General features: G+C 40.6%; 184 protein-coding genes, 33 pseudogenes and 5 other annotated features. Of the genes and pseudogenes, 112 read left to right on the plus strand and 105 right to left on the minus strand.

All coding sequences use genetic code 11. The features are described 5' to 3' along the window. Window positions 1-211: 211 nt before the first annotated feature. Entirely contained in the window at window positions 212-808 is a 597-nt protein-coding gene (locus AC4CU3_RS17720; protein ID WP_005092546.1) for a DUF411 domain-containing protein, read from the plus strand. Window positions 809-969: 161 nt separating this feature from the next. Here the strand turns inward: AC4CU3_RS17720 and AC4CU3_RS17725 are convergent, their stop codons facing one another. From AC4CU3_RS17725 to AC4CU3_RS17790, 14 genes and pseudogenes are all read right to left on the minus strand, one after another. After that, on the minus strand, window positions 970-1398 hold the full coding sequence (locus AC4CU3_RS17725; protein ID WP_034438676.1) for a YqaA family protein: 429 nt from the start codon (window positions 1396-1398) through the stop codon (window positions 970-972). After that, a complete protein-coding gene (locus AC4CU3_RS17730) occupies window positions 1395-2702 on the minus strand; it encodes an MFS transporter (protein WP_279044710.1) in 1308 nt (435 codons plus the stop codon). The genes AC4CU3_RS17725 and AC4CU3_RS17730 overlap by 4 nt, the downstream gene beginning before the upstream one ends. A gap of 83 nt (window positions 2703-2785) precedes the next feature. Further along, window positions 2786-3124: pseudogene (locus AC4CU3_RS17735) on the minus strand (transmembrane anchor protein); the annotation flags it as partial. Window positions 3125-3207: 83 nt separating this feature from the next. After that, a pseudogene (locus tag AC4CU3_RS17740) lies at window positions 3208-3424 on the minus strand (transmembrane anchor protein); the annotation flags it as partial. A gap of 11 nt (window positions 3425-3435) precedes the next feature. Continuing rightward, a complete protein-coding gene (locus AC4CU3_RS17745) occupies window positions 3436-4149 on the minus strand; it encodes a HupE/UreJ family protein (RefSeq protein ID WP_005248674.1) in 714 nt (237 codons plus the stop codon). 5 nt (window positions 4150-4154) lie between these two features. Continuing rightward, entirely contained in the window at window positions 4155-4562 is a 408-nt protein-coding gene (locus AC4CU3_RS17750) for a hypothetical protein (protein ID WP_201949746.1), read from the minus strand. 11 nt (window positions 4563-4573) lie between these two features. Continuing rightward, window positions 4574-7702 carry an efflux RND transporter permease subunit gene (locus tag AC4CU3_RS17755; protein WP_125318497.1) on the minus strand — a complete coding sequence of 1043 codons (3129 nt, stop codon included), beginning with the start codon at window positions 7700-7702 and terminating at the stop codon, window positions 4574-4576. A 12-nt stretch (window positions 7703-7714) separates the two neighbouring features. Beyond that, entirely contained in the window at window positions 7715-9190 is a 1476-nt protein-coding gene (locus AC4CU3_RS17760) for an efflux RND transporter periplasmic adaptor subunit (RefSeq protein WP_191109919.1), read from the minus strand. Between the two features lie 11 nt (window positions 9191-9201). After that, the gene (locus AC4CU3_RS17765; RefSeq protein WP_112987543.1) at window positions 9202-10401 is read right to left on the minus strand and encodes a TolC family protein; all 1200 of its coding nucleotides are present in this window, start codon (window positions 10399-10401) and stop codon (window positions 9202-9204) included. A gap of 47 nt (window positions 10402-10448) precedes the next feature. After that, a complete protein-coding gene (locus tag AC4CU3_RS17770; protein WP_005248669.1) occupies window positions 10449-10892 on the minus strand; it encodes a hypothetical protein in 444 nt (147 codons plus the stop codon). A gap of 272 nt (window positions 10893-11164) precedes the next feature. Further along, entirely contained in the window at window positions 11165-13642 is a 2478-nt protein-coding gene (locus AC4CU3_RS17775) for a heavy metal translocating P-type ATPase (protein ID WP_279044731.1), read from the minus strand. Between the two features lie 178 nt (window positions 13643-13820). Then, the gene (locus AC4CU3_RS17780) at window positions 13821-14015 is read right to left on the minus strand and encodes a heavy-metal-associated domain-containing protein (protein WP_004281879.1); all 195 of its coding nucleotides are present in this window, start codon (window positions 14013-14015) and stop codon (window positions 13821-13823) included. 467 nt (window positions 14016-14482) lie between these two features. After that, the gene (locus tag AC4CU3_RS17785; RefSeq protein ID WP_279044735.1) at window positions 14483-15364 is read right to left on the minus strand and encodes a copper resistance D family protein; all 882 of its coding nucleotides are present in this window, start codon (window positions 15362-15364) and stop codon (window positions 14483-14485) included. A gap of 64 nt (window positions 15365-15428) precedes the next feature. Then, entirely contained in the window at window positions 15429-15809 is a 381-nt protein-coding gene (locus tag AC4CU3_RS17790; RefSeq protein ID WP_005403756.1) for a copper resistance CopC family protein, read from the minus strand. Between the two features lie 364 nt (window positions 15810-16173). Between AC4CU3_RS17790 and AC4CU3_RS17795 the strand changes: the two genes are divergently transcribed. From AC4CU3_RS17795 to AC4CU3_RS17815, 5 genes are read left to right on the plus strand one after another with little or no spacing between them, the layout of a single operon-like run. Next, window positions 16174-16605, plus strand: a complete 432-nt coding sequence (locus tag AC4CU3_RS17795) for a hypothetical protein (protein WP_171265359.1) — start codon at window positions 16174-16176, stop codon at window positions 16603-16605. A gap of 28 nt (window positions 16606-16633) precedes the next feature. Beyond that, a complete protein-coding gene (locus AC4CU3_RS17800) occupies window positions 16634-16903 on the plus strand; it encodes a DUF2933 domain-containing protein (protein WP_005407413.1) in 270 nt (89 codons plus the stop codon). Then, a complete protein-coding gene (locus tag AC4CU3_RS17805) occupies window positions 16900-17550 on the plus strand; it encodes a methyltransferase family protein (RefSeq protein ID WP_171265360.1) in 651 nt (216 codons plus the stop codon). Before AC4CU3_RS17800 ends, AC4CU3_RS17805 begins: the two co-directional genes overlap by 4 nt. A gap of 11 nt (window positions 17551-17561) precedes the next feature. Beyond that, window positions 17562-19937, plus strand: coding sequence for a heavy metal translocating P-type ATPase (locus AC4CU3_RS17810; RefSeq protein WP_171265361.1), 2376 nt, complete (start codon window positions 17562-17564; stop codon window positions 19935-19937). Next, window positions 19934-21217, plus strand: a complete 1284-nt coding sequence (locus AC4CU3_RS17815) for an MgtC/SapB family protein (protein ID WP_279044744.1) — start codon at window positions 19934-19936, stop codon at window positions 21215-21217. Before AC4CU3_RS17810 ends, AC4CU3_RS17815 begins: the two co-directional genes overlap by 4 nt. 38 nt (window positions 21218-21255) lie before the next feature. On the opposite strand, the gene AC4CU3_RS17820 is transcribed toward AC4CU3_RS17815, so the two are convergent. Both AC4CU3_RS17820 and AC4CU3_RS17825 read right to left on the minus strand, forming a co-directional pair. Continuing rightward, window positions 21256-22656, minus strand: coding sequence for a heavy metal sensor histidine kinase (locus AC4CU3_RS17820; protein WP_279044746.1), 1401 nt, complete (start codon window positions 22654-22656; stop codon window positions 21256-21258). After that, entirely contained in the window at window positions 22649-23329 is a 681-nt protein-coding gene (locus AC4CU3_RS17825) for a heavy metal response regulator transcription factor (protein WP_004663993.1), read from the minus strand. Before AC4CU3_RS17825 ends, AC4CU3_RS17820 begins: the two co-directional genes overlap by 8 nt. Before the next feature lie 148 nt (window positions 23330-23477). Here AC4CU3_RS17825 and AC4CU3_RS17830 point away from each other — a divergent pair, with 148 nt between their 5' ends. From AC4CU3_RS17830 to AC4CU3_RS17865, 8 genes are all read left to right on the plus strand, one after another. Beyond that, window positions 23478-23774 carry a hypothetical protein gene (locus AC4CU3_RS17830; protein WP_004760992.1) on the plus strand — a complete coding sequence of 99 codons (297 nt, stop codon included), beginning with the start codon at window positions 23478-23480 and terminating at the stop codon, window positions 23772-23774. A 117-nt stretch (window positions 23775-23891) separates the two neighbouring features. Beyond that, window positions 23892-25799: a copper resistance system multicopper oxidase gene (locus AC4CU3_RS17835; RefSeq protein ID WP_279045235.1), complete on the plus strand. Its 1908-nt coding sequence runs from the start codon at window positions 23892-23894 to the stop codon at window positions 25797-25799. Continuing rightward, complete coding sequence (locus AC4CU3_RS17840; RefSeq protein WP_279045237.1) at window positions 25786-26706, plus strand: copper resistance protein B; 921 nt, start codon at window positions 25786-25788, stop codon at window positions 26704-26706. Before AC4CU3_RS17835 ends, AC4CU3_RS17840 begins: the two co-directional genes overlap by 14 nt. A gap of 111 nt (window positions 26707-26817) precedes the next feature. Continuing rightward, window positions 26818-27213: a hypothetical protein gene (locus AC4CU3_RS17845; RefSeq protein ID WP_002071399.1), complete on the plus strand. Its 396-nt coding sequence runs from the start codon at window positions 26818-26820 to the stop codon at window positions 27211-27213. Between the two features lie 80 nt (window positions 27214-27293). Continuing rightward, complete coding sequence (locus tag AC4CU3_RS17850; protein ID WP_004726739.1) at window positions 27294-28598, plus strand: TolC family protein; 1305 nt, start codon at window positions 27294-27296, stop codon at window positions 28596-28598. Beyond that, window positions 28598-30097, plus strand: coding sequence for an efflux RND transporter periplasmic adaptor subunit (locus AC4CU3_RS17855; RefSeq protein WP_004726737.1), 1500 nt, complete (start codon window positions 28598-28600; stop codon window positions 30095-30097). Before AC4CU3_RS17850 ends, AC4CU3_RS17855 begins: the two co-directional genes overlap by 1 nt. Before the next feature lie 13 nt (window positions 30098-30110). Then, a complete protein-coding gene (locus AC4CU3_RS17860) occupies window positions 30111-33257 on the plus strand; it encodes an efflux RND transporter permease subunit (protein ID WP_171265366.1) in 3147 nt (1048 codons plus the stop codon). Between the two features lie 33 nt (window positions 33258-33290). Beyond that, window positions 33291-33656 (plus strand): copper-binding protein, encoded by a 366-nt coding sequence (locus AC4CU3_RS17865; RefSeq protein ID WP_004726733.1) that lies wholly within the window; start codon window positions 33291-33293, stop codon window positions 33654-33656. 192 nt (window positions 33657-33848) lie between these two features. Here AC4CU3_RS17865 and AC4CU3_RS17870 read toward each other — a convergent pair. Beyond that, window positions 33849-34151, minus strand: a pseudogene (locus AC4CU3_RS17870) (IS3 family transposase); the annotation flags it as partial. Between the two features lie 61 nt (window positions 34152-34212). Beyond that, a protein-coding gene (locus AC4CU3_RS17875) for an IS3 family transposase (protein WP_228255337.1) occupies window positions 34213-35345 on the minus strand; the annotation gives its coding sequence in 2 pieces (ribosomal slippage) (window positions 34213-35093 and window positions 35093-35345; 1134 coding nt in all). 253 nt (window positions 35346-35598) lie between these two features. Here AC4CU3_RS17875 and AC4CU3_RS17880 point away from each other — a divergent pair. Both AC4CU3_RS17880 and AC4CU3_RS17885 read left to right on the plus strand, forming a co-directional pair. After that, complete coding sequence (locus AC4CU3_RS17880; RefSeq protein ID WP_279044957.1) at window positions 35599-36195, plus strand: hypothetical protein; 597 nt, start codon at window positions 35599-35601, stop codon at window positions 36193-36195. An 11-nt stretch (window positions 36196-36206) separates the two neighbouring features. Then, the gene (locus AC4CU3_RS17885) at window positions 36207-37370 is read left to right on the plus strand and encodes a hypothetical protein (protein ID WP_490738474.1); all 1164 of its coding nucleotides are present in this window, start codon (window positions 36207-36209) and stop codon (window positions 37368-37370) included. 1 nt (window position 37371) lies between these two features. Here the strand turns inward: AC4CU3_RS17885 and AC4CU3_RS17890 are convergent. After that, window positions 37372-38606 (minus strand): IS3 family transposase gene (locus AC4CU3_RS17890; RefSeq protein WP_490738342.1). Its coding sequence is split into 2 segments (ribosomal slippage): window positions 37372-38330 and window positions 38330-38606, totalling 1236 coding nucleotides; the frame shifts between segments, so codons are not numbered across the junction. Continuing rightward, window positions 38215-38331 (minus strand) — a sequence feature (AL1L pseudoknot). (Overlaps the previous gene by 117 nt.) Window positions 38607-38658: 52 nt before the next feature. Here AC4CU3_RS17890 and AC4CU3_RS17895 point away from each other — a divergent pair. Next, window positions 38659-40128 carry a hypothetical protein gene (locus AC4CU3_RS17895; RefSeq protein ID WP_490738475.1) on the plus strand — a complete coding sequence of 490 codons (1470 nt, stop codon included), beginning with the start codon at window positions 38659-38661 and terminating at the stop codon, window positions 40126-40128. Window positions 40129-40552: 424 nt separating this feature from the next. On the opposite strand, the gene AC4CU3_RS17900 is transcribed toward AC4CU3_RS17895, so the two are convergent. The 3 genes from AC4CU3_RS17900 to AC4CU3_RS17910 form a co-directional block, all read right to left on the minus strand. Then, complete coding sequence (locus AC4CU3_RS17900) at window positions 40553-40810, minus strand: hypothetical protein (protein ID WP_004726728.1); 258 nt, start codon at window positions 40808-40810, stop codon at window positions 40553-40555. Window positions 40811-41159: 349 nt separating this feature from the next. Continuing rightward, a complete protein-coding gene (locus AC4CU3_RS17905) occupies window positions 41160-41756 on the minus strand; it encodes a putative adenosine monophosphate-protein transferase Fic (protein WP_004658347.1) in 597 nt (198 codons plus the stop codon). Between the two features lie 12 nt (window positions 41757-41768). Then, window positions 41769-41936 carry a YhfG family protein gene (locus AC4CU3_RS17910; protein ID WP_002125865.1) on the minus strand — a complete coding sequence of 56 codons (168 nt, stop codon included), beginning with the start codon at window positions 41934-41936 and terminating at the stop codon, window positions 41769-41771. Window positions 41937-42210: 274 nt separating this feature from the next. Here AC4CU3_RS17910 and AC4CU3_RS17915 point away from each other — a divergent pair, with 274 nt between their 5' ends. The 3 genes from AC4CU3_RS17915 to AC4CU3_RS17925 are packed head-to-tail and all read left to right on the plus strand — an operon-like array spanning window position 42211 to window position 48280. Continuing rightward, complete coding sequence (locus AC4CU3_RS17915) at window positions 42211-42675, plus strand: hypothetical protein (protein ID WP_490738476.1); 465 nt, start codon at window positions 42211-42213, stop codon at window positions 42673-42675. Window positions 42676-42687: 12 nt separating this feature from the next. After that, window positions 42688-45075 carry a hypothetical protein gene (locus AC4CU3_RS17920; RefSeq protein ID WP_490738477.1) on the plus strand — a complete coding sequence of 796 codons (2388 nt, stop codon included), beginning with the start codon at window positions 42688-42690 and terminating at the stop codon, window positions 45073-45075. 4 nt (window positions 45076-45079) lie between these two features. Continuing rightward, window positions 45080-48280, plus strand: a complete 3201-nt coding sequence (locus AC4CU3_RS17925) for a tyrosine-type recombinase/integrase (protein WP_490738478.1) — start codon at window positions 45080-45082, stop codon at window positions 48278-48280. A gap of 312 nt (window positions 48281-48592) precedes the next feature. On the opposite strand, the gene AC4CU3_RS17930 is transcribed toward AC4CU3_RS17925, so the two are convergent. The 6 genes and pseudogenes from AC4CU3_RS17930 to AC4CU3_RS17955 form a co-directional block, all read right to left on the minus strand. Continuing rightward, window positions 48593-48811, minus strand: a complete 219-nt coding sequence (locus tag AC4CU3_RS17930) for a hypothetical protein (RefSeq protein ID WP_000550047.1) — start codon at window positions 48809-48811, stop codon at window positions 48593-48595. 4 nt (window positions 48812-48815) lie between these two features. Beyond that, window positions 48816-50111, minus strand: a complete 1296-nt coding sequence (locus tag AC4CU3_RS17935) for a Y-family DNA polymerase (RefSeq protein ID WP_001190352.1) — start codon at window positions 50109-50111, stop codon at window positions 48816-48818. A gap of 14 nt (window positions 50112-50125) precedes the next feature. Then, complete coding sequence (locus AC4CU3_RS17940) at window positions 50126-50752, minus strand: LexA family protein (RefSeq protein WP_000038641.1); 627 nt, start codon at window positions 50750-50752, stop codon at window positions 50126-50128. 111 nt (window positions 50753-50863) lie between these two features. Beyond that, window positions 50864-51364 (minus strand): annotated as a pseudogene (locus AC4CU3_RS17945) (SOS response-associated peptidase); the annotation flags it as partial. 42 nt (window positions 51365-51406) lie between these two features. Further along, a pseudogene (locus AC4CU3_RS17950) lies at window positions 51407-51604 on the minus strand (IS3 family transposase); the annotation flags it as partial. Window positions 51605-51655: 51 nt separating this feature from the next. Then, on the minus strand, window positions 51656-51898 hold the full coding sequence (locus AC4CU3_RS17955; protein WP_004777684.1) for a hypothetical protein: 243 nt from the start codon (window positions 51896-51898) through the stop codon (window positions 51656-51658). A gap of 958 nt (window positions 51899-52856) precedes the next feature. Between AC4CU3_RS17955 and AC4CU3_RS17960 the strand changes: the two genes are divergently transcribed. The 6 genes and pseudogenes from AC4CU3_RS17960 (at window position 52857) to AC4CU3_RS17985 (ending at window position 58751) form a co-directional block, all read left to right on the plus strand. After that, entirely contained in the window at window positions 52857-53240 is a 384-nt protein-coding gene (locus tag AC4CU3_RS17960; protein WP_490738207.1) for a transposase, read from the plus strand. Beyond that, complete coding sequence (tnpB, locus tag AC4CU3_RS17965) at window positions 53237-53572, plus strand: IS66 family insertion sequence element accessory protein TnpB (protein WP_216070743.1); 336 nt, start codon at window positions 53237-53239, stop codon at window positions 53570-53572. The genes AC4CU3_RS17960 and tnpB (AC4CU3_RS17965) overlap by 4 nt, the downstream gene beginning before the upstream one ends. A 74-nt stretch (window positions 53573-53646) precedes the next feature. Beyond that, window positions 53647-55047: pseudogene (gene tnpC / locus AC4CU3_RS17970) on the plus strand (IS66 family transposase); the annotation flags it as partial. Window positions 55048-55623: 576 nt separating this feature from the next. After that, window positions 55624-57285 (plus strand): group II intron reverse transcriptase/maturase, encoded by a 1662-nt coding sequence (ltrA, locus tag AC4CU3_RS17975; protein ID WP_005167203.1) that lies wholly within the window; start codon window positions 55624-55626, stop codon window positions 57283-57285. 104 nt (window positions 57286-57389) lie between these two features. Further along, a pseudogene (locus tag AC4CU3_RS17980) lies at window positions 57390-57617 on the plus strand (transposase domain-containing protein); the annotation flags it as partial. A 210-nt stretch (window positions 57618-57827) separates the two neighbouring features. Beyond that, entirely contained in the window at window positions 57828-58751 is a 924-nt protein-coding gene (locus tag AC4CU3_RS17985) for a RepB family plasmid replication initiator protein (protein ID WP_004777687.1), read from the plus strand. A gap of 435 nt (window positions 58752-59186) precedes the next feature. Here AC4CU3_RS17985 and AC4CU3_RS17990 read toward each other — a convergent pair. Next, window positions 59187-59285 (minus strand): annotated as a pseudogene (locus AC4CU3_RS17990) (ATPase); the annotation flags it as partial. 626 nt (window positions 59286-59911) lie between these two features. Between AC4CU3_RS17990 and phnC the strand changes: the two are divergent. From phnC to AC4CU3_RS18015, 5 genes are all read left to right on the plus strand, one after another. Continuing rightward, window positions 59912-60643 carry a phosphonate ABC transporter ATP-binding protein gene (phnC, locus tag AC4CU3_RS17995; RefSeq protein WP_490738479.1) on the plus strand — a complete coding sequence of 244 codons (732 nt, stop codon included), beginning with the start codon at window positions 59912-59914 and terminating at the stop codon, window positions 60641-60643. 67 nt (window positions 60644-60710) lie between these two features. Then, on the plus strand, window positions 60711-61571 hold the full coding sequence (gene phnD, locus AC4CU3_RS18000) for a phosphate/phosphite/phosphonate ABC transporter substrate-binding protein (protein ID WP_490738480.1): 861 nt from the start codon (window positions 60711-60713) through the stop codon (window positions 61569-61571). A gap of 18 nt (window positions 61572-61589) precedes the next feature. Beyond that, window positions 61590-62387 (plus strand): phosphonate ABC transporter, permease protein PhnE, encoded by a 798-nt coding sequence (gene phnE, locus AC4CU3_RS18005; RefSeq protein ID WP_004757464.1) that lies wholly within the window; start codon window positions 61590-61592, stop codon window positions 62385-62387. A 41-nt stretch (window positions 62388-62428) separates the two neighbouring features. Then, on the plus strand, window positions 62429-63436 hold the full coding sequence (locus tag AC4CU3_RS18010; RefSeq protein ID WP_004757466.1) for a phosphonate dehydrogenase: 1008 nt from the start codon (window positions 62429-62431) through the stop codon (window positions 63434-63436). After that, window positions 63433-64290: a LysR family transcriptional regulator gene (locus AC4CU3_RS18015; protein WP_009389225.1), complete on the plus strand. Its 858-nt coding sequence runs from the start codon at window positions 63433-63435 to the stop codon at window positions 64288-64290. The genes AC4CU3_RS18010 and AC4CU3_RS18015 overlap by 4 nt, the downstream gene beginning before the upstream one ends. Before the next feature lie 493 nt (window positions 64291-64783). Here the strand turns inward: AC4CU3_RS18015 and AC4CU3_RS18020 are convergent. The 3 genes from AC4CU3_RS18020 to AC4CU3_RS18030 form a co-directional block, all read right to left on the minus strand. Next, window positions 64784-65949, minus strand: a protein-coding gene (locus AC4CU3_RS18020) for an IS3-like element ISAba21 family transposase (RefSeq protein ID WP_085947552.1) whose coding sequence is annotated in 2 segments (ribosomal slippage) — window positions 64784-65691 and window positions 65691-65949 — 1167 coding nt in all. Because the reading frame shifts where the segments join, the coding sequence is not laid out codon by codon here. Between the two features lie 175 nt (window positions 65950-66124). Further along, window positions 66125-67231, minus strand: a complete 1107-nt coding sequence (locus tag AC4CU3_RS18025) for an ImmA/IrrE family metallo-endopeptidase (protein WP_000482094.1) — start codon at window positions 67229-67231, stop codon at window positions 66125-66127. 12 nt (window positions 67232-67243) lie between these two features. Next, window positions 67244-67954 (minus strand): hypothetical protein, encoded by a 711-nt coding sequence (locus tag AC4CU3_RS18030; protein ID WP_001052588.1) that lies wholly within the window; start codon window positions 67952-67954, stop codon window positions 67244-67246. Window positions 67955-68838: 884 nt separating this feature from the next. On the opposite strand from AC4CU3_RS18030, the gene AC4CU3_RS18035 reads away from it, so the two are divergent. From AC4CU3_RS18035 to AC4CU3_RS18045, 3 genes are all read left to right on the plus strand, one after another. Further along, window positions 68839-69525 (plus strand): phosphoribosyltransferase, encoded by a 687-nt coding sequence (locus tag AC4CU3_RS18035; protein ID WP_000484193.1) that lies wholly within the window; start codon window positions 68839-68841, stop codon window positions 69523-69525. A 393-nt stretch (window positions 69526-69918) separates the two neighbouring features. Next, complete coding sequence (locus tag AC4CU3_RS18040) at window positions 69919-71118, plus strand: integrase arm-type DNA-binding domain-containing protein (protein ID WP_279044962.1); 1200 nt, start codon at window positions 69919-69921, stop codon at window positions 71116-71118. Between the two features lie 33 nt (window positions 71119-71151). Then, window positions 71152-71373, plus strand: coding sequence for a hypothetical protein (locus AC4CU3_RS18045; protein WP_001986288.1), 222 nt, complete (start codon window positions 71152-71154; stop codon window positions 71371-71373). A gap of 252 nt (window positions 71374-71625) precedes the next feature. On the opposite strand, the gene AC4CU3_RS18050 is transcribed toward AC4CU3_RS18045, so the two are convergent. Further along, a complete protein-coding gene (locus tag AC4CU3_RS18050) occupies window positions 71626-71877 on the minus strand; it encodes a hypothetical protein (protein ID WP_004658363.1) in 252 nt (83 codons plus the stop codon). A 194-nt stretch (window positions 71878-72071) separates the two neighbouring features. Between AC4CU3_RS18050 and AC4CU3_RS18055 the strand changes: the two genes are divergently transcribed. Together AC4CU3_RS18055 and AC4CU3_RS18060 are read left to right on the plus strand one after the other, a co-directional pair. Then, window positions 72072-72293 (plus strand): helix-turn-helix domain-containing protein, encoded by a 222-nt coding sequence (locus AC4CU3_RS18055; RefSeq protein ID WP_004658364.1) that lies wholly within the window; start codon window positions 72072-72074, stop codon window positions 72291-72293. Between the two features lie 251 nt (window positions 72294-72544). After that, window positions 72545-73198: pseudogene (locus AC4CU3_RS18060) on the plus strand (IS5 family transposase). A gap of 245 nt (window positions 73199-73443) precedes the next feature. Here the strand turns inward: AC4CU3_RS18060 and cadR (AC4CU3_RS18065) are convergent. Further along, window positions 73444-73851 (minus strand): Cd(II)/Pb(II)-responsive transcriptional regulator, encoded by a 408-nt coding sequence (gene cadR, locus AC4CU3_RS18065; protein ID WP_004726831.1) that lies wholly within the window; start codon window positions 73849-73851, stop codon window positions 73444-73446. Between the two features lie 95 nt (window positions 73852-73946). On the opposite strand from cadR (AC4CU3_RS18065), the gene AC4CU3_RS18070 reads away from it, so the two are divergent. The 13 genes from AC4CU3_RS18070 (at window position 73947) to AC4CU3_RS18130 (ending at window position 89512) form a co-directional block, all read left to right on the plus strand. Continuing rightward, on the plus strand, window positions 73947-74843 hold the full coding sequence (locus AC4CU3_RS18070; protein ID WP_004726829.1) for a cation efflux transmembrane domain-containing protein: 897 nt from the start codon (window positions 73947-73949) through the stop codon (window positions 74841-74843). Between the two features lie 60 nt (window positions 74844-74903). Continuing rightward, the gene (gene lspA, locus AC4CU3_RS18075) at window positions 74904-75359 is read left to right on the plus strand and encodes a signal peptidase II (RefSeq protein WP_227541509.1); all 456 of its coding nucleotides are present in this window, start codon (window positions 74904-74906) and stop codon (window positions 75357-75359) included. A 21-nt stretch (window positions 75360-75380) separates the two neighbouring features. After that, complete coding sequence (locus AC4CU3_RS18080) at window positions 75381-76670, plus strand: ISL3-like element ISPpu12 family transposase (RefSeq protein ID WP_000137810.1); 1290 nt, start codon at window positions 75381-75383, stop codon at window positions 76668-76670. Between the two features lie 405 nt (window positions 76671-77075). Next, window positions 77076-78860 carry an acinetoferrin biosynthesis protein AcbA gene (acbA, locus tag AC4CU3_RS18085; protein WP_004781124.1) on the plus strand — a complete coding sequence of 595 codons (1785 nt, stop codon included), beginning with the start codon at window positions 77076-77078 and terminating at the stop codon, window positions 78858-78860. Then, the gene (acbB, locus tag AC4CU3_RS18090) at window positions 78853-80334 is read left to right on the plus strand and encodes an acinetoferrin biosynthesis monooxygenase AcbB (protein ID WP_004781126.1); all 1482 of its coding nucleotides are present in this window, start codon (window positions 78853-78855) and stop codon (window positions 80332-80334) included. The genes acbA and acbB overlap by 8 nt, the downstream gene beginning before the upstream one ends. Further along, the gene (gene acbC, locus AC4CU3_RS18095) at window positions 80331-82148 is read left to right on the plus strand and encodes an acinetoferrin biosynthesis protein AcbC (RefSeq protein ID WP_004726820.1); all 1818 of its coding nucleotides are present in this window, start codon (window positions 80331-80333) and stop codon (window positions 82146-82148) included. Before acbB ends, acbC begins: the two co-directional genes overlap by 4 nt. Window positions 82149-82175: 27 nt before the next feature. After that, complete coding sequence (gene acbD, locus AC4CU3_RS18100; protein WP_004639035.1) at window positions 82176-82814, plus strand: acinetoferrin biosynthesis acetyltransferase AcbD; 639 nt, start codon at window positions 82176-82178, stop codon at window positions 82812-82814. After that, window positions 82811-83182 carry a protein ActB gene (gene actB, locus AC4CU3_RS18105; protein ID WP_004281762.1) on the plus strand — a complete coding sequence of 124 codons (372 nt, stop codon included), beginning with the start codon at window positions 82811-82813 and terminating at the stop codon, window positions 83180-83182. The genes acbD and actB overlap by 4 nt, the downstream gene beginning before the upstream one ends. Next, window positions 83179-84414 carry an MFS transporter gene (locus AC4CU3_RS18110; protein WP_004683789.1) on the plus strand — a complete coding sequence of 412 codons (1236 nt, stop codon included), beginning with the start codon at window positions 83179-83181 and terminating at the stop codon, window positions 84412-84414. Before actB ends, AC4CU3_RS18110 begins: the two co-directional genes overlap by 4 nt. Before the next feature lie 9 nt (window positions 84415-84423). Continuing rightward, entirely contained in the window at window positions 84424-86661 is a 2238-nt protein-coding gene (locus AC4CU3_RS18115) for a TonB-dependent receptor (protein WP_171265368.1), read from the plus strand. 52 nt (window positions 86662-86713) lie between these two features. Beyond that, window positions 86714-87940, plus strand: coding sequence for a putative acinetoferrin export transporter ActD (actD, locus tag AC4CU3_RS18120; RefSeq protein ID WP_004781038.1), 1227 nt, complete (start codon window positions 86714-86716; stop codon window positions 87938-87940). A gap of 110 nt (window positions 87941-88050) precedes the next feature. Further along, window positions 88051-88983, plus strand: a complete 933-nt coding sequence (locus AC4CU3_RS18125) for an IS5-like element ISAba12 family transposase (RefSeq protein ID WP_053579251.1) — start codon at window positions 88051-88053, stop codon at window positions 88981-88983. A 199-nt stretch (window positions 88984-89182) separates the two neighbouring features. Continuing rightward, on the plus strand, window positions 89183-89512 hold the full coding sequence (locus AC4CU3_RS18130) for a four-helix bundle copper-binding protein (RefSeq protein WP_004827037.1): 330 nt from the start codon (window positions 89183-89185) through the stop codon (window positions 89510-89512). Window positions 89513-89640: 128 nt separating this feature from the next. On the opposite strand, the gene AC4CU3_RS18135 is transcribed toward AC4CU3_RS18130, so the two are convergent. The 3 genes from AC4CU3_RS18135 to AC4CU3_RS18145 all read right to left on the minus strand — a co-directional run bounded on the left by AC4CU3_RS18135 (window position 89641) and on the right by AC4CU3_RS18145 (window position 91618). Beyond that, complete coding sequence (locus AC4CU3_RS18135; RefSeq protein WP_000221358.1) at window positions 89641-89934, minus strand: type II toxin-antitoxin system RelE family toxin; 294 nt, start codon at window positions 89932-89934, stop codon at window positions 89641-89643. Then, window positions 89924-90169 carry a type II toxin-antitoxin system RelB/DinJ family antitoxin gene (locus AC4CU3_RS18140; protein WP_000246755.1) on the minus strand — a complete coding sequence of 82 codons (246 nt, stop codon included), beginning with the start codon at window positions 90167-90169 and terminating at the stop codon, window positions 89924-89926. Before AC4CU3_RS18140 ends, AC4CU3_RS18135 begins: the two co-directional genes overlap by 11 nt. Window positions 90170-90283: 114 nt before the next feature. After that, window positions 90284-91618, minus strand: coding sequence for an ISNCY family transposase (locus AC4CU3_RS18145; RefSeq protein ID WP_279045267.1), 1335 nt, complete (start codon window positions 91616-91618; stop codon window positions 90284-90286). 525 nt (window positions 91619-92143) lie between these two features. Between AC4CU3_RS18145 and AC4CU3_RS18150 the strand changes: the two are divergent. After that, window positions 92144-92253 (plus strand): annotated as a pseudogene (locus tag AC4CU3_RS18150) (GFA family protein); the annotation flags it as partial. Between the two features lie 147 nt (window positions 92254-92400). Here the strand turns inward: AC4CU3_RS18150 and AC4CU3_RS18155 are convergent. Beyond that, window positions 92401-92952: a hypothetical protein gene (locus tag AC4CU3_RS18155; protein ID WP_119686772.1), complete on the minus strand. Its 552-nt coding sequence runs from the start codon at window positions 92950-92952 to the stop codon at window positions 92401-92403. Window positions 92953-93190: 238 nt separating this feature from the next. Next, window positions 93191-94410, minus strand: a protein-coding gene (locus AC4CU3_RS18160) for an IS3 family transposase (RefSeq protein WP_490738481.1) whose coding sequence is annotated in 2 segments (ribosomal slippage) — window positions 93191-94134 and window positions 94134-94410 — 1221 coding nt in all. Because the reading frame shifts where the segments join, the coding sequence is not laid out codon by codon here. Next, window positions 94019-94135: a sequence feature (AL1L pseudoknot), on the minus strand. Its footprint overlaps the gene before it by 117 nt. 157 nt (window positions 94411-94567) lie before the next feature. Here AC4CU3_RS18160 and AC4CU3_RS18165 point away from each other — a divergent pair. Continuing rightward, window positions 94568-96022, plus strand: coding sequence for a SulP family inorganic anion transporter (locus AC4CU3_RS18165; RefSeq protein ID WP_004762546.1), 1455 nt, complete (start codon window positions 94568-94570; stop codon window positions 96020-96022). A gap of 138 nt (window positions 96023-96160) precedes the next feature. Here AC4CU3_RS18165 and AC4CU3_RS18170 read toward each other — a convergent pair whose 3' ends face one another. The 3 genes from AC4CU3_RS18170 to AC4CU3_RS18180 form a co-directional block, all read right to left on the minus strand. Then, entirely contained in the window at window positions 96161-96496 is a 336-nt protein-coding gene (locus AC4CU3_RS18170) for a type II toxin-antitoxin system HicB family antitoxin (RefSeq protein WP_035270373.1), read from the minus strand. Next, window positions 96493-96741: a type II toxin-antitoxin system HicA family toxin gene (locus AC4CU3_RS18175; RefSeq protein ID WP_044425274.1), complete on the minus strand. Its 249-nt coding sequence runs from the start codon at window positions 96739-96741 to the stop codon at window positions 96493-96495. The genes AC4CU3_RS18170 and AC4CU3_RS18175 overlap by 4 nt, the downstream gene beginning before the upstream one ends. Window positions 96742-96846: 105 nt before the next feature. Continuing rightward, window positions 96847-97374, minus strand: coding sequence for a plasmid pRiA4b ORF-3 family protein (locus AC4CU3_RS18180; protein ID WP_000537572.1), 528 nt, complete (start codon window positions 97372-97374; stop codon window positions 96847-96849). A 164-nt stretch (window positions 97375-97538) separates the two neighbouring features. On the opposite strand from AC4CU3_RS18180, the gene AC4CU3_RS18185 reads away from it, so the two are divergent. Continuing rightward, window positions 97539-98873, plus strand: coding sequence for an ISNCY family transposase (locus AC4CU3_RS18185; RefSeq protein WP_279045258.1), 1335 nt, complete (start codon window positions 97539-97541; stop codon window positions 98871-98873). Window positions 98874-98966: 93 nt separating this feature from the next. Here AC4CU3_RS18185 and nadS read toward each other — a convergent pair whose 3' ends face one another. The 3 genes from nadS to AC4CU3_RS18200 form a co-directional block, all read right to left on the minus strand. Next, a complete protein-coding gene (gene nadS, locus AC4CU3_RS18190; RefSeq protein ID WP_000369781.1) occupies window positions 98967-99239 on the minus strand; it encodes a NadS family protein in 273 nt (90 codons plus the stop codon). After that, window positions 99232-99552, minus strand: coding sequence for a type II toxin-antitoxin system RelE/ParE family toxin (locus tag AC4CU3_RS18195; RefSeq protein WP_039253786.1), 321 nt, complete (start codon window positions 99550-99552; stop codon window positions 99232-99234). The genes nadS and AC4CU3_RS18195 overlap by 8 nt, the downstream gene beginning before the upstream one ends. Window positions 99553-99682: 130 nt before the next feature. Next, window positions 99683-101017, minus strand: coding sequence for an ISNCY family transposase (locus AC4CU3_RS18200; protein WP_279045267.1), 1335 nt, complete (start codon window positions 101015-101017; stop codon window positions 99683-99685). A gap of 205 nt (window positions 101018-101222) precedes the next feature. Here AC4CU3_RS18200 and AC4CU3_RS18205 point away from each other — a divergent pair, with 205 nt between their 5' ends. The 11 genes and pseudogenes from AC4CU3_RS18205 to AC4CU3_RS18255 all read left to right on the plus strand — a co-directional run bounded on the left by AC4CU3_RS18205 (window position 101223) and on the right by AC4CU3_RS18255 (window position 111627). Beyond that, the gene (locus AC4CU3_RS18205) at window positions 101223-101651 is read left to right on the plus strand and encodes an organic hydroperoxide resistance protein (RefSeq protein ID WP_005401804.1); all 429 of its coding nucleotides are present in this window, start codon (window positions 101223-101225) and stop codon (window positions 101649-101651) included. A 6-nt stretch (window positions 101652-101657) separates the two neighbouring features. Further along, entirely contained in the window at window positions 101658-102089 is a 432-nt protein-coding gene (locus AC4CU3_RS18210; protein WP_005401805.1) for a MarR family winged helix-turn-helix transcriptional regulator, read from the plus strand. A gap of 10 nt (window positions 102090-102099) precedes the next feature. Further along, window positions 102100-102384, plus strand: a pseudogene (locus AC4CU3_RS18215) (transposase); the annotation flags it as partial. A gap of 42 nt (window positions 102385-102426) precedes the next feature. Further along, entirely contained in the window at window positions 102427-102678 is a 252-nt protein-coding gene (locus AC4CU3_RS18220; RefSeq protein ID WP_005401806.1) for a tryptophan synthase subunit alpha, read from the plus strand. A gap of 291 nt (window positions 102679-102969) precedes the next feature. Further along, the gene (locus tag AC4CU3_RS18225; protein ID WP_005401807.1) at window positions 102970-104094 is read left to right on the plus strand and encodes an ABC transporter ATP-binding protein; all 1125 of its coding nucleotides are present in this window, start codon (window positions 102970-102972) and stop codon (window positions 104092-104094) included. Between the two features lie 21 nt (window positions 104095-104115). Next, complete coding sequence (locus AC4CU3_RS18230) at window positions 104116-105132, plus strand: extracellular solute-binding protein (protein ID WP_005401808.1); 1017 nt, start codon at window positions 104116-104118, stop codon at window positions 105130-105132. Between the two features lie 82 nt (window positions 105133-105214). Next, complete coding sequence (locus tag AC4CU3_RS18235) at window positions 105215-106843, plus strand: ABC transporter permease (protein WP_044111963.1); 1629 nt, start codon at window positions 105215-105217, stop codon at window positions 106841-106843. A gap of 169 nt (window positions 106844-107012) precedes the next feature. Further along, a complete protein-coding gene (locus AC4CU3_RS18240; RefSeq protein ID WP_044111965.1) occupies window positions 107013-107540 on the plus strand; it encodes a helix-turn-helix domain-containing protein in 528 nt (175 codons plus the stop codon). 60 nt (window positions 107541-107600) lie between these two features. Further along, complete coding sequence (locus tag AC4CU3_RS18245; RefSeq protein WP_081241779.1) at window positions 107601-108020, plus strand: transposase; 420 nt, start codon at window positions 107601-107603, stop codon at window positions 108018-108020. A gap of 235 nt (window positions 108021-108255) precedes the next feature. Continuing rightward, a protein-coding gene (locus AC4CU3_RS18250) for an IS4-like element ISAba33 family transposase (protein WP_125625403.1) occupies window positions 108256-109346 on the plus strand; the annotation gives its coding sequence in 2 pieces (ribosomal slippage) (window positions 108256-108796 and window positions 108796-109346; 1092 coding nt in all). A 196-nt stretch (window positions 109347-109542) separates the two neighbouring features. Beyond that, the gene (locus AC4CU3_RS18255) at window positions 109543-111627 is read left to right on the plus strand and encodes a TonB-dependent receptor family protein (protein WP_044111966.1); all 2085 of its coding nucleotides are present in this window, start codon (window positions 109543-109545) and stop codon (window positions 111625-111627) included. Window positions 111628-111763: 136 nt separating this feature from the next. Here the strand turns inward: AC4CU3_RS18255 and AC4CU3_RS18260 are convergent. Beyond that, window positions 111764-112057: pseudogene (locus AC4CU3_RS18260) on the minus strand (recombinase family protein); the annotation flags it as partial. A 63-nt stretch (window positions 112058-112120) separates the two neighbouring features. Between AC4CU3_RS18260 and AC4CU3_RS18265 the strand changes: the two are divergent. Continuing rightward, a complete protein-coding gene (locus AC4CU3_RS18265; protein ID WP_001067783.1) occupies window positions 112121-112825 on the plus strand; it encodes an IS6-like element IS1008 family transposase in 705 nt (234 codons plus the stop codon). Window positions 112826-112915: 90 nt separating this feature from the next. On the opposite strand, the gene AC4CU3_RS18270 is transcribed toward AC4CU3_RS18265, so the two are convergent. The 5 genes from AC4CU3_RS18270 to AC4CU3_RS18290 all read right to left on the minus strand — a co-directional run bounded on the left by AC4CU3_RS18270 (window position 112916) and on the right by AC4CU3_RS18290 (window position 117303). Next, complete coding sequence (locus AC4CU3_RS18270) at window positions 112916-113218, minus strand: putative quinol monooxygenase (protein WP_004897265.1); 303 nt, start codon at window positions 113216-113218, stop codon at window positions 112916-112918. A 333-nt stretch (window positions 113219-113551) separates the two neighbouring features. Beyond that, entirely contained in the window at window positions 113552-114382 is an 831-nt protein-coding gene (gene fghA, locus AC4CU3_RS18275; RefSeq protein WP_004897267.1) for an S-formylglutathione hydrolase, read from the minus strand. 228 nt (window positions 114383-114610) lie between these two features. Further along, the gene (locus AC4CU3_RS18280; RefSeq protein WP_004897268.1) at window positions 114611-115723 is read right to left on the minus strand and encodes an S-(hydroxymethyl)glutathione dehydrogenase/class III alcohol dehydrogenase; all 1113 of its coding nucleotides are present in this window, start codon (window positions 115721-115723) and stop codon (window positions 114611-114613) included. Window positions 115724-115744: 21 nt separating this feature from the next. Beyond that, the gene (locus tag AC4CU3_RS18285) at window positions 115745-116020 is read right to left on the minus strand and encodes a metal/formaldehyde-sensitive transcriptional repressor (protein WP_001133624.1); all 276 of its coding nucleotides are present in this window, start codon (window positions 116018-116020) and stop codon (window positions 115745-115747) included. 578 nt (window positions 116021-116598) lie between these two features. After that, the gene (locus AC4CU3_RS18290; RefSeq protein WP_001067783.1) at window positions 116599-117303 is read right to left on the minus strand and encodes an IS6-like element IS1008 family transposase; all 705 of its coding nucleotides are present in this window, start codon (window positions 117301-117303) and stop codon (window positions 116599-116601) included. A 62-nt stretch (window positions 117304-117365) separates the two neighbouring features. Between AC4CU3_RS18290 and AC4CU3_RS18295 the strand changes: the two are divergent. The 7 genes and pseudogenes from AC4CU3_RS18295 to tnpC (AC4CU3_RS18325) all read left to right on the plus strand — a co-directional run. After that, window positions 117366-117848, plus strand: a pseudogene (locus AC4CU3_RS18295) (zinc-binding dehydrogenase); the annotation flags it as partial. Window positions 117849-117941: 93 nt separating this feature from the next. After that, window positions 117942-119164: pseudogene (locus tag AC4CU3_RS18300) on the plus strand (IS256 family transposase). Window positions 119165-119206: 42 nt separating this feature from the next. Next, entirely contained in the window at window positions 119207-121873 is a 2667-nt protein-coding gene (locus tag AC4CU3_RS18305; protein ID WP_279045513.1) for an excinuclease ABC subunit UvrA, read from the plus strand. 167 nt (window positions 121874-122040) lie between these two features. Further along, window positions 122041-122973 carry an IS5 family transposase gene (locus tag AC4CU3_RS18310; RefSeq protein WP_053577975.1) on the plus strand — a complete coding sequence of 311 codons (933 nt, stop codon included), beginning with the start codon at window positions 122041-122043 and terminating at the stop codon, window positions 122971-122973. Window positions 122974-123119: 146 nt separating this feature from the next. After that, window positions 123120-123503 (plus strand): IS66-like element accessory protein TnpA, encoded by a 384-nt coding sequence (gene tnpA, locus AC4CU3_RS18315; protein ID WP_004684363.1) that lies wholly within the window; start codon window positions 123120-123122, stop codon window positions 123501-123503. Next, window positions 123500-123835 (plus strand): IS66 family insertion sequence element accessory protein TnpB, encoded by a 336-nt coding sequence (gene tnpB, locus AC4CU3_RS18320; protein ID WP_043974827.1) that lies wholly within the window; start codon window positions 123500-123502, stop codon window positions 123833-123835. Before tnpA ends, tnpB (AC4CU3_RS18320) begins: the two co-directional genes overlap by 4 nt. A gap of 74 nt (window positions 123836-123909) precedes the next feature. Further along, the gene (gene tnpC / locus AC4CU3_RS18325; RefSeq protein WP_201952670.1) at window positions 123910-125514 is read left to right on the plus strand and encodes an IS66 family transposase; all 1605 of its coding nucleotides are present in this window, start codon (window positions 123910-123912) and stop codon (window positions 125512-125514) included. A gap of 112 nt (window positions 125515-125626) precedes the next feature. On the opposite strand, the gene AC4CU3_RS18330 is transcribed toward tnpC (AC4CU3_RS18325), so the two are convergent. Beyond that, entirely contained in the window at window positions 125627-126790 is a 1164-nt protein-coding gene (locus AC4CU3_RS18330; protein WP_004897278.1) for a zinc-dependent alcohol dehydrogenase, read from the minus strand. A gap of 410 nt (window positions 126791-127200) precedes the next feature. Beyond that, complete coding sequence (locus AC4CU3_RS18335; RefSeq protein WP_004282341.1) at window positions 127201-127902, minus strand: IS1 family transposase; 702 nt, start codon at window positions 127900-127902, stop codon at window positions 127201-127203. Window positions 127903-128034: 132 nt separating this feature from the next. On the opposite strand from AC4CU3_RS18335, the pseudogene AC4CU3_RS18340 reads away from it, so the two are divergent. Both AC4CU3_RS18340 and AC4CU3_RS18345 read left to right on the plus strand, forming a co-directional pair. Continuing rightward, window positions 128035-129268 (plus strand): annotated as a pseudogene (locus AC4CU3_RS18340) (IS3 family transposase). Then, window positions 128324-128440, plus strand: a sequence feature (AL1L pseudoknot). Its footprint overlaps the pseudogene before it by 117 nt. A 135-nt stretch (window positions 129269-129403) precedes the next feature. After that, a protein-coding gene (locus AC4CU3_RS18345) for an IS4-like element ISAba1 family transposase (protein WP_490738371.1) occupies window positions 129404-130494 on the plus strand; the annotation gives its coding sequence in 2 pieces (ribosomal slippage) (window positions 129404-129944 and window positions 129944-130494; 1092 coding nt in all). Window positions 130495-130499: 5 nt separating this feature from the next. Here AC4CU3_RS18345 and AC4CU3_RS18350 read toward each other — a convergent pair. After that, window positions 130500-131063, minus strand: a pseudogene (locus AC4CU3_RS18350) (recombinase family protein); the annotation flags it as partial. A gap of 315 nt (window positions 131064-131378) precedes the next feature. Here AC4CU3_RS18350 and arsC point away from each other — a divergent pair. The 7 genes from arsC (at window position 131379) to AC4CU3_RS18385 (ending at window position 136565) form a co-directional block, all read left to right on the plus strand. Continuing rightward, complete coding sequence (gene arsC, locus AC4CU3_RS18355) at window positions 131379-131807, plus strand: arsenate reductase (glutaredoxin) (RefSeq protein WP_004644743.1); 429 nt, start codon at window positions 131379-131381, stop codon at window positions 131805-131807. Window positions 131808-131851: 44 nt separating this feature from the next. Beyond that, a complete protein-coding gene (locus tag AC4CU3_RS18360) occupies window positions 131852-132175 on the plus strand; it encodes a metalloregulator ArsR/SmtB family transcription factor (protein WP_004644742.1) in 324 nt (107 codons plus the stop codon). Window positions 132176-132179: 4 nt separating this feature from the next. Then, the gene (locus tag AC4CU3_RS18365) at window positions 132180-132653 is read left to right on the plus strand and encodes an arsenate reductase ArsC (protein WP_005220137.1); all 474 of its coding nucleotides are present in this window, start codon (window positions 132180-132182) and stop codon (window positions 132651-132653) included. A 5-nt stretch (window positions 132654-132658) separates the two neighbouring features. Then, a complete protein-coding gene (arsB, locus tag AC4CU3_RS18370) occupies window positions 132659-133699 on the plus strand; it encodes an ACR3 family arsenite efflux transporter (protein WP_004644740.1) in 1041 nt (346 codons plus the stop codon). A gap of 4 nt (window positions 133700-133703) precedes the next feature. After that, complete coding sequence (gene arsH, locus AC4CU3_RS18375) at window positions 133704-134408, plus strand: arsenical resistance protein ArsH (RefSeq protein ID WP_004644739.1); 705 nt, start codon at window positions 133704-133706, stop codon at window positions 134406-134408. A gap of 18 nt (window positions 134409-134426) precedes the next feature. Further along, window positions 134427-135377 (plus strand): thioredoxin-disulfide reductase, encoded by a 951-nt coding sequence (gene trxB, locus AC4CU3_RS18380; protein ID WP_004726777.1) that lies wholly within the window; start codon window positions 134427-134429, stop codon window positions 135375-135377. A 96-nt stretch (window positions 135378-135473) separates the two neighbouring features. Then, window positions 135474-136565 carry an ArsO family NAD(P)H-dependent flavin-containing monooxygenase gene (locus tag AC4CU3_RS18385; RefSeq protein WP_425265714.1) on the plus strand — a complete coding sequence of 364 codons (1092 nt, stop codon included), beginning with the start codon at window positions 135474-135476 and terminating at the stop codon, window positions 136563-136565. A gap of 162 nt (window positions 136566-136727) precedes the next feature. Here the strand turns inward: AC4CU3_RS18385 and AC4CU3_RS18390 are convergent, their stop codons facing one another. The 7 genes from AC4CU3_RS18390 to AC4CU3_RS18420 all read right to left on the minus strand — a co-directional run bounded on the left by AC4CU3_RS18390 (window position 136728) and on the right by AC4CU3_RS18420 (window position 146711). Continuing rightward, on the minus strand, window positions 136728-137579 hold the full coding sequence (locus AC4CU3_RS18390) for a universal stress protein (protein ID WP_004726781.1): 852 nt from the start codon (window positions 137577-137579) through the stop codon (window positions 136728-136730). 12 nt (window positions 137580-137591) lie between these two features. Beyond that, on the minus strand, window positions 137592-139079 hold the full coding sequence (locus tag AC4CU3_RS18395) for a SulP family inorganic anion transporter (protein WP_004726783.1): 1488 nt from the start codon (window positions 139077-139079) through the stop codon (window positions 137592-137594). Window positions 139080-139573: 494 nt separating this feature from the next. Beyond that, complete coding sequence (locus tag AC4CU3_RS18400; RefSeq protein ID WP_005401815.1) at window positions 139574-140473, minus strand: cation diffusion facilitator family transporter; 900 nt, start codon at window positions 140471-140473, stop codon at window positions 139574-139576. 86 nt (window positions 140474-140559) lie between these two features. Next, window positions 140560-143700: an efflux RND transporter permease subunit gene (locus AC4CU3_RS18405; RefSeq protein ID WP_005401816.1), complete on the minus strand. Its 3141-nt coding sequence runs from the start codon at window positions 143698-143700 to the stop codon at window positions 140560-140562. Beyond that, window positions 143690-144919 (minus strand): efflux RND transporter periplasmic adaptor subunit, encoded by a 1230-nt coding sequence (locus AC4CU3_RS18410; protein WP_005401817.1) that lies wholly within the window; start codon window positions 144917-144919, stop codon window positions 143690-143692. Before AC4CU3_RS18410 ends, AC4CU3_RS18405 begins: the two co-directional genes overlap by 11 nt. A gap of 1 nt (window position 144920) precedes the next feature. Beyond that, on the minus strand, window positions 144921-146246 hold the full coding sequence (locus tag AC4CU3_RS18415) for a TolC family protein (RefSeq protein WP_039890888.1): 1326 nt from the start codon (window positions 146244-146246) through the stop codon (window positions 144921-144923). A gap of 48 nt (window positions 146247-146294) precedes the next feature. Continuing rightward, window positions 146295-146711 carry a cation efflux protein, CzcI-like gene (locus AC4CU3_RS18420; RefSeq protein WP_227591950.1) on the minus strand — a complete coding sequence of 139 codons (417 nt, stop codon included), beginning with the start codon at window positions 146709-146711 and terminating at the stop codon, window positions 146295-146297. A 289-nt stretch (window positions 146712-147000) separates the two neighbouring features. Between AC4CU3_RS18420 and AC4CU3_RS18425 the strand changes: the two are divergent. Next, window positions 147001-147237, plus strand: a pseudogene (locus AC4CU3_RS18425) (hypothetical protein); the annotation flags it as partial. Between the two features lie 123 nt (window positions 147238-147360). Here the strand turns inward: AC4CU3_RS18425 and brxL are convergent. The 8 genes from brxL to AC4CU3_RS18465 are packed head-to-tail and all read right to left on the minus strand — an operon-like array spanning window position 147361 to window position 163354. Beyond that, a complete protein-coding gene (brxL, locus tag AC4CU3_RS18430; protein WP_005401821.1) occupies window positions 147361-149400 on the minus strand; it encodes a protease Lon-related BREX system protein BrxL in 2040 nt (679 codons plus the stop codon). 29 nt (window positions 149401-149429) lie between these two features. Then, window positions 149430-152051 carry a BREX-1 system phosphatase PglZ type A gene (gene pglZ, locus AC4CU3_RS18435; RefSeq protein ID WP_005401822.1) on the minus strand — a complete coding sequence of 874 codons (2622 nt, stop codon included), beginning with the start codon at window positions 152049-152051 and terminating at the stop codon, window positions 149430-149432. Then, window positions 152048-153988: a DUF262 domain-containing protein gene (locus AC4CU3_RS18440; RefSeq protein WP_490738482.1), complete on the minus strand. Its 1941-nt coding sequence runs from the start codon at window positions 153986-153988 to the stop codon at window positions 152048-152050. Before AC4CU3_RS18440 ends, pglZ begins: the two co-directional genes overlap by 4 nt. Window positions 153989-153990: 2 nt before the next feature. After that, window positions 153991-157506, minus strand: coding sequence for a BREX-1 system adenine-specific DNA-methyltransferase PglX (pglX, locus tag AC4CU3_RS18445; protein ID WP_279044562.1), 3516 nt, complete (start codon window positions 157504-157506; stop codon window positions 153991-153993). A 46-nt stretch (window positions 157507-157552) separates the two neighbouring features. Then, entirely contained in the window at window positions 157553-161233 is a 3681-nt protein-coding gene (brxC, locus tag AC4CU3_RS18450) for a BREX system P-loop protein BrxC (RefSeq protein ID WP_279044560.1), read from the minus strand. A gap of 40 nt (window positions 161234-161273) precedes the next feature. Further along, a complete protein-coding gene (locus tag AC4CU3_RS18455) occupies window positions 161274-161849 on the minus strand; it encodes a DUF1788 domain-containing protein (protein ID WP_002010699.1) in 576 nt (191 codons plus the stop codon). Between the two features lie 16 nt (window positions 161850-161865). After that, window positions 161866-162477 carry a DUF1819 family protein gene (locus AC4CU3_RS18460; protein ID WP_039890892.1) on the minus strand — a complete coding sequence of 204 codons (612 nt, stop codon included), beginning with the start codon at window positions 162475-162477 and terminating at the stop codon, window positions 161866-161868. Between the two features lie 10 nt (window positions 162478-162487). After that, window positions 162488-163354 carry a helix-turn-helix transcriptional regulator gene (locus AC4CU3_RS18465; protein WP_039890893.1) on the minus strand — a complete coding sequence of 289 codons (867 nt, stop codon included), beginning with the start codon at window positions 163352-163354 and terminating at the stop codon, window positions 162488-162490. Between the two features lie 192 nt (window positions 163355-163546). Here AC4CU3_RS18465 and AC4CU3_RS18470 point away from each other — a divergent pair. Both AC4CU3_RS18470 and AC4CU3_RS18475 read left to right on the plus strand, forming a co-directional pair. Further along, a pseudogene (locus AC4CU3_RS18470) lies at window positions 163547-164312 on the plus strand (IS5-like element ISAba31 family transposase). Between the two features lie 110 nt (window positions 164313-164422). Next, window positions 164423-164752 (plus strand): DUF4236 domain-containing protein, encoded by a 330-nt coding sequence (locus AC4CU3_RS18475; protein ID WP_004726791.1) that lies wholly within the window; start codon window positions 164423-164425, stop codon window positions 164750-164752. Window positions 164753-165014: 262 nt separating this feature from the next. Here AC4CU3_RS18475 and AC4CU3_RS18480 read toward each other — a convergent pair whose 3' ends face one another. Continuing rightward, a complete protein-coding gene (locus AC4CU3_RS18480; RefSeq protein WP_225554346.1) occupies window positions 165015-165164 on the minus strand; it encodes a hypothetical protein in 150 nt (49 codons plus the stop codon). A gap of 288 nt (window positions 165165-165452) precedes the next feature. Here AC4CU3_RS18480 and AC4CU3_RS18485 point away from each other — a divergent pair, with 288 nt between their 5' ends. Together AC4CU3_RS18485 and AC4CU3_RS18490 are read left to right on the plus strand one after the other, a co-directional pair. Continuing rightward, window positions 165453-166067, plus strand: coding sequence for an IS607 family transposase (locus tag AC4CU3_RS18485; RefSeq protein ID WP_005402019.1), 615 nt, complete (start codon window positions 165453-165455; stop codon window positions 166065-166067). Next, window positions 166064-167218 carry an RNA-guided endonuclease InsQ/TnpB family protein gene (locus AC4CU3_RS18490; protein WP_005402020.1) on the plus strand — a complete coding sequence of 385 codons (1155 nt, stop codon included), beginning with the start codon at window positions 166064-166066 and terminating at the stop codon, window positions 167216-167218. Before AC4CU3_RS18485 ends, AC4CU3_RS18490 begins: the two co-directional genes overlap by 4 nt. A gap of 146 nt (window positions 167219-167364) precedes the next feature. Here the strand turns inward: AC4CU3_RS18490 and AC4CU3_RS18495 are convergent. Beyond that, window positions 167365-167673, minus strand: a pseudogene (locus AC4CU3_RS18495) (HNH endonuclease signature motif containing protein); the annotation flags it as partial. A 20-nt stretch (window positions 167674-167693) separates the two neighbouring features. Next, the gene (locus AC4CU3_RS18500; RefSeq protein ID WP_490738483.1) at window positions 167694-168926 is read right to left on the minus strand and encodes an ATP-binding protein; all 1233 of its coding nucleotides are present in this window, start codon (window positions 168924-168926) and stop codon (window positions 167694-167696) included. Between the two features lie 429 nt (window positions 168927-169355). Between AC4CU3_RS18500 and AC4CU3_RS18505 the strand changes: the two genes are divergently transcribed. Next, window positions 169356-169646: a type II toxin-antitoxin system HigB family toxin gene (locus AC4CU3_RS18505; protein WP_000558186.1), complete on the plus strand. Its 291-nt coding sequence runs from the start codon at window positions 169356-169358 to the stop codon at window positions 169644-169646. Between the two features lies 1 nt (window position 169647). Continuing rightward, a complete protein-coding gene (locus AC4CU3_RS18510) occupies window positions 169648-170049 on the plus strand; it encodes a helix-turn-helix domain-containing protein (RefSeq protein ID WP_096902448.1) in 402 nt (133 codons plus the stop codon). A gap of 155 nt (window positions 170050-170204) precedes the next feature. Here AC4CU3_RS18510 and AC4CU3_RS18515 read toward each other — a convergent pair. After that, window positions 170205-171440: pseudogene (locus tag AC4CU3_RS18515) on the minus strand (IS3 family transposase). Beyond that, window positions 171049-171165: a sequence feature (AL1L pseudoknot), on the minus strand. Its footprint overlaps the pseudogene before it by 117 nt. 172 nt (window positions 171441-171612) lie before the next feature. Beyond that, window positions 171613-171855, minus strand: coding sequence for a type II toxin-antitoxin system RelE family toxin (locus AC4CU3_RS18520; protein WP_096902449.1), 243 nt, complete (start codon window positions 171853-171855; stop codon window positions 171613-171615). Window positions 171856-172026: 171 nt separating this feature from the next. On the opposite strand from AC4CU3_RS18520, the pseudogene AC4CU3_RS18525 reads away from it, so the two are divergent. After that, a pseudogene (locus AC4CU3_RS18525) lies at window positions 172027-172263 on the plus strand (EamA family transporter RarD); the annotation flags it as partial. Window positions 172264-172422: 159 nt separating this feature from the next. Here the strand turns inward: AC4CU3_RS18525 and AC4CU3_RS18530 are convergent. Next, complete coding sequence (locus tag AC4CU3_RS18530) at window positions 172423-173334, minus strand: LysR family transcriptional regulator (RefSeq protein WP_236770387.1); 912 nt, start codon at window positions 173332-173334, stop codon at window positions 172423-172425. A gap of 96 nt (window positions 173335-173430) precedes the next feature. Between AC4CU3_RS18530 and AC4CU3_RS18535 the strand changes: the two genes are divergently transcribed. Both AC4CU3_RS18535 and AC4CU3_RS18540 read left to right on the plus strand, forming a co-directional pair. Further along, a complete protein-coding gene (locus AC4CU3_RS18535) occupies window positions 173431-174684 on the plus strand; it encodes an MFS transporter (protein WP_279045365.1) in 1254 nt (417 codons plus the stop codon). A 13-nt stretch (window positions 174685-174697) separates the two neighbouring features. Further along, window positions 174698-175033 (plus strand): gamma-glutamylcyclotransferase family protein, encoded by a 336-nt coding sequence (locus tag AC4CU3_RS18540; RefSeq protein WP_279045361.1) that lies wholly within the window; start codon window positions 174698-174700, stop codon window positions 175031-175033. 127 nt (window positions 175034-175160) lie between these two features. On the opposite strand, the gene AC4CU3_RS18545 is transcribed toward AC4CU3_RS18540, so the two are convergent. The 4 genes and pseudogenes from AC4CU3_RS18545 to AC4CU3_RS18560 all read right to left on the minus strand — a co-directional run bounded on the left by AC4CU3_RS18545 (window position 175161) and on the right by AC4CU3_RS18560 (window position 178399). After that, window positions 175161-175607: a hypothetical protein gene (locus tag AC4CU3_RS18545; RefSeq protein ID WP_279045359.1), complete on the minus strand. Its 447-nt coding sequence runs from the start codon at window positions 175605-175607 to the stop codon at window positions 175161-175163. A 13-nt stretch (window positions 175608-175620) separates the two neighbouring features. Beyond that, a pseudogene (locus AC4CU3_RS18550) lies at window positions 175621-176587 on the minus strand (IS481 family transposase). A gap of 105 nt (window positions 176588-176692) precedes the next feature. Continuing rightward, window positions 176693-177604 carry a ParB/RepB/Spo0J family partition protein gene (locus tag AC4CU3_RS18555; protein WP_004763138.1) on the minus strand — a complete coding sequence of 304 codons (912 nt, stop codon included), beginning with the start codon at window positions 177602-177604 and terminating at the stop codon, window positions 176693-176695. Between the two features lie 18 nt (window positions 177605-177622). Continuing rightward, window positions 177623-178399 carry a ParA family protein gene (locus AC4CU3_RS18560; RefSeq protein WP_063454627.1) on the minus strand — a complete coding sequence of 259 codons (777 nt, stop codon included), beginning with the start codon at window positions 178397-178399 and terminating at the stop codon, window positions 177623-177625. Between the two features lie 899 nt (window positions 178400-179298). On the opposite strand from AC4CU3_RS18560, the gene AC4CU3_RS18565 reads away from it, so the two are divergent. Next, window positions 179299-180471, plus strand: a complete 1173-nt coding sequence (locus tag AC4CU3_RS18565) for a replication initiation protein (RefSeq protein ID WP_004763141.1) — start codon at window positions 179299-179301, stop codon at window positions 180469-180471. Between the two features lie 280 nt (window positions 180472-180751). On the opposite strand, the gene AC4CU3_RS18570 is transcribed toward AC4CU3_RS18565, so the two are convergent. After that, on the minus strand, window positions 180752-180979 hold the full coding sequence (locus tag AC4CU3_RS18570; RefSeq protein WP_094148895.1) for an integrase core domain-containing protein: 228 nt from the start codon (window positions 180977-180979) through the stop codon (window positions 180752-180754). Here AC4CU3_RS18570 and AC4CU3_RS18575 point away from each other — a divergent pair. Next, window positions 180948-182196: pseudogene (locus AC4CU3_RS18575) on the plus strand (IS3 family transposase). The gene AC4CU3_RS18570 and the pseudogene AC4CU3_RS18575 sit on opposite strands and share 32 nt — an antisense overlap. Further along, window positions 181223-181339, plus strand: a sequence feature (AL1L pseudoknot). Its footprint overlaps the pseudogene before it by 117 nt. A gap of 49 nt (window positions 182197-182245) precedes the next feature. Beyond that, window positions 182246-182353: pseudogene (locus AC4CU3_RS18580) on the plus strand (metallophosphoesterase); the annotation flags it as partial. A gap of 78 nt (window positions 182354-182431) precedes the next feature. On the opposite strand, the gene cynS reads toward AC4CU3_RS18580, so the two are convergent. Further along, window positions 182432-182881, minus strand: a complete 450-nt coding sequence (cynS, locus tag AC4CU3_RS18585) for a cyanase (RefSeq protein ID WP_000628076.1) — start codon at window positions 182879-182881, stop codon at window positions 182432-182434. A 284-nt stretch (window positions 182882-183165) separates the two neighbouring features. Here cynS and AC4CU3_RS18590 point away from each other — a divergent pair, with 284 nt between their 5' ends. Continuing rightward, window positions 183166-183975 carry a formate/nitrite transporter family protein gene (locus AC4CU3_RS18590; RefSeq protein WP_000323725.1) on the plus strand — a complete coding sequence of 270 codons (810 nt, stop codon included), beginning with the start codon at window positions 183166-183168 and terminating at the stop codon, window positions 183973-183975. Window positions 183976-184026: 51 nt separating this feature from the next. Continuing rightward, window positions 184027-185751 carry a bifunctional protein-serine/threonine kinase/phosphatase gene (locus AC4CU3_RS18595; protein WP_000751934.1) on the plus strand — a complete coding sequence of 575 codons (1725 nt, stop codon included), beginning with the start codon at window positions 184027-184029 and terminating at the stop codon, window positions 185749-185751. A 111-nt stretch (window positions 185752-185862) separates the two neighbouring features. Here the strand turns inward: AC4CU3_RS18595 and AC4CU3_RS18600 are convergent. Then, window positions 185863-186808, minus strand: a pseudogene (locus AC4CU3_RS18600) (IS5 family transposase). Window positions 186809-187016: 208 nt separating this feature from the next. Between AC4CU3_RS18600 and AC4CU3_RS18605 the strand changes: the two are divergent. Continuing rightward, the gene (locus tag AC4CU3_RS18605; RefSeq protein ID WP_279045267.1) at window positions 187017-188351 is read left to right on the plus strand and encodes an ISNCY family transposase; all 1335 of its coding nucleotides are present in this window, start codon (window positions 187017-187019) and stop codon (window positions 188349-188351) included. Between the two features lie 121 nt (window positions 188352-188472). Here the strand turns inward: AC4CU3_RS18605 and AC4CU3_RS18610 are convergent, their stop codons facing one another. From AC4CU3_RS18610 to AC4CU3_RS18640, 7 genes and pseudogenes are all read right to left on the minus strand, one after another. Beyond that, window positions 188473-188904, minus strand: a complete 432-nt coding sequence (locus AC4CU3_RS18610) for a DUF6392 family protein (RefSeq protein WP_176538575.1) — start codon at window positions 188902-188904, stop codon at window positions 188473-188475. Between the two features lie 160 nt (window positions 188905-189064). Further along, on the minus strand, window positions 189065-189460 hold the full coding sequence (gene vapC, locus AC4CU3_RS18615) for a type II toxin-antitoxin system tRNA(fMet)-specific endonuclease VapC (protein ID WP_063454755.1): 396 nt from the start codon (window positions 189458-189460) through the stop codon (window positions 189065-189067). Further along, a complete protein-coding gene (locus tag AC4CU3_RS18620; protein ID WP_000401521.1) occupies window positions 189457-189687 on the minus strand; it encodes an antitoxin in 231 nt (76 codons plus the stop codon). The genes vapC and AC4CU3_RS18620 overlap by 4 nt, the downstream gene beginning before the upstream one ends. Window positions 189688-190267: 580 nt before the next feature. Then, window positions 190268-190618 (minus strand): annotated as a pseudogene (locus AC4CU3_RS18625) (ISNCY family transposase); the annotation flags it as partial. A 2-nt stretch (window positions 190619-190620) separates the two neighbouring features. Then, the gene (locus tag AC4CU3_RS18630) at window positions 190621-191496 is read right to left on the minus strand and encodes an IS982-like element ISAba825 family transposase (RefSeq protein ID WP_000102417.1); all 876 of its coding nucleotides are present in this window, start codon (window positions 191494-191496) and stop codon (window positions 190621-190623) included. 85 nt (window positions 191497-191581) lie between these two features. After that, a pseudogene (locus tag AC4CU3_RS18635) lies at window positions 191582-192582 on the minus strand (ISNCY family transposase); the annotation flags it as partial. Window positions 192583-192728: 146 nt separating this feature from the next. Beyond that, a pseudogene (locus AC4CU3_RS18640) lies at window positions 192729-194054 on the minus strand (ISNCY family transposase). A 209-nt stretch (window positions 194055-194263) separates the two neighbouring features. Between AC4CU3_RS18640 and AC4CU3_RS18645 the strand changes: the two are divergent. Further along, window positions 194264-194947, plus strand: a complete 684-nt coding sequence (locus AC4CU3_RS18645; protein ID WP_016658768.1) for a hypothetical protein — start codon at window positions 194264-194266, stop codon at window positions 194945-194947. A 5-nt stretch (window positions 194948-194952) separates the two neighbouring features. Then, the gene (locus AC4CU3_RS18650; protein ID WP_016658769.1) at window positions 194953-195504 is read left to right on the plus strand and encodes a macro domain-containing protein; all 552 of its coding nucleotides are present in this window, start codon (window positions 194953-194955) and stop codon (window positions 195502-195504) included. Window position 195505: 1 nt separating this feature from the next. Here AC4CU3_RS18650 and AC4CU3_RS18655 read toward each other — a convergent pair whose 3' ends face one another. From AC4CU3_RS18655 to AC4CU3_RS18665, 3 genes are read right to left on the minus strand one after another with little or no spacing between them, the layout of a single operon-like run. Continuing rightward, entirely contained in the window at window positions 195506-195892 is a 387-nt protein-coding gene (locus tag AC4CU3_RS18655) for a type II toxin-antitoxin system death-on-curing family toxin (RefSeq protein ID WP_004769969.1), read from the minus strand. After that, window positions 195889-196068 (minus strand): hypothetical protein, encoded by a 180-nt coding sequence (locus tag AC4CU3_RS18660; protein WP_016658770.1) that lies wholly within the window; start codon window positions 196066-196068, stop codon window positions 195889-195891. The genes AC4CU3_RS18655 and AC4CU3_RS18660 overlap by 4 nt, the downstream gene beginning before the upstream one ends. A 49-nt stretch (window positions 196069-196117) precedes the next feature. Then, window positions 196118-196453, minus strand: a complete 336-nt coding sequence (locus AC4CU3_RS18665) for a hypothetical protein (RefSeq protein ID WP_035363642.1) — start codon at window positions 196451-196453, stop codon at window positions 196118-196120. Between the two features lie 497 nt (window positions 196454-196950). Between AC4CU3_RS18665 and AC4CU3_RS18670 the strand changes: the two genes are divergently transcribed. Both AC4CU3_RS18670 and AC4CU3_RS18675 read left to right on the plus strand, forming a co-directional pair. After that, on the plus strand, window positions 196951-197517 hold the full coding sequence (locus AC4CU3_RS18670) for a recombinase family protein (RefSeq protein ID WP_180029048.1): 567 nt from the start codon (window positions 196951-196953) through the stop codon (window positions 197515-197517). 45 nt (window positions 197518-197562) lie between these two features. Continuing rightward, window positions 197563-198186, plus strand: a pseudogene (locus AC4CU3_RS18675) (IS5 family transposase); the annotation flags it as partial. 79 nt (window positions 198187-198265) lie between these two features. Here AC4CU3_RS18675 and AC4CU3_RS18680 read toward each other — a convergent pair. The 7 genes from AC4CU3_RS18680 to merT all read right to left on the minus strand — a co-directional run bounded on the left by AC4CU3_RS18680 (window position 198266) and on the right by merT (window position 201976). Next, window positions 198266-198478, minus strand: coding sequence for a DUF3330 domain-containing protein (locus tag AC4CU3_RS18680; RefSeq protein ID WP_000993245.1), 213 nt, complete (start codon window positions 198476-198478; stop codon window positions 198266-198268). Between the two features lie 65 nt (window positions 198479-198543). After that, a complete protein-coding gene (merE, locus tag AC4CU3_RS18685) occupies window positions 198544-198780 on the minus strand; it encodes a broad-spectrum mercury transporter MerE (protein ID WP_001087807.1) in 237 nt (78 codons plus the stop codon). Further along, window positions 198777-199142: a mercury resistance co-regulator MerD gene (gene merD, locus AC4CU3_RS18690; protein ID WP_001277463.1), complete on the minus strand. Its 366-nt coding sequence runs from the start codon at window positions 199140-199142 to the stop codon at window positions 198777-198779. Before merD ends, merE begins: the two co-directional genes overlap by 4 nt. 17 nt (window positions 199143-199159) lie before the next feature. Then, the gene (gene merA / locus AC4CU3_RS18695; RefSeq protein WP_004644736.1) at window positions 199160-200845 is read right to left on the minus strand and encodes a mercury(II) reductase; all 1686 of its coding nucleotides are present in this window, start codon (window positions 200843-200845) and stop codon (window positions 199160-199162) included. A 38-nt stretch (window positions 200846-200883) separates the two neighbouring features. Continuing rightward, window positions 200884-201309, minus strand: coding sequence for an organomercurial transporter MerC (merC, locus tag AC4CU3_RS18700; RefSeq protein ID WP_000522997.1), 426 nt, complete (start codon window positions 201307-201309; stop codon window positions 200884-200886). 27 nt (window positions 201310-201336) lie between these two features. After that, complete coding sequence (gene merP / locus AC4CU3_RS18705; protein WP_004178136.1) at window positions 201337-201612, minus strand: mercury resistance system periplasmic binding protein MerP; 276 nt, start codon at window positions 201610-201612, stop codon at window positions 201337-201339. A 13-nt stretch (window positions 201613-201625) separates the two neighbouring features. Next, complete coding sequence (merT, locus tag AC4CU3_RS18710) at window positions 201626-201976, minus strand: mercuric ion transporter MerT (RefSeq protein ID WP_001294659.1); 351 nt, start codon at window positions 201974-201976, stop codon at window positions 201626-201628. 71 nt (window positions 201977-202047) lie between these two features. Here merT and merR point away from each other — a divergent pair, with 71 nt between their 5' ends. Continuing rightward, a complete protein-coding gene (gene merR / locus AC4CU3_RS18715) occupies window positions 202048-202503 on the plus strand; it encodes a mercury resistance transcriptional regulator MerR (protein WP_001166628.1) in 456 nt (151 codons plus the stop codon). 122 nt (window positions 202504-202625) lie between these two features. On the opposite strand, the gene AC4CU3_RS18720 is transcribed toward merR, so the two are convergent. Beyond that, on the minus strand, window positions 202626-203330 hold the full coding sequence (locus AC4CU3_RS18720) for an IS6-like element IS1007 family transposase (protein ID WP_016539138.1): 705 nt from the start codon (window positions 203328-203330) through the stop codon (window positions 202626-202628). 608 nt (window positions 203331-203938) lie between these two features. On the opposite strand from AC4CU3_RS18720, the gene AC4CU3_RS18725 reads away from it, so the two are divergent. Together AC4CU3_RS18725 and AC4CU3_RS18730 are read left to right on the plus strand one after the other, a co-directional pair. Next, on the plus strand, window positions 203939-204295 hold the full coding sequence (locus tag AC4CU3_RS18725; RefSeq protein ID WP_183176160.1) for a type II toxin-antitoxin system RelE/ParE family toxin: 357 nt from the start codon (window positions 203939-203941) through the stop codon (window positions 204293-204295). Next, window positions 204288-204590, plus strand: coding sequence for a helix-turn-helix domain-containing protein (locus tag AC4CU3_RS18730; RefSeq protein ID WP_001140620.1), 303 nt, complete (start codon window positions 204288-204290; stop codon window positions 204588-204590). Before AC4CU3_RS18725 ends, AC4CU3_RS18730 begins: the two co-directional genes overlap by 8 nt. Window positions 204591-204631: 41 nt before the next feature. On the opposite strand, the pseudogene AC4CU3_RS18735 reads toward AC4CU3_RS18730, so the two are convergent. Together AC4CU3_RS18735 and cadR (AC4CU3_RS18740) are read right to left on the minus strand one after the other, a co-directional pair. Further along, window positions 204632-204793 (minus strand): annotated as a pseudogene (locus AC4CU3_RS18735) (IS6 family transposase); the annotation flags it as partial. Window positions 204794-204886: 93 nt separating this feature from the next. Beyond that, on the minus strand, window positions 204887-205279 hold the full coding sequence (gene cadR, locus AC4CU3_RS18740; RefSeq protein WP_000550240.1) for a Cd(II)/Pb(II)-responsive transcriptional regulator: 393 nt from the start codon (window positions 205277-205279) through the stop codon (window positions 204887-204889). 89 nt (window positions 205280-205368) lie between these two features. On the opposite strand from cadR (AC4CU3_RS18740), the gene AC4CU3_RS18745 reads away from it, so the two are divergent. The 5 genes and pseudogenes from AC4CU3_RS18745 (at window position 205369) to AC4CU3_RS18765 (ending at window position 208951) form a co-directional block, all read left to right on the plus strand. After that, window positions 205369-206649, plus strand: a complete 1281-nt coding sequence (locus AC4CU3_RS18745; RefSeq protein ID WP_490738484.1) for a cation efflux transmembrane domain-containing protein — start codon at window positions 205369-205371, stop codon at window positions 206647-206649. A gap of 63 nt (window positions 206650-206712) precedes the next feature. Then, window positions 206713-207417 carry an IS6-like element IS1006 family transposase gene (locus AC4CU3_RS18750; protein WP_017397959.1) on the plus strand — a complete coding sequence of 235 codons (705 nt, stop codon included), beginning with the start codon at window positions 206713-206715 and terminating at the stop codon, window positions 207415-207417. A gap of 52 nt (window positions 207418-207469) precedes the next feature. After that, window positions 207470-207649 (plus strand): annotated as a pseudogene (locus AC4CU3_RS18755) (recombinase family protein); the annotation flags it as partial. A gap of 362 nt (window positions 207650-208011) precedes the next feature. After that, window positions 208012-208200 (plus strand): cation efflux transmembrane domain-containing protein, encoded by a 189-nt coding sequence (locus AC4CU3_RS18760; protein ID WP_004281886.1) that lies wholly within the window; start codon window positions 208012-208014, stop codon window positions 208198-208200. Between the two features lie 46 nt (window positions 208201-208246). Further along, entirely contained in the window at window positions 208247-208951 is a 705-nt protein-coding gene (locus tag AC4CU3_RS18765; RefSeq protein WP_001067783.1) for an IS6-like element IS1008 family transposase, read from the plus strand. A 170-nt stretch (window positions 208952-209121) separates the two neighbouring features. Here AC4CU3_RS18765 and AC4CU3_RS18770 read toward each other — a convergent pair whose 3' ends face one another. Together AC4CU3_RS18770 and AC4CU3_RS18775 are read right to left on the minus strand one after the other, a co-directional pair. After that, on the minus strand, window positions 209122-210180 hold the full coding sequence (locus AC4CU3_RS18770) for a 2,3-butanediol dehydrogenase (protein WP_004281883.1): 1059 nt from the start codon (window positions 210178-210180) through the stop codon (window positions 209122-209124). Window positions 210181-210447: 267 nt separating this feature from the next. After that, window positions 210448-212067: an oleate hydratase gene (locus AC4CU3_RS18775; RefSeq protein ID WP_004726755.1), complete on the minus strand. Its 1620-nt coding sequence runs from the start codon at window positions 212065-212067 to the stop codon at window positions 210448-210450. A 603-nt stretch (window positions 212068-212670) separates the two neighbouring features. Here AC4CU3_RS18775 and AC4CU3_RS18780 point away from each other — a divergent pair. The 4 genes and pseudogenes from AC4CU3_RS18780 to AC4CU3_RS18795 all read left to right on the plus strand — a co-directional run bounded on the left by AC4CU3_RS18780 (window position 212671) and on the right by AC4CU3_RS18795 (window position 215209). Then, window positions 212671-213375, plus strand: coding sequence for an IS6-like element IS1006 family transposase (locus AC4CU3_RS18780; RefSeq protein ID WP_005028599.1), 705 nt, complete (start codon window positions 212671-212673; stop codon window positions 213373-213375). 698 nt (window positions 213376-214073) lie between these two features. Further along, a pseudogene (locus AC4CU3_RS18785) lies at window positions 214074-214190 on the plus strand (hypothetical protein); the annotation flags it as partial. An 87-nt stretch (window positions 214191-214277) separates the two neighbouring features. Continuing rightward, window positions 214278-214417, plus strand: a pseudogene (locus tag AC4CU3_RS18790) (cation diffusion facilitator family transporter); the annotation flags it as partial. Window positions 214418-214594: 177 nt separating this feature from the next. Further along, window positions 214595-215209 (plus strand): thiol:disulfide interchange protein DsbA/DsbL, encoded by a 615-nt coding sequence (locus AC4CU3_RS18795; RefSeq protein ID WP_004281881.1) that lies wholly within the window; start codon window positions 214595-214597, stop codon window positions 215207-215209. A 350-nt stretch (window positions 215210-215559) separates the two neighbouring features. Here the strand turns inward: AC4CU3_RS18795 and AC4CU3_RS18800 are convergent. Continuing rightward, a protein-coding gene (locus AC4CU3_RS18800) for an IS3-like element ISAcsp5 family transposase (RefSeq protein WP_490738485.1) occupies window positions 215560-216689 on the minus strand; the annotation gives its coding sequence in 2 pieces (ribosomal slippage) (window positions 215560-216437 and window positions 216437-216689; 1131 coding nt in all). Window positions 216690-216766: the final 77 nt, after the last annotated feature.

Consider the following 216766-nt stretch of genomic DNA (forward strand, 5'->3'; position numbering starts at 1 on the left):
GCCCCACACTTTTTTCTTCATCTCTTTATGCTACTATATTTTTATCCGCTTTCGCAAAATTTTATGCTTTTTGCGTAAGTCCTAATTATAAATGCCAAGCATAAGGTTTTGGCATTTACTCATTTAGTGATTTCAAAGTTACAGATTAACCAGTGATTTTAGCGTTACCCGTCACGTTTGAGCTGAAACCAACTTATCAATAGAGATTATCATGTCAAATAAATATTCTATTAAATTTTCAATCCTCGTCAGCTTATCAGCGTTATCTTTGGTCGCTTGTGGCAATCAAGTCGAGAAAAATAGTCAAACAGATACCATCGCCTCAACGCCTCAAACAACTCAGCAGCGTCAGGCGATAACCACCATTCCTAACGTTCAAACTCAAATCTCAGATACATTGAAAAACAATACGTTAACGGTACATCGCGACCCGAACTGTGGCTGTTGTCATAGTTGGATTGAGCATGCTAAATCCTACGGTGTGATGATTGTTGAAAAAGTCACCAGTAATGAGGCAGTTACAGCGATCAAAGCGCAGCATCAATTACCAACGTCAATGTACTCTTGCCATACCATCATAAGCCAAGACGGTTATGTGTTTGAGGGTCATGTGCCGGTCAAGTATATGGATAAGTTCCTACAAAACCCGCCCAAAGACGCTATTGGTCTAGCCACACCGGGTATGCCAATGGGTAGTCCAGGCATGGAAAAGGGTGATCAATTCAGTCCTTATACTATTATGCTGATAAAAAAAGACGGTAGTACCGCGCCTTATGCTAGTATTAAACAAGCAAACGAACAATATTGAAGATATTAGCCAGTACAGCGCTAGGTAACACTGATTGGGTCACGTCCGGCTATAGGACGTGGCTCTCATATAATATTACAGCAGATTGAGTAAGTTATTGACTGAAGTTACGCAGCCCTTTAAAAAAGCGCTATCATAACAAAAAAAGTAGTCAACATGGCTTAGACCATTTTTAAATAAATCAAATATATAAAAATATAACGGGAAAATTTAGCCATCAAAACTAAAAAAAGGAACTTATAAAATTTCTCCTTAAGCATTCCACTGACCAGGGTAATGGGATCACCGATCACTGGAACCCAGCTTAATAGCAGTAGAGGTGAACCATAACGCCCATATAGGTTCTGTGCTTTTAATAGCTTTTCTTCAGACACAGGAAACCATTTCTTCTCTTTGTATTTCTCAACTTGTACTCCCAACCACCAATGCACGCATGAACCTAATACATTCCCTAGCGTTGCCACACCTATAAGTAAAACCGGTGAATATTCTCCCAATATTAGCATTCCTGCCAATACAGATTCTGATTGAAGAGGCAGTAATGTTGCTGCCCCAAATGCACTTAAGAATAAAAAAATATAAGCCACTATTTAGGCCAGTGCTGGTGATAGCTATCAATCATAAATTCATGCTCATGCTTACCTTTATGATTGTGCTGCAATAAATGCTCGTGATCCTGCGGTAAATCAGGATGAGTATGCTCTAGAACTAAATCATCTTTTTGGGGCCAGAGAACAAATGCGACGACCATGGATACGAGGGCAATGAATGCCATAGGCACAAAAGTAATCAATGTTCCAAAGTTTGTACTTAACCAGCCCACTAATGGATAAGTGATTAACCAACAAGCATGGGAAAATGCAAATTGAGCTGCAAATAGTGCTGCCCGGTTTTCACTTGAGGCAGATTTTCTAATAAGACGTCCAGTGGGTGTTTGAGAAACCGAATAACCAATGCCTAATATAAACCAAAGTGCTAATAACCAAGCATAGGTAGAAATAAAGTAGCCACTCAGCAATCCAACGACGAGAACCACAGTGCCTGAAAGCATGACAGTTCTATCATTCAATTTATCTAATATTTTTGGTAATGCAAATGCAGCAAGCATTGAGCCTAATCCAAATAAACCAAATGCCCAAGTAGTCGCCTGTTCAGTTAATTCAAATGTCGTTTGAACTAAAAAAACCGTATTGACAATGACAACCGCACTGGCTGAAGCAATAGCCAGATTTAAAGCGAGTAAGGCTTTTAGGCGGGGTGTTCTGAAATATATTTTTGCGCCTTGTTTGATTCGGTTATATACCCCGATAAACTCCGGCATTTTCGCATTTGGTAATTTTGCACTGACTACAAATAGTGCCGAACCAATAAATCCAACCACAGTTCCCAAAAACAAGTTGTGATAACTCATCACAGTGAGTAACAAGCCTGCCAGCATTGGACTTATAATATTTTCTAGGTCGTAGGCCAATCGTGATAGAGACAGCGCGTTTGTATACTCTTCTTCTATGGGCAATACATCAGGAATCATGGCTTGAAATGTGGGGGTAAAAGCAGCTGAGGCAGACTGAAGAATAAAGATCAAAATATAGATTTGCCAGATTTGAGTCACGAAAGGCAGACACAATGCGGTTAAGGCTCGAATGACATCCAACCCTACCAAAACTTTTTTTCTCGGTAATCTTTCTGCAAATGCGGAGGCAATGGGTGCGACACTAATATAAGCAATCATTTTAATCGCCAAGGCAATACCCAGGACTTGGGCTGCTTGCTCTTTTGCGATGTCATAAGCCTGTAAAGCTAGAGCAATAGTAATGAGTCCAGTACCAATCAAAGCGATGACTTGGGCTAAGAACAAATGCCGATATGTTGTGTTTTTTAATACTTCTAGCATTTTAGGGACTCCTTATTTAGAACCTAACTTTTATGCCATACAGGTTCCAGATGAGGCTTAGCCCTCATCTGGAATTTTACAAATTAAAAGACCTTTTTCATTTCACTGAAATGACCTTCAATATTCAAAGTTACAGTCACTGGATTTTCTGTTCTGTTTCGCCAGAACCAGCCATGCTTTCCGTCAAATGCAGCGGTCAATGTGCCAGATTGCTCAGTTTCATTTTTACCTTTACCGTATCCATGATAGAAATCTTTTGGTGCATTTACAGGATCACCATGCGTGTCATAGTTCAGACCACCACCTGATGATTTCCAATCAAAGGTTACACTTGCATCTTTGGGCATAGCCAACTTAACTTCGGTTGCCTGGTTAGGTTTTAATTCGATAGAGATCGATTCTTTCTTAATAGCGGGCATTGTATTTGAGCTCTCATCTGGTACAGCAGCCTGAGCAACCGAACTATTAGCAGTAGTTACTGAAGGGATCTGAGAGCTCTCTCCCATACCATTCACTGATTCAGCCGCTAAAGATTGCTTAATTTCACCCATTTTGGTTAAACCCAAAACTTTACCGACACCAGTAGGGTCAATAGCGTATTCGGCTGGCATTACCCAAGTCACAAGAACAACAATGGCGCTCACCGCCGCAATAACAGTTGATTTGATCAGTTTTTTTGAAGAGGGTAATTCAACATCTTTTGGAATTTCAGCGTTAAACATAATTTAGATCCTTATTGAGTAATGAAGCCAGTGAGTTGGTAGCCAACAAGTAGAAAACCAAGGAACATCAAGAAGACATTGCTTTGATATGCTGTTCTGAAGAAATAAGGAGTTTTTCTCCACATCGTCATAAGCAGTAAAATGATGGCTAATGCCATGAGTTGCCCTAATTCGACCCCGATGTTGAATGAGATCAGATTCGCAAGCAGGCCATCATCTGGCACTTCATATTCCTGAATTTTTACAGCTAAACCAAAGCCGTGAATCAAACCAAAAATCAGCGTGGCAATTTTTGTATTGGGCTGGAATCCAAACCAGCGCTGATAAGCACCTAAATTATCTAAAGCTTTATAAACAATAGAAAAACCAATGATTGCATCAATAATGTATGCATTCATCGAAATGTTGTAATACACCCCTATCAGCATGGTAACTGAATGACCGATGGCGAACAGGCTGACATACAAACCAATATCTTTCATACGGTATAAGAAGAAAATAATACCGACCAGAAATAATAAATGGTCATAACCTGTAACCATGTGTTTGGCGCCCAGATAAATAAAGGGGATCACATGAACACCGTAGATTTCCTGTATATAGCCTTTGTCACCCTCTGCAACTCCATGAGCAAAAAGTGCAGGACTTATCAAGACCATACCTAAAGCAATCAACAGCTTTAAATAGGTTTTGAGCTTCACATAATGTGAATCAATAATTTGCATCTAAATCAAACTCCAAAAATTAAAAAATGGTTCAAAAAACTCATGATTTTTTTTGGAGGTTTAAAAATACGACTTGCAAGCAATAGAGCGTATTTCTGCGTACGGTCAAATATTTGCGCACCTAACAGAAGCAAGATGAGTGCTATTTCTTTGAGAGATGCAACATTAGAAAAATGTTCGTAATAGGTATCTTGATGATGATGTGAATGTTGCTGATTTACCTCATGATGATGATGTGAATGTTGCTGATTTACCTCATGATGATGAGTGTGAATCACATCTACATAGGCATGCTCTTGAAGACTCGTTTCAGTCGCATGCTCGTTAGAATGCAGACATAGTGCAAGACTGATGATGCAAACCAGCCACATCATCACATATCTCATTTTTGAATCTTGCACTATTGCCATCATATTGAACTTCTCTACCCGTTCTGCTCAGCGAAATCGTCAGATTTTTTCTGACGAGCTTGGTTAAACCAAACATACAGGGTGGGCAGAATAATCAAGGTAAGTAGCGTTGAGGAAATAATTCCCCCTATAACAACGGTTGCAATTGGACGCTGTACTTCTGAACCAATCCCCACGTTTAAAGCCATAGGAATAAAGCCCAAAGAGGCAACTAGTGCAGTAATCAGCACTGGCCGCAAACGTTCTAATGCACCATGTTTTACTGCATCAATCAGCCCTTCGCCCTGATCACGCAATCTCTGAATAGCCGATACGAGTACCAAACCATTGAGTACTGCAACACCCGATAAAGCAATAAAACCAACAGCAGCTGAGATAGAGAAAGGAATATCACGGAGGGCTAAAGCAATGACTCCACCCGTTAATGCAAAAGGCACACCAGTAAAGACCAGCACACTATTTCTGATATTGCCTAAGGCCATATAAATCATTGCAAATATCAAAATCAAAGCGATGGGTACAACAATCATAAGTCGATTAGAGGCTGACTCCATTTGTTCAAAAGTACCGCCCCAAGTGAGCCAATACCCTTCTGGCATTTGGAAATCAGAGTTTAATTTTGATTGTGCATCAGCAATGTAACTACCGATATCAGTACCACGCACATTTGCCGTGATCACAATACGACGTTTACCATTTTCACGAGAAATTTGGTTGGGTCCTTGAATATTCTTCAATTCAATCAATTCGGACAACAATACACTTGAACCATCAGGCAAATTGACAGGAATTTGATACAGTTTTTCCAGGTCAGTTACTGAGTTTTGATCCATCCGCACAACAATATCGAACTTACGATCACCCTCAAATACTTTACCTGCTGTTTCACCCGTGATTAGATTAGAAACGTGCTTTTGCACATCTTCTGCATCTAGCCCATAGTTCGCAATCATGTCTTTTTTGAGTTCAACAGACACCATTGGCAGTCCCGACATCTGTTCAACTTTCAAGTCAGCTGTACCGTTCACACCTTCAAGTACATCTGCAACACCATTCCCTAATTCCAAAAGCTGCTCTAAATCATCTCCGTAAATTTTTACAGCAACGTCAGTACGGACACCTGAAATAAGTTCGTTAAATCGCATTTGAATCGGTTGAGTGAACTCATAGTTGTTTCCATATACACTTTTAGAAACACGTTCAATTTCAGCAACGATAGCGGATTTTTCTTTATCGGGATCTGGCCACTGATCGCGTGGTTTCAATATGACAAAATTATCAGCTACGTTTGGTGGCACCGGATCAGTTGCAATCTCAGCCGTACCGACTTTGGCAAATATCGTTTGAACCTCAGGGATTTTCTTGATTTCTTTCTCAAGCGCATATTGCATTTCGACCGCTTGAGTTAAGGACGTGCCCGGTATACGCAGCGCATGTAATGCCACATCACCTTCATCTAAAGAGGGAATAAATTCAGACCCCAATCGTGTTGAAAGGCTTGCACTAAATACAAAGAATACAGCTACAAAAGCAATCAGCTTGTACCTATGATTCAATGACCAATCTAAGACCGGGTTATAAATCTTTTTAATGAAGTAAACAATTCTAGACTCTTCATCTTTGATTTTACCTGCGGTCACTAAAGCCACCATTGCAGGTACAAATGTAATCGATAGAAGCATAGCGGCAACCAATGCCATCACTACGGTCATTGCCATAGGCGTGAACATCTTTCCTTCTACACCAGTCAAAGTCATGATCGGCAAATACACCAAGATGATGATCAACTGACCATAGAGAATGGCTTTTCGTGATTCCTTAGTCGCTTCAAAAACCGTCGTGAATCGTTCTTGACGGGTGAGTATTCGTCCTAATTCTTTCTGCTTCATCGCCAATTTGGCAAGTGAGGCTTCAACAATTACCACGGCACCATCTACAATGATCCCGAAGTCCAAAGCCCCTAAGCTCATTAAATTTGCACTAATTTTCTGATTCACCATACCTGTTATGGTCATCAGCATAGACAGTGGTATCACCATTGCGGTAATCAGTGCAGCACGGAAATGACCCAGAAAAATGAACAACACGACAATGACCAGAATTGCACCTTCGAGCAAATTCTTCTTCACGGTTTCAATCGTGGCATCAACTAATGTCGTACGGTTATATACTGCTTTGGCTTCAACACCTTCAGGTAAAGACTTTTGGACTTGCTGTAATTTTTGATCTACTGCATGAGCGACATTACGAGAGTTTTCTCCAATCAGCATAAAAGCTGTACCCAGCACGATTTCCTGGCCATCTTTTGTTGCAGCACCTGTACGGAGTTCATGTCCAATAGAAATCTTAGCTACATCTTTTAAACGCAAAATATAACCATTGCTTGTGGTGATCGGAATATTCTGAATTTGTTCAATCGAACTGATTTGAGAATCAGAACGTATCAAGTACTGCTCACCATTCTTCTCAATATAGCCTGAACCTTTATTCATGCTATTTTTAGAAATAGCATCCAAAATAGTCTTTTGATCTAGACCAATACTTCGTAAATACGCATAGTCGGGCTGTACAACAAATTGTTTTAAATAGCCACCAATCGTATTGATTTCATTCACACCTTCGACATTTCGAAGCTGAGGCTTGATCACCCAATCCTGAAGTGTTCGCAATTCAGTCGGTGAAAGTGGAGTCGGGTTGTTTTTTGCATTTTCCACCGTGTACATGAAGATTTCGCCAAGTCCTGTAGAAACAGGACCCATAGAAGTCGATATACCTCCTGGAAGACTTGGTGTAACCCCTTGCAACTTTTCATTCACTAGCTGACGGGCAAAGTAAATGTCCGTGCCTTCCTTAAAAATCGCAGTCACTTGAGATAAGCCGTATCTGGATACTGATCGGGTATAGTCCAGATTAGGAATACCAGCCAAAGCCGTTTCAATGGGGTAGGTGACCTGGGATTCCATCTCGGTTGGAGATAAGCCCTGGGCCTCACTGTTAATTTGAACTTGTACGTTGGTAATATCGGGTACAGCATCAATTGGCAGTTTAAAATAGTTGTAAACGCCAAATGCCCCTATGAATAGGAAAATGATCAGTACCAGCCAACGATTCTTTATCGAGAGCTTTACAATTTGGTCAAACATAAACGCTACTCCTTAATGATCATGAGTAGCGCCAGATTTACCCAGCTCTGCTTTTAATAAATAAGAATTACCTGCTGCATAAATCTGCCCTGCTTTTAGACCAGATTTAACTTCAACAAAACCATTAAATTTATCGCCTAACTCTAGAGGACGTGCTTCAAAGTCATTCCCGACACGAATAAACACCACATCCCAATCACGGAAGTTTTGCAAAGCATCTTCACGGACAACCATCGGTTTCATGCTCTGGTTTTCAAAGATTTGTGCAGTGATTAACTGCCCTGAACGCCATTTAAACTGGTTTGGAATTTCAATAAAGACTTGCGCAGTTCGTGTTTTTGGATCAATCACATCACTGATATATTTGATACGTCCCAACGCTTCTTCTGTGCCTGTTTGAGTTTGAGGCTTAACAGTTACTTTATTGTTTGGATTTATAGCATCTAATTTATCTGCTGGTACATTAACCACAGCAAGCAACTGAGATGTATTAGCTATTTTGAACAATGGAGATGATGGCGTTACATTAGAACCAACTGCTCCAAGCACTTGTAAAATCGTACCTGACATTGCGGCTCTGACTTCAATTGTTCCATTACCCGCACCTCCATAAGAGCTGATTAAACTATTGAGTTCATTAGCCCTAGTCTGAGTATTTTCAAATTCACGTTTGGCATTGATGTAATCAATTTCAGGTGAAACACGCTTTTGGAATAAAGCTCGTTCCTGCTCCATCTTTTTACGGGCAAATTGTAAGGTATCCAATGCAAGAGTACGTTCCGCATTAAGACGAATTAAATCCGGACTTTGTACAGTCGCCAAAAGATCCCCCTGATTCACTTGATCGCCAATTGAACGGTACGTTTTTATTAATGTTCCGCTCGCTTTAGGGGTAATAAAACTTTCAAAATTATCAGGAAATTTCAGTTCACCTTTGAGTTCGAGTGCATTTTCAAACATCATGGGTTCAACTTTTAAAAGTTCCAAACCACTGCTCTTGATACTGCTATCAAGCATAGTGACTCGTCCCTCTTTGGTATCCCATTTCCAAGTATGTTTTTTACCTTGATAATCAACATTGATCACCATCAAGAATGAATGTGGCTCATAGACAATTTCATTCCCAATCAGATAATCGCTTTCAGGCTTAAATGATATGGTTTGTTCTGCATCAAGACGCTGGATAAAAATATTGGCACTAATCTCTTCTGGTTTTAATGGCTTATCTTTAAAGTAGCCATACACCCGTAAATGAGGCTCTACCCCTTCCTCGAAGATTTTGACTTCAGCAGCAAAATCACCATCGCGATATAAACGGCCCCCATGCGGGCCTTTTTCATCTCCTGCTACAGCAACTTTTTCTTCAGCCGCTTCACTCTGACTTGAAGTTTCGGCTTTATTTCCCGTTTTGTACCAAGCGATTGCACATAAAACGACTAATAAAGCGATAACACCTGTAGTAATTAAAGTATTGGTTGGTTTATTCATATTTTCAGGCCTTATTCTTGATCTAAATTGGTCACATAATTTCGTTCAACCTCTGCAATTTGATTTTGCAAAGCCAACCACAAATCGAATCGAGCGAGATGTTTATCCAACCAAATTTGCTTAATAGTATTGAATTCAAGTAAAGAAATTTTTCCTGCCTGATACCCCATTTCAGCAATTCTCAAACTTTCTTTGGTGGCAGGAAGTATGGACTGATCATAATTTTTGATCGAATCAATCAGGTTCGATACTTCAATAGACTTATTTTCTAATTCAATTTTGGAGTTACGGTTTACGAGAATAGAACGAGTTTCTGCATGTACTTGCTCCGCTTGTGCAAGTGCAATGCTCCCCTTATTTCGATTAAAAACAGATAGGGGAATAGATGTAGAAACTAAGAAAACTTGATCATTGGTCTCCTGATAGTTCCTTACCCCTAAACCCAGCGTAATATCTGGCACGGCTTCTTTTTTAGCTAATTCATACTGGGTTTTAGCCAGTTGAGTTTTAAGCAAGGCTTCTTGTTCAGATAAGCTCACTTTATCGGCAAAGTTAATGCTTAAAGGAACTTCTATTGCTTGATCAGGTAATACAGATATGAATTTGGAACACAGATTTTTTTGAAATTGAACTTTCTTCACTTCGTTCTGATAACGTAGTTTTGATTCAGACGATAAAGCTGAACTCAATTGAACATCAGATGGAATTACTCTGCCAAACTTCAATTTTTCATTCAGAACATGGGCTTGTCTCGCGTTCATCTTGCTTTCGGTAGAATAAATTTCTACCCGTTTTGAAGCCGCATACCAATTTGACATACAAACACGGAAATCGGCTTTTAATTCAGCCTGACGCTTCAATGCCTCAAATTGGTTATTATTCCCTTGAAACCCTGCCAACTGCCTACGCAAAGCGCGTTTATTATTGAGAGGAATATCCTGGGACAAACCAATCATAGTCGTTGGCCCATCAAGATCTTTAAGGTCTGAATTACCTAAATTGTCTAATTCAAGATTAAACGTAGGATTATTAAGTCTACCGGCATATTTCTGATTTATGGCATATGCGTGTTGAGACTGTTGCAAACTCTTCAAAATTGAATCGTTTGAAATTACCTGTTGTTGTAGCTGAACGTAATCAGATGCTGCAAATAATCGAGTCGTTGCTGCTACTAAACCACAGGCAAGAAATATCTGATATTTTTTAGACATGACTTTACCTATACAAAAAAATGGAAATTATTTTTTGTACAGAAAAATCAATTTCTTAGAACAATTAAACCTTTTGTAAATATATAGGAATTACAAAGATATTCTATCCTTTTCCTAAGTGCATAGGATCGAACGGGTCGTTCAAAAAGACTCAGGAAAAGCAGAATGAGCGGGAGGGAAAAACTTAAGAGAAAAACTGGATCAATTGTAATTTGATCATCAGCTTGAATAGGCTTAGTAGAATGATGAAAAGGTGCTTCATCATAACTGGTCCAGTTGTGATTTTTAGTATCTTCTAAGACTTGCTCTTCAGCATGATGAATAAGAGACCATTGGCTGGAACTGTCTGTTTCAACTGAGATAGTCACATCATGATGATGGTCAAGATTTTTAGCTATAACTGGCGCCCATGTGTAAGCTCCCGTTGTTGTTATCGCAAACAAAAACAGGACAAACGCAAGAATAAGTTTTGAGAACTTATTATGTGGCATACGAAAAAATCATCTCGAGATTCGCAGAAAGTATACTGAATAGAACTTCAAAAGTAAATTGTTACCTAAGATAAAAACTATTTGTATTATTTTTAGAAAAAGGTATGAGTAAGCTACCAAAGATAAGTACTCTAATGTTTGATTTCCTCAACAACCTTATTTTGGAATTATCTTATTCAATACCCACTACTGTTGTTATGCCTGTAATAAGGATCTCATTTCCAAATATATAAAGTGAAGCCAACAAGACTTTAAATGTATATAAAAAATGGTTAAATAATTGCAAGGGGGGTTTTAAAACGTTTTAATCGTAAAGCATTTCCTAGTACAAATATTGACGAGAGCGCCATTGCACCTGCAGCAAATACAGGAGAAAGTAGCAGTCCAAATTGCGGATAAAGTACACCAGCTGCAATAGGAATCAGAGCTGCATTGTAAACAAATGCCCAAAATAAATTTTCACGAATATTGCTTATAGTCGCTTTGCTTAAAGCGATAGCATTCGGCACTCCTTTCAGATTGCCAGACATCAAAACCACATCAGCAGCTTCAATAGCTACGTCTGTACCTGTACCTATCGCTAAGCCAATATCTGCTTCTGCAAGTGCAGGGGCATCATTAATGCCATCTCCAACATATGCGAGTTTACCATATTGATTTTTTAATTTTTTAACGGCCTCTATTTTACCTTCAGGTAAGACTTCAGCAATAACCTCATCAATACCTAGTTTTTTTGCAATCGCTTGAGCTGTATGACGGTTATCACCTGTAATCATGGCAACCTTTAAACCTAACTGATGTAACGCTTCAATTGCAGCAAATGTTGATTCTTTAATTGGATCTGCTACAGCAATAATGGCAGCAAGTTTCTGGTCAATCGCAACATAGAGAGGGGTTTTTCCTTCTTCTCCCAAACGATCCGAAAATTGAGAAAAAACAGTAGGATTCAAACCTAGTTTTTCCATATATCGATCTGCACCAATATGAACCAAATGCTCAGAAACCTTCGCTTCTATTCCGTAGCCGGTCACTGATTTAAAATCAGCAACAGGAGACAGGATTAATTCCTTATCTATAGCGGCTTGTACAATTGCTCGAGCAATAGGATGCTCAGACTTTGATTCAACGGCTGCCATAAGTGAAAGTACGGCATTGTATTCAAACCCTTCTAAGACATGCAGATCGGTTAAAATTGGTTTCCCTTCAGTCAGGGTCCCTGTTTTATCAACAGCAACCACTTTAGTTTCTTTGAGCAGCTGCAAAGCTTCCCCTTTACGGAATAAAACACCCATTTCAGCACCACGCCCAGTTCCCACCATGATTGATGTAGGCGTTGCAAGTCCCATTGCACAAGGACATGCAATAATGAGTACCGCAACTGCATTAACTAAGCTAAACGTTAGGGCTGGCTCAGGGCCGAAGATAAACCAAGTAATAAAAGTTAAAAGAGAGAGACCCATTACTACAGGTACAAACCACATGGTAATTTTATCAACCAATGCCTGAATAGGCAGCTTGGAACCCTGTGCCTGTTCAACCATTCGGATGATTTGAGAAAGCACTGATGAACTACCAACAGAGGTGGCTTTGATATTTAAGCTGCCACTTTGGTTAATTGTTCCTCCTACCACAGTAGAGCCTATCGTTTTTTCAACGGGCATAGGCTCGCCAGTAATCATGGATTCATCAATAAAACTTTGGCCGTGAATAACTTCACCATCGACAGGGATACGCTCGCCTGGTCTAATCTCTACAATCGTTCCTGTTTGAACTTCGGCAATCGGAACTTCTATCACCTGATTATTGAGCTGTATTCTGGCAACTTTAGGCTGCATTCCAACTAGATGTTGAATTGCTAAAGACGTTCGGCCTTTTGCCTTGGCTTCAAAAAATCTACCTAATAGAATTAAAGTGATAATAACCGCTGCAGCTTCATAATAAACATTGACCGTGCCTTGTGGCAGGACACTTGGAAAGAAAGTAGCAACCACTGAATAAAGATAAGCAGCCAATGTTCCTACAGCCACCAAGGAATTCATGTCTGGTGCTAAGCGGAATAAACTTGGGATGCCCTTTTTGAAGAAGCGTCGGCCTGGAAAAATTAATGCTACTGTGGTCAAGAAAAATTGCATTAACCAGCTATTTTGTTGGCCAATGTTATCCATCATAAACGTATGAAAGGCGGGAATCAGGTGTGATCCCATTTCTAAAATAAAAACGGGTAGAGTCAATAGGACTGACAAAATTAAATCTTTTTTAAGTTTTTCTAATTCAATATTCTTTTTATCTTGAAAGCTTTCCGTAGTTTGATGAACTGACTTTGCTTCAAACCCTGCTTTGGTGACAGCCTGAATTAACGAGTCACGAGTGACAGATGAGCTTGCCTGAATAGTCGCTTTTTCGGTTGCCAGATTTACATGAGCTGATTCCACCCCCTCAACAGATTTTAAGGCTTTTTCTACTCGACCTACACAGGAAGCACATGACATCCCTTCAATCGTAAGCTCTATCGGTTGCAGAGTTTCCACTTCGTATCCAGCTTTTTCTACAACTTTAATTAAACTAGAACGATCAAGGGGACGATGCGCATAAATGACTGCTTTTTCGGTAGCCAGATTTACATGAGCCGATTCAACACCCTCAACAGATTTTAAAGCTTTTTCCACACGGCCTACACAAGAAGCACATGTCATCCCCTCAATCTCTAATGTTTCACTGTAGTGTGGCGTATCAGTCATTTCGGTACTCATATACGATCTCTATCATTTAGATATGCTGAGTTCTATATGCGAAGATCAGCTCGAACCAAGATTAGGGGGAATTCAGGGATTACTTTTATTTCAAGCAAGTACAGGTTTTATCTGTACGATGAGGAAAATAAGAGAGAGTAAAAGTGGTAAGGAATTCCCACTGTTACTCTAACAGAGATTAAGCAGGATCAGCTGTAAATCCACGCTCACTGAGAGTGGCAATGACTTGATCCTGACTCACCGTTGTGTTGATTTCAACAATACGGTTTTGTAAATCAATATCGAGTGAGGCATTCGAGTCGAGCTCTTTAATTGCGGTAGTAATGCCGCGTGCACAACCACCACAAGTCATATTAGCGATGTGAAATTTCATATGTTGCTCCTTTTTAACAAAACATTTGTTTAAAACATTAGAACAGTAACTCTAAACTTTCACCATACAACCAGCCTTTCTCTGAATCAGTTACTTGCTGTAACTTGGTCTGTTTACATCCATAGTTTTCATCAGAGTATTCTAAAGCATAGCGTTCTAATGACTACAGTAAAAGTACTTAACCAACATTAATGTGACTTTAAAATGACATTTTTGTCATCTACGATCACTCTGAAATTTATAAGATTAGTTGTTTCAATCAATGGTAGTGAACTGAATAGATGAGACCGTTATGGGTTGAAGATAAGCTAAAAACCGGTGACTACCTTTATGTATAATGCCTCATGATGCGATTTTACTGTTCTGATTGTCGTAAGTTGACAGTCCAGTAGAAACTTTATTGCTCAGCTACAAAAGATAAATGCAGTAATGTTAAATTTCCTCAATTCCCTTATTTTGAAATTCTCTTATTCAATACCCACGACAGTGGTTATATAGCCTGTTGTTAATAGAATTGATAGACCTAATAACATCTCAAATAAAATGGCATGACTAAGATGTTTAGCGAATTGAGGATGTTGAAGACGCGGGGTGAAATACCATTTGTTGAAGGCAGCTAAAAGTAGAATACCTATAACAAAAAACATTTTAACCATGAAACCATAGCCATATGCAGTATTGATTAAGGTATTAAAATCTTTAATTAAAAGAAGAGCTACACTAGCGCCACAGGCGATTAATATCCCAACAATGAAAGCAGCAATACGTCCAAATACATGCATGCGATCTTTTAAAGGTAAACCACTTATTTCCCGGCTGGTTTTCCATAACGGATATAAAGACCCCATCCATAACGACATAACTAGAATATGGATTGATAATAAAATTTGAGCAAGTAAGGTTAAATTAGCGACATGTCCGAGCTGGGAAAAACTAAAAATAATCGGGAGAAGTAAAACACAAAATATTGAACTTTCAATTATAGAAAACTGACCTTTGTTCCTGTTAACTTTAACCACCATGAGAAGAAGTAAAAGAGCAAAACTAATAGAACGAAGAACGTATATATACCCCGTCGGAGTATTAACCAATATATTAATATACGTGGGGTCCACCATCCCTGTAATACCAGTATTGGCAAAACTACCAATCAGAATAAAAAATCCCAAGGTACTGGAAATTAGGCCTAATCCAGCGCCAATTGTAATATATTTAAGAATCGATTCTTTTAGTTCAAGATATTGTCTAAGTAAAAAATAGCAAAAGGCTCCACCAACGACAAAAGCTAAACTTAAATATAAAATAACCTTAGTTAACCAAGTGGCCCACATCCAATATTCAGAAATCATTATTTTTGTCCATTCTAGAACAACATGTCAGCACCTCACTGACATGTTGAAAGGTAATCAATTCTTATTTAGTTGATTTGATAGTGAAACTATATTCACCATTCATGTTGTGGCCATCTTTCCCCATTGTTGTCCAGACAACGGTATATTTACCTTTTTTCAGTTTCGGAAGAGCGACATCAAAGGATTTCTTTAAGTCATGAGTAACTTTATATTTTAAAGGAACATCTCTTCGCTGAGCATCCAGTAACTTAATATTCATCAACATAACCTCTGTACCAAAGTTAAGGGTCAAGTTCTTTGGTTGACTAAGGACAGATGCATTTTCCGCAGGAATCGCACTCACTAAACTCACATGAGCGAACGTAGTTGTAGTAGCCACAATCATCGTTGCAGCTACTAAAACATGACGTAGAGCAGTCATTTTATTTTGAAATAATTTCATTTACGTTTCCTCTTGATTCGTTAGTTCATTAGAGATGACTTTATAAAATCTGTATTTAATGAGACCACATCATCTCCTCTTATATTTCAATTATAAGTGAGAGACAGAAACAGAGTGATGACTTCAAAATTACATTTTTGTCATTTTTAAAAATCAATAGACTCAAGTGATAAAATTATTCAATAGAAATAAAAAAATTGACTATAACCAGCTACCACCTAAGTAAAACACCGGTGGCATAACCAGCGATCAACTTCATCAAAAGAATGAGTGGAGCAAATAAATGAAAAATACCTCTCTCTATTTGTTTGCTTCATTCATTTAAAGGTTGTATCGGCTGATCAACTGATGGAAGGAAAATATCATGACTTATATCCGCCAAACTTTACTCGCACTTTGTATAACCACTGCCGCTCTAGGTGCATTAGCCCAAAATCCTGAAGAGCATAAAACGCATCACCCAGAAAATACTCCTCCATCCACAGTCACTGTTAAAAAGACAACTACTGGCACGATGAATCCAGACAAAATGGCTGCAATGGACCAGCACATGAAGGCGATGCAAGCCATGCATGAGAAGATGATGGCTGCAAAAACCCCACAAGAACGTCAGAAACTTATGGCTGAGCACATGAAACTCATGCAAGGAGGTATGAGTATGATGAAACAGATGGGCAGCCAAAGCATGAATGCAAATATGGCTGACCGTCAGCAAATGATGGAAAAACGTATGAACATGATGCAATCCATGATGCAAATGATGATGGACTGTATGCCTCCCTCCACAACTAAATAATTACCCATGAATTAGAGAGGGAAGCACCATGAACCATCAACCTCAAGAACATAATTCAGTACCTAACTTTTGGTCTACACGTTATGCCATCGGTCTATTAGTGCTTGGTGGTGTGGCAGCCTATTTTCTCTTAACCGAGCATTTGGCCCATGTCGTTGGTTTTTTACCCTTTTTACTCCTTTTAGCTTGTCCACTCATGCATATTTTTATGCATGGTGGTCATGGACATCACCATCAACAGAAAAAATCAGACCCATCAGATAATAAAAAATCGCGCGAACCAGGAGATCCATCATGAATCATGCGGAATCAGCCTATGGTCTGTGGTGGCTCGTCATCATAAATTCGGCAATTTTCATTATGTTTGCCTTCAGTTTTTTTAAACCCGCCACAGCACGAGACTGGCGTACTTTTAGCGCTTTCTCTGCTTTCATCATTGCATTGTTTGTCGAGATGTATGGTTTCCCTTTAACCATTTACCTGTTGTCAGGCTGGCTACAAACTCGCTTTCCTGAACTTGATTTGCTGTCGCATAACTCAGGTCACTTATGGTCAACGCTACTGGGTGAAAAGGGTGATCCACATTTTGGCATTCTGCACATCGCGAGTTATATTTTTTTGGGCTATGGTTTCTATTTACTATCAAAAGCATGGCAGGTGTTGTACCACGCACAACGTCATCACCAATTGGCAGTAAGCGGACCCTATGCGCGCATACGCCACCCGCAATACGTAGCTTTTGTAATGATCTTGCTGGGGTTTTTATTGCAATGGCCAACTTTACTGACACTGATTATGTTTCCAATCTTACTCTTAATGTACAGCCGCTTGGCAATTAAGGAAGAGGCTGAAATGAGTAAACAGTTTGGCGCTGTCTATGACAGCTATGCTCAACAGACTCCGAGATTTATTCCAGAATTCGGCCATAAAACCACTTTTCCATAAGAGAATTATTTATGTCAGATCAAAAAAATCATAACCAGGACCATATGGCACAGGCTACAACAGACGTACTGAAAGACCCAGTCTGTGGTATGACCGTCACTGAAGAATCGAAATACCATGAGGAATTTAAGGGGAAAACTTACTTTTTTTGCAGTGATAAATGTCAATCAAAGTTTCATAGCAGCCCGGTGCAATATATCGCTAAACCCGCAACGACGACTGCCGATGCACATACACAGCATCATCAGACTACTCAATCCGTTAATGATGCAAGCACAACAGGTACGACCATCTATACATGCCCAATGCATCCAGAAATTAGACAGGATCATCCTGGAAACTGTCCTAAATGCGGAATGACACTGGAACCACTCATTCCCGAGTTAGAGGAAGATGAGAATCCTGAGTTACGTGATTTCCGTCGACGCTTCTGGTGGACACTGCCACTCACCATAGTCGTGACTTTTTTGGCAATGTTTGGCCATCAACTGAACCTATTCGACATGGCGGTTCAGAGCTGGATTGAATTAGTGTTGTCACTGCCGATCGTACTGTGGGCAGGTTGGCCATTTTTTTCCCGGGGTTGGCAATCGGTTGTGAATCGCAGCCCGAACATGTGGACGCTGATTGGTTTGGGCACTGGAGCTGCATTTATTTATAGTGTGGTCGCAACCATTGCACCGCAAATCTTCCCAGACTCATTTATTTCCATGGGTCGTGTCGCTGTTTACTTTGAAGCTTCAGCGGTCATCATTTCATTGACCCTACTGGGACAAATATTGGAGTTAAAAGCACGTTCGCAAACTTCTGCTGCAATTAAGTCACTCCTTGGGCTCGCTCCTAAAACAGCTCGCCGAATCCTGCCTGATGGAACTGAAGAAGATGTTCCTCTAACGCATGTCCATGTAGGAGATTTACTCAGAATTCGCCCAGGTGAAAAAGTGCCTGTGGATGGTGTAATCACTGAAGGAAGCAGTTCATTGGATGAATCTATGCTGACAGGTGAACCTTTACCGATCACTAAACGCATCGGTGATAAAGTCATTGGTGCTACCCTGAATACCAATGGTTCCCTAATCATGCGTTCAGAGAAAATTGGTTCAAGTACCATGTTGTCTCAGATCGTACAGATGGTGGCGCAAGCTCAACGCTCAAGAGCCCCAATGCAACGCATGGCTGATCAGGTTGCAGGTTGGTTTGTCATGGCTGTAGTAGCCATTGCCTTGCTTACCTTCTTTGGATGGGGACTGTTCGGCCCAGAAGAGTCGAGCTGGGTTTATGCATTAATCAATGCTGTGGCAGTACTCATTATTGCCTGTCCTTGTGCACTAGGCTTGGCAACTCCAATGTCTATCATGGTTGCAACGGGTCAAGGTGCTACTCATGGTGTGTTGTTCCGCGATGCAGCAGCCATTGAGAATCTGCGCAAGATTGACACACTAATCATCGATAAAACAGGTACGTTGACCGAAGGACGCCCTGTATTCGATCGTGTGGTTGCCGCATCAGGTTTCGATGAATCTGAAGTATTACGTTTAGCCGCCAGTCTTGATCAAGGCAGTGAACACCCGCTAGCCGAAGCGATTGTAAATGCAGCACACGAACGTGGCCTGTCTCTTGAAACACCAGATAATTTTGAATCAGGCTCAGGGATTGGTGTTCGAGGTCAAGTGGGCGATCGTCAGTTAGCTTTGGGCAACACAGCACTGATGGAGCAATTAGGTATCTCGGTACAATCTCTGATTCCGCAAGCCGAAGAGCTGCGTTCAGAAGGTGCAAGTGTGATGCATCTAGCCATCAATGGTGAATTGGCCGGCCTGCTTGCAGTATCCGATCCCATCAAAAAAAGTACCCCTGAAGCACTTGCCACCCTGAAGGAAGCTGGACTACGTATCGTGATGGCAACAGGAGATGGTCTCACCACTGCCCGTTCAGTCGCAGCACGTCTGGGTATTGATGAGGTACATGGTGAAGTTAAACCCGCAGATAAACTAGAACTGGTCAGCAAATTGCAGAAGGAAGGTCGCATCGTGGCAATGGCCGGCGATGGAATCAATGATGCACCAGCACTAGCCAAGGCTGATGTCGGTATCGCTATGGGTACCGGGACTGATGTCGCAATGAATAGTGCTCAAGTTACCTTGGTCAAGGGAGATTTACGCGGTATCTCGGTTGCCCGTTCACTCTCGGAAGCTACTGTCAGCAACATGAAACAGAACCTCATGTTTGCTTTCCTTTACAATGCCTTGGGTATCCCAATCGCAGCTGGCGTACTCTATCCATTTACCGGTTGGTTATTGTCACCCATGATTGCGGCCTTGGCGATGAGTTTTAGTTCAGCTTCAGTCATCACCAATGCCCTTCGCCTGCGACATAAAAAGTTATGATAGAGAGTCTTTTTCTTCCACCAGATGTATCAGGCCTGATTGCAGCACTTGCCATCGGCCTGCTCATTGGTTTAGAACGAGGATGGAATGATCGTGAACTGCCAGAAGGCAGCCGAGTAGCAGGCCTACGTACCTTCACATTGACAGGATTACTCGGAGGAGTGCTGGGTCATCTACAGCCAAACTTTGGGCCTTGGCCACTAGTCGCAGCCGTATTAGGGCTTTCCCTTTTACTTACGGTATCCTACGCGCGTACCGCAAAAATTTCCGGTAATTTAAGCGCTACCACGACGATCGCGATGCTGTTGACATTAGTTCTAGGTGCATATGCATCCCATGGTAATGTTACTTTAGCATTAACAGCGGCTGTCATCGTGGCTGTATTTTTGGATCTCAAGCCAACCTTACATGGTTGGTTACGCTTGATCGAACATCGTGAATTAACCGCATCTCTACAGTTACTGGTACTTTCTGTCGTTATATTACCTTACTTACCCAATACGGGTATGGGACCTTTTGCTGCATTAAATCCTTACCAGTTATGGTGGGCAGTGATCCTGATTGCCGGACTCTCTCTGGCAGGTCATTTTGCCATGCGGCTCACCGGTTCAGAAAGAGGCATACTCTGGACAGGTCTATTGGGTGGTTTGGCATCTTCTACAGCTGCAACTGTCGCACTGGCACGCTATACACGCCAGCACCCCGTCATGGTCAGTGCTGCTATTTCTGGAACATTGGCTGCCTGTGGCATCATGTTTTTTCGTATGGTTGTGCTGATAGGCGTCATTGAGCCAGCATTGCTAAGCACTTTTGGTGGTGCAATGATGATTGCGGGAATCCTTCTGCTGGGTATGGCATTGTGGAGACAACGCCAAATTACCAGCGCTGAAAACAACGATCGAACAATAGAAGCAATGGCTCCTTTTGATCTTGGGACAGCATTCAGCTTCGCTGCTTTCCTGGCTGTCATGGCAGTCTTGGTCCCGGCAGCAAAACAATGGTTGGGCACCAGCGGCATCTTCGTATTATCGACTATTTCTGGGCTAGCAGACGTAGATGCTATTTTAGTCTCACTTGCCCGCCTGCATAGTACTGAAGGCTTAACAACAAATGTGGCTGCTGTCGCGCTAGGGCTGGCCACACTGAGCAACATGTTAAGCAAAGCGACAATTGCATGGATGACAGGGGGGGCACAGTTTGGCCGAGCTATCATATTTAGCTACACAATTGCCATGATAGGTGCTGGCGTAGCTCTGGCTCTCAGTTTGAGCTTTATGTAAGGTCAACTCGGGTAAATGGAAGAGGTTCAAAAAATGAGTTAAAATGATTCCCCTTGCATGGATTCACTTTGAAAAACAATGGTAAAAATGATTCGACCATTGAGGGATTCAGCCTGGATGGTCGCCCCAAGCATATCAAGAATAGATTTTGTTATGGCAAGCCCTAAGCCGGTTCCTTCTTCTGTTCTTTGTCTAGACGCATCTGTTCGATAAAAACGATCAAATAATCTGGATAGTTGTTCAGGAGAGAGTTCAGGGCCTTCATTTTCAATTGAAAATATTGTGTTATCTAAATTCTGTTGAAGTTTTATCTGTATTGTAGAATTCTTGTTTCCATATTTAACTGCATTAGACAATAGGTTGCTGAGTGCGCGACGTAACATAGCAGGATCACCTTTTACATTGCCAGATCCTGTTTGTTGAAGTGTCATATTTTTTTCGGCAGCTAGAGCGTCATAGAAATCAAATAAAGCGGTAACTTCTTTAATGAGGTCAATATTCTGTAAGTTCTGTAAATTTAAGTCATGTTCTGCTTTTGCCAAGAAAAGCATATCGGACACCATTCGAGCCAAACGTTCAAATTCTTCTAAATTAGAAAATAGTATTTCTTGATAAGTACCAATATCTCGGTTACGGGCGAGACATACTTGAGTTTGGGTCATTAAATTATTAATCGGTGTTCTAATTTCATGTGCTAAATCAGATGAAAAATCGGAAAGTTTTTCTAAAGCTGACTCTAGTCTGTCCAGCATAGCATTGAAGGCGATTGCCAATGATTTTAGTTCGGTTGGTGTATGCTCAACTTCTAAACGTTCTGAAAGATGTTGAGCAGAAATTCCTTGTGCGACCTTAGCCATTTTTTGCACGGGTCTTAAACCTCTCCAGGTTGCAAACCAACCTAAAAACATTAAACAAATTGTACCAGCCAAACCAATATACAAAAGTTGACGCTTAAAATCTTTTAGAAAATGTAGATGTTCTGCTGTATCGATCCCAACAATAATTCGTACAGATTGTATTTCAGAATTTCTATTTATACCTGTAGTGTAGATCATGCCACGATAGGTCTTATTTTGAACTTGCCATTTAATCCATGAATTATTTGCTGACTTGATTAAATTTTGAGTATTAATGATTGAGGATGCTGAACTAAATAAAATTTGGCCTGTCGGTCGTTCTATTTGGACCATAAGATCATGGTGTCCAACTAACGCATCTCTTAAATAAAGATTAAGTTCTGGAGAATTTTTAGGATGCTGTTGGAGAAGATTCTGAATAAGCTGGATTTTACCTTCTAATTGGGTACGGTCTTGAGTTTCAAAATGATGCATCACTAATTTATGGATGAAAAACCCCATCATAATGAGAATGCATATAGTCGATAATGAGAAAATAATACCAATACGAAAACTGATAGATTTGAATAATTTATTATTCATCTTCTACCTCTAATACATACCCCATTCCTCGAATATTCTGAATTAATTTGGGAGTAAAGTTACTGTCAACTTTACTTCTTAATCGTTTAATAGCGACTTCAACGACATTCGTATCACTATCAAAATTCATATCCCAAATTTGAGATGCAATCAGTGCTCTTGGTAGAATTTCACCTCTTCTACGCATAAAAAGCTCCATAAGCGCAAATTCTTTAGCCGTCAGATCAATGCGTTGACCCGCTCGCGTTACCCGACGTTTTCTCAAATCAAGTTCTAAATCAGCAATCTTAATAATATTATTATCTTCTCTTTGTTGCCCTCGTCTAAGGAGCGTTTTTATTCGAGCTAGAAGCTCTGCAAAAGCAAAAGGCTTAACTAAATAATCATCAGCGCCTAGCTCTAATCCTTTTACTCGATCTTCGATTTGATCTCGGGCGGTAAGAAAAAGAATGGGCATTGTTTTACCGCTGCTACGAATATCATTGATAATATTCCAACCATTTAGTCCAGGTAACATCACGTCTAAAATAATTAAGTCATACTCTTCAGAAAGAGCTTGATGTTTACCCGTTAACCCATCTGTAACCCAGTCCGTAATATAGCCAGCTTCGGATAAACCTTGCTTGAGATAGTCACCAGTTTTTTGTTCATCTTCAACTAATAGTATTCTCATCTCAGAATCCTAAGTTATTCATTAAAACTATAATAACGTTATAAAACATCTGATCGAGATAGATTACAAAAATGTCATTTTCAAGTCACTTAGATGTTCAGTGCTTCACTTTAGTGTAGTAGCAAGAAATTAACTTTTAGAGAAACTTATGAAAACTGTAGTGCGTCGTAGTCTAACAATTTTAATGTGTGCTGGAACTTTAATTGCTGGTACTCAATCTTGGGCAAAAGATGTATCAACCTCAAGTGCCACTAAAACGGTAAAAGCACAGAAACCTTGTACAAAACCTTGTAAAATGGAAAAAGATGACAAGACTCAGCAAGATCATAGTCAACATCAGTCTCCTAACTCATCTGACATGTCAAAAATGGATCATTCCATGATGAATATGGACCATTCTAAAATGGATCATTCAAAGATGAATATGCCTGGTAGCAATAAATAATTTTATAAATAGCGAGAAAGAAGTATTAAAGTTTATACTAAATATTTGCTTTATTACTTCAATCTTGACCTTTCTAAAGGTGAGATAGAATGTCAAAAAATCTAAAGGTGAGATAGAATGTCAAAAAAGTTAAGTCATATACTCTTAATTGGAGTTGGTTTATTTTCATCAACTTGGGTAATGGCGGCAGTTAAAGAATATGATTTAACAATCGCTGAACAAACTGTAAATATCACAGGAAAACCAGTTGAGAGAATTACTGTAAATGGTAAATTCGTTGCACCACTTCTTGAATTTGAAGAAGGTGATGAGGCCGTTATCCGTGTTCACAATAAGTTAAAAAATCAGGACTCTTCAATCCATTGGCATGGCTTATTATTACCTGGAATTATGGATGGTGTACCTGGATTTAACAAATTTCATGGCATTGCCCCTAATAAAACGTATGAATATAAGTTTAAAGTCCGCCAAAATGGTACTTATTGGTATCATTCACATAGTAAAGGACAAGAACAAGACGGTTTATATGGTGCTTTTGTTATTTATCCTAAAGATAAAACTCCACTAACAGCTGCTGAAAAAACCGATAAAGATTACGTTGTTTTGCTTTCTGATTTTCATAATTCAACAAGTGATCAAATTATGAAAAATATTAAAAAAGAAGCAGACTACTATCAGAACCGCCGCGAAACAGTATTCGATGTATTAAAACAAGTTAAACGTGATGGGCTAAAAGCGACTTGGCAAGACCGTTCTATGTGGAATCAGATGCGAATGCTGAAAACAGATATGTCCGATGTCACAGGTTATACATTTTTAATGAATGGCAAGACACCTCAGCAAAATTGGACGGGCAACTTCAAAGCTGGTGAAAAAGTTCGCCTTCGTTTTATTAATGCTTCCGCTATGTCATTCTTTGATGTACGCATTCCAAACCTAAAAATGACTGTAGTCAGTGCTGATGGTCAACCTGTAAAGCCCGTTCCTGTAGATGAGTTCCGTATTGGTACTGCTGAAACTTATGATGTCATTGTTGAACCGAAACAAGCCCATTATCAAATCGAAGCTGAATCTATTGATCGTACTGGATTTTCGGTTGGAACCTTACATGAAGAAAGCAGACCAGCAGTCAAACAAATTGAGATGCCTAAGCCTCGTCCTCGTTCTTTATTGACTATGGAGGATATGGGGATGGATCATGGCTCTTCATCTGGTATGAACCATGATATGTCTTCAATGCCAAATAAGACATCTGAAGACCATTCGATGCATGGTATGAATCACGATATGTCTTCTATGAAAGGTATGGATCATGATATGTCTTCAATGAAAGATATGAATCATGATATGTCTTCTATGAAAGGCATGAATCACGATATGTCTTCTATGAAAGGTATGGATCATGATATGTCTTCTATGAAAGGTATGGATCATGATATGCCGATGAATAGCGCTACTGTTAAGGCGGCTTCAGACAAGAATGATAATACCGTATTTGGATGGGCAAATGCTTCAACACCTGAAGGTAATAAAGCATTGCAATATAGTGATTTGCAATCGTTAGATCCTCAAAAAGACACTCGTGCAGCTGAACGTGAAATAGAGATCCGTCTTGGTGGAAACATGGAGCGTTATATTTGGACAATAAATGGTAAAAAATTTAATGAAGCCGACCCACTAGTGGTGAAGTATGGTGAACGTATTCGCTTAAAATTTGTCAATGACAGTATGATGGCTCACCCAATGCACTTACATGGCATGTTTATGCAGCTTGAGAATGGTCAGGATCCAAGCAATATGCCAAACAAACATACGGTAATTGTTCCACCTGGGAAAACGATAACCACTCTACTCACAGCTGATGAGTTAGGTGAGTGGGCTATTCATTGTCACCTGCTTTACCATATGAGTGCAGGAATGATGAATAAACTCATTGTAGCTCAAGTGGAAGATGGTAATTCTACAAAGACTGTTCCTCAGTCCCAAGTAAATGAGAAGGGAGTAAATCCACATGCACATCACTAATAATTTGTTTTCAAAAACAACTTTGATGATTGCGCTATTTGGATTATCAAATCTAACGTTCGCTCAAAATGAAACGCCTGTACAAGACAGTAATATTACAAAAAATATGAAAATTCTTTTACAGGAGTCTGGTGGCTTAAGATATAGCCCCCAAGAATTGTATCCAGAATATTATTCAATGGAAAATGCAAATGGGGGAGATAATATTATTCTGACCGCAAGAAAGAGATCAGCCCCATCTAATGATGATCATCTTAAAGAACATGGCGGACAAATTTATCAACTAACAAGACTTGAAAATGCATGGATAGTTGATGAAGACGGTAAGGGCAACCTAGGAACAAAGTTTGATACTTTAATTGGGACAGATGAAAATCGTCTATTTATTGAAGCAAATTTGGACAAAGCAGAAAGCAATGATCCTAAATATGATGTATCTGCACTTTATAGCCGTAATGTAGCACCCTTTTGGGATGTACAAGCTGGTGTAAGATATAGCGAAGATAAAAATAGCAGCAACAGTGATCGAGTTGATGGTGTTATTGGTGTATTAGGATTAGCTCCTTATTTCTTTGAAACACAAGCTTATTTATACGGTGGCGAGAATAACTTTTGGGGAGCAAGTTTTGAATTAGACCGTGATTTGCTTTTAACTCAGAAACTTATTACTCAACCTTATATCGAAGCAGATGTAGTATTTAGTGATGATTCTAACTATGCTGCAAAATCAGGTTTATCAGAACTAAAAACTGGTATCAAAACCCGATATGAGATTACTAAGCGAATTAAACCTTTCATTGATGTTGCTTACCAATATGAAAAAGGACAGAAAGCCACTTCTATGCAAGAGGCAACAGAGTCTGAAAAGGGATGGAAATATGGTGCAGGCATCGAATTAGTTTTTTAAAATAGTATGATTTGGATTCATGAATGGTAGCTTCGGCTACTATTCATGAATTATTACTATTTATTTTCGAATCTGTAAAACTAAAAAAGCTTAAATTTTGGTCTTATCTCTATGCAGTGGTTAAAAACATGCCTATCGCTGTTTTTATCATTTGCTATCCTTTTAGTAGGATCGGCTGCTGCTGCTTCGTCTGTACATAAGCGGTGTTTAATGCCATCTGAACAGATGAAATCCATGCAAATGGAAGCATCTCAAAACCAGGATATGATGCATACCGACTGTATGAAAGTTGAAGCAAAGGTCAAAAAAACGCTACATGATCCTTCCTGTATGTCTGAGCAAGATTGCATTATGTCTTTTGCCAAAATTGCGTACGCCAGTGATCCTCAAAGCATTTTGCACTCAACGGTATTCTCACCCGTAGAGCGATCAGTCTTTTATTTTCCAGATCAAAATCTTCCTGCTCCATACCCTTCAGGTTTATGGAAGCCCCCACGCTCTAACTAATTTGATAATTCTTCGTCATTCATAGAGTTTTCTATGGATGTTCTACACGTGCGCGTGTATATCATTTTAGAGCTTAAAATATGAACTTTTATAAAGAAAAGCTATCCCCGGGGGGGAGATGGCAGATAGCTACGATCTGTTTCTCTTTGATCTATGGTCAAGCTTATGCCGAGCCACTGACATTGGATACAGCTTTGAAGCTTGCTGAGCAATATGCACCTACCCTAAGAGCAAATAGTGCTCAGATTGAGGGAGCTGAGAATATGGTTTCAGCTTCAGGTATTTTACCCAACCCTAAACTATTTGTGGGCTTAGAGAATTACCCTGTATCCGGTGATGCTGCATGGTCTGTTACTCAAGATGGCATGACCATGCAGAAAATTGGTGTTATGCAAGATTTTCCAAACCGCGCCAAAAGGCAAGCCGATGTAGAGTTAGCGAAAGCTGAATTGGGTTCAGCCAATGCTCAAACTGAGATTTTACGTATTGAGTTACGACAGAAAGTCGCATCAGCATGGTTTAAGCGCTTTTATCTTGAGAGAAAATTGGCGTTATATGATGATCTTTTCTCAGAAAATCGCTTGCTTTCTCAAATTTCTCAAACACAAGTTACTTCGGGTCGAACTATGGTTGCTGATGCACTTGATCCAAGACTTGAAAGTAATGTTCTACTCGATCAAAAAGATGATTTACTTCGAGATTTAAAAAAGGCCAAGTTAGAACTACATCGACTGGTAAGTGCAGAACCAACTGAAAACATCTCTCAAATTGAAACCTTATCTACCCAAGCACCAATAATCTCTCTTGATACATCAAAGTTGTATCATCACTTGCACCAACATCCTGAGTTAAAAGCTTATCAGGCTGAAAAGAAAACGGCTGAAGCAAAACTTAGGCAAGCTCAAGCTTTGCAAAAACCAGATTGGGGCATTGAGTTTGCTTATCAGCATCGAGCACCTGAGTTTGGCGATATGATCGGTGTGCAACTCACAACTGAACTCCCTGTTTTTTCAAAAAAACGGAGTGGTCCACTCATTCAAGCAGCTTTAGCTGAACAAAACCGGATTACTGCCGATCAAGAGGTTAAGTATCGTGAACATCTCACCTTGTTAGATGAAGGGTTATCTGATCTTGACGCTCTTGACCAACAAATTAATCGCACGATGCAAAAGAGTATTCCTCTTGCCAAACAAAAAGTGGGTTTACAGTTAGCAAGTTATCAAGCGGGGAAAACTAATTTGACCAATATCATTACCGCCCGACAAGCTCTTCTAGAACAACGATTGCGTCTCATTGATCTTCAACAACAACAGGCAATTACAACAGCACAACTCTATTTTACTTTTGTCGAACCTACCTTAAATCATGTTGAGGGGCAGCCATAATGTTAAAAAATAAACTGGCAGTGACTGTCATGGGTATTGCTGCAATTAGTTTGGCTGTAGGCGGTGGTACTGGATATTGGTTTGCACAACAGAACGAGAGTCCTCAATCGACATCGGCAAGTCAGCAACAGGATGCCAAAGTATTGTATTGGTATGACCCTATGAAGCCAGAACAGCATTTTGATAAGCCAGGCAAGTCTCCATTCATGGATATGCAATTGGTGCCTAAATATGCAGACGAAAATACTGCGATGACGGATGAAAGTCGTCCTACAGTCAAAATAGATCCATCTCTTCAACAAAATTTAGCCATCCGTTACGGCACAGTTGAACAGGCTGTAATTGGAAATGCCATGTTTACTAATGGCATATTACAGGCTAATGAACGGCAAACAGCTATTTTACAAACTAGAGCAAGTGGCTTTGTTCAGCGAGTGTATGGGCATGCTGTAGGAGATATGGTAAGGCAAGGGAGTCCTATTGCTGATATTTCAATACCCGAATGGACTGGAGAGCAAACTGAATTTTTAGCTGTGCTCCGTACTGGAGATCGTTCCCTTATTCAAGCAAGCCGTCAACGTTTGCAGCTTTTAGGAATACCACAAAATGTGATTCATCAAGTTGAGCGAACTCGTCGAGTGCAATCTAATATAACTTTGCAAGCTCCCATTAGTGGATTTATTGATTCACTAGAAGTCCGCAATGGAATGGCTTTAGCTATGGGGCAAACGCTGGCCATCATTAAAGGGATTAACCCAATCTGGTTAGAAGCAGCAATACCTGAAACACAAATTGCTGGGATAAAACGAGGAAGTAAAGTCGAAGTTACTTTTACAGCATACCCTCAAATAGTCTCGGGTAAAGTAATTGATATCTTACCTACCTTAGATACTACTAGCAGAACCATAAAAGTTCGTATTGAATTACCTAATAAAGAGGCACAGCTCAAACCGGGGATGTTTGCCTCTGTCAAACTATCTAGCAATCCTCAAAGCAGTTTAATAGTTCCAGAGCAGGCTGTTATCCGTACAGGCACCCGTAATATTGTCATTGTGGCTCATGAGCAAGGACGTTTTGAACCTGTTGTTGTTCAGTTAGGGCAAAGTGATGGAAATAAGATTGCAATTTTAGAAGGTTTGAAAGTAGGTCAAAAAGTTGTAATTTCAGGACAATTCTTGATTGACTCTGAAGCAAATTTACAGGGCGTACTCGATAAGCTGAATACTGGAAAATCTATTACCCCCTCTCAAGCAGTTAAGACATCAAAATATCAAGGCATTGGAAAAGTTGAAAAAGTCACAGCTCAGGAAGTTACTATTTCACATCAGGCTATTCCTGAGTTGGGCTGGGGTGCTATGACCATGAGCTTTAAACAGCCCGTACAACCATTTACCCGAATTCAGCAAGGTGACCAGGTCAATTTTAGTTTTACAAAAGTTGGAGATGCTTATGTCATTTCTGACATTTCAAAGATGTCTATGGCATCTTTGAAGAACTAACGGGAGAACTATTATGATCGCCCGTATTATTCGTTTTTCAATTTTGAATCGTGTATTTGTCTTATTGGCAGCTTTAATTCTGGCAGCTTGGGGTGTTTGGGCTGTAAAAAATACTCCGGTTGATGCTTTACCAGATTTATCTGATGTGCAAGTGATTGTCAGAACTAATTACCCAGGTCAGGCACCACAAATTGTTGAAAATCAGGTGACGTACCCTTTAACAACAACGATGTTATCAGTACCTGGTGTTAAAACTGTTCGTGGTTATTCTTTTTTTGGTGATTCATTTGTATATGTCATTTTTGACGAACATACAGACCTCTACTGGGCACGGTCACGTGTTTTGGAATACTTGAATCAGATACAAGGAAAAATGCCTGCGGATGCGAAATCATCATTAGGGCCAGATGCTACAGGGGTTGGCTGGATTTATGAATATGCATTAGTTGATCCAACAGGACAACATGACCTTTCACAACTGAGAAGCATACAAGACTGGTTTTTAAAGTATGAACTAAAGACATTACCCAATGTGGCTGAGGTTGCTACTATTGGAGGGATGGTTAAACAATATCAAGTTGTTTTAAACCCAAGCAAAATGGCGTCATTAGGTATTACTCAAGATAATGTCATTGAAGCGATTCAAAAAGCTAATCAAGAAACGGGTGGTTCAGTCTTGGAAATGGCTGAAACCGAATATATGGTACGAGCCACTGGTTATTTAAAAACATTAGATGATTTTCGCCAGATCCCACTACGGACAAATCGTTTTGGTGTTCCAGTTACTTTGGGTGATATTGCAACGATACAGCTTGGACCAGAAATGCGTCGTGGTATCAGTGAACTGAATGGACAAGGTGAAACTGTTGGTGGCGTTGTGATTTTACGAGCAGGTAAAAATGCACGTGAAACTATTGCTGCTGTTAAAGTAAAGCTCGCGGAATTACAACAGAGCCTACCAAAAGGTGTGCAGGTGGTTCCCGTATATGATCGTAGTCAATTGATCGATCGGGCTATAGAGAATCTCAGCCATAAATTGATTGAAGAGTTCATTGTGGTGGCTTTAGTCTGCGGACTGTTTCTATGGCATTTACGTTCAGCAATGGTGGCTATTGTTTCTCTACCACTTGGGATTTTATCGGCTTTCCTGGTCATGTATTATCAGGGGTTAAATGCCAATATTATGTCTCTGGGTGGTATTGCCATTGCGATTGGGGCCATGGTCGATGCTGCGGTGGTAATGGTAGAAAATGCACACAAACATATAGAAGCTTGGCAGCATGAGCATCCTGATCAAATCTTAGCACCACAAGAACGTTGGGATATTATTGCTCGGTCAGCCAGTGAAGTTGGTCCAGCTTTATTTTTCTGTCTACTCATCATTACCTTATCCTTCATTCCTATTTTCACCTTGCAGGCACAAGAGGGACGCTTGTTCTCACCATTGGCATTTACCAAAACTTATGCCATGGCAGCGGCAGCTGGTTTATCCATTACGTTAATTCCAGTATTGATGGGGTATTGGATCCGCGGGAAATTACCCTCAGAACAACGTAATCCACTAAATCGTTTTCTCATCAAAATATACGGTCCTATGTTGGATAAAGTTTTAGCTTATCCAAAGACGACATTACTGGTTGCATTGCTTATTTTTCTAGTGAGCCTTTACCCTCTGACCCGTTTAGGTGGAGAATTTTTACCTAAAATGGATGAAGGCGATTTACTATATATGCCGTCGGCTTTACCGGGATTGTCCGCAGCCAAAGCTTCTGAACTGCTACAGCAAACAGATAGGATGATTAAAACCATTCCGGAAGTTGCAACGGTATTTGGTAAGGCTGGACGAGCTGAGTCAGCTACAGACCCAGCGCCTTTGGAGATGTTTGAAACAACAATTCAATTTAAGCCTCGATCTGAGTGGCGTGCTGGGATGACACCTGAAAAATTGGTGAAAGAACTTGATAAGGCAGTTCAGGTGCCGGGTTTAACGAATATTTGGGTACCGCCTATTCGTAACAGGATTGATATGTTGGCGACTGGGGTTAAAAGTCCCATCGGAATTAAAATTTCAGCAAACAATTTACAAGATATTGATCGGGTCGCACAACAAGTTGAACAAGCAGCTAAAACGGTATCTGGTGTTAGCTCAGCTTTAGCTGAACGGCTCACGGGTGGCAGGTATATTGATGTTGATATCAATCGTATGCAAGCTGCACGATATGGTCTTAATATTGATGATGTACAGCAAATTGTGTCATCAGCGATAGGTGGAAAAAATATTGGTGAAACTGTTGAGGGATTAGCAAGATATCCTATTAATGTACGTTATCCACGAGAGATTCGAGACTCACTGGAAGCTTTGAGAAATTTACCTGTTGTTACCGAGTCAGGTCAGCAAATTATCTTAAGTAGCGTTGCCAATATCCAGATTACAGATGGCCCTCCAATGCTGAAGAGCGAAAATTCCCGCCCTAGTGGTTGGGTCTATATTGATGTGCAAGGACGTGACTTAGCTTCAGTTGTACAAGATTTGAAACAAACCATTGATTCGCAAGTCAAACTTTCTCCTGCTATGAGCATCAGCTATTCAGGCCAGTTTGAGTTTATGGAACGTGCAAATGCTCGACTAAAAGTAATAATTCCAATTACTTTGATGATCATTTTTCTATTGCTCTACCTGATCTTTAGACAAGTACAAGATGCTGCTCTGATTATGTTGACTCTACCTTTTGCCTTAATTGGTGGTATTTGGGCCATATACTTGAGTGGCTATAACTTTTCAGTGGCAATTGCTGTTGGTTTTATTGCACTTGCCGGTGTTGCCGCAGAGTTTGGAGTGGTCATGCTATTTTATTTAAAACAAGCGATAGATCATACCCAACAACATTTACCTTCTTCAGCAGCGTCTTTAACGGTGCAACAACTCAATGATGCAATCCGAACAGGAGCTGTACTACGCGTTCGTCCTAAAGCCATGACGGTTGCCGTCATTTTGGCAGGCTTAATTCCTATACTTTTAGGGACTGGGACAGGTTCCGAATTGATGAGCCGTATTGCTTTACCTATGGTTGGGGGCATGATTTCAGCTCCTCTACTGTCAATGTTTGTTATCCCAGCTGCATATCAGCTTTTAATCAAAAGAAAACTATCAACACATTGATCGTTTTATTATTTCGTCTAAAGAGGTTTTATTATGTTGAAATTCATGAAAATTATTGCTCTTGTTACCACTATTGCTGCATTAAGCGCATGTAGTAAAAATGAAGCATCAGAGCAGAAGAAAGCAGACGCACCTATGGAGCAGATGAATAAGGAGTCTTCTACCGCTACAACGGCTCAAGCCGTTGGGGTGATTACTGCTATTGATACGAAAGAAAATATTTTAACACTCGACCATGAAGCAATTCCTGCGATTAATTGGCCAGCAATGAAGATGGGCTTTAAAGTTGCTGACCCATCCTTATTAAATGGTTTAACTGTAGGAGATAAAGTTGACTTTGAATTAAAAGCAGAAGGAGAAAATTATATAGTCATCACTGTGAAGGCTAAAAATCTATAACAGCCTTAGTATATGATGCCAGTAGTGCTATATCCTTTAGACGCTATTGGCATTTTTATAGAAGTTAAATAAGATCGCTTTAAAAATTCCAGTTTATATAGTTCAATTCTTGAATTTTATTTTATCAATTCCACTGTAAGGCAAGAAAGCATTTGAACCGTACCGGGTTTGTCGGAGAGTTTTTTATTTAAGTTAGGCCACCTGACCTAACGGGTTAATCTTATCATAGTACATTGCTTCAAAATCAAAAGGTGATACATAACCTAGTGCACTATGTACACGCTCTTTATTGAACCAATCTACCCAATTTAGTGTCGCAAGTTGTACATCCGCTAAACCTTGCCAATCTGCTTTTAGATATTCAATCACCTCTGTTTTGTATAAGCCATTCACCGTTTCAGCCAAAGCATTATCGTATGAATCACCAGTTGTACCGACTGATGCCCGTAAATTTGCAGCTTCTAAACGATTGGTATAGCGAATAGAAAGATATTGAGAGGTGGTCCCACATGTTTGAACAACTAAAAGCTTATTTATAAGTGATACTCTGCTCTAGTTAAGCTACCTTATTTTGTTGTGGTAGCTGGTCATAGTAAAACTCATCTGGAGTCATTTTGTCCAGACTCGAATGAGGTCGTTTCAAATTATAAAATTCAAAATATGCGTTTAATTGCTTCTTCGCATCCAAAACATTGCTGTAGGCTTTGAGATACACCTCTTCATATTTAACGCTCCGCCATAATCGTTCAACCATCACATTATCAACCCATCGACCTTTACCATCCATACTGATTTGAATGCCATTTGATTTCAATACATCAATAAATGCATCACTGGTAAACTGACTGCCTTGGTCTGTATTAAATATTTCAGGTCGACCATATTTTTCAATAGCTTCATTTAATGTTTCTATGCAAAATGTAACCTCCATACTAATCGATACTCTATGCGCAAGTACCTTGCGGCTATGCCAATCAATCACAGCACATAAATAAACAAAGCCTTTTGCCATAGGGATATACGTTATATCCGTAGACCACACTTGATTACTGCGCTGAATAGCCAATCCTTTGAGCAGATATGGATATTTGCGGTGAGCTTGATTAGCCTGGCTTAAATTTGGTTTGCAATATAACGCATTAATGCCCATTTTCTTCATTAAAGTACGTGTATGACGTCGTCCTATATGATGTCCTTGACGATTCAACAAATCACGCATCATACGGCTACCTGCAAAAGGGTATTGCATATGTAATTCATCAATACAGCGCATCAGCTTCAGATCTGATGCACTCACAGGTTTTGGGCGATAGTAATAACAACCACGGGAGACTTTCAGCAGCTGAGCTTGCTTAGATACTGAAATCTGAAGTGAGTCATCGATTAACTTTTGTGGTTGAAGCGGCCCAGTTTCTTCAACACACCTTCTAAAAAATCAATTTCTAATGCCTGCTCACCGATTTTTGCATGTAGTTTTTTTAGATCGATGGGTGGTTCTGTTGGAGCTTTTGATTGATCGAAAGCTTGCGAGGAAGCTGAAATCAGTTGATTTTTCCAGTCGATAATTTGGTTTTGATGAACATCAAATTCAGCACTCAATTCAGCAAGTGTTTTTTCTGCTTTAATCGCAGCAAGTGCTACCTTAGCTTTAAAATCATTTGAATGATTTCTTCTTGGTCTACGTGCCATAAAATACTCCATATATTGATGTTTATAACATCATTTGGGGAGCAAAATATCACTTATAAGTGTTGTTCAAATTTCCTGATCCACCTCTCACCCTGGTCATATTTTTCATCGTGAGGAACGTATCGGCAGTCAGCGATGCTGGACTGTAGAGGCCGCGAGTGAATTTTTTAATCAGCTTTATCATTTTGTCAAAAACACATTAGCCAATACTCAAGCGAATCTGATCGAGAAGCTGAATGCTTACAGCATTTGGATGTGGCATCTTTCCTTAATCTGCCTGACGGTACGTCCAATAGTCGGCATGCCGGGGTTACTCAAACATTACGATCCTAAGGCACAACTGCTTTATGTGCATGATAAAAAAACTGATTCACGAAAAGTAGGACGTCCTGTTCCTGTTACAGGCTACTGGCAGGATCATTTCAATGCATATCGAAAATATCTGACGCAAACCATCGAGACACTCGGGATAACTAGTTTTAAAGTGAAATTGGAAAACGATGGTTTTATGCTCTATGTCATCTCACATCCTCGGATCAAGTCCCAAAAAGGTCAGGTGAATCTTGCGGAAGTCGTGGAGCATTTGGAGTTACAGCCCATGTCTGCTGATTTTGTCACGAATTACCTTAAAGAGACCGTGCAGATTTATAAAAACTGGCCAAGGCATTTCACTAAAAATCATCTCGCCTTGAGTGGTGACATTCACAATACGCTATATACCCATGATAAGCAAAGCATGGGATTCAGTCACATTTCTGGATTAAGCCCTTATCTCTACAAACACGACATTCAGCAGCAAGTTAAAAGCTTGCTCAACAAACTAGAAATCGCAAAGCTTGAAGTGCTTTAAAGGACCATCTTGTGCTTGATACATCACTCGTTACGCAATTAGAAAATGCCATTAAAAGAGAAATCGCCGACATTTTTAAGGAAACTTCTCAGCTGATCACTGCTACATACACAGATGTAAATTCTGACCTTGCTCAAATTGATTTTAAGTGGCTTGACCAGCAAATTCTGGACAAGTTCAATATCCATAGAGCAGTTTTAGAGCAGCTCTGCCAAATATCCAAATTTAAGGACAATGCTGCAGATTACCTTCAATTCTGTTTTAAACAAGTGAAACAGATTTGTAAGGAGAAAAACCAGCAGTGGCAAAAGGATTACCCTTTCTATGCCGAGAGCTATGAGATTAAGTTGCCCGATTGGATCGTCTACACACCTAAACGTCTAGACAACGTTTTTTCAGGACGAAAGTTACAGCAGGGTACTATGCTCGTCGAGGTAAAAGAAAAACTGTATGTGAATTGGGCGGATTATCTCAAACAACAAACTCAAGGTATCCTCTTAGACTCTACGGCTAAAGAGCAACAAAAATTAGTGAATACCTTGTTTGAATGTCTGTGTATTTCATTAATTTTTGATCAGGGATGCATGCAACCTGAACGACTGATAGCCATTCATGATGCGATTTTTCATATGAACCTGGATAGTGGCTTGCTTCCGATCTATTCAGGTGACGAAAAGGTTCAAAAAGCTTATGTCTTTTCATACACGTTGCCCTCGACAAAGTATGGCAACATCTATCGTCAGGATGGCGAAGAAGAGGCGGAGTTATGGCAAACCCAAAATATTTATTTCAATGCCTTTGCGATGCTATGTTATCGACGGATTCAGGAGCTAATCAATAGATCGCAAGGGCATCAATTACAAAGCACTTCGCCATTGCTGTGCTGGGAAAAAGAACAGAGTGAAATTGAAACGGGGAATCAGCCTGAAGCCTTACTGCTAGAAAAACTTAAAATCCATTTAAACATTGTACTGAATATGGCGGAGGAGGGGGACTCTAGAAAAGCACGTGAGGATCAGCAGCCATTTACACAGCTTAATCACGTGAAGCTATTTTTAAAAGGCTTGGAAAAGACCGGTTTTGCCATTTTTAAGCATATGGATTATGTCTTGTGGCAAGAGATTCCTAATCTGGATGTGAACCGTACCGGGTTTGTCGGAGATTTTTTTATTTAAGTTAGGCCACCTGACCTAACGGGTTAATCTTATCATAGTACATTGCTTCAAACTCAAAAGGCGATACATAACCCAGTGCACTGTGTACACGCTTTTTATTGAACCAATCTACCCAGTTTAGTGTCGCAAGTTGTACATCTGCTAAACCTTGCCAATCTGCTTTTAAATATTCAATCACCTCTGTTTTGTATAAGCCATTCACCGTTTCAGCCAGAGCATTATCGTATGAATCACCAGTCGTACCGACTGATGCTCGTAAATTTGCTGCTTCTAAACGATTGGTATAGCGAATGGAAAGATATTGCACACCTCTGTCGGAATGATGAATCACATTCTTTGGCATGCCTCGATCGTGCAATGCTTGCTCAAGTGCATCGAGCACCATATCTGTATTCATCCGTGTAGATACTTTCCATCCAACAATTGCTCGTGAGAACACATCAATAATAAAGGCGGTATAGACCCAGCCTGAATTTGTTTGAATATAGGTAAAGTCAGCAACCCACAAGTGATTAGGCTGATCAGCTCTAAAATTCCGTTTCACCAAGTCATCTGCTCGTTTTTGGTCATCTCGGCTACGGGTGGTTTGTTTGTTCTTACCTCGCCAAACACCTTGTATACCTAGTTTTTTCATTAATCGAGCAACAGTACAGCGTGCAATAATATAGCCTTCACGTTTTAATTTTTGCCAGACTTTACGTACACCATATCGACCTGAACTTTCCTTCCAAATTCGTTTAATCTCCTCAGCATGATGCAAGTCATGTAAATCTCGCTTTGCTCGATGTTCCCTTGCGAAGCAATGCTTCTCATCGCAGAGATCTAGAGTCCGGTAATAGGTTGAAGGTGCGATCGGTAAAATTCTACAAATCGCATCAACACCATATAAGTCTTTATTGTTATGGATGAAATCCACCATTATTTGTGTGGGCGGTCGAGCTCCGCCTGGGCGAAAAAAGCGGCTGCTTTACGTAGAATTTCATTGGCACGCTTTAATTCTTTAATTTCACGTTCCATTTGCTTCATTTTTTCTTGATCAGATATCTGTTGTACTTTAATAGGATTTTGCTGATCTAAATGCTTTTGATGCCAGGCACGAAGTGTTTCAGGAGTACAACCAATCTTAGGCGCAATTGCTGTGATTGCAGCCCAAGTAGAAGGATAATCTTTTTCAGATTCAATCAATAATTGAACCGCTCTTTCTCTGATTTCAGGGGTATATTTTAATTTTGTCATCGGGGTAGTCTCTCAGAATATTGACTCTCCGACAAACCCGGTACGGTTCAATGTGTTAAGTACCAGTGTACTGAACAATCAGATCATCACTTCGCCTTTAATCTATGAGCAGTATACACAGCTCTATGATCAACCCGATTGCTGGAAAACTATTCAAGCTAGAATCAAAAATCTTGAAAAAAAGCCTCAAGTCTTAGACTTGGAGATGCCTACAGTTACAGTCAAAACATTTCATGATCGACGAACCGGTCAACGTCATGAGCTGAAATCCTGGCTTTTATCTTTTCATCAGGATATCAAACCCAAACAGCTTGCGGATCAACTCCAAGAAAGCATCCAAAAATCTGAGGACTATAAATCTGCGTATGAGGCTGGAAATGGCGAGTACCTAGATTATGTAGTGGCTATTGCACATTTACGCGTGTGTCAGTGGTTAGAAAACGAATTTGCTTATCATGGGAAAGCAGCGATTAAAGTCTCAACAATCAAGCGTTACTATAGTAGTTTTGTGCTTGACCTACTTTGTTATGTTCTAGAACAGCAGATCAATCTAGATACAGCCACTGAAGAGCAGTTTGAGGAAATGTATCGCACGATTGTTGAAGAAAAACTGCTGAATGATCAGAAAAATCATAAAACGACCGCACAAACCAACAACAATAAAAAATACAATACCTCGGGTTATGCCTTTGATCGGCTGAAAGCCTTTCACCAATACTTAGTCAAGAATCATCGTGCACCGATTGTGCAATATTTATATGAACGTCAAAGTGACGGTTTATTTTTAAAAACCAGACTCATTAGTCCGCAGATGTTTCAATTGATGATACGGATTCTTAGAGAATACCCAGAAGCTTTGGGTCTGACTGAGCAGGATGCAACCTGTCTAGAATGGGTCTATACATTGGCATTTAGACTGGGCTTGCGTATTGATGAAGCTGCCGGGATCTGTATCGATGATTTTGTATCTCCGCAGTTACGAAAACATCCTGACAATCGACAGCTCTATTATGTGTTTGAATCCGCTTTAGATCAGCAGAAAGACGATCGATCTCACCATAAAATGAGAAAAACAATGGGTGATATTGATGATCTCACCCTTAGGATTCGTCTAAATTCTGAGCGTGATCTGAAAAGTGATAATGCCACGCGTCAGTTTGATTTAGCTTATTTTTTAGCACCGGACGAGTTCACAGGATTTTGTCGCTTTTATCAAAACCAGTTACCTGGCTCTAAAGCGACTGCAGCAGTCTGCAATAGAAAAATCAAACAGCTCTTTATGCTGGGTGAACAACCTTTATCCAGTACAAATTTATCAAAAATTACCCAGTTACTGTTTAATACTGTATTAGGGACAAACGATCATCAATATACCTTTCACGCTTTCAGGCATAGTACCGCTTCACATTTGGCTATCCTTTTAAAAGGCAGCATAGCACTGGTACGTTGTTTTACTGACTATGATTCCGAGTTTGGGCGTAATAACACTAAATATAAAAAAATTGGAAGAATAATTTATTAAATTATTGTTTTTATGTGGTTATTGGTGATGTTATGAATAATAATAACTTTTTTCTTGATGAATTTTACCTAAAAAAATTGATCAGATAATTTTCTTTAAATGTCATGCATACATAAATTTGACAGTTTGAAGGGATCGGTATGTGCATTTTTCACAAGGTTAAAGATCGACCATAAATGTGATAAACGGCAGAGGATCATTGAAAAATGAATGGATTTAAACACTACATGTATGCACGAAAAAAAGTATCGCTGCGGTTCTGCTGACAGGCTGTATTGAGCATTGAATGCAAATGATGTAGTAATTGTCTACAGGCTATAGGACCAGCATGAAGAAGAATGAAATGTAGTTGCCAATTTATAACCTTGGTTGAAAAGCATAGCATTGTTATTCGGAGAAGTGAGGTAAGCCATCCTTCTCTTATTCATTTAAAATGATTCTTACTCAACTGATCTCGACTCATGGGCTGGTTCCAATTAGACGGATAATAACTTCCATCCCCTATCTTTTTCTTACCACATTTCTTGCATTTAATCCCTTCTTTGGAGATTTGATTCAGCATCACTGTTGTCGGTTGAATCAAATCAATGACATAGTTCGTTGGTTCAGGAAAAGCAGAAGAGGCTGCTTTATTGCAAAAGAGAACATTCGGATCAAATGGATTGGATTGCACAAAAGCCATGATACAGCCACAGAGTAATTCACCTGCATGTAATCTGTAACATCCATTCAGGTCATCAGACGAAGATTAATCTGAAATTTAAGCACTAAACGCCATAAATCTATGTATGGGCAGACTTTTTTGAGACATATGTTGATAAACATGCGGCAAGTTACATTGCTTAAAAGTCTATCTAAGTTAACGATCTATTCAATTCTGGATAAGTAATCTGAATATTACGATCCTAAATTACCCGAAGAGTATTAAGATTTCTAAGAATCGTGATTGTTGGTTTATTTGGGAAATTAATCAGTGGATTGAAGCAAAGATGATGGCTCATTAAGGATTGTGGGCTTCGACTACTTAAATTTTAGGTATTTTGAATAAAGCATATTTCAAAAATCTTAATTAATGGATTTAAATTACCATAAAAACCTTCAATATTGGCTTGAATCCATTGTTGTTGAGAGTCAATGCGAGACCAATCAATACCATAACCACAATGAGCAATCAGATGCTCAAAGAAAATCCGTTGTGTACGTCCATTACCTTCACGGAATGGGTGTATGACATTAAGCTCACAATACAAGTCGGCAAGTTGAGGAATCAGTTGTTGTGGTGCTAAGCCTTGAAAGTATTTTTTTTCTTGAAGCGGTTTGAGTAGTTTATTGGTTTCAATTTCAATACGGGAAAAATTACAAAAACGGGTGTCACCTTTGGAAATATCGATTTGTCTTAACTTTCCTGCCCAGTCGTATAAGTCGCCAAAGAGCTGCGCATGAATTGATTTTAAGTATTGTAAGTCGTAAGGTGGTTCAGCATATTCAATTAAGTTACTTGCCAATCCAGACAGTTCTAGTTCAGCTTGTTCTAAAATTTGTTCATCATGAATATTGAGTTTGTTCTTTAGGATATTTGTGCCAGGGTAACAATACAGGCTGTCACCCATTTCCCCATATTTATCCATACATGCACCTGACTAAGTTTCGGGTTGCGAATACTTCTTATATTTTTGCAAGATTTCAGCTTTACTTTGTTGAGTTGTTTGAGCTGTCGTTGTAATGCCTTCAAGCTTTAGGCTGGCTTGATAGTTTTGCGCACGTGTCGCTTGAATATATTTTTTTTTCTGTTCAGTGGTTCTGAGCATTTCGAAACTCCATTGATGCTACACGTGAAGTAAGTATAGCAGAGAATCTTTTTGATCAATGCTGCATACACAGCATTTCAAAATGTAATACAACGGTATTGTTTCATGTAATAACAGAAAACTAAAAAAAAGTGGAAGAATTTTTAAAATTTAGACCACCCATGATAAGTAAACCATATGTATTTGTTGATAATTGTAATTTTGAGAAAATTTAGTTGATAAATTAAATGAATTTTAATATACAAAGATATGCTCATTTTTTATATCGATAAAAATGTTAAAATTTGACTATTTAGTAAAAAATATAGAGATATTTATGGGGCAATTTATCATGCCCTTTTGCTTTGAGCGACAAAATGTTCAATTTAAGATAGTAAAAATTAAATCAGAACTACTGAAAATCAAAAAGATTAAACAGAGCCAGAAAGTAGTAGTACAAGCAAAGTTCAAAATAATCTATGTGAAAATTTGGCAAAAAATATTGCTATTAATGCAAACGGAGCCATGCTTACGTGTACATTCTAATTATGTTGCAATCTTACAGTTGATACATAATCTTGATGATTTTATCGAAAAATCACAGCAACACTTGTGCTTTGAGAGAAAAGCTCAGAAAGAGCTGGATGCTAAATTTTTTGCTAGATTTTTTAAGCTGACAAAGAGTTCAATAAAAGATCAACTTTTACCAAATTGTTCAGATCGTAATGAATTTAACCAATGCAATTTGATAAAAAATTAAGCGAAAGCGAATATGCCAAAGATTGAAACAGAAGAGCAATTCTTAGATTTAGCAGAAAAATTCCAAAAAGATTATTGTTTATTACGCAATCATGTTGTGAATACACAATTTATTGATCTATCAGATGATTTGTATAAAGAAGTCTACGCGCTATACAAATTAGCACAACAAATTTATAGCTATATATCAGGCTCCAGACAGATCGGTAAGTATTATTTTTTGGCTGCTTTGAGTTATTTTTCATGTCCGAATATTAGTAATACTCAAGAGTTGTCGTCTGTACGTTATTTGATTTTGCAAGCGAGTTTTTTAACATATCGGCAGTATCAAGAATTTGCAAAAATTGATAAAGCTGAGAATAAGCAAAAACATGTTTGTGACCTATTACGCTATGTCTCACGATATGTGCTGGATTCTAATAATGCTGAATTATTTCATGAGTGTAGTAAGCTGCTAAATTGTTATGTCACGTACGAACGTAATTTGAAAAAAGAGGATCGTAATCAACTTTTTAATATTAAAGATTTCAAACAAGTACAAGTCATAGAGTATTTATCGGCTCTATTAATAATTTTTAAAAGACTAGATGATCGTCGTGTTGTTCATCGTCAGCGTAAGTCAAAAAAAAGCAAAGTTTTGAAATGGCCCACTAAAAATGAACTCAAAAAATTTCGTGAAATAAAATCAGGTAAGCATGAAGATATCGGACATAACGCAAAGATCAGTTTTTATGATGCCTCTCTTCACAAAGATGAAGATCGTGAAATTGAGTTATTGGACACTGAAGTAGAATTATACTCTGAAGATGAAAAAACTAAAAATTTTAATCATTTAATTAGTGATTATGCTGCGTATTACACGCGGCATCGCCAACGCCGTCATGCGCCATTTATTACAAATCCACATTATTTGGCGCCAGATATACTGAAGCAAATTGTTTATGTGTTGAGAACTGAGTTAAATAGGGACTGGAATGATGCTGCAATCGCTGCAGCATGTTTATTGTCACTTTTGACGGGATTATCACCCGTCGCACTGATGGATTTTAACGAGCTTATTCAAGATGGAATTTTGATCCAAAATGGTTCAAGTAGACGTCGCGAATATTTACTCAAATTAAATCTTAAAATTACAGAGCAGAAGATTAAGAGCTTAAATGATGAGCGATGGAATGAAGTGATGACACATCAACTACATTTACCTTCTGCTTGGTTTGACTATATAGAACAAGCATCGAATCCAATAATTTCTTCAACAGACATTAATACAAAACTTAAGAATTGGCTTGATAATCGGTTTGTAGGTTCGATCACTGTTGAAAAACTGCAGGCTCAATTATATTTTCATATATATTATGAAACGTATAATGAATATCTAGCTCATGTAATTGCTGGGCGGGATAGTCAGCATCACATGCCTGGTATCTATTATGGAGGGCTACCGAAAGCTCAACTCAGTAGCACATATCTAGCCTTTGTAGAAACAGCACTTACACCACATTCCTCGGAATTTACTGAAGACACGGCTGAACTAAAAATATTGCAACAACAATTCAAAGTGCAATCTGCATTATCTATCGGAAGGATAGGGAGCCAACTGGCACTTGAACCCAGTTTTGTGAAAGAGCAATTTGCTTTTTTACATAAACATTGCCAAGAAAATATTCAAAAAGATCAACATATCATTAATCAACTGAATGCATACGCATGTTGGATGTGGCATATCAGCTTGTTGAGTTTGGCAAGTCGGCCTAAAGAAAACCTGTTGGGGAATTTGGATGATTATTGTGTTGAGCTCAAGCTTTTATATGTAAACGATAAAAGAAATAGTAAAGCAAGAAAAGATGGTCGTTTTATCCCATTATCTGATTTTTTCATAAAAACACTGCAAAATTACACAGTCTTTTTAGAACAAATTATTGAAGCGTACGGTTCGTTTTTTAGACAAGTCTTTACAAAGAAAATTACTGTAAATGATCTTTTTGGCAAGTTCATTGATAGTAAAGATATCTTGCCGATAACTGTCAAAGAGTGGCAGAGCAGAAAAATTAAGTTAATCCCTTTATCTCGAAACTGGGTAAATTTATATATGGAAGGAATCTTTCCAAAGAATATGTATTCGAATTGGTTACGTCATTTTGATATGAATTTTTTGATGTATGCAGAAGAAAAAGAAGAAAAAGAAGAAAAAGAAGAAAAAGAAGAAAAAGAAGAAAAAGAAGAAGAAAAAACTGCTTTAGCATTCCATTTAATACAGGCTCTTTATGGTCATGATCAACGTGACCGAGAGGCTTTTCATCCGCATTCTTCACTTATTCCGAATGTCTATGTACAGCAAGCCCGCCAGCAATTGCAAGATAATGTCAAATTTTTATCGATTAAACACTTAGAGCGAAAATAGTTGTATGCAAAAAATCAAAGAACTAATAAAACCGCAACTAGATGATCTATTTGTTGATATTCATAAATTGGTGAAAAAGTCGCTAGATAGACAGCCTTCTTCACCTGAAGTATTGACGAAAGACATGCAGCAAAAACTTGATCAGCAGATCGCTGAAAAATGGCATGACATTAAAGATAGTGTTGATTGTTTGAGTCAAAAGTTGAGCCGAGACGAACAATCAAAACTGATGCAATTTACTGAAGATGAATTTAATAAAAGAAGGAAGCAATTCAACCAGAATGTAGATAAAAAATCATACAGAATTAAGCTAAATCCACATACTAAACGGATCGTACTGCCTAGAAAAATTGAGAGTACAGAGTCACGGTTAGAACAGGGGCATCTACATATCCATGTAGTCAAGGAATTAAGGCAGTATTGGCAAGATTCATTTGAATATTGGGATGAACCGAAGTACTTATGGGGAAATTTATGCTTAAGTTTTATATATATTTCAGGCTGTGCAGATGAACAGCATTTGATTACTATTCAGAAACAATTGCAGGATGCCATTGAGCTTGGTAAAAATTTGAATTGTTTTCGGTTATACCATTCTGATTATCAAAAGATTACTAATCCATTGTTACTACATTATCGTGTTGAAAACTCTCAATATGGCAACGATGTAGAAAAGGGAAAGTTGTACCAATGGAAACATGTTTTTTTTAACCCATATGCGCAGTTCATTTTACAATATTTAAAAAAGTTGAAAGCCACTCAGAAAGAATTTTGTCTGCAACATTCAGTTGAAGATTGTATTTTAGAAAGCTTGAGTAAGATAGGCAGGAAAAAAAGTCTTGGGGATCTGCAATATCAAATTAAACGCCGTGGATTTCGTGCATTTAATGATGTGCAAATGGTACTCGAATTTAATCCAAACCTCAGCATAGATATATTTTTGAGTAATGTGCTTCAGCAAGAGATTAATACTGTTGCTTTAAGGCCATCCGAATTTAGATTGCTGTGGAATAATGATTACAATCAAGTCACAGAACCAGATAATCGCCCTATTCATTTTGAACAAGAGCAGTTACTTCCTGAAGTTCCGACTGTTCAAAGCAAATTACAAACGATTCCGTATGAGTTGATGTTGTTTGGTCAAAAGAAACGTAAAGGTCAAAAAGTTGAGCGTTTAGATAAAAAGAGGAATAAAGAAGAACGCACGCTACGTTTTTGGCAAGAAACTAGAAGGGTGTTAGAGGAGAAGATAGTTGATGCTAATACGGAGGAAAAGTCTTTAATTGATGCTCAACTACGCTTAATTCACTGGTTAATGCATTTAAAAAAACGAGGGCTTCAATTATCAACTATTGAAAGCTACTTAGGATCGTTTGGCAAAGAATTTATATTTGAGATTTGGCTCAATAAATTAGATTTAAAGCAACAATCCATAGATGACTATGAGGATTTATATCGGCAGCTATTGAAATACAGCAGTGAACGTGATGAAAAAGCAGTTCAACGAGATTCGGTGAAAGGAAAAACCTCTCGTAAGATGCACCAAAGCGCAGAATACCGTTTTGGTCGCCTAAAAGATTTTCATCAATTCTGTATAGAGAATTATGATGCTCCAGGGGTATTGGTGTTACAGAATTCAAGTTTTAAGCATTTACAAATTTGCAATGCACGGCTAGTGAGTCCTTTGCTATTTGGCAAATTATTGGAAAAACTAGAAAATTTAAGTCAAGAGCCAACGGCATCAGAGTGGGTCGATCATCTGAGTTGTTTAAAGCTGATGTATTTACTAAGTTATAGAACTGGACTTCGATTAAATGAAGTTCGTTGTCTTAAAATACAAGATATTATTTGCCCAGAGTTACTTTGTAAAGAAAAAGAAAATACAGCTTTTAATAATATCACGCTTCATATTCAGAACAATTCATATCGCCGTCTGAAAACGCAAAGTGCAAATCGTCAAATACCTTTGAAAATTGCATTGTCAGAACATGAGTTTTTAGTAGTACAACGTTACATACAACATCGTTATGAGCAATATTTGGTTAATCAGCAGGATGATCTACTTTTTAGTGTGAATCATCGTGTATTAACTGATCAATGTATCAGCAAAATTACAGTAGATTTGTTTAGTCAAATATTAGGTATGCATCATGGCTTTAGTTTTCATACATTACGCCACAGTGCTGCTAACTATCTAGCAATAACTTTGCTCGGTTCAAAAGAAATGATCAAGACCTACACAGATTGTCCTTGGGTAAAAGCAAAAAAGATGAGGGATTTATTGTTTGGTATGAAAGCACGTGCTCAAGAAGAGATTATTCAACATAAATGGCAGGTGCTCGCCTCTTGGATGGGGCATAGCAGTATTGAGCAAACGGCTTCAAATTACCTTCATGTTTTGGATTTATTAGCAGTCGATCGAATTTATAATTCGCCGTGTATCATTTCAAAAAAAGTATTAGAACAGTGTTTTAGTCCAGTGAAGTCAAGTACAGACTACATAAACCTAAATCGTTATACTCAGCAGCAGAAATGGTTTAATTCTTATCAGCAAACACAGCCAGTTACGATGGCTGGCCGACAAGAAAAGAAGTTTAGTATAGAGAAGAGTACTCTGACACCTTTTCAACGTTTGATAAGTTTTAGAGAAGGTCGTTTAAGCGAAGATACCCAAGCTCAAGAATGGATGCAACGATGTCAATGGATGAGCACTAAATGGATGGATCGCCAAAAATTTAATTTAAAAACGAATTATGTTTATAGTAAGAATTTAGAAGAGAGTTGGTTTGATGAACTTTACGAAAAGGCTAAAAAACTGACTCGTCCAGATGAAATAATTCCTCTCCTTGATTTTCATTATAAAGATGATAGGCAGCAAGATGCACTGAAAGAAAAGAACATGGTTAAGGCGCTTAAAATATTATTATTATTTGGAAAACTGCGTAAGAATTTTCTACATTTTCAATGCCGAATGAAAGGTGATGAGCAACAAATTGTTAATTTTATTACTGGTATAGAGCCAATGTTAGGAGATCATCTGTATTTAGAAAAACAAAACTACCCAGTTAATTTGGATGCTCCTGAGCGAACCGTTAAATTTAGTTTTCAAAGAGTTGTCGGCTCTAACAAAAAAAATGTTACTCCGCTGGTTATATTTAATTTAATGTTAAAAATGATGCAAAAAGATGAACTCTGGATCAAATAGCCTAAGCATGTTAAAGGGGAATTGTTTAGAAATTTCCCTGTTTATAAGTAAACTGCCTTTATGAAAAGCACCATGCTGACTTGGATTAATAAGCGGAATGTAGTATCACAGTTTGATCGCTGGATTTACGAAAATGGTGTGAAGATTAGCGGTATGGTAAATCGATGAGCTAAAGTGTTGTAGTCCAAACTCGATCTGACAATTACCCATTTTTTAGTGTGCCCGTCAGGTTAAATTTGAACTGAATTTTTCTCAGCCCAAATTCATTTCCAATCAAGTTATGTTTCAAGTGGCGTGCGAACACTGCACAATTTAATTCACGGTGCCTAAGACAGGTATCAACTTCGGACCAGCCATTCTAGCTTTGCTAATGATTTCCACCAGCTCATCATAAGTCAGTTCAAACTTATCCTCACTATCAAATACATAGACCATATTCTTGCCTTCATGTTCAGGTGGAGTAGGTGGTACAAATCGTTTCGGGATAAGAATTTGTGCGAGTTGTTCGTCAGTTAATTTAAATAAGTGCATGTTTTTATCCTACTCTTGGTAAGTCAGACCATTTGGTTAAATACGAAGGTGATCTAAGGTTTTGATTCATGTGCCATGTGGCTTCTTTATTGTTGGCAATGCCTAGCGTGACGAGATTCTTCCCAAACCGTTCACTGATGGCTTCGATGGCATCTGAAAGCCTTTCTCGCTCTTGCTTATGTGAATAGTCCGTGAATAGATCGGGCACAAACTTGGATTGATCTGTAATTTCGAGCAGCACGATTCCCGCCTTTTTATACTTAAAGCCTTTCTTAAATATCTGATCGATGCCTTTCATCGCGGCCTTGGTGATGAGCAGTAGATCATCCGTATGCTCATGCATTTGAACGACGATGTAAGGCGAGTAGCGCTCTGTCTTATCAAAGCGACTGGTTTGGATATACACGCCGATCATCTTGCAGATTGAGCCATCTTCCCGCATTCGTTTCACGGCTCTGGCCACATAAAGCCGAACCGAAGCTTTAATGTCATCCATTTCATACACTGGGTTGCCATATGAACGGCTGCTGATGATTTGCTTCTTCGCTACAGTATCATCACTAAGGTCAATACAAGAAAGGCCCTGTAGCTCAAGCACCGTCTTTTCCATCACGATACTAAACTGCTTTTTGATTTCTTTAGGATTGGCATTGATCAGATCCAGCACAGATTGAACACCCATAGTATTGAGCTTCTTACAGTTCTGTCTGCCTACGCCCCAAACCTCAGACACATCAACCTGCGCGAGTAGCGTTTCTGTAGAGCATGGGTCCATATGGGCCAGATTACAGACCCCATTGAAGAACTTGTTTTTCTTGGCGAGATGATTGGCAATCTTGGCTTCGGTTTTAGAGCGACCAATTCCAATACAGCAGGGTAGGCCTAACCAACGCCAAGCCTTAGCCCTCATGTCTTGAGCATATACAGTCAGGTCAAATAGATGCTCGTAAGCTGTGAGCTTCAGAAAGCATTCATCAATGGAATAGACCTCTTGATCTCCTGGTGCAACATAGTCCCCAAGCAGCTCCATAAAGCGCTTGGACATTTCGCCATATAAGGAGAAATTACTGGATAGCACCTGAATGTTATGTTGTTTGATCAGCTCTTTAATTTGGAATACAGGAACACCCATCTTGATGCCTAAGTCTTTCGCTTCCTGGCTTCTGGCCACGGCACAGCCGTCATTGTTGCTGAGCACAATGGTTGGGCGATCATTCAAGGCAGGATTAAACACACGCTCACACGAGACGTAGCAATTATTCACGTCGACTAACGCGAATATTTCATTTTCACTTTGCATGGTTATTCTTCTTTTTATGAGCGGTGATAAATACGCTTTAAATTAAAAGTCACCACACCCCAGATTGATATGGTCTGACTATCATCAGGAATGATGTGATTGTAATTCGAATTTTCAGCCTTCAACCAAAGTTCTGGAAGCGGATAATCTTCATCTCCAAATATTTCTTTGATTTCAGACTTGGACATCTTATTGGTGATCATCAGCCGCTTAATGGTCGAGGCATTGTCATCAATCAGGGCAACCACGATATCGTAATGCTTGGCTTCAATACTGCGATCAATAATGATTGGATCATTAATCTCTAGGCCAGCATCGAGCATGGATTCACTGTCTACATAGGCAATAAAAGTAGAAATAGGGTTGTGAATCAGGAACTCATTCAGATCGAGTGCTTTGTCTTGCTCATCCTTGGTGCTGAAGGCCGGACCTGCAGGAATACGCTCTAAAGAGACGGGAATAGATACTTTGGATTTGGGTAGGACAGCAGTAAGCCCTAATTTTTCAACAAGCTCATTTTGAACAGCGATTTGTTCAAGCACGGTGTTGATGGTAGGACTTGGTTTACCCTCTGGACCCATGAGCTCTTGTAAAGATGACCATGCGTCGTCAGAGAAGTAAATAGGCAACTTCTTAGACATGAGATACTCCTACGCTACGAGGCGTGTTTGGAAGTAGAATTTGTTTAAATAGGATATTACTAACAGCGTTTAAAATTCAAATTTAAAAAGTTGTGGATAAACAAGGATGCGTCAGAATAAGACGTTTTGTTTCTGCTCATCGCGTGGAAATGTGACGAATTCATCGGGCATTTGAAAGAAATATTCATGCGCATGTTCATGATCGGCTGTTAGCCAGTCTTTTCTGTACTGTTCTGGAATAACGATGATGGATCGCTTCTCATCCTTCGGTGCATGGAATTGTTTCATAAAAGGGTGATGGTCCGAATTGATGGTCAACATTGAAAAGGAACGTACCTTATTGCCATTAATCACTGCATCATCATAGATCCCTGCAACAGTAAAAGGCTGATCATCTTTACGCTTGATGGTGTACCAGTGTGGCTTGTCATTGATGTATTTCGGCTCATAAAATTCTTGTACTGGGACTAGGCAGAACTTGCTGTACTTCCAAGCATGTCGAAAGCTAGGCTTATCTGCTACAGACTCAGTTCTGGCGTTATAAGTATGACTGCTGAACTTCAATTCTTTCGCCCAGCTCGGTAGTAATCCAAACTTTGCAATATCAAGCTCTGATATGTGCTGAATTAGCAGGAGACTTTCACTTGGGATATGCTAGGCAGCTAACCGATAAAAGTTCTCTGCTATTTGATTTGGCGTTTTAAAATCCAAACTCTTTTGAATTCTTCGCTGATTATAAAATAACACAATGTATTCTGTAATATCTGCTTTAGCTTCATCTCTGGTTTTATAGTTGCAATGATGCACTAATTCATTCTTGAGTATGCCCCAGAAACTTTCAATCGGTGCATTACCCTTTTTTTATTGAGATATTTTATTCTTATCCTTGGCTTGGGTGATGGCTTAATTGCTTGCTGTTAAAACCGTATCTCTACGATCTATAAGTAGACAAGTTTTGTTGTGTCTACGAATAGAGCGTTTAGATTTCTCAATGTCGTGTGCGTCCCAAGTTGTGCAATCGCCAGCCATTGCACTGATTGGGTGAGCATCTTGAGAAAGATAGATCAAAGCAATCACTTTTTGATGACTTGAATCATATTGCTTTCTAACAAACTCTACACGGTCAGCAATCTTTAAAAGTTGCACGGTACAAGCCTTTAATAGCAGTGCTTACAGACATTGATGCTCATTCATGTAGGGATTTACGGTTGTTACGGTGACGTATTCGGGTCATGAGGAGAAATCTGGATTGACTGGTACTTGAGAACGCAAGTTTTCAAGATCGCTGGATAGCTTAAGCCTGTAATTGCGTGGTTTTACCTCTGTTTCATCAAACAGGTTAAACACGCATTGTAGAGAGCAAGTACGCTAAATTCGTGGATGGTGTTGTGACTGATAAATTGGTTACTTTTTGGAACCCCTACCGATGAAAATGGAAGGGTTACAGCACTGGAGAAAGGCGGGTTCTGCTCGGTAAGATCTGATGTAATAACGTGGGAAGCACTGCGGTTGTTCGCTTTGGCAAGTGAACTTTAAGCCGTATTCACCAAAACCGATCTTGAATCGGGCATAAGTGAATTTTACAGTGTGGGAGATTTGGTCAGTAGCGTTTGAGTCAATTTCGAGCGAATAAAAACGTAAGCGATTGATGAGCGAAAGCCAAAGTTGTTGGTGTAAGGCGGTACGAAGCACTAGAAAAACCAAATAGGTGGGCCTGGACAGCTCACCTGAATCAACGTCTTGGCGGATGTTGAGTTTTAAGAGACTTGTGGTAATGCGGTACAAATCCAAAGTTGAGTTGGCAATGCCAGTAAAACTTCGGTCTACAGGACAGCATATTTTTGCTGCTCTGTAGTTCTCCAATCACACCCCTTTTTTGAGGGGTGTGATTCTTCGTTCCTGATTCCTCAAAAGCATCCAATTTTCTGCTGAAAATCGGCACAGCAATTTCATTGTTTTTCTTCTCAAAAGCCGCTCTATTTTTTCGCTTTTGATCTAAATTATTTTGCGATTTCTTTGTAAGCGTCCGCTAAACACACCTTATGAATTCGTCCTATAAGCCTTAATTTAGTCCTCACTTAAAAACAAGTGGGAACTTAAATTTATGACTACAAATAACCAGACATCCATCGCATCTCTTACGATAAAACGAAGAACATATAGTGCTGAATTTAAACAGCAGATCGTTCAGGCGTGTAAAGCATCGGAGGTTTCAATTGCTTCGGTCGCTTTGCAACATGGATTGAATACACATCTTGTATCCAAATGGATTCGCTTAATTGATGCTAAGCCAGGGAATGATCGCTCACTACTACCGAATAAACCTGCATTTATTGCCTTATCTTGCTCTGCACCATTAGATCCTATTTCTACTGGCATGTTAACGGTTCAAATTACTTTACCCCACTCAAAAGCAGAAATTGGCTTGAAATGGCAAGTATCAGAAATATCTGCTTTAGCAGAATTACTCAAGGCACTTACAACATGATCCGTATCGATGAAATCTGGTTGTCTACCCAGCCCATGGACATGCGTGCAGGTATGGATACGGCCATGGCTCAGGTGGTGAGAGCCTTTGGCTACATTAAACCGCATTGTGCTTACCTGTTCTGTAATAAACGTGGCCATCGCATGAAAGTGCTGGTACATGATGGACTGGGGATCTGGCTGTGTGCTCGGCGGTTGGAACAGGGCAAATTTCACTGGACTAAAGTTCATCAGGGTGAAACCCTGGCACTCAGTCCAGAACAGTTACAGGCACTGATCCAGGGTTTGCCTTGGCAGCGCATTGGACGACAGCAATTGGTCACAATGCTCTAAACTAGCTTGGTCCATTCTGCTATTCTCCAAACGTTCTATTTCATTCTTCTCATGACCTCAGGCATACTGCGGTCATGAATACACTGCCTGATTTAAGCCAACTGACCCATGAACAACTGCTGGAATTTACTAGACAGTTGGCAATGCAACATCAGTCTCTGGCACAATCAAACCAGCAATTAGATGCCAAAGTTCAGCATCTTGAAGTATCCAATCTGCAATTAGATGCTCAAGTTCAACATCTTTCCATTCTCACGCAAAAATACGAGCATGAGCTCGCACTATTTAAACAGCACAAATTTGGCAGTAAAAACGAACATCTCACCGCAAAACAAATCCATCTGTGGGATGAAGCGGTCGAAGAAGATATTGCCGCTGTTGATCTGGAACTGGAACGGCTGAATGCAGATAAAACTGATGCAGCGACACACAAAGCCACAGTCAACAAACCTAAACGTCGACTGCTGCCCGATCATCTACACACCATCCGTATCGAGCATGAACCAACATCAACCCAATGTGCTTGTGGCTGCACCTTGCGTCGTATCGGCGAAGATATCAGTGAAAAACTACATTTCAGACCGGCACAGTTCTATAAGGAACAGCATGTGCGTGGCAAATGGGTCTGTGATCAGTGTGACACCCTGACTCAGCAAGCGATGCCCGCCTATGTGATTGATAAAGGTATTGCCAGTCCTGAACTGCTTAGCCATGTGTTGGTCTCGAAATACGCAGATCATTTACCGCTGTACCGTCAACGTCTGATCTATCAGCGGGCGGGAATCGAGCTTTCTAGATCAACTTTATCTGACTGGATAGGTCGCTGCGGTGTAGAACTGGAACCTCTGGCCAATGCTTTAAAAGAGGTGGTGCTGCAACAGCGGGTGATCCATGCCGATGAAACGCCGGTCACCATCATGCGGATGAGTGATGATGAGAAAAAACCGAAGAAAGGTTATGTCTGGGCCTATGCAACAACCCAATATAATCCAATTCAAGCCGTGATCTATGACTTTCAGGATAGTCGTTCAGGCCAGCATGCTGAAGCGTTCCTGAAAGACTGGCAGGGCCATCTGGTCTGTGATGATTACAGTGGTTATAAAGCACGCTTTAAATCAGGCCAAGTCATTGAGGTGGGCTGCATGGCGCATGCTCGTCGTAAATTCCATGAACTGCATGTGACCAAGAAAAGTCAGGTCGCTGAACAGGCCTTAGTGCTGATTCAGAAACTGTATGCCATAGAAGCAGAACTCAGGAGAAAGACCGATGGTACAGCAGAACAGCGCCGCGAATACCGACAACAGCATAGTCAACCGGTGATGCAACAACTGTATGAATGGCTCAACCAGCATCAACTGACGGTGCCATCGAGTTCTCCAACCGCCAAGGCCATCAATTACACTCTGAAGCGTTGGCCAGCTTTAAGCCGCTATCTGGATGATGGCAATCTACCGATTTGCAATAATTGGGTGGAAGTGCGACACGAAGTCGCTTAATGAAGTTGTTCCCCCCTGCGGGAACCACCCGTGTCACCGGGTGAATCTAGAAGGCTGAATAAAGAGCGCCTTCGACAATGTAACGAGGCACCGCAAGGTGCGGGGTATCAATCGTGAGAGGCGTACCCTTCTGGCAGCCATAGCCGGACAAGGGCTAGATAATCGGTATGGTGAACACATGTGAATCTGCGTAACGATCGTTAAGTTGAACGAGCGGAAATGGCTGATACGCTCGAACCAAAACGGTAATGGAGGTGGGAATTGCGTCTTTCGACTACGCATTCGTGACCCATACGCCTCCCGGTCGATAGCAGGCACCTAAGCCGATGTACTTCAGTAAGCGGAACGTGGAAATCCCGTATTACTCCCATTGGGAAAGCAGTTTGCAAAAACTGCCCATGGTGATGCGGGCGAAGGAACGAGGAAAAAGCGAATGCCAGTCTGTAATGGGTTGGATAGAGGTTGAAACATTACCCCACGCGAAAGCGGGCTGACGTCCTTATGGTCTCTCATCACAAGAGAGTGTGTAGAACCCTTTTAATGGAGGGAGAGCAAATGAATGCAGCAGTATCAGCGTGTGCACCTTCCAGCACATCGTGGGACAGCATCGATTGGATTGCTGTACAGCGTCATGTCAGAGGGCTGCAAGCGCGTATTGTGAAGGCGGTACAAGACGGCAGGCATAACAAGGCGAAAGCTTTGCAATGGCTGCTGACTCACTCGTTTAGTGGCAAAGCATTGGCCGTCAAACGAGTGTCTGAAAACAAAGGCAAAAACACGGCTGGGGTCGACAAGGTGACTTGGAATACACCCAAGGCCAAGACCGGTGCGATGATGTCGTTGAAGAGGCGAGGTTACACGCCCCTTCCGCTTCGGAGAGTCCTTATTCCGAAGAAAAATGGCAAGATGAGACCTCTCGGGATACCCACGATGAAATGCCGGGCCATGCAGGCGCTCCATCTGCTGGCTTTGGAACCCATCGCGGAGACCATCGCTGATCGGAACTCTTATGGGTTCAGACCGCAACGCTCAACCGCGGATGCTGCAGCACAGTGCTTTGGTGTGCTGTCAAGAAAAGTAAGTGCGGAGTGGGTGCTAGAGGGTGACATTCAAGGCTGTTTCGACAATATCAGCCATGACTGGATGATCGCCAACCTCCCAATGGACAAGGTGATTCTACGGAAATGGCTCAAAGCCGGTTACGTCTACCAAAGCAAGCTGTTTCCCAGTCTTTCCGGAACACCGCAAGGAGGTATTATCTCCCCGGTGCTGGCCAACATGACCTTGGACGGACTGGAAACGATGCTGGCGAAGAGGTTCTCTAACGCCAAATGGACAGGCAAAAAGCTGCAACTGGTACGGTATGCGGATGATTTCATCATCACGGGGTATTCTAAAGAGTGGCTCGAAAATGAAGTTCGTCCTGCCGTGGTTGAATTTCTGGCGCAGCGCGGTCTCGTGCTCTCTCAGGAAAAGACCAAAATCACGCACATAGGGAACGGGTTCGATTTTCTTGGCTGGAACGTACGTAAGTACAACGGCAAGCTACTGATCAAGCCGTCAAAGGCAAACATCAGCGCTCATCTTGACAAGCTGCGAGCATTAATCAATGCAAACAAAGCGACACGACAGGCCACTTTGATCGGTTTGCTCAACCCGATTCTAAGGGGTTGGGCCAACTATCATAGTCATGTCGTTGCCAAGAAGGTTTTCAACCAGGTAGACAACGCAGTGTGGGAAATGCTCTGGCGATGGGCTGTACGTCGCCACCCTCGCAAGACACTCCGATGGGTCAAAGATCGGTATTTCAAAGTACAAGGAGCGCGTCGATGGGTGTTCTCATGTGATGAACAGTCCGCCGATGGTCGGAAGCGACAATACACATTAGTGTCTGCCTCGGACACGCCAATTGTGCGACATATCAAGATCAAGGCTGCTGCTAACCCTCATGACCCCGCATGGGATGAGTACTTCGAATCCCGATGGGGTAAAAGAATGCTGGTCTCCGCAAAGGGGCGAGCCAAGCTGTATCGGGTGTGGCTAAAACAAGGTGGTCGCTGCTGCGCCTGTCTTAAACCAGTCACCAAAGATACACCATGGCACAGCCGTCATATTGTGAAGCTAAGTCATGGTGGAACGGATGCAGTTGCTAATCTTGAGATTTACCATCTGTATTGTCCGAGGAGTGTTCAGTTTGCCAATGTCAACGATGTATAACCGGGTGCCGAATGGCGCCTTAGCAGAGGCTTGAGCCGTGTGCTGGGAAACTCGCATGCACGGTTCTTAGGGGGTTGGACGTAGGTAACTGCGTCTGACTACCCGACAACCAGGTGCGGCCTTGGGCGTTGGGACGTAAGAACTGGTTATTTGCAGGTTCGCTGCGTAGTGGTCAGCGAGCGGCAAACATCATGACTTTAATCCAGTCAGCAAAGCTGAATGGGCTGGATCCGTATGCCTATTTAAGTGATGTGCTGAAAAGATTGCCGACCCATAAAGTGACCCAAATAGAAGAATTGCTACCACACCGCTGGAAATCCAACTCAAATTAAAAAATAGACATGGGGTTCAGCGGACGCTTACATTTCTTTTATATATTTTTAAAGCTTTTAAAGCTTTTAGCCAGCCTGTAACCATTGCAGTGTAACGATTACAGCGTACATAAGACGACAGATTCCGACCTTAAAGACGACAGATTCCGACCTATTGACGACAATGTTTTATTAAGTCAGTATAACGCTATAGTTTAACGGATGCGTTTAATGGCTAAGGAAAAGAAATACGGTTTAAGTACCGTTGCACAAAGCAATAAATTGGTCGAAGCGATACACGGCATGACGCTCACTGAAAAGCGACTTTTCATCCATGCTAGCGGTCTAGCGCGACAGCAAAATTTGAAGGAAGGAGAAGTTCTAACCATTAGGGCGGACGAATTTGCGCGAGAATGCGGCATTGAAAGCCATACTGCTTATGAGGGATTGCAGGATGCTGTAGATCGTCTTTTTGGTCGCTATTTTAGTTATACAAGTGGTGCGGGTAATCCTGTGAAATGCCGCTGGGTGTATCGTTTGGAGTATAAAAATGGCATGGGGCAGATAGACGTTTCATTCCCTGCCGAAGTGATTTACATGTTTACCGTATTCAATAAAGATAATCCGTTTACGACTTACGACCGTAAATATATTCAGCAAATGACCAGTGTTTATGCGATTCGTTTTTATGAACTTTTTATGCAATATCGCTCCATTGGAAACAGAACATTAGAGTTAAATGAAATAAAAATAATGTTCCAGCTTGATGAAAAATATGATCGAATCTTCGATCTAAAAAAACGGGTTGTTGATGTGGCACTAGAACAGATCAATCAACACACCGATTACACCGTGACTTACGAACAGGTGAAGCGAGGACGTACTGTCCATGCGCTAAAATTCTTTTTTGTGCCTAAAAAGCCAGTAATTGAGCATAAGAAAGTCAGTAAACCTAAACCACCTCGAAACATATCCGCGCTTGCGGGTTTTGAGTCGGTGCTATTCAAAGAGATCACGGTAAATCATCCTGAAATTACCGAAAAATACGTGCGTGACTATGCTGAACAGTCAGGGTTTGTAATGGTTCAGGCATTGCAAAAGATCAAAGCGGACTACAAAGCGGCTGAAGAATTTAGTCTAGAAAAAACTGATTGATTTATGGAGACTACCTGTCAGAATTAACAGGTATGGTTAGTCCCATAAAAAAAACGCCAGCAAGGGGTTGCTGGCGTATAAAATGAATCTGCATTGACATGCAGGTATTGCCTAATTTATCAGGATTGATCCATATGTTGCATATCAAAATAACGATTTACAAAAACGAAATTAAAAAGCATCTCCCTGCCCTTATGAGTCTGCTCGGCACACTTATTTTTATGGCCGCATTCTTCGCGCTATCCGTTCACTTTAACGCTGCAATTGTCAAATGTCACTAAAAACTGACCCACTATTTGCATCTAAAATTGACCCACGTAGTTGTTAAAATATTACAGTCGTGAAACTCAATTAATTGATGGCTAACTCCTCCTGATCTATTTTGGTTTGTCGTGGTTTAGTTCGCTTTGTTGCAATTCCCTTGGTACTCGATTCTTTAAAGCGCCAAGACTCATTGCCTGTTTCGACGATATGACAATGATGCGTTACCCCCGCCAAAATAGATATCCATAGTGCGATATGTAGTTGCAGAGTGCCTAACAATATTACTATCTAGGAATATTTTCATGGCCATGCCTAACGAGGCTGTAGCGAAACTCCCAGCCGAATTTTACCCATTAAAGCGGTCCAAATAACAAACATATTTCATGCTGCTATTCAAATTCCAGCTCACTAAAGCGCAACAACTTCGCTACTTTTCAAATAGCCGCGCATCACCAAAAATAAAATATTTGTACTTCGAGTTTTGCTACAACTTCAACGAGTCTGTAGTAAAAGGAATCCGTAAAGACACTTATCCACAGCACTCTCTGTATTGATTAGTAGTAGGTTAAAAGCCACGCAAACGATTTTACATAATCGCCACTTATGAGTAGTGACGTAATTTTAATGTGTCTCGACCTATTTTGAGCCTTCCAGCTGCGTTCGGCCAGAAGCGGACGCCAGGGTGTGCCTTAAAATCCTGCTAAACCCCTCCCAGCTAGCTCCGCCAATTACCGGCGCCTCACTGCATACCAATTGGAAGTCTTATAGCCAAGCGTTTGAGTGCGATTGCTAATTGCTCGCAATAAAACTGTAACATTGAGTCGTTATGCTCACCTCATTATCTGATTTCGTAATCAAAAATAAAGATTGATTACAACAACGAGGGTCTGGCAGCAATGATTCAACTTCAAAATATTACCGTCCAGTACGGACAAATGATTGCGTTGCATCCAACTTCACTCACGTTTCAACAGGGACAGTTTTCAGTGTTGCTCGGTGCCTCTGGTGCAGGCAAATCAACAATGCTCCGTTGTCTTAACCTGATGCAAAAACCCACTAGCGGCAATATAAACATTGCAAGGTTAGGTTCATTGTCGGACAAAAAAATATTGCAAGAGCATCGTCGGCGTACTGGCATGATATTCCAGCAGCATCAATTAATTGGTCGACTTTCTGTTTTGCAAAATGTGCTAATGGGTAGACTAGGTTATCACTCGACGCTTCGTACTCTTTTTCCTCTATCGAAGGAGGATCAATCTATTGGATTACACAGCCTTGACCGCGTTGGGCTACTTCACAAAGCACTCTCACGAGTGGATGAGTTAAGTGGCGGTCAGCAACAACGCGTGGGTATAGCTCGGGCATTAGCACAGCGACCGGCACTTGTTTTGGCAGACGAGCCTGTGGCAAGCCTTGATCCAGCAGCCGCCAACAAAGTCTTGGCGCTCTTACACCAGATATGCAAAGAAGACGGCATAACCGCTGTAGTCAGCCTACATCAAGTCGATCTCGCTAAACGCTATGCTGACCGAATCGTCGGTCTGGCTCATGGCAAGGTTGTGTTCGATGCAATACCAGCGGCTCTGACACAAACGCATGTAACTGAACTCTATGAACAAAAAGCGTAATTGAATTCAAACATTCCAAATATTACTCATAACCATTGTTTAACTTAAGAACTGAGGAGAAATAACCATGAAAAAGCTATTCGCTGTACTGGCTCTAATATCGTTTTGCCTCTTAGGTAGTGTCACATATGCCGCACCTAATCCTGACCCCGGCACATTAAAAGTTGCTCTCTTGCCTGATGAAAATGCATCAACCGTCATTAAAAATAATAAGCCTCTAGAGATGTATCTTGAAAAAGCTCTGGGCAAAAAGATTGAGCTTATTGTTACCACTGACTATTCATCAATGATTGAAGCAATGCGGTTCGGTCGTATTGATCTTGCATATTTTGGGCCCTTGTCTTATGTATTGGCCAAACAGAAAAGTAAGATTGAACCATTTGCAGCAATGCAACAAAAAGGCACAACAACTTATCAGTCAGTGCTAATTGTGAATAAGGCGGCGGGCATCAACAACATCACAGATATCAAGAAAAAAGCCGTTGCCTGGGGTGACAAGGCCTCTACATCCAGCCACCTGATCCCCAAATCAATGCTTGCTGATAAAGGATTATTTGCCGGAAAGGATTACAAGGAGCATTTCGTAGGCGCTCACGATGCAGTGGCGATGGCAGTTCAGAATGGACACGCGCAGGCCGGTGGTCTGAGCAAGCCCATTTTCAAATCGCTCGTTCAGAGCGGCTTGATCGATCTAAACAAAGTGAAGGTCTTAGTGGAGTCAAAACCGTTTCCTCAGTACCCATGGACTATGCGCTCTAACTTAAAACCAGAGCTAAAAGTAAAAATTCGTGCTGCCTTCCTCGATTTGAAAGATCCGAACGTGTTGAAACCATTCAAGGCTGATGGATTCGGGCCTGCAACAGATAAGGATTACGATGTCGTGCGTGATTTAGGTAGTTTGCTAAAGCTAGATTTTTCCAAGTTCTAATTTTTTGAGGTCTCTACAATGAATACGAACTTCGAAGCCATATTGTCAGAGCAGCGCCAAAGCTGGAATCGAGTAGTTAGGTATGTGATATTGATTTTAGCTATTGTCGTCGGATGTTGGTATTACGTTGGTCTATTTGATGGTGAGCGTTTAGGCGAAGGCGTGCCAAGTCTTGTTAGTCTCATTGGTGAGATGTTCCCTCCCAACTTTAGTGAGTGGAGAGCATGGGTCAAGCCAGTGCTCGATACCTTAGCCATGAGTATTGCTGGAACCGCCATCGCTGTGCTTTTGTCCGTGCCCTTGGGTATTTTGGCTGCACGCAATACCAGTCCACATCCAGCGGTCTATCAGGCTGCGCGTGCTCTGTTAAATGTGTTGAGATCTGTTCCTGAGCTTATTATGGGTATAGTTTTCGTGGCAGCTGTCGGCTTTGGTGCACTGCCGGGTGTGTTGGCATTAGGCCTGCACTCAATCGGCATGATCGCTAAGTTTTTTGCGGAAGCGATTGAGCATACAGATCAAGCACCAGTTGAAGCTGCGCAGGCCGCAGGTTGCAGCCCGCTACAAGTGATATTTCATGGCATTTTTCCGCAAGTATTACCGCAAATGGCCGACACCGCGATTTATCGGTGGGAATACAATTTTCGCGCCTCAACGGTGATGGGAATGGTCGGTGCCGGCGGTATAGGTTTCGAGTTGATAGGATCGCTGCGTCTTATGCAATACCAAGAAGTATCCGCGATATTGCTGGTCATTCTTGGGATGGTGACGCTAGTTGATACATTCAGTTCATTCTTGCGTCGCAAGTTCAAGTAGCTAACCCATATAAAAAATCCGGTATACACATGAGGGTCCACATGAAACAAAAAATAGTTCTTACCCACTGGGTTCATCCTGAAATTATCGATTATTTACAATCTGTTGCGGATGTCGTTCCCAACATGACCCGCGATACTATGTCGCGCGCAGAATTGCTGGAGAGAGCAAAGGATGCTGACGCACTGATGGTATTCATGCCTGACAGTATCGATGATGATTTTCTTGCGTCCTGCCCTAAATTGAAGATTGTAGGTGCAGCACTCAAAGGCTATGACAACTTTGATGTCGATGCTTGTACCCGCCGTGGTATTTGGTTCAGCATCGTGCCGGACCTTCTGACCATCCCAACGGCGGAGCTGACAATTGGATTGCTTCTTGGCCTGACTCGCCATCTGGCCGAGGGGGATCGCCGTATCCGAACTCACGGATTTAACGGGTGGAGACCGGAACTATACGGAACGGGTTTAACAGGACGCACACTCGGAATCATCGGTATGGGTGCGGTCGGGCGAGCGATTGCGAAGCGCTTATCGAGTTTTGATATGCGGGTGCTTTATTGCGATGACATCGCCTTGAATCAAGAGCAGGAAAAGGCCTGGAATGCACGACAGGTGAGTCTCGATGAATTATTAAGTAGCAGTGACTTTGTTGTACCTATGCTGCCAATGACGCCGCAAACTTTGCACTTATTGAATGCAGAAACAATTGGCACAATGCGCACAGGAAGCTACTTGATCAATGCGTGTCGTGGTTCAGTTGTCGATGAATTAGCTGTTGCCGAAGCACTTGAATCTGGAAAATTGGCGGGTTATGCGGCAGATGTTTTCGAATTGGAAGAGTGGATCCGTGTTGATAGGCCAACAGCTATTCCGCAGGAGTTACTGACCAATACAGCGCAAACATTTTTCACCCCACATTTGGGGTCTGCGGTCGACGACGTGCGTTTCGAAATCGAGAAACTAGCAGCCAATAATATCTTACAGGCACTGACCGGCCAAAGGCCATCCGATGCTATCAATAATCCAATTTTGGAAGGCGTTAATTGATCAATCTTGAACGCGTAGTTACTTTTCTGGCTGTCGTGAATCGGGGTGGCTTTCGTGAAGCAGCCAAGCACACAGGGCTCTCACAGTCAGCTGTGACTCAGCATGTTAGGCGCCTAGAAGAGTCGCTGAGTGTCAATCTGATTGTGCGAAACAACGCAGGTTGTACGCTCACAGAGGAAGGCAAAGTGTTTTTGCCTTATGCGGAAAACCTAGTGCGCACCGGATCCAGAGCGTGCGCATTATTCGACACAAATCGTCTTGTAATAGGCGCGAGCTCGAATATCGGCATCTATGTATTGCCACCGCACTTGAGGCGGTTCAAGAAAACAGCAACTTGCAATTTTGATGTAGTCATTGGCGATAATCTTACCATTGTGAAAAAACTGGAAAACTTTGAAGTCGATGTGGCCATTATGGAATGGTGGGATCAACGAGAGGGATTTGATGCATGCGTTTGGCGAAGTGAAGAACTAGCTGTGATTGTGCCGGTGGAGCATCCGTGGGCCAAATTGGCGAGTATTCCATTAGATTGGCTGAAGGGAGAGAAATTGCTGGGGGGAGAAACAAGTAGCGGCACAGGGCGTCTGTTACAGCATTTTTTCGGAAGCGTGGCAGATTCTATTGGTGTATCTATGCAGCTTGGAAGCACAGAGGCGGTTAAACGGGCAGTACAGGCAGGCTTGGGTATTTCATTGGTGATCTCTTCGTCTGTGGTCGATGAGTGCGAGAGTGGTCGACTAAGAAGCGTTAAAATTGAAGGGATCACCCCCTACAAAAATCTTTACGTTATTTGTCGTAGCAATATGCTTGAAAATACACCATCGGCACATTTCAAAAAATTTCTACTTCAGTAGATGGATGGTATGTTGTTTATGCCAACAGTTAGAAAGTGTGAAGTTTGCCGTGACATATCATGATTTTAAGTTGATGGTAGCATTTTATTCATTTGCGTTATTTCTCTAGAAGGTAGGCGTCTAAATACTAAGTTTTCTACCTTTAAAAGGCCATATCGAACATCCACTTTAATCTGCGGTATCAAGAGAAGATTATTTTTTGCGAACATCCGCTTTGGGCACAACTGAGCCGGTTCTGGTGCTTTGAAATTAATTTAGATCAATTGCATCGCATATCCACCAGCTAACGTGTCCGTTAGTCTCACTAGCCCCTTTTCGGGTACATCTAGTGTGTCAGGTGCTTAGGCTCTAGCGCAAAAGGCGTACTCTTAATCTTCTCAAGACTCGCCTGTATCCAACCTGCTTTGGTCGCCTGATCATCACTGTGGTCAATGTCCGCGTCATTCAAACCTGATATGTGCTGAATTAGCAGGAGACTTTCACTTGGGATATGCTAGGCAGCTAACCGATAAAAGTTCTCTGCTATTTGATTTGGCGTTTTAAAATCCAAACTCTTTTGAATTCTTCGCTGATTATAAAATAACACAATGTATTTTGTAATATCTGCTTTAGCTTCATCTCTGGTTTTATAGTTGCAATGATGCACTAATTCATTCTTGAGTATGCCCCAGAAACTTTCAATCGGTGCATTATCGTAACAGTCCCCACGTTTGCTCATTGAACCTTGAAAATCACATTTTTCCAGTATCTTTCGATATTCATGGCTGCAATATTGGCTGCCTCTGTCCGAATGAATAATTAAGCCTTTCGTTGGTTTTTGATTACGAATCGCCATAGTCAGTGCATTGCAAACAAGTTGTGCGGTCATACGCTCATTTAAGCTATAGCCAACCACTTGTTTCGTGTACAGGTCTTTTACTGCTGCCAAGTATAACCAACCTTCAGCAGTCCAAATGTATGTAATATCGCTTGACCATGCAAGATTGGGCTTAGTCATTGAAAACTGTTGCTCTAGTAAATTTGCGTAGATCGCTCGATTATGATCACTCTTCGTAGTTCTTTTGAAACGCTTATGACGCTTACAATACAGCTGGTTGAGCTTTTTTATTTGACGTACAGCATACGTACTGATTTTGATACCTTGCGCTTGTAAATGCTTAGTTAATCGAATATAGCCATAGCTTTGTTTAGTTTCCTCATGAGCTATTTTGACCAAAATTGTCTGTTGATTTCGCTGAACCAATCTTTTATTCATGCCTCGTTTTAGCCAATCATAAAATCGTGACACTGAAACGTGAAGTAATCTAGCCATAAAGCTAATCGGGAATAAATATCTTTGCTGTTTCATATAGGCGTACCTTACTGACTTTCTTTCGCAAAGTACGCTGCTGCCTTTTTTAGAAATTCACGTTCCATTTCAGCTGTTTTGAGCTGTTGTTTGAGCTTTTTATTTTCTTCGAGTAAGGCATTTAGATCAGGTGAATATTGTTTAGTGCCTGCTAAGGTGCCAGTCTTTGCTTTATTATTCCAATTTGAAAGAGTTTGCATTGAAATGCCAAGTTGTCTGGCTGTTTCCGATACATTGCCTTGATTGGCTTCAATCAATTTTATTGCTTCAACTTTAAATTCTGCGGTGTAAGTCTTCTGTTTCTTGCTCATGGTAAACTCCTGATGAGTGTCTATAGTTTACCAAGTTAAAACCTCCTGTTTTCTCAGCACACATCATGACTTATGGGATGCAAAACTACGTTGGGCGTGAAGTCATAAAAAAATTAATCAGGATTTTGCATAAATAGTGCGCCGTAAGGCGCATTATTTTTAAGGAAGGTTTGTATTACTCGACAATATATAACTTATGTTTTTTCTTCGGGGGCTCAACTTTAGCTAAAGCATCAAATGTTAATTGATTAAAATCTTCTTCAGAGATTCCAATTTCATCAAGCATTTTATTTTTATCAAAAGATGGTTGTGAGGCTAAAACAGAGATAATTTTGGGCAACATCAAACTCTCATCTCGATGAGTTTCTTCAGGTTCATTAATGTTGTAGCCCAACGAATTGATCTTTATAGAGTTACTACGATTAACCCAATCACTAACTAATCCCAGCTTGTGAGCTTTATAGTTAATAGCCTTCAGGGATGTTCGCCAAATCTTTTTATACTCAATCATATTTTCTAGTGAAAAATAGCGTGGAGCAGTAGAAAGAAATGCATCTGTTGGCATTAAAAATTCAGATGAAAATTGATCCGCTTCAGTTTCGAGAACACGATTATCTTTCTCGACACGAATTTTTTTGTTATGCGTATGCATAACGATATGACCAAGTTCGTGTGCACAATCGAAGCGGGCTCTTTCGGCAGACTTAAATGTATTTAGAAATATGAAAGGGCTACCACTTTCATCATCAAAAAAAGATAGTGCATCAATTTCTCGAATTTCAGTCGGTAATCTAAAGACACGGATTCCCTTTAGCTCACACAACGAAACAATGTTATTAATCGGTTGATTACCTAAAGCCCATAAACCTCTCAACTCTGACGCTAGGTGATCGGCATACTTAGATTCACCCAAAAACTCAGTAATATCTAAATCAGGACGGTGAAAAGTAGGTAACTTTACTTTCTGATTTAAGTACTTGTTAATATTTATTGCTAAAAGAGTATATGCCTCATTAGCTTTTCTATGCTGTGCTTTAATACGAGCAACCGATCTATAGAAGATTTGGTCTGTTTCATGTGGTTGTGTGTCATTACCTGCAAAGAATGACTTGGGTAAATTTAATACACGGCATATATCATCTTGATCATTTTCATTGATTTCTTTATCCACGTCTAAAAGTTGCTTTACCTTAGAGATAGAGCAACTCAATTTTTCTGCGAAATCGGTATTGCTAAGTCCTCGTAATTCTTTAGCAATACGTAAACGATCTTTATTAAACACATTAACCTCAGATTAAACTACAAGCTGAATATCAAAATCATCTGGTTTAATTTCATTAGATGGTTCCAATACTGGCTTAGGATCAGTTTTTACAGGAACTGTATTATCTATTTCAAATGCAATTCTGCAAGTATGGTCACTTGGTAAAATTGAAATTTTTTTCGCTTTTAAGTCCTGTACGAAGCTAGTTGGGTATGCAAATTCAAAAGGAATATTTGGGATATCAATGTCTTTATAGGCTGGATGTGATGCTGAAGGAAAGTATAAAATCCATGTTCTCAATTTTGTCTCATCATCATAAGCAGACTGATTCTCCTTAATATTATTTAATGTCATTAATCCTTTTTCACAGTGTGCTGATACAACTTGATCAGCTAACCCCAATGCAATATTCCCGCTCATAAAGATAATTTGTATTTTCTTTACTGTATTCTCAATTCTTGGCTGGCTGTCATTGTGGAATATCCAAGCAGGATCAGATTGTCGAAGCAGTAAAGCAATCTGTTCTCCAATTTTTCCCCATCGTGCAATAAAGCGTGCACGGTTATAGTGAGTATTTGTTCTATAGTCAGCATCACCGATCATAATTGCGTTTCTGACTAACTCGAGATCAGGTAATCCTAACTGTTTAGCTTTTTTGATAGCATTTTCACCTTTGAAAAAATCACATGGCGTGGGTTCAGAAGGTTGGATTGATTCTTCATCAAGGAGATTTAAATTCATCTTAAAAGTTATCCTAAAGTAGCGAATGTCTTTTTTATAACATCTTTTGATGTTTTAAAAAAGACATTTTTATAAATGTGTGCTATCTTCACTTACAACTTGATAATAAGAATTTTGGAGAAGAGACGTTGAGTAACTTATTCATTAATCATAAAAATTGTCCTGAATGCGGTGGCCGTATCAAAGGCTATTATTACTACTGTGGGCAGTGTGGTAGTCAAAATGTTGTAAACTGGAAGCACACGGGGATATTTTTGTTGATTGCTGGAAAGATTTTTCTGGTTGCTATGCTTTTTTTGCTAAAAAATTTTGTTCAAATCCATTTTTTTCACAAGTTTCATTGTGCTAATTTTTTAAATAATTCATAGAGGTTGATAGTAAAATGAAAGTTAAAGATTTAATTAAATAATTAGAAGAGTTTGATCTGGAATTAGATGTTTTAATTGCTAATGAAGAGAACAAAATCATTGGCATAAAAACCCTAGCCCGATTCTTTGAAATAAGCTATGTTTCTTTTGTTCATCCAGAGACACAAAGAAATGATATGGAAAGAAATGTTGAATTTACCTTTTTAGGAATGTCGACTAAAGACTCTAGAGTTATTGTTTTTATTGACGTTGTTCCATAATTTTCAAGTAGTCAAAATGAGTATACAATATTCATGTGATGCAAGAAGATACAACTGGATAGGATGGGCCCATAAGTATTTGAAGCTGCCTCGTGTATGATCATGGGGACTGTCCAAACAAACGGCTTTTGAGAGTGCTGCCTGATACGAAAAATAATATCCAAGAGATGCTAGCGGTAAATTTAGTGTAAAATTTAATGCTAGCCATCATTAAAACTTATTTAAAAATATGAAGTTATATCGCACAGATTGGAATATGTTTCCTAAAACGGTTATTGACCGTGGTCTTGGAGATGCAACCTCTCATTACATGTATGAAGCTGCTAAAGCAGGGGATGTTGAAAGTGCGTATATTTTAGCTAAAGATTTAGTTTCGGATGAGGCGATTGCTGAACTAGAAAGAATTATCGATGGTCGGGAAACTATTATAGTACCTGTACATGCTGAGGAAGCAGTCGGTCGTAATATGATTCCTTTAGCTACTTCAGCAGTTATAGCAAAGAAACTTGGGCTTGAAGTTGATACGAATATAGTTCAAGCTATAAAAGTATCAAGAACTGGCGGTGATGGGTGGCATAGATTAGCCAACCCACCAGCATTTGATGGGACAATAAACAATGATAAATGTGTTATTATTGTTGATGATACCCAGACCCAAGGTGGTACTTTTGCAGCATTAAAAGGTCATATTGAAACAACTGGGACGAATAAAGTTATTGGAGCATATGCACTGACGGGTAAACAATACTCATCACAATTAGCTCTAAGTAAAGAAACTCTTCAGCAATTGAGGGATGTATATGGTAATCTTGAAGCATGGTGGAAATCGATTTACGGGTACGATTTCGAAAGGCTCACAGAGTGGGAAGCAAAGTATATCCTCAACTCTCGTAAAACAGCTGACGAAGTCCGAGATAGAATCATTGCGTCAAAACAAACGTGATGCTTATGCACTTATGATGAAAATGAATTAATTATTATTTAATTAAGTTAAAAGACTGCTATATAGCGGTCTTTTTTGTTTTTGAGCTCTACAAATTTTAATGAGTACATATAGTTACTTTTATAAAAATGATAATAAAGGGTAGAGGAGGTCATCTAAGAATTTAAAGCACAAGACTTATTTAACATTGATGACAGAAAAAGTGAGTTGTTGGGAACTTAAAGAAGAGGTGGTACTTATAATGGTTACTAAAATACAAGTACTTAAAATATTAAATATATAAAACAATATATTACAAATATATATGATGCGTAGTGTACGCATCATATATATTTTCTTCTATTTTGATATAATGGATCTCGTCAATCCGCTGATAGGTTTCATTTAAATTTCATGAGTCTTACTGAAATTAAAGTTCGCCAAGCTCATTGCAAGGAAAAAACTTGTTTTTTATCCGATGAAGATGGACTTAGCCTGAAGATTGAGCCGACTGGAAGAAAATCTTGGTGCTATCGCTATACAGATCCACAAACAAAAAAACGTCGCCGCATTCAGTTGGGGCTTTATCCTGATTTATCGCTGAAAAAGGCACGACAAGTCAAAGATGACTTTAAAGACAATAATTATTGTTTTGAGCATGATACTGTCTCTAATGTCATCACCTTTCGTAAGGTAGGGGAGGAGTGGCTGCAGTTCAAACTGAAAAATGCATTTAATGATTCACCCCGCTGCGGTGTACTACAGTTAGCAGAAAGATGTTTACAGCAAGATATTTATCCAGACCTTCAGGATTTACCTTTTCAAAACATCAAGCGTTATGACCTGGTTTCAGTAATCAAAAAAATAGAGGGACGCCAAGTAAAAGAACCTGTCAAGAAAGCTTGTAGTTATTTGAACCAAATTTATGACTACGCTGTAGCGATGGGTTATTGTGAATTCAACATCGCGCATGGTTTAAATAAAATCGCCATTAACAGTAAAATCAAGAAGAATTATCCGTATTTGAAAGCGGAGGATATATCAGATTTTAAGAAAAATTTATTAAAATTGGATGCCCATCCGATTATTAAAAAAGCACTGCTGTTCAAATTACATACTGGCGTGCGAGGGGCTGAATTGTTATTGGCTGAGCCTCATCATTTTGATTTAAATGAAAAAATCTGGAAAATACCTGCCTTGCATATTAAACAGTTTCGACGAAAAGTCATATTAGGCCATGAGATTCCCGACTTCTTAGTTCCACTTTCAGATCAGGCTTTAGATATTTTAAAAGACGTCATGCAATGGTCATACGGTGAAAAATACCTTTTTGCTAGCCCACGGAAACATAATCAACCGATTCATTTTAATACATTAAATATGGCTATACGTAAGATGGGCTATGGAAAACATCAATTATCCTCTCATGGACTACGTTCCACTTTTAGTACCATTTTGAATGACTCAGGTTTGTTCCAGGATAACTGGATTGAGGCACAACTTTCACATATTGATAAGAACCGTACCCGTGCCAGCTATAATCACGCTGACTATTTAGCCCAGCGGACTGAAATGATGCAGTGGTGGGGTGATTATTTAAGTACTGCTAAGTGAAAATCGTACTTTTATACATAGACTTAAAACATTATGGGGTTTCAAATGGATAGTAAACAATATACTTGCCGTGTTACATGGTCAGCAGAATATAATGAGTATGTTGGGTTGTGTGCTGAGTTTCCATCATTGTCTTGGCTTGATGCGGATCAGTCTAAAGCATTCTCAGGAATAGAGGAGCTCGTTGCTGATGTTGTCGCTGATATGATTAGCAATAATGAAAAAGTTCCTACACCACTCTCCGGGAAAATATAGTAGGCAGTTTGTTGTCCTTGTTCTCAGTGGTTCAACAAAAACTAGCCCTCGAAGCCGCAGAACGTGGCGTGGACATAAATTGTTTAGTATCAGTAAAAAGAGCGATGTAATTTTAGTACGAGTGAGTGATAGAGCAGGAACCTATGCTTCATATATTCAGTAAATGGTATGTTTTTGAATTAATAGGTATTTTTAAATAAAGCTTTCTTTGATTTAGTGCTTTTTATTTAATAAATTAATTTTAAAAACAACTTAGGCTAATTGATAAACACTATCTGGAAAGATTAAAAGAAAATATTTTTTAATTTCTGCTAATTCATTTAAGGCAGGTTCCCTTTCAAGCAGTTGAAATGTCCAAATAAGTACAGCCTGATGATTATCATAGCAAGTATTTACTCCAAGAAAATTAGCCATTCCATAACTTCTATTGATGTTCATTTCTTTAATTAATTGATTTCCTAAGTCACGAGCTTGCTGGCTGATCAATAACTCATTTGGTAACACGGCGGTCATCTCCACAAAATAATCTAATGCAGGTTCAATCCTTATATTTAAAAAGTTATAATTTAGTTGAAATGGATAAAATATACTTTCTATAAGTTGTAATAACCTGCTGTAGGTTAATTTTAGCAAAGTATTACTCAGTCAACAACTTCAAATAACCCACAGCAAGTTATTTTTTGTAAATTAATTTAAATATGATTACTTGTAAGTTATCTAGCCTCATGGGCGATAGAAAAATTTTAAAATTAAGTGAAGTGGTGCATGCAACAGGTATCAATCGCAACACGCTCACAAGTATGTATTATGACCGTGCTGTACGTATTGAATTACCAGTCGCCGATAAGTTGTGTAAGTACTTTAACTGTACGATGAATGATTTGTTTGAGTTTAAGGAAGAAGTTGAAGAAAAAGATTAACTTAATACTTCGTTTGATAAGTTTTTCGAAGAAAAAGACTAGCCAATACTTAGTTTGATAAGTTTTTCTCTGCAGATCTAATATTGAATTTTATAAAATATCATTACAAACAGATACTAATTTCATTACTTCTAAAATGAAATCAATCGAATGGTAGAGTTTTTTTGCTATTTGCATTTTAAGGTGGGATTTTGAGGCCTTGTTGCGCAAACCTACCGATAAGGTCTTATACAGCAATAGCCTACACCTAAATTTATCGTACACCGAATTGGTCATCCTACAATCATGCTTTGATCAATCATGGTAATTTTACAATTTGGTTTGATACTAAGATTCAATGATATTCGCAGTCACAAGGAAAACATGGTCGAAATCAAACTTATTCTGACATAGCCATTCAGTGCTATCTCATGATTAAATCCTTATTTCGTCTTTCTGTATGCATGGTGACTGGCTTTGTCCAAAGCTTGATTAAACTTTGCGGATTAGATTGGACAGCTCTGGATTATTCAACCATTCGCAGAAGACAAAAGCATATTGATATTCAAATTAGCTATGAAAAGAGTTGCAATGGACTGCATCTACTCGTTGATTCCACGGATTTGAAGTTCTTAGGTGAAGGTGAATGGAAACGTAAAAAGCATTAGCCGAAATATCGTCGCCAATGGCGTAAACTTCATATTGGTATAGATACTAAAACCCTGCTAGGTAGAACACTATGGAAAAAATGGTCAGGCTATCATCGCCGAAGTTTGGTCGAAACAAAGATGCACTGCATCAAATTATTAGGCGATAAATTAATGGCAAGAAGCTTTCCTAGTCAGATGAGTGAAATTCATGCTCGCGTAGCAGTCCTCAACAGATTTATGGAATTAGGCCGACCTAATACCCGAGTTGTAACTTAAATTTGAGTTGCTTAGGAAAACTCAATCTTTAAAGGCTTTATGCAACAAAGAACTTCGAAATTGATTTATGGATTATGAGCACCCTAAGGGCTTATAATTCAAAATATTTTCAATTATGGGGTGGTGAATTTTGGATAAGGTGAAAGCAAAAAAAATAGGGTAAGCGGATTAAATGGTTGATCTTACCTTTGCATGAGAGTGAGGCAAACCGGCATCTCATCGGATTATCTGGTTGGCACTCCAACCTACTGCTGATGCATGCTTCCCTCGCTAATTCCAGCAAGAACCCCACACGCCTTAACTTCCCGGTCATCGTTGCAACGCGCTCTTAGTGAAACGAGTTGTTTCTCAAGCGCCTGTAGAGCGGTTATCTGCGAGCGCACATGAGAGATGTGATCATCGAGCAAGGCATTGACAGCGGTACAGGACTGATAAGGGTCGTCCTGATAGCGCTTTAGTTCGTGAATTTCTGCCAGTGACAGATCCAGGATGCGGCAGCGACGAATAAAGGCCAGCCGCTCAACGTGTTTCTCGGTATAGACACGGTAACCGTTCTCCTGCCGACCAGGCGGCGGCAACAAGCCCTGCCGTTCGTAGAAGCGGATCGTCTGTGTATCTACCCCTACTGACTGTGCCAACTGACCAATACGCATCGGGTTCCTCCGCAACGGATTCTCTACGCTATTGACATTATAGCTACTATATAGTTTTAAATGAAAACCCGATCACATTCAAGTGGAGTCATATCATGAGTAAAAACTGCGGAGGCCCCTGTGGCGACCATGCAAGGCCTGCGGCGGATACCGATATGCAGGCCTCCTCCGATGCGTCGGGGGAATGGGTCAGTGTTTATGCCGTGCCGAAGATGGACTGTCCATCAGAAGAGCGCATGATTCGCCTGGCCCTGAACGGCGTTGAGGGGATTCGGGCACTGTCCTTCGACTTGTCGAACCGCCGGTTGAAGGTCGTGCATGACGGTGAGGTCGAGCCCGTCACCTCGAAACTGAAGACCTTGGGGCTAGGCGCCTCGCTTCAGGAAACCGTCGCTGCAAATCCGGAGACCATCAAGGCCGCCGAGTTTTCGGCAGCTTCTGCTAAGCAAGAATCCGGGACCCTGCGCTGGTTGCTCGGCATCAATGTACTTCTGTTCGTGGTGGAAATGACTGCCGGTCTGATCGCCCGGTCCACCGGCCTGATTGGAGAATCCCTGGACAATTTTGCCGATGCGGCGGTGTACGGGCTTGCCCTTTATGCGGTTGGACATAGCGTGAAAATGCAGGTACGTGCCGCGCATCTTGCTGGTGTACTGCAACTGATCTTGGCTGTGGGCGTACTCATAGAGGTGGTGAGACGCTTTGTATTCGGTAGTGAGCCTGAATCGCTGGTGATGATGGCTATCGCATTCGTCGCATTGATTGCCAATACCAGTTGTCTGCTGCTCATATCCAAACATCGGGAGGGCGGGGCGCACATGAAGGCAAGCTGGATATTCTCGGCCAACGACGTGGTGATCAACCTGGGGGTCATCACCGCCGGCGCTCTGGTCGCGTGGACCGGGTCCAATTATCCGGATCTGATTATCGGCACCATCGCGGGGGTAATTGTACTTAACGGTGCTAGACGCATTCTGGCGCTCAAGGATTAAGCAATGTCCATTTTTGGCAAACATCTGTCACCGTACGCTCTGTTGTCCATATCGGGCCTGCTGGCAGCGTCTGATCAGGCCATAAAATGGCTGGTGCAACAATCAATGGCATATGGCGAGTCTATTTCAGTGACCTCATTCTTTAACTGGGTACACGTATGGAATACCGGTGCCGCATTCAGTCTTTTTGCGAATGGTGGAGGCTGGCAGCGCTACTTTTTTATCGGAATCGCGGTAGTGGTCTCGATTTTTCTGATCAAGCTGATCCTTGAAAATCGTCATAAAGGAGAAGCCATCGCTTACAGTCTTATCCTCGGTGGCGCCATGGGCAACCTGATTGACCGGGTCTTTCGCGGCTATGTTGTGGATTCCTTTGATTTCTATTGGCGAGACTGGCATTGGCCGGCCTTCAACCTGGCTGATATTGCAATTGTCCTCGGTGCCTTACTTTTAGTTTCCAGCAGCTTGTTGGGTAAAAAAGCAAACACCAATGCCGAGTCGGATGGATCTGACTGACACCTACGCCTATACAACACCATGACCGAACTTCCCGACAACATCCTTCACCTGCCGCAATACCAAGTACTGGGCTGCAAATCAACCGACGACGAAATGCACTTCCAGGTGGACGTGCCCGATCCCATCGCCTGCGAGGAATGCGGCGTGCAGGGTGAGTTCGTACGGTTCGGCAAGCGTGACGTTCCCTATCGTGATCTGCCCATCCACGGCAAGCGGGTCACTCTCTGGGTGGTCCGCCGCCGATACACCTGCCGGGCCTGCAAGACAACATTCAGGCCCCAGCTACCGGAGATGGTGGACGGATTCCGTATGACACTGCGGCTGCATGAGTACGTGGAGAAGGAATCCTTCAACCACCCCTACACCTTTGTGGCGGCACAGACCGGCCTGGACGAGAAGACGGTGCGCGACATCTTCAACGCCCGCGCCGAGTTGCTGGGGCGCTGGCACCGCTTCGAGACGCCCCGCATCCTGGGCATTGACGAGCTATACCTGAACAAGCGCTACCGCTGCATTCTGACCAACATTGAGGAGCGAACCCTGCTCGACCTGCTGGCCACCCGCCGCCAGGACGTGGTGACCAACTACCTGATGAAGCTGAAAGACCGGCAGAAGGTCGAGATCGTCAGCATGGACATGTGGAACCCCTACCGGGCAGCGGTCAAGGCTGTGCTGCCCCAGGCCCGTATCGTGGTCGATAAGTTCCATGTGGTGCGCATGGCCAACGATGCCCTAGAGAGAGTGCGCAAGGACCTCAGAAAGGAGCTGAAACCGTCCCAGAGCCGGACTCTCAAGGGAGACCGGAAAATCCTGCTGAAACGCGCTCACGAAGTCTCAGACCGGGAGCGCCTCATCATGGAGACCTGGACAGGCGCGTTCCCGCAACTGCTGGCCGCCTACGAGCACAAGGAGCGCTTCTACGGCATCTGGGACGCCACCACACGGCTCCAGGCAGAAGCCGCTCTGGACGAGTGGATAGCCACCATCCCGAAGGGCCAAAAGGAAGTCTGGAGCGATCTGGTCAGGGCAGTGGGAAACTGGCGCGAAGAGACCATGACCTACTTCGAGACGGACATGCCCGTCACCAACGCTTACACGGAGTCCATCAACCGACTGGCCAAGGACAAGAACCGTGAAGGGCGCGGTTACTCCTTCGAGGTGATGCGGGCACGAATGCTCTACACCACGAAGCACAAGAAGAAGGCACCGACTGCGAAGGTCTCTCCTTTCTACAAGAAAACCATCGGTTACGGACTGCCGGACTTCGCAGAGGAACTCAACTACGGAGTCGATCTATCAACCATCTGAGGGTGGTATCAGATTGATGGGGTGAAGGTGCCCCATCAACCATTAAATCCGTATACCCCATTTTTTGACATATTAGATTTTTGATGTGGGGAAATATTACATTTGAGACTATTTAAAAATTTTATACATCTATAAAAACTATTGATGGCTACAAGCTGATCATTTTATTTAATGATAATTATTATTATCTTTTTGTATCTTTACTGAGCAATATTCCTTGTTAAACAAAATAAATTCAATGATTTAGTGTTGTTTTTCTAGGTTCTTTTATAGAATTGAAATAGTAAATGATAATAATTATCATTAGTTCTATTTTAACTACAAACTCCCTTGTACTTAAGATGTGTTTCAGGCCTAAAACATTTCGAAAAACAAATTAACTCTTTTGAAAGAGGATATCGACAGATGCATTCACTTGCTAATCGGTTGGCGTTACAACATTTCGTCAATGCATATACGCAAGAAACTGGCAAAGGTCACTTGCTTCATAAAAGTCAGCAATCTCTTCAACTACAGACGTTTAGCCAAGGTTTGACGCTGTTATCAATACCGATTACCTCTATTCAAGCACGTTGCTTTTTCCCTTTATCTTATGTGAGCTGTGTGGGGCGACATCGCTTAGCAGATCTTCCGCAAATTATCATCGATGAAAAAATTAAGGTATTTAGTCCTGTAGCAATTGTTGGGTTGTTGCTAGAAGAACTTGTTCAAGAAGCCGCTGTTCATCTAGATGCTGCTTCATTAGTTGAAAAATGGATTCAAAGTCGAGATGCGCTACAACAGTTTTTACAAAATCGTGAATATGAATTTGATGATTTAGTAAAAGCAGGGCAAAGCTTTATTGAAACAGAGCAAGCTTTGATTTTAGGGCATAGTATGCATCCCGCGCCAAAAAGTAGGACAGGCTTTGTTCATGAAGATTGGTTAAACTTTTCTCCTGAAAATAAAGGTAAGACTCAACTTCATTATTGGCTAGTGCACCAAGATTATATTGCAGAAGGTAGTGCGACTGATGAACCTATTTCAGCGCAATTAAAAACTGCGTTACAGTGGTATTTATCTGAAAGTGATCTCAATTTATTAAAGACACATGCGGAATATAAGTTACTTCCTTTACATCCATGGCAAGCGCGTTATTTACAGGGCAAAGCTTGGTTTGAACGATTAAAGCAAACAGGGCAACTGATTGATTTGGGCTTGCGTGGTTGGCAATTCTCTCCAACCACTTCCATACGCACATTAGCGAGCTTCAATGCACCTTGGATGATGAAGCCGTCACTTTCAGTGATGATTACCAATTCTATTCGAGTGAATTTGGCCAAAGAATGTCATCGTGGTGAATTGACACATCGTCTGTGGCATAGTGAGTTTGGGCAAAATATTCTTAAACAGTGTCCAAGTCTAAAAGCAGTCAATGATCCAGCTTGGATCGCTTTAAAAATCGATGATGAAGTGATCAATGAAAGTATTTGTATTTTCCGAGATCAACCATTCCATCCACAACAACAAGTCACTTGTATCGCATCTTTGTGCCAAGATCATCCGATCAAGCCTTTAAATCGTTTTAATGCCTTATTTGCAAAAATTGCGAAAGCCCATCCTGATGCTGAAGTTTCAGAGATTGCTTCAGATTGGTTTAATCGGTTCCTCGAAGTCAGTTTGCAGCCTTTGATGTATCTATACCATCGTTATGGTATGGCATTTGAGTCACATCAACAAAATGTATTATTAGAACTCGAAAACCATTTTCCTAAAACTTTATGGTTACGTGATAACCAAGGTTTTTATTATATTGAAGAATTTGCCACTGAAATTCTGCAAGCACTTCCTGAACTGAAAGAAAAAGCCTTTGCGGTAGGTCCGAAAGCTTTTGTTGATGAACGTTTTAGTTATTATTTCTTTGGCAATACTTTGTTCGGGATTATTAATGCCATCGGTGCAACAGGCTATATCACTGAAGATGAATTGTTAGCGCATCTAACTGGATTTTTAGAAGAGCAATTACAGCAATATCCTGAGAGTACCTTAATACAAGGACTACTGTTCAATTCAACGCTGCCTTATAAAGGCAACTTGCTGACACGTTTGCATGAATTAGACGAGTTGATCGCACCTGTAGAAAATCAATCTGTTTACGTGCAACTGCCAAATCCACTGCGTATTTCACAGAAGGATGTCAGTTATGCTTGATTTTATTGGAATTGGTCTAGGACCTTTTAATTTAAGTCTTGCTAGTTTGCTACAAAACAAAAGCTCACTCGATTACGTATTTTTTGAGCAAAAGGCGCAATTTGATTGGCATGCAGGTATGCAACTACCTAATACGGTATTACAAGTGCCATTTATGGCAGATTTAGTCTCGATGGTTGATCCAACCAGTCCATTTAGTTTTTTGAATTATCTGCGTCATCAGCAACGTTTGTATAAGTTTTACTTTTTAGAGCAGCCACATATTCCACGTTGTGAATACAACCACTATTGCCAATGGGTTGCAGAACAACTTGATTGTATCGAATACCAGTCGCAGGTTCTAAAGATTGAACCTCAAACGATAGGTTTTAAAGTAGTCGTTGAATCAAACGGTGTTCAGCAAAGTTATTTATGCCGTCATTTAGTGATTGGAAGTGGTAATGTGCCATATTTGCCTGAATGTTTGGCAAAGATTCAGAAAGTCCGTCCACAACAATGTCTGCATTCAGCACAGTATATGACGCATGCCGATACAGATTTACATGGCGATGTGGTCGTACTTGGTTCTGGACAATCTGCAGCTGAAGTGTTTATCGACTTATTTGATGAACAGCAAGATACTGTTAATCATCAGTTTGATTTGCATTGGTTTACTCGTTCTCAAGGTTTCTTCCCGATGGAGTATGCGCCATTAGGTTTGGAACATTTTAGTCCAGATTATGCACAGCATTTTTATGATTTGACTGCGCAGCAAAAGGAACAGCAGTTAAAGCAACAAGCCTTGTTATACAAGGGAATTAGTGCAAAAACCATTCGGGAAATTTATCAAAGACTTTATCACCGCAGTATTGCAGGTCAAAGCTTACAGACACATTTACATAGTCAATGTGATTTGAAAGATGCAGAAGCATTGGATACACAAAAAATCCGACTGCATTTCCAGCATCGTGCTACAGCTCAGTCTTTTCATCTCGACTGTGATTTTCTTGTAGCCGCGACGGGTTATTTCACACCTGATTTTGGTTTTATGCAGTTGCTCAAGCCATACATCGAGTTTGATCATAAACAGCGTTGGCAGATTACAGACGACTATCGTGTTGTACATCGGCTGAATGGTCATATTTTTGTTCAAAATCAGGAAATGCATAGTCATGGTGTCGGCACACCTGATTTAGGTCTTGGTGCTTATCGTGCAGCAAAGATCATTAATCAATTGCTTGCTGAGCCTCTTTATGAATTAGGCAATCAAGCGCAGACATTCCAACACTTTAATCTCTCTCAAAATCCAAAAATTTGTATGGCAGATGACAAAGCACAATCAAACGAGTGCCTTTGCGAAAATTCTCCCAATAAAAACCATTCAATTTTCAAGAAAACAGAACAGAACGTGATGACGGCGCATCCTAATCGTCGTGGTGCAAACACACATACACAAACTGCTTCTGTACATTCAACATATGAGAAACTGATATGAACTTTGCAACTTTAAAAATTAATCAGCAGCAATGGCGTGCCGCAGGACAACGTCTTATTGAAATGGCGATTGCAGAGTTTCTATACGAAGAAATTATTGAAGTTAAAGCATTGTCAGCAGGGCGTTATCGTTTAGATTTAGGCAATCGTCAGTATGAGTTTCAAGGAAATCAATATCTACTCGGACACTGGAATATTCAGGAAGCTTCGGTACGTGATGTGACTCATAGTCAGGAAAATGATCAACCTGCTTGGAACTTACATGAGTTTATTGTCGCAATGTCTGACAGTTCTAATGTTAAGCCATTTACCAAAGCGTATTTGATCAAAGAAATGAATAATACTTGGCTGGCAGAAGCACATTTGTTCAATGAAACACGTTTGCCAAGTATAGCGGTTTTGACAGAGCCACATTACAAAGTTGAAGGCATGCTACGTGGTCATCCTTGGCTCATCATGAGTAAAGGGCGTATGGGTTTTGGTTATGATGATTATTTAAGCGCTGCACCAGAGCTTTCACCTGAAGTTAAAGTGTTGTGGTTAGCCGTACATCGTGATTTAGCAGAGTATCGAAGTACTGAAGATTGGAGTGCCTGCGGTTTATATCAACATGAATTTGATGCCAATGAACTACAGCAGTTCATCAATATTCTCCAAGAAAAAAACCTAGATCCACAAAATTACTTTTTGATTCCCTTACATGCTTGGCAATGGCATCAATGGCTTGTTCCGACTTATGCCAATGAGATTGTGGATCAGAAAATTATTGAGTTAAATATCAGCCAAGATAGCTATGTGCCGATGCAATCAATCCGCACATTATGCAATACGTCAAACCTACAACGCCATTACATTAAGTTGCCTGTCAGTATTTTTAATACCGCTGTTTATCGTGGATTACCCTCAAAGCGTAATCTAGCAGCTCCAGCAGTGACCGCATGGTTAAAAAGAATTCATCAACAAGATCAAGACTTACAAAATACAGGTGTGATTTTCTTAGGTGAAGTTGCGACTTTAACTATCCATCAGCCGTGTTTTGACCGCATTGACGGTGCACCGTATCAATTTAAAGAGCTGTTCGGTTGTTTATGGCGTGAAAGTGTTGATCGTTATGTTGATCCATCTCATCAAGTGTTATCTCAAGCAGCATTGTTACACCGTGATATTTCAGGTCAATCGATCCTGAGCGTGTTGATCCAAGCATCAGGTTTAAGTCCTTTGGATTGGTTAGCACAATTTGCTCAAGTAAGCATGAGTCCATTATTACTTTGCTTATATCGTTATGGTTTAGCATTTTCACCACACGGTGAGAACACAATGTTGGTACATGAAAATGGTGTGCCGAAAGCCATGGTATTAAAAGATTTCATTGATGACATCAATTTAGTGGATGAGGATTTTCCTGAGTTAGCTCAGTTACCATCTGAAGCAGATTTATTACTCCGTCATGAAGCGACTGATCTAAGCCATTTTATTTTCACAGGTCTGTTCATGGTGCATTACCGCTATATCTGTAATGTGTTCTTGCAAGACTATCCTGAATATTCTGAGCTTGATTTCTGGCAGACCATTTCCAACACGATTGTTGAATTTAACCAAAAACACCCAGAACTGGCTGAACGTGCTGATAAATTCGCCATGCTGCGTCCAAGTTACACCAAAATTTGTTTAAACCGTGTACGTCTATTTACCACAAGTTATAACGATGAAGCAGAACGTCCTGTTCCTGTCTTCCTTGATCCTATTGCAAATCCAGTTAGCCCAGAAACATTGAAAACATGGGCAGAACAACCTCGCCAAGCAAAAGCGGGCTAATTTTATTCGTCATTTTATAGGTTCGATATGAAAACAATCTCTCAGCAATTACCAGATTATTTTGAATACTTTGAAGATGGTACACAGTACTACTTACGCCAAGTGCAATATCCTCAGGATATTCCTTTATTACATCAATGGATGCATGAGCCACATGTAATTCCTCAGTGGCAGTTAAATAAATCGGAACTAGAGTTACAAGTTTACTTCGACAAAATGTTAGCAGATGACCATCACCGCTTATTAATCGTCGGAATTGATGGCAAAGATGTGGGCTATACCGAAATTTATGAAGGTAAACGAGATCGTTTAGGCCGTTATTACGATGGTGATGACAATGATCTCGGTTGGCATCTCCTGTTTGGTGACAAATCTGTGTTTGGCAAAGGCTTCTTGCGACCAACCATTCGGTTACTCAGTTTTTACATTTTTGAACATTCGAAAGCTAAAAAAATTGTGGGTGAGCCAGATCATACCGTTAAACCTTATGCAGCAGTGGTGGCAGAACTTTGTTATGAAAGCCAACGGTTAATACCGATGCCTGAAAAAACAGCGATGTTGTACTACTGCTTCCGAGAAACTTTTTATCACAAGTTTGGGGAATATTACCAAACATCACAACAACAGCTAGCAGATCAGCCAGCCAAATTCCTGAGTGTTACATGAGCTTATATATCAATGAAATGCATATCTTAGACATGCGCTTTGCGGCGAATGTCTCTGTTGCAGAATTTGAACAATGGTTAGCACGGATTCAGCACTATTTCGAACATCAGCGAAATTTTGTGTTGATCATGCAAACCGATGCAAATACAGAATTTCCGGAGGAATATAGAGCAATCCAAGGCAAATGGTATAAGCAATATAAACAAGATTTTTACCAATATTGTTTGGGTTTTGCTCGTATTGCTCAAGATGAAGAAGATCGTATTCGATTGGATACACCAGCTCTGCACAAAGCTTGGCATGTTCCATATTTTGTGAGCGTAGATAAAGCTGAAGCCACACAATGGGCTTTGCAGAGGTATTTATGAATCAAAATTCATTAAATATTCAGAAAGTCTCAGCCTTGAGCCTGAGTGTCGTGGTGGTTTTATATCTCGCGCATGCCTTACCACTGTATTTTTATAATGTGGCCTTACCTGCGATTCTGCGTCATCAAGGCGTAGATTTACGTTGGATTGGCATGTTGTCGCTGCTCTATATTCCTTGGGCATTCAAGTTTTTTTGGGCACCACTAATTGATCGTTTTTATTTCAAAAAACTCGGTAAACGTAAAACTTGGCTTTTGTTTACGCAAATAGCTTTGGTGTTGGGGGTCGTTGCTTTGGCACTTACCCAATTCGATTACGGTCTTGGTGTATTTGTTATTGTCGGTTTATGGATTTCAACTTTTGCTGCAACTCAAGATATCGCAATTGATGGCTATACGGTCGAAACCTTTTCAGAATCTGAGTATCGACTAGGCAGTATGGCGCAAAGTATAGGTGTTGCGCTTGGCAGTATGGTTGGTGGAGCAGCAACTTTATGGCTGTATGAGCTTTATGGTTGGCAAACTGCACTGATTTCCTTAGCCGCTATGACAGCATTGACGATGTTGGCTATTTTCCAGATTAAAGAAAAATCAAATGTAGAGAAAATCTCAAAACAGCCGCCAAGTCTGATCCGTGCATTTAAACGTCCAGAAATGTTATGGGCATTAGCCTTGATCGTATGTTATCGAATTGTCGAAGCACCGGCTATGGCGATGCTGAATCCGATGCTGATTGATCAGAAATGGTCGTTGTCACAAATCGGCGTGCTGATGTCTGTAATAGGTGCAGGGATTGGATTATTAGCCGCTGTTTCAGCTGCATTTTTATTAAAAAAAATAGCCGCAACACAATTGCTGATCTGGGCTGGTTGGGCACGCAGTTTGGTTTACGCCTTGTTGGGTGTTGCAGTTTTACTCAGTTGGTTGAATCAATGGCATTTACTTCTTGGTGGCTTTGTCATTGTCATTCTTGCCATCCGCTATATCGCAATGACAGCCTTATATGCACATTTCATGCAGACCAGCTCCAAAGAACAAGCTGGTACTGATTTTACGATTTTAGTTTGCTTCGAACTATTGGTTTATTTTATTGGCGGTGCAGTCTCAGGTTTCTTAGCCAAAGCATTTGGTTATGGAAACTTCTATCTCATTCTCGCAGTTTCATCTGTTTTAAGCGTGTTGCTTAGTCAACTGCTTATTCGCAAAGCAAAACAAACGCAACAACTCATCTAGGGGTCATTTATGAAAGTTCGTTCACTTTCGACATCATTAACACTGCTCAGCTTGGCGATCAGTACGCAACTTTATGCTCAAAATGTCGAGCAGACTTCAACCGTAAATCAACTGGCACCGATTGTTATGACAGCAACTCGCTCAGCTCAAAGTATCGCTGAGATTGCGGGAACTGTTTACAGTATTAGCCAAGAAGACATTGCAAAACAAGCTGCTGCTGGTAAAAGTACCGCAGATATTTTAGGACTGTTGGTTCCATCTTTAACACCAAGTTCAGGTACGACCAGTAACTATGGGATGACCATGCGTGGTCGTACAGTGCAATATATGATTGATGGTGTTCCGCAAACGGGCTCACGCGATAGTTCACGCCAATTAAATAGCATTAGCCCAGACATGATCGAACGTGTTGAAGTCGTGTCAGGTGCAAGTAGTATTTATGGTGCAGGTGCTACAGGTGGGATCATCAATATCATCACCAAAAGAGGTTCGGGTGATGGTGTAAATTTTGAAACCAAACTCGGCGTTACTTCAGGTGATAATTTCAAAAGTGATGCTTTAGCTTATGAAGCGTTTCAGTCTGCATCATTTAACCAAGGGGATTGGAGTGGTTTTATAGGTGCTAGCTATACACAACGCGGTGAAATTCAAGATAGTCGAGGTGATCGTGTAGGTCCAGAAGTTGCACAAACAGATCGTCAAGATACTGAAACTGTAGATGTGAATGGTCGTTTAAGCTGGCAGTTGGCAGATAAGCAAAAATTAAGTATCGGTGCGCAATACTATAACGATGAGCAGGACAGTGAATATGGCGCTGATTATGGTCCAGGCTTATCTGTTTTACTTCTAGGGGCAAAACCTAGTCAAAAAGCTGTAAAAGGTTTAGAGCTTGATACTCAACCACGTACTAAGCGCAGTGCAGTAAATGCACAATATGAAAATCAGGATTTTCTTGGTCAGACTTTAAATGCAGAGGCGTATTATCGTACTGAAAAAGGGCGATTCTTCCCAAGTGCAAATGCTTTAGCACATGCATCCATTCCAGGTGGAAGAACATTTCTTGTTACCCAATCAGAAACAGATATTGATGTTTTTGGTGCTCGTTTAGCACTTCAAAGTAAACTCAATCTGGCAGAACGTGCATTAAATCTAACTTATGGTGTGGATTACGATAAGGAAAATGGCAAACAAACAGCACAACTTTATGATCTAAATACTTTTATCAGTAGTAATGGTCTAAAGTTTAAGCCCCTAAATAATTATGCTTTTGGTCCTGAGGTAGATACTGAAAAGCTTGGTTTCTTCTTACAAAGTCAATTTGAAGCAACTGATCGCTTAAATCTACAAGCAGGTATTCGTCATGAGCGCATCGATAGTGATGTTAAAGACTCAGTTCCATATTCTGAAGCAATGGTTGCCGATTTCGTTCCAACATACCAAGCTAAAACCTTAAAAGGTGGTTCAGTTAAGCATGATGCAACACTCTTTAATGTAGGCGCACTTTATCATTTAACTGATGCACAACAGGTGTTTGCAAATTTCTCGCAAGGTGCAAATTTACCTGATGTACAACGTATGCTAAGAGATGTCCCTGCAAACTTTGTCGTAAGTAACCAAACAATTGATCCAATCAAAGTAAATAGTTTTGAGCTGGGCTGGCGTCTACAAGATGATGCGTTAAGCACAGGGATCACTGCGTTCTATAACAAATCTGATAAGTCATTGAAATTTGGTCCTCCAAGTTTTGCAATTGAAGTTATTGATACAGATGAACGCGTGTATGGTATTGAAGGTAATGTCAAATATACCGTTTCAGATGATTGGAATGTAGGTGGGACTTTAGCTTATACACGTGGTCAGTTCAAAGACTCAAATGGTAAATGGCAAGAGTTAGATGCAATTCGTGTAGCACCTTTGAAAGCAACGGTTTATTCAGACTGGCAATTCAATGATGGTTTAGGTTTACGAGTACAAGCTTTGGCTATTGATGGTACGGATGAAGCACGTAAAGATGCGATTGCGAATGGTAGTACTCGTCCTCCAGCAGAAATCAAAGGTTTTGCAGTGATGGATGTGATTGCCAATGCAAAAGCAGGTCCAGGAACTTTAGGTTTTGGTGTATATAACGTGTGGAATACGGACTATAAGTCTGTTTATAGCCAAGCAGTTTCAACGGTTTACGGCGATATTTCGAGCTTGGCTGCTCAAGGTCGTACCTATGGTTTGAGCTACACTCTCAAGTACTAATCTTATCCAGAAGGCATCTTTTAGATGCCTTTTCTTTTGATGAATACTACCTATGCAACAAAATTTTAAATTATTGGCTTGGGCAACTCTAGCCAACGGTACTTGTTTTTCAATGATTTTACCTTTACTTGCCCCATTAATTCGTGAGCTTGGCTTAACAGAAGTACAGGGCGGAGTAATTGTTTCAGCGGGTGCAATTTGTATGGCGATTGCATCTATTCTGATTGCCAGAGGGGAAAAAATACAGACTCCTTATCAATTAATGAATTATGGTTTCTTGGGCATGACCATTACTTGGGCTATATTTACAGCGATTCTTTATTGGGGAATACAACAAACATTACCCGTAATGATAGTTTTTGCTTTGTTGGTGATTAGTCGAGCAAGTACTGGTGGTTTTATGGCTATGCCACAAATAGGTCTACAAAGTTATGTCATGCAACATGTCACAGAGGAACAACAACGCAGTCAAAAAATGGCAATGTATGGTGCGATGAATAGTTTAGGTATGATCGTCGGCCCATTTCTAACTTCAGTGTTATTGTTCGGTGGAATTTTATTGCCAATGTGGATTGCAGTTATTTTATTGGTGATTTTTAGTTTGATTATCACAATGTATTTTAAACATGATGAGGGTAAACAAAACACAATATTGGATCAAAAACAGCCTGTAAAAATAGAGCATTCATTTTCATTAAAACCAGCTATTCCTTGGCTTATTTTAGGATTTACTACCTATATGGCTATCGTGACGCTCAATATGACGGCAGGTTTTTATATTCAAGACCATTTTCATTTAAGCTCACAACAAAGTGCGATTTATTTTTCCCAATGTATGCTCATTGTTGGTTTTAGCTTAGTGATTACTCAGATCCTGATTGTAAAAGTACTTCATTTAAAACTGAAAGCTTTGGTATTGGTGGGTACGTTTAGCATGGTTATTGGACTCATCCTATCTTTAAGTGCAATCCATATTTGGATGTTTCAAATAAGTTATTTATTTTATGGGGTCGGAGTGGCAAGCCTTTTGCCTGCATTTACCACAGGGGCGGCTCAATCTGTTACGCAAGCTGCTCAAGTCAAAATGGCAAGTATTTGTACAGCTACTCAAGCGATTGGTCACATTGTGGCGCCTTTACTGAGCACTTTTCTATATCAGTTCGGCATTCACTTACCTTTTTATTTACTCTTAATATTGATGGTCACAGTGGCGGTCTACTTGTTGATCATATCCTATTCAAATCAGAATACGATGATAAGCAATAAGGTTAACTCCTAAATCAAATATGCTTGAAAGACAGAGAATATTAAATTTTTATGATTGCAGTCTCGTAAGGCTTTGTTGCACAAACCTATCTGTAAAGGCTTTTTCAGCGATATAATTTTCAAATGAAGAAGCCTACACACAAAATCTACCGCACAACCAATTGGCCCGCATATAACCGAGCACTCATGAGTCGCGGAAATATTGCCATTTGGTTTGATCCTGCTACGCAATGGTATGCGCCATCAAAAGGCAAACAAGGGCGAAATCAAACCTACTCCGACGCAGCCATCCAATGCTGCTTAATGATTAAATCCTTATTCCGTCTGTCTTTACGTATGGTCACTGGCTTTGTGCAAAGTCTGATTAAACTTTGCGGATTAAATTGGATAGCTCCAGATTACACCACGCTTTGTAGAAGACAAAAGCATATTGATATTGTAATCAGCTACCAAAAAAGTAGCGATGGGCTGCATCTACTCATGGACTCTACAGGCATGAAGTTTCTAGGTGAGGGCGAATGGAAACGCAAGAAACATGGACCTGAATATCGTCGCCAATGGCGTAAACTTCATATTGGTATAGATGCTAAAACCCTACAAATACGAGCAGTTCAGCTTACAACCAATAATGTCAGTGATTCACAGGTGCTTGGTGATTTACTTAATCAGATTCCACAAGATGAGCGGATTGACTCTGTTTATACCGATGGAGCTTATGACACCAAGCAATGCCGTCAGGTCATTGCAGATCGGCAAGCGCATGCGGTGATTCCACCTAGAAAAAATGCGAAACCATGGAAAGATACAAAGAGTAGCTCGCTAGAGCGAAATGAATTACTTCGAACAATTAAACGTTTAGGCAGGACACTATGGAAAAAATGGTCAGGCTATCATCGGCGAAGTTTGGTTGAAACTAAGATGCATTGCATCAAATTATTAGGAGATAAACTCAGTGCAAGGAGTTTTGATAGCCAAGTGAATGAGATCCATGCACGTGTAGCAGTCCTTAACAGATTTACGGAATTAGGTCGACCACTTACCCAAGTTACGCCTTAAATTTGGCTCAATTAGGGGCGCTTTGCATTTCAAATCTTTGTGCAACAAAGCCATTTGGAATATAAATAAGATTTAGTTAAAATTAACATTATTCATACAAATTAACATTATGTATTACATTTACTAATAATTTAAAATAATTAGTAGAAAAAAATTATGTTTTAATTATTTCTTTGATTATATAAGTTGAGAGTAAAAAATGATTAATACGGAATTTTCAAAGTGTATTTCTGCATGTACAAACTGTTCACTTATTTGTACTGAATGTGCAACTTCTTGTTTAAAAGAAAAAGATTTAGAGATGATGCGTGAATGTATTCAACGTTGTCTAGAATGTGCAGATATTTGTCAGTTATGTGTGCGTATGCAACAACATAACTCACCTTTCCTCAAAGAGATTTGTGAGCTTTGTGCTAAGATCTGTGAATATTGTGCGGAAGAGTGTGAAAAACATTCACATGATTATTGTAAAAAATGTGCTGAGGCTTGCCGTCAGTGTGCAGAAGAATGTCGAAAAATTGCCATGTAAAATACTTCAATAATGTTAATTATATGGCTCTAGACTAACATAATCATTCTGCTAGTCTAGAGCCTTTCCTAAAATTAACATAATACACCTTATACGAAGGCAAAAATGGGAGCTATAAGCTCCCATTTTTAGTCTTTAATTCGCTTTTTCGCTTCGTCATAAACTATGCTATCAGCTCGTTTTCCGACGGTAATGAGCAGGATAACTACCTGATCATCTTTAACTTGATAGACAAGTCGGACACCAGCTTTTAATAATTTGATTTTATAGCAACCTGCAAGATCGCCTCTAAGCATATTCTTTGGAATATGTGGCTGCTCTATGACTTTGGCTAGTTTCTTTTTAAATTGATCTCGTATAGCAACAGGGAGTTTTTCCCATTCTGCTGTAAAGTCCTTGTGACGTAAAAGCTTATAAGTCATCTAATGTGACTTCCTCAAACATCTCTTTAGGATCATTAATGCGCTTACGGACAAGAGCTAATAATTCTTCATCTTCTTCCGAAAGCAAAGCTTTTTTGACAGGTAGTTTTCCAGTCGTAGCAACATACTCAAGAATACTAGTGAAGAAATCAGTAGGTGCAATACCTTGCTCTTTAAGGATTGAATAAGATTTTTCTTTAAGGGCTTCATCGATCCTGAAGTTAACAGTAGCCATCATATTTCCCAAGTATTTAATGTACTAGGAATATTGTAATGCAAATTGCATTACAAGTCGTGTTATTCACCAATTAAAATGTCTATGCGATAAACCATTTAAAATGTCCTGTTTTTAACCACAAGAGTCAAGCACAGGATTTAAATTTCTTTGTTCAATAACAGCTTTCTGAGCTTTACGACTCGGCATACTTTTCTTGGCCCGGGAACGTTTATTCTGTTTTTCTAGTTCTTCATGCTGCTGTTGAATATGCGCCAGGACTGAACCTAACCGTTTATTCTCAACAATCTCATTTTGCTGTAGCCCAGCCAATTTATTGAAGATGCTGTAGTTGAGCTTTCGTCCCTCGTGTATGAGTGCCACAGTGCCATCCGGGTACTCCAGAAATGAAATGTATTGCCCAGCAAGCTTATGATTCAGCTCTGTCGGTTCAAGCAGATAAATACATTTGTCATACGTCAGGGTCAGATTCTTGGTGACCTTACGCGGTTCCTGCCAGGTAAAAATATCATCCAGTTCAAGATGAGATTCGGTTAATGGCCGATGCAGGTTCTTTGAGTTTCGCGCACATTTGGCGAACTTCTGATTGAACTGCTCAATAAAGCAGGGCAACCATGCATTTGCTTCTGCAATCGAACCGATTCCTTCCAGGCGCATCTCCTTGATCAGACGGTCCTGAAGGGTTCTGTTCGCTCGTTCTACGCGGCCTTTGGCCTGTGGGGAATTGGCGAAGATAATATCAATGTTTAACTCATTCAGAATCCGGCCAAATTGCGTGATCTTGCTGTCTTGGCTGGATTTCTGATTCACTCGGAATACCGAGTGTTTATCGCTATAAAAGGCCAAGGGCTTGCCGTATTGCTCAATGTAGGCTCGGGTTGAAAGCATATAGTCAAAGGTCGTTTCAGCTTCACAAAAGCGCAGATGCAACAGCTTGCCGGTAGCATCATCGATAAATACCAGCAAACAGCATTTGGTGGCTCTTCCTTCAAACCAGTCATGATATGAGCCATCAATCTGGATCAGTTCACCGAAGCAATCCCGGTTATAGCGTGGCTGGTATGGGCGTTTTAGACGTTTGGATCGAGGAATCCACAGGTCATTGGCCGTCATCCAGCGCCGAACCGTTTCTACCGGGATATTCAGGTCAAACATGCTGCTGAGCTTCTCATGCGCCAAGGTGGGTCCAAATCCAAGCAGATGTTCAGAAATAATGGAAACACATTTTGATTTTAACAAGTCGTCATGGCGACGATGACCAGGTTGACCACGACTGGCATGCGCCAGACCTGAAACACCATCTTGATTGAGCTTCTGCAATAATCGGGTAATTTGACGGGTGGAAAGATTCAGGATTTCAGCAGCACGGACCTGGGTAATACGATGATCTCGAACGTCTTGCAGAACTGCAAGACGTTGAATTTCTTTGTCAGACATAGTGATCAGCATCTATATTTTATATCCAGTCCATGGTGATAAAAATCATCATAAACCAGACATTTTTATTGGTGAGAATATAGACACTTTAAATGGGTTCTAACAAGTGTACTTCGTATAATATAGATTATGTTAAATAGGCGTAGATATAGAGCTTAATTAACAAAAATTCTCCAAACCCATTTAAAAATACTGCCAACCATATTAGGAAATAAATAACCTATAACGAAGCAACTGATTACTGTAAAAATTATAATTTTAGGTGAACTAACCGTAGAGCCTAGATATAAAGAGGAAAATATTGCTAGTCCTAGACCTAGGATGACCCCACCCACAGAATAGTAAAATGCTGTAATTAATCGTTCAGAATTATCCATTATTACCCCTGAATTTTTAATTAGGATTAAGAGGTTTAAAAATTTTATTAATAATAATTGCTTGCGATATATCGCAAGTATCACTTACCTCTACTTTCCATGAATAATTCCTTTTTTTAAGAGGAAAATCTTCTCCTCCACCATATGCAATTTTATCTCCGATATGGAAATTTTTATAGATAAAAACCTGATTTTTATACTTTTAACAATGATACAAAAAAATTAACTGAAGCAGATGTAATTGCTCTTTTTATGCCAACTATCGATTAAGCATTATCAGTATATTAAAACTATCACTTGGTTTACCTGTAAGTAAATTGAATACTTGGCATAATCCCAAATGGCTTGTTCATTGTAAGGTAAAGTGACAAAAGTAAAATAAGTCTACACAGCGCATTAAAAATACTGTGTCTGATTTTATGGTGATTCTGATGCTATCGCGATGAGTTTGCGCACTCTCTGAATATAGTATTTCGCTTCTTCATCGCGAGAGAAAGCACTGATACTGACTTTGACACCATCAGGCATTCTTAGTGTAACTATTGCAGCATCGTAAACAGGGTAGTCTGATTCCAGTTCAACTTTATATACTTGTAAATTTGAAAGGGGGTAATGTGTTAGCCTGCTTCTAAAAGGAGACTTTCTTTGAAGAATGATTTCTCTAGATATGGAATTTAACGTCAAATCAATTGAATCACCTAAAATTGCAAACCACAAAATCACAGTTGAAAAAACAAGAGGAAGGATCAAAAATCCGAAAGTTGCAAAAATGACTCCGAAAATTGGAGTATTTGTCCAATCTGTCGATTGTGCTAAGCCTAAATAGTACAAGACGAAAGGAATACAAAACAGAGACCAGGGCAGCAGAAAAAGCCGAATCCAAAAAGGAAATTCTCTTACGTAGCGTACTACATCTTCTTCGAAGATAATAAACTCCTCTGATCTTTGTAACTTATTTTTACTTATCATTTTCTTCTTGAATCACATATCTATCTTGATGGTGTTTTATTTATTATACGCTTATCAGTTTTTTTCTCATGGTAAACTTCTGATGAGTACGTTTATTTTACCAAGTTAAAGTCTCCGTTTTTATCAGCACACATCAACTCTAAAAAGTTCCTTCATCTTATGACACTTGCGCCACCTTAAGTTTATTTACCGTCTTAAATGAACCGTACCGGGTTTGTCGGAGACTTTTTTATTTAAGTTAAGCCACCTGACCTAACGGGTTAATCTTATCATAGTACATTGCTTCAAACTCAAAAGGCGATACATAACCCAGTGCACTGTGTACACGCTTTTTATTGAACCAATCTACCCAGTTTAGTGTCGCAAGTTGTACATCTGCTAAACCTTGCCAATCTGCTTTTAAATATTCAATCACCTCTGTTTTGTATAAGCCATTCACTGTTTCAGCCAGGGCATTATCGTATGAATCACCCGTTGTACCGACTGATGCTCGTAAATTTGCTGCTTCTAAACGATTGGTATAGCGAATAGAAAGATATTGCACACCTCTGTCGGAATGATGAATCACATTCTTTGGCATGCCTCGATCGTGCAAGGCTTGCTCTAATGCATCGAGCACCATATCTGTATTCATCCGTGTCGATACTTTCCATCCAACAATTGCTCGTGAGAACACATCAATAATAAAGGCGGTATAGACCCAGCCTGAATGAGTTTGAATATACGTAAAGTCACTCACCCACAGTTGGTCAGGATGATCAGCATTAAAATTACGTTTCACTAAATCATCTGCTCGTTTTTGTTCATCTCGGCTACGGGTGGTTTGTTTGTTCTTACCTCGCCAAACACCTTGTATACCTAGCTGCTGCATCAATCGAGCAACAGTACAGCGTGCAATAATATAGCCTTCACGTTTCAGTTTTTGCCAGACTTTACGTACACCATACCGACCTGAACTTTCCTTCCAAATTCGTTTAATTTGTTCAGCATGATGAAGGTCATGCAGATCCCGTTTCGCTCGATGTTCTGGATTGTCCGCGAGATCTAAAGTCCGGTAATAGGTTGAAGCTGCGATCGGTAAAATCCTACAAATCGCATCAACACCATATAAGTCTTTATTGTTATGGATGAAATCCACCATTATTTGTGTGGGCGGTCGAGCTCCGCCTGGGCGAAAAAAGCGGCTGCTTTGCGTAGAATTTCATTGGCACGCTTTAATTCTTTAATTTCACGTTCCATTTGCTTCATTTTTTCTTGGTCAGATATCTGTTGTACTTTGGCAGGATTTAGTTGATCCATATGCTTTAAATACCAAACACGCAATGTTTCAGGAGTACAACCGATTTTAGGAGCAATAGCTGTGATTGCTGCCCAAGTAGAAGGATAATCTTTTTCAGATTCAATTAGTAATTGAACCGCTCTTTCTCTAATTTCGGGGGTATAGTTTGGTTTTTTCATCGGAATAGTCTCTCAGAATATTGAGTCTCCGACAAACCCGGTACGGTTCAAAATCTGTAAATAACTCATCACTGTCTAGTGATGTGGTGTAGTCGTTTGTGTGTTGTATATATCACATCACTAGCCTATCTGAAAAATTAAAAAACAGGCTATGTTTATGTTATCTAATGTCCGAGAACAGTGGTTCTCTAACATCCGTGGGGATGTACTTGCCGGATTAGTCGTCGGTCTTGCACTCATCCCTGAAGCCATCGCATTTTCAATTATTGCAGGTGTAGATCCTAAAGTTGGTCTATACGCATCCTTCTGTATTGCCGTCGTGATTTCTTTCGTAGGTGGTCGTCCTGCCATGATTTCAGCAGCCACTGGTGCAATGGCGCTGCTTATGGTCACATTGGTCAAAGAGCATGGGCTTGAATATCTGCTGGCAGCAACAATTTTGACAGGCGTGATTCAAATATTGGCAGGCTATTTAAAGCTCGCCAAGTTAATGCGGTTTGTATCTAAATCTGTGGTTATTGGATTCGTAAATGCGTTAGCGATCTTAATTTTCATGGCTCAATTGCCTGAACTGATTAATGTGACCTGGCATGTATATGCTTTTGTTGCTTTAGGTTTAGCAATTATTTATCTATTCCCTCTGGTTCCCAAATTAGGAAAATTACTCCCTTCTCCACTAGTCTGCATCATTGCAATCACATTATTGGCAATCGCTTTAGGAATTGATGTACGGACCGTGGGCGATATGGGGTCTTTACCTGACACACTTCCAATGTTCTTGATTCCAGATATTCCTTTGAATATTGAAACATTGATGATTATTTTGCCTTATTCAGTCGCACTGGCGGCTGTAGGTTTACTTGAATCGATGATGACAGCAACTATCGTGGATGAAATGACTGATACGCCAAGTGATAAATATCAGGAATGTAAGGGACAAGGGATTGCGAATATTGCTTCTGGCTTTATGGGTGGCATGGCTGGTTGTGCAATGATTGGTCAATCTATGATTAACGTAAAATCAGGTGGCCTTACACGCTTATCAACATTCTCTGCGGGCATTTTTCTTCTTATTCTGGTTGTATTTATCAGCGACTGGCTCAAAGTGATTCCAATGGCTGCATTGGTAGCGGTAATGATAATGGTCTCTATCAGTACCTTTGAATGGAGTTCTGTCACTCAGTTAAAAGATAATCCTAAGAGCAGTAATATCGTCATGATTGCGACGGTGATTGTAGTTGTTGCTACGCATAACCTGGCTTTGGGTGTGTTAACAGGCGTATTACTTTCAGCCTTGTTCCTGGCGAATAAACTTGAAAATGATATCCAGGTGACAGCATCTTTTGAAGGAATGGCCCGTTTATATGAGTTGAGAGGTCAGATCTTCTTTAGTTCTTCTGAAAAATTCATGCAAGGTTTTGACTTTAAAGAGGATGTAAAGGATGTGATTATTGATTTGACCCATTCTCACATTTGGGATGTAACATCAGTCGCCATGCTTGATTCTGTTGTAAAAAAATTTCAAAAGAATGGTGTGAATGTCACTGTGCGTGGCTTAAATGAAGCCAGCTCTATCATGATTGATAAGTATGGAACACATGCCAGAATCTAAGCGCAGGAGATTTTACGTTTATGTAGAATCTCTAAAATTAACATAATACACCTTATGCGAAATCAAAAAAGGGAGCTGTAAGCTCCCTTTTTTACTAATTTTTTTCAATTTTTAGATGTCAATCTAGGCTTCAATAAATTAAGCACCTAAACGCATTAATTTCTCTTGAATCGCATCGCTTACAAAAGCATTAAGAGAATTATCACTTGATGCTAAAACAGCTTTACGGTGTAACTCAGGACTAATACGGACATTAAATGTACCTTTGAATGGCTGATCGGGTTTTTTACCTAATTCAGCACAAGACTCTAAATATCCATCGACAGATTCCTGAAAAGCTTGTTCAAGAGTTTTTAATGTTTCTGCTTCATAAGTGATGAGATCACGGATAAATGCAAGCTTTCCAAATAACTCACCTGTTTCAAGATCAGGTTCAATTGTACCTAGATAACCTTTGTATTTTAAATAGCTCATAAAAATCCCTCCTGCTTGAGTGCCTGTTTTACAGATTTCAAAGCCCCACCTTTGATTTCATTTTCAGGGTGTGGCCTGTGCAGTAAAATCATGTGTTCAGTTTTCGTATTAAAAAAACGGACACGAGAGCCTGCCATTTCAAATTTTTCATAGCCGAGCTGATTCAGTAAAACGACTAAATCTTTATACGGAAATGTATTTTTTGAATTTCCAAATTTTTCCAGTAACTTTTCCGTTTTACCCATACTTCAGCCCTACTGCTATTGCAACTAAGTATAGTTACTTTTAAATAATAATTGCAACTATATTTAGTTGCAATTTCGTATAACAGCCCTTATGTTAAATCAGGTTTAAAACTTAATATCATGTGAATTAAAGTAGGTCGGATCAAACTCTATCTCTCCTATTTCATCCTCGATAATTTGCATGTAATCGTCATATCTTGGATGTTTGGGGTCTTGTAATGCATCTAAAATATCAAGATATCCAAAAATTCCTCCAATATCTTCAAATGGAGCATGATTTTGACCATCTATACAACATGGATATTTTTTATTTAAATCAGGAGATTGTCTGCTTTCTACAGTAATCAAATGTTCCCAACAATCGCCAAAATCATATGTATATATAATTTTTTTACCTACACGTAGAACTTCTTTCAATTTTTGTCTTTTATTGATCTTTTCATGCTTAATAGTCGTGAATTCATGTAAATGGCTATCTTCCCAATCAAAAGCAGATTGAATTGCCTTATGGAGCCTAGATAAAGTAGCTGCCGATGAAATTTGAATAGTTCTCCAGATTTCAGGATCACTACCTAGCAGACTAATTTTTAATTGAAAAACTTCATCAGAAGATTTGAGCTTTACAGTTCCCATAACAGCCTAGTTCTCAAAAAATAGTTTTAGTAAATCTAAAATTAACATAATACACCTTATGCGAAGTCAAAATGTTAAAACCCATTTAAAGTGTCTATATTCTCACCAATAAAAATGTCTAGTTTATGATGGTTTTTATCATCATGGACTGGATATAAATATAGATGCTAATCACTATGTCTAATAAAGAAATTCAACGTCTTGCAGTCCTGCAAGACGTTCGAGATCATCGTATTACCCAAGTCCGTGCTGCTGAAATTCTGAACCTATCAACTCGTCAAATTACCCGACTATTGCAGAAGCTCAATCAAGATGGTGTTTCAGCTATGGCCCATGCTAGTCGTGGTCAAGCTGGTCATCATCGCCATGATGAATTGGTCAAATCACAATGTCTTTCCATTATTTCTGAACATCTGCTGGGCTTTGGTCCCACCTTAGCGCATGAGAAGCTCAGCAGTATGTTTAACCTGACTATCCCAGTAGAAACGATTCGGCGTTGGATGACGGCTAATGAGCTATGGATTCCACGCTCCAAACGCCTGAAACGTCCATATCAACCGCGCTATAACCGTGATTGTCTCGGTGAGTTGATTCAAATTGATGGCTCATATCATGACTGGTTTGAAGGTCGGGCTGCTAAATGCTGCTTGCTGGTTTATATCGATGATGCGACGGGCAAGCTGTTACATCTGCGCTTCTGTCAGGCTGAAACGACCTTTGACTATATGCTTTCAACCCGAGCCTATATTGAACAATACGGCAAGCCTTTGGCCTTTTATAGCGACAAACATTCAGTATTTAGGGTGAATCAAAGTAGTACACAACAAACGAAGGTGACTCAGTTTGGTCGAATTCTGAATGAGTTAAATATTGATATTATCTTCGCCAACTCCCCACAGGCCAAGGGTCGCGTAGAACGCGCCAATAGAACGCTTCAGGATCGTCTGATTAAAGAGATGCGCCTTGAAGGTATCAATAGCATTGCAGAAGCCAATACATGGCTGCCCTGCTTTATTGAGCAGTTCAATCAGAAGTTTGCCAAGTGTGCGAGAAATCCGAAGAATTTACATAGGCCCTTAACGGAATCTAATCTTGAACTAGATGATATTTTTACCTGGCAAGAACCACGTAAAGTGACGAAGAGCCTAACGATTAGCTATGACAAATGTATTTACCTACTTGAGCCGACAGAATTAAATCAAACGCTCATAGGACAGCACATTGCATTCTTGGAATACCCAGATGGGACTGTGGCCATGATGCATAAGGGACGAAAGCTTAACTACAGCATCTTCAATAAACTGCTTGGATTACAACAAAATGAAGTGGTGGAGAATAAAAGATTAGGTTCAGTTCTAGCCCATATTCAGCAACAGCATGAAGAACTGGATAAGCAAAACAAACGCTCTAGATCCAAGAAAAGTATGCCGAGTCGTAAAGCTCAGAAAGCCATTATTGAACAAAGAAATTTAAATCCTGTGCTTGACTCTTGTGGTTAAAAACAGGACATTTTAAATGGTTTATCGCATAGACATTTTAATTGGTGAATAACACAAAAAATGGGAGCTAAGCTCCCATTTTTAATGCATTTTTTAAATAAGACTAGGATGTGCATCTAAAATTCGAATCAATGTAGCTGCTGGTCCAGTTGGATAGCGTCGTCCCTGTTCCCAATTTTGCAGGGTACGGGGGCTAATATGTAGACGTGCAGCAAATTCATTTTGGCTCAAGCCAGTTTTTTCACGTACTTCTTTAATATCAGGCAATTCGAGTTCTGTAACTCGGCTTGCTTTAACTTCTTTACGTTTGATAGCTCCAGCTTCTTTGATTGAAGCAACCAAGTCATCAAATAAGTTGTTATCCATGAAATTGCTCCTTCACGAGTTGGCGCAGAATGGCGGTTTCCTTATCTGTTAAATTATCTTTTACTGATTTTGGATAAGCCACTAAGAAAAAGATCTGATCATCCTCGGTGACCCAATAATAAATCACCCGTATCCCACCACTTTTCCCTTTGTTACCTTGAGCACAACGTACTTTGCGAATACCACCGCCATTCTTGATTAGGTCACCTCTATCAGGCTGTACCAAAAGATCTTGCTGAAGTTGACGATATTCCTCATCAGATACAAGGTCTTTAATTTGCTTGGTAAAGATGCTGGTTTCAATAAATAACATGGACTCTTTATACGTCAATGGCGTATTTGAATTTTAGCAGTTTCCATAACAAAAAACGAGAGCTGGTAGCTCTCTCTGTTATTCACCAATTAAAATGTCTATGCGATAAACCATTTAAAATGTCCTGTTTTTAACCACAAGAGTCAAGCACAGGATTTAAATTTCTTTGTTCAATAACAGCTTTCTGAGCTTTACGACTCGGCATACTTTTCTTGGCCCGGGAACGTTTATTCTGTTTTTCTAGTTCTTCATGCTGCTGTTGAATATGCGCCAGGACTGAACCTAACCGTTTATTCTCAACAATCTCATTTTGCTGTAGCCCAGCCAATTTATTGAAGATGCTGTAGTTGAGCTTTCGTCCCTCGTGTATGAGTGCCACAGTGCCATCCGGGTACTCCAGAAATGAAATGTATTGCCCAGCAAGCTTATGATTCAGCTCTGTCGGTTCAAGCAGATAAATACATTTGTCATACGTCAGGGTCAGATTCTTGGTGACCTTACGCGGTTCCTGCCAGGTAAAAATATCATCCAGTTCAAGATGAGATTCGGTTAATGGCCGATGCAGGTTCTTTGAGTTTCGCGCACATTTGGCGAACTTCTGATTGAACTGCTCAATAAAGCAGGGCAACCATGCATTTGCTTCTGCAATCGAACCGATTCCTTCCAGGCGCATCTCCTTGATCAGACGGTCCTGAAGGGTTCTGTTCGCTCGTTCTACGCGGCCTTTGGCCTGTGGGGAATTGGCGAAGATAATATCAATGTTTAACTCATTCAGAATCCGGCCAAATTGCGTGATCTTGCTGTCTTGGCTGGATTTCTGATTCACTCGGAATACCGAGTGTTTATCGCTATAAAAGGCCAAGGGCTTGCCGTATTGCTCAATGTAGGCTCGGGTTGAAAGCATATAGTCAAAGGTCGTTTCAGCTTCACAAAAGCGCAGATGCAACAGCTTGCCGGTAGCATCATCGATAAATACCAGCAAACAGCATTTGGTGGCTCTTCCTTCAAACCAGTCATGATATGAGCCATCAATCTGGATCAGTTCACCGAAGCAATCCCGGTTATAGCGTGGCTGGTATGGGCGTTTTAGACGTTTGGATCGAGGAATCCACAGGTCATTGGCCGTCATCCAGCGCCGAACCGTTTCTACCGGGATATTCAGGTCAAACATGCTGCTGAGCTTCTCATGCGCCAAGGTGGGTCCAAATCCAAGCAGATGTTCAGAAATAATGGAAACACATTTTGATTTTAACAAGTCGTCATGGCGACGATGACCAGGTTGACCACGACTGGCATGCGCCAGACCTGAAACACCATCTTGATTGAGCTTCTGCAATAATCGGGTAATTTGACGGGTGGAAAGATTCAGGATTTCAGCAGCACGGACCTGGGTAATACGATGATCTCGAACGTCTTGCAGAACTGCAAGACGTTGAATTTCTTTGTCAGACATAGTGATCAGCATCTATATTTTATATCCAGTCCATGGTGATAAAAATCATCATAAACCAGACATTTTTATTGGTGAGAATATAGACACTTTAAATGGGTTCTAACAAGTGTACTTCGTATAACCGCCATTATGTTAAATGGAATATAAAAAACAGTTGACATAAATACATTATGTGCAATTATATTGCACACAATGTATTTATTTAAAGGTAATCAAAATGAGTAATCTTTATTCTACCCAGGTTAAAGCAATCGGTGGACGTTCAGGAAATATTCGTAGTGAAGATGGTATCTTAGAACTAAAATTGGCTTTACCAAAAGAATTAGGTGGTAAAGGTGATGCAACGAATCCTGAGCAATTATTTGCAGCTGGCTATGCTGCATGCTTTGGAAATGCAGTGATCCATGTAACTCGTAGCAATAAAGAATATAAAATCCGTGATAACGATGTAGAAGTCCTGAGCACTGTTGGAATGGTTGCTAATGGCAATGGTGGATTTGCCTTGACAGTACACTTAGATGTCACGATTTCAGGTATTTCACAAGCTGACGCAGAGAAAATAGTGGAACAAACACATCAAGTATGTCCTTATTCAAATGCTATTCGAGGTAATATACAGGTGTCTACCACTGTCTATACCAAATAAAAAGTTATGTCCAAGAATCAGCTTTGCTTAGATGAGCAACTATGTTTTCCTATTTATGCTGCATCTAATTTAATCGTAAAAGCTTATCGCCCTTTTCTTACACCTCTCGGACTTACTTATCCTCAATATTTAGTAATGTTGGTTTTGTGGGAAAAAGACTGTGTAAGTGTGGGTGATCTTGGACAAATTTTACATCTTGATAGTGGAACATTAACCCCACTATTAAAAAGAATGGAGACATCTGGTCTAATTAATCGATCACGTGATCCTAATGATGAAAGACGAGTTCTTATTTCATTAAAAGATAAAGGGCGAGACTTATCTGCTGAAGCAGAAAAGATTCCTAAAGAGCTTACCAAGAACATTGAGTTTGCTAACTTAAATCAATTACGAGATGAATTAAAAGCATTAGTTAATCTATTATCAGAAAGAATTTGAGACCTCTTTTACATCTGGTCTAAAAGCAATCTATCAGACAAGCACAGAGGACAATGCATTAAAGTCCCTAGATATCTTGTGTGATCAATGGAATCAACAATATCCAAAAATTGGCGAATCTTGACAGGAAAATTGGGAAAATATACGAACGATCTTTAGCAATCCAGCTGAAATAGGTCATGTAATTTATACGAGGAATTCGATTGAATCGTTGAATAGCGTAATCCGCCATTCAGCTAAAAAGAGAAAGATCTTCTCTTCTAATAATTCAGTGAAAAAGGTCATTTACTTAGCTGTACTAGCTCAAACCTGAGCTGACAGTTACCCATTTTTTATTGTGCCCTATCTCAGAGCACTCAGTGCTGGACAAACCGTACATCAGACAGTTGAGCTAGTGAAAGCAGTCCGTCTACAGGATGACACAACTCCGATTGTTTTCATGACCTATTTAAATCCGATCATGCAATATGGTTTCGAGAAACTGGTTGTGCATACCGAAAATCTGATTGATGGGATCCTGATTCTGGATGCACCCTATGAATATCGGGAACAATTTAAACTGCGATTAACTGAAAAAACATGCATTTAATCGCAATGACCGCACCAACTACCCTTGTTGAGAGGGTGAAATAAATCTCGGCAAGCGCGACAGAATTTTTATATCATGTTGCGGAAAATGGCCTCACCGGAGGCAATTTGAATCTACCCAATCTTGAAAAAAAGATCGCTGATAGGTGATCTGAACAGTCTTGATCAGTTTTCACCTGCGGCTAAAGATCAAAATGATCTAGAATTTTTATAAGCCAACTGATAAAAAGACTCTACATGAGAAAGATTATTAGTTATTATTTGTTAAAGAAAATAGCACGATGAGTTCAATATGAATGCCTATGCAGAACATTCAGCCAATGTCTTAACAATTTATAACTTAAGCAAGAAATTCGGCTCACGTTTTGCTGTCAATCAAGCGACATGGTCTGCAACAAGCGGACAAATCATTTGCTTACTCGGACATTCCGGTTGTGGTAAAACAACCATGCTACGTTTGATTGCAGGTATGGAAACCCCAACGAGTGGCTCGATTCAGCTTGAACACAACGTTTTATGGAATGAAGAACAACATATCCCTGCAGAAGCCCGCAATATTGGTCTGGTTTTTCAGGACTATGCACTTTTTCCGCACCTGAGTGTGCTGGAAAATGTGATGTTTGGACTTAAAAAGTTCCCTAAAAAGCAGCGACAGGAAATTGCTGAACAAGCCTTAAAACATGTATCCATGCATCATCACATGCACAGTTATCCATACACCTTATCGGGTGGTGAACAACAGCGTGTTGCTCTGGCGCGTGCGTTGGCACCTAAACCTCACGTGTTACTGATGGATGAACCTTTTTCTAATCTGGACCACCGCCTACGTGATCAGATCCGCCAAAGTACCATTGATCTTTTAATACAGACAGCGACTACGACGGTGATTGTCACGCATGATCCGGAAGAGGCTTTGCAGATTGCGGACCAGATTATCCTGATGCATCAAGGGCAAATTATTCAGATCGGGACACCTAAGCAACTCTATTTGCAGCCGTCTACTCTGTTTGCGGCACGTTATTTTTCTGCTTTGAATGAAATACCGGCCCAGCGTCTGGATCAGCAAATTAAAACAATTTTTGGTCAGGTCACAGTACCTAAAAATTTGGCAGATACTAAAGAATCGATTTCCTGCTGTTTCCGTCCACATCAAGTACAGGTGAGCCGAGAACCCGTCACAGATGCAGTCACAGCGAAAGTCCTTTCATCCAGCTTTATGGGGCATGCCTATCAGTTACGTCTGCAGCTTGCCTCTGATTCAACCATCATATTGGTGCAAGTTGACCATCAGCAGCATTTTTCTGCCAATCAACAGGTCTATGTGTCAGTCGATTTAGCAGCATGTTTTTTCTTTGCATCCAGTGACGACACAAGCATTGCCATCACATCTCAGCTTGAACAAGCCGTTCAGGTTTAAACTCTGTTAAGGAAATAAGAAATGAAACCACTCTCGAAAGTTTATCTTCTTTTAACTGGTCTGGTTGCCTTCAGTGGTAGTTGGGTACATGCAGCGGAAGTCAACCTATACACCACGCGCGAACCTGTTTTAATGCAGCCTTTGTTAAAAGAGTTTAGCCAAAAAACCGGCGTGAAAGTCAATACGGTTTTTATCAAGGACGGGTTACTGGAACGGGTTAAAGCTGAAGGCCGACGCTCCCCTGCAGATGTGATGCTCACTGTCGATTTTGGCAATCTGGTGGATCTGGTTGAAAGTGGTTTGACGCAGCGCGTAGACTCCAAAATCTTGAACAAGTCCATTCCGGGTAATTTACGTGCCGCAAATGGCCACTGGTATGCCTTATCGATGCGTGCACGTGCCGTGTATGTGTCCAAAGACCGTGTTCCTCTCAGCGCGATCAGCTATGAAGATTTGGCTAACCCAAAATGGAAAGGTAAGATCTGTATTCGTTCCGGCAGCCATCCTTACAACACCGGTTTAATTGCGGCCTATATTGCCCATCATGGCGAGAAAGAAGCTGAAACATGGTTACGCGGTGTCAAAGCCAATCTGGCACGTCCTGCAAGCGGTGGTGATCGTGATGTCGCCCGCGATATTCTCGGCAAGATTTGTGACATTGGGGTAGCAAATACCTATTATGTCGGCACCATGCGCACAGGCGATGCTGAGCAACAACGTTGGGGCAATGCCATTAATGTAGTCTTACCACGCTTTAAAAATGGCGGAACACACGTCAATGTTTCAGGTGCAGTCGTCTCGAAATATGCACCTAACCGTAAAGAAGGGGTACAACTGCTTGAGTTTTTAGCCTCAGACCATGCTCAGGCGATCTATGCGAAAAGCGACTTTGAATATCCAGTGAAACCTGGAGTTAAAATTGATCCGATTATTGCAAGCTTTGGCAAACTCAAGGTGGATTCTATTCGTTTAAGTGACATTGCCCGACACCGTAAAACCGCCAATCTGTTAGTTGACAAAGTACAGTTTAACCACTAAGTCTCGTTCGACTTACAGGGAGCAATTTACGCTTCCTGTAAGATCGACTTTGTTTCCACCTCTTATCACAGCTAAATCTTCAATGCCCAACAAGAAATTTGCATTTCGTCCGTTATTTTCGCTCAGTGGACTATTGACGCTGCTCGCCTGCTTACCCGTCCTGGCTTTAGTCTGGACAGCCCTGCAAGGTAATAGTGAGATTTGGCAACATCTGATCCGCTATGTTATTCCGCCAACACTGGTCGAAACATCCGTACTTTTACTAGGTGTTGGTGTATTGACTATCCTGATTGGCACAGGCAGTGCCTGGATTGTCACAGCCTATCAGTTTCGTGGTCGAGCATTTCTGGACTGGGCACTGCTCTTACCTCTGGCCGTCCCCACTTACATTATTGCCTATAGCTATATCGACATTCTGCATCCCATTGGTCCGGTTCAAAGCCTGTTCCGAGAGGGGCTGGGATTAGACATGCAACAGTTCTGGTTCCCCAATATCCGTTCGGTATGGGGAGGAATCTTTTTATTAAGTTTTGTCCTGTATCCTTATGTCTATTTAAGCACCCGTGCCATGTTTCTCATGCAGTCAGCCAGTCTGATTGAAGTTGCACGCAGCTTGGGACTAAAGCCGAATCAGGTCTTTTTACGAGTTGCAATGCCACTCGCACGACCAGCAATTGCCGTGGGCACCAGCCTGGTGTTAATGGAAACCATTAATGACATCGGTGCAACCGAGTTTCTGGGTATTAGAACACTTACGTTATCCATTTATTCAACCTGGATCAACCAGTCTGATCTGGCCAGTGCCGCGCAGATTGCCATTTTTATGCTGATGATCATTACCTTTTTAGTGATCGTAGAAAGGTTGGGACGACGCAAACAGCGTTATATGAACTCTGCTCAACGCAGTCGCCTGATGCCCGCTCAGCCCGTTACAGGAAGCAGAGCGCTCACCTTATTCGTGCTTGGGTTGATTCCCGTTACGATCGGCTTTTTGATCCCATTTAGCCATTTGCTGGTAGAGTCTTATAAACGTATTCAATATGCGGGTTTTTCTGAATATTTATTACAAGCTTCGATCAATACCCTTACCTTGGCCAGCATCGCGACGTTTATTACTATTCTGGTAGGTTTCTTCATTGTCAGCGCTGCACGATTTAGTCGAACTACATGGTTTAGCCGAATTTCAAGTTTAGGTTATGCCATTCCGGGGACGGTACTTGCCATTGGCCTGATGCTGTCGTTAGGTGCTCTCGATCATGCCGTGGCGGATTTTTTTGAATTCCAGCTTGGCATTTCTACCGGGCTACTCTTTTTGGGGACCAGTTTTACCTTGATCTACGTCTATGCGGTGCGTTTTCTAGCGATTTCAATTGGTAGCATAGAATCCGGATATAATCGGATCCATGCGGTTCTTGATGATGCTGCATGTAATTTAGGACAGAACAAACGGGATATTTTATGGCGCGTTCATTTCCCTCTTTTACGCCCCGCGATCATCTCGGCTGCATTATTGATCTTTGTAGACTGTATGAAAGAATTACCTGCCACACTCTTATTGAGGCCACTGAATATGGAAACGCTGGCCACACAGCTCTATGCGGAAGCCTCAAGAGGCACCTATGAAGATGGCGCAATCGCAGCTTTACTGATCGTATTGGTAGGCTTGATACCGGTGATTTTACTTGCTCGTATGAGTAAAAATAGCCGATAAGAAAATATTATAATGAAATTAAAGCATCTGTAAGTATAAGAAGAACTGATTAAACGGTTCTTCTTGATCAAAAACTTAAGCATTCCACTCATCAATAAAGATGTCTGTAATCTATAAAATAAAAAATTTTCTCTAATACCATTCAATCGAAATAAGCTAATATAGTTGTATGAGTAAAATATCTGCCTATCAATTAACTGATATTGATTTCATCGCACTGTCCAAAACAGAGTCGAATCCACGCACGCGGGTTCGACTCTTAATGCTCGCCCAAATGGCAAAAGGCGTTTCTCCTCAACAGGTTGCTGAACAGTTTGGCTTTAATCCCATTACTATACGCAAGTTGCGGCGTACCTTTCAGACTCAAGGCATCAATGGCCTGTATGATCGGGAAGGTCGAGGCCGCCATAGCCCGTTGTCAATCGAGCAAAAAGAACAACTCAAAACCGAGATCGTGGCTCTCCAGCAACAACGTGGCGGTGGCCGGGTCACTGCGGTAAACATTGCCGAACTCATTCAGCAGAAATTCAACGTGGTTTACAACCCTAATAGCTTGTACAAACTGTTAAAGCAGATTGGCATGAGCTGGGTATCAGGTCGCTCTGCCCACCCAGAAAAGAACGACGCTGCTCAAGCTGAATTTAAAAAAAAATTGCCAGCAAACTCAAAGAAATCCTTCCTGCATCTGCAGATTTAGCGAAAGTTGATTTATGGTTTCAAGATGAGTCAAGAGTAGGACAGCAAGGTTCGATCAGCCGTGTTTGGCATTACCGGGGTGAACGACCACGCCTGGTTCGTCAGCAGCAATTTGAGTACAGTTATATTTATGGTGCCATTTGCCCTGCCCGAGGAGTCTGTTGTGGATTGGTTCTCCCGAGAGCAAATATCGAAGGAATGCGTCTACATTTACAGGAGATTTCAGCACAAGTTCCTGAGGGGCATCATAGCTGTTGTGATCGTTGATGGCGCTGGCTGGCATCAAACGAGTCTCAACTTGACGAATGTCAGTTTATTAAAATTACCGCCATATTCACCTGAACTGAATCCGATGGAACAGGTGTGGCAGTGGTTAAAACAACTTTATTTATCAAACCGATGCTTTAAAGATTATACCGAGATTGTTGATGCTTGCTGCATGGCTTGGAACCAGTTTGCCAAACGAACCCAACTCATCTAATCGATTGGAACTCGCAAATGGGCTGAATGTTAGGTTATTTCAATGGAGTGGTATAATAATAATCTATGATTGCTATAGCATTTATTCGAATAGCATAGTGTGATCTTAAAGATGGATGCCTTTCTTGCAGTCAGGCAATTAATAAAACAAATTTAAAAAATCAGCTTTGTACACGACAAAAAAAGATAACTCATTGAAATAATGGCATAATACTTGTTTTCTGACGACGAATATGATGACACATTTCAATGAGTTACATCTCATCTTAAACAAATATCTAAAGTGGAACAAGTCACATGCAAAATGTTTTACACTGATTATGCTTGCATTAATTGTAAAACAGACATGTAATCTTTCTTCTGCATCTAAAGCCTTACCCATCAAGTGCTTACCACAATCATTTTATCGACGTATACAACGCTTCTTTGCAGATCAGTATTTCGATTATCGTCAAATTTCTCAGTTAATTTTCAATATATTTTCATTCGATAAAGTCCAATTAACTTTGGATAGAACTAATTGGAAATGGGGAAAACGAGATATCAATATCTTGATGTTAGCCATCGTCTATCGTGGAATAGCCATACCTATTGTTTGGACATTGCTCAATAAACGTGGAAATTCAGATACAAAAGAGCGTATTGCTTTGATTCAACGCTTTATCTCTATTTTTGGTAAAGACCGTATTGTGAATGTGTTCGCAGACAGAGAATTTATCGGTGAGAAATGGTTTACATGGTTAATTGAAAATGACATTAACTTTTGTATACGTGTTAAAAAAACTTTATTGTGACCAATCACTTAGCCAAGAATCATAAAATTAGTGATTTATTTCGTCATCTTCAAGTTGGTCAAACTGAATGTCGTAAACGACGTATTTGGGTTGGTCGAGTGAAACTGTATATTAGTGCGCTACGATTAGAAGATGGAGAACTTTTACTTGTTGTTTCTCCTATGTTTAATGCTTCTGCTATTCGTGATTATGCATTACGCTGGGAAATCGAAACGTTATTTAGTTGTCTCAAAGGACGTGGATTCAATCTTGAAAATACTCGTTTAACAGACCCTAGACGAGTCAAGAAATTGATAGCAGTGCTAGCTATCGGTTTCTGTTGGTGCTATTTAACAGGTGAATGGCAACATGATCGGAAAAAAGCGATAAAAATAAAGAAGCATGGACGACTTTCAGTAAGTTTATTTCGCTACGGTTTGGACTATGTTCAAATGGCTATTCTACGTTTGATTGGTTTTGGAAAAAAAGAAGAATTTAAGAAAGTGCTAGCAATTTTAAGAAAGAAAAAGCCTGATAGGACAAGGGTCCTATGAAATTTGTCGTGTACAGAGAAAATCAGAATAAATTTTAGAAAAACAATCGATTTTATTAAGATTCATTTCTTATAAAAGATAATCATTTTTAAAATATAAGTGATAATTGTTATTATTTGTGTTGCAATTTACTTGTTTTGTAAGTTAATTTATCTGCCAATCGATTGCCACCCCGATCTTTTAAATAGAGGTAAACATGGAAAAACGTTGCTTTTTGAAAAATCCAATCGTCATGAGCGGATTATTATTCAGTAGTTTTATACCTAATTTATATGCAGCCCCTGAGCAAGAACAAAAAAGTATGGTGTTGCCTATGATTCAGGTGATTGGCTCACAGGAGGACGCTGTTTCGAAGATTCCGGGGGCAGCGGTGATAGTAGACCAAGAGCAAATTAAACAAGTTATTCCGACATCTACAGAAGATATCTTAAAACGTGTTTCCGGTGTCTATGTGAAACCTGAGGAAGAGTCTGCTGTAGTTGCCAATATTGGTATGCGAGGTATCAGTTCAGCTGATTATAAAACTTTAATTTTAGAAGATGGTGTGCCTGTAGCTCCTGGTCTATTTGTTGGAAATGGTCGTTATTACAATCCACGTGTACAGCGCATGGATAGTATTGAAGTGATGAAAGGTTCTTCAGCTTTGCGTTATGGTCCACTGAACATTGGAGGGGTGATCAATTACCAGACTAAGCAACCGAAAGATGGTGCTCTGGTTGATGTATCGGTTGGCTCTTGGGATACGTATAAAACAACAGTTGAATTAGGAGGAAGTTCTCCAAACAAAGACAGTAAGGTTGGGGCAATTTTAAGCTGGGCAAAAAGTGACGGTTTCATGGACAAGGGCTATGAAATGAAAGATGCTGTCATTAAGGCGGGCACAGCAATTGGTGATAATCAATGGTTAGGTGTGAAATTCACCCATTATGAGAATGATGCCAACATCTCTTATCGCGGGCAGTTCCTGGGCGAATATCAAAATGAGAAAGAGAGCAACCCTGCACCAGATGACTGGTTCTTAACAGAACGTAATTCTTTCGATGTTAATCACCGCTGGAATATAAATGATGATATGGAACTGCAAACATTATTTTATTGGAGTGAAATGAATCGTGATTACTGGCGTTATGATGTTGACGGAGCTGCATCAAAAGCTGCAGGTCAGTGGATATATAAAGATACATTGAATGGCAATAATCGTGCATTTGAACGTATCGGTGCTGAAACCCGCTTAGTGACCAAACATACTTTATTCAATATTTCAAGTGAGGCAGAAGTTGGCTTACGCCTGATGAATGAAAAAATGGATGATGTCACCATTAAAGCCACTCGTGCAACGCCACGTACAGGCACGATCGATAAGGATGTTAAAGATTCTGCTAAAAGTGTCGCTTTCTATGCTCAAAACCGTTTAGATATTACCGACCAGCTGTCGGTGACACCGGGGGTTCGTATTGAACATTATGAGCAGCAACGTGAAGATAAGAAAAAGAGTGAGTTGGTTAAGACCTCAAATACGGAAGTGATGCCTGGACTTGGTATGACATTCCAGTTAGATCCAGCTGTACAGTTGTATGGTAGTGTCTATAAAGCATTTTCCCCAGCATTGAATGGTGACTCTCTCAGTGGCTTGCAAGACCAAAAATTGGATGCGGAAACTGCCGTGAGTTGGGAATTTGGTTTAAGAGGTCAACAAGATGCTTTGAGCTATGAAATGACTGCTTTCCGTATGGACTTTGATAATCAGATTATTCCAGCGAACAGTAATTCTGACTTTCAAAGTACAAATGGCGGTAAAACCTATAACCAAGGCCTAGAAGGCGCGGTTAATCTAGAATTGGACAACGGATTTGATGTATTCGCCAATCTGACTTGGGTAATAGATGCTCAGTTCAAGGGCGACCGTTATAATAAAAATGGTACGCTTAAATCAAGAGATGGCGATCGTGTTCCGTATACACCAGAGTGGATAGCAAACCTAGGTTTAGGTTATACCTATGCAGGTTTACGTACGCAGTTAAGCGCGAATTATACGGGTTCACAATTTACCGATGAATTGAATACAAAACCAATTGTAGAAAACACATCTGGTTTTTTCACGGGCAAAATCAATGGCTATACGACAGTTGATTTGACTACGCGTTATACGCTTAATGATCAAGTTGAATTCTATGGTGCCGTGAAAAACTTGGCGGACAAACGTTATATTGCAAGCTTGCGTCAGGGAATTTATGTAGGTCCAGAACGTTCGCTTGAAGCCGGCGTTCGTTATCGCTTCTAAATCATTCTTTCTTTTCTAAAATCGGTAGGTCATATTTATGGATTTTTAAAAATATGACCTATCATCAACGAGATTGAATATATAAAGTAATTGTAATAGCCCCCGATTTGTAGATACCTTTTGGTCCATCTAGTGACTAATTAATTTTTTTTAAATACCGATAAACTGCTTGTCGACTAATATCAAATGCTTTTGCCAGATCAACTTTGGATGAATACATCCCTTCATCCCAGGCTTGTTGTAACGCTTTGGCCTGATCGGGATTCAATTTATGGACACGACCTTTATATTTGCCCTGAGCTGCTGCGAGCCTGATACCTTCTTTCTGACGTTCTAAGATAATTTCTCGCTCAAATTGAGCAAAAGCTCCCATGAGCTGTAACATCAGATTATCCATCGGAGTGGCCTGAGCTGTGAAGGTAATATTTTCGGCACTGTTGCAAATAGGCTGACATGATAAGCTAAATATCTTATTTATTTCGAGATACAGCAGATGAATCCCTTCCACGGTCGGCACTTTCAAGGTGAAATCATTCTTTGGGCTGTTCGTTGGTATTGTAAATATGGCATCAGCTATCGTGAACTTCAAGAAATGCTCGCTGAACGAGGCATAAATGTGGATCACAGTACAATTTATCGTTGGGTTCAGCGTTATGCTCCAGAAATGGAAAAACGGTTACGCTGGTATTGGCGTAATCCTACAGATTTACATTCATGGCATATGGATGAGACTTATATCAAAGTGAAGGGGCGATGGACTTACCTGTATCGTGCAGTTGATCAACGGGGTCATACGATTGACTTTTACCTTTCCGCTAGACGGAACAGTAAATCAGCCTATAGTTTTCTAGGAAAGATCTTCAATACGGTGAAAAAATGGCAAATTCCACGGGTCATCAATACAGATAAAGCAGCGACCTATGGCCATGCTTTATCACGATTAAAGCGAGAAGGAAAATGTCCAGTAGATATTGAGCACAGGCAGATTAAGTATAAAAATAATGTCATTGAATGTGATCATGGTAAGTTAAAGCGAATCATCAGGGCCACATTAGGATTCAAATCTATGAAGACTGCTTATGCCACAATTAAAGGTATTGAAGTCATGCGTGCACTACGTAAAGGACAAGCATCGTCATTTTATTATGGTCAGCCTCAGGGTGAAGTGTGTCTAATCAACAGGGTTTTCGGTCTCTAAGCACTTTTTAAAGGGAACATCATCGACTCAAATCACTATTTGCAACAGTGCCAAATTTCAGGCAGCACACTCATACATTTAAGCGTCGGTTTAAGCTGGTAGTTTACTCGCCAAAACATCTACTTTTTCAATAGACGGTGGCTCTGAAAATAGCTCATCGGCCTGAGCCATCAAAGCAGCTGCAACCTTGCCAGATAGATGTGCTTGGCGACCCGCCTCATCAGGAAATGCATCAAATATACCAAATGTTGTAGGTCCAAGACGTAGGCCAAACCACGCAACTGTCGCAGGTTCTTCCATTACAATATGTAAACCGGCTTTAAGGAAAGCTTCCACTTCGTCTTCTTTACCCGGTTTAGCTTCAAGGCGGACATATAAAGCTGTTTTAAGCATGACTAAAACTCCACAATTGACTAGAATTAAAACTGATTCTGACATTGCTAATGTATGCATGTCAGAAAGTTTTGTTGTATAAAAGTTAAAAAAAAATCCCATAGCTGAGCCAAAATCTGTTTTTTTATTCCGACATAATGCTATGAATTTATTCAAGTTAATATCATTAACATTTGAATCAAAAAATTAAGATATGAGATGGTTAAATTCAATCTTAGTTATATAAGGATCAATTGACTCTACCTTAGATTTATAAGCTGACCTCTTCATCTGAAAATTATATTGCTCAAGAAGCATTCAAGAACAACATGTACATCCTCATATCTATCAAAGTTATTTAGCTAGGAGTTTGCTGTGAAACTCTATATGTTTCTCTATAAAGCTCGCAATGAAGTAATAGCTATGGTCATACCCTTCTCTTAGGTTAAGTGTAAGAGGATATTCTTGTTCCAAACACATATCACTAAGAAGCTTAGGCCTTAACTGTTCTTCAAGAAAATCATCAGCTGTTCCCTGATCGACTAAAATAGGTATATGAACTTCAGCGTTTTTGATTAATTCAATCGCATCATAGCTTTTCCATAAAGTTTCGGTTTCACCTAGGTAATGTGTGAAAGCCTTTTTCCCCCAAGGTACTTGGCTAGGTGCAACAATCGGTGCAAAAGCAGAAATACTTTTATACAGCTCAGGATTTTTTAACCCAATTACTAATGCACCATGACCACCCATGCTATGACCCATAATACTTTGGACTTGATTGGTCGGAAAATTTAGGTCAATCAGATTTCTGAGCTCTTCCACAATATAATCATACATTTTGAAATGCTGTGACCAAGGTGCTTGTGTTGCATTCACATAGAATCCTGCACCTTGGCCTAAATCATAATCTGCATGATCTGGTACATCTTCTCCACGTGGGCTGGTATCTGGTGCAACAATAATGACTTTATGTTCAGCCGCATACTTTTGTGCTCCGGCTTTAGTAATAAAGTTCTGTTCGTTGCAAGTCAGTCCTGATAACCAATATAAAACTGGCAACCGCTCATCTTTGTCATGAGGTGGCAGATATATTGAGAATTTCATTGAACAGTTTAATGCTATTGACTGATGGCGATACACTTCTTGCGATCCACCAAAAGAAGCATGTTTCTCAATTATTTCCATAATCAATTACCTATGTTGAGCAAGACTTCATGAGAAATCGAGTAAACAAAGAGTCCGACATTCTCCACAGAGAATAGTGATAAAGATTTAAAATGTAGGCAGGTTGATTGAACCTATACACGATGCCTACACAGATAGATCTGTTTTACAGATGATGTGCCGTTTTGGAGAATTCCATGCATGTCATTCATGATGCACATGCATGGAAAAGTATAAGGTCTGACGGAATTATTCGTAATGAATTACAGTACGAATTGACTTACCTTCATGCATTAGATCAAAGGCTTCATTGATCTGATCCAAGCCCATCGTATGTGTCACAAATGGTTCTAATTGAATTTTACCGTTCATGGCATCTTCAACCATTCCTGGAAGTTGCGTACGACCTTTTACGCCACCAAAGGCAGAACCTAGCCATTTACGACCAGTAACAAGCTGGAATGGACGGGTAGAGATTTCCTGACCTGCGCCAGCTACACCAATAATTACGGATTGTCCCCAGCCACGGTGTGCACTTTCAAGGGCTGCACGCATTACATTCACGTTACCAATACATTCAAATGAATGATCTACACCCCAGCCAGTCATTTCGACAATGACTTGCTGGATTGGTTTGTCGTAGTCTTTAGGGTTCAAGAAGTCCGTTGCACCAAACTCTTTTGCCAGCGCAAATTTATCTGGATTCATGTCAACTACAATAATACGCCCTGCTTTAGCTTGACGTGCGGCTTGTACGACTGCCAGACCAATACCACCTAAACCAAAGACCGCAACACTATCACCTTCTTGTACTTTAGCCGTGTTGTGTACTGCACCGATACCCGTTGTGACACCACAACCCAGTAAGCAGACATGTTCGTGATTGGCTTCAGGATTGATTTTAGCCAATGATACTTCTGCCACTACAGTGTATTCACTGAACGTTGAGCAGCCCATATAGTGATAAATCGGTTGACCATTGTAGGAAAAACGAGTGGTACCATCTGGCATTACACCTCTACCTTGAGTTTCGCGAACGGAAATACACAAGTTCGATTTTCCAGATTTACAGAATACGCACTCGCCACATTCAGCAGTGTAAAGTGGAATTACGTGATCACCTGGTTTGACGCTAGTCACGCCTTCACCAACCTCAACTACAACACCAGCACCTTCATGCCCGAGAATAGCAGGAAAAACACCTTCAGGATCATCGCCAGATAAAGTAAATGCGTCTGTATGACACACACCGGTATGGGAGATCTTGATTAATACTTCACCTTTCTTCGGTGGTGCAACATCAACTTCAACAATTTGAAGAGGTTGACCAGGACCAAACGCAACAGCAGCACGTGACTTCATGGAATAATTCCTTATACAGATCTATTTTAAATATGATTTTAGAATCTTGGCGATTTCAGCCAATTCTTCTTTTCGTTGTTGTTCTGTAGTTTCACCTGATACTAAAGTGTCCTTTAAATGAACCTCCAACATTTCATTCATTAAACCATTAATAGCACCACGCACAGAGCATATTTGTTGCAGAATTGCACCACATTCCACATTGTCTTCTAACGCTTTTTCAATCGCTTGCGTCTGACCTTTGATCTTTCTGACGCGTAGAAGAATCTTTTTTTTGTCTTCAACCTGATTAGGCATCAGACCTCCTTACTTGCTAGCATTAATACTATAGTACCCCATAGTATAAAAAAAGCAATATTTTTTATAAATCGAAAATCAAAAAGACCTTTAGCGAAAATTTTCTATCCCTGTTTTTAGTTTTTTTTTAAATTAACATCGTAGAGCTGATGCTAAAGTCACAAAGAATGGGACTTTCAGCTCCCATTTTTTTATTTTGGCTCATGTTCTTTGTGATGCTGTGACCTTTTAGAATTATGTTTCAAATTTTAGCCACTTTGTAGATATTTTGAACGTTTCAAGCCTTGAAAATACTACCGACAGTTTAGATTAAACTGCCTTTACAGACTGTACTAGAATATTTTTAGTGAGCGGATGATATTTATTATTCATTATTTAGGAATTATTAAATCCTATAAATATCATTTATTGGATTAATTTATTTTGGTACTGTGCATATCATCCCCCAGTTAAGAATAAGGAATAACTATGAATAAGATGATGAATGCTCTTATCCTAGAAAATTTTGGTGATCATGAATTTAAACGGCACTGTTGCAAATAGTGATTTGAGTCGATGATGTTCCCTTTAAAAAGTGCTTAGAGACCGAAAACCCTGTTGATTAGACACACTTCACCCTGAGGCTGACCATAATAAAATGACGATGCTTGTCCTTTACGTAGTGCACGCATGACTTCAATACCTTTAATTGTCGCATAAGCAGTCTTCATAGATTTGAATCCTAATGTGGCCCTGATGATTCGCTTTAACTTACCATGATCACATTCAATGACATTATTTTTATACTTAATCTGCCTGTGCTCAATATCTACTGGACATTTTCCTTCTCGCTTTAATCGTGATAAAGCATGGCCATAGGTCGCTGCTTTATCTGTATTGATGACCCTTGGAATTTGCCATTTTTTCACCGTATTGAAGATCTTTCCTAGAAAACTATAGGCTGATTTACTGTTCCGTCTAGCGGAAAGGTAAAAGTCAATCGTATGACCCCGTTGATCAACTGCACGATACAGGTAAGTCCATCGCCCCTTCACTTTGATATAAGTCTCATCCATATGCCATGAATGTAAATCTGTAGGATTACGCCAATACCAGCGTAACCGTTTTTCCATTTCTGGAGCATAACGCTGAACCCAACGATAAATTGTACTGTGATCCACATTTATGCCTCGTTCAGCGAGCATTTCTTGAAGTTCACGATAGCTGATGCCATATTTACAATACCAACGAACAGCCCAAAGAATGATTTCACCTTGAAAGTGCCGACCGTGGAAGGGATTCATCTGCTGTATCTCGAAATAAATAAGATATTTAGCTTATCATGTCAGCCTATTTGCAACAGTGCCTTATTTTGAATCATCTTGGTTATGAGATTACAGCTTCGACTGGTCGACCTCAAGAGTCAGAATATTTAACCTATCTAGGGGCGAGTGAAATTATTGATCGTATTGAATTATCTTCCCCAGGAAAGCCATTAAACAAAGAAGTTTGGGCTGGCGTAATTGATACTGTTGGAAGCCATACTTTAGCCAATGCATGTGCTAGTACAAAATATCGTGGTGCAGTTGCTGCGTGTGGTTTGGCAGGCGGAATGGATTTTCCAGCAACAGTTGCTCCATTTATTCTAAGAGGGATTACCTTATATGGAATTGATAGCGTGATGGCACCAATCGAATTAAGAAAAGAAGCATGGGAACGTTTGGCTACAGAATTAGATCAAACAAAATTAGAAACAGTAACGACTGAAATTCAGTTAACAGATGCTTTAAATATTTCAAATGAAATTTTAGATGGAAAAATTCGAGGTAGAGTTGTTGTACAGATATAGTTCAACAAAATGAGTTGTGGGACTGTTCTAAATTTTGTGTAAGTACTTAATTTTCATTTATCCTACTGAGGATAATAAAAAGAGGTACTTCACATGGATGAAGCTACAATCAAAAGTATGGCAGCTGAATTAGCTAAAGGTTTAAAAACTCCTGAAGATTTAAACCAAATGACAGCCATATTTAAAAAGTTCATGATCGAAACCGCTCTGAATACTGAGCTTTCTGAACATTTAGGCTATGAAAAGCATCAACCTAAGAAAGGATCTAATGCACGTAATGGTTTTAGCTCCAAAACAGTTCTAACACAAGATGGGCAGCTTGCTTTAGATATCCCTCGTGATCGTGATGGCTCTTTTGAACCACAGATTATTAAGAAGCATCAAACACGCATTACTAGCATGGATGATCAAATTCTTTCGCTATATGCGAAAGGAATGACAAATAGAGAAATTGTTGCTTTTTTAAAGAAATGTACGATGCCGATGTATCTGCCTCCCTTATTAGTAAGGTGACGGATGCTGTCATTGAACAAGTGACAGAATGGCAAAATAGAACACTCGATAGTCTTTATCCTGTTGTCTATTTAGATTGCATTGTTGTTAAGGTTCGTCAGCATTCAACAGTAATCAATAAATCAGTTTATTTAGCATTAGGCATTAACCTGGATGGCCAAAAAGAACTTCTTGGCATGTGGCTTGCTCAAACAGAAGGTTCCAAATTCTGGCTGTCAGTCATGACAGAGCTTAAAAATCGAGGAGTGCAAGATATTCTTGTAGCCTGCCTTGCGAAGCAGCGCTTCTCAGGACTAAAAGGCTTTCCTGATGCGATAGCCTCTGTCTACCCTCATACTGATATCCAGCTGTGTATCGTACATGTTGTACGCAATAGCCTGAGATTTGTGAGCTGGAAGGACTACAAAGCTGTAACAGCAGGATTGAAGGCGATCTATCAGGCAAGTACAGAGGAAAATGCTTTAAAGCCCCTAGATATCTTCTGCGATCAATGGAATCACCAGTATTCAAAAATTGGAGAATCCTGGCGGGCAAATTGGGAAAATATCCGAACGATCTTTAGCTATCCTGCTGAAATACGTCATGCGATTTATACAACAAATGCAATTGAATCATTGAATAGCGTGATCCGCCATTCAACTAAAAAGAGAAAGATCTTCTCTTCTGATGATTCAGTGAAAAAGGTCATTTATTTAGCAACTTCAAATGCTGCTAAAAAATGGACCATGCCAATTCAAAATTGGCGTTTAGCAATGAATTGGTTTACGATTCAGTTCGATGATCGATTAAAAGATCATTTATAAAAAATGAGACTTACACAAAATAATTTACAGGCTCGTAGAAACATGAAAATACATTCTTTTGGTGAACACAATAACATTACTTTATCTAATAATTGTATTGAAGTTCGAGGTGCACGTGAGCATAACCTTAAGGATGTAGATGTTTCTATCCCAAGAAATGCACTTGTTGTTTTCTCAGGTGTATCGGGTTCAGGAAAATCATCACTTGCTTTTGGAACTATTTTTGCTGAAGCACAAAGAAGATATTTCGAATCTGTTGCACCTTATGCAAGACGCTTAATAGATCAGGCCGGAGTACCAGATGTTGATGCTATTGATGGTCTACCACCAGCAGTAGCATTGCAACAACAACGTGGTGCAAGTAATACCCGTTCTTCTGTTGGAAGTGTAACAACTTTATCAAGTCTCGTGCGAATGATTTATTCGCGTGCTGGTGCATATCCTGCCGATCAGCCAATGTTATATGCCGAGGACTTTTCACCGAACACTCCTCAAGGTGCTTGTCCTACCTGTCATGGTTTAGGTCACATTTATGAAGTTACAGAATCGACAATGGTTCCTGACCCAACACTCAGTATTCGTGAGAGAGCTATCGCATCATGGCCACCTGCTTGGCACGGGCAAAACTTACGCGATATCCTAGTAACCCTAGGGTATGATGTCGATCGACCATGGAAAGATTTACCGCAATCGGATAGAGACTGGATTTTATTTACTGAAGAAACCCCAACAGTTCCTGTCTATGCTGGTTTAAGCCCCGCTGAGACTCAATCTGCACTTAAACGTAAACTAGAACCCAGCTATATGGGCACTTTCACTGGTGCTCGTCGCTATGTCCTTCATACTTTTGCTAATACCCAAAGTACGTTGATGAAAAAACGTGTTTCACGTTTTATGGAAGGAAAAATATGCCCTTCCTGTCATGGTAAACGCCTTAAACCAGAAGCCTTATCTATTACCTTTGCTGGAGTAGATATTGGTGAGTTTATGCAACTTTCTTTGGATAAGTTAACTTGCCTGCTTGAGCCCATTGTTCTTGGCAATTTCGACGCTCATGATGCTGGAGAAAAGACTAATAATAAAGTAACCCAACTTGATAGATCCGAACGAGCAACAACAGGTAGAGCAGTGCATTCTGTATCTCCAGATGTAAGACGTACGTCAGCACTTTCAGATGAAAAGAAAATTGCTGCGCAGCGTTTAGCAAATGGTGTGGTGGGGCGTTTAAATCAATTACGCCAGTTAGGTCTTGGTTATCTAACATTAGATAGAGCCACACCGACTCTTTCAGCGGGAGAGTTACAACGTTTGCGTTTAGCAACACAATTAAGTTCTATGCTATTTGGTGTAGTTTATGTACTGGATGAACCGTCTGCTGGATTACATCCTTCAGATAGTCAGTCATTATATGATTCTCTCGATAAATTAAGAGACGCTGGAAACTCCGTATTTGTTGTAGAGCATGATTTAGAGCTCATGCGTCGTGCTCAATGGTTAGTGGATGTTGGACCAGATGCAGGAGAGCAAGGTGGTAATATTTTATATAGTGGAGTACCTCAGGGTTTAAGAGAGATTTCAGCTTCACGTACTGCAAGTTATTTATTTAATAAAATCCCAGTTACTCAAAGTTATGGACGTACACCCTCTGGTTGGCTTGAACTTAACAATATTTACCGACATAACCTGCATAATATTGATGCTCGTATACCTCTTGGTGTACTTACAGCAGTTACAGGTATTTCAGGTTCAGGTAAATCTAGTCTCGTTTCTCAAGCTTTACCCGAGTTAGTACTTTCATATTTAGGCAATGAATCTGAAACTGAAAACAATAATGAAAATAATCCTTTAAATGAAGGAATGTTGGTTACCGAGGTTACACAGGGTTCTCTGGCTGGTGATGTGGAGGCTATACAGCGTCTGGTACAGGTTGATCAAAAACCAATTGGCCGTACTCCACGTTCTAATCTGGCAACTTATACGGGTTTATTTGATCATGTTAGAAAGTTATTTGCTGGGACTCCTGAAGCTCGCCAAGCTCATTATGATGCTGGACGTTTTTCGTTTAATGTGGCTAAAGGGCGATGTGAAACTTGTGAAGGTGAAGGCTTTGTCAGTGTAGAATTATTGTTTATGCCAAGTGTATATGCCCCTTGTCCGACATGTCATGGTGCTCGATATAATGATGACACTCTGAAAATTCGCTGGAATGGACGTAATATTGCTGAAGTATTAGGAATGACCGTCAATGAAGCACGTGATTTTTTTGATGGAGAGGTCTCGATTGCTCGTTCACTACAATTATTAAAGGAAATTGGCCTTGGTTATTTACGTTTAGGGCAACCAGCGACTGAACTATCTGGTGGAGAAGCGCAACGTATTAAATTGGCGACCGAGCTGCAACGCAATCAGCGTGGAAATACACTGTATATACTTGATGAGCCAACTACAGGTTTGCATCCATCAGATGTAGATCGATTGTTAGTTCAATTGCAGCGATTAGTCGATGCGGGTAATACCGTGGTTATGATTGAGCATGATATGCGTGCCGTTGCACAAGCAGATTGGGTGATTGATGTGGGACCAGGTGCTGGAAATGCTGGTGGGAATATTGTTGTGGCAGGAACACCAAAACAAATAACAGAAAATCAAGATAGTCGTACTGCTCCATATTTAGTTAATGAGTTAGTGAGTCGTGATACTAAACGTTGATATTGCGAGTGGGTAGAATAAAACCTTAAATTAAAAGCCTGTAAAATCAATCAGATATTTTTTTGTTTTAGGTGGTGTGTGAGCATGAAATCTAAAAGTTTTTTTCAACTAAGGGCTTTGTTGCACAAACCTATCTGTAACGGCTTTTTCAGCGATATAATTTTCAAATGAAGAAGCCTACACAGAAAATCTACCGCACAACCAATTGGCCCGCATATAACCGAGCACTCATGAGTCGCGGAAATATTGCCATTTGGTTTGATCCTGCTACGCAATGGTATGCGCCATCAAAAGGCAAACAAGGGCGAAATCAAACCTACTCCGACGCAGCCATCCAATGCTGCTTAATGATTAAATCCTTATTCCGTCTGTCTTTACGTATGGTCACTGGCTTTGTGCAAAGTCTGATTAAACTTTGCGGATTAAATTGGATAGCTCCAGATTACACCACGCTTTGTAGAAGACAAAAGCATATTGATATTGTAATCAGCTACCAAAAAAGTAGCGATGGGCTGCATCTACTCATGGACTCTACAGGCATGAAGTTTCTAGGTGAGGGCGAATGGAAACGCAAGAAACATGGACCTGAATATCGTCGCCAATGGCGTAAACTTCATATTGGTATAGATGCTAAAACCCTGCAAATACGAGCAGTTCAGCTTACAACCAATAATGTCAGTGATTCACAGGTGCTTGGTGATTTACTTAATCAGATTCCACAAGATGAGCGGATTGACTCTGTTTATACCGATGGAGCTTATGACACCAAGCAATGCCGTCAGGTCATTGCAGATCGGCAAGCGCATGCGGTGATTCCACCTAGAAAAAATGCGAAACCATGGAAAGATACAAAGAGTAGCTCGCTAGAGCGAAATGAATTACTTCGAACAATTAAACGTTTAGGCAGGACACTATGGAAAAAATGGTCAGGCTATCATCGGCGAAGTTTGGTTGAAACTAAGATGCATTGCATCAAATTATTAGGAGATAAACTCAGTGCAAGGAGTTTTGATAGCCAAGTGAATGAGATCCATGCACGTGTAGCAGTCCTTAACAGATTTACGGAATTAGGTCGACCACTTACCCAAGTTACGCCTTAAATTTGGCTCAATTAGGGGCGCTTTGCATTTCAAATCTTTGTGCAACAAAGCCCTTAAAAAGTAAGCGTCCGCTGAACACACCTTATGAATTCGTCCTATAAGCCTTAATTTAGTCCTGACTTAAAAACAAGTGGGAACTTAAATTTATGACTACAAATAACCAGACATCCATCGCATCTCTTACGATAAAACGAAGAACATATAGTGCTGAATTTAAACAGCAGATCGTTCAGGCGTGTAAAGCATCGGAGGTTTCAATTGCTTCGGTCGCTTTGCAACATGGATTGAATACAAATCTTGTATCCAAATGGATTCGCTTAATTGATGCTAAGCCAGGGAATGATCGCTCACTACTACCGAATAAACCTGCATTTATTACCTTATCTTGCTCCGCACCATTAGATCCTATCCCTACTGGCATGTTAACGGTTCAAATTACTTTACCCCACTCAAAAGCAGAAATTGGCTTGAAATGGCAAGTATCAGAAATATCTGCTTTAGCAGAATTACTCAAGGCACTTACAACATGATCCGTATCGATGAAATCTGGTTGTCTACTCAGCCCATGGACATGCGTGCAGGTATGGATACGGCCATGGCTCAGGTGGTGAGAGCCTTTGGCTACATCAAACCGCATTGTGCTTACCTGTTCTGTAATAAACGTGGCCATCGCATGAAAGTGCTGGTACATGATGGACTGGGCATCTGGCTGTGTGCCCGGCGGTTGGAACAGGGAAAATTCCACTGGGCTAAAGTTCACCAGGGTGAAAACGTAGCTCTCAGTCCAGAACAGTTACAGGCACTAATTCAGGGTTTGCCTTGGCAGCGCATTGGACGACAGCAAGTGGTAACAATGCTCTAAACTAGGCTGCTACATTCTGCTATTCTCCAAACGTTCTATTTCCTCTGCGTCATGACCTCAGGCATACTGCGGTCATGAAAATGCTGCCTGATTTAAGCCAACTGACCCATGAACAACTGCTGGAATTTACCCGGCAGTTGGCGATGCAGCATCAGTCTCTGGCACAATCAAATCAAGAATTAGAAAAATCAAACCAGCAATTGGATGCCAAAGTTCAACATCTTTCCATTCTCACGCAAAAATACGAGCATGAGCTCGCACTATTTAAACAGCACAAATTTGGCAGTAAAAACGAACATCTCACCGCAAAACAAATCCATCTGTGGGATGAAGCGGTCGAAGAAGATATTGCCGCTGTTGATCTGGAACTGGAACGGCTGAATGCAGATAAAACTGATGCAGCGACACACAAAGCCACAGTCAACAAACCTAAACGTCGACTGCTGCCCGATCATCTACACACCATCCGTATCGAGCATGAACCAACATCAACCCAATGTGCTTGTGGCTGCACCTTGCGTCGTATCGGCGAAGATATCAGTGAAAAACTACATTTCAGACCGGCACAGTTCTATAAGGAACAGCATGTGCGTGGCAAATGGGTCTGTGATCAGTGTGACACCCTGACTCAGCAAGCGATGCCTGCCTATGTGATTGATAAAGGCATTGCTTCACCTGAACTGCTCAGCCATGTGCTGGTATCGAAGTATGCCGATCATTTACCGCTGTACCGTCAACGTCTGATCTATCAGCGGGCGGGAATCGAGCTTTCTAGATCAACGTTATCTGACTGGATAGGTCGCTGCGGTGTGGAACTGGAACCTCTGGCCAATGCCTTAAAACAGGTGGTGCTGCAACAGCGGGTGATCCATGCCGATGAAACGCCGGTCACCATCATGCGGATGGGTGATGATGAGAAAAAACCGAAGAAAGGTTATGTCTGGGCCTATGCCACTACACAGTACAATCCAGTTCAAGCGGTGATCTATGACTTTCAGGATAGCCGTTCAGGTCAGCATGCAGAAGAGTTCCTGAATGGCTGGCAGGGCCATCTGGTCTGTGATGATTACAGTGGTTATAAAGCACGCTTTAAATCAGGCGATGTCATAGAGGTGGGCTGCATGGCGCATGCACGTCGTAAATTCCATGAGCTACATGTGACCGGGAAAAGTCAGATCGCTGAACAGGCATTACTGATGATTCAGAAACTGTATGCGATAGAAGCAGAACTCAGGAAAAAGACCGATGGTACAGCAGAACACCGCCGCGAATACCGACAACAGCACAGCCAACCGGTGATGCAACAACTGTGTGAATGGCTCAACCAACATTATCTGACGGTGCCATCGAGTTCTCCCACCGCCAAGGCCATCAATTACAGTCTGAAGCGTTGGCCAGCCTTAAGCCGCTATCTGGATGATGGCAATCTACCCATTGACAATAACTGGGCAGAGAACTCAATGCGTCCCTGGGCATTGGGCCGTAAGAACTGGTTGTTTGCAGGTTCGCTGCGCAGTGGACAGCGAGCGGCAAATATCATGACTTTAATCCAGTCAGCAAAGCTGAATGGGTTGGATCCGTATGCCTATCTCAGTGATGTGCTGAAAAGGCTGCCGACGCATAAAGCGACCCAAATAGAAGAATTACTACCACATCGCTGGAAATCCAACTCAAATTAAAAAATAGGCATGGGGTTCAGCGGACGCTTACCTTAAAAACAAGAAAAAGAGGATTGATAAAATGATGATAAAAAATAAAAAAGCGCCTGATGGCGCTTTCCTTTAATCATATTTATGGCGTCAGAATCACTTTACGACAGTCTTCTTCTTTTTTATCAAAAATACGGTAACCTTCCGCAGCATCTTCCAGTTTCATGCGATGGGTAATAATCAGATCTGGAGACAGATCTCCATTTTCAATATGTTCTAGCAACTGCGGCAAGTAGTTATGCACATGGGTTTGTCCCATTTTAAAGGTTAAACCTTTGTCAAAGGCATCACCAAACAGGAAGCCATGAATTGGACCGGCATAAACTCCAGGTACACTCACCACACCGCCGCGGCGGACCGCTGCAATACATTGTCTTAACGCTGAACCACTCGAACCTTCTAATTTCAGGTTGGTCATTACGGTTTCCAGCATGCTGCCTTTAGCTTCAAAACCGACCGCATCAATGACGGCATCGACTCCACGATAACCCGTGGTATTTTGAATGATAAATTCAGCGGCATCGACTTCATCAAAATTGACCGGAATCACTCCATAGGTTTGATGTGCGAAACGCAGACGATAAGGATGGTGATCGACCATAAAAATCTGCTCGGCACCGAGCATCCGCGCACAGGCAGCAGCCAGCAGACCGACTGGGCCAGCACCATAAATCGCCACACTGGAACCTCGACCAACTTGGGCATTGTTCACTGCTTGCCAGGCGGTTGGTAGAATATCGGTCAGGAATAATACTTTTTCATCAGGCAGGGAGCCTGGCACTTTAAATGGTCCGACATTGCCCTTGGGGATCCGCACATATTCAGCTTGACCACCCGGTATACCACCATACAGATGGCTAAAGCCAAATAAAGCTGCCCCTGGTGGAATCTGTTTTTTATTGAGAATTGCACCACGGCCGGTATTGGTATTTTCACAGGCAGCCATTAGTTCATGTTCACAGAAAAAACAGTGACCGCATGCAATCACAAAGGGAATAATTACCCGATCACCTTTTTTGACTTCGGTTACTTGTGGGCCGACTTCTTCTACAATTCCCATAAATTCATGGCCGAAAATATCACCGTCTTCAGTGGCCGGGATTTTTCCCCGGTATAAATGCAGATCTGAGCCACAGATGGCGGTGGCTGTCACCCTTAAAATAACGTCATCTGGTTCCTGAATCACTGGATCTGGAACAGATTCAACTCGTACATCCCGAGCACCATGATAGGTAAGAGCACGCATGCGGATTTCCTCTTTCTAGTTCAACATTAAACAGACTCGTAGCAAGGCTGCCAAGAATTAAAAAACACTTTTATTAGAGCCTTATGCGCCAAGAAATCGCTGTAAATTAATGTATGAAATAAGACATCCGAGTGTTTAAAAAATAAACTTATATAGGGTTTACGTAATTCGTGAGCTTATGTGTCGAATGAATAGAAAAGAACAGAATTAAAGAAACATCTAGTAATTTCTATAACTTATAGTGAATAGCCACCAATTTTGTAGACACCTTTTAGTTAGATAAAAAAGCAATTTTTTTGATCTTTAAAGAATGAGGATATAGTATTTGTAAAATTACTTAGCTGCTTAAAACTTAATTCTAATTGGTTAATAGGTGAAAAATGGGTAGTGTTTCAAAAAGTATGCTGGCATTAAACGAATCCATTATTGATATAAAAGAACACTAAATCAAAGGCTTTGAAATGATTTTCAAGCTTTTTGGAGAAGTTGCAGCTTCTCCTAAAGCCTCGCCTGATTCGATGCCGTAATCGACAATTATTGCCTTCTATACCCACAGTGAAAAATTTACCAATCAACTGTTTGCATTCTTTAAAGGTCGTAACAAAGCTATCCCAATGGTCACTTGATATACATGTATAGCTTACACCTAACTGCTTCAATTTTAATTTAAGTCGTTTTGCAGTGGCTAAATCTCGGTTACCCCATACATAAGCAACAATTTCACCTGTTTCTCGATGATAGGCATAAATTAGCCATTGTTTATTTTGCTTATGACCAACAAAAGTCCAAAACTCATCTACTTCAAGGGTTTCATAATGACTTTGCTGTGCTCGAAGTTGATATTTTGATTGGCTAAGTGTCCGTAGAACTTTACCGATACTTACTCTTTCAATTTCTGCTATATCCCTGACACCACTGCCTCGCACCATGAGGTGTAATATTTTGGTTTTGATACCTGAGTGACAGCCTTGATAACTGAGAGCATGATCACCAATAAATTGACGTCTGCATATTTTACATTGGTAATTTTGCTTACCATCTACTTTTGTGCCATTTTTCTTTATACTGTCACTTAGGCAGGCTGGACACTTGATTTCTAGAGTTATTCGCATTTCTCTATTTTATCAAAATCCAACCTGCTTTTTTTCAGCATACTTTTTGAAACACCACCCATTTTTTAAATTGATCCTAGACTGAACCGTACCGGGTTTGTCGGAGAGTTAATATTCTGAGAGACTATCCCGATGACAAAATTAAAATATACCCCTGAAATTAGAGAAAGAGCGGTTCAATTATTGATTGAATCTGAAAAAGATTATCCATCGAATTGGGCTGCGATCACCGCTATTGCTCCCTGAGCAGTATACTGCGCAAGGGTTGTACTCCTGAAACACTACGTGCCTGGCATCAAAAGCATTTAGATCAGCAAAATCCAGTTAAAGTACAGCAGCTTTCAGACCAAGAACGTATCAAACAACTCGAACGCGAAAATAAAGAACTGCAACGCGCCAATGAGATTCTACGTAAAGCAGCCGCTTTTTTCGCCCAGGCGGAGCTCGACTGCCCACACAAATAATGGTGGATTTTATCCATAATAATAAAGAGCTGTACGGAGTCGAGGCGATTTGTAGAATTTTACCAATCGCACCTTCAACCTATTACCGCACTCTAGATCTCTGCGAAAATCCAGAACATCGAGCAAAGCGAGATTTACATGACTTGCATCATGCTGAACAAATTAAACGAATTTGGAAGGAAAGTTCAGGTCGGTATGGTGTACGTAAAGTCTGGCAAAAACTGAAACGTGAAGGTTATGTTATCGCACGCTGTACTGTTGCTCGATTAATGAAAAAGCTAGGTATACAAGGTGTTTGGTGAGGTAAGAACAAACAAACCACCCGTAGCCGAGATGACCAAAAACGAGCAGATGATTTAGTGAAACGTAATTTTACTGCTGATCATCCTGACCAACTGTGGGTGAGTGACTTTACGTATATTCAAACAAATTCAGGCTGAGTCTATACCGCCTTTATTATTGATGTGTTCTCACGAGCAATTGTTGGCTGGAAAGTATCTACACGAATGAATACAGATATGGTGCTCGATGCATTGGAGCAAGCATTGCACGATCTAGGCATGCCAAAGAATGTGATTCATCATTCCGACAGAGGTGTGCAATATCTTTCCATTCGCTATACCAATCGTTTAGAAGCAGCAAATTTACGAGCATCAGTCGGTACGACTGGTGATTCATACGATAATGCTTTGGCTGAAACGGTGAATGGCTTATACAAAACAGAGGTGATTGAATATCTAAAAGCAGATTGGCAAGGTTTAGCAGATGTACAACTTGCGACACTAAACTGGGTAGATTGGTTCAATAAAAAGCGTGTACACAGTGCACTGGGTTATGTATCGCCTTTTGAGTTTGAAGCAATGTACTATGATAAGATTAACCCGTTAGGTCAGGTGGCCTAACTTAAATAAAAAAGTCTCCGACAAACCCGGTACGGTTCACTATTCACTAACTTGTAAATATCGGCTCTGTACACGACAAAAATAGATAACTCATTGAAATAATGTCACAATAATTGTTTTCTAACGACGAATACTATGATACATCTCAATGAGTTATATCTTATCTTAAACAAATCTCTAAAATGGAACAAGTCACATTTAAAGTGCTTTGCGCTCATCATGCTTGTGATTATTTTAAAGCAAACATGTAATCTTTCTTCTGCATCTAAAGCCTTGCCCATCAAGTGCTTACCACAATCATTTTATCGACGTATGCAGCGCTTCTTTGCAGGTCAGTATTTTGATTATCGTCAAATTTCTCGGTTGATTTTCAATATGTTTTCATTCGACCAAGTGCAACTGACTTTAGATAGAACCAATTGGAAATGGGGAAAACGAAATATTAATATCCTGATGCTCGCAATCGTTTATCGTGGAATAGCGATACCTATCCTTTGGACATTGCTTAATAAACGTGGAAATTCAGATACGAAAGAGCGCATTGCTTTGATTCAACGCTTTATAGCCATTTTTGGTAAAGACCGTATTGTGAATGTGTTCGCAGACAGAGAGTTTATCGGTGAGCAGTGGTTTACATGGTTAATTGAACAAGACATCAACTTCTGCATTCGTGTTAAAAAAACTTCATTGTCACCAATCATTTAGGGAAGAATCATAAAATTAGTGATTTATTTCGCCATCTTCAACTTGGTCAAATTGAATGTCGTAAACGACGGATTTTGGTTGGTCGGGTGAAACTATATATGAGTGCACTACAGTTAGAAAATGGAGAGCTTTTACTCGTCGTTTCTCCTCAGTTTAATGCCAATGCTATTCAGGATTATGCATTACGCTGGGAAATTGAAACCTTATTCAGTTGTCTCAAAGGACGAGGATTCAATCTTGAAAATACGCGCTTGACAGACGCTAGACGAGTGAAAAAATTGATTGCGGTGTTAGCTATAAGCTTCTGTTGGTGTTACTTAACGGGTGAATGGCAACATGATCAAAAAAAAGCGATAAAAATAAAGAAGCATGGACGACTCTCAATGAGTTTATTTCGCTATGGTTTAGACTATGTTCAAATGGCGATTCAGCGTTTAATTGGTTTTGGGAAAAAAGAAGAGTTTAAGGAAATTTTGGCAATTTTAAGAAGGCAGAATCCTGATAGGATAAGGGTTCTGTGAAATTTGTCGTGTACAGAGAAATATCGGTATACCGCCTGACGACTAATCCCAAAAGCTTTTCCTAATGCCATTTTTGATGGATACTTCCCTTCCCTCCATGCTTGTCGTAAAGCTTCAGCTTGGTCAGGCTTTAGTTTATGCACCCGACCTTTGTACTTCCCCTGAGCAGAGGCGAGTTTTATTCCTTCCTTTTGCCGCTCTAAAATGATCTCACGTTCGAACTGTGCAAAAGCACCCATCAATTGCAGCATCAAATTATCCATCGGGGTGGATTCGGCCGTAAAAGTAATATTTTCTTTTACAAACTGGATGGCAATCCCTCGTTTGACCAGTTTATCTACTTCAGTGACCAAATCTTTCAGGCTTCGCGCAAAACGATCCATGGAATGTACAATCACCCTGTCCCCTTCCCGGACATAGTTCAACATTTCCTGAAATTTAGGTCGGTCAGTATTTTTACCTGAAGCACGGTCAACAAAAATCCGGTCGACTTCAATCCCCTCAAGTTGACGCCCAGTATTTTGCTCGACCGAACTCACTCGCACATAACCTACTTTTTGGCCTTTCACTCTTTCTCGCCCCAATTGGATAAAAATGAACAATTTTGTAAATTATAAATCTTTAATATCAAAGTTACATGTTACTTATGATTAAAAATCATTTAAATGATACATAATTTCATGAACTTTCAGATTGTAACTTTAGGGTACACTCTAAATCTACATATTTAAATAACGAGTTTTTTCTCACTCATAAGAATTTGTAAGAATATATATACATTTATTGACATTAAGTAATTTAAATAAAATCAATATACGTATTTGCATATATGTGGAAATACGTATATAAATATATCTGAGTTTCTAATAGCAGAGTCAGTCAAAATGTTCTCGACCATAAAGATTTATCACAATCCTGAGTGTGGTACATCAAGGAATACCTTAGCTTTAATTCAAAATGCAGGAATTGAACCAATCGTTATTGAATATCTAATTACCCCACCTTCGAAAGCAGAATTAATTGAACTTATTCGTAGTGCTGGTTTAAGTGTTAGAGAAGCAATTCGTAAAAATGTACCTCCATATTCTGATTTAGAAATTGTTCGGGAAGATTGGTCTGATGAACAGCTTTTAAATTTTATGCTTCAACATCCTATTTTGATTAACCGCCCATTCGTTGTTACGGATTTAGGTACACGTTTGTGTCGTCCTTCTGAAGTTGTTTTGGATATTCTCCCGTTTCCTCAGAAAGGCGCATTTAGCAAAGAAGATGGTGAAAAAATTATTGATGAAAATGGCCTAAGAATTAAATAGCACTTTCTCATCTCTTGAATGGAAAGAATGTGAAGGAGACTTATATGGATCAAGTTAATTTTTTTAAATGCTTATCAGATGAAACACGTCTCAATATAGTGACATTAATTGTTGAAAATAAAGAACTATGTGTATGTGATTTGACTGAAAAACTACAACTCAGTCAACCTAAAATTTCAAGACATTTAGCCCTTTTACGTGCTTCAGGGCTACTTCAAGATCGCAGACAAGGCCAATGGGTTTACTACAGTATCAATCCAAAATTGGCCAACTGGTGTTATGAAATTTTAGATATTTTGAAGACGGTTCAATCTCAATCAAAGCTGGATGATCAACACCCCCTTTCTGTAAATAGTTATTGTGAGTAATTCAATGAAATTTTTATTTTTATGTACTGGAAATAGCTGCCGTAGCATTTTGTCTGAAGTTTTGTTTAATAGCCGAGCACCAGAAGGTTGGAAAGCCTATAGCGCTGGGAGTAAGCCTTCAGGTCAAGTTCACCCGCTAACTTTAGAAACCCTTGAAAACTTAAGATTATCTACCGAAGGTTTATGGAGTAAAACGATTAATGATTGTGAACAATATCAACCTGATGTTGTGATCACAGTATGTGATTCTGCTGCTCAAGAAGCATGTCCACTTTATTTGGGTGGAGCAATCAAGGCACATTGGGGCTTGGCTGATCCTTCACACTTAGACGTGAATAAAGAAGAAAAAATGAAAGCCTTTATGAGCACTGTTGAACATATCAATCGTCGCTTAGATGCTTTATTTAAACTTAATGTAGATAAACTATCTCGCTCAGAATTGATTGCAGCAATTAATCAAATTTCGAACGTTGAGTAAGTGAAATGTCTGAAAAACGCTTATCTTTTTTAGATCGCAACCTGACGCTATGGATTTTTATTGCCATGGCCTTAGGCATTGCCATCGGAAACTTCTTTCCTCAGGCTTCTGTCGCACTCGATAAATTAAGCATTGATTCAGTGAATATTCCAATCGCGATTGGTCTTATTCTAATGATGTATCCACCACTGGCAAAAGTGAACTATGCGACTTTGCCACAAGTGTTTAAGGATAAGAAAACCCTTACTTTATCCTTAGTACAAAACTGGCTGATCGCGCCAGTACTCATGTTTGCCCTGGCAATCATATTTTTACATAGTTATCCAGAATATATGACCGGTGTCATCCTGATCGGTCTTGCTCGATGTATTGCCATGGTTCTGGTGTGGAATGGCTTGGCGTGTGGTGATAATCAATATGTTGCAGCATTAGTTGCCTTTAACAGCATCTTCCAGATTCTATTTTTCAGTACCTATGCCTGGTTATTCCTGACCTTCCTTCCACCCTATTTTGGTGTCGCTTCGCAGGTCATTAATGTCGATTTCTGGACCATCACCCATGCTGTTCTGGTTTATCTTGGTATTCCGTTCTTATTAGGTTTCTTAACGCGATGGATTTTGGTGAAACAGAAAGGCGTGGAATGGTATGAAACCAAGTTCATTCCGAAAATCAGTCCGCTGAGTTTAATGGCTTTGCTGTTCACCATTCTGGCCATGTTTAGCCTAAAAGGCGGTGATGTCGTGAGTCTTCCGCTTGAAGTTTTACGCATCGCGATTCCTTTAACCATTTACTTCGTTTTAATGTTCTTCATCAGTTTCTTTATGAGTAAATGGATGGGCAATGACTATCCTAAGACCACAGCAATTGCATTTACCGCAGCGGGGAATAATTTTGAATTATCACTTGCAGTAGCGATTGCAACTTTTGGTATCGCGTCCCCTGTTGCTTTTACCACGATTATTGGCCCACTGGTCGAAGTTCCTGTGTTGATTGCCTTGGTGAGTGTTTCACTCTGGCTGAGAAAGAAAGTTTTTAAAGAGGCCTAACTCTATGAATCTCCCAAATGTAGATCTAAATCTTCTTGAGCAACCCACCTTTGAAAAAGTTCAAGCCAAAGAACTTGCTCATCCTCCGCGAATTTTGCTGCTGTATGGCTCTAATCGAGAACGTTCTTACAGTCGCCTTGCAGTTCTTGAAGCCGGTCGAATCCTTGAGCATTTTGGGGCGGAAATAAAAATCTTTCATCCTAAAGGGCTTCCTTTACCAGAAGATGCGGATACTGAGCATCCAAAAGTAAAAGAGTTGCATGAGCTTTTAGCATGGTCAGAAGGCATGGTCTGGTGTTCACCTGAACGCCATGGTTCTATGAGTTCCATCTTTAAATCTCAAATCGACTGGATTCCACTGGCAGGAGGGGCAATCCGTGCAACCCAAGGTAAAACTCTTGCCTTGATGCAAGTCAGTGGCGGATCACAGTCCTTTAACAGCCTGAACCAGATGCGTATTTTGGGGCGGTGGATGCGGATGATCACCATTCCAAATCAGTCTTCAGTTCCAAAAGCTTTTTTGGAGTTTGAAGAAGATGGACGAATGAAACCTTCGGCTTTCTATGACCGGATTGTGGATGTGATGGAAGAGTTATTTAAGTTCACCCTACTGACTCGTGGACAAAGCAAATACCTGACAGATCGTTATTCAGAACGTAAGGAATCAGCTGAAGAATTATCTAAACGTGTCAATCAGCGCAGTTTGTAAGCTGCCAGGTGATCTTAAATGCAAAAGAGACATTCTAAATTAATCATTCTTGGCTCAGGTCCTGCGGGTTACAGCGCTGCGGTATATGCAGCACGGGCTAATCTTAAACCCACTTTAGTTGCAGGCTTACAACTCGGTGGTCAATTAACCACGACCACTGAAGTCGATAACTGGCCGGGTGATCCAGAAGGTTTAACAGGCCCCGCACTCATGGAACGTATGCAAGCGCATGCGGAACGTTTTGGCACCGAAATCGTCTATGACCATATCAGTAAAGTGGATTTAAGCGTTCGTCCATTCGTGCTGAAAGGCGATATGGAAGAACTCACCTGTGATGCCCTGATTATTGCCACAGGTGCAACGGCACAATACTTAGGTCTTGAGTCTGAAGCCAAATTCATGGGGCAAGGTGTAAGTGCCTGTGCAACTTGTGACGGTTTCTTCTATAAGAACCAGAAGGTGATGGTTGTAGGCGGTGGTAACACTGCGGTTGAAGAGGCGCTTTACCTGTCTAATATTGCAGCTCACGTGACTTTAGTACATCGCCGAGATTCATTGCGTTCTGAAAAAATTCTACAAGACCATCTTTTTGCAAAACAGAAAGAAGGCAAAATTAGCATTCTTTGGAACAATCAAGTGGATGAAGTGTTAGGCGATAACACCGGAGTAACTGGAGTGCGTTTAAAATCCACTGTAGATGGATCAAAGCAAGATATTGAGGTACAGGGTTTATTCGTGGCAATTGGTCACAAACCAAATACTGAGATGTTTTCAGCGCAACTTGAGTTACGTGATGGCTATATTCAGATCCAAAGCGGAACAGCGGGGAATGCCACTGCTACTTCAGTGCAAGGTGTATTCGCTGCCGGTGATGTGGCTGATTCAGTTTATCGCCAAGCGATTACTTCAGCAGGCTCCGGTTGTATGGCTGCATTAGATGCTGAAAAATATCTTGATAGTTTAAGTTGATTTTGATGTTGTCATAAAAATATAGTGAATATTGTAAAAGCCCAGTCTTCAGGATTGGGTTTTTATATTAAAGAAAAAATAAAAGGGGACAAGGCTTTGAATCAGAAACAGACGGAAACTGATGTCATCATTATCGGTGGTGGACAGGCAGCTTTATCTACAGCTTATTTTTTAAAGCGAAAAAAAATACCATTTATTATTTTAGATGATCAAAATCAAGCAGGTGGAGCCTGGTTACATGCTTGGAATTCTTTGCGTCTGTTTTCACCGAATAGCTGGAGTTCCTTACCAGGTTGGGTTATGCCGAATACAGAACAAACGTATCCGACCAAGAAAGAAGTTATTGAATACTTGCAGCAATATGAGCAGCGTTACCACTTTCCGATTATTCGTCCTGTATATGTTGATCACGTCAAAAGCGAAGGAGAAGTATTGAGTGTGCATGCAGGTGAACAGACATGGAGAGCCAAGGCTGTAATCAGTGCAACGGGCACCTGGAGTCATCCTTATATCCCATCTTACCCTGGCCAAGAAAATTTCAAAGGTCTGCAATTACACTCCGCCCATTATCAAAATGCAGAACTTTTTAAAGATAAGCACGTCATGATAGTCGGTGGTGGAAATTCTGGAGCACAAATTTTGGCTGAAGTTTCCCAAGTGGCAGACACTCTTTGGATCACGCCAACACCTCCTCAATTTTTAGCAGATGATGTTGATGGCCGTGTACTGTTTTTACGTGCGACAGAGCGTTTAAAGGCACAATTAGAAGGCCGTACAATAGATCAGCCTGTTGGCGGTCTGGGTGATATTGTCATGATTGATTCAGTCAAAGATGCACGTGCACGAGGCGTTTTACATAGTGAGCGCCCATTTTCGGTTTTTACGGAAAATGGCGTGATTTGGGAAGATGGATCTTTTCAACAGGTTGATGCAGTGATTTGGTGTACTGGATTTAAAGCGACTTTAGACCATTTAAAGCCACTTGGAATAGTAGAGGAAAATAATACGATACTGGTTGAAGGAAGCAGATCAGTCAAACAATCTAACCTATGGTTAGTAGGATATGGTGAATGGACCGGACCTGGTTCAGCGACACTGGTGGGTGTTTCAAGGGCAGCGAGAGCCACAGTGGATGAAATCGTTGCTTATCTACACGAAGTTGATACTAAAAATTCTTTAGAAAAATAAGCTATCTACTCCCTTAGATGATTTTAAAGCCAATTCTTTTACTTTCATGCTTCAGCTATATCAGGTGAGTTAAAGTAATTCCATTTTCATAATTTTAGTCGCCCTACCTAATTATAAATACCAAGCCTTGAATAGATAAAAAATCTATTCAAGGCTTTAGTGTCATCTCAATAAAAGTACAGGTTTTATTGAGCTTGACAACAATTTGGTCGTCGTACTCCCAATAAAAAACTGGCGTATCTTTGAGTGACCATATGCACCAACCACCATCATATCAATAGCGTTTTTCTCTTGGTAATCTAATATTGATTTATCGACATCACCTTCAAGTACGATATCAATTACATTAAAACCATTATTTGCAAGCAGCTCTTTTGCCCAAGTAACTTGAGATGTCATATCACTATTTGGCTTACCAACATATACCACATGAGCTGTCAGGGTTTTTAATAAAGGACTATTTGCAATTTTGTCTACACAAATACGTGCAGTAGGACTTCCATCAAAAGCAATTAAAAAAGACTTAGGTGGACTAAAGGGTGCAGATGTTATTAATACGGGTTTATGAAGGGCACGAACAACATTTTCAATATGGGTTCCAACTTTACTGGAATCATGCTCGGTTTCAGTTCCATGCTTCCCCATAATAAGAACTCGAATGTCTTCTTCCATTCCCATAATTGTTTCTAAAAGACTGCCGTGACGTTGAAAACTTTGAGCATCAATAGAGAACTTCTCCAATAGATAATTCTTTGCTTCCCGAAGAAGAATTTGGCCATGCTCTAGCTCAATCTTCCCCTTACGCTCTTCAAGTTCAACCAACTCATTTAGCAATGTTTCTCGACTTCCCAAGCCGATTGCACCGCTTAAATCTTGTGGTGCTTTCGCTTTTGGCTTATCAATAACATGTAATAACTTAAGCGGTGAACTAAGTTTATCGCTAAACCAAGCTGCATAATCACAAACGGTATTTGTTGCTAATGATCCATCAATACATGCAATAATTTTTGACATAATTCATCCCTCTTAGTGGCTATTTAAGCGATCTAAAGCATCTGGCTTATCATGGATACCAAACTTATCGACTAAGGTTTTGCTGGCTTCATTCATTCCAATAAGTTCGACTTCTGTTCCTTCACGTCTAAACTTAATGACCACTTTATCTACGGCAGCGACCGCAGACACATCCCAGAAGTGAGCCTGGCTAACATCAATCACAACTTTTGAAAGTGCTTCTTTGAAATCAAATGCAGAAGTAAATTTATCTGCTGAGCTGAAGAACACTTGACCTGTTACCGTATAAATACGGGTATTTTCAGGTTCATTAAATTCGGACTGAATTGCCATGTAGCGTTCAATTTTATTGGCAAAAAATAATGCAGAAAGAAGTACACCGACTAATACGCCATAAGCCAAGTTATGTGTTGCAACGACCACGACGACTGTAACGATCATCACGATATTGCTAGAAACTGGATATTGGCGAATATTTCGTAATGAATCCCAGTTAAATGTTCCGATTGCTACCATGATCATGACCGCAACCAGTGCAGCCATTGGAATGACTTTGAGCCAGTCACTGATAAACACCACCATAATTAACAGGAAGACCCCAGCACTAAATGATGATAAACGGGTACGTCCACCAGATTTCACATTAATAATGGATTGACCAATCATGGCACAGCCTGCCATTCCGCCTAAAAAGCCAGATGCGACATTGGCAACACCTTGTCCTTTACACTCACGGTTTTTATCACTATTGGTATCGGTTAAATCATCCACAATTGTTGCGGTCATCATAGATTCAAGCAAACCGACGGCTGCTAATCCCAGTGAATAAGGCAAAATAATAGCTAAAGTTTCAAGATTTAAAGGAATATCAGGAAGTAAGAAAATTGGTAGCGTATCTGGTAATTGCCCCATATCGCCTACGGTTCTTACATCTAAACCAATGAACAAGGCAAAGAGCGTAAGGAGGACAATACAAATGAGAGGAGAGGGTAAAAGCTTCCCTATCACTGGGATATAAGGGAATAGATAAATAATAGCTAAACCTCCAACTGTCATCGCATAGACATGCCATGTCACATTGGTGAGTTCAGGCAATTGAGCCATAAAAATTAGAATAGCTAAGGCATTCACAAAGCCAATCACGACTGACTTTGATACAAACCGCATCAGAGCACCTAATTTTAGATAACCTGCTAGGATTTGAATAAATCCTGTCAAAATTGTGGCTGCTAATAAGTATTGCAGACCATGGTCTTTAACCAGTGTGACCATTAATAAAGCCATTGCACCAGTTGCAGCAGAAATCATACCAGGGCGACCACCTACGAAAGCAATCACAACTGCAATACAGAATGAAGCATATAGCCCGACTTTAGGATCGACACCTGCAATGATGGAGAAGGCAATTGCTTCAGGAATTAGAGCCAAAGCAACAACAATACCCGCAAGAACATCCCCGCGAATATTGGAGAACCATTGTTCTCGAATAGTGGATAACATGAAAATAGCCTATTTTTTTAAATTTTAGGAAAGGCTAGTGATGTGATATATGACACACAAGCTACTACACCACATCACTAGACAGTGATGAGTTATTTACTGAATTAAGAGGTAAATAAACTTATGGTGGCGTAAGTGTCATATTAAGAAAGATATCTATTTTGGAGGATTTCGGGGGCAATGATAGCAGCTAGGTCCTTTTATATCCACCCTAGCCGCAATTTGAAAGAAAATATAGGACACTTCTGCAAATAAAAATTTGAGTCAATGATGTTCCCTTGAAGAAATGGATTTGAACAACCATCAAAAATAGCAGTTAAAGACAGCTACTTTTATTTTGTACATGCTTATTTTATTGGGATTGCGCTTAAGTGATATAAATTTTACAAAGGGTAGATAAAAATTGATACTTTTTCTTAGATCAACACTTTAGTGTAACTTTAGAGCATACTTTAAAGTTACACAAAACATCTATATGAAGACTAAAGTCCAAATTAGTGTTTATGTTGGTTCAATGTATTACATTTCGTATTTTCTATTTGTAACGTAATTTCAGTAATATTATGATTATGTTTTAGAACTTCTAAGGCCTTTTGATAGAGTTGATCTGTATTGCTATTCGGAGCAACCAAATGAGCAGTTAAATGAATATTTCTTGAGGATATAGCCCAGACTTTCAACTGATGAATCCCTTCAACGCCCTCTAGCTTCAATAAATCATTTCTTAACGACTCAATATCAATCTCATCAGGAACTCCTTCAAGCAGAATATGAATACTTTGTTTTAATAAAATCCAAGTTCGAGGTAAGACCCAGAAGCCAATTAACACAGCGATTACGGTATCAACCCACATCCACTGGGTAAAATAAATAACTATTCCTCCGATAATCACGCCTATCGATCCTAGAGCATCACTAAGAACTTCTAAATATGCACCTTTTATATTTAGACTTCCTTCAGCACTAGCAGAAAGGATTTTCATTGAAATCAAATTTATGACCAAACCACCAACCGCGACAATCATCATTCCAACACTTTGAATTTCAGCAGGATTCGTAAAACGTTGATAAGCTTCATATACAATATATATTGCTACCACAAAAAGCATCACCGCATTAAACAGAGCCGCTAAAATTTCAAATCGCTGATAGCCAAAAGTTCTTTTATCATCTGCGGCTTTTTTACCAATTTTGATAGCGGCAAGAGCAATAGCTAAAGCGGCTACATCAGTAAACATATGAGCTGCATCAGATAACAAAGCCAAACTTTGGGTAATAAAAGCAGCGACAACTTCTACTATTAAAAAAGTAGTCGTTAAACCTAAGGCAACCATTAACTTCTTACTATTTTCTTCAGTAACAACCGCATGGCTATGATCATGATGTTCTGACATAAAATATTTTCCTTATTCTATTTATGATGAGCAGAGATATTGGATAACAGCCAATATCTCTGCTGTAAATCGACTAATCTATTGGATTAAGAAACTTTTTTTTCATTTATCCAACGATAAAGCACGGGTAACAGCACCAAAGTTAGTAATGTTGAAGAGATAATCCCGCCAATCACTACGGTTGCCAGTGGCCGTTGAACCTCAGCCCCTGTTCCGGTTGCCAGCGCCATTGGTACAAAACCCAGTGAAGCCACACAAGCTGTCATCAACACTGGTCTTAAGCGCAAAATAGCCCCTTGCCACACGGCTTTATGCACTGGATATTTGTCCCTTAATTCCTTAATAAAGGTCAGCATTACCAGTCCATTGAGGACTGCAACACCAGATAAGGCAATAAAGCCAATTCCAGCTGACATCGATAATGGAATATCCCTTAGCCAAAGGAACAGCACACCACCGGTCAAGGCAAAGGGTATCCCGGTAAAGACCAATAGACTTTCTTTGACATTGTGAAAGACCGCCATCAGTAAAATAAAGATAGTGATTAAAGCCAGTGGAATCACGATTTGCATCCGTGCTTTGGCTGAAGCCAAATTTTCAAACTGACCGCCATATTCTATCCAATAACCACTTGGCAAAGTGTATGCTTTGAGCTGTGTCTGTACATCAGAAACAAAAGACCCTAAATCACGCCCTTCAACATTCGTTGTAACCACAACTCGGCGTTTACCATTTTCTCGACTGACTTGGTTGATTCCTTCAATGGTCGAGACTTGCGCGACATCCGACAATAAAATACTGCCACCATTTGGAAGCTGAATAGGTAACTGGGAAACAGATGCGACACTACGGTCTTGCTCTCCAAGACGGATAACAAAATCAAAACGACGATCGCCTTCTAAAATCTCTCCCACGCTTTGTCCACCAATACTGGTTGCCACAAGGTCTTGAATTGAACGCACACTCAAACCATATTGTGCAGCCAAAGTTTTATTTACCTCGACATTCAGTAATGGCAAACCTGAGGTCTGCTCAACTTTCACGGCACTGCTACCCGATATTTGCTGAATGATTTTGGAGATTTTAGTCGCCTCAGTATTGAGGACATTCATATCATCACCGAAGATTTTCACACCAACATCACTACGCACACCTGAGATCAATTCATTAAATCGGAGTTCAATCGGTTGTGAAAATTCACTATTATTGCCTGGAATCGTGGCTAAATACGTCACCATACGGCCACGTAATTCATCTAAACTTTCTTTAGGATTTGGCCATTCTGAACGAGGCTTTAACATGATATAGCCATCTGAAATATTGGGTGGCATGACATCTGTTGCAATCTCGGCTGTACCCGTTCTGGCAAATACTGCCTTAATTTCAGGGAAACTCTTTAAAAGAAGTTTTTCAGTATTCTCCTGAATACGTAAAGACTCTTCTAAGCCTGTACTTGGTGAACGTAACTGTTGTATCGCAAAGTCTCCTTCACTGAGCTGTGGTGCAAATTCACTGCCGAGTTTGGTACTGATAAATCCCGTAATCACTAATAAACACAGTGCAAAAGTCAGCACAACTGCTTTGTATTGATACGAAATATCAAGAGTTTGCTGATATTTAGCTTTTAGCCATAACATCCAACGACTTTCTTTTTCTTGAATATCGCCTTTGACCCACAATGCCACAGCAGCAGGCACAAAGGTGATCGATAAAATAATGGCTGCAACAAGGGCGAGTACCACTGTCAATGCCATCGGATGGAACATTTTTGCTTCCACACCACTTAAAGCAAAAATCGGCAAATACACCACCAAAATAATAAGCTGACCAAAAATAAGAGGACGACGTGCTTGGCGGGCAGCCAGAAAAACTTCCTTAAAGCGTTCACTTTGTGTGAGAGGTCGTTTTAACAGTTGCTGTGTATGGGCTAAACGCCGGATACAGTTTTCGACAATCACCACAGCACCATCGACAATGATGCCGAAATCGAGTGCACCTAAACTCATCAGATTGGCACTGATATTTTTCTGTGCCATCCCGGTTAAGGTAAACAGCATAGAGAGTGGAATGACACAGGCAGTAATCAAGGCAGCACGGATATTCCCTAAAAACAGGAACAGAATGATGATGACCAGGATTGCTCCCTCTACCAAGTTTTTCTGAACGGTTTTAATCGCCTTCTCAACCAAGGTAGTACGGTCGTACACCGGTTCAATCACTACCCCTTTAGGCAAACTATTCTGAATATCTTGAAGCTTGGCATCCACAGCTTTAGAAACAGTCCGGCTATTTCCACCCATCGCCATCATGGCAACCCCTAAAACGGTTTCTTTGCCGTTATAGGTTGCCCCACCGGTTCTTAAATCATGCCCAATAGAGACTTGCGCAATATCACCAACCCGAATTGGGCTGCCATTTGGGCTACCCAGCATGGTGTTCTCAATATCAGAAAGCCCATTGAATGCACCCGGTACACGTACCGTCAGTTGCTGACCATTGTCTTCAATATAACCTGCACCTCGGTTCTCATTATTTTGCGCTAAAGCCTGTTGCAGTTGTTCTAATGAGATATTCAGTTGCTGCATCCGGTTTAAATCGGGAGAGACCACATAGGTTTTTTCAAAACCACCAATACTGTTGACCTCTGCAACTCCCTTAACACGTTGCAGTTGAGGACGCACAATCCAGTCCTGAATCTCACGCAAATCCATCGGCGTGTATGCAGTTCCATCCGGCTTTTTCGCATTCGGATCTGCCTTCAGTACCCATTGATAAATCTCACCGAGACCCGTAGAAACGGGGGACATCGTCGGTGCGATTTGTGCAGGCAACTCAGATTGCGCCTCCTGTATCCGTTGGTTAATCTGCTGACGGGCCCAATAAATATCAGTCCCATCTTTAAAGACAATGGTGACTTGAGAGAGTCCATAACGGGATATGGAACGGGTAAGCTCCAGATCCGGAATGCCAGCCATGGCATTTTCAATGGGATAGGTAATCCGCTGTTCGACTTCAAGCGCAGTAAAACCCTTGGCTTGAGTATTAATCTGGACTTGGGTATTGGTAATATCGGGTACAGCATCAATCGGGAGTTTCTGATAGCTATACACCCCGACCGCAATCCAGGTACAGACAAAGAGCAACACCCAAATCGCATTTTGTATGGAAAACTGAATGATTCGTTCGAATAAACCTTCTGGTTTTGGCAGATCAGAATTAATGTCCATGGCCTGCCTCGTCTTTTTCTAATTCAGATTTCAACAAGAAACTGCCTTGAGCGATATACTTCTGCCCTTCAGTCAGCCCAGAAATCACTTCAAGCCATTGTCCATCACTTGAAGCCTGCCCCAATTGCACTTTCTGTGCTTTTAAGTGGACTTGACCTTTTTGTTCTGAATCTACGATGAAAATACTGTCTTCACCTTCAATACTTTGCAGCGCAGACTTTTGAATCCGAAGGGCTGATTTTGCTGTAGCTTCCGGAATCAACACTCTCACTAACACATTAGAACGCAACTCAGTAGCTTGCGCATCGAGTTTTGCGCGCACCACCAGACGCCCTGTTTGTACATCTGCCTGAGAGGTTAAGCTTTGTACAGTAGCTTTATAGCTTTGATCTGAATCATTCACTTTAAAGTCAATTTTTTGCCCGGCTTGCAGTTGACCTGAGAATTGATTCGGCAAATTAAACTCAAGCCATAAATCTTTCAGCTGTTCAATGACAAAGAGCTGATTAGCCAGTTGCACATTTTCACCGACCACAATATCTTTTTGACTGATCACCCCAGAGATCGGTGCTTTAATCAGAAAACGCCCATTGTTATTGCCACTTGCACCTAATGCATTTAAACGTGCTTGTGAGGACTGGACAGTAATCTGCGCTTGACGGTAGGCATTTTCGGCACGCTGGTAATCCTGTTTGGCAGAAACCCCCTGTGACCAGAGTTGCTGTTCGCGCTGGTAATCTTTACGGGCCAAATCCAGATTCACCTGTGCCATACGCAGATTTGCCTGTTGGTCGATCAGTTCAGGCACGGTTAGTACAGCCAGCGTTTGTCCTTTTTGCACGCTCTGTCCTAAAGCCACATTGATCTGCTCGACATAACCACTAAAATTAGGCGATATATGCGCTTGTTGATCGGTATTCACCACCAATTTACCTGGCAGGGTTGTCAGCTTTTCAACCAATCCTGTGGATGCAACAGCAACTTTTAAACCTTGTTCAACCATTTGTTGGCTGGTCAGTTGTATTTCGCCTTCTTCAGCATGTCCTTCTTCAGAACTATCTTCATCAGAATATTCGGCATTTCCCTCATCATAACCATGCCCCTCAGATTCAGTTTTTTTTGAACTTAACCAAATAGCCAGACTGACCAAGACCGTAATCAGAATCAAAACTACAATCATGAGAGACTGGGATATTTTTCCGTTTTGCTTGGCGTTCATTTTATCGTGCTCCCCCATTGATTAAATTTTGCGATGCTTCGACTGCCTTTTTATTCAGTTGTGTATAGGCATCCGAACGGCTAATTTCTTCATAACTTGTGCCAATACTGAGTGCCTCAGCTGCTAGGGCAGTTTGCCAAGCTTGACGTAGAGTTTGTAATTGACCCAATCGAAGATTCTGCAGTTGGGTGGTTGCTTGCTGAACGTCGGTAATGGACAGTTTCCCTGCCTGAAACCCTAGTAAAGTACGGCTCTGAACTTTGGTCGCCAAAGTAACTTGTGCTGTTGTGGCATCGAACTGGCTACGTAAACCTTTGAGCTGATGCATGCTGTTGGCAATATCGAGTATTTGTTGCTTCAGCTCACGCTGCTGCTGTTGGTTCAGCAATATTTGCTGTTGCTGGACCATCGGGATCGCATATTGCTGGCGATTGAAAATATTCAGTGGAATAGCCACGCCGATTGCTAAAGTCGTATCGTTGCTTTCATTAGGGGTTTTGCTACGTTTCATGCCTACATTTAAAGTCGGATTGGGACGTGCCTGAATTCTTAAATTTTCAATTTGATGATCCGATTGCTGAATGTTCAAGGCATAGAATTTTTCTAGCCACCCTTCAGCAATATACCGTTGCACAGTTTGGAGACTTTGCTCTGGCCAAGGGATAGCGGTTTTATTCAATTGAAGATGTGAAGATGTTTCTCCCCCCCACAAATTAGACAGCTGACGACCGGCAGCTTGTTTATTCAGCATCGCTTGCTGATAAAGTCGTTGGATTTCTAGCGCTTCAATTTGGGTACGCTCAAAATCAACCAGGGCAATACTGCCTGCCTGATAGCGTTTCTGGGCACTGTCCAGATTGGCTTTACTTGTTTTTAACTGTACTGAATAAGCAGACTGCTCAACCTCAGCAAGTGCAAATTGCGACCATGCAAATTTAACAATCAGTTGGCTTTGTGCCTTCCATAATTGCTGTTGCAATTGGATTTGTTGATTCGAGGTATTGGCAATCACCCGGTTCAGCTTACGCTGACCAAATAGATCTAGAGGTTGACTAACGCCAACATTGAATTCCTGTTCTTGACCTGAGCCAAAGCCAGACTGTTCTAAACTTATACTTGGATTCTGCCATAACCGACTTTGCTGAATATTCAATTCAGATATTTGCTGAACTTGTTGCCACAGCTTGTCTTGAGTCTGGTAACTTTGTACTTTTGCTAAAGCGGATTCAAAGCTGGTAACGTTTTCAGCATAGCTATATTGCATAGCCGCTGCACATATACAAGCAACCAAGCTATGACGCAAGAGTATAATTGATTGTGAAGACATGATTTTTCCCACTTATTTAAATAATAAAAGTGGTGGGAATGTTTTAGGCTACCCCACCATGAGCGGGGAAAATTTGGGAGGTGGGCTTTGTTGAAACAGGTCAGGAGCCTGATAGCTGTTTTTCCAATGAAATTGTGGATTCACTTTAACTTCAGAGCTTGGATGAAACACATCTACTTTTTCATTTTGTACAATCAAATGCGTCATCGATGGTAGATGATCTTGATGATCTTCACCGATTTCTAAATCGCTACTGAATGTTTTTATGTTTTCTGACTGTCCATTATGATCGTGTTGACGACTATCGCTGGCACACAAGGTATTTTGGTGATGACCAAAATGATAACTCTGCTGTGATTGAGGCTGTTGTTCATGGACACAAAAGGCCGCCGCCACATTCCAAAAGCTTTGGAACATGAACAATCCAACCAAGACTGTAATCCATGTAGTAGAACGCATCATCATAACAATCGAAAAATTTGTACCAAGTATAAGGCTTAGAGCCACTCCAAGGTCAAGCTTAATAAATTAAATTAAACATTCAATGAACACTGAATAGCCGGCACTTTTGCAAATTTACCTTGTCTCTATAAGCTCACATCAATTTCAGGTAAGAATAACAATAGATAGTGAACCGTACCGGGTTTGTCGGAGACTTTTTATTTAAGTTAGGCCACCTGACCTAACGGGTTAATCTTATCATTGTACATTGCTTCAAACTCAAAAGGCGATACATTGTCAACGGCATTCTAAAATTGACCCCTTTTACCTTACAAATGGCAAAGTAAAATTGCCCCCTGAAATCAGAGAAAGAGCGGTTCAATTACTAATTGAATCTGAAAAAGATTATCCTTCTACTTGGGCAGCAATCACAGCTATTGATCCTAAAATCGGTTGTACTCCTGAAACATTGCGTGTTTGGTATCAAAAATATTTAGATCAACAAAATCCTGTCAAAGTACAACAGATATCTGATCAAGAAAAAATGAAGGGTAATCCCCCCTAAAATACTAGCTCTTTAAAAGAGGCAGTATTATGCTTTTACAACATGGTGTTTAACTTGAGAAACTGAATTTAAAACAATCTACTGTAACTCTTCCAGACAGATATGAAATTAATCCACCCCTAGCCCTTTAAACACCGCATCTACCGGATCTGCATAGAAGCTGGTCTGGAACTTGGTAAACAGTTCCACAGGAATCGTTGGGATATCTGCCGCACTACTCATTGGCAAAGCAACCTTCTTGGCACCCGCATCAAAAGCAACTTGCAGACATTCGGCAATACTTTCCACCGGTGTCACAGAACCACCCAAGCTCATATCACCCAGTACCACCATCTGACTTTGAACCGATCGTCCTAAGAGGCCAGAAGCGAAAGCCACTAAACTTGGCAGAGCAAGATGGCTGAGCGGGCCGGTATTCTGTAACTCCACCACATGTAAGTGGAAGTCATGTTCCAGTACCTTACTGCCCCCCGAGATCCGAGAGGCGTTGGCCTTGAAGTAATCAAAAGCAATCTTGACCTGTTCTTTGGCACTGCTTGAATTCCATAAGCCAGATGTCGCCAACTTTCCTGAACCTTTAGTGACTTGAAGTTCTAAGCGGTATAAGCCTGGCATGCCCTTATTACTAAGGCCAATGGTATATAAGAAACCTGGCTTGGCTGGACCTTCGGGAATAAGTCCAACTCCACCCTGCTCTTTGACTGAAACAAAATGTTCTTCTAAGGTATCATTATCGATATAGCTGAAATGCACATCATAGAATTCCATGCCACCAATTTTTTTCAGCTGCTCTTTGACCCGACGGCGTACCTGCAGCGCATATTCCAGACATTGGCGTACATCTTCTTTATTAAACTGACCGTGTGGGTAAAGCAGCTTCATCAATCCAGAAACCGTCTTGCGAACGGCAATCACATCGCGCTGATTAAGGTTATTTCCGAGTTTGAAGTACTTCTCAATGGAATCTGCAAAGCTACGCTTGCGCATTTCCCGGAAGAATTCAGCCAGATAATCAACGATTAGACCATAACGGTTGGTGAAGAACTCCGGGCGCATCTTGGGAATTTCCCAGCCGGGGATGTAAGCATGAAAACGATCGAAGAATGCCGAATCAATCATGGCTTCCGGGAAAGGTGCCAATAGATGGCTGGTTTTGACCAGGGATTCCACGCTTTGGTTGATATTACCCACAAAAACCATCGAAGCTGAGGCTTCCATCTGTTCACGACCACGGGCAAAAGATCCTGAGGCCATGTAGTCTTTCATGATCTGTACGCCATCTTTGTCCTTAAAGGAAATACCGGCGACTTCATCAAAAGCTACCACATCCCATAAGCCAACCAGACCAATACGGCGGCTACTCATGTTATAGAACAGGTTGGCGACAGTCGTTTGCCCACCGGAGACTAAAATACTATTTGGTGAACACTCTTTGTAAATATGGCTTTTCCCGGTACCGCGTGGTCCCAGTTCACAGACGTTATAGTTATTTTCAACGAACGGAACCATACGCGCTAATAGGTGCCATTGCACGTCCTCTTTTAACGAAGCCGGTTCCATGCCGATGGAACGGATTAAACTCTCGCGCCACTGATCCGTGCTTAATGCTGCTCGTCCGTTGAACAGCTCCTCCATATTCATATTCGGCATTTGAATCGGCTTGAGTAAACTCACCCCAAATGGAGAACTAGTCTGTCCTTCTTCAAAATAATAACTGAGCGTAGCAATGACCCAGATACCACCAACAAGTAATTTTTCATACTCTTTGACGATGCCTGCCGAGATTTCGGCATCTTTGATGCCCAGATTACTAAATGATGCTTCGTATTTGTCTTTACGCTCATTCAGCTTTACAGTCACCCGATCAATGACCTTATAACTGCCACGCTCACGAACCAGGGATTTCACCTTCTCAGCTTCATCAGGTCGTACATAGTTCTCTGCCAGCACGGTCTTTACGTTACGTAGTCCCTGCTCTATGATCTCTGGATCATCCGAGGCACAGTACATCCCTAGCAGGTATTCGAGTACATAGACCGGGACATTGGCCCCTTCTTTGATCAGTTTAGTCAGATCCTTACGTACCACCCGCCCAGCAAAGTGTTCATTCAGCAGCTGATCCAGTTCTTTATCGTTAGCAGATTCCATGTAGGCTACGCTCTTTCGTTAATTCGTTATCAGAAGAAGTCATCGGTAAATGCCAGATCAATGGTGACCTTATAGCGCTGCATCTCGATATTCAGGTCTTTGTCCTTCAGTACCAGGAAGTAATCTTTCTTACGGTCAAAATCAGTGCCAGACAATGACAATCTGACCTGTTTGACCCGATCGGCAACAGAGTCGGTACTGCTATCAAAAGTCAAAGTTTCTTCACTGGAAACTTTAAGATCCCCATCATAAATGGCAATGGATAAAGTCACTGGCATGACCAGCTCACTGACAGCTTCGGTTTGCATCAAATCAAACTTCTGGATGTTATTGACCATCTTCAGCGTGGATTTGGTAGAAATGACCTCAACTTTACGCTTGGTCCGCTGTCCAGCCTTTTCACCACGTAGCTGTTTTACCGTCAGTACCGGCACTACGATTTCCTGAGGCATGATGCCGCCATGCACGAAACGTGAGCCTCCTACGAAATGGAAACGGTTCGCCCCTTTTGGAATCCAGAAATCAGTCGCAGATAATGTGCCTGCCGTAGCTTGGGTTGAGCCTTTCCAGGCTTCCTTGCTCTCTGGTAAACCATGCCCAATCACATAGCGTTTTTTGCTCTTCAATGTATTGGCAGGTTTTTCAGTCAAGCTTGAACGATCCGCAGATTCCAGTTTATGCTGGAACAAGAAGCCATGGTCGGCTGTAATCAACAGGGTAGAAATATTAAAGTGCATTAAAATTTTGCGGCTAAGTTCGGTCAGTTCTTCAATGGCATGTTCCACCGCCATAAAGGTTTCTGATTCTGTCGAGGCGCTGTCACCGCGTGCATCAATCACGTTGTGATAAACGTAAATCAGCTCATGGTCTTTAAGTGCTTCACGGCCTTCATCACGCGACCAGCCTTTTACCGTTTCAGCGGTAACCGCCAATCCATTATAGGCAGCCAGAATTTTGGATCGTGCTGCAGTCCCTTTGCTGGACTGCCCATCTACTAAAACATCATCCCCTGCGGCCTCTTTGTACTCCAAAGTCTGATGCGGCAACAACGAGGCCATGCCAAGTGTGGTGTAACTTGGGACAACGCCCAGCTGTGAAGACAAGGTCGCTTCGGAATAACGCTTTTCATTAATACGATCACGCAGCTCTACCGCAGCTTCATAGCGAAAAGCATCACTGATAATTACCACAATACGGCGTTTCGTTGCAGAACTGAGTAAGGGTCTGACGTGAATATCGTAGAAGTTCTGCTGGTTTGGGATATCTGCCACTTTCCAGACATTCAAGCGTTGCTCAGCTTCAATTCGCTCTCCCCAGTTTCGTGCCAAGTGGTCAATAAACCAGTAGGAATAGCAATTTTCGACTTCTTCATCGAGTTTTTTCAGGATATCGACATGAGCGCGTTGAGAAGCAGCACTGTAGTGGCGGTAGGCCATATCAAAGCGATACAACTCCTGCTCGTAGGCTTTATACAAGGCTTCGCTAGAGTCGAAATAGAAACCGGCATCAAACTGCAGTCGCAGGCTGAACAGGTCAATGGCTGCCTGCAACGCGGTATAGACGGTACGGTATTTACGGCGGGTTGCATCGTCCTTATGTTTGGACGCCCAATAGCCATCCAGACGGGTAGAAATAATCGTTCTGAAATGTTCCAGTTCAGCTTTGGTTGCTGCAGGGATCTGGCTGGCCAGATCGACAATGATCTTTTGTTCAATCACTTCAAAAGTCATGACATCGAGCAGCTGCTCCAGATCAAAGGCCCCGACCTTCTCCTGGATCCGCAGTGCATTGGCCACGCTCTGGGAAAGCTTATCAAAGGTTGGGTAGTATTTGGAGCTGTCTCTCCAGCGTGACAAGAAGGCTCTAGCCGTCGCACGGGAGCTGACAGATGACATCACCAGTTCTTGAGCCCATAGCGGTATATCGCCCAGGCTTTCACAGAAACCTGTGCTCATCAAACGGATAAAGAACGTACCGAGCTTGAATGGTGCTTCCCCATTCAATTCTTCAACCGATGCTGGATAACCAATTTCCGCCTGTAATGCGGTGACCAAAGCCGGCACCAGTTGGAATTTTTCCAGTTCAGCAAAGGATTCCGGATTTACTTCCAACCCCAGATTCTGCTGTACCATTTCATCTGCCAGTGCCAGAACGATATGCATCAGCTCGGCACTGTCGGCCTTGACCACAGCTGCAATCATCGCCATATCCAGATCCTGTGCATCTGCATCAGGCTGGATATAGCGTTTCAATGTACTCAGACGGGCTTTGGCTTTAAGGAATTCTTCACGTTTGGCCAGATGTTCTCTTAGACTCTGCTGCTGTAAACCCAGCTCATTGAAAATAATCGAGAAACGATCGGCATAGAAGCTGCGTGAATACAGCTTGATGTCCAGTAACCAGTCTTTTTCAGTTTCAGGCTCAGCACTGGGGAAATACAGCAAGTATTTGCCCTGCTGATCTTGCAGTTCCAGTTTGAGCTTGATCGCCAAACTCGACTCTTCTGCCATATTCAGAATCTGGACATCTTTCAGTTTTAACGCCTGTATTTCATCACTGAAAGATTGTTCCGCATCGTACCAGAAGACAATCCGGTGATTTTCAGTGTAGAAAGCCTGTTCCAGACCCTTCTGTAGCTGATCCAGATTCATGCAGTCACCTCTTTTTCTGCCACTACAACAGGAAATGGGATGCTATCAACATGAAGTAGCTTTTCTTTAAAATCTTGATCACCTAACGTGATTTCCCAGCGCTCCTCCATGAACTTTAATAGAGTTAAACCTCTCTCTTTAATTTCTTTAGGTGTCCAATCTTGTTTTGTATTTACTTCATTTTCAGATACTGATCCATTGTAATAGCCGACCCCATCATCATCGTTTTTCTTTAACGGGAAAGCCACATTTTGCAATGATGAATTTTTAGCACGGGATAAAGGAAGTAGATTTCCTAAGGAATGAATTAAATATCGTCGTTTTTGCTCATCTAAGTGAGCATAATGCTTCAACCAATATGGGTCATCTGGCGTTTGTGGGAAAATATGTTCTAGGGTTACAGAATCTTTTTGGCTAGATTTAACTACATCCCAAGATAATTTATTTGTTGATTGTTTACCTTTCTCTCTAAGCCATTGTTCATGTTCGTAGAGAAAATAACGAACACCATCCCAATGATAGAATCCATCTCGATCAAGCTCATATTTTTCATCAATATAGGCTAAAAATTTCTGTGGATCATAATAGTGGCTGATTAATTTTTTAATCGTTTCTATTACCGATTCAATTGTTATGGAACTTGTCAACAAATCTCTCGACATAGCAAAAAGTTCGGTATCACCTGTATTTGAACGACGCTGACTTAAATTAAATAAAGTAAAGTTATATCTCTCTGCTACTTGCAACAACTCGACAATTCTCACCGGATCTTGTTTCGAAACAAATGCAGAAAGAATTAGAGGTTTAAAAGAACGGAAACTTAAACGTTCCAATCGATCTAACCAGTTTCGTTGCAAATCGGTCAGATTATCAGATTGATCAAAGGAAGGATTATGAATGTAAAACCAATAAATAATTGATTGTTGTAGACTTTTTACATACTCAGAAATCTCTTCGATTTTTAAAGCATCATCTGCAGTTTTAGGATGTGTGATGTTCCGCGCATTAAATTTCTCATTGAGCAAGAAATTAATGTAATCATCGCCTTTTCTTCGTGTGTACTTAAAATACATTGTCCAATGGTTACGAAGAAAAAGATTATCACTTAATGGAGCATCTGAATTTTTTCCTAAATATTCATACATGGTTTTCCAAGCATCGTTGATATTGGATCTCAGCTTGTCTTTACCCGTATTGTCTTTAAAAAGTGTTGATAAATAAATCAGTCTATTCTTTAGTAGCTCTAGACTAGAAAGAGGCCTACCACGATTGTTCATCGTTTCAAAGGTGACAAATACATCTATCTCGTCATTAATCACATAAAGATTGAACTTAAATTTTTGAGTTAATTTTTTATATAGTGCAGTTTTATCTTCTAGTGATAAGACAGCTAACCGTTCTTTAAAAAACTCTTTTGCATTTTTCAAATTACGAGTGTAAAGGGTTTCTTGTTGCTGATAGGTGTGTGAATACATCCCAAAAATTTTAGTTCTCAAGAATTCATCACTTGGATTATCTTTTTCGTAGCCAAAAATGTAACTTTCGCGGATATTGTCATCCGCTTTTAATAAAATAAATTTTTGTTTAATTTTATCAACTGATTGTGAGGCGATTAACTCGCCATCTGGAATTGATTCAATAATTGCCTGAATCAGTACCATTGATGTAGTCAAACGTTGTTGTCCATCCACCACATAAAACGGCTTATAATCCAAATCTTTTATAAGCCATTGATCATTTGTCCATTTAGACCAGATTTTCTCAGGTACAGGTTCAAGTGTAATAACACCTGTATAATGTATTCTTTCAGGATCAAGCTGTAGTAAATCTTCCCAATAATCTTCCAATTGGGTCGTAGTCCAAGCATAGCCCCGTTGATAGTCAGGAATTCGTAAAATTCGTTCTTTAAAAATACTATTTAGACTTTGTAATTCCATGATTATTCCCCACTGCCCCCCGTAATCGCTTTGACTTCAGCCAACAAGTCCCCAAACTTGCCATAGTTCACTTTCACCCCATCATCCAGATCCAGTGAAATACGCTGATCGGCATAATGGCGCAGTTTTTCCTCAAAGCTACTCAGTTCAGCCTGTTGCTTATGCAGATTTTGTAGTTCTTTCTCTTTACGTTTAATTTCAGCAGCGGAATCACTGTTTTCGATTTCACTTTGCAAAGAATTAACCATAGCCGCCATTTTAGAAATCAGCGGCATGACGTATTCAGTACGCATACGTGCCAAGGTACTTTCGTTATAGCGGTGCAAGTACACCAACGCCTGGAAAGCCCCTTGTTTACCACTGCTGAATAACCAATAGATTGGACGCTTTTTATAGGTCTGCATATGGTCTTTATAGAACTTACTGGCTAGGTAACGGCGAATGGTGTCTTCAGCGGTTTCACTGGCTTTTTTATCCAAGCTTTCTGCCAACCACTGCATATTGGCATCCAGCGTATCTTTACCCCAAACAGCAGTTAAGAACTCTTGGATACGATGTGTTGCGTCATCTTCAAACCAGTGCATTTCGGTCAGTGGAATAATGCCATCTGCATCGGCTGGGAATGTTTGATAACGACTGGCATCAAAGTCTTGATTGCCTGCATGGGCATAGATCAAACCTGGTTCGTCCAAGCTATAACGCCCCATCATGCAACCAATAGCATAAGACACTAAACGCTGGCTGTCTTTTTCACGGTTGGCACGGGTGAGGGTGATTTGTTCATCCGGTACATCTGGTGTGAGTTCATCCTGTAAACCATAAGCATCAATAAATAGCTTGTTGTTTTCTTCTTCAAGACGTTTCATTTCAGCCACGGCATCAGCATTTTGCTGTTGCCATGTGTGAAAGGCTTGTTCTAGATTTGGCTGCTGAGTACGAATGATAGGGTTTTGAGTAAAGTCCCATGAGGTTTCGTAGGAATCCCAGTCTAATTTTGCAATTTGAATGTTTCGGCTAATATCACTACTCAAGTTTAAATATGGTAACTGATTAAAATTACCAACTTGAAATGATATAGTAGGATTTAATATTGGCATTAAATATTTAATAAAATTAGAATTTAGCAAACTAAGTAACTTGTATCTTTCAGCCTCTGAATTACTAAATGCGGACTGACCTTTAACATCATGAATAAAACCATGTGGAAAGTATCTAAAAGCATTAGTCGATGAGGTTACATCTGACCAGCTCACCGATGGTCTAAAATAAAACTCTGTATTTTGTGGTCGTGAACGTTGTTTTCCATTTTCATCTACATTTTCACGAATTTCTAAACCATCATTCTCCCAATTTACTAAATATTCTTGATTGCCATACCATTTACGAAAATCTCCACCTTTATTATATGGAAACCATTTTTTTCTTGATCTTATGGCTATTTCACGATTTTCAATACCAAAACCAACTCTCTGAATATTAACTTCTTGCCAAAAACGTAAGAATCGATTGTTATCCGCTGTTGCAAGGCCTTGGCGAGCATCGGCAACTTCACCCATTGAAGGACTAGTTTCAAAAATTTCCCTTACCTTTTCACTCACCCAATAAGCAATAGGACTACCCGGAATTTTCTTAAAATCATCCTGAACAGTTGAATCAAATCGATTTAAGCCTGCTTTTAATTCAATTTCTTTAGAATCTTGTGCTGTATCAACAAGCCTAAAAAATACTGGCTTAAAACCATCTAAATGCTTGCCTTGCATGACAAAAGCAGTCGTTTGTACTACTTCACCAGAAATTTCTGGAAATGCACGCGCCCCTAAATGAGCCATCGTTTGAATCGTGCGATATTGTAATAGTTTTTCACGCATCGCTTCATAAGAGGACAGGAACATCCAGCTTTGCATGGTCACCATGCTGTTAAAGCCATTGTCCTTACACCAGTTAAAACCACGCTCAATAAACATGGCAAATAGGTCTGACTTGCTGTCAGGGAATTTCTTTTTAGCAAAATCTTTCAGTGCTGTATTCATGCCTTTACCGCCCATATACGGCGGATTCGCAATCACGGCATCATATTGCTTAGCGAGTAATTTAGCTTGCTGTACTAAAGGTAACAGCTCCTGCGCTGACTGCTGTGCAAAAATATCCCCTGACTCTAAAGCGGTATTCAGTTTGCTTTCTAAATCAGGCAGCTTTTTAGCGAATGTTTGAGGGATTTGAATTAAAGAACCAAAGGTCGAAGCATGTTCAAATAGGTCTAATAATTCTTTTAAATCTGCCTGTGCAATACCAGTATTTGCCAAATCCTGACCGAATGCTTCCAGTCGTTCTGGCTGACTGTCTTGTAGCGCAATAATATTCAGCTTCGGTGGATTGCTAAATAAACGGCGGTCATCCTCACGTGCTTTCATTAATAGTGCAAAGCTAGAGAGCTGCGCAGCACGGGTATCAATATCAATGCCGTACAGGTTATTTTCCAGAATCAAACGTGGAATATCACGGCTACGGTAACCACGTTCTAAATAAATCGCTTTTAAGCAATCGTAGGCTTCCACCAGAATATGCCCCGAACCACAAGCCGGATCGAGTACTGTAATGCTTTCAGGGTTTAAGCTATCGCCATCTTCACTGATCCGCGCATCAATCAGCTGTTTTAGCTGTGCATTGACTTCATCGGTCTGTTCCGCTGGCTGAATATAGTATTCCCAACTACTCGCTAGCGTACTGTCCGGCTGTGCCATCATCCATAGACGACCAACACTGTTTTGCACCAAATACTTCACAATCCAGTTTGGGGTGAATAACTGTGTCGCTGCAGGAATGTCCTCACTTTTAACAACCTTACCAATCACCTGGTCTTTCTTTTCAGAAATATAGAACTGATACAGCCAGCCAATAATCTGTACATCCGACCAGTCTTCTTCCGGAATGCTGCTCACCAAATCACGGATCAAGGAATCGGTTTTGGTTAAATTGTCAGGAAGTAACAGTTCTGACTCATCAGAGACCTGTTCGAACAGGAGTGGCATGACCTGATTCAACGCATGACACTGCGCCAGTAACAGCTCCCGATAGAGTTCTTCGTCTTTATTGCCATCCAGCTTAAGCTCAGCCACACGGCTGGCATCTAAACCTGGTAGGTCAATATCCAGACATTCTTCCAGAATCTGTGGCAAGCCTGAACTGCCATCGGCACTACTCAATACACGGCGGCCATGATCCAGTAAGCCTTTGCATTCCATGTAACGAATCGCACAGAGGCGGTTAAACCAACTGTAAGCGATATAATCAATCGTCTGCTCAAAACTGCTGGTTTGAATGCGTTTGATCAGCTTCTCACGTGGTTTCATGACTGATAGCGGAAAAACCTGATCGCCAATCAGCAGCAAGTCCCCTTTCTGTTCTGCCGGTAAAATGCTGTCTGCGGTGATGCCGTATTTGGCGGCCTGCTTGCGCATGGCTGCGATAAAATCGTTACGTGCTTGCGGTGCGTATTTTTTAATATTGCTGGTGTTCATAGTTCAACCTTAAATGAATTACTGATGCTGATATCCCTAAGCCCTGTTAGCGGATACGCACACGCTTTTTGTCACTCACAATTTTTTTCAATTCAGCTTTGAGTGCGTCTACAAACTGATCTACTGATTCTTCTGTTTCCAGATAGACACTGCTGGAGGTTTTGCTGTAAATGCTAGCAACATCAACTTCTACCACTGGTTTCGGTGGCACTACGGCGATTGCGGGCTTTACAGGACTCGCAGCAGGTTCTGATGTTGCTGGGCTGGCGGTGGTTGCTGAGCTCGCTACACTCTCTGCTTTACTCTGAGCCAGTTGTGCCGCTTTGGCCTGACGCTGAATTTCCGCCTGAACTTCGCTCTCCAGCTCATACAAGGCTTCATCAAAACGCTCAACGGCGGTTTGGGTTTGCAGCATATAGATGGTGGACAGGCTAGTTTCCACTTCAATATCTGTTTTCAGCAGTTGTAGTGGGCGTAATAGCTTGTTACTCAGCTCAGCGCTAGCGATGCCACTGTTTTTAATCTCGGCTTCTAACTGCTTGATCTTGTCATCAATGTGTTCTATCGCCTGACTGCGCTTCTCAGTCAGCAATTGCTCATTGACGCTTTCCACTGTGCGAACCAAATCAGCCACTTTATTTAACAGGCCATAGGGCGATTCAAGGATCGCAATACGATGTAATTCGGAGAGGGCTTTTTTAGCTACCTCATCACTGCCCAGCGCCTGTTTGTTCTTCTCAAAATGACGCAAGGCTTGCTGTAGTTGCTGCCAGCTCGGCATCTGGTTACTAAAAAATTCATGAATATCACGGTAGTCTTCTTCCAGATCCAGATAGTCGTCCTTGTTCTCAACCACGGCCTTAAAGAAATCGAAGCTGTCGCTATTGGCCAGCAGACGTTCCAAAGTCAGAATCGACTTTTCAATCACTTTCTTACCCGGGAACTGCCCGACATCAGTTTTACTCTTATACGACTTAAAGTTGGCTAACCAGTTTTTAAAATGTTGGGTATAGAATTCAAACAGCTCTTTTTCTGTCGCTGGTCCCATGGCCGAGAATAGGTCTTGGGTCAGTTGGCGTGCCTGTTTCAATACCTGATCATCAGTCTGGCGCTTTTTAATGATCGATACATCACGGCGACGGCGGCTGTTCTGTAAAGGCTCAAAGGCATCTTTTAACTGTAAGCTGCCACCATTTAACTGCAGTGAAATCCGCCCCATTGCCGCCAGCTGACCTACCAGCAATAAAATCTCGGCATCTGGCCAGCCATAAGGGCGTTTGACAAAACGATCTATCACATCTGAGACCAGAATACGTTCGCTACCGGTGGCCCGTAGTGCAATGTACTGCTCCACTTCCTGTAGGGCTTTGGGATTGCTCTGACCGCCATCCAGAGACAATCCGAGTTGCGCCATATCATCCACAGTCAAGACGGCGTTCAGTTCACGCCAAGCATCCTGCTGATAGACTTGCAGATAGCTCAGTTTGGTATAGGTATTTTCCAGCAAATAACGACAAGCCTCATCCAGCTTGGTGGTTGGACTTGAAGATGATAGTTTTAGATGCTGACCCAAGGCATAACTTTCCGCGTCCAGCAACATTTCTTCGACCCGGACACGCAGGCGTTTTTTACGTTCTTGGTTCTCACGGCCACGGTCTGCCAGAATACGGGAAATATCGGACTGAGTGCCATCATCATTTAAGCGGATGAATTTATTGGTTTTCAGCCAGGTGCGCAGTTCATTAAAGAACTGTTTATCGTCTGCCAGTTTAAACAGCACTTGTCCTTCGGCCTGAGTACTTTTACCAATACAGTAAGCTTCAGTGTAGAGGTTGTATTCCGTATCCAGCGGAGAAATGATTTCAACTTTCAAATCGCTCTCATACTTGCCATCCAGGCTATGGCTATCTAGGAAACGACCAATCTGATAGTCCATCTTGTTGGCTTGATGGCGGTATTTGTTCTGATCGCGCAGTAAATCTTTAAAGATCAGATTGGCTAACTCTTTATTTTCTTCTGAAGCTGCTAAGTCAGTGGCTTTAATTTTGCGGGTGATATCCCGCTCTTCATTGGTCAGGAACAGGAACTCATCGCCATTCCTCGTAATCAGGCTCTCTTTTTCCAGACGCTGCAGGCTCTCTTCAATCCGCTTACGCAATGCCAGCTTATCTTCATCAATTTTCTCAATCGACAAAGTCACCAGGTTATCTAGCGTACCTTTGATGATATCGACATAGCGGATCATGAACAGGGTACGCAGCATCTGCACATCAAAACCATCCAGGGTCTTATTCTGCCCTGCCTGGTCGATGGTACGCTTCACTGCTGTATCCAGGAAGCCTTCGACTGAAGTATAGAAGCGGTGGAAAGGAACCAGGGCACCGACTTCATCTGTGGCAATCGCATTCGCGGCCATCTGGAATGCATCTAGCATAGATCGTTCACCATAGGCCAGATGTGCACCAGTCGCACCGACTTTACGGATTTCTTCAAATACTTTTTGTACCAGCTGGAAATGGTACGGCGCAAAAGGATAGTTATGAATAAAGCTATCTGGCCCCTCATAGTTCTTGAGGGTTGGGCCTGAACGGTCAAAGGTAATCTGATTTTTTAAGATATCGCCCTTTTGCTCAAACACCGATCTGAGCAATGCTTCTGCTTCTGGGGTTTTACGTAATAAACGTTTCTGGATGACTTCATCGGTATTGGAACTGGACAGTGATAAACGGGTTTTAAAACGCCCAGCAATCTTGGAGAAGTCATTGGCTTTGGAAGAAGACATCTCACCTAAAACAGCATCGATGTCTGCCTGTGAGGTCACGATAATCCAAGCACGGCCTTTACAGATCGTACCCAGGTTTTCAGTAATGGTTTGCAATGTCAGCATCAAGCGGGTATCGCTGCCAATAAACTGCCCCACTTCATCGACCAAGAACAACATGCGTTGCTGGGGTCCTTTGCTGTCCAGGTATTCTTTCACCCACTGACAGAAGTTTTCAACCGAAACACTAAAAGTCTGCTCAGAATCCTCAAACCATTTATGCGCAGCTTCAGCAGATAAGTTGAGGGCTTGGGAAATCGCGGTTTCGACATCATCCTGATAGAACTGATAGCCATCACGTTCTTCCAACCATGACATGCCGCTGGATTCTTCAAAGGCTTGTTTAAAGCGCTCATACACCCCTTTCTGGCTCAGGTGACGTTCCATATGGGCAATATGTGGATGGTCAGCACTAAAACCCTGATACTCGTTAAACACGCGTAAAAACACATTCAGAATCGGATTGCCATCGTCATTGGAACTGGCTTTACTGTCGATGTTAAACAGGATGACATCGGCATGATGGCTGACGGCCTTGCCAATATCGGCACGGATAAACGCATCACGGATTTTAGATTCATCAAAGAACTCGGCTGCGCTACGTTCCTTACCTTCAGCATCGCTTGCCACTTTATTGGCCAGAATATAGGACAAGGTTTTCAGAAAATGCGATTTACCTGAACCAAAGAAGCCAGAAATCCACACGCCGACACGATTGGCAATCGAAGGGTCGCTGAGGTCTGTACCATAGGACTGGAAAAAGTCCCGAAAATGCTTTTCCAGCTCATTGGTGACCACGTACTCATCCAGCTCCTGGTAAACCGTGGCATTATCATCCTGATCTGCCTTCACCACCCCGTTAATTGCACGATCTAATGGCTTGTAAAAAAGTTCTTTAATATTCATCTCAATCAATTCCCCGAATTTTTATGGCTATTTGTCGTGCTTATGGCACTAATCTGAAGGCTCTGTAGTAATTATTGCTTGGAATTTTTCCAAATAAACTCATGGCCTGACCGTCGTAATACCCCGGATAAAACAATACGACTGGTTTATGCCCCAGCAAGGAATGCAAACTGTTTAACAAATGATGTGCACGTAATAGTGGCCAAACCGACCCCACCCCGGTCATCAACACTATATCTTGCGCATTGGTGGCATATTTACTCACCAGATAAGGCGCGAACTTATCCATATGCAGTGGGCCCTTTAAGGCTTTGAGCAGCGCTTCATCGCCTTTGGCTTTTTGCATTTGAATGGCTTTATCGATGAAGTTACGCTCAGCCAGGTAATCCACCACTGCTTGCAGCAGGTTGATATTCACCACCTTCAGCTGACTGTGTTTTTTCTCCAGCATCCCGTCTAGAAAATGCAGATATTCGCGCACTTTCAACTCATCTTCAGGTGCATAATCAAAAATCCAGAAGCCAATTTCATTGCCCAATCCTTGTCCAGTGAGAAACTCAGTGGAAAGAATTCGCTCTGGAATCTGGTTCAGACGCTCATGTATTGTTTGACTCATTGCTGCCCCTCTACAACTAACGCGTCCATACCGACACTTCCATAGATCTTTTAATGCGTTGTTTATAATGTTCTTCCAACAGGCTACGCAGTTCTGCTCTGACGATCACGCGCTGCAACTCCAGCTTACGGGTACTTTTTAAGTAACCGGCTTCTGCCAGCATGCGAAACACCACCTGCCCCATTTTTTTCTTGCTGGACTCTTTCCATTCGCAGATATCCGGATCGCGTTGTGAGCGCTCATCCAGAAAGTCTGACCAGATATAACTGTCCAAGTATTGCGCCTGGGAGATATAGGCATCCCTCATCACCGTTTCCATAAACTCAAGCAGCAACAGGTTGCGTTCCAGTGCCCCACAAAAAGCCACCTGGGTCGCCAGCTCATCATCCCCATCACGCAAAGCTTTCCAGAAATCAGGCTCTAAGCGCTCAAGACGCTTACGAATGGCAGTGGCGTTACGTTGGGCTGAAGCAGGCGTTCTTTTTTGCAGAATATTGTCAATCTGAATTGCCTGATGCCATTGTTCTGGAGTCGCTTCTCGTAATAACAGATCCGCGATCAGCCGGCTTTCACGCACCATCAGGGAGCCACCAATCAGGTCACTGTCATAATGAAATTGTTCTAACATGGCCAATCTCCTATGAGGCCTGATCAAACAGGTAAGACGACAGCTTTTCGATATCTGAGCGTTGTAGTACCAAGGGATATTTCAAGGCATCATCCGCCTCAGCCAGCGTGATCGCGGCCTGATATCGCTGCAAAGTATAGTGAGCCAGGGCTTTTTTCACCGGAATCTGTAATCTGCCATCAGGCATGCCGAAGTCTTTTTCGACCAGCGCTTGTTGTGATGAGTTCAATTTTGGATTAGGGATCAGCGTCAGTACAATTTCTTCATGCCATTGCTGATCCTGAGCAGGGTCTACTGACTCAATCGCCACCACAACAGGTGTGCGATCAATCCTGGAGAGTAAAAAGTCCTTAAACTGCTTGCTCTGATGGCAATAGGCACGAACATGCCAGCGAAAACCGGTATACACCAGGGTGTGTGGGGAAATGATGCGCTCATGCCACTGCGGATTCTGCATCGAGGCATAAATCATTTTTAAAGTGTTTTGGTTTCGGCAGGCACGCAAAACTTCCCGAATCACTTCAGGACGTACACTGCGATCAGGTAATTGAACTGCTGCAAGATTCGGTTCTGGTGTCGCAATCAGGGCATGTGATTCACTGACCAAGCCCGAAAGCATGTTGAGATACTCATTGATATGCGCTGTAGTCAGTACCGGTTGAAAACTGGCTTTAGGCACATAGCCTTTTACTGATGGATCATGAATCAAGGCATCGGGGTTATACAGCGTATTATAGCGTTTGATATCAGTAGAAGCCTGCTGTCGACTGAGCCCAAACCAGCTCATTAAACGATTGGTGACCAAACGACCCTCCCAGTAAGCAAGCAGTTCGATCGCTCGCATTCGTAGCAGGACTTCATGCTTATCTGTCGTCATATACCAATCAGTCAATAAATAGCAGTTTTAAGATTACCCTACAGCAAATATACAGTAAAGATTTTTGACGGTATTTTAAGGTAGTATTGCAATCACCAGATAAAAAATATACTAGGGTGTGTTGACACTTTTAGCTTAAAAAAATAGCGAAGTAGTAAAATCAAATCGCCAAACCCAATTTTACTATTCGCTATGCCTCGTACCATGCTGACAGATCAACACTGGCAAAAGTTGAAAGTTATTCTGCGTAATTTATCCATTCACCACAACTCAAATTTACGCAATTTTATTGAAGCTATTCTCTATAGAATTAGAACAGGCTGTCCGTGGCGAGATATTCCTTGTTGTTTTGGTCATTCAAACTCTATTTTCAAACGTTTTAATCGTTGGTCAAGCAGCGGTAAGTTACTTAGATTATTCAAATTATTAGCCTCATGCCCCGATATGGAGTGGATTTTTATTGATGGCTCTCATGTACGTGCTCATCAACATTCTGCCGGCATAGCGAATCAATCTATTTCTAAAAGTGTAGGAGGAAACTCCTCAAAAATACATTTGATTGTTGATGCACATGGCAATCCTATTGATTTCATGATTACCGATGGAACCACACATGATGTTAAAGTTGCACCTGATTTAATATCAACATTAGATTTAAAAGAGACAAAAGTGGTATGTGCAGATAAAGGCTATGATTCAGAACCACTGCGTGAACAGATCAGGAAAACAGGGACTAAAGCGAATATACCAAAGAAAACAAATAGCCAATCGAACAATGACCATATGGACTGGTATTTATATAAAATCAGGCATTTAGTTGAAAATATGTTTTGTAGATTAAAGCAATTTAGAGGAATAGCTACTCGATATGACAAGCTCAAAAGAAATTATCAAAGTTCTGTTGCTTTAGCCTGTATATTTTTATGGCTACCTTTATAGGGTTAATTATGAACAGTAAATGTCAACAGACCCTAATATCGTGATGATAGCTGTCAAAGTAAGATCTCTAGCAGATCATGGATCCTGGTGTAGAGCGTAAATTGAGCTAAATTTTAGAATGAGAGCAATATGGGTTTTAGATTTCGTAAAAGTATTAAATTATTCCCGGGTTTTAAAATTAATCTGACCCATAAAGGCATCAGCAGTGCCAGCATTGGCAAACCCGGTGCTTCTCTAAATATTGGGAAAAAAGGGACTCGAACCAGTGTCGGTATTCCAGGTACGGGACTATCTTACTCTAAACACCAGCCTTACTCTAAAAAGACCCGTGTTCCACAACCGACATCGCTAGAACACACGGAATATAATCCTCAGAATTTAGAACAACCGAAGACAAAGATCTGGCCTTGGATTATTTTTGGAATATTGTGTTTTATTGTGGGTGCCGTCATTTTTTAGCAAAAACAACATTGTATTTTGATCAAAAAAAAATGCCCACATGGGTGAGTGGGCAAACTAAGGATATTAAGATCCTTCAGAAACTACAGCGCGATTCTCGCTACTACTCTATCTGTTATTTAAATCAGCGACTGTGGCTCACAGCATATTGCTGATCGCACAGCTTAAAAGTAAGTTTTGTTGTAGTTTTAATGAATTGCGGTTTTTTAAAGGAGCTTTTTTATAGCTTCATTATTTTGTGTGTTTTTTTTAATTATTCAGACTATTCTAAATAGTCAGTACGTAATAGTATCACCTGTTGATCTTGGTATTGGCGATGAATGGTTAAATCCATTTTAGCAATTGTTTGTGAGGTTAAATCTGACGGCTCACGTACTAATAAGCCTTGTAATGTTGTTAGTAAACTTTTCATTTTGCAATCCCCTATTTGATTTAAATCAATCACATGAATAGTACTATTTTGTAACATCAATATTTCAATACGATGAATCAAAGTGATATTAAAAGGACTGCCCCCTGTATATATAGAAATCAGTCCTTAAAAACGGCTTAATCAACGATCCAACTTTATAGAATCGGATCGTTTAGGCGTTATGTTCAGGTTAAGAACAAGAGTATTGACTAACCATGACTTGCAAGGCTGGTTAGGGTTTGTAACTGCTAATTGAAATCTACTTATTTCTATACTATTATATACAACATGAGTAAATATGTAAGCATTAGCGTTGCAGCTAAAACATTAGGTGTTTCCATTCAAACATTAAGGCGTTGGGATGAAGAAGGCACTTTGGTTGCAGATCGAACCCCTAAAAATCATAGACGATATGATCTGAGTAAGATCACGCCTGAGCAAATACACAAGCCCGATAGTCAACTTCAAAGGAAAACCATTGCATACGCAAGGGTATCGAGTCATGACCAAAAAGAAGATTTAATTCGACAGCAACAAGTTCTTGAAATGTACTGTGCAAATCAAGGTTGGACGTTTGAATTAATCTCCGATCTTGGTTCGGGTATGAACTATAGAAAAAAAGGCTTAAATAAGCTGCTAGAAGCAATCATGAATGATGAAATCGGACGTTTGGTTTTAACGCATAAAGATCGCTTATTGCGGTTTGGTGCTGAGTTGGTTTTTGCCTTATGTGAAGCTAAAAGCGTGGAGATCGTCATTCTTAATAAGGGTGAAAATTTGTCTTTTGAGGAAGAACTTGCTCAAGATGTTTTGGAAATCATTACAGTGTTTTCGGCAAGATTATATGGTAGTCGTAGTAAGAAAAACCAAAAGTTAATACAGGCAGTCAAAGACGCACTATGAGCCGATTCATACGAGGGCATGTAATCCAATTACTGCCAAATAATAAGCAAGCAAGTCATTTCGCTCAAGCGAGTGGTGTTGCTCGTTTGTCGTATAATTGGGCTTTAAAAGAATGGCAACGTCAATATAAAGCAGATAAGGAATATAGAGATCAGTGTGACTATTATGGCGTTCAGGTGGATAAAAAACTTCTAAATAAACCATCCGAAGCTAAAATAAGAAAGCACTTAAACTCGTTCAAGCGTGAGAAATACCCTTTCATGCTTAAAGTGACCAAATGTGCGCCACAACTTGCGATTAAGCAATTGGGTAGTTCATTTGATCGTTTTTTTAATGGTCAATCCAAATATCCAAAGCCTAGAAAAAAAGGCGTAGATGATCGCTTCTCATTATCAAATGACCAATTCAGCATTAAAGATAGAAAAATTAGTATCCCAAACTTGGGTTGGGTAAAAATGACTGAGGATTTGCGTTATCAAGGAAAAATATTATCAGCGAAAATATTTAAACAGGGTGGTAAGTGGTTTGCTTCGATTGCTGTTGAATTAAATCAGCCTGAGAAACTTCACCCCAAAACAGGTTTATCTGTTGGTATTGATTTAGGTGTTTCCAGTCTTGCCACTTTATCTAATGGCGAGGTTGTTCCATCAAGTGCGCCACTAAAGAAACAGCTTGCCAAGTTAAGACGACTTGCTAAGTCTTTTAGCCGTAAAAAGAAAGGTAGTCAAAACAGAGAAAAAGCGAAAACCAAGCTCTCTCGTTTGCACTACAAAATATCATGCTTGAGAAAAAACAATCTTCATCAAGTCACATCTGATTTAGTTAAGCGATTCGATCTGATTGCGATTGAGGATTTAAATGTGAAAGGTATGGTACAAAACCGTAAGCTCTCAAGAGCCATATCGGATATGGGCTTTTATGAGTTCAAGCGACAGTTGATTTACAAGGCTAAACAGCATGGCAAATCAATACTTTCTGTTGGACGATTCTTTCCAAGCAGCAAGATGTGTTCGAATTGTGGTGAATTAAACCAAAACCTGACACTTGCAATGCGTGAGTGGCGATGTTCATGTAACACCCTGCATCACAGGGATATTAATGCTGCCATCAATATTCTAAAACATGCAGATAAAGAATTGGTGGCTACATAAGCCACCAATGGCGGTGAGTTACACCGTGACAGCCTATGGAATTGAGGTAATCCCAAGCGCAATAGCAATTGGTTCTTGATGATGAAGTAGGAATTAAACATTAAACCCACGTAAGTAGGTTTAAGTAGGTTTTAAATAACGGTAAATCAGCCAGACCAAAGCCATATCTTGCTGATAGATGAGTACAAAAGCTCGTCAAACAAATCCGCTCTAGTCTCCTCTAAGCTGAGATCTGATTTTCTTCTATTACAGAGCAGATGAACCAGCAGACCATTTTCTAGCACACCTTGCCCACCTGCGGCTTTGGCAATCCTATGATCCGATTCAGTAGAATCGAGATAGATTAATCCATCACAAATGGGGCAAAAGTTATGATTACCCACTAGAAAATTATGCTTAAGCAAATTTTTGGTTAATGCTGAAAAGGCCTTGGGCTTTGATCGAGAAATTGGATTGTCGATGCCTACACTCCACTTTACTTATTTTCAGACAGCAACCAATCGAGAGCGTTCATTTTTACAATACCATTATAATTGGCTTCAGTCCCGATCGTGTCTAAGGTAAGTAAATACTTAGGATATGAATCAGAAATTTTCTGTAATGGACGTAACTCTCGGGTGAGTGTCTCCTCACTGAGCGTTTCTAATGCCACCTGATAATAAGTTAAATTTTGTAAAGTATCGAGAGCAACAAAATCAATTTCATATTCATCAACCCGCCCTACATAGACCGTATAACCTCGTCTGACAAGCTCAAGATAAATCACATTTTCTAAGATATGACCTTGATCAGCATTAGCATCAGGCAACATAATCCGGCGCAATCCGACATCAACTAAATAGTATTTTTCAGAGGATTGTAATAACTCACGCCCGCGTACTTTAAACTGTGCGGCACTATAAAATAACAAACTGTCCTGTAAGCCCTGAATATAGCGTTTTACTGTTTCAAATGAAATCTTAACCCCACTTGAAACAAAGGTATTTTTAATTTTATTGATGGAAATAGGTGAGCCTGTCACGCTTGCCAAATATCTTGCGACACGCTCGAGAGAGTTAATATCGGCAGTATTCAAACGGGGAATAACATCTTTAAACATTACACTGGCATAGACCGCTTGCAAGTAATCATAAGTTTCCTGCTGGCTAGTCATGGCAAGCGTATAAGGGAAACTACTGCGCGTATACATGGCATACAAATCACGATTGGATAATTGTTGGATGATCGGATTATTTTCAATATGCCACTGTTTAAATTCTTGGAATGACAGAGGTAGAACATGTTGCTCGATATAGCGTCCTGTAAGTAAAGTCGCAAGTTCTCCACTTAGAAAGAATGCATTTGAGCCTGTAATATATAAATCGATATAATCCCGAACATATAAAGAGTCGACTACTTTCTCAAAATTTGTAACATGTTGTATTTCATCTAAAAAAACATAGTTTTTTTTACTTTTATCAACTTTGGACAATACATAATCATGTAGTTTACGGTAATCGGTGAGTTCTTCAAATTCCATAAATTCGAAGTTGATGGTAATGATGTTTTCGGCTTGTACACCCTGTGCTTTTAGGTCTTGTTGAAACATCGCCAATAAGGTGGATTTTCCAGAGCGACGCACACCTGAAAGTACTTTAATGACATCACGGTCTTGCCATGTATTCAGAAATTTTAAGTAGCCATCACGTCGAATATTAGCGCTTCTCATTATTTACACTTAGAATCTAAAGTTTTACTAAATTCTATCAAATTTTAGAACGTATATGTAAATATATTTAATTTTAAAAAAATTTAAAGGTTAAGTGAAACACTCAAAGCTGCTGTTAAAGTATGCGGATAGTAAATGTAACAAAAATCTAGATTCTATCTTTTTTGATTATTTTCCATGTCATGTTATGTCATTGATGCTGCGACTTAACGGCTATATAAATTAAGTGAAAAGTAAATGGAACTAAGATGTTAACTAGAGTGGAACTCATTTTTGTTGTGCTAATGGTATCAGCCTTATTGCGCATGAAATGCTAAAAGGTTTATTTTTTAAGATCATCAGATTAAGTGCATTTTGATAATGAATAAAGCTCCGTGTGGCGCTTTATTCATCCTAGCCATTCAATATTGCAAAATGCGATAAAATGTTATGCATGTGATCACCCACACTCGAATTATAGAAGCAATGCAAAAGTGGCCACAGGCTGAAACGGCATTAGATGGTTGGTATCGAACCATAAAGGCAAACGATCCGAAAGATTTTGCTGAGATGAAACATCTCTTTCCAGAGGTCGATAAAGTTGGAAAGTTCCATGTATTCGATATTGGCGGGAACAAGATCCGACTTATTGCAGTCGTGATGTATCAAGCAAAACGTGTGTATATCCGTGATGTCTTGTACCATAAAGAATATGACAAAGGTCATTGGAAGGAAGGTTAGTATGAACGCGATGATTAAACAGGCCGTAGACCACTGGCACTACGTTGCACCATTGCTCAGCAAGCCAGAAAATGAAGACGACTTTCATACACTTGTTGAAGCTTTAGATGAACTTTTAGATACTGTTGGTGATGACGAGTCCCATCCTTTAATGGGGCTTACTCATCAGCTTGGTGATTTGGTTTCTGATTATGAAAATGAGCATCTTCCTATGCCTAAAGGGGACGGTCGTGCTGCTTTGGCTTTTTTGATGGAGCAACATGGTTTAGGTCAGTCTGACTTAACAGAGGTTGCAACACCATCAGTGATTTCTGAGATTTTAAGTGGTAAACGCCAACTGAATATTCGTCATATTAAGGCATTGTCTGAGCGGTTTAATGTATCGGCAGATACGTTTTTCTAAAAGAGAGGTGGATCAGGAAATTTGGCTCAATTAGGGGTACTTTGCCTTTCAAATCTTTGTGCAACAAAGCCCAGAGAATCTATAAATGATAGTGCGTAAGTCCTAGAGTATATAAAATGAACCGTACCGGGTTTGTCGGAGACTTTTTGTTTAAGTTAGGCCACCTGACCTAACGGGTTAATTTTATCATAGTACATCGCTTCAAAATCAAAAGGTGATACATAACCTATGTGAACTATGTATACGTTCTTTATTGAACCAATCTACCAAATTTAATGTGGCAAGTTGTATATCACCCAAACCACGCCAATCTGCTTTTAAATATTCAATCACCTCTGTTTTGTACAACCCATTCACTGTTTCAGCCAATGCATTATCGTATGAATCCCCCGTAGTGCCGACTGATGCTCGTAAATTCGCTGCTTCTAAACGGTTGGTATAGCGAATTGAAAGATACTGTACGCCTCTGTCACTATGATGAATCACGTTATTTGGCATTCCTCGATCATGCAATGCCTGCTCAAGTGCAGCGAGCACCATGTCGGTATTCATCCGTGTTGATACTTTCCATCCAACAATTGCTCGTGAGAACACATCAATAATAAATGCGGTATAGACCCAGCCTGAATTGGTTTGAATATACGTGAAGTCGGCCACCCACAAGTGATCAGGATGATCAGCTTTAAAATTGCGTTTTACTAAATCATCTGCTGATTTTTGATCATCTCGGCTACGCGTTGTTTGTTTATTCTTACCACGCCAAACACCTTGTATACCTAGCTGTTGCATCAATCGAGCAACTGTACAACGTGCAATAACATAGCCTTCGTGTCTTAGTTTTTGCCAGACTTTGCGCACACCATAACGACCTGAACTTTCTTTCCAAATACGTTTAATCTGTTCAGCATGATGTTGATCATGTAGATCTCGTTTCGCTCGATGTTCCCTTGCGAAGCAATGCTTCTCATCGCAGAGATCTAGAGTCCGGTAATAAGTTGAAGGTGCGATAGGTAAAATCCTACAAATCGCCTCGACTCCGTACGGCTCTTTATTATTATGGATAAAATCCATCATTATTTGTGTGGGCGGTCGAGCTCCGCCTGGGCGAAAAAAGCGGCTGCTTTGCGTAGAATTTCATTGGCACGTTGCAGCTCTTTATTTTCACGTTCGAGCTGTTTAATACGTTCTTGATCTGAAAGCTGCTGTACTTTAACTGGATTTTGTTGATCCAAATATTTTTGATGCCAGGAACGTAGTGTTTCAGGGGTACAACCAATTTTAGGTGCAATTGCTGTGATTGCAGCCCAAGTAGAAGGATAATCTTTTTCGGATTCAATCAATAATTGAACCGCTCTGTCTCTGATTTCAGGAGTATATTTTGGTTTTGTCATTGGGACATTCTCTCAAGAAAAATGGTCTCCGACAAACCCGGTACGGTTCACTTACTAGGTTCAGCTCGGACAGGAAACTGACTGTCGTTACCGAATAAGATGAGTATGTTACTGAAACTTACCTACTTTGAGTGTTTTCATAGACACTATCAGCTTATGGGCATTACATCATTTATGAATGACGAGAGTTGGCATCATCATAGACAGCATTGTTTTCACGTCTGCCTACAGCAATCACGAGGACAACTACTTCATCATCAATGACTTCATAAACCAAACGATAACTAATGCTGCGAATTTTGATCTTGTAGCGATTAGGATGTCCTGACAGCTTGTTTTTGGGAATGCGAGGATTCTCCAATACCTTGATCAACTTCTTCTTCAATGGCTGCTTAAAATCATGATGAGTATGTATAGTTTACCAATTTAAAACCTCCTGTTTTTTCAGCACATATCAGAATCTTTCAATCGGTATATTTCAGGTAAAAACTAGTAATCAGAAGTTATTCTCATACACATATAAAACAAGCATAAACATAAAAACAATAACTTAGTAAATTATTCTTCCACTTTTTTTATATTTAGTGTTATTAGTGCGTCGGCTTTAGCATTTCAGTCCTTGTCTGCCCTGCATTTAAACTTAAGCCTGTTTGGACTGTTGGTTTATGTTGAACCAATACTGTTAGTGGCCGTTTCAATCGCCTTAGGGGAAAGCATTACTTCAGCAGAATGGCCAACCTATATCGCCATTTGGCTCGCAGTTTTTACCCTCATGCTTGAAGGATTACGCAGCTTTAAAAAGAATCGTAAACTTGCAACATAGGCATTTTTTATGCATATTTTCCTCTAGATTACTTAAATTTAGCCGTCTAGACATGCTTTGGTGCTGAATCGAGAACTGACTTTCTGATCTTATTTAAATGGCTATTTGACTCAGTGAGTGACGTGCTGACAATTCATATTTAAAATGACATAGAGTGAATTACAGTGAACCTTTTAAATGATGATGCTGCCTCACAATACTATTCAATAAACTGGAAAAGTTGATTGCAGGTTGGCTATGCAAATCCGCCTTAAACGCAATACCGAGTCCAATTGTCGCGGTCTTATTCTTCAGGTATTTATATTTAATCCCTTCAATTTTGAGCTGTTGGGTAGATTCAGGCACCAAAGAAATGCCCAAATTCGCCGCAACCAACGATAAAATTGAAACAATCTGAGGGGCTTGCTGTCCAATTTTAGGCGTGAAGCCATGCTGTTGGCAGCTATTTAAAATCGCGGCATACAGCCCTGCACTCACCTCTGGTGGTGAGACAATAAAGCTTTCATGCTTAAATTCTGCCAAATCTACTACCTCATCTTCTGTGGGATATTGAATCGGTAAGGCAGCAATCAATTTTTCATCGATCAAATTACGAATCGTAATGGCTTTAGGATACTGTGCAGGTGGTCGTACAATTGCAATGTCTAATTCATTATTCAATAAACTTTCAATTAAAATTAAAGAATTGGCTTCTTTTAATGCCAAATTCACCTGAGGGTATTGCTGTTGAAATGCTTGAATGGCAGTTGGAATCAAAGAGTTTAGAATTGAGGTGCCTGTAAAGCCGAGGCGTAGTTCTCCCAATTCGCCATTTGCCGTACTTTGGGTCAATTTCACCGCATTTTTTAGTTGGTTCTGAACAGGCAAAACCATTTTAAGAAAAGTTTCCCCTGCTGGTGTCAGAGCTACACCATGAGAGTATCGATAAAAAAGTTCAACGCCAATTTCCCTTTCCAATTTTTTAATTTGCATACTCAACGGCGGCTGACTTATGCCGAGACGTAAGGCCGCTTTAGAGAAACTTTGCTCTTCCGCGATAGCAATAAAATATTGAATATTGCGCAGCTCCATATATTAAAGCTATACCATTATTGAGTTATATATATTATACATATATGCATGTAGTTCTTAAAATACAGCTTCTCTCCATTTTAAATCCGCCAAGTCATGAAACTGAGCTCTTCATTAGAAGAAGATTGGTCTACCCCTCAACAGCCGATTCCGCAGACCATCAGCCAAGGTACAGTTGAGTATAAAAGAGCGGGCATGGCGCTGTTTTTGTTGGGCTTTGCCAGTTTTTCACTGATCTATTGCGTACAACCCTTACTACCGAACTTAAGTCAGAGTTTCCATATTGCACCCAGTGCAAGTGCTCTAGCACTGTCCTTAACCACAGGCTTTTTGGCTATGTCGATCGTGCTATCCAGTGCCTTTTCACAAACATTGGGCAGAAAAGGCCTCATGTTTTTCTCTATGCTTTTGGCTTCTATACTCAATGTGGTATGCGCGGTTTCACCGAGTTGGCATGTTCTCATGCTTTCAAGAAGCTTAGAGGGTTTTGTTCTAGGTGGAGTTCCCGCTGTTGCAATGGCTTGGATTGCAGAAGAAATTAGTCCTAAAAATTTAAGTAAAACCATGGGGCTGTATATTGCAGGTACAGCATTTGGCGGCATGATGGGACGTGTTGGCATGGGTATTTTGACCGAGTTTTTCTCATGGCGTATCTCCATGGCGATTCTCGGCGGCATCTGTCTGTTCTGTGCATTAGGTTTTTTGAAACTCTTACCCAATTCACGAAATTTCATTGCCCAACAAGGTATCTCTTTTAAGTTCCATCTACATGCATGGTATGCACACTTAAGTCATACACGGCTGTTAAAAATCTATGGGATTGGCTTTTTACTCACCAGTGTATTTGTCACGCTGTTTAATTATGTGACCTTCAGACTGTTTGCAGCACCGTATCATTTAAGCCAAACCCAGATTAGCCTCATTTTTTTATCTTATAGTTTAGGTATTATTTCCTCTTCGATTGCAGGCAATATTGCAGACCGAATAGGCAAAAAGCAGGTAATGATTTTGGGCTTTTTGTGCATGCTCTTAGGCGTGCTACTCACTCTTTCTGCCTCGTTGTTTTTAATTATTCTCGGGATTGGCTGTGTGACCACTGGCTTTTTCATTGCCCATGCCATTGCCAGCAGTCGTGTTGGAGAGCTCGCAACATCCAACAAAGGTCATGCTACTTCTTTATATCTGCTTTTTTATTATTTGGGTTCAAGCATTGTGGGTGCCTATGGTGGAAATATCTGGCAAAGCCATGGCTGGAATGGCATCGTTATATTAAATATTTTTCTGATTCTAATTGCACTCATCGTTATTTTTTCAATAAAACCGCTTCATTCTCCATCTGTTACCCATTAGGAATATTTACATCATGCAACAACACTTATTTGTCTACGGCACCTTAGGCCCCAATAAACCCAATGCTCATATTTTAGAAGTGATTGGCGGTACATGGCGCAAAGGCTCTGTGAAAGGTTTGCTTAAAGAAGCCGGTTGGGGGGCCGAGCTTGGCTTTCCTGGGCTGATGCTGAGTCCAGATGGACAAACTGTTGATGGAGATATATTTAGTTCAGAGCAATTAGATACGCTGTGGAACAGCTTAGATGAGTTTGAAGGAAGTGAATATCAGCGTGTTTTAACTGAAGTCACTTTAGAAAATGGGCAAATACAACAGGCTTATGTTTATGCGTTAAACCCAAATACATAAAAAGCATGACATCATATCGTTAGCGTATAAATGTTGTGCATACATCGAAAAATTGTGCGGTATTTGAATGTTATTCCTAATATTCAAGTACCGCTAATTTTTGAATCCTTGATACGCATTATCAAATTCATGCAAAGTTCTGTTTTTCTAACCATGCCTTCAACCCAGACCAACTTTTAAAATCATCCACCGCACGTACAATACAATTTGGACTACGTTCCAAGAGCATTTTACTTAAGGCATTGCCCGGCCCAATTTCTAAGACAAAATCAGGCTGATTTTCTTGTATTGCACTTAAACAGGCATCCCAATTAATCGCATGATTCATTTGGTGAATTAGCGCGTTCACTGCATCTGTGGTCTTAAAAAACTTATGTCCACCCGAACCACTAATCATGGCCGTGCATAAACGAGCAAAATCTTGCTGCTGTAAAACTTGCCGATACGGCTGAACTGCAGCATCCATACATACGGTATGCGATGCAATAGTAACATTCAAGCGTTTAACAAAACGTGTTCCTCGCAATTCGAGTTGCTGAGCAAGCTGCTGTAAATTAGCATCATCCCCCCCCACGACAAAACTACTATCACTCAGTTTGATGAAAAGTGTTTAGTCCCGGCATTTGATGGATCGGATCAATCTTAAAAAGTTCAGGTTCATCTGTCCACTGTTTGCAGATGAATTCGTAGGGAGTCAGGCCCCTGAGTGTTTTGAGTCTACGGCCGAAGTTATATGCAGCAATAAAATCAGCAAGGTGAATGCATAGCTGAGTGTGATCGTCGTAATGGAACCGTTTGACAGTAGCTTCTTTAATCGTTCGGTTCATCCTCTCGACCTGTCCATTGGTCCATGGATGCTTAACCTTGGTAAGACGATGTTCAATGCCACATTCAGTACAAACCCGATCAAAGATGTGCTCAGAGGCGTAGCGATCACAGGTGCGGTTCGTGAACTGGATGCCGTTATCTGTTAGCACCGTATGGATTCTATAGGGCACAGCCTTAATCAGATTGCGTAGGAACTCCGCGGCTGCCATCTTACTGGCTTTAGTATGCAATTCAGTGAACGCGAACTTGGAAATGCGATCAATGGCAACGAAGAGATAAAGCTTACCCTGTGCTGTTTGCATCTCAGCGATGTCGATATGAAAGTAACCAATAGGGTAGCTCTTGAAGCGCTTCTTGACAACGGCGATCACCTTGTACCTCAGGCATTCGTGAAATACCATGCCGCTGCAAGCAGCGGTGTAACGACGAGCGTGTCAGATAAGGAATACTCGGCTGCAATGCATAAAGGCAATCGTCTAGCGGCAATAAAGTGCGTTTTCGAAAAGCAACAATTGCCGCCTCATCTTCAGGCGATAACACGCTTGAGCGAGGATTCTTTGGGCCGGTTGTAAGATCATCTACTGAAGTACGTTTCTTCCATTTTGCGACGGTCTTTTGATTGATGCCGTAACGCTTGGCTAGCGTTCTTAAGCTCTCTTGACTATTTTGTATTGCTCGACGCACTGCCTGTGTCGTTGTGGCGCTGCTGTGTAGAACTTGTCCCATAGTGCTTCCTTCCATTTATCTGAGAATATTGCACCATTAAAATCTGGGCTAAAAACCTATATAATTTTTCCCAATTACAAAAAAATAGTGTAGCAAATTGCTACACTATTTTTTATTATATTTTTCTAACATTCGTTTTAGGAACGTTTCTAATTCTTGTAAATTTTGATCATCAAATTGTCCGATTTTCAAAGATACCTTTAATGTATTATGGTCAAATTTGATATTACCAGCAACTTTCCCATCATATTCAATTTTATGTACAATTGAAGTTTGAATAACATCTTTCGTTTCTCTTGACTTAAAGATTTTTTCAGCTAGTGATGCCAATTTTGTCTGTTCAACTTCTTTTTTAAGCAGATATGACCAGGCTTCGAATAATGCTTCTTTAGCATATTCATGGTTTTCTTCATGATCTGATAGAAACTTTTTCACTGCTGTAGCAGCAGTCCGTGCTAATAATGACGGCTGTTTTTCCAAATCTTCAATTAACTCTCCAGGTAATTTTTCAAAAGATAAATATTTATACATATCTTCACGATTCATACCTAATGACTTTGCTAACTTCTGCTTATTTTTTTTTAATTTTTCATCCAAAGAAGTTAATCCAACATATATTTCATAATCTGTCAGGTCTTCTCGCTTTAAATTTTCAGCTAATGTTAATAAAGCAACTTCTTCATCTGATGCATCAATAATGATTACTTCAATGGTGTTCTTATTGAGAAATTGGTGAGCTTTCAATCGTCTTTCACCAGCAATCAACTCATATTTATCATTTATTCTACGAACCGCAATTGGTTGTAATAGCCCTATTTCCTCAATTGATGCTGCTAAATCTTCAATATCTTGTTGATTAAAAAGTTTTCGAGGCTGGTTCGGACTAGCTTGAATATCTGTAATTTGTACATTACGTCTTAGCTCTTTGACATCTTTTATATGCTCCTTTTGGGCATTTTGATGCTTTTGAGTATTTTGCTGAAGACGTTTAGCCAATAGCTCTTTATTACTTACCATAGTATTTCCAGAATTATATTATCCGACACGTTGAACAATTTCTTGTGCTAAATTTTCAAAAGCTTTTCTAACTTTTGAGTTTTTATCAACAGATAATAAAGGTTGTTGCAAAATTGCAGCTTGATTAACCTTAGTGCTCATTGGAATTGTGGTATGCAATAATTCTCCAACTTGATTAAAAGCTTCATCTTTTATTAATTTACATACATTATGACGCTCATCATGTTTAATTAATAAAGCACCTAAGAGTTCTAATTTAGGGTTAACTCTTCTAATTTTACTTAAATGATTAATTAAATCAGTAACACCATAGAGACCGTATTGTGAACCAGATTCAATTGGGACAATAACATGTGTCGAAGCAGCTAAAGCATTGCTAGTTAGTAATTTTAAGCTCGGAGGGCAATCAATAAGAATGTAGTCATATAATCCTTCTAGAATTTCCAATTTATTTGAAAGTTCCTCGGATGGTCTTGGTACATCATCTTTCAATTGATCTTCAGTTTTACCAAGAGTTAATGAGCCATATATTAAGGAAACATTCTTAAATTTTGTTTCTTCTTCTAATGCTTCCGATAATAGACTTATATCACCAATAAGTAATTCAGCTGATGTAGTTTCAACTTCGCTAGGGTGTCTTAATCCTATATGTAAACTTGCATTTGCTTGTGGATCAAGATCAATGACTAAGACTTTATTTCCTAATTCAGCAAGTTCTGAAGCAAGATGTACTACGGTAGTTGTTTTCCCGCAACCACCCTTATGATTAGCTACAGCAATGATTTTAGTTGACATATTTGTATTAAGGAATTTACTTTGATTTCATTTAATATAAAGTTATTTGTAGCAACTTGCTACAGTTCCTTTGTCATATTTTTAAATTTAAAAGAAGTGGAAAAAAATTTAACTTTTTTAAAAATATAGCTAGCTAATTTTAATTAGTATTAATTAGTTAATTAGTTAATTATAATTAGACATATTTTATTTGTTTAAAAACAAATAGATATGATTTTTAAAGTGGAAGACATGTCACTAATAAGTGGAAGGTCTGTCATTGATAAGTGGAAGGTCTGTCACTGACAAGTGGAAGGCTTGTCACTAATGAGTGGAAGGTCTGTCACTGATAAGTGGAAGACTTGTCACTATGGTGGAAGACTTGTCATTATGATTTATTTTAACGTGGATTTTTTAGTTTAAAATATTATAATTCAATTGTTTATGGTGTTGATAAGTTTGCTTATCTTAGAATAAAGGTGGAAGGCTTGTCATTAGATGTTTTTGATTCTGTGGATAAACTATTTGTTTAAAATTTAATTGATAACATGATGTTTGATAGTCAAGAATATCTGAATGGTGGAAGGTTTGTCACTTGAGTGGTGGAATATTTATGGAGTAATTCCACTTTAGATATGTTGTAGGCTAGTCCTACTTTCAAGTTAATTGCTTTATCGACAAGGATGAACTATCAAAGGTGGAAGAATTGTCACTTATAAGTGTTTAATTCTATATTTATTCCACCATAAGATTGAATAGTATCTAAATTGCACTTTTATAGTGACACTTCTTCCACTCTTAGGGTGTTTGATGGTCATAAACTGAGTAAACTTAATATAAGAAAGTGAAAATAGTGAGCGGTTTGCATCTTCTTCCACTTTTGTGTATAACATATAGAAAATATTTTAATCTTTCCACTTATGAGTAATCACAACGAACCAGAAGAATTAGAACATCTACCTTATTGTATTGGTAATATTCGACATAATGGAGTAGTCAGTACAAGTAACCGTCTGATTAGACCCATTGAATTATCATCTAATGAGTATAAAGCTCTACTTTATGCAATGGCTGTTGCAAATTATGGTGAGAAGAATAATCAAGATCGTGAAATTACAGAGCAAACTTATATTTATTTGCATAAAGATGATTTAGGTGAATTATTAGGATTAGACAAAAAGAATTCCATTAATGTTGCTATTGATCGTATTTATAAAGAATTATCATCACGAGTAGCTCATTTTGTAATTGAAGAGCCCGTGGATGATAATAAGCGTAAAGTTAAAAAAGTACACTCAGTAGTTCCAATTATTCGTGAACTCCGTTGGGAAGATGATGCTAAAAATGCTTTGCAGATACGTTTCACCAGTGAAGTACTGCCATATTTTACTCGTTTAGCAAATGGAAATTTTACGACTTATCAATTGAAAGATTTATTTGCTTTGGACTCCGTAACCAGTATGAGTTTGTATTCATACTTTATCAAAAATGAATTTAAGTATGCTAATCAAGATTCTTATGAGGTTGAACTTTCACTGGAGAATATCAAAGCATTAATTGATATTGGGGAGAAAAAATATGATCGTTGGGTTGATTTTAGACGATACGTTTTAGACAAAATTATTGAAGAAATTAATGATAGGACTAGTCTTCAATTACAATACGATACCATCAAGAAAGGTCGACCTATTGTCGGAGTTCGATTTAAAATTCTTAATAGGCACGCCACTGAAGTCATTGCATCTAATACTAATGATAAGACTCAAATCTATTTAGACGTCAATTTTGATGATAATGCGCTTGTTAAAGAATTAGGTGCGAAGTTCGATATGACTGTAAGGTCTTGGTACATCTATGCAAACGACCCAAATTATAAACAGTTTAGTAAGTGGTTTAAGACAGAAGGGTGCTTAACTGAATCTCAAGCAAATGTGATAGTGAATGATATTATGTTCCAAATGGATTTTGCTGTAGCTGGCAGTTCAATGAGTGAATTTAAGCGAGAAATGAAATATAAACTAAAAAATAATCCAAATTTTGTAAAAGAAAATAGAAAACGTTTGAATGAAATATTTGGAAAAGACGTTATATGACTGTGTAGCAACTTGCTACACTTTTCACTATAAGGTGTAAAATAAGATTGATATCAGTTTACTTCATATTTTGATAGCTAATTATTAGACCTATGAACAAATTATTCATCCATTAAGGTAGAACATGAAAACTAATCCTTACATTCCTAACCACACACTTACGAAGACAGATCAAGGTTATGTTGTTAATTTTATCGTTAAACAAAATAAACCGATACCCGTATTTGAGAATATGTCACTTTGAACCGTACCGGGTTTGTCGGAGACTTTTTTATTTAAGTTAGGCCACCTGACCTAACGGGTTAATCTTATCATAGTACATTGCTTCAAACTCAAAAGGCGATACATAACCCAGTGCACTGTGTACACGCTTTTTATTGAACCAATATACCCAGTTTAGTGTCGCAAGTTGTACATCTGCTAAACTGAACCGTACCGGGTTTGTCGGAGACTCAATATTCTGAGAGACTATTCCGATGACAAAATTAAAATATACCCCTGAAATCAGAGAAAGAGCGGTTCAATTATTGATTGAATCTGAAAAAGATTATCCTTCTACTTGGGCTGCAATCACAGCAATTGCGCCTAAGATTGGTTGTACTCCTGAAACACTTCGTGCCTGGCATCAAAAGCATTTAGATCAGCAAAATCCTATTAAAGTACAACAGATATCTGATCAAGAAAAAATGAAGCAAATGGAACGTGAAATTAAAGAATTAAAGCGTGCCAATGAAATTCTACGTAAAGCAGCCGCTTTTTTCGCCCAGGCGGAGCTCGACCGCCCACACAAATAATGGTGGATTTCATCCATAACAATAAAGACTTATATGGTGTTGATGCGATTTGTAGGATTTTACCGATCGCAGCTTCAACCTATTACCGGACTCTAGATCTCTGCGATGAGAAGCATTGCTTCGCAAGGGAACATCGAGCAAAGCGAGATTTACATGACTTGCATCATGCTGAGGAGATTAAACGAATTTGGAAGGAAAGTTCAGGTCGGTATGGTGTACGTAAAGTCTGGCAAAAACTGAAACGTGAAGGCTATATTATTGCACGCTGTACTGTTGCTCGATTAATGAAAAAGCTAGGTATACAAGGTGTTTGGCGAGGTAAGAACAAACAAACCACCCGTAGCCGAGATGACCAAAAACGGGCAGATGATTTAGTGAAACGTAATTTTACTGCTGATCATCCTGACCCTTGCGAAGCAGTGCTTCTCAGGTCAGTGACTTTACGTATATTCAAACAAATTCAGGCTGGGTCTACACCGCCTTTATTATTGATGTATTCTCACGAGCAATTGTTGGCTGGAAAGTATCTACACGAATGAATACAGATATGGTGCTCGATGCATTGGAGCAAGCATTGCACGATCTAGGCATGCCAAAGAATGTGATTCATCATTCCGACAGAGGTGTGCAATATCTTTCCATTCGCTATACCAATCGTTTAGAAGCAGCAAATTTACGAGCATCAGTCGGTACGACTGGTGATTCATACGATAATGCTCTGGCTGAAACGGTGAATGGCTTATACAAAACAGAGGTGATTGAATATCTAAAAGCAGATTGGCAAGGTTTAGCAGATGTACAACTTGCGACACTAAACTGGGTAGATTGGTTCAATAAAAAGCGTGTACACAGTGCACTGGGTTATGTATCGCCTTTTGAGTTTGAAGCAATGTACTATGATAAGATTAACCCGTTAGGTCAGGTGGCCTAACTTAAATAAAAAAGTCTCCGACAAACCCGGTACGGTTCAGTTCAAAACCTATTTAGGGCATACCATTGTGAAAAAACATACCCAGATTGATAACTGTCACTATATTGATGTCGGTTCCTCTTATACCCAGAAGCTGTGTATAGTCAAAATTAAATAAGGATAAAGACGGTGATATAAAAGATCTCCTTACGAAGAAATGAAAAGCATCAATATGATGGCTTTATCAAACGATTAATTAATAGGTTTTATAAGGTAAAAACTTGCCAGACAATACGACATTTACCCGGTCACCGTTCGGGTTTTCCTCACGCTGAATATCCATGCTGAAGTCGATTGCGCTCATAATGCCATCACCGAATTCTTCATGGATCAGCTCTTTAATAGTCGAACCATATACATTTACAACTTCATACCAGCGGTAAATTAAAGGGTCCGTAGGCACACTGGTTGGTAAAGAGCCTTTGTAAGGTACAATTTGCAGCCATGCTACTGCCTCATCACTAAGGTCAAAAATCTGACCAATTTTCTCTGCCTGCTGTTTATTAAATGCCATTTGTCCCAGGCAGGCAGCCGTTACCCATTCTTTAGAAAGACCAATTTCTTTGGCGACATCTGCCCATTTAATTGACTTTAAAACTTTCGCTGAAATGATCATGTCAGTTACTTGTTGACGATGGGTAATCATAAAAATCTCCAGATTATTTTTGAAATACATTTATGTGAATTTTCATTAATGCAGTTCTCATGCCAACTAGAGGACGAAATTAGCTTTAAATAGAGCGTAAAAAATTGAATGATTTTTAAATAATTTATGGCACAGCTTTTGCTTTATTTATAACAAGCATGGCAATGGCGCCATAACAAAATTACCTGTTCTGATATTTAAGGCAACGACGCCTAAGGTTTCAAAGACCTTAGGCGTCTTTTTGTTTAAAAACAGGTCCAGATATTAAAAATGAGGACGATGACATGGCATATCTTGCTCCTGCAGAGTTTGCAAAAAAAGTGGTAGATGCGGGTGAATCCAAATTACATATGGCAACCCGTGATGTATTGATTCGTGCCTTTATGGCAGGTGCGATTTTGGCACTGGCAGCAGTATTTGCCATTACCATAGCCGTGCAAACAGGATCAGCACTAATTGGTGCGCTCCTGTTTCCAGTTGGTTTTTGTATGTTGTATTTATTGGGCTATGACCTGTTAACTGGGGTATTTGTACTTACGCCGCTGGCATGGCTAGATAAACGCCCAGGGGTGACATGGGGACGTATTCTAAAAAACTGGGGCTTGGTGTTTGTAGGGAACTTTACAGGCTGTTTAGTCGTTGCAGTGCTCATGGCAGCGGTTTATACCATGGGTTTTGCAGCGGATCCAAACCCTGTCGGCGTGAAAATTGCGCATATTGGCGAGGAGCGGACATTAGGTTATGCCGAATACGGATTCGCCGGCTGGATGACTATTTTTATCCGTGGCATGCTGTGTAACTGGATGGTGTCATTAGGTGTCATTGGCGCGATGATGTCTACTACGGTGAGTGGCAAATTCATTGCCATGTGGATGCCAATTATGCTGTTCTTTGCCATGGGCTTTGAGCACTCTGTCGTTAACATGTTCCTGTTCCCATTTGCCATGATGATGGGCGGTGACTTCTCGATTGCTGACTACTTCCTATGGAATGAACTGCCGGTTGCTTTAGGTAATCTGGTGGGTGGTTTGGCATTAACAGGTCTGGCACTTTATACAACCCATGTCCGTACTGGTGTTAAAAAAGAATTTTAATATTCACCATTTTATAAAGGGATCATATAGATCCCTTTTTGAGCTTTCAGCATGAAAAAAACATTAAAAGTCAGTATTGGGCAATATTCTACTGCCGGAATTAAACAACAGAACCAGGATTTCCATGGAGTATATCTGCCCGAAGGACATGTGCTGAAACAGAAAGGTATTGCCTGTGTTATAGCGGATGGAATCGGTAGCAGTAATGTCAGTCATCTTGCAGCAGAAACCGCCGTTGGCAGTTTTTTATCTGACTATTATTCTACTTCAGATGCCTGGAGTACACAGACTTCAGCAGAACGGGTGATCCGCGCGACCAATTCATGGCTTTATGCACAGACTCAACAAAGTCAAGGACGTTTTGATAAAGACCGAGGTTATGTCTGTACCTTATCTGCACTGATTTTAAAACAGCAACAAGCCCATGTTTTTCATGTTGGTGATAGTCGTATTTACCGCATTCGCGATCATGAAATTGAATTACTGACCCATGATCATCGTGTCTGGTTGTCTTCAAGAGAGCATTATCTTAGCCGAGCCTTAGGTGCCGACTATCGTATTGAAATTGATTATCGAAATATTGAGCTCAAAGAAAAAGATATTTTTTTACTGATGACGGATGGGGTCTATGAATTTGTCACAGATCAACAATTATTAGATTTAATTTTAGTAGATGCAGATTTAAATCAACTTGCCAAAGCATTCGTTGAAAAAGCTTTAGAACAGGGCAGTGATGATAACTTAAGTCTCCAGGTGATCCATGTAGAACAGCTGCCTGAACTGAATCAGTTTCATATTCAGCAGGATTATGTATTTCCACAACAGCTCAGTAAAGGTGAAGTGTTTGAAGGCTATGTGATTGATAAAATTTTGCACCAAAATCATCGCAGTTGCCTGTATTTGGCACACGATACTCAGCAGCAGCCCTTGGTTATAAAAACTTTGGGGGTAGATTTACAGCAAGATAAAAATGCCGTAGAGCAGTTTCAACTCGAAGATTGGGTATCGAAACGTCTGAAACATGACAACCTGATGCAGTGTTATCCACATAACACTGAGAAAAAATATTTATTCCAATGTTATGAATATTTACAGGGTGAAACCTTGGCTCAATGGCTGCATCGCCAAGAAAAGCCTTTAAATCTGGATGAGATTTTACCAATTTTGCAACAAACAGCCTTGGCTTTAAATGCAATGCACCGGCTGGAAATGCTACATCAGGATATACGACCAAAAAACATCATGGTTATAAATGCAGAAAATGCCATGAAAATTAAACTGATTGATTATGGTTCAACGGCAGTAAGAGGCCTGGTCGAAATTAATCCTAAAAATGCGAATCGAGCACTCGGAACCTTGGCATTTATGGCACCGGAGTATTTTATTGATCATTCGCCATCTGTACATTCAGACCAATTTTCTTTGGCGGTAATGGCCTATTATTTATTCACCAAACAATTACCTTATGGGACAGATTTAGCTCGCTGTAACAGTTTAAAGCAGATGAAAAAAGTTCAATATCATTCCATCAGGAAATATCGGCCAGATTTACCTATATGGTTAGATAAAATTTTAGGCCAAGCGCTGAGTATTGAACCGATACATCGTTTTGAGGCCTTGTCTGAACTCATTCATAATCTAATGCATCCTTCCAAAGAATTATTAAACTCTAAACCACCAGCAATCATTGAACGAGATCCTTTACGTTTTTGGCAAATGAGTTGCGCCGTATTAGGGCTATTATTTTTACTGAGTATTGCATGGCCATTTATTTGAAAAGATAGGATCAAACCATGCTTAAAATTGAAGGTACATAGATAAGTTTTTATTCAAACAGCTTTGTTGCACAAAGATTTGAAATGCAAAGCGCCCCTAATTGAGCTAAATTTAAGGCGTAATTTGGGTAAGTGGTCGACCTAATTCCGTAAATCTGTTGAGGACTGCTACACGTGCATGAATCTCATTGACTTGGCTATCAAAACGCCTTGCTCTGAGTTTATCTCCTAATAATTTAATGCAGTGCATCTTAGTTTCAACCAAACTTCACCGATGATAGCCTGATTTTTTCCATAGTGTCCTGCCTGAGAAGCACTGCTTCCAAGATTAACTGTTCGAAGTAATTCATTTCGATCTAGCGAGCTGCTCTTTGTATCTTTCCAAGGTTTCGCATTTTTTTCTAGGTGGAATCACCGCATGCGCTTGCCGATCTGCAATGACCTCACGGCATTGCTTGGTGTCATAAGCTCCATCGGTATAAACAGAGTCAATCCGCTCATCTTGTGGAATCTGATTAAGTAAATCACCAAGCACCTGTGAATCACTGACATTATTGGTTGTAAGCTGAACTGCTCGTATTTGCAGGGTTTTAGCATCTATACCAATATGAAGTTTACGCCATTGGCGACGATATTCAGGTCCATGTTTCTTGCGTTTCCATTCGCCCTCACCTAGAAACTTCATGCCTGTAGAGTCCATGAGTAGATGCAGCCCATCGCTACTTTTTTGGTAGCTGATTACAATATCAATATGCTTTTGTCTTCTACAAAGCGTGGTGTAATCTGGAGCTATCCAATTTAATCCGCAAAGTTTAATCAGACTTTGCACAAAGCCAGTGACCATACGTAAAGACAGACGGAATAAGGATTTAATCATTAAGCAGCATTGGATGGCTGCATCGGAGTAGGTTTGATTTCGCCCTTATTTTGCCTTTTGATGGAGCATACCATTGCGTAGCAGGATCAAACCAAATGGCAATATTTCCGCGATGAACGAGTGCTCGGTTATATGCGGGCCAATTGGTTGTGCGGTAGATTTTATGTGTAGGCTTCTTCATTTGAAAATTATATCGCTGAAAAAGCCTTTACAGATAGGTTTGTGCAACAAAGCCTCTATGAACTTAAAGTAACATGTTCTAAATTTAACATAATGGCGGTTTTACGAAATTAAAATGTTAGAACCCATTTAAAGTGTCTATATTCTCACCAATAAAAATGTCTGGTTTATGATGATTTTTATCACCATGGACTGGATATAAAATATAGATGCTGATCACTATGTCTGACAAAGAAATTCAACGTCTTGCAGTTCTGCAAGACGTTCGAGATCATCGTATTACCCAGGTCCGTGCTGCTGAAATCCTGAATCTTTCCACCCGTCAAATTACCCGATTATTGCAGAAGCTCAATCAAGATGGTGTTTCAGGTCTGGCGCATGCCAGTCGTGGTCAACCTGGTCATCGTCGCCATGACGACTTGTTAAAATCAAAATGTGTTTCCATTATTTCTGAACATCTGCTTGGATTTGGACCCACCTTGGCGCATGAGAAGCTCAGCAGCATGTTTGACCTGAATATCCCGGTAGAAACGGTTCGGCGCTGGATGACGGCCAATGACCTGTGGATTCCTCGATCCAAACGTCTAAAACGCCCATACCAGCCACGCTATAACCGGGATTGCTTCGGTGAACTGATCCAGATTGATGGCTCATATCATGACTGGTTTGAAGGAAGAGCCACCAAATGCTGTTTGCTGGTATTTATCGATGATGCTACCGGCAAGCTGTTGCATCTGCGCTTTTGTGAAGCTGAAACGACCTTTGACTATATGCTTTCAACCCGAGCCTACATTGAGCAATACGGCAAGCCCTTGGCCTTTTATAGCGATAAACACTCGGTATTCCGAGTGAATCAGAAATCCAGCCAAGACAGCAAGATCACGCAATTTGGCCGGATTCTGAATGAGTTAAACATTGATATTATCTTCGCCAATTCCCCACAGGCCAAAGGCCGCGTAGAACGAGCGAACAGAACCCTTCAGGACCGTCTGATCAAGGAGATGCGCCTGGAAGGAATCGGTTCGATTGCAGAAGCAAATGCATGGTTGCCCTGCTTTATTGAGCAGTTCAATCAGAAGTTCGCCAAATGTGCGCGAAACTCAAAGAACCTGCATCGGCCATTAACCGAATCTCATCTTGAACTGGATGATATTTTTACCTGGCAGGAACCGCGTAAGGTCACCAAGAATCTGACCCTGACGTATGACAAATGTATTTATCTGCTTGAACCGACAGAGCTGAATCATAAGCTTGCTGGGCAATACATTTCATTTCTGGAGTACCCGGATGGCACTGTGGCACTCATACACGAGGGACGAAAGCTCAACTACAGCATCTTCAATAAATTGGCTGGGCTACAGCAAAATGAGATTGTTGAGAATAAACGGTTAGGTTCAGTCCTGGCGCATATTCAACAGCAGCATGAAGAACTAGAAAAACAGAATAAACGTTCCCGGGCCAAGAAAAGTATGCCGAGTCGTAAAGCTCAGAAAGCTGTTATTGAACAAAGAAATTTAAATCCTGTGCTTGACTCTTGTGGTTAAAAACAGGACATTTTAAATGGTTTATCGCATAGACATTTTAATTGGTGAATAACATAAAAAATCCTAGACTCAAATCTAGGGTTTAAATTTAAAAAAATACATAAAAATTAATAACATGGTATTAATATTGTCCCATTGTAATTTGTTTCAATTCTAATGAATTATGAAACTCAAAATGTAAATAATTATCAAATATTTTGTATTTAAGCCAACTGTTACTTTCTCTTTCGGGGGTTTCAAATAAATTAGCTACAGATTGCATCGTACTTTTGTGATTAATACCTGTGATCAGATTTTCTAAAAATGGGTATGGGTAATATTCTTCATTCTCTTTGACGTAGATGAAAATGGTATCTAGTATCTGATGTTCATTAAACCTGAACGTAATACCTCTCTTAAAAAATTGCCAATAGGATAGCTTTTCTCCACCAAAATTAGTCTCTAATGAGTCAAACTCACTTGCAACAAGAATAACTGCTTTCAAAATATCTGAACTTGACTCTTTAGTTCCAAGACAAGATAAAAAAACCTCTACATCACCTGAAAAATTCACTTATGACATACCTAAATCAAAATTTTCTTTATCCTTTGGTTTTTATCATATTAAAAATGAAATCTCTGATTCAAAGTTAAAATTTTCAAAAGCTGTATCCATTTAACATAAATCTCTTATACGAATTCTAGCCCTGCATAGGGCGGGCTAGATATAGCGATTAGACCCAATTCTCTAGCTTCAGACCATCAATTCGTTCAAATTCTTTTGTATTGTTCGTAACTAATACAACATCCAATGCCAAAGCATGAGCAGCGATCAGCATATCTAAGCTGCCAATCGGTTTACCTGTAGATTGAAGATTCTGGCGTAATTTGGCGTAATGCCAAATCGCCTGTTCATCGTAAGGAAGAATCTCTAAAGGTGACAAAAACTTGTTTAACGCCTTTTTATTGCGTTCAGATCCAGACTTCTCTACACCAAAAGCCAGCTCAGATGCCGTGATACTCGAAATCGCAAGCTGGCCGAGTTGATATTGCTTAAAGCGCTCAAAAACTTGTTGAGGCTTATTGTTGATGACATAGATACAAATATTTGTGTCTAAGAGGTAAATCATCTGAACTCCTCACGGAGCTGTTCGCCTTGATCAGCTCGCTCCAATTGGAATCCAACCTCAAACTCATTTATTGCTTCTAACATGACATCCCAAGGATTGTCGATGGGCATGAGTAATACACCACGACCGAAGCTTTTGATGGCCACTTCCGTGCCATTAAAGCGAAAGGCTTTAGGCAAGCGAACAGCCTGACTGCGACCAGTTTGAAATACTTTCGCAATTTCCATAATTACCTCCCGAAACCAAGATATATATCATTGATATATATCTTAACATTAAATCTTGTAAAGTCAAAGTGAAATTAAAATCATAAGGCAATAAAAAAGCCCGACATCCTGTCGGGCTTTTTCATATCGGGGTGCTCGTCTTACTGATCTCGTGCTGCCCATTCCTTGCGCTATTTTCTTATTCTTGTTTTCTGGAAACATCCAGTTCCCTTATGTATTCATCATAGGGCTAATGCTTTGGATTACCAATCCTCAAAAATCTTAAATTCATGTAAGTTTTAGCTTACAAAGTTGGCCTATTTTATCCCAAGAGTTGTCCGCAGAAATTGGGGATTATTTATGAACTGTGACCCTTGAGAAATCAGGAAAAAATGCAAAAACGAATGTTTTTTGATCAATTTTATTGGCTAAAAGTTACAGTTTTGCTTAAAAAGAAACCGACTTGTTTCCAAGTCGGTTGAACGAGAACGTTCCAGAGGGTATGAATAACGATAAGATACTGATCTTAAAGTAATATTAAAAACACTGTTATTCACCAATTAAAATGTCTATGCGATAAACCATTTAAAATGTCCTGTTTTTAACCACAAGAGTCAAGCACAGGATTTAAATTTCTTTGTTCAATAACAGCTTTCTGAGCTTTACGACTCGGCATACTTTTCTTGGCCCGGGAACGTTTATTTTGTTTTTCCAATACTTCATGTTGCTGTTGAATATGCGCCAGGACTGAACCTAACCGTTTATTCTCAACAATCTCATTTTGCTGCAGCCCAGCCAATTTATTGAAGATGCTGTAGTTGAGCTTTCGTCCTTCATGCATGAGGGCCAAAGTGCCATCCGGATACTCCAGAATTGAAATGTATTGCCCAGCAAGCTTATGATTCAGCTCTGTCGGTTCAAGTATATAAATACATTTATACGCCAATCTCAACTTTAAATAAGCTTTTCAAATTGAATCGGCGAATAACCACATTTTTTATTCATAACGACGCAGACCGTATGTGACAAAATCTTTCTGATAAAACGATGCGATAAGTGCCATAAATCTCTTGCCCTTACTTTTTGAATATTAAAGCGATCAGTTAATTGACCAATGACCGTTTCAATTTTCCTTCGTGCTCTCATAAGCAACCTCATTGATTCTTGAGATCTAGAGTCCGGCATATTCTTTCTTAAAGGAGTTTGTAGATCAACATACTGAAATTTATAGTATTCTTTCAAGCTGGGTCTTAAGTAACCTTTATCTGCACCTAGTAACCCATGAATATTTTCTGTGATTTCTGGTGCAACATCACGCTCATCTACATTTGCTGGAGCGAAAGTATAGCCAGTAATCATACCCTCCAAATTAATTACAAGATGCCCTTTAAAACCATAGTATTTCTCTTGTTGTGCAGCACAATAACTAAAACCTGCATGTTCTTTGAAATTCTTGTGTCTTTTTGCTCGACTATAACGACAAACAGGTATAGGAAATCCATCAATAAAATGAATATGATCCTGACCATAATGTGCAGTTAATTGGGCTGTGATTTTTTGATGAACTTGCCATAAGTTTGCACAATGCTTACAAAAGTTAGGATATGAACCTAAATGAGGGAACCAACTTAAGTAATTGTTTTTAAAAAACATCCATATGCTTTTATCCGTATCCATTTTGAGACACTCACCAACAATTTGCATTGTGATAATTTCAATATCGGTTAAAGCAGGTGGAAAACCACGTTTTCTTAATGGTTCAGAGACTATAGTTGGGTAAATTTCCTCTATGATTAAATAGACAATGATGATAAATTCTTCAGTGGACATAACTGTAATTTTATTTTCATAGACGGATTTAAAATGAGGTTATGTCCTTTTTATTTCAATGACTTAAAAAGTTGAGATTGGCGTATTTATCATACGTGATGGTTAGGTTCTTCGTGACCTTACGCGGTTCCTGCCAGGTAAAAATATCATCCAGTTCAAGATTAGATTCGGTTAGGGGTAGATGTAAATTCTTCGAGTTTCTCGCACACTTGGCAAATTTCTGATTGAAGTGCTCAATGAAGCAGGGTAGCCATGCATTGGCTTCGGCAATTGAACTGATGCCTTCCAAACGCATCTCCTTGATCAACCGGTCTTGAAGGGTTCTATTCGCGCGTTCTACGCGACCTTTAGCCTGTGGTGAGTTGGCAAAGATAATATCAATGTTTAACTCATTCAGAATCCGGCCAAATTGCGTGATCTGGCTGTTTAGGCTAGATTTTTGGTTCACTCGGAAGACCTAATGTTTGTCGCTATAAAAGGCCAGATGTTTGCCGTATTGTTCAATGTAGGCTCGGGTTGAAAGCATATAGTCAAAGGTCGTTTCGGCCTCACAAAAGCGCAGATGCAACAGCTTTCCAGTAGCATCATCGATATAAACCAGCAAGCAGCACTTAGCAGCGCGTCCTTCGAACCAGTCATGATATGAGCCATCAATCTGGATTAGCTCACCGAAGCAATCCCGGTTATAGTGTGGCTGATATGGACGTTTAAGGCGCTTGGATCGAGGAATCCAGAGGTCATTTGCCGTCATCCACCGCCGAAGCGTTTCTACCGGGATATCTAGGGCAAACATGCTGCTGAGCTTCTCATGCGCCAAGGTGGGTCCAAATCCAAGCAGATGTTCAGAAATAATAGAAAAAATTTCGATTTTAATAAATCATCATGGCGACGATGACCTGGTTGACCACGACTGGCATGTATCAGGCCTGAAACACCATCTTGCTTTAGCTTGTGCAATAATCGGGTTATTTGACGGGTTGAAAGATTAAGAATTTCTGCAGCACGGACTTGGTTAATACGTTGATCTCGAACGTCTTGCAGAACAGCAAGACGTTGAATTTCTTTGTCAGACATAGTGATCAGCATCTATATTTCATATCCAGTCTATGATGTTTAAACCATCATAAACTAGACATTTTTATTGGTGAGAATATAGACATTTCTATTTTGGAGTTACACTTAGTGTTATTCCTAAGTAGAAATGTCCTACCTAATAACCAAATAGAAATGTCCTATATGGACATTTCCAAGTCAAGCACAGGATTTAGATTTCGTTCTTGAATTGCTGTTTTCTGTGCACGTCTGCTTGGCATCTTTTGAGAACGATTACGTTTGTTTTGCTGTTCCAGTTCTTCATGCTGTTGTTGGATATGATTCAGAACAGCACCCAACCGTTTATTCTCAACAATCTCTCGCTGATTCAGCTGACTTAATTTATCGAAGAGGCTGTAATTGATCTTTCGGCTATTATGCATGATGGCTACAGTACCATCCGGGTATTCAAGGAACTAAAGATACTTACCGATCAACCTTTGATTTTCTTCGGTGTTTTCCAGGAGATATACGCATTTATCATAAGTAATCGTCAGGCTATTCGTGACTCTGAGGGGTTCACGCCAAGTAAAAATATCATCTAATTCTTCGGCTGTTTCAGTGATAGGCCGATGTAGATTCTTAGGATTAAAAGCCAGCTTGGCGAACTTCTGATTGAACTGCTCAATGAAGCAGGGTAGCCAGGCATTCGCTTGCTCAATCGAACAGATGCCTTCCAGGCACATCTCCTTGATCAGACGATCCTGAAGGGTTCTGTTAGCACGTTCCACACGGCCTTTGGCCTGCGGTGAATTAGCGAAGATGATATCGATATTCAGGGTGCTGAGTACACGTCCAAACTAGGTAATCTTGGTGTCTTTCTTGCTGCTTTGATTCACTCTTAAGACTGAATGTTTGTCGCTGTAAAATGCTAAAGGCTTACCGTGCTGTTCGACATATAAGCGTGTTGAAATCATATAGTCAAAGGTTGATTCTGACTCACAGAAGCGTAAATGCTGTAATTTTCCTGTGGCATCATCGATAAATACCAGCAGACAGCACTTAGCAGCGCGTCCTTCAAACCAGTCATGGTGTGAGCCATCGATTTGAATCAGTTCACCATAACAATCTCGGTTATAACGAGGCTGATACGGGCGTTTCAGGCGCTTGGATCGAGGAATCCATAAGTCAGCTGCAATCATCCAGGAACGCAGGGTTTCTACTGAAAGATCGAATCCATGTACGGTGGTGAGCTTTTCATGCGCTAAAGTGGGTCCGAAACCATGGAGTTGGTCAGAAACAATATTGAGGCACTTGAGTCTGAGTTCTTCAGGAAGTTTGGAATTGCTGATTTGGCCACGACCGGCATGGGCTCATGCAACTGGACCTTGGGCTTTGTATTTCTGCAGTAAGCGTCTGATCTGACGTTCTGAAATATGAAGTAGCTGAGTAGCCTGGGATTGAGTTATGCGTTGATCGCAGATTTCCTGCAAGACCGACAATCGTTTAAGTTCTTTATCCGACATAGACACCAACATATCAAACCGTCCGCTAAGGAAATTGCAGAAGTGCATATTCTAAAAGCGGACATTTCTATTTTGGAGTTACAAAACCCATTTCGTATAAGAGATTTTATGTTAAGTGTATTTTTATATCTATAAAAAACTTTCCATATAAATGATTTATATGAAATATATGTGATAATTTGAATCTTAAAAGTATCAGAGAAGATAAAATGGGAAAAAGTCTAAATTTAGCAAATTCAATTTTCGCAGGCTTTAATGATAAAAACGGATTAATGATTTGTGGTTATGAATGGGGTGAAGAATCACAAAGTAAGGGGCAAGAAGTTATAATAGATATGACTAAAGAATGTACCTTTTCTAATAAATCATTGCGATATGGTGATGTTGCTAAGACATGGATTAAATACGATAAAAGAATTAGAACTTGGTTTTCTATGTGGGGGCATCCTCTAAATGAGGAAGGCTTAGGCGATGCTTTCGACAAAATGATTGTACAAACTAATTGGGCTGTAGAATCAAAAAAATCTCGTTCTGCAATTCCTTTCTACAAACAAGATGAAAATGTTGATAATTTTATAGCACATATAGAAGAACTTAGACCTAAAGTAATTCTGTTTATGGGAAGTGAGCTTTTAACTAAGGTACTAAAATTTTATAAAGTAAGGGATAAATTCACTCCAATTATGGGCAATGAAATTGAAAAATTGCAAACATTAAGAATGCCTGATTATCATGGCTCATTGGCTTATATCAATAAATTTGAAAACTGCACTGTAGTTGGGTTGCCACATCCTTCTAGTGGTCGTGGAATTACAAATGAGTATATTGAATTCTGTGGATCTGAATTAAATCCTATTATTTCTCAATTTAAAAAAGATCGCGGTATTGCATAAAATTTATGAAAAAAGTCCATCTCATCCAAGCAGATATAACAGCTTTTGCTGTACATGCCATCGTTAACTCAGCAAATAAATCTTTGCTTGGTGGTGGGGGACTTGATTATGTGATTCATAAAAAAGCTGGACCATTGATGAAAGAAGAATGTGTTCGTCTAAATCAAGAAAAAGGTGGATGCCCTACAGGTCAAGCAGAAGTAACAACAGCAGGTAATCTGCCTGCTAAATACCTTATTCATGCGGTTGGACCACGATGGTTAGATGGCGAACACAATGAGCCACAATTGCTTTGTGATGCTTATAGTAATGCACTATTCAAAGCTAATGAAATTCATGCACTCACTGTTTCTTTTCCATGTATTAGTACAGGTGTTTATGGTTTTCCACCTCAAAAGGCTGCTGAAATTGCGATTGGCACCATACTCTCTATGTTGCCTCAATATGATCATGTTGCAGAAGTATTTTTTATCTGCCGAGAGGATGAAAATTATTTAATTTATAAGAATATTTTATCGAATATCGATGATCCAAATATTCAGATTCTGATTTCTTAGTTTAAATTATCGAAAGCTCGTATAAGAATTCAGCCACAATTTTGGCTAACAATTCATGTTCTTCTTGTGATTCAACAATATCGACCATCAAATCATCTAAACCTGTTTGTTCCTGAATGGTAACACCTTGAATTTCTAGATAAGTCAGCATTACAGCTAAACCAGTTCTTTTATTACCATCAACAAAAGCATGACCTTTTGAGATAGCAATACCAAACCATGCTGCGATCTCAAAAATGTCGCTTACATTGCTGTAATACATCTGCTGATCTATACGGCTTAATACGCTTTCTAGCTTTTCAATATGACAGCCTGTTCGCCCCACGCCAGTTTGTAATAGGATCTCATCATGTACAGCGATCACGAATGTTGAGCTAATCAAACTCATTTATAAGCAAGCTCTTGAAGTTCTGCTTTATGCTGCTTAATAACTCGTTTAGCACTGTGCATCACAACACGTTTTGTTGCTTCATCATTGCTAAATTGAATTGGTAATACTTGACCTGAAACCTTTTGGCGATTTGAAACTTGATCAAGGCTATAGTCTTTTAAACGCTTTCTCATCTTCATACCCCTATTAAAAGAGAATTTCATTTTAGCCTAAATTAAACAATTAAGTACGATAGTGAGGATCTTTTCTTGGAATAGCATTTTCTGAATCTATATCAAAGAAATCATAAATTTTAGTGGCTGTTACTGTGTTAAATAATTTTTTGTCCATATACACGATTGCTTTTCCTTTATTTGCGTCGAAAATTACCCTACCCCTTGGAATCTGTTCATATTCATAATGACGTAGTTCTGGGTATACACTTTGCATATTTTTCCAATAATCGACATGTGTATATGGACTATCAATTAAGCCTATTGAATCTGCATCATTTAAATTGAATGGATGAGCTATGCCGATAACTTGCTTTTGCAAAAACCAAAAAATTCCTATTTTCATTTTTCATCAACTGATTAATTTCCCTAAAATTAACATAATACACCTTATACGAAATTCGTTATAATTCTCTTTAGAAATCAATGCTGTAGTTTCTAGTTGATAGCCCATCTTCCCCAAGGTGGGCTTTTTTTATGATTTTTCACGTTCCACGCTTATTATTTAATCAAAAGACCTCTTGCGAAAGTATAGTTTATCTAATTTTTGAATTGGCTAAAACCTCATAAAATATAGCTTTTGGCTGCTTAAAATTTGACTAACGCAAGAATTCTAAAGTTTCTCAACTTTGATTAGCTCAAATAAATACCATTTCTATTTTTCTAGGTCTCTTTAAATCACGAATTATGTAACTATAGAGTATACCCTAAAGTTACAATCTGAAAGTTCATGAAATTATGTATCATTTAAATGATTTTTAATCATAAATAACATGTAACTTTAGTATTAAAGATTTATAATTTACGAAATTGTTCATTTTTATCCAATTGGGGCGTGAAAAATTGAAAGGCCAAAAAGTAGGGTATATCCGGGTAAGTTCTGTCGAGCAAAACACTGGACGTCAACTTGAGGGAATTGAAGTCGACCGGATTTTTGTTGACCGTGCTTCAGGTAAAAATACTGACCGACCTAAATTTCAGGAAATGTTGAACTATGTCCGGGAAGGGGACAGGGTGATTGTACATTCCATGGATCGTTTTGCGCGAAGCCTGAAAGATTTGGTCACTGAAGTAGATAAACTGGTCAAACGAGGGATCGCCATCCAGTTTGTAAAAGAGAATATTACTTTTACTGCCCAATCCACGCCGATGGATAATTTGATGCTGCAACTGATGGGTGCTTTTGCTCAATTCGAGCGGGAAATTATCTTAGAACGTCAGAAAGAAGGGATTAAGATCGCAGCAGCTCAGGGCAAATATAAAGGTCGTGTCCATAAATTGAATCCAGATCAAGCTAAAGCATTACTGCAAGCCTGGAAAGAAGGGAAGTATTCATCAAAAGTTGATCTGGCAAAAGCGTTTGGTATCAGTAGACAGGCTGTCTATCGGTATTTAAAACAAATTAATTAGTCACTAGATGGACTGAAAGGTGCCTACAAAATCAGTGGCTATTCAGATATTACAATTAGCTACCAAAAAAGTAGAGATGGTCTGCATCTACTCGTGGACTCTACTGGCTTGAAGTTTCTAGGTGAAGGTGAATGGAAATGCAAGAAACATGGATCTGAATATCGTCGCCAATGGCGTAAGCTCCATATTGCTATAGAAGCTGAAACCCTTCAAATACGTGCAGTACAACTCACGACAAATAATGTCAGCGATTCACAAGTGCTCGAAGATTTACTTTCTCAAGTTCCCTTGGATGAACGAATTGATTCAGTCTATACAGATGGTGCTTATGACACAAAGCACTGCCGACAAGTCATTTTAAATCGTGATGCACATGCGGTCATTCCACCCAGGAAGAATGCAAAGCCTTGGAAAGATCAGCAAGTCAGGTCTATAGAACGAAATGAGTTATTGAAAACAGTCAAACTGCTAGGAAGGTCACTTTGGAAAAAGTGGTCTGGTTATCATCGTCGAAGTTTGGTGGAAACCAAGATGCATTGCATCAAATTATTAGGCGATAAATTAACAGCAAGGAGTTTTCCTAGTCAGGTGAATGAGATTCATGCACGCGTAGCCGTCTTGAACAAATTCACAGAATTGGGGCGCCCTCACACCCAAGTTGTCACTTGAATTTGGCTCAATTAGGATCGCTCTATCTTTCAAACCTTTATGCAACAAAGCCAGTCCCTATGTTAATTTGAAGAATGCTTCAATCTGACGGCTGCGAACCGCCAGGGACAGGCGCAATGTCAGATTCTGTCGCGGCCTTGGCGCGTGCCTGGAAGCGTTCATAGCAATCCAGCCCGCAGAAATGTTCGACGTATTCCGCGCCTTCCGGGGTGAAGGCGGCATCGAGCGGAATTTCTTTGCAGCATACGCAGCAGGTGGTGCAACTGGCAGTGTTCGGGGCGTTTGCGTTCATGGTGGTACTCCTCCAGATTGGTAGCGAAGCTCAAAGCTGCCCACTCTCGGCTGGCTGGGAAGCGGTCATGATCTTCCCTTGAAGGCCCGCAGCAGCCGCGTCACAGACAGGACAAACAAGCCGGTCAGCGTGAGGGCTGCAATACCCCAGTGCTCCCCGATGAACGCGCCGGCCGTCGTGCCGGCTAGCACAATGGCGAGAATCGGCAAATGGCAGGGACAGGTGAGCACGGCCAGCGCGCCCCACAAGTAGCCGGTGATCGGTTTGTGCGTCTCAGACGGCAAGTGCTCTGGGCTGTTCATGGCAGACTCTCCGCGTGCTGTGCCGGTTCGGTTGGCATGGCGGCCAGTTGCATTTCGAGGCTGGCCAGGGCCTCGCGCCGACGCTCGACGAGTTGCCGCAACACGGCAAGCTGCGCAGACGCACCGTCACCGTCCGCAGCATCCAGCGCCCGGCACAGCCGCGCCAGTGCGTCCAGGCCGATACCCGCTTCGAAGGCAGCCCGTACAAAGCGCAGCCGTTGCAACGCGGTGTCATCGAACAAGCCGTAGCCGCCCGTGGTGCACGCGACCGGCCGTAGCAATCCGCGCAGCAGGTAGTCGCGCACGATATGCACGCTCACCCCGGCATCAAGGGCCAGCCGGGACACTGTGTAGGCGCTCATTGAACACCTCCTTTTCCTCATCCGGCGCAGCACGAAAGCTGCTTCACGTCCTTGCTGAAGGTCTGCGCCGCGAGCTTCAGCCCTTCGACCATGGTCAGGTAGGGGAACAATTGGTCGGCCAGTTCCTGCACGGTCATACGGTTGCGAATGGCGAGCACCGCCGTCTGGATCAGTTCACCCGCTTCCGGGGCCACCGCTTGCACGCCGATGAGCCGTCCGCTACCTTCCTCGATGACCAGCTTGATGAAGCCGCGTGTGTCGAAGTTGGCAAGCGCACGCGGCACGTTGTCCAAGGTCAAGGTGCGACTGTCGGTCTCGATCCCGTCGTGATGTGCTTCCGCCTCGCTGTAGCCCACGGTGGCGACCTGCGGGTCGGTGAATACCACGGCCGGCATTGCGGTCAGGTCCAGGGCCGCATCGCCGCCAGTCATGTTGATCGCAGCACGGGTGCCGGCCGCTGCCGCCACATAGACGAACTGAGGCTGGTCGGTGCAGTCGCCAGCCGCATAAATGTGTGGCGTACTGGTGCGCATGCCCTTGTCGATGACGATGGCCCCCTGCGCATTGGCAGCGACTCCCGCCGCTTCCAATGCCAGGCTGCGCGTGTTCGGTGCCCTGCCAGTGGCGACCAGCAGCTGGTCGGCGCGTATTTCACCGTACCCGGTGGTCAGCACGAATTCGCCGTCCACATGCGCGACCTGGCTGGCTTGCGTGTGTTCCAATACCTTGATCCCTTCGGCACGGAACGCGGCTGTAACGGCCTCGCCGATGGCCGGGTCGTCGCGGAAGAACAGCGTGTTGCGAGCTAGGATCGTGACCTGGCTGCCCAGCCGGGCGAAGGCTTGCGCCAGTTCCAGCGCGACCACCGACGAGCCGATCACGGCTAGGCGTTCGGGAAGGGTGTCGCTGACCAGGGCCTCGGTCGAAGTCCAGTAGGGTGACTCTTTCAGGCCTGGAATCGGCGGCACGGCCGGGCTGGCACCCGTGGCGACTAAGCAGCGGTCGAAAGCTACCACGCGCTCGCCACCATCGTTTAAACGGACGACCAGGCTCTGCTCATCCTTGAAACGCGCCTCACCATGTACAACGGTGATGGCCGGGTTGCCGTCCAGAATGCCTTCGTACTTGGCATGGCGCAGTTCTTCGACGCGCGCCTGCTGCTGGGCCAGTAGTTTGCTGCGGTCAATCGCAGGCACAGTCGCCGCGATACCGCCGTCGAACGGACTTTCCCGACGTAAATGGGCGATGTGGGCGGCGCGAATCATGATCTTGGACGGCACGCAGCCGACGTTGACGCAGGTGCCGCCGATGGTGCCGCGCTCGATCAGCGAGACGTGCGCGCCTTGCTCGACGGCCTTCAGTGCTGCCGCCATTGCCGCGCCACCGCTACCAATGACGACGACCTGCAACGGGCGTTCGTTGCCACTGGGCTTATCAGCGGCCCCTATCCAGCCGCGCATCTTGTCGAGCAGGCCGGCGCGGTTGTCCGTCGGTGGCGCATCGGCAAGCGTTGCCTCGTAGCCCAGTCCGGCCACGGCGGTAGTCAGCGCATCCGATGACGTGCCCGCCTCAATGGCGAGTTGCGCTGTGCCCTTCGGATAGGACACCAGCGCCGATTGCACGCCGGGCACTTTCTCCAAGGCTTCCTTGACGTGAGCCGCGCACGAGTCGCAGGTCATCCCGGTGATTTTCAGGGTGGTCATGTATTTTTCCTTTTCTGTGGTGGCTACGGCTGTTGCCGTCAGCCACGTTGTTCTGGCAATTCACAGCTGTCCGGCCCGCAGCGGCGATGTGCTGGCGAGATGAAATCCCAGACCGACACCCCAACCATCAAGGCCAGGCCGACATAGAGCAGTCCACCGCTCTGCCAGCCGTAAGCCCGCATTAAAAACACCGCTGCCAGCACCAAGATCGGGCCTATCGTGCCGAGCGCCGTGCGTCGCCACTGTCGATGATTGAGCCAAGCGATAGCATTGGCGAGTAACGTGATGCCGGCGAACATCGGCAGCAGGATGCCAATGAATAGCCCCTCGTACTGGCTCAAGAAGCCCAGTCCGATGGCCGCGCCAAAGCTGGCGATGGCAGGAAAACAGGCGGCGCAGCCCATCGCGGAAACGACGCTGCCGAGCGCGCCGGTTTTGCCAGCGATGCGCGTGATGAGTCCCATGTGTCGCTCCCGAGTTCGGTTAACGGATCAGCGTTTGAGGCTGGACGGATAGCCCGCGTCCTCGGTCGCCTTGGTCAACTTCTGGACGTTGGTCTTGGCATCGTCGAAGGTGACGACGGCCTGGCGCTTGTCGAAACTTACGTCGGTCTTGCTCACGCCCTCAACCTTGGAAAGCGCGTGCTTGACAGTGATCGGGCAAGAGGCGCAGGTCATGCCAGGCACGGACAGCGTGACGGTCTGAGTGGCGGCGAACACGGGGGCAACGAAAGCGGCGAGAGCGAGGGAGGCAAACAGCTTTTTCATGATGAACTCCTGATTAGTAGAAAAATGGCATGACGTAGGGAAAACCAAGCGCGACCAAGACCAACACGGCGACGAACCAGAAAATGAGCTTGTAGGTGGTGCGCACTTGCGGAATCGCGCACACCTCGCCCGGCTTGCAGGCTGCGGTCGGTCGGACGATGCGCCGCCAGGCAAAGAACAGTGCAACCAGCGCCGCGCCGATGAAGATCGGCCGATACGGCTCCAATACCGTCAGGTTGCCGATCCATGCCCCGCTGAACCCCAAGGCGATCAAAACCAGCGGCCCCAGGCAGCAGGCCGACGCAAGAATGGCGGCCAGCCCACCGGCGAAGAGCGCGCCGCGCCCGTTTTGTGGTTCAGACATACGCTTGTCCTTTCAAATTTGGTTTGGATAGCTTAAGCTTACTTCCGTAGTTATGTACGGAGTCAAGCGATATGCAAATTAATTTTGAGAATCTGACCATTGGCGTTTTTGCCAAGGCGGCCGGGGTCAATGTGGAGACCATCCGGTTCTACCAGCGCAAGGGCCTGCTGCCGGAGCCAGACAAGCCCTATGGCAGCATTCGCCGCTATGGCGAGGCGGATGTAACACGAGTGCGGTTCGTGAAATCGGCCCAGCGGCTGGGCTTTAGCCTGGACGAAATCGCCGAGCTACTGCGGCTGGAGGATGGCACCCATTGCGAGGAAGCCAGCGGCCTGGCCGAGCACAAGCTCAAGGATGTGCGCGAGAAGATGGCCGACTTGGCACGCATGGAGGCCGTGCTGTCTGAACTGGTGTGCGCCTGCCATGCGCGGAAAGGGAACGTTTCCTGCCCGCTGATTGCGTCACTGCAAGACGGAACGAAGCTCGCTGCATCGGCGCGGGGGAGTCACGGGGTGACTACGCCTTAGCGTGCTTTATTTTCCGAATTCTGAGACGACCCCTAGATGCCTGGTCAAGACTGCATACTTGCAGTTTTGACGGCACTGTTGCAAATAGGGATCTGAGTCAATGATTTTCCCTTCAAAAAAGCTTAGAGACCGAAAACTCTATTTACTAGCCAAACTTCTCCTAGAATATTACCGTTATAAAATAATGAAGCTTGTCCTTTGCGTAGAGCACGCATAACCTCAATTCCTTTAATTGTGGCATAAGCCGTTTTCATAGACTTGAATCCCAACGTAGCCTTGATGATCCGTTTGAGCTTGCCATGATCACATTCAATCACGTTATTCTTGTATTTAATCTGTCGATGGTCCAGGTCTTCAGGACACTTTCCTTCCTGTTTTAGTCGCGACAAAGCACGGCCATAGGTATGAGCCTTATCAGTGTTTATGACTCGTGGAATCTGCCATTTTTTGACATGATTCAAAATCTTACCAAGAAAACAATAAGCTGAATGGGTATTTCGTCTAGCAGAAAGATAGAAATCAAGAGTATGGCCACGTTGGTCAACTGCACGGTATAGATATGCCCATTTGCCATTCACTTTTACGTAAGTTTCATCCATATGCCATAAATGTCGATCTGTAGGATTACGCCAATACCAACGTAAACGTTTTTCCATTTCTTGAGCATAACGCTGAACCCAGCGATAAATTGTGGTGTGATCAACATTCACTCCACGTTCAGCGAGCATTTCCTGAAGTTCACGATAGCTGATGCCATATTTACAATACCAACGAACAGCCCAAAGAATGATTTCACCTTGAAAGTGCCGACCGTGGAAGGGATTCATCTGCTGTATCTCGAAATAAATAAGATATTTAGCTTATCATGTCAGCCTATTTGCAACAGTGCCCATTTTAAATGGTTTATCGCATAGACATTTTAATTGGTGAATAACAGTCTTTTTAAATAGTGTTATTTATCATATACTTGACACAATAAAACCAAAACCAAAAAGATCAGAAAACACACGCTTTCACAACTCGTGTTTTTTTAAGCAGATTTGTAATCTTTCGCCAATAAAATCGTCTAAAAAATGCTCAATTTTGGCATTTTCCCAATGTTCTCAGCTCTTCTAGGGCGAAAACTATCCCCAATTGCTGTGGATGAAATTTAGGCTATTTTGTACGCTTTGGCTCACATCAATCTCGGCCCTTTGCGGCTATCTGGAACAGTAGAATTTTCATATGATTAAGTGGTCAGGAACAGGAAGTTCCATATAATTAAAAATAAGCACCAGGATGGCGCTATATAAGACACGCAAGAGCACAGAGACCTAATGTTCCAATAAAAAACCCTGGCAGGATGCCGGGGTTTTTTATTGCCTATCATTTCTCATTTGCAAAACAAGCATAATGCCTCTAAAATATAGACTATAATCTATATTTTTGTTGTGGTATGTGGACAGTCATTACGACAGATCTATTTAATCAGTGGCTTGAACAGCAAGATGAACCTACACAAGAGAAGGTCCTAGCTGCCCTGGTTGTTCTACAGCAGCAGGGACCGAGTTTAGGCCGTTCTTTAGTAGATACTGTGTATGAGTCTAAATTTACCAATATGAAAGAACTGCGTGTTCAACATCGCGGTAGACCCTTAAGAGCTTTCTTCGCATTTGATCCCTTACGACAGGCTATTGTTCTATGTATTGCTGATAAAGGCGGTAAAAAGCGTTTTTATAAAGACATGCTGGATATTGCAGATGAACAATACCAACTTCATCTCACTACCCAAGGAGATAAATCTAATGGCTAAGACTCTGCAAGAATTGTTAGCTAGCCGCTCTCCAGAGAGCCAAGCCCGTATTCAAAAAATGGCTGATGAATTACTGCTAGAAAATCAGCTTCATCTTATTCGTGAAGAACTCGAAATTTCTCAAAAAGAGCTTGCTGAAACTTTGGGAATAAAACAGCCATCGCTTTCAGCAATAGAAAATCGTGGCAATGATCTTAAGATTTCAACCATGAAAAAGTATGTTGAGGCAATGGGTGGGAAGCTCCGTATTGATGTAGAGCTTCCAACAGGAAAACATATAGGATTCAACGTTTAACAATAAAAATGGGAGCTATAGGCTCCCATTTTTAGATTCGTATAACGTTGAACCCAACGGTAAATAGTCGTGTGATCAACATTCACACCCCGTTCGGCCAGCATTTCCTGCAGTTCACGATAGCTAATGCCATATTTACAATACCAGCGCACAGCCCAAAGAATGATTTCGCCCTGAAAATGCCGACCATGGAAAGGATTCATATGCTGCACCTTTAGCTAAAACAGTCTTCAGCTTACCATTCGTGGTTATTTGCAACAGTGCCGATTTTTTGAAAAAAGCATAGGTCTAGATAATCAAGCTAGATTTTTTAAAACTCCACATTGGTCAATTGTACATAAACCATCACAAGTACCTCTTAAATCAGATAGTTGTTCAATAAGCTTTTGTTGCTTGATTATATTTTCTCTGATAGCACTGACATGTAAGTCAATTAATTCATTCACATCTGAACAATTTTTCTCAGGTTTGTCTTTATAGGTAAGTAATTGACGAATTTCATTCAAACTCATATTTAAAGTTCGGCAATTCAAAATAAATTTAATTCGCTCAACATAGCCTACATCGTAAAGGCGGTAATTTCCTTCCGTTCTTTCCGGTTCCGGAATTAAACCTTCCTTTTCATAAAACCTAATTGTTAATACTGAACATGAGGTTTTTTTAGAGAGTTCACCAATTTTTAAATGCATTGAGTTAGTATTTCCAAAGATTCTTGACTCTATAGTAACTATAGGGATTCTAATATTCAAAGTTTATAATTTTTTTAATGGGTATAATTATGAGTGGTTGTGGATGTAGTAAAGAAACACCATGCGAAGATAAGAAATCTCAACAAGAAAATCATCCATCAATTGCAGAAGCAAACAATTCAAAGAATTGTTATAATACGCTTAGCTGTTGTGGTGAAGAGGAAGAAAAAAAATCTTCATCTCCTTGCTGTAACACTTCAAACAGTTGTGAAGATACCGCTCAATCCTGTTATGGTTCTGATCCCAAAGAAAATTTAAGCACTGAAGACGTTTTAAAAGATTCGCACTACATGAGTGAATACTTAGTTCCCAAAATGGATTGTTCTGCGGAAGAACAGATGGTTCGTATGGCGCTATCTTCAATTGATGGTGTTCAAAAACTCATCTTTGATTTACCTAACCGTTCTTTAAAGGTTCTACATAATCAAAAAGATGAAAATATAACCACCAAACTTGAAGCTTTGGGTTTTGGTGCAAAGCTTGTGAAGACTGAAACTTATATAAGCAATCAACAGGCTAAGCAAACAAGTACCTATACCATTCCTAAAATGGATTGCTCTGCTGAAGAGCAAATGGTCCGTATGGCTCTTGCAGATATTGAAGCAGTTAAAGGTCTTACTTTTGATCTTCCCAATCGAAAACTGAAAGTCTTCCATAATGAAGGGATTCAGCAAATTACAGCTAAACTCGAAGGACTGGGTTTTGGGGCGAAACTTGATGAAACACAGCTTTCTTCAGGCGATATACCTAATGAACCTGATCCTGTGAGACAAGCTAAAGTACTTAAACTGTTATTAGGTATTAATGCTCTACTTTTCTTTATAGAATTCATCAGCGGTATTATTGCTGCGTCTACAGGATTGATTGCTGATTCTCTAGATATGTTTGCCGATGCAGCCGTTTATGGTATTGCGCTATATGCCGTCGGAAAAGCTGCGAAATATCAAATAAAAGCAGCCCATTTCGCAGGTTGGATTCAGTTATTACTTGCTGTTATCGTGATTGTTGATGTCATTAGACGATTCATGTTTGGAAGCGAGCCAGAATCAACGCTCATGATTGTTATTGGCCTGCTCGCACTTATAGCTAACGTGACATGCTTATATCTTATTTCTGGTCATCGAGAAGATGGCGCACATATGAAAGCCAGTTGGATTTTCTCGGCGAATGACGTTGTCGTAAATATGGGCGTTATATTTGCCGGTGTACTCGTGGCGTGGACGGGATCAGCTTATCCAGACTTAATCATTGGCATACTGGTTTCTTTATTCGTACTGAATGGTGCCCGAAAGATTTTGGCTTTGAAGTAAGGGCACTGTTGCAAATAACCACGAATGGTAAGCTGAAGACTGTTTTAGCTAAAGGTGCAGCATATGAATCCTTTCCATGGTCGGCATTTTCAGGGCGAAATCATTCTTTGGGCTGTGCGCTGGTATTGTAAATATGGCATTAGCTATCGTGAACTGCAGGAAATGCTGGCCGAACGGGGTGTGAATGTTGATCACACGACTATTTACCGTTGGGTTCAACGTTATGCTCCTGAAATAGAAAAACGTTTACGCTGGTATTGGCGTAATCCTACAGATCTGAGCTCGTGGCATATTGATGAAACCTATGTAAAAGTGAATGGACGATGGTCTTATCTGTATCGTGCAGTCGATCAACGTGGCGATACCATTGATTTTTATCTTTCTTCTAGACGTAATACCAAATCAGCATATTGTTTTCTTGGAAAAATTTTAAATAATGTGAAGAAGTGGCAAATTCCACAAGTGATCAACACGGATAAAGCACCCACATATGTACGTGCTTTATCACGGTTAAAACGGGAAGGTAAATGTCCACCAGACCTTGAGCACAGGCAGATTAAGTATAAAAATAACGTGATTGAATGTGATCATGGCAAGCTAAAGCGGATCATCAGGGCCACATTAGGATTCAAATCTATGAAGACGGCTTATGCCACAATTAAAGGTATTGAAGTCATGCGTGCACTACGTAAAGGACAAGCATCGTCATTTTATTATGGTCAGCCTCAGGGTGAAGTGTGTCTAATCAACAGGGTTTTCAGTCTCTAAGTACTTTTTAAAGGGAACATCATCGACTCAAATCTCTATTTGCAACAGTGCCATTAAACTCGCCTCGGCTCAAGGGAAGTACAAAGGCCGGGTACATAAATTGAAGCCTGATCAAGCTGACGCTTTGCGACAAGCATGGAAGGAAGGGAAGTATCCTTCAAAAATGGCATTAGGCCAGGCATTTGGAATTAGTCGCCAAGCGGTATACCGTTATTTAAAAGCCGATGAATAACTCAATTGAAATTTACGACTATATTTAGTTTAGCTTATGTAAGCCCAAAATATAAATGTCCGGTTTCTCCAAAGTAAAAATGTCCGCTTTTAGAATACCAAATTTACACTAAGTATTTGATTTTTTATTTTTATAAATTAAAAGATCAACAAGCTAAAAGACGAATACGAGTTCGGATTGACTATGTAGAAGATAGAAATTTCGGAGATACTGAACCTGTTAGTGAAGGGATATCTGAGTTACGTTTACTATTCTTGGTATATAGCCGGTTGCTATAAGATTCCTTTGAAAAATAAGAAATTGCTTTGAAGTTTAAAATGCTTTAATTACTAATAATAATTTCTTTGGAATATTTACTGATTATGTCTCATTCTCATATCCACGGGACAGTCAATTATGGAACTGCTTTTGCAATAGGTATTGTATTAAATTTAGGATTCGTGGCAATTGAAGCAATTTATGGCTGGCATACGGGCTCTATGGCCTTACTGGCAGATGCAGGGCATAACTTAACTGATGTCGGGGGGTTACTTTGGCACTGTTGCAAATAGGCTGACATGATAAGCTAAATATCTTATTTATTTCGAGATACAGCAGATGAATCCCTTCCACGGTCGGCACTTTCAAGGTGAAATCATTCTTTGGGCTGTTCGTTGGTATTGTAAATATGGCATCAGCTATCGTGAACTTCAAGAAATGCTCGCTGAACGAGGCATAAATGTGGATCACAGTACAATTTATCGTTGGGTTCAGCGTTATGCTCCAGAAATGGAAAAACGGTTACGCTGGTATTGGCGTAATCCTACAGATTTACATTCATGGCATATGGATGAGACTTATATCAAAGTGAAGGGGCGATGGACTTACCTGTATCGTGCAGTTGATCAACGGGGTCATACGATTGACTTTTACCTTTCCGCTAGACGGAACAGTAAATCAGCCTATAGTTTTCTAGGAAAGATCTTCAATACGGTGAAAAAATGGCAAATTCCAAGGGTCATCAATACAGATAAAGCAGCGACCTATGGCCATGCTTTATCACGATTAAAGCGAGAAGGAAAATGTCCAGTAGATATTGAGCACAGGCAGATTAAGTATAAAAATAATGTCATTGAATGTGATCATGGTAAGTTAAAGCGAATCATCAGGGCCACATTAGGATTCAAATCTATGAAGACTGCTTATGCGACAATTAAAGGTATTGAAGTCATGCGTGCACTACGTAAAGGACAAGCATCGTCATTTTATTATGGTCAGCCTCAGGGTGAAGTGTGTCTAATCAACAGGGTTTTCGGTCTCTAAGCACTTTTTAAAGGGAACATCATCGACTCAAATCTCTATTTGCAACAGTGCCGTAAATTTGAGAATGAATCTGTACGTACAGACTCATTCCCTATCTATAAAGATATTAGAAATAGCTACATAGAGTTTATTTCTAGTTTATTCAAATTAGTCGTTCAAATTAGGCGTTACTACGGATGAACAATAATTTTTACAGCAGACTCATTATTATGAATCAATGTTTCAAAGCCTTTAGAAACAAGATCATCTAATGCAATCCGTTGGGTAATAAAAGGTTCTAGATTAATCTTACCTTGCTCAACCAAACGGATAGTTTCCTGATGATCATTTACATAAGCAATCGTGCCACGAATATCTAGCTCTTTCATCACCACACTATGCACATTAATTGTGGCAGGATGGCTCCAAATAGAAACGATAACGACTACACCAGTTGGTTTCATTGCTGCAACGAGTGTATCCATGACTTTATTGACACTACTACATTCAAAAGCGACATCTACACCGCGGTCTTCTGTAATTTTCATTACCTCAGCAACTACATCAACCTTAGATGGGTCTAGTACATAATCGGCAACACCCGCTTCTATCGCTTTTTCTTTACGTTTTGCACTCAGTTCAGTAATGATGACCGTGAGACCTTTAGCCTTTAAAATAGCAGATAAAAGTAAGCCTATTGGGCCTGCTCCACCAACCAGTGCGATATCGCCAGCTTTTGCGCCACTTCTGACATAGGCATGATGACCGACAGATAAAGGTTCTATCAATGCTGCTTGGTCTAAAGGAATATCATTTGAAATAGGATGTACCCAACGCCGCTGAACTGCAATTTTTTCAGAAAGACCACCACCGCGTCCGCCTAAACCAATAAAGTTCATATTTTTTGATAAATGATACTTATCATTGGGGCCAGTCGGCACATCGTCAGCAATGATGTAGGGTTCAACTACGACATGTTGCCCAATTTGGATATCATCTACACCCTCTCCAACTGCATAAACCACGCCTGAAAATTCATGTCCCATTGTTACAGGTGCAGATTCTCCCGAAATTGGGTGTGGGTGACCACAAGGTGGAATAAAAATAGGACCTTCCATGAATTCATGTAAATCTGTACCGCAAATACCACACCACGCAACTTGAATTCCAACTGTGCCTGGAAGTACTTTCGGTTCAGGGATATCTTCAATTCGAATATCCCCTCGGTCATAAAAACGAGCTGCTTTCATTTTATATTCCTTATATTGATGTTAACGGTAAACCAGTGCGTACACGGCCTCAACTTTCAATAAAGTATAAAAGGTGTTTGCGTAGGCAATAACCTTACTTTTGATAGGCCAAAAGAAAGCAAAAGCCTTTGTTACCCATACATAACATCCCTATTATGATGGATAACGTGTGGCATCCCTGCCACACTCGTGTATCCAAACGTTGCTTAAATTAAACTATGTAATAGTGGCGACATAAAGGTGCTCTTATCGCTATATATTAAAAACTTAGTGGAACACTGTTTCTAAAGCTTTTAAACCCACTTTGGGATCAAGTAGACCGTTGTAAATTTCAGGGATTTCACGTTCCACCCCAAAAAATTCATAAATGGCAAGCATCGCCCCACGAACTGAATATTCCACAGTAAAGACCACGTCATCTTCAATTTCCACAAACTGTCCAAGGAAAGCAAAGTTTTGTGAGCCTTGTGGAATTACCTGTGGACGATCCCCCGGTTTACGGCAGGCGAATAGGGCAGAGGCGTATGGCATCATGGCGGTAGTAACATCAGTCGTTGCCAAAACATGATCTAAAATGTCGTCAAAACCGAGCTGTTTAATCAGTTCTGTTAGGATTTCTTGCCCCGTGGCTTCGGACATTGGTTTTTTGATGTAATCGCCTATATGGTCAATTTGGAAACCGTAGCCCCATAAGGTATATAAACCTTCAGGTAAGTCGGCAAAGTGTGGCTGTGCAGGAACCACGATGGATAAATGCCAACCCGACTCATACCAAGTCATGAGTGCGCCTGTGCCTGGTTCATTGCCTGTATAGTCAATAATACGTTTAAGTAGCACGTCATCTTTCATGGTCAGAGTGAAAGACTCCCACTTATGTTCATCGACATTGCCATAAAAAGTCATTGGACGGCCAAAGTCTGGGGCTTTTTGTGCCAGCGTTTCCCAAAGCGTCCAGCCATGATCTTCTCGATGACGAATAAGGGCAGGCACGTCATGATTACCGCCATAACGTGAGTCTGCTGTAATAGAGCCTAAAGTGAAAATAGCTAAATCATTGGCTTTCAGATTAATTTGCTCTGAGCCTTCAGGCAATTGTACATATAGGCGTGAAGCGTAGCGTTCTTGAGTTTCAGCATTGGTAATGAAGTCTGCATCTGTGACATAGTGTCCAAAACGCACATCGACGCCTTGTGCGACTAACCAACGCTGTAGGGGCAGAATCATCGAGTCATATTGGTTGTACTTGGTACGTTTCACACCCGCTAAGGTATGAATGCGTGGCAATTCTTGAATAAAACGCAAGAAATAGCGTCTTAACTCTGCTGCACTGTGCCATTTTTGAAAAGCGAAAGTCGTGCGCCACATGCGCCAGAAATTGGTTTCAAAAAAGGTTTCATCAAAAAACTCATCAATGCGGCGACTGCCAATTTTTTCTTCTTTTGAAGCTAATAGGCGCAGCATCTGTGCACGATGTAGCGTATTCAGACCAAGCTTTGCTGCATCCGCAATGACATGTTCGGCATCAATCAACCGTGCATTGGCGTGGGTTTTCACTTTTTCATTAAACTCACGACATTCTTCACGCACCGAAATGTCTGGATTTTCCAAAGATGGAATACTGGAAAATAAGTCCCATAGGCACAAATAAGTTTCATCGGTCAGCATTCGCCCACCACGTGTTACCCAAGCTTGCGCGGCATGCGGTGTATGTCCACCATCCATCGAACCACCTGAAATATCGAGTTCTTCTAAAATATGGATATTTTTGGCAGGGACTTTGGCATCACGGATTGCAAATGCAGCAGCAGCCATACCTGCGATACCACCACCAATAATCCAAAGATGGGACTGTTGTGCGTCTAATGGGGTGCGCTTCTTCTTTTGCATGGTTCACCTTTAATAATGATGTTAAAAACTATGAAGTATAAAATGTGATTTAGAAAAACCTTAAAAATAGTATGACTTTTTATATATGAAAAATGTATGAAATGGGAAGCAATTTACTCATTATATTTTGTAATCAAAAAAATGTAAGTAATGGTTATTTTTAATACACATTTGTATTTTTTTAAAATAAAATATGATTTAAGTAATTGATTTTATTATTTTATAGAGTAATCACTCTATTTTGATCATATTTGTTTGTGTCTGAAGAATGTGTTTGAAACTAGGCTTTCTATTGATCATTAAAAGATATAATTGAATAATAGATCTCTTTCATAAATCAAAAAACGAGCACCTTTTTGATTGATATTTGTACTCTAATTTTCTTAGCATTCGTGCATAATCTGCGGATGAAATACATTGATTCAAAGAAGCTTTCTGAAACACAGTTTAAGCGATATACAGGCATCTCATGGTCAACCTTTTATTTAAATGGTTGAGCAATTGCAGAAGCATGTTCCAGCTAAAGGCAGACCACCCAAGTGGCACTGTTGCAAATAACCACGAATGGTAAGTTGAAGACTGTTTTAGCTAAAGGTGCAGCATATGAATCCTTTCCATGGTCGGCATTTTCAGGGCGAAATCATTCTTTGGGCTGTGCGCTGGTATTGTAAATATGGCATTAGCTATCGTGAACTGCAGGAAATGCTGGCCGAACGGGGTGTGAATGTTGATCACACGACTATTTACCGTTGGGTTCAACGTTATGCTCCTGAAATAGAAAAACGTTTACGCTGGTATTGGCGTAATCCTACAGATCTGAGCTCGTGGCATATTGATGAAACCTATGTAAAAGTGAATGGACGATGGTCTTATCTGTATCGTGCAGTCGATCAACGTGGCGATACCATTGATTTTTATCTTTCTTCTAGACGTAATACCAAATCAGCATATTGTTTTCTTGGAAAAATTTTAAATAATGTGAAGAAGTGGCAAATTCCACAAGTGATCAACACGGATAAAGCACCCACATATGTACGTGCTTTATCACGGTTAAAACGGGAAGGTAAATGTCCACCAGACCTTGAGCACAGGCAGATTAAGTATAAAAATAACGTGATTGAATGTGATCATGGCAAGCTAAAGCGGATCATCAGGGCCACATTAGGATTCAAATCTATGAAGACGGCTTATGCCACAATTAAAGGTATTGAAGTCATGCGTGCACTACGTAAAGGACAAGCATCGTCATTTTATTATGGTCAGCCTCAGGGTGAAGTGTGTCTAATCAACAGGGTTTTCGGTCTCTAAGTACTTTTTAAAGGGAACATCATCGACTCAAATCTCTATTTGCAACAGTGCCTAATTAAATCCCTTACAATTCAAATTTTTCAGCAACGACTTATCTTTGTTAAAATAGTATTAATTTATTTTTTTTAGGACAAACCTTAACAAAATTACAAATTTGTAATTTGGTTGTCATTTAGGTGTATATATCTAGGAATTAGTATATGAAGAAATTATTTTTTGGTCCAAGATATGATTAGATTCAATAATATATATATGAAGATTGTTTTAGTTATTTTTACTATAGTTTTTTCAACCAGTAGTTTTGCTGATGGGGGACTTCGTTTCTTAGAGAAAAATTTAGAAATAATTAACAATGAAAAAAGCAAAGGGTGTGAAGAGAATTAATTCAAAATTATAATGAAGCACATATAACTAGGAAAACTAAAAATTAGTTATTTTTAGTATGGTGTAACTAAGATTAATTAATTTTTTTAAATCGAATGATAAATATATTTATTGTTTTTAATTTATTCTTTACCATTTTCAAATTTTTAAATAATCCGAAAAGACTATTTTAAACTTTAGGGTTACATATGCTCCTATACATAGGCAGGAATAAATATGCAACTTAGTATATTTGCAACAATAGTACTGGAAAGATTCATGTAATAATGCTTAAAACTCTCTAATTAGTTAGGGAGGCATTGGAATTGGAGAAAGAAGTAAAGTGCCCACTAGCAAATGTGGTTATTGGAGGAATTATCTCATCAACCCTTCTTATGTTGGTTTTATTACCAATATTGTCCCGGTGGATAAATGAAAAGAAAGCTTCTTGACCAATTATAGTAAGCAATTTTTAGCAGAAATATTGAGGCTTACTCAAGTCTCTCAGCTAATCGTAAATAGAATAAGGAAACTATTGTATGTCAGAAGATCATTCTCAGAGCCACGCGGCTGTTACTGAAGAGAATAGTAAGAAGCTAATATTTACTGTAGGTTTGACCACTACGTTTTAATCGTAGAAATTATAACCGTTTTTATTACTCAAAGTTTAACTTTTGTGATTATCTAAAAACACATAGCGGTCGAATGGCCATATTAACTGACTTAAAATCAGTCGCATACTTTAATGTAGCGGTTCTGATAGCACAAAAGTTCGCAGCATGAAAACGGAACCGGCATAATTGATTTATAGTGAACCCATACACTAAGCATAATGATTTAGAGGACGATAATCCCAATGAAAAAATTCCTTTTAGGAGCTGTTGCCGCATCTGTTTTGGCCTTTTCAGGCAATGCTATGGCCAATTTTGTGGCAGGTCAGGACTATCAGGTGGTCGCAAAACCAGTCAAAGTCGAAAAACCGGGCAAAATTGAGGTACGTGAATTCTTCTGGTATGGCTGTGGTCACTGTTTCACGTTGGAACCGCATATGCAGGACTGGTTGAAAAAATTACCCAAAGATATCCGTTTTGTACGTACACCTGCTGCAATGAACCCGCTTTGGGAACAGGCTGCACGTGCTTATTATGTTTCAGAAGCCCTGGGTGTGCGTCAAAAAGCACATTTACAGTTATTCCATGATATTCATGACAAGCAGCGTCCAATTTTAGAACAGGCACAATTGGCCAAGTTCTATACCCGTTATGGTATTTCTGAAGAGAAATTTAACACGACTTATAAATCATTCCCGATTTCGTCAAAAATTGCTCAGGCAAAAAATTTGACTGCTCAATATCAGTTAAGCGGTGTACCAGCGGTGACCGTGAATGGTAAATATATTGTGCAGGGCAATGATGCCAAAGTAATTCAGGTGGTAAATTACCTGATTGAAAAAGAGCGTAAAGCCAAATAAGACGCGATTGATTATCTCTAAAAAAAACCTGCATCGAATCTGCAGGTTTTTTTATTTAAACTGGAGGAATGGTTATTTACGTCCTGACTGCCGGATCTGGTGTTTCTATCGGCGGGCGATACCAGTGTAAAATTCCTCGGAATAAGAGCTGCATCTGCAACACGCTTTGCGCTTTAAAGTCATGGGATTGAATATGAATCGTGGATTGTATCTTTACCAGTTCATACCCGATATCTTCATTCAGAAAATGAATTTTCCTTTCTATTTCAACACGCAGAATTAATGTGGTTCCGTTAATTAGACCACTCAATTCAGTTTTATAAGTGATAAATCCGCTCTAAATATTTAAATTATGCTGCCATTACTTTTAGTAAATGTTGATCATAAAATTCATCCGGTGTTGCCTTATTCAAACTTGAATGAGGACGTATCGTGTTATAAAAATCCAAATATTCAGCAATTGATTGTTTCGCTTGTTTAACCGTATCGTAAGCCTTCAAATAGACTTCCTCATGCTTCACGCTGCGCCATAAACGCTCAATCATCACATTATCCATCCATCGTCCTTTCCCATCCATACTGATACGGATATTTCGCAATTTTAACTCATTCAAAAATGCCTCGCTTGTGAATTGACTGCCTTGGTCTGTATTAAACACCTCAGGACAACCATATTTCACAATTGCTTCTTGCAACGCATCTATGCAAAAGTCTGTTTCCATACTGATCGATACTCGATGAGCCAGTACTTTACGACTATGCCAATCTATAATTGCACACAGATAGACAAAGCCTTTAGCCATAGGAATGTACGTGATATCTGTACACCAGACTTGATTAGAGTGATCGATGACCATGTTTTTCAACAGATATGGGAAAATACGGTGTGCAAGATTAGGCTTACTGGTATTGGGTTTTGGATACAAAGCATGTATTCCCATCAAGCGCATTAAACGTCGGACTTTACGCCGACCTATTTGATGCCCTTGACGCTGTAGCATATCTCGTATCATTCGACTGCCCATAAATGGGTAGTCGAGATGAATTTCATCGATTAGACGCATCAAACTCAAATCAGTTGATGAAATCTCTTTGGGCTTGTAATACAACGTACTGCGATTGATTTGAATCAATTGCGATTGTTGTCGTACCGAAAGTTGATGGGTCTTATCGATCATTTTTTGCCGCTCAGCTGCCCTATTTTTCTGAGCGCACCTTCTAAAAAATCAATTTGCAATGCCTGATGTCCTATCTTGGCATGTAGAGCTTTGAGGTCAATCTCTGGTTCTTGTTGTGCTGTTGGTCGTGAAAAAATATTGACTGATTGCTCAAGCAGTTGATTTTTCCAATCGATGATTTGGTTTTGATGTAAATCGAATTGAGTAGAAAGTTCAGCGAGTGTGTGGTCGCCTTTAATTGCTGCGAGAGCAACTTTAACTTTAAACTCTGCTGAATGATTACGACGTTTTCTTCGTGTCATGGTTGACTCCAAAAACAAGCATTTCCCATGCTTATTGGGGAGTAGATTATCACTTATAGGCGTGGTCTAAAATCCTA

Source organism: Acinetobacter sp. 802_lipA (assembly GCF_058242885.1).

Coding starts and splice junctions, on each gene's coding strand:
- AC4CU3_RS18280 (WP_004897268.1), bottom strand. CDS start 115,723: ATGAAGTCACGTGCTGCTGTTGCGTTTGGTCCTGGTCAACCTCTTCAA.
- AC4CU3_RS18400 (WP_005401815.1), bottom strand. CDS start 140,473: ATGTCAGAACATCATGATCATAGCCATGCGGTTGTTACTGAAGAAAAT.
- merC (WP_000522997.1), bottom strand. CDS start 201,309: ATGGGACTCATCACGCGCATCGCTGGCAAAACCGGCGCGCTCGGCAGC.
- AC4CU3_RS17915 (WP_490738476.1), top strand. CDS start 42,211: ATGTTAAAATTTGACTATTTAGTAAAAAATATAGAGATATTTATGGGG.
- pglX (WP_279044562.1), bottom strand. CDS start 157,506: ATGAACACCAGCAATATTAAAAAATACGCACCGCAAGCACGTAACGAT.
- AC4CU3_RS18420 (WP_227591950.1), bottom strand. CDS start 146,711: ATGATGATGCGTTCTACTACATGGATTACAGTCTTGGTTGGATTGTTC.
- AC4CU3_RS18125 (WP_053579251.1), top strand. CDS start 88,051: ATGAAGAAGCCTACACACAAAATCTACCGCACAACCAATTGGCCCGCA.
- AC4CU3_RS18395 (WP_004726783.1), bottom strand. CDS start 139,079: ATGTTATCCACTATTCGAGAACAATGGTTCTCCAATATTCGCGGGGAT.
- AC4CU3_RS18745 (WP_490738484.1), top strand. CDS start 205,369: ATGAGTGGTTGTGGATGTAGTAAAGAAACACCATGCGAAGATAAGAAA.
- AC4CU3_RS17810 (WP_171265361.1), top strand. CDS start 17,562: ATGTCAGATCAAAAAAATCATAACCAGGACCATATGGCACAGGCTACA.
- AC4CU3_RS17805 (WP_171265360.1), top strand. CDS start 16,900: ATGAATCATGCGGAATCAGCCTATGGTCTGTGGTGGCTCGTCATCATA.
- pglZ (WP_005401822.1), bottom strand. CDS start 152,051: ATGAATCTGGATCAGCTACAGAAGGGTCTGGAACAGGCTTTCTACACT.
- AC4CU3_RS17815 (WP_279044744.1), top strand. CDS start 19,934: ATGATAGAGAGTCTTTTTCTTCCACCAGATGTATCAGGCCTGATTGCA.
- acbD (WP_004639035.1), top strand. CDS start 82,176: ATGAAAACAATCTCTCAGCAATTACCAGATTATTTTGAATACTTTGAA.
- AC4CU3_RS18490 (WP_005402020.1), top strand. CDS start 166,064: ATGAGCCGATTCATACGAGGGCATGTAATCCAATTACTGCCAAATAAT.
- AC4CU3_RS18070 (WP_004726829.1), top strand. CDS start 73,947: ATGAGTAAAAACTGCGGAGGCCCCTGTGGCGACCATGCAAGGCCTGCG.
- AC4CU3_RS18155 (WP_119686772.1), bottom strand. CDS start 92,952: ATGATAAGTAAAAATAAGTTACAAAGATCAGAGGAGTTTATTATCTTC.
- AC4CU3_RS17830 (WP_004760992.1), top strand. CDS start 23,478: ATGAAAACTGTAGTGCGTCGTAGTCTAACAATTTTAATGTGTGCTGGA.
- merE (WP_001087807.1), bottom strand. CDS start 198,780: ATGAACAGCCCAGAGCACTTGCCGTCTGAGACGCACAAACCGATCACC.
- AC4CU3_RS18655 (WP_004769969.1), bottom strand. CDS start 195,892: ATGAGTTTGATTAGCTCAACATTCGTGATCGCTGTACATGATGAGATC.
- AC4CU3_RS18270 (WP_004897265.1), bottom strand. CDS start 113,218: ATGCTTAAAACAGCTTTATATGTCCGCCTTGAAGCTAAACCGGGTAAA.
- AC4CU3_RS18730 (WP_001140620.1), top strand. CDS start 204,288: ATGGCTAAGACTCTGCAAGAATTGTTAGCTAGCCGCTCTCCAGAGAGC.
- arsC (WP_004644743.1), top strand. CDS start 131,379: ATGTTCTCGACCATAAAGATTTATCACAATCCTGAGTGTGGTACATCA.
- AC4CU3_RS18535 (WP_279045365.1), top strand. CDS start 173,431: ATGAAACTGAGCTCTTCATTAGAAGAAGATTGGTCTACCCCTCAACAG.
- AC4CU3_RS17760 (WP_191109919.1), bottom strand. CDS start 9,190: ATGAATAAACCAACCAATACTTTAATTACTACAGGTGTTATCGCTTTA.
- AC4CU3_RS18265 (WP_001067783.1), top strand. CDS start 112,121: ATGAATCCCTTCCACGGTCGGCACTTTCAAGGTGAAATCATTCTTTGG.
- AC4CU3_RS18720 (WP_016539138.1), bottom strand. CDS start 203,330: ATGAATCCCTTCCACGGTCGGCACTTTCAAGGTGAAATCATTCTTTGG.
- AC4CU3_RS17780 (WP_004281879.1), bottom strand. CDS start 14,015: ATGAAATTTCACATCGCTAATATGACTTGTGGTGGTTGTGCACGCGGC.
- merR (WP_001166628.1), top strand. CDS start 202,048: ATGCAAATTAATTTTGAGAATCTGACCATTGGCGTTTTTGCCAAGGCG.
- AC4CU3_RS18595 (WP_000751934.1), top strand. CDS start 184,027: ATGAAAAAAACATTAAAAGTCAGTATTGGGCAATATTCTACTGCCGGA.
- AC4CU3_RS18180 (WP_000537572.1), bottom strand. CDS start 97,374: ATGGGAACTGTAAAGCTCAAATCTTCTGATGAAGTTTTTCAATTAAAA.
- AC4CU3_RS17730 (WP_279044710.1), bottom strand. CDS start 2,702: ATGCTAGAAGTATTAAAAAACACAACATATCGGCATTTGTTCTTAGCC.
- AC4CU3_RS18565 (WP_004763141.1), top strand. CDS start 179,299: ATGAGTAATCACAACGAACCAGAAGAATTAGAACATCTACCTTATTGT.
- AC4CU3_RS18255 (WP_044111966.1), top strand. CDS start 109,543: ATGGAAAAACGTTGCTTTTTGAAAAATCCAATCGTCATGAGCGGATTA.
- AC4CU3_RS18605 (WP_279045267.1), top strand. CDS start 187,017: ATGCTGATCACTATGTCTGACAAAGAAATTCAACGTCTTGCAGTTCTG.
- AC4CU3_RS17820 (WP_279044746.1), bottom strand. CDS start 22,656: ATGAATAATAAATTATTCAAATCTATCAGTTTTCGTATTGGTATTATT.
- AC4CU3_RS18620 (WP_000401521.1), bottom strand. CDS start 189,687: ATGGAAATTGCGAAAGTATTTCAAACTGGTCGCAGTCAGGCTGTTCGC.
- AC4CU3_RS17900 (WP_004726728.1), bottom strand. CDS start 40,810: ATGGCTTTTGTGCAATCCAATCCATTTGATCCGAATGTTCTCTTTTGC.
- brxC (WP_279044560.1), bottom strand. CDS start 161,233: ATGAATATTAAAGAACTTTTTTACAAGCCATTAGATCGTGCAATTAAC.
- AC4CU3_RS18665 (WP_035363642.1), bottom strand. CDS start 196,453: ATGAAAATAGGAATTTTTTGGTTTTTGCAAAAGCAAGTTATCGGCATA.
- tnpC (WP_201952670.1), top strand. CDS start 123,910: ATGAAAATGCTGCCTGATTTAAGCCAACTGACCCATGAACAACTGCTG.
- AC4CU3_RS18505 (WP_000558186.1), top strand. CDS start 169,356: ATGCATGTGATCACCCACACTCGAATTATAGAAGCAATGCAAAAGTGG.
- AC4CU3_RS18485 (WP_005402019.1), top strand. CDS start 165,453: ATGAGTAAATATGTAAGCATTAGCGTTGCAGCTAAAACATTAGGTGTT.
- AC4CU3_RS18440 (WP_490738482.1), bottom strand. CDS start 153,988: ATGGAATTACAAAGTCTAAATAGTATTTTTAAAGAACGAATTTTACGA.
- tnpA (WP_004684363.1), top strand. CDS start 123,120: ATGACTACAAATAACCAGACATCCATCGCATCTCTTACGATAAAACGA.
- vapC (WP_063454755.1), bottom strand. CDS start 189,460: ATGATTTACCTCTTAGACACAAATATTTGTATCTATGTCATCAACAAT.
- AC4CU3_RS17765 (WP_112987543.1), bottom strand. CDS start 10,401: ATGTCTAAAAAATATCAGATATTTCTTGCCTGTGGTTTAGTAGCAGCA.
- AC4CU3_RS18660 (WP_016658770.1), bottom strand. CDS start 196,068: ATGAGAAAGCGTTTAAAAGACTATAGCCTTGATCAAGTTTCAAATCGC.
- AC4CU3_RS18080 (WP_000137810.1), top strand. CDS start 75,381: ATGACCGAACTTCCCGACAACATCCTTCACCTGCCGCAATACCAAGTA.
- AC4CU3_RS18365 (WP_005220137.1), top strand. CDS start 132,180: ATGAAATTTTTATTTTTATGTACTGGAAATAGCTGCCGTAGCATTTTG.
- AC4CU3_RS17940 (WP_000038641.1), bottom strand. CDS start 50,752: ATGTCTAAGAAGTTGCCTATTTACTTCTCTGACGACGCATGGTCATCT.
- tnpB (WP_043974827.1), top strand. CDS start 123,500: ATGATCCGTATCGATGAAATCTGGTTGTCTACTCAGCCCATGGACATG.
- AC4CU3_RS18140 (WP_000246755.1), bottom strand. CDS start 90,169: ATGGCTACTGTTAACTTCAGGATCGATGAAGCCCTTAAAGAAAAATCT.
- AC4CU3_RS18235 (WP_044111963.1), top strand. CDS start 105,215: ATGCCCAACAAGAAATTTGCATTTCGTCCGTTATTTTCGCTCAGTGGA.
- AC4CU3_RS18010 (WP_004757466.1), top strand. CDS start 62,429: ATGAAACAAAAAATAGTTCTTACCCACTGGGTTCATCCTGAAATTATC.
- AC4CU3_RS18035 (WP_000484193.1), top strand. CDS start 68,839: ATGTTTCCTAAAACGGTTATTGACCGTGGTCTTGGAGATGCAACCTCT.
- AC4CU3_RS17835 (WP_279045235.1), top strand. CDS start 23,892: ATGTCAAAAAAGTTAAGTCATATACTCTTAATTGGAGTTGGTTTATTT.
- AC4CU3_RS18645 (WP_016658768.1), top strand. CDS start 194,264: ATGGGAAAAAGTCTAAATTTAGCAAATTCAATTTTCGCAGGCTTTAAT.
- AC4CU3_RS18290 (WP_001067783.1), bottom strand. CDS start 117,303: ATGAATCCCTTCCACGGTCGGCACTTTCAAGGTGAAATCATTCTTTGG.
- AC4CU3_RS17755 (WP_125318497.1), bottom strand. CDS start 7,702: ATGTTTGACCAAATTGTAAAGCTCTCGATAAAGAATCGTTGGCTGGTA.
- AC4CU3_RS17960 (WP_490738207.1), top strand. CDS start 52,857: ATGACTACAAATAACCAGACATCCATCGCATCTCTTACGATAAAACGA.
- AC4CU3_RS18795 (WP_004281881.1), top strand. CDS start 214,595: ATGAAAAAATTCCTTTTAGGAGCTGTTGCCGCATCTGTTTTGGCCTTT.
- phnE (WP_004757464.1), top strand. CDS start 61,590: ATGAATACGAACTTCGAAGCCATATTGTCAGAGCAGCGCCAAAGCTGG.
- AC4CU3_RS18130 (WP_004827037.1), top strand. CDS start 89,183: ATGATTAATACGGAATTTTCAAAGTGTATTTCTGCATGTACAAACTGT.
- AC4CU3_RS18530 (WP_236770387.1), bottom strand. CDS start 173,334: ATGGAGCTGCGCAATATTCAATATTTTATTGCTATCGCGGAAGAGCAA.
- AC4CU3_RS18725 (WP_183176160.1), top strand. CDS start 203,939: ATGTGGACAGTCATTACGACAGATCTATTTAATCAGTGGCTTGAACAG.
- AC4CU3_RS18360 (WP_004644742.1), top strand. CDS start 131,852: ATGGATCAAGTTAATTTTTTTAAATGCTTATCAGATGAAACACGTCTC.
- merA (WP_004644736.1), bottom strand. CDS start 200,845: ATGACCACCCTGAAAATCACCGGGATGACCTGCGACTCGTGCGCGGCT.
- AC4CU3_RS18460 (WP_039890892.1), bottom strand. CDS start 162,477: ATGTTAGAACAATTTCATTATGACAGTGACCTGATTGGTGGCTCCCTG.
- AC4CU3_RS18335 (WP_004282341.1), bottom strand. CDS start 127,902: ATGCGAATAACTCTAGAAATCAAGTGTCCAGCCTGCCTAAGTGACAGT.
- AC4CU3_RS18480 (WP_225554346.1), bottom strand. CDS start 165,164: ATGAAAAGTTTACTAACAACATTACAAGGCTTATTAGTACGTGAGCCG.
- AC4CU3_RS17860 (WP_171265366.1), top strand. CDS start 30,111: ATGATCGCCCGTATTATTCGTTTTTCAATTTTGAATCGTGTATTTGTC.
- AC4CU3_RS18560 (WP_063454627.1), bottom strand. CDS start 178,399: ATGTCAACTAAAATCATTGCTGTAGCTAATCATAAGGGTGGTTGCGGG.
- AC4CU3_RS17770 (WP_005248669.1), bottom strand. CDS start 10,892: ATGCCACATAATAAGTTCTCAAAACTTATTCTTGCGTTTGTCCTGTTT.
- AC4CU3_RS18045 (WP_001986288.1), top strand. CDS start 71,152: ATGGGGTTTCAAATGGATAGTAAACAATATACTTGCCGTGTTACATGG.
- AC4CU3_RS17795 (WP_171265359.1), top strand. CDS start 16,174: ATGACTTATATCCGCCAAACTTTACTCGCACTTTGTATAACCACTGCC.
- AC4CU3_RS18465 (WP_039890893.1), bottom strand. CDS start 163,354: ATGACGACAGATAAGCATGAAGTCCTGCTACGAATGCGAGCGATCGAA.
- AC4CU3_RS18510 (WP_096902448.1), top strand. CDS start 169,648: ATGAACGCGATGATTAAACAGGCCGTAGACCACTGGCACTACGTTGCA.
- AC4CU3_RS18555 (WP_004763138.1), bottom strand. CDS start 177,604: ATGGTAAGTAATAAAGAGCTATTGGCTAAACGTCTTCAGCAAAATACT.
- phnC (WP_490738479.1), top strand. CDS start 59,912: ATGATTCAACTTCAAAATATTACCGTCCAGTACGGACAAATGATTGCG.
- AC4CU3_RS17750 (WP_201949746.1), bottom strand. CDS start 4,562: ATGATGGCAATAGTGCAAGATTCAAAAATGAGATATGTGATGATGTGG.
- AC4CU3_RS17825 (WP_004663993.1), bottom strand. CDS start 23,329: ATGAGAATACTATTAGTTGAAGATGAACAAAAAACTGGTGACTATCTC.
- AC4CU3_RS18760 (WP_004281886.1), top strand. CDS start 208,012: ATGTCTCATTCTCATATCCACGGGACAGTCAATTATGGAACTGCTTTT.
- AC4CU3_RS17775 (WP_279044731.1), bottom strand. CDS start 13,642: ATGAGTACCGAAATGACTGATACGCCACACTACAGTGAAACATTAGAG.
- AC4CU3_RS17865 (WP_004726733.1), top strand. CDS start 33,291: ATGTTGAAATTCATGAAAATTATTGCTCTTGTTACCACTATTGCTGCA.
- acbB (WP_004781126.1), top strand. CDS start 78,853: ATGCTTGATTTTATTGGAATTGGTCTAGGACCTTTTAATTTAAGTCTT.
- AC4CU3_RS18310 (WP_053577975.1), top strand. CDS start 122,041: ATGAAGAAGCCTACACAGAAAATCTACCGCACAACCAATTGGCCCGCA.
- cynS (WP_000628076.1), bottom strand. CDS start 182,881: ATGATTACCCATCGTCAACAAGTAACTGACATGATCATTTCAGCGAAA.
- AC4CU3_RS18240 (WP_044111965.1), top strand. CDS start 107,013: ATGAGTAAAATATCTGCCTATCAATTAACTGATATTGATTTCATCGCA.
- AC4CU3_RS18200 (WP_279045267.1), bottom strand. CDS start 101,017: ATGCTGATCACTATGTCTGACAAAGAAATTCAACGTCTTGCAGTTCTG.
- AC4CU3_RS17880 (WP_279044957.1), top strand. CDS start 35,599: ATGTGGCATCTTTCCTTAATCTGCCTGACGGTACGTCCAATAGTCGGC.
- AC4CU3_RS18390 (WP_004726781.1), bottom strand. CDS start 137,579: ATGTCAAAAATTATTGCATGTATTGATGGATCATTAGCAACAAATACC.
- AC4CU3_RS18165 (WP_004762546.1), top strand. CDS start 94,568: ATGTTATCTAATGTCCGAGAACAGTGGTTCTCTAACATCCGTGGGGAT.
- AC4CU3_RS18145 (WP_279045267.1), bottom strand. CDS start 91,618: ATGCTGATCACTATGTCTGACAAAGAAATTCAACGTCTTGCAGTTCTG.
- AC4CU3_RS18110 (WP_004683789.1), top strand. CDS start 83,179: ATGAATCAAAATTCATTAAATATTCAGAAAGTCTCAGCCTTGAGCCTG.
- AC4CU3_RS18405 (WP_005401816.1), bottom strand. CDS start 143,700: ATGGACATTAATTCTGATCTGCCAAAACCAGAAGGTTTATTCGAACGA.
- AC4CU3_RS18415 (WP_039890888.1), bottom strand. CDS start 146,246: ATGTCTTCACAATCAATTATACTCTTGCGTCATAGCTTGGTTGCTTGT.
- AC4CU3_RS17800 (WP_005407413.1), top strand. CDS start 16,634: ATGAACCATCAACCTCAAGAACATAATTCAGTACCTAACTTTTGGTCT.
- AC4CU3_RS17855 (WP_004726737.1), top strand. CDS start 28,598: ATGTTAAAAAATAAACTGGCAGTGACTGTCATGGGTATTGCTGCAATT.
- phnD (WP_490738480.1), top strand. CDS start 60,711: ATGAAAAAGCTATTCGCTGTACTGGCTCTAATATCGTTTTGCCTCTTA.
- fghA (WP_004897267.1), bottom strand. CDS start 114,382: ATGGAAATAATTGAGAAACATGCTTCTTTTGGTGGATCGCAAGAAGTG.
- AC4CU3_RS18195 (WP_039253786.1), bottom strand. CDS start 99,552: ATGTTATTTATTGAAACCAGCATCTTTACCAAGCAAATTAAAGACCTT.
- AC4CU3_RS17920 (WP_490738477.1), top strand. CDS start 42,688: ATGCCAAAGATTGAAACAGAAGAGCAATTCTTAGATTTAGCAGAAAAA.
- AC4CU3_RS17790 (WP_005403756.1), bottom strand. CDS start 15,809: ATGAAATTATTTCAAAATAAAATGACTGCTCTACGTCATGTTTTAGTA.
- AC4CU3_RS18185 (WP_279045258.1), top strand. CDS start 97,539: ATGCTAATCACTATGTCTAATAAAGAAATTCAACGTCTTGCAGTCCTG.
- tnpB (WP_216070743.1), top strand. CDS start 53,237: ATGATCCGTATCGATGAAATCTGGTTGTCTACCCAGCCCATGGACATG.
- AC4CU3_RS18285 (WP_001133624.1), bottom strand. CDS start 116,020: ATGCCTAATCAGGTTGAAGACAAAAAAAAGATTCTTCTACGCGTCAGA.
- AC4CU3_RS18175 (WP_044425274.1), bottom strand. CDS start 96,741: ATGGGTAAAACGGAAAAGTTACTGGAAAAATTTGGAAATTCAAAAAAT.
- AC4CU3_RS18210 (WP_005401805.1), top strand. CDS start 101,658: ATGTCCAAGAATCAGCTTTGCTTAGATGAGCAACTATGTTTTCCTATT.
- AC4CU3_RS17850 (WP_004726739.1), top strand. CDS start 27,294: ATGAACTTTTATAAAGAAAAGCTATCCCCGGGGGGGAGATGGCAGATA.
- AC4CU3_RS18115 (WP_171265368.1), top strand. CDS start 84,424: ATGAAAGTTCGTTCACTTTCGACATCATTAACACTGCTCAGCTTGGCG.
- AC4CU3_RS17930 (WP_000550047.1), bottom strand. CDS start 48,811: ATGCACTTATTTAAATTAACTGACGAACAACTCGCACAAATTCTTATC.
- AC4CU3_RS18475 (WP_004726791.1), top strand. CDS start 164,423: ATGGGTTTTAGATTTCGTAAAAGTATTAAATTATTCCCGGGTTTTAAA.
- AC4CU3_RS17745 (WP_005248674.1), bottom strand. CDS start 4,149: ATGCAAATTATTGATTCACATTATGTGAAGCTCAAAACCTATTTAAAG.
- AC4CU3_RS17840 (WP_279045237.1), top strand. CDS start 25,786: ATGCACATCACTAATAATTTGTTTTCAAAAACAACTTTGATGATTGCG.
- arsB (WP_004644740.1), top strand. CDS start 132,659: ATGTCTGAAAAACGCTTATCTTTTTTAGATCGCAACCTGACGCTATGG.
- AC4CU3_RS18780 (WP_005028599.1), top strand. CDS start 212,671: ATGAATCCTTTCCATGGTCGGCATTTTCAGGGCGAAATCATTCTTTGG.
- brxL (WP_005401821.1), bottom strand. CDS start 149,400: ATGGAATCTGCTAACGATAAAGAACTGGATCAGCTGCTGAATGAACAC.
- cadR (WP_000550240.1), bottom strand. CDS start 205,279: ATGCATTTAAAAATTGGTGAACTCTCTAAAAAAACCTCATGTTCAGTA.
- AC4CU3_RS17720 (WP_005092546.1), top strand. CDS start 212: ATGTCAAATAAATATTCTATTAAATTTTCAATCCTCGTCAGCTTATCA.
- AC4CU3_RS18030 (WP_001052588.1), bottom strand. CDS start 67,954: ATGAATTTAAATCTCCTTGATGAAGAATCAATCCAACCTTCTGAACCC.
- AC4CU3_RS17985 (WP_004777687.1), top strand. CDS start 57,828: ATGGCTAAGGAAAAGAAATACGGTTTAAGTACCGTTGCACAAAGCAAT.
- AC4CU3_RS18775 (WP_004726755.1), bottom strand. CDS start 212,067: ATGCAAAAGAAGAAGCGCACCCCATTAGACGCACAACAGTCCCATCTT.
- actB (WP_004281762.1), top strand. CDS start 82,811: ATGAGCTTATATATCAATGAAATGCATATCTTAGACATGCGCTTTGCG.
- merT (WP_001294659.1), bottom strand. CDS start 201,976: ATGTCTGAACCACAAAACGGGCGCGGCGCGCTCTTCGCCGGTGGGCTG.
- AC4CU3_RS18500 (WP_490738483.1), bottom strand. CDS start 168,926: ATGAGAAGCGCTAATATTCGACGTGATGGCTACTTAAAATTTCTGAAT.
- trxB (WP_004726777.1), top strand. CDS start 134,427: ATGCAAAAGAGACATTCTAAATTAATCATTCTTGGCTCAGGTCCTGCG.
- AC4CU3_RS18040 (WP_279044962.1), top strand. CDS start 69,919: ATGAGTCTTACTGAAATTAAAGTTCGCCAAGCTCATTGCAAGGAAAAA.
- AC4CU3_RS17905 (WP_004658347.1), bottom strand. CDS start 41,756: ATGGATAAATATGGGGAAATGGGTGACAGCCTGTATTGTTACCCTGGC.
- nadS (WP_000369781.1), bottom strand. CDS start 99,239: ATGGATAACAACTTATTTGATGACTTGGTTGCTTCAATCAAAGAAGCT.
- AC4CU3_RS17845 (WP_002071399.1), top strand. CDS start 26,818: ATGCAGTGGTTAAAAACATGCCTATCGCTGTTTTTATCATTTGCTATC.
- AC4CU3_RS17925 (WP_490738478.1), top strand. CDS start 45,080: ATGCAAAAAATCAAAGAACTAATAAAACCGCAACTAGATGATCTATTT.
- acbC (WP_004726820.1), top strand. CDS start 80,331: ATGAACTTTGCAACTTTAAAAATTAATCAGCAGCAATGGCGTGCCGCA.
- AC4CU3_RS18135 (WP_000221358.1), bottom strand. CDS start 89,934: ATGACTTATAAGCTTTTACGTCACAAGGACTTTACAGCAGAATGGGAA.
- merP (WP_004178136.1), bottom strand. CDS start 201,612: ATGAAAAAGCTGTTTGCCTCCCTCGCTCTCGCCGCTTTCGTTGCCCCC.
- AC4CU3_RS18750 (WP_017397959.1), top strand. CDS start 206,713: ATGAATCCTTTCCATGGTCGGCATTTTCAGGGCGAAATCATTCTTTGG.
- AC4CU3_RS18765 (WP_001067783.1), top strand. CDS start 208,247: ATGAATCCCTTCCACGGTCGGCACTTTCAAGGTGAAATCATTCTTTGG.
- AC4CU3_RS18590 (WP_000323725.1), top strand. CDS start 183,166: ATGGCATATCTTGCTCCTGCAGAGTTTGCAAAAAAAGTGGTAGATGCG.
- AC4CU3_RS18225 (WP_005401807.1), top strand. CDS start 102,970: ATGAATGCCTATGCAGAACATTCAGCCAATGTCTTAACAATTTATAAC.
- acbA (WP_004781124.1), top strand. CDS start 77,076: ATGCATTCACTTGCTAATCGGTTGGCGTTACAACATTTCGTCAATGCA.
- AC4CU3_RS17785 (WP_279044735.1), bottom strand. CDS start 15,364: ATGATTTCTGAATATTGGATGTGGGCCACTTGGTTAACTAAGGTTATT.
- AC4CU3_RS17935 (WP_001190352.1), bottom strand. CDS start 50,111: ATGCAAAGTGAAAATGAAATATTCGCGTTAGTCGACGTGAATAATTGC.
- AC4CU3_RS18680 (WP_000993245.1), bottom strand. CDS start 198,478: ATGAACGCAAACGCCCCGAACACTGCCAGTTGCACCACCTGCTGCGTA.
- cadR (WP_004726831.1), bottom strand. CDS start 73,851: ATGCGTATTGGTCAGTTGGCACAGTCAGTAGGGGTAGATACACAGACG.
- AC4CU3_RS18540 (WP_279045361.1), top strand. CDS start 174,698: ATGCAACAACACTTATTTGTCTACGGCACCTTAGGCCCCAATAAACCC.
- merD (WP_001277463.1), bottom strand. CDS start 199,142: ATGAGCGCCTACACAGTGTCCCGGCTGGCCCTTGATGCCGGGGTGAGC.
- AC4CU3_RS18330 (WP_004897278.1), bottom strand. CDS start 126,790: ATGCGTGCTCTTACCTATCATGGTGCTCGGGATGTACGAGTTGAATCT.
- AC4CU3_RS18305 (WP_279045513.1), top strand. CDS start 119,207: ATGAAAATACATTCTTTTGGTGAACACAATAACATTACTTTATCTAAT.
- AC4CU3_RS18630 (WP_000102417.1), bottom strand. CDS start 191,496: ATGTCCACTGAAGAATTTATCATCATTGTCTATTTAATCATAGAGGAA.
- actD (WP_004781038.1), top strand. CDS start 86,714: ATGCAACAAAATTTTAAATTATTGGCTTGGGCAACTCTAGCCAACGGT.
- arsH (WP_004644739.1), top strand. CDS start 133,704: ATGAATCTCCCAAATGTAGATCTAAATCTTCTTGAGCAACCCACCTTT.
- AC4CU3_RS17910 (WP_002125865.1), bottom strand. CDS start 41,936: ATGCTCAGAACCACTGAACAGAAAAAAAAATATATTCAAGCGACACGT.
- AC4CU3_RS18410 (WP_005401817.1), bottom strand. CDS start 144,919: ATGAACGCCAAGCAAAACGGAAAAATATCCCAGTCTCTCATGATTGTA.
- AC4CU3_RS18205 (WP_005401804.1), top strand. CDS start 101,223: ATGAGTAATCTTTATTCTACCCAGGTTAAAGCAATCGGTGGACGTTCA.
- AC4CU3_RS18770 (WP_004281883.1), bottom strand. CDS start 210,180: ATGAAAGCAGCTCGTTTTTATGACCGAGGGGATATTCGAATTGAAGAT.
- AC4CU3_RS18650 (WP_016658769.1), top strand. CDS start 194,953: ATGAAAAAAGTCCATCTCATCCAAGCAGATATAACAGCTTTTGCTGTA.
- AC4CU3_RS18170 (WP_035270373.1), bottom strand. CDS start 96,496: ATGAGCTATTTAAAATACAAAGGTTATCTAGGTACAATTGAACCTGAT.
- ltrA (WP_005167203.1), top strand. CDS start 55,624: ATGAATGCAGCAGTATCAGCGTGTGCACCTTCCAGCACATCGTGGGAC.
- AC4CU3_RS18230 (WP_005401808.1), top strand. CDS start 104,116: ATGAAACCACTCTCGAAAGTTTATCTTCTTTTAACTGGTCTGGTTGCC.
- AC4CU3_RS18455 (WP_002010699.1), bottom strand. CDS start 161,849: ATGAGTCAAACAATACATGAGCGTCTGAACCAGATTCCAGAGCGAATT.
- AC4CU3_RS18055 (WP_004658364.1), top strand. CDS start 72,072: ATGATTACTTGTAAGTTATCTAGCCTCATGGGCGATAGAAAAATTTTA.